General features: G+C 60.4%; 209 protein-coding genes, 2 tRNA genes, 5 pseudogenes and 1 riboswitch (1 of these 217 only partly in view). Of the genes and pseudogenes, 105 read left to right on the forward strand and 111 right to left on the reverse strand.

Features of this window, described 5'->3' with window-relative positions; all coding sequences use genetic code 11:
- Together AB7A72_RS10125 and AB7A72_RS10130 are read right to left on the reverse strand one after the other, a co-directional pair.
- A tRNA-Asn gene (locus AB7A72_RS10125) sits at positions 1-73 on the reverse strand.
- Between the two features lie 101 nt (positions 74-174).
- Complete coding sequence (locus AB7A72_RS10130; protein ID WP_369459833.1) at positions 175-618, reverse strand: YbaN family protein; 444 nt, start codon at positions 616-618, stop codon at positions 175-177.
- Between the two features lie 127 nt (positions 619-745).
- Between AB7A72_RS10130 and def the strand changes: the two genes are divergently transcribed.
- The gene (gene def, locus AB7A72_RS10135; RefSeq protein ID WP_312527123.1) at positions 746-1,285 is read left to right on the forward strand and encodes a peptide deformylase; all 540 of its coding nucleotides are present in this window, start codon (positions 746-748) and stop codon (positions 1,283-1,285) included.
- A gap of 12 nt (positions 1,286-1,297) precedes the next feature.
- Here def and AB7A72_RS10140 read toward each other — a convergent pair whose 3' ends face one another.
- Both AB7A72_RS10140 and map read right to left on the reverse strand, forming a co-directional pair.
- On the reverse strand, positions 1,298-3,916 hold the full coding sequence (locus AB7A72_RS10140; RefSeq protein WP_369459834.1) for a [protein-PII] uridylyltransferase: 2,619 nt from the start codon (positions 3,914-3,916) through the stop codon (positions 1,298-1,300).
- Positions 3,917-4,125: 209 nt separating this feature from the next.
- Positions 4,126-4,941 (reverse strand): type I methionyl aminopeptidase, encoded by an 816-nt coding sequence (map, locus tag AB7A72_RS10145; protein ID WP_239808748.1) that lies wholly within the window; start codon positions 4,939-4,941, stop codon positions 4,126-4,128.
- 182 nt (positions 4,942-5,123) lie between these two features.
- Here map and purL point away from each other — a divergent pair, with 182 nt between their 5' ends.
- Positions 5,124-9,134, forward strand: coding sequence for a phosphoribosylformylglycinamidine synthase (gene purL, locus AB7A72_RS10150; protein ID WP_369459835.1), 4,011 nt, complete (start codon positions 5,124-5,126; stop codon positions 9,132-9,134).
- A 67-nt stretch (positions 9,135-9,201) separates the two neighbouring features.
- On the opposite strand, the gene AB7A72_RS10155 is transcribed toward purL, so the two are convergent.
- Together AB7A72_RS10155 and AB7A72_RS10160 are read right to left on the reverse strand one after the other, a co-directional pair.
- The gene (locus tag AB7A72_RS10155) at positions 9,202-9,903 is read right to left on the reverse strand and encodes a glutathione S-transferase family protein (RefSeq protein ID WP_369459836.1); all 702 of its coding nucleotides are present in this window, start codon (positions 9,901-9,903) and stop codon (positions 9,202-9,204) included.
- A 3-nt stretch (positions 9,904-9,906) separates the two neighbouring features.
- Positions 9,907-10,695 carry an SDR family NAD(P)-dependent oxidoreductase gene (locus tag AB7A72_RS10160; RefSeq protein WP_369459837.1) on the reverse strand — a complete coding sequence of 263 codons (789 nt, stop codon included), beginning with the start codon at positions 10,693-10,695 and terminating at the stop codon, positions 9,907-9,909.
- 337 nt (positions 10,696-11,032) lie between these two features.
- On the opposite strand from AB7A72_RS10160, the gene AB7A72_RS10165 reads away from it, so the two are divergent.
- The 13 genes from AB7A72_RS10165 to AB7A72_RS10225 all read left to right on the forward strand — a co-directional run bounded on the left by AB7A72_RS10165 (position 11,033) and on the right by AB7A72_RS10225 (position 27,806).
- Complete coding sequence (locus AB7A72_RS10165; protein WP_239808744.1) at positions 11,033-11,608, forward strand: sigma-70 family RNA polymerase sigma factor; 576 nt, start codon at positions 11,033-11,035, stop codon at positions 11,606-11,608.
- 18 nt (positions 11,609-11,626) lie between these two features.
- Positions 11,627-12,427, forward strand: coding sequence for an anti-sigma factor (locus tag AB7A72_RS10170; RefSeq protein ID WP_369459838.1), 801 nt, complete (start codon positions 11,627-11,629; stop codon positions 12,425-12,427).
- 218 nt (positions 12,428-12,645) lie between these two features.
- On the forward strand, positions 12,646-13,959 hold the full coding sequence (locus AB7A72_RS10175) for a sigma-70 family RNA polymerase sigma factor (protein WP_312527115.1): 1,314 nt from the start codon (positions 12,646-12,648) through the stop codon (positions 13,957-13,959).
- Positions 13,960-14,085: 126 nt separating this feature from the next.
- Positions 14,086-16,431, forward strand: coding sequence for a TonB-dependent siderophore receptor (locus tag AB7A72_RS10180; protein WP_369459839.1), 2,346 nt, complete (start codon positions 14,086-14,088; stop codon positions 16,429-16,431).
- A gap of 120 nt (positions 16,432-16,551) precedes the next feature.
- The gene (locus AB7A72_RS10185) at positions 16,552-17,277 is read left to right on the forward strand and encodes a cobalt ABC transporter substrate-binding protein (protein WP_407064976.1); all 726 of its coding nucleotides are present in this window, start codon (positions 16,552-16,554) and stop codon (positions 17,275-17,277) included.
- Entirely contained in the window at positions 17,274-17,600 is a 327-nt protein-coding gene (locus AB7A72_RS10190; RefSeq protein WP_239808739.1) for a DUF3649 domain-containing protein, read from the forward strand. The genes AB7A72_RS10185 and AB7A72_RS10190 overlap by 4 nt, the downstream gene beginning before the upstream one ends.
- Positions 17,597-19,303 (forward strand): PepSY-associated TM helix domain-containing protein, encoded by a 1,707-nt coding sequence (locus tag AB7A72_RS10195; RefSeq protein WP_369459840.1) that lies wholly within the window; start codon positions 17,597-17,599, stop codon positions 19,301-19,303. Before AB7A72_RS10190 ends, AB7A72_RS10195 begins: the two co-directional genes overlap by 4 nt.
- Positions 19,300-19,587 (forward strand): DUF3325 domain-containing protein, encoded by a 288-nt coding sequence (locus tag AB7A72_RS10200; protein ID WP_369459841.1) that lies wholly within the window; start codon positions 19,300-19,302, stop codon positions 19,585-19,587. The genes AB7A72_RS10195 and AB7A72_RS10200 overlap by 4 nt, the downstream gene beginning before the upstream one ends.
- 126 nt (positions 19,588-19,713) lie before the next feature.
- Positions 19,714-21,126, forward strand: coding sequence for an SWIM zinc finger family protein (locus tag AB7A72_RS10205; protein ID WP_369459842.1), 1,413 nt, complete (start codon positions 19,714-19,716; stop codon positions 21,124-21,126).
- Entirely contained in the window at positions 21,123-22,832 is a 1,710-nt protein-coding gene (locus tag AB7A72_RS10210) for a DUF5691 domain-containing protein (RefSeq protein ID WP_369459843.1), read from the forward strand. Before AB7A72_RS10205 ends, AB7A72_RS10210 begins: the two co-directional genes overlap by 4 nt.
- A gap of 43 nt (positions 22,833-22,875) precedes the next feature.
- Positions 22,876-23,958, forward strand: a complete 1,083-nt coding sequence (locus AB7A72_RS10215) for an ATP-binding protein (RefSeq protein WP_239808734.1) — start codon at positions 22,876-22,878, stop codon at positions 23,956-23,958.
- 48 nt (positions 23,959-24,006) lie between these two features.
- The gene (locus AB7A72_RS10220; RefSeq protein ID WP_369459844.1) at positions 24,007-26,568 is read left to right on the forward strand and encodes a DUF5682 family protein; all 2,562 of its coding nucleotides are present in this window, start codon (positions 24,007-24,009) and stop codon (positions 26,566-26,568) included.
- A gap of 116 nt (positions 26,569-26,684) precedes the next feature.
- Positions 26,685-27,806, forward strand: coding sequence for a VWA domain-containing protein (locus tag AB7A72_RS10225; RefSeq protein WP_369460126.1), 1,122 nt, complete (start codon positions 26,685-26,687; stop codon positions 27,804-27,806).
- 85 nt (positions 27,807-27,891) lie between these two features.
- Here the strand turns inward: AB7A72_RS10225 and AB7A72_RS10230 are convergent, their stop codons facing one another.
- Positions 27,892-28,626 carry an aspartate/glutamate racemase family protein gene (locus AB7A72_RS10230; protein WP_369459845.1) on the reverse strand — a complete coding sequence of 245 codons (735 nt, stop codon included), beginning with the start codon at positions 28,624-28,626 and terminating at the stop codon, positions 27,892-27,894.
- 15 nt (positions 28,627-28,641) lie between these two features.
- Positions 28,642-30,174 (reverse strand): NCS1 family nucleobase:cation symporter-1, encoded by a 1,533-nt coding sequence (locus tag AB7A72_RS10235; protein WP_369459846.1) that lies wholly within the window; start codon positions 30,172-30,174, stop codon positions 28,642-28,644.
- A gap of 418 nt (positions 30,175-30,592) precedes the next feature.
- A riboswitch (yybP-ykoY riboswitch) is annotated at positions 30,593-30,758 on the forward strand.
- A gap of 19 nt (positions 30,759-30,777) precedes the next feature.
- On the opposite strand from AB7A72_RS10235, the gene mntP reads away from it, so the two are divergent.
- The 3 genes from mntP to AB7A72_RS10250 all read left to right on the forward strand — a co-directional run bounded on the left by mntP (position 30,778) and on the right by AB7A72_RS10250 (position 33,669).
- The gene (gene mntP / locus AB7A72_RS10240; protein WP_369459847.1) at positions 30,778-31,347 is read left to right on the forward strand and encodes a manganese efflux pump MntP; all 570 of its coding nucleotides are present in this window, start codon (positions 30,778-30,780) and stop codon (positions 31,345-31,347) included.
- A 442-nt stretch (positions 31,348-31,789) separates the two neighbouring features.
- On the forward strand, positions 31,790-32,785 hold the full coding sequence (locus tag AB7A72_RS10245; RefSeq protein WP_369459848.1) for a DUF808 domain-containing protein: 996 nt from the start codon (positions 31,790-31,792) through the stop codon (positions 32,783-32,785).
- Positions 32,786-33,057: 272 nt separating this feature from the next.
- Positions 33,058-33,669 carry an OmpW/AlkL family protein gene (locus tag AB7A72_RS10250; protein WP_230773008.1) on the forward strand — a complete coding sequence of 204 codons (612 nt, stop codon included), beginning with the start codon at positions 33,058-33,060 and terminating at the stop codon, positions 33,667-33,669.
- A gap of 87 nt (positions 33,670-33,756) precedes the next feature.
- Here AB7A72_RS10250 and AB7A72_RS10255 read toward each other — a convergent pair whose 3' ends face one another.
- Together AB7A72_RS10255 and AB7A72_RS10260 are read right to left on the reverse strand one after the other, a co-directional pair.
- Complete coding sequence (locus AB7A72_RS10255) at positions 33,757-35,040, reverse strand: O-acetylhomoserine aminocarboxypropyltransferase/cysteine synthase family protein (RefSeq protein ID WP_369459849.1); 1,284 nt, start codon at positions 35,038-35,040, stop codon at positions 33,757-33,759.
- Positions 35,041-35,155: 115 nt separating this feature from the next.
- Positions 35,156-36,247, reverse strand: coding sequence for a YeiH family protein (locus tag AB7A72_RS10260; protein ID WP_369459850.1), 1,092 nt, complete (start codon positions 36,245-36,247; stop codon positions 35,156-35,158).
- A 164-nt stretch (positions 36,248-36,411) separates the two neighbouring features.
- Here AB7A72_RS10260 and AB7A72_RS10265 point away from each other — a divergent pair, with 164 nt between their 5' ends.
- Positions 36,412-37,311, forward strand: a complete 900-nt coding sequence (locus AB7A72_RS10265) for a LysR family transcriptional regulator (RefSeq protein ID WP_369459851.1) — start codon at positions 36,412-36,414, stop codon at positions 37,309-37,311.
- A 7-nt stretch (positions 37,312-37,318) separates the two neighbouring features.
- Here AB7A72_RS10265 and AB7A72_RS10270 read toward each other — a convergent pair whose 3' ends face one another.
- The 7 genes from AB7A72_RS10270 to cyoA form a co-directional block, all read right to left on the reverse strand.
- On the reverse strand, positions 37,319-37,861 hold the full coding sequence (locus AB7A72_RS10270) for a response regulator transcription factor (protein WP_239808726.1): 543 nt from the start codon (positions 37,859-37,861) through the stop codon (positions 37,319-37,321).
- Complete coding sequence (locus AB7A72_RS10275) at positions 37,824-39,125, reverse strand: ATP-binding protein (RefSeq protein ID WP_407064977.1); 1,302 nt, start codon at positions 39,123-39,125, stop codon at positions 37,824-37,826. Before AB7A72_RS10275 ends, AB7A72_RS10270 begins: the two co-directional genes overlap by 38 nt.
- 138 nt (positions 39,126-39,263) lie before the next feature.
- Complete coding sequence (locus tag AB7A72_RS10280; protein WP_369460127.1) at positions 39,264-40,019, reverse strand: SURF1 family protein; 756 nt, start codon at positions 40,017-40,019, stop codon at positions 39,264-39,266.
- A 69-nt stretch (positions 40,020-40,088) separates the two neighbouring features.
- Positions 40,089-40,517, reverse strand: coding sequence for a cytochrome o ubiquinol oxidase subunit IV (gene cyoD, locus AB7A72_RS10285; RefSeq protein ID WP_369459853.1), 429 nt, complete (start codon positions 40,515-40,517; stop codon positions 40,089-40,091).
- Positions 40,518-41,147 (reverse strand): cytochrome o ubiquinol oxidase subunit III, encoded by a 630-nt coding sequence (cyoC, locus tag AB7A72_RS10290; protein WP_312527084.1) that lies wholly within the window; start codon positions 41,145-41,147, stop codon positions 40,518-40,520.
- Entirely contained in the window at positions 41,140-43,143 is a 2,004-nt protein-coding gene (gene cyoB / locus AB7A72_RS10295; RefSeq protein ID WP_312460241.1) for a cytochrome o ubiquinol oxidase subunit I, read from the reverse strand. The genes cyoC and cyoB overlap by 8 nt, the downstream gene beginning before the upstream one ends.
- Positions 43,144-43,173: 30 nt before the next feature.
- Positions 43,174-44,229, reverse strand: a complete 1,056-nt coding sequence (gene cyoA, locus AB7A72_RS10300) for a ubiquinol oxidase subunit II (protein ID WP_369459854.1) — start codon at positions 44,227-44,229, stop codon at positions 43,174-43,176.
- Positions 44,230-44,416: 187 nt separating this feature from the next.
- Here cyoA and AB7A72_RS10305 point away from each other — a divergent pair, with 187 nt between their 5' ends.
- A complete protein-coding gene (locus AB7A72_RS10305; protein WP_239808721.1) occupies positions 44,417-45,769 on the forward strand; it encodes an MFS transporter in 1,353 nt (450 codons plus the stop codon).
- Positions 45,770-45,904: 135 nt separating this feature from the next.
- Here AB7A72_RS10305 and AB7A72_RS10310 read toward each other — a convergent pair whose 3' ends face one another.
- Together AB7A72_RS10310 and AB7A72_RS10315 are read right to left on the reverse strand one after the other, a co-directional pair.
- The gene (locus AB7A72_RS10310) at positions 45,905-47,908 is read right to left on the reverse strand and encodes a peptidase U32 family protein (protein ID WP_369459855.1); all 2,004 of its coding nucleotides are present in this window, start codon (positions 47,906-47,908) and stop codon (positions 45,905-45,907) included.
- 93 nt (positions 47,909-48,001) lie between these two features.
- Positions 48,002-48,730, reverse strand: a complete 729-nt coding sequence (locus AB7A72_RS10315) for an NUDIX hydrolase (protein ID WP_312527080.1) — start codon at positions 48,728-48,730, stop codon at positions 48,002-48,004.
- A gap of 143 nt (positions 48,731-48,873) precedes the next feature.
- Here AB7A72_RS10315 and AB7A72_RS10320 point away from each other — a divergent pair, with 143 nt between their 5' ends.
- From AB7A72_RS10320 to AB7A72_RS10345, 6 genes are all read left to right on the forward strand, one after another.
- Positions 48,874-49,464, forward strand: a complete 591-nt coding sequence (locus AB7A72_RS10320; protein WP_369459856.1) for an RNA 2'-phosphotransferase — start codon at positions 48,874-48,876, stop codon at positions 49,462-49,464.
- A complete protein-coding gene (locus tag AB7A72_RS10325; protein WP_369459857.1) occupies positions 49,461-50,084 on the forward strand; it encodes an HAD family hydrolase in 624 nt (207 codons plus the stop codon). The genes AB7A72_RS10320 and AB7A72_RS10325 overlap by 4 nt, the downstream gene beginning before the upstream one ends.
- 108 nt (positions 50,085-50,192) lie before the next feature.
- The gene (locus AB7A72_RS10330; RefSeq protein WP_369459858.1) at positions 50,193-51,128 is read left to right on the forward strand and encodes an ADP-ribosylglycohydrolase family protein; all 936 of its coding nucleotides are present in this window, start codon (positions 50,193-50,195) and stop codon (positions 51,126-51,128) included.
- 33 nt (positions 51,129-51,161) lie between these two features.
- On the forward strand, positions 51,162-51,407 hold the full coding sequence (locus AB7A72_RS10335) for a hypothetical protein (protein WP_312527074.1): 246 nt from the start codon (positions 51,162-51,164) through the stop codon (positions 51,405-51,407).
- Positions 51,408-51,412: 5 nt separating this feature from the next.
- The gene (tadA, locus tag AB7A72_RS10340) at positions 51,413-52,918 is read left to right on the forward strand and encodes a tRNA adenosine(34) deaminase TadA (protein ID WP_369459859.1); all 1,506 of its coding nucleotides are present in this window, start codon (positions 51,413-51,415) and stop codon (positions 52,916-52,918) included.
- A 58-nt stretch (positions 52,919-52,976) separates the two neighbouring features.
- Entirely contained in the window at positions 52,977-54,218 is a 1,242-nt protein-coding gene (locus AB7A72_RS10345; protein WP_369459860.1) for a PLP-dependent transferase, read from the forward strand.
- Between the two features lie 64 nt (positions 54,219-54,282).
- Here AB7A72_RS10345 and AB7A72_RS10350 read toward each other — a convergent pair whose 3' ends face one another.
- Complete coding sequence (locus tag AB7A72_RS10350; RefSeq protein WP_407064970.1) at positions 54,283-54,900, reverse strand: arylesterase; 618 nt, start codon at positions 54,898-54,900, stop codon at positions 54,283-54,285.
- A 76-nt stretch (positions 54,901-54,976) separates the two neighbouring features.
- Between AB7A72_RS10350 and AB7A72_RS10355 the strand changes: the two genes are divergently transcribed.
- From AB7A72_RS10355 to AB7A72_RS10375, 5 genes are all read left to right on the forward strand, one after another.
- On the forward strand, positions 54,977-55,690 hold the full coding sequence (locus AB7A72_RS10355) for an ABC transporter ATP-binding protein (RefSeq protein WP_230772983.1): 714 nt from the start codon (positions 54,977-54,979) through the stop codon (positions 55,688-55,690).
- 127 nt (positions 55,691-55,817) lie between these two features.
- Positions 55,818-56,414 (forward strand): phosphatase PAP2 family protein, encoded by a 597-nt coding sequence (locus AB7A72_RS10360; protein ID WP_369459861.1) that lies wholly within the window; start codon positions 55,818-55,820, stop codon positions 56,412-56,414.
- Positions 56,415-56,417: 3 nt separating this feature from the next.
- On the forward strand, positions 56,418-58,034 hold the full coding sequence (locus AB7A72_RS10365) for an ArnT family glycosyltransferase (protein WP_369459862.1): 1,617 nt from the start codon (positions 56,418-56,420) through the stop codon (positions 58,032-58,034).
- A 112-nt stretch (positions 58,035-58,146) separates the two neighbouring features.
- Positions 58,147-58,704: an NADPH-dependent FMN reductase gene (locus tag AB7A72_RS10370; protein WP_239808710.1), complete on the forward strand. Its 558-nt coding sequence runs from the start codon at positions 58,147-58,149 to the stop codon at positions 58,702-58,704.
- 131 nt (positions 58,705-58,835) lie between these two features.
- Entirely contained in the window at positions 58,836-59,504 is a 669-nt protein-coding gene (locus tag AB7A72_RS10375) for an alpha/beta hydrolase (protein WP_369459863.1), read from the forward strand.
- A 12-nt stretch (positions 59,505-59,516) separates the two neighbouring features.
- Here the strand turns inward: AB7A72_RS10375 and AB7A72_RS10380 are convergent, their stop codons facing one another.
- The 5 genes from AB7A72_RS10380 to AB7A72_RS10400 all read right to left on the reverse strand — a co-directional run bounded on the left by AB7A72_RS10380 (position 59,517) and on the right by AB7A72_RS10400 (position 63,105).
- A complete protein-coding gene (locus AB7A72_RS10380) occupies positions 59,517-60,341 on the reverse strand; it encodes a M90 family metallopeptidase (RefSeq protein WP_369459864.1) in 825 nt (274 codons plus the stop codon).
- Between the two features lie 4 nt (positions 60,342-60,345).
- Complete coding sequence (locus tag AB7A72_RS10385) at positions 60,346-61,206, reverse strand: UDP-2,3-diacylglucosamine diphosphatase (protein ID WP_369459865.1); 861 nt, start codon at positions 61,204-61,206, stop codon at positions 60,346-60,348.
- Between the two features lie 18 nt (positions 61,207-61,224).
- On the reverse strand, positions 61,225-61,731 hold the full coding sequence (locus AB7A72_RS10390) for a peptidylprolyl isomerase (protein ID WP_239808706.1): 507 nt from the start codon (positions 61,729-61,731) through the stop codon (positions 61,225-61,227).
- Positions 61,732-61,799: 68 nt separating this feature from the next.
- Positions 61,800-62,327: a peptidylprolyl isomerase gene (locus tag AB7A72_RS10395; protein ID WP_021026743.1), complete on the reverse strand. Its 528-nt coding sequence runs from the start codon at positions 62,325-62,327 to the stop codon at positions 61,800-61,802.
- A 208-nt stretch (positions 62,328-62,535) separates the two neighbouring features.
- Positions 62,536-63,105 carry a tetratricopeptide repeat protein gene (locus tag AB7A72_RS10400; RefSeq protein WP_369459866.1) on the reverse strand — a complete coding sequence of 190 codons (570 nt, stop codon included), beginning with the start codon at positions 63,103-63,105 and terminating at the stop codon, positions 62,536-62,538.
- A 313-nt stretch (positions 63,106-63,418) separates the two neighbouring features.
- Between AB7A72_RS10400 and cysS the strand changes: the two genes are divergently transcribed.
- From cysS to AB7A72_RS10430, 6 genes are all read left to right on the forward strand, one after another.
- The gene (gene cysS, locus AB7A72_RS10405; RefSeq protein WP_369459867.1) at positions 63,419-64,804 is read left to right on the forward strand and encodes a cysteine--tRNA ligase; all 1,386 of its coding nucleotides are present in this window, start codon (positions 63,419-63,421) and stop codon (positions 64,802-64,804) included.
- 57 nt (positions 64,805-64,861) lie between these two features.
- Positions 64,862-65,512 carry a DNA-3-methyladenine glycosylase family protein gene (locus AB7A72_RS10410; protein WP_312463300.1) on the forward strand — a complete coding sequence of 217 codons (651 nt, stop codon included), beginning with the start codon at positions 64,862-64,864 and terminating at the stop codon, positions 65,510-65,512.
- A 77-nt stretch (positions 65,513-65,589) separates the two neighbouring features.
- Entirely contained in the window at positions 65,590-66,564 is a 975-nt protein-coding gene (locus tag AB7A72_RS10415) for an acetyl-CoA carboxylase carboxyltransferase subunit alpha (RefSeq protein WP_116925082.1), read from the forward strand.
- 83 nt (positions 66,565-66,647) lie between these two features.
- Complete coding sequence (tilS, locus tag AB7A72_RS10420) at positions 66,648-67,619, forward strand: tRNA lysidine(34) synthetase TilS (RefSeq protein ID WP_369459868.1); 972 nt, start codon at positions 66,648-66,650, stop codon at positions 67,617-67,619.
- 77 nt (positions 67,620-67,696) lie between these two features.
- Positions 67,697-68,977 carry an aspartate kinase gene (locus AB7A72_RS10425; protein ID WP_239808701.1) on the forward strand — a complete coding sequence of 427 codons (1,281 nt, stop codon included), beginning with the start codon at positions 67,697-67,699 and terminating at the stop codon, positions 68,975-68,977.
- Positions 68,978-69,002: 25 nt separating this feature from the next.
- Positions 69,003-69,095, forward strand: a tRNA-Ser gene (locus AB7A72_RS10430).
- Positions 69,096-69,179: 84 nt separating this feature from the next.
- Here the strand turns inward: AB7A72_RS10430 and AB7A72_RS10435 are convergent.
- The 8 genes and pseudogenes from AB7A72_RS10435 to AB7A72_RS10470 form a co-directional block, all read right to left on the reverse strand.
- Positions 69,180-69,956, reverse strand: a complete 777-nt coding sequence (locus AB7A72_RS10435) for a tyrosine-type recombinase/integrase (RefSeq protein WP_369460128.1) — start codon at positions 69,954-69,956, stop codon at positions 69,180-69,182.
- A gap of 291 nt (positions 69,957-70,247) precedes the next feature.
- Positions 70,248-70,391, reverse strand: a pseudogene (locus AB7A72_RS10440) (Arm DNA-binding domain-containing protein); the annotation flags it as partial.
- On the reverse strand, positions 70,340-70,552 hold the full coding sequence (locus tag AB7A72_RS10445) for an excisionase (RefSeq protein ID WP_133858978.1): 213 nt from the start codon (positions 70,550-70,552) through the stop codon (positions 70,340-70,342). The pseudogene AB7A72_RS10440 and the gene AB7A72_RS10445, both read right to left, overlap by 52 nt.
- On the reverse strand, positions 70,552-70,968 hold the full coding sequence (locus tag AB7A72_RS10450) for a hypothetical protein (protein ID WP_369459869.1): 417 nt from the start codon (positions 70,966-70,968) through the stop codon (positions 70,552-70,554). Before AB7A72_RS10450 ends, AB7A72_RS10445 begins: the two co-directional genes overlap by 1 nt.
- Before the next feature lie 141 nt (positions 70,969-71,109).
- Positions 71,110-71,916 carry a hypothetical protein gene (locus AB7A72_RS10455; RefSeq protein WP_369459870.1) on the reverse strand — a complete coding sequence of 269 codons (807 nt, stop codon included), beginning with the start codon at positions 71,914-71,916 and terminating at the stop codon, positions 71,110-71,112.
- Positions 71,916-72,731: a hypothetical protein gene (locus AB7A72_RS10460; RefSeq protein WP_369459871.1), complete on the reverse strand. Its 816-nt coding sequence runs from the start codon at positions 72,729-72,731 to the stop codon at positions 71,916-71,918. The genes AB7A72_RS10455 and AB7A72_RS10460 overlap by 1 nt, the downstream gene beginning before the upstream one ends.
- An 80-nt stretch (positions 72,732-72,811) precedes the next feature.
- Positions 72,812-73,696, reverse strand: a complete 885-nt coding sequence (locus tag AB7A72_RS10465) for an ORF6N domain-containing protein (RefSeq protein ID WP_369459872.1) — start codon at positions 73,694-73,696, stop codon at positions 72,812-72,814.
- Positions 73,693-73,851 (reverse strand): YlcI/YnfO family protein, encoded by a 159-nt coding sequence (locus AB7A72_RS10470; protein ID WP_369459873.1) that lies wholly within the window; start codon positions 73,849-73,851, stop codon positions 73,693-73,695. The genes AB7A72_RS10465 and AB7A72_RS10470 overlap by 4 nt, the downstream gene beginning before the upstream one ends.
- A 101-nt stretch (positions 73,852-73,952) precedes the next feature.
- On the opposite strand from AB7A72_RS10470, the gene AB7A72_RS10475 reads away from it, so the two are divergent.
- Positions 73,953-74,423 (forward strand): Arc family DNA-binding protein, encoded by a 471-nt coding sequence (locus tag AB7A72_RS10475; protein WP_369459874.1) that lies wholly within the window; start codon positions 73,953-73,955, stop codon positions 74,421-74,423.
- 11 nt (positions 74,424-74,434) lie between these two features.
- Here AB7A72_RS10475 and AB7A72_RS10480 read toward each other — a convergent pair whose 3' ends face one another.
- The 5 genes from AB7A72_RS10480 to AB7A72_RS10500 all read right to left on the reverse strand — a co-directional run bounded on the left by AB7A72_RS10480 (position 74,435) and on the right by AB7A72_RS10500 (position 77,893).
- Positions 74,435-74,878 carry a hypothetical protein gene (locus tag AB7A72_RS10480; RefSeq protein ID WP_369459875.1) on the reverse strand — a complete coding sequence of 148 codons (444 nt, stop codon included), beginning with the start codon at positions 74,876-74,878 and terminating at the stop codon, positions 74,435-74,437.
- Positions 74,875-75,678 (reverse strand): hypothetical protein, encoded by an 804-nt coding sequence (locus AB7A72_RS10485; RefSeq protein ID WP_369459876.1) that lies wholly within the window; start codon positions 75,676-75,678, stop codon positions 74,875-74,877. The genes AB7A72_RS10480 and AB7A72_RS10485 overlap by 4 nt, the downstream gene beginning before the upstream one ends.
- Positions 75,679-75,685: 7 nt before the next feature.
- Complete coding sequence (locus AB7A72_RS10490) at positions 75,686-75,865, reverse strand: hypothetical protein (RefSeq protein ID WP_369459877.1); 180 nt, start codon at positions 75,863-75,865, stop codon at positions 75,686-75,688.
- Between the two features lie 370 nt (positions 75,866-76,235).
- Entirely contained in the window at positions 76,236-76,619 is a 384-nt protein-coding gene (locus AB7A72_RS10495) for a beta-sandwich lipoprotein (protein WP_369459878.1), read from the reverse strand.
- Between the two features lie 530 nt (positions 76,620-77,149).
- On the reverse strand, positions 77,150-77,893 hold the full coding sequence (locus AB7A72_RS10500; RefSeq protein WP_369459879.1) for a LexA family transcriptional regulator: 744 nt from the start codon (positions 77,891-77,893) through the stop codon (positions 77,150-77,152).
- Between the two features lie 76 nt (positions 77,894-77,969).
- On the opposite strand from AB7A72_RS10500, the gene AB7A72_RS10505 reads away from it, so the two are divergent.
- The 9 genes from AB7A72_RS10505 to AB7A72_RS10545 all read left to right on the forward strand — a co-directional run bounded on the left by AB7A72_RS10505 (position 77,970) and on the right by AB7A72_RS10545 (position 85,971).
- On the forward strand, positions 77,970-78,221 hold the full coding sequence (locus AB7A72_RS10505) for a transcriptional regulator (RefSeq protein WP_369459880.1): 252 nt from the start codon (positions 77,970-77,972) through the stop codon (positions 78,219-78,221).
- Positions 78,222-78,505: 284 nt separating this feature from the next.
- On the forward strand, positions 78,506-79,021 hold the full coding sequence (locus tag AB7A72_RS10510; protein ID WP_230774341.1) for a hypothetical protein: 516 nt from the start codon (positions 78,506-78,508) through the stop codon (positions 79,019-79,021).
- A 101-nt stretch (positions 79,022-79,122) separates the two neighbouring features.
- Complete coding sequence (locus AB7A72_RS10515) at positions 79,123-79,314, forward strand: hypothetical protein (protein WP_230772959.1); 192 nt, start codon at positions 79,123-79,125, stop codon at positions 79,312-79,314.
- Between the two features lie 988 nt (positions 79,315-80,302).
- Positions 80,303-81,055 (forward strand): ATP-binding protein, encoded by a 753-nt coding sequence (locus AB7A72_RS10520; protein ID WP_369459881.1) that lies wholly within the window; start codon positions 80,303-80,305, stop codon positions 81,053-81,055.
- Positions 81,052-82,491 carry a replicative DNA helicase gene (locus AB7A72_RS10525; protein ID WP_369459882.1) on the forward strand — a complete coding sequence of 480 codons (1,440 nt, stop codon included), beginning with the start codon at positions 81,052-81,054 and terminating at the stop codon, positions 82,489-82,491. The genes AB7A72_RS10520 and AB7A72_RS10525 overlap by 4 nt, the downstream gene beginning before the upstream one ends.
- Positions 82,492-82,733: 242 nt before the next feature.
- Positions 82,734-83,168 carry an RNA polymerase sigma factor gene (locus AB7A72_RS10530; RefSeq protein WP_369459883.1) on the forward strand — a complete coding sequence of 145 codons (435 nt, stop codon included), beginning with the start codon at positions 82,734-82,736 and terminating at the stop codon, positions 83,166-83,168.
- Position 83,169: 1 nt separating this feature from the next.
- Complete coding sequence (locus AB7A72_RS10535) at positions 83,170-83,619, forward strand: hypothetical protein (RefSeq protein WP_369459884.1); 450 nt, start codon at positions 83,170-83,172, stop codon at positions 83,617-83,619.
- A gap of 235 nt (positions 83,620-83,854) precedes the next feature.
- Positions 83,855-84,175 carry an FHA domain-containing protein gene (locus AB7A72_RS10540; RefSeq protein WP_369459885.1) on the forward strand — a complete coding sequence of 107 codons (321 nt, stop codon included), beginning with the start codon at positions 83,855-83,857 and terminating at the stop codon, positions 84,173-84,175.
- A gap of 239 nt (positions 84,176-84,414) precedes the next feature.
- Entirely contained in the window at positions 84,415-85,971 is a 1,557-nt protein-coding gene (locus AB7A72_RS10545) for an Ig-like domain-containing protein (protein ID WP_369459886.1), read from the forward strand.
- A 290-nt stretch (positions 85,972-86,261) separates the two neighbouring features.
- Here AB7A72_RS10545 and AB7A72_RS10550 read toward each other — a convergent pair whose 3' ends face one another.
- Together AB7A72_RS10550 and AB7A72_RS10555 are read right to left on the reverse strand one after the other, a co-directional pair.
- Positions 86,262-86,576 (reverse strand): hypothetical protein, encoded by a 315-nt coding sequence (locus AB7A72_RS10550; RefSeq protein ID WP_369459887.1) that lies wholly within the window; start codon positions 86,574-86,576, stop codon positions 86,262-86,264.
- A gap of 63 nt (positions 86,577-86,639) precedes the next feature.
- Positions 86,640-87,644, reverse strand: a complete 1,005-nt coding sequence (locus AB7A72_RS10555; protein ID WP_369459888.1) for an IPTL-CTERM sorting domain-containing protein — start codon at positions 87,642-87,644, stop codon at positions 86,640-86,642.
- A 227-nt stretch (positions 87,645-87,871) separates the two neighbouring features.
- Between AB7A72_RS10555 and AB7A72_RS10560 the strand changes: the two genes are divergently transcribed.
- The 22 genes from AB7A72_RS10560 to AB7A72_RS10665 all read left to right on the forward strand — a co-directional run bounded on the left by AB7A72_RS10560 (position 87,872) and on the right by AB7A72_RS10665 (position 107,557).
- On the forward strand, positions 87,872-88,195 hold the full coding sequence (locus AB7A72_RS10560) for an HNH endonuclease (RefSeq protein ID WP_369459889.1): 324 nt from the start codon (positions 87,872-87,874) through the stop codon (positions 88,193-88,195).
- Between the two features lie 175 nt (positions 88,196-88,370).
- A complete protein-coding gene (locus tag AB7A72_RS10565; RefSeq protein WP_369459890.1) occupies positions 88,371-88,793 on the forward strand; it encodes a hypothetical protein in 423 nt (140 codons plus the stop codon).
- The gene (locus AB7A72_RS10570) at positions 88,753-90,504 is read left to right on the forward strand and encodes a terminase large subunit (RefSeq protein WP_369459891.1); all 1,752 of its coding nucleotides are present in this window, start codon (positions 88,753-88,755) and stop codon (positions 90,502-90,504) included. The genes AB7A72_RS10565 and AB7A72_RS10570 overlap by 41 nt, the downstream gene beginning before the upstream one ends.
- Positions 90,501-91,766, forward strand: a complete 1,266-nt coding sequence (locus tag AB7A72_RS10575) for a phage portal protein (protein ID WP_369459892.1) — start codon at positions 90,501-90,503, stop codon at positions 91,764-91,766. The genes AB7A72_RS10570 and AB7A72_RS10575 overlap by 4 nt, the downstream gene beginning before the upstream one ends.
- A gap of 2 nt (positions 91,767-91,768) precedes the next feature.
- The gene (locus tag AB7A72_RS10580; protein WP_369460129.1) at positions 91,769-92,617 is read left to right on the forward strand and encodes a head maturation protease, ClpP-related; all 849 of its coding nucleotides are present in this window, start codon (positions 91,769-91,771) and stop codon (positions 92,615-92,617) included.
- A gap of 62 nt (positions 92,618-92,679) precedes the next feature.
- Entirely contained in the window at positions 92,680-93,903 is a 1,224-nt protein-coding gene (locus tag AB7A72_RS10585; RefSeq protein ID WP_369459893.1) for a phage major capsid protein, read from the forward strand.
- Between the two features lie 51 nt (positions 93,904-93,954).
- Positions 93,955-94,131: a hypothetical protein gene (locus AB7A72_RS10590; RefSeq protein ID WP_369459894.1), complete on the forward strand. Its 177-nt coding sequence runs from the start codon at positions 93,955-93,957 to the stop codon at positions 94,129-94,131.
- Complete coding sequence (locus AB7A72_RS10595; protein WP_369459895.1) at positions 94,128-94,454, forward strand: head-tail connector protein; 327 nt, start codon at positions 94,128-94,130, stop codon at positions 94,452-94,454. The genes AB7A72_RS10590 and AB7A72_RS10595 overlap by 4 nt, the downstream gene beginning before the upstream one ends.
- Before the next feature lie 2 nt (positions 94,455-94,456).
- The gene (locus AB7A72_RS10600) at positions 94,457-94,837 is read left to right on the forward strand and encodes a phage head completion protein (RefSeq protein WP_369459896.1); all 381 of its coding nucleotides are present in this window, start codon (positions 94,457-94,459) and stop codon (positions 94,835-94,837) included.
- Entirely contained in the window at positions 94,818-95,387 is a 570-nt protein-coding gene (locus tag AB7A72_RS10605) for an HK97-gp10 family putative phage morphogenesis protein (protein ID WP_369459897.1), read from the forward strand. Before AB7A72_RS10600 ends, AB7A72_RS10605 begins: the two co-directional genes overlap by 20 nt.
- Positions 95,384-95,800: a tail completion protein gp17 gene (gene gp17, locus AB7A72_RS10610; protein WP_369459898.1), complete on the forward strand. Its 417-nt coding sequence runs from the start codon at positions 95,384-95,386 to the stop codon at positions 95,798-95,800. Before AB7A72_RS10605 ends, gp17 begins: the two co-directional genes overlap by 4 nt.
- A 68-nt stretch (positions 95,801-95,868) precedes the next feature.
- On the forward strand, positions 95,869-96,336 hold the full coding sequence (locus tag AB7A72_RS10615; protein ID WP_369459899.1) for a phage tail tube protein: 468 nt from the start codon (positions 95,869-95,871) through the stop codon (positions 96,334-96,336).
- A 122-nt stretch (positions 96,337-96,458) separates the two neighbouring features.
- Entirely contained in the window at positions 96,459-96,884 is a 426-nt protein-coding gene (locus AB7A72_RS10620; protein WP_369459900.1) for a hypothetical protein, read from the forward strand.
- Between the two features lie 107 nt (positions 96,885-96,991).
- Positions 96,992-97,321 carry a phage tail assembly chaperone gene (locus AB7A72_RS10625; protein ID WP_369459901.1) on the forward strand — a complete coding sequence of 110 codons (330 nt, stop codon included), beginning with the start codon at positions 96,992-96,994 and terminating at the stop codon, positions 97,319-97,321.
- A 38-nt stretch (positions 97,322-97,359) separates the two neighbouring features.
- On the forward strand, positions 97,360-97,854 hold the full coding sequence (locus tag AB7A72_RS10630) for a hypothetical protein (protein ID WP_369459902.1): 495 nt from the start codon (positions 97,360-97,362) through the stop codon (positions 97,852-97,854).
- A gap of 95 nt (positions 97,855-97,949) precedes the next feature.
- Entirely contained in the window at positions 97,950-102,884 is a 4,935-nt protein-coding gene (locus AB7A72_RS10635; protein WP_369459903.1) for a tape measure protein, read from the forward strand.
- A complete protein-coding gene (locus AB7A72_RS10640; protein ID WP_369459904.1) occupies positions 102,881-103,777 on the forward strand; it encodes a hypothetical protein in 897 nt (298 codons plus the stop codon). Before AB7A72_RS10635 ends, AB7A72_RS10640 begins: the two co-directional genes overlap by 4 nt.
- Positions 103,777-104,721, forward strand: a complete 945-nt coding sequence (locus AB7A72_RS10645) for a hypothetical protein (RefSeq protein WP_369459905.1) — start codon at positions 103,777-103,779, stop codon at positions 104,719-104,721. Before AB7A72_RS10640 ends, AB7A72_RS10645 begins: the two co-directional genes overlap by 1 nt.
- Before the next feature lie 886 nt (positions 104,722-105,607).
- Positions 105,608-105,970, forward strand: a complete 363-nt coding sequence (locus AB7A72_RS10650; protein ID WP_369459906.1) for a hypothetical protein — start codon at positions 105,608-105,610, stop codon at positions 105,968-105,970.
- A gap of 65 nt (positions 105,971-106,035) precedes the next feature.
- On the forward strand, positions 106,036-106,377 hold the full coding sequence (locus AB7A72_RS10655; RefSeq protein WP_369459907.1) for a hypothetical protein: 342 nt from the start codon (positions 106,036-106,038) through the stop codon (positions 106,375-106,377).
- On the forward strand, positions 106,374-107,006 hold the full coding sequence (locus AB7A72_RS10660; RefSeq protein WP_369459908.1) for a glycoside hydrolase family protein: 633 nt from the start codon (positions 106,374-106,376) through the stop codon (positions 107,004-107,006). Before AB7A72_RS10655 ends, AB7A72_RS10660 begins: the two co-directional genes overlap by 4 nt.
- Positions 107,003-107,557 (forward strand): hypothetical protein, encoded by a 555-nt coding sequence (locus AB7A72_RS10665; protein WP_369459909.1) that lies wholly within the window; start codon positions 107,003-107,005, stop codon positions 107,555-107,557. Before AB7A72_RS10660 ends, AB7A72_RS10665 begins: the two co-directional genes overlap by 4 nt.
- An 86-nt stretch (positions 107,558-107,643) precedes the next feature.
- Here the strand turns inward: AB7A72_RS10665 and AB7A72_RS10670 are convergent, their stop codons facing one another.
- Both AB7A72_RS10670 and AB7A72_RS10675 read right to left on the reverse strand, forming a co-directional pair.
- Positions 107,644-107,982, reverse strand: a complete 339-nt coding sequence (locus tag AB7A72_RS10670) for a BrnA antitoxin family protein (RefSeq protein WP_369459910.1) — start codon at positions 107,980-107,982, stop codon at positions 107,644-107,646.
- 2 nt (positions 107,983-107,984) lie between these two features.
- On the reverse strand, positions 107,985-108,278 hold the full coding sequence (locus AB7A72_RS10675) for a type II toxin-antitoxin system RelE/ParE family toxin (RefSeq protein WP_369459911.1): 294 nt from the start codon (positions 108,276-108,278) through the stop codon (positions 107,985-107,987).
- A gap of 137 nt (positions 108,279-108,415) precedes the next feature.
- Here AB7A72_RS10675 and AB7A72_RS10680 point away from each other — a divergent pair, with 137 nt between their 5' ends.
- The 3 genes from AB7A72_RS10680 (at position 108,416) to AB7A72_RS10690 (ending at position 109,954) form a co-directional block, all read left to right on the forward strand.
- Entirely contained in the window at positions 108,416-108,703 is a 288-nt protein-coding gene (locus AB7A72_RS10680; protein WP_369459912.1) for a hypothetical protein, read from the forward strand.
- On the forward strand, positions 108,700-108,966 hold the full coding sequence (locus AB7A72_RS10685) for a hypothetical protein (protein WP_369459913.1): 267 nt from the start codon (positions 108,700-108,702) through the stop codon (positions 108,964-108,966). The genes AB7A72_RS10680 and AB7A72_RS10685 overlap by 4 nt, the downstream gene beginning before the upstream one ends.
- Positions 108,967-109,345: 379 nt before the next feature.
- Positions 109,346-109,954, forward strand: a complete 609-nt coding sequence (locus tag AB7A72_RS10690) for a hypothetical protein (RefSeq protein WP_369459914.1) — start codon at positions 109,346-109,348, stop codon at positions 109,952-109,954.
- A gap of 846 nt (positions 109,955-110,800) precedes the next feature.
- On the opposite strand, the gene AB7A72_RS10695 is transcribed toward AB7A72_RS10690, so the two are convergent.
- Complete coding sequence (locus AB7A72_RS10695; protein ID WP_369459915.1) at positions 110,801-111,253, reverse strand: Mov34/MPN/PAD-1 family protein; 453 nt, start codon at positions 111,251-111,253, stop codon at positions 110,801-110,803.
- Positions 111,254-111,414: 161 nt separating this feature from the next.
- On the opposite strand from AB7A72_RS10695, the pseudogene AB7A72_RS10700 reads away from it, so the two are divergent.
- Positions 111,415-111,585 (forward strand): annotated as a pseudogene (locus AB7A72_RS10700) (ATP-binding protein); the annotation flags it as partial.
- Positions 111,586-111,635: 50 nt separating this feature from the next.
- Here AB7A72_RS10700 and AB7A72_RS10705 read toward each other — a convergent pair.
- The 8 genes from AB7A72_RS10705 to AB7A72_RS10740 all read right to left on the reverse strand — a co-directional run bounded on the left by AB7A72_RS10705 (position 111,636) and on the right by AB7A72_RS10740 (position 122,736).
- The gene (locus AB7A72_RS10705) at positions 111,636-112,220 is read right to left on the reverse strand and encodes a nuclease-related domain-containing protein (protein ID WP_369459916.1); all 585 of its coding nucleotides are present in this window, start codon (positions 112,218-112,220) and stop codon (positions 111,636-111,638) included.
- A 183-nt stretch (positions 112,221-112,403) separates the two neighbouring features.
- Entirely contained in the window at positions 112,404-113,240 is an 837-nt protein-coding gene (locus AB7A72_RS10710; protein WP_369459917.1) for an HNH endonuclease, read from the reverse strand.
- Positions 113,237-114,790, reverse strand: coding sequence for an AAA family ATPase (locus AB7A72_RS10715; RefSeq protein ID WP_369459918.1), 1,554 nt, complete (start codon positions 114,788-114,790; stop codon positions 113,237-113,239). The genes AB7A72_RS10710 and AB7A72_RS10715 overlap by 4 nt, the downstream gene beginning before the upstream one ends.
- Positions 114,791-114,961: 171 nt before the next feature.
- On the reverse strand, positions 114,962-117,181 hold the full coding sequence (locus tag AB7A72_RS10720) for a DEAD/DEAH box helicase (RefSeq protein WP_369459919.1): 2,220 nt from the start codon (positions 117,179-117,181) through the stop codon (positions 114,962-114,964).
- Between the two features lie 15 nt (positions 117,182-117,196).
- On the reverse strand, positions 117,197-118,501 hold the full coding sequence (locus AB7A72_RS10725; RefSeq protein ID WP_369459920.1) for an ATP-binding protein: 1,305 nt from the start codon (positions 118,499-118,501) through the stop codon (positions 117,197-117,199).
- Positions 118,498-121,038 carry a tellurite resistance TerB family protein gene (locus AB7A72_RS10730; protein ID WP_369459921.1) on the reverse strand — a complete coding sequence of 847 codons (2,541 nt, stop codon included), beginning with the start codon at positions 121,036-121,038 and terminating at the stop codon, positions 118,498-118,500. Before AB7A72_RS10730 ends, AB7A72_RS10725 begins: the two co-directional genes overlap by 4 nt.
- Before the next feature lie 395 nt (positions 121,039-121,433).
- Positions 121,434-121,970 (reverse strand): HEPN domain-containing protein, encoded by a 537-nt coding sequence (locus AB7A72_RS10735; RefSeq protein WP_369459922.1) that lies wholly within the window; start codon positions 121,968-121,970, stop codon positions 121,434-121,436.
- Positions 121,971-121,998: 28 nt separating this feature from the next.
- The gene (locus AB7A72_RS10740; protein ID WP_339559799.1) at positions 121,999-122,736 is read right to left on the reverse strand and encodes a hypothetical protein; all 738 of its coding nucleotides are present in this window, start codon (positions 122,734-122,736) and stop codon (positions 121,999-122,001) included.
- 238 nt (positions 122,737-122,974) lie between these two features.
- On the opposite strand from AB7A72_RS10740, the pseudogene AB7A72_RS10745 reads away from it, so the two are divergent.
- The 3 genes and pseudogenes from AB7A72_RS10745 to AB7A72_RS10755 all read left to right on the forward strand — a co-directional run.
- Positions 122,975-123,221: pseudogene (locus tag AB7A72_RS10745) on the forward strand (IS3 family transposase); the annotation flags it as partial.
- A gap of 182 nt (positions 123,222-123,403) precedes the next feature.
- Positions 123,404-125,224 (forward strand): ATP-dependent nuclease, encoded by a 1,821-nt coding sequence (locus AB7A72_RS10750; RefSeq protein ID WP_369459923.1) that lies wholly within the window; start codon positions 123,404-123,406, stop codon positions 125,222-125,224.
- Positions 125,221-126,981: a UvrD-helicase domain-containing protein gene (locus AB7A72_RS10755; protein WP_369459924.1), complete on the forward strand. Its 1,761-nt coding sequence runs from the start codon at positions 125,221-125,223 to the stop codon at positions 126,979-126,981. The genes AB7A72_RS10750 and AB7A72_RS10755 overlap by 4 nt, the downstream gene beginning before the upstream one ends.
- Positions 126,982-127,281: 300 nt before the next feature.
- Here AB7A72_RS10755 and AB7A72_RS10760 read toward each other — a convergent pair whose 3' ends face one another.
- Complete coding sequence (locus AB7A72_RS10760) at positions 127,282-127,662, reverse strand: hypothetical protein (protein ID WP_369459925.1); 381 nt, start codon at positions 127,660-127,662, stop codon at positions 127,282-127,284.
- A gap of 15 nt (positions 127,663-127,677) precedes the next feature.
- Positions 127,678-128,256 (reverse strand): tetratricopeptide repeat protein, encoded by a 579-nt coding sequence (locus AB7A72_RS10765; protein ID WP_369459926.1) that lies wholly within the window; start codon positions 128,254-128,256, stop codon positions 127,678-127,680.
- A gap of 357 nt (positions 128,257-128,613) precedes the next feature.
- Here AB7A72_RS10765 and AB7A72_RS10770 point away from each other — a divergent pair, with 357 nt between their 5' ends.
- The 3 genes from AB7A72_RS10770 to AB7A72_RS10780 all read left to right on the forward strand — a co-directional run bounded on the left by AB7A72_RS10770 (position 128,614) and on the right by AB7A72_RS10780 (position 144,970).
- The gene (locus AB7A72_RS10770) at positions 128,614-144,003 is read left to right on the forward strand and encodes a hypothetical protein (protein WP_369459927.1); all 15,390 of its coding nucleotides are present in this window, start codon (positions 128,614-128,616) and stop codon (positions 144,001-144,003) included.
- Positions 144,004-144,010: 7 nt separating this feature from the next.
- A complete protein-coding gene (locus AB7A72_RS10775; RefSeq protein ID WP_369459928.1) occupies positions 144,011-144,637 on the forward strand; it encodes a hypothetical protein in 627 nt (208 codons plus the stop codon).
- A 93-nt stretch (positions 144,638-144,730) separates the two neighbouring features.
- Positions 144,731-144,970: a hypothetical protein gene (locus tag AB7A72_RS10780; protein ID WP_369459929.1), complete on the forward strand. Its 240-nt coding sequence runs from the start codon at positions 144,731-144,733 to the stop codon at positions 144,968-144,970.
- A gap of 219 nt (positions 144,971-145,189) precedes the next feature.
- Here the strand turns inward: AB7A72_RS10780 and AB7A72_RS10785 are convergent, their stop codons facing one another.
- From AB7A72_RS10785 to AB7A72_RS10910, 26 genes are read right to left on the reverse strand one after another with little or no spacing between them, the layout of a single operon-like run.
- A complete protein-coding gene (locus AB7A72_RS10785) occupies positions 145,190-146,404 on the reverse strand; it encodes a tetratricopeptide repeat protein (protein ID WP_369459930.1) in 1,215 nt (404 codons plus the stop codon).
- A 29-nt stretch (positions 146,405-146,433) separates the two neighbouring features.
- Positions 146,434-147,252, reverse strand: coding sequence for a sigma-70 family RNA polymerase sigma factor (locus AB7A72_RS10790; protein WP_369459931.1), 819 nt, complete (start codon positions 147,250-147,252; stop codon positions 146,434-146,436).
- Positions 147,253-147,268: 16 nt separating this feature from the next.
- The gene (gene fliP, locus AB7A72_RS10795; protein ID WP_407064971.1) at positions 147,269-148,012 is read right to left on the reverse strand and encodes a flagellar type III secretion system pore protein FliP; all 744 of its coding nucleotides are present in this window, start codon (positions 148,010-148,012) and stop codon (positions 147,269-147,271) included.
- The gene (locus tag AB7A72_RS10800) at positions 148,012-148,407 is read right to left on the reverse strand and encodes a flagellar biosynthetic protein FliO (protein WP_369459933.1); all 396 of its coding nucleotides are present in this window, start codon (positions 148,405-148,407) and stop codon (positions 148,012-148,014) included. Before AB7A72_RS10800 ends, fliP begins: the two co-directional genes overlap by 1 nt.
- Entirely contained in the window at positions 148,404-148,784 is a 381-nt protein-coding gene (locus AB7A72_RS10805) for a FliM/FliN family flagellar motor switch protein (RefSeq protein WP_369459934.1), read from the reverse strand. Before AB7A72_RS10805 ends, AB7A72_RS10800 begins: the two co-directional genes overlap by 4 nt.
- 6 nt (positions 148,785-148,790) lie before the next feature.
- Entirely contained in the window at positions 148,791-149,636 is an 846-nt protein-coding gene (locus AB7A72_RS10810; RefSeq protein WP_369459935.1) for a hypothetical protein, read from the reverse strand.
- A gap of 3 nt (positions 149,637-149,639) precedes the next feature.
- On the reverse strand, positions 149,640-150,812 hold the full coding sequence (locus AB7A72_RS10815; protein ID WP_369459936.1) for a flagellar hook protein FlgE: 1,173 nt from the start codon (positions 150,810-150,812) through the stop codon (positions 149,640-149,642).
- 25 nt (positions 150,813-150,837) lie between these two features.
- Positions 150,838-151,236 carry a flagellar hook assembly protein FlgD gene (locus tag AB7A72_RS10820; protein WP_369459937.1) on the reverse strand — a complete coding sequence of 133 codons (399 nt, stop codon included), beginning with the start codon at positions 151,234-151,236 and terminating at the stop codon, positions 150,838-150,840.
- Positions 151,233-152,285 carry a hypothetical protein gene (locus AB7A72_RS10825; protein WP_369459938.1) on the reverse strand — a complete coding sequence of 351 codons (1,053 nt, stop codon included), beginning with the start codon at positions 152,283-152,285 and terminating at the stop codon, positions 151,233-151,235. Before AB7A72_RS10825 ends, AB7A72_RS10820 begins: the two co-directional genes overlap by 4 nt.
- Entirely contained in the window at positions 152,282-152,767 is a 486-nt protein-coding gene (locus AB7A72_RS10830) for a hypothetical protein (RefSeq protein ID WP_369459939.1), read from the reverse strand. The genes AB7A72_RS10825 and AB7A72_RS10830 overlap by 4 nt, the downstream gene beginning before the upstream one ends.
- A 14-nt stretch (positions 152,768-152,781) precedes the next feature.
- Positions 152,782-154,227, reverse strand: coding sequence for a FliI/YscN family ATPase (locus tag AB7A72_RS10835; protein WP_369459940.1), 1,446 nt, complete (start codon positions 154,225-154,227; stop codon positions 152,782-152,784).
- Positions 154,224-155,069 (reverse strand): FliH/SctL family protein, encoded by an 846-nt coding sequence (locus AB7A72_RS10840; RefSeq protein WP_369459941.1) that lies wholly within the window; start codon positions 155,067-155,069, stop codon positions 154,224-154,226. Before AB7A72_RS10840 ends, AB7A72_RS10835 begins: the two co-directional genes overlap by 4 nt.
- A complete protein-coding gene (locus AB7A72_RS10845) occupies positions 155,069-155,683 on the reverse strand; it encodes a hypothetical protein (protein ID WP_369459942.1) in 615 nt (204 codons plus the stop codon). The genes AB7A72_RS10840 and AB7A72_RS10845 overlap by 1 nt, the downstream gene beginning before the upstream one ends.
- Complete coding sequence (gene fliF / locus AB7A72_RS10850; protein ID WP_369459943.1) at positions 155,680-157,173, reverse strand: flagellar basal-body MS-ring/collar protein FliF; 1,494 nt, start codon at positions 157,171-157,173, stop codon at positions 155,680-155,682. The genes AB7A72_RS10845 and fliF overlap by 4 nt, the downstream gene beginning before the upstream one ends.
- Before the next feature lie 58 nt (positions 157,174-157,231).
- Positions 157,232-157,570, reverse strand: a complete 339-nt coding sequence (fliE, locus tag AB7A72_RS10855; protein ID WP_369459944.1) for a flagellar hook-basal body complex protein FliE — start codon at positions 157,568-157,570, stop codon at positions 157,232-157,234.
- Positions 157,567-157,974 carry a flagellar basal body rod protein FlgC gene (gene flgC, locus AB7A72_RS10860; RefSeq protein ID WP_369459945.1) on the reverse strand — a complete coding sequence of 136 codons (408 nt, stop codon included), beginning with the start codon at positions 157,972-157,974 and terminating at the stop codon, positions 157,567-157,569. Before flgC ends, fliE begins: the two co-directional genes overlap by 4 nt.
- Before the next feature lie 16 nt (positions 157,975-157,990).
- Positions 157,991-158,383 (reverse strand): flagellar basal body protein, encoded by a 393-nt coding sequence (locus tag AB7A72_RS10865; protein ID WP_369459946.1) that lies wholly within the window; start codon positions 158,381-158,383, stop codon positions 157,991-157,993.
- Positions 158,384-158,385: 2 nt separating this feature from the next.
- Complete coding sequence (locus AB7A72_RS10870) at positions 158,386-159,519, reverse strand: flagellar basal body P-ring protein FlgI (RefSeq protein WP_369459947.1); 1,134 nt, start codon at positions 159,517-159,519, stop codon at positions 158,386-158,388.
- A 3-nt stretch (positions 159,520-159,522) separates the two neighbouring features.
- On the reverse strand, positions 159,523-160,101 hold the full coding sequence (locus AB7A72_RS10875) for a flagellar basal body L-ring protein FlgH (protein ID WP_369459948.1): 579 nt from the start codon (positions 160,099-160,101) through the stop codon (positions 159,523-159,525).
- Positions 160,098-161,150, reverse strand: a complete 1,053-nt coding sequence (flgA, locus tag AB7A72_RS10880) for a flagellar basal body P-ring formation chaperone FlgA (RefSeq protein ID WP_369459949.1) — start codon at positions 161,148-161,150, stop codon at positions 160,098-160,100. Before flgA ends, AB7A72_RS10875 begins: the two co-directional genes overlap by 4 nt.
- Complete coding sequence (gene flgG, locus AB7A72_RS10885) at positions 161,147-161,941, reverse strand: flagellar basal-body rod protein FlgG (protein ID WP_369459950.1); 795 nt, start codon at positions 161,939-161,941, stop codon at positions 161,147-161,149. Before flgG ends, flgA begins: the two co-directional genes overlap by 4 nt.
- Positions 161,942-161,966: 25 nt before the next feature.
- Positions 161,967-162,785 (reverse strand): flagellar hook-basal body protein, encoded by an 819-nt coding sequence (locus AB7A72_RS10890; protein ID WP_369459951.1) that lies wholly within the window; start codon positions 162,783-162,785, stop codon positions 161,967-161,969.
- A gap of 33 nt (positions 162,786-162,818) precedes the next feature.
- The gene (locus AB7A72_RS10895; RefSeq protein ID WP_369459952.1) at positions 162,819-164,906 is read right to left on the reverse strand and encodes a flagellar biosynthesis protein FlhA; all 2,088 of its coding nucleotides are present in this window, start codon (positions 164,904-164,906) and stop codon (positions 162,819-162,821) included.
- Positions 164,907-164,914: 8 nt separating this feature from the next.
- Complete coding sequence (locus AB7A72_RS10900) at positions 164,915-165,997, reverse strand: EscU/YscU/HrcU family type III secretion system export apparatus switch protein (RefSeq protein WP_369459953.1); 1,083 nt, start codon at positions 165,995-165,997, stop codon at positions 164,915-164,917.
- A complete protein-coding gene (locus AB7A72_RS10905; protein ID WP_369459954.1) occupies positions 165,990-166,838 on the reverse strand; it encodes a flagellar biosynthetic protein FliR in 849 nt (282 codons plus the stop codon). Before AB7A72_RS10905 ends, AB7A72_RS10900 begins: the two co-directional genes overlap by 8 nt.
- Before the next feature lie 10 nt (positions 166,839-166,848).
- Positions 166,849-167,115, reverse strand: coding sequence for a flagellar biosynthetic protein FliQ (locus AB7A72_RS10910; RefSeq protein ID WP_369459955.1), 267 nt, complete (start codon positions 167,113-167,115; stop codon positions 166,849-166,851).
- Between the two features lie 659 nt (positions 167,116-167,774).
- Here AB7A72_RS10910 and AB7A72_RS10915 point away from each other — a divergent pair.
- The 4 genes from AB7A72_RS10915 to AB7A72_RS10930 all read left to right on the forward strand — a co-directional run bounded on the left by AB7A72_RS10915 (position 167,775) and on the right by AB7A72_RS10930 (position 171,616).
- The gene (locus AB7A72_RS10915; protein WP_369459956.1) at positions 167,775-168,098 is read left to right on the forward strand and encodes a hypothetical protein; all 324 of its coding nucleotides are present in this window, start codon (positions 167,775-167,777) and stop codon (positions 168,096-168,098) included.
- 18 nt (positions 168,099-168,116) lie between these two features.
- A complete protein-coding gene (locus tag AB7A72_RS10920; protein ID WP_369459957.1) occupies positions 168,117-169,109 on the forward strand; it encodes a DUF932 domain-containing protein in 993 nt (330 codons plus the stop codon).
- A 193-nt stretch (positions 169,110-169,302) separates the two neighbouring features.
- Positions 169,303-170,382, forward strand: coding sequence for a YqaJ viral recombinase family nuclease (locus AB7A72_RS10925; protein ID WP_407064972.1), 1,080 nt, complete (start codon positions 169,303-169,305; stop codon positions 170,380-170,382).
- A gap of 136 nt (positions 170,383-170,518) precedes the next feature.
- Positions 170,519-171,616, forward strand: coding sequence for a recombination directionality factor (locus AB7A72_RS10930; RefSeq protein ID WP_369459958.1), 1,098 nt, complete (start codon positions 170,519-170,521; stop codon positions 171,614-171,616).
- 688 nt (positions 171,617-172,304) lie between these two features.
- Here AB7A72_RS10930 and AB7A72_RS10935 read toward each other — a convergent pair.
- Positions 172,305-172,577, reverse strand: a complete 273-nt coding sequence (locus AB7A72_RS10935) for a helix-turn-helix domain-containing protein (protein WP_369460131.1) — start codon at positions 172,575-172,577, stop codon at positions 172,305-172,307.
- 261 nt (positions 172,578-172,838) lie between these two features.
- Between AB7A72_RS10935 and AB7A72_RS10940 the strand changes: the two genes are divergently transcribed.
- The 3 genes from AB7A72_RS10940 (at position 172,839) to AB7A72_RS10950 (ending at position 175,698) form a co-directional block, all read left to right on the forward strand.
- On the forward strand, positions 172,839-173,405 hold the full coding sequence (locus AB7A72_RS10940; protein ID WP_369459959.1) for a DUF4339 domain-containing protein: 567 nt from the start codon (positions 172,839-172,841) through the stop codon (positions 173,403-173,405).
- A 43-nt stretch (positions 173,406-173,448) separates the two neighbouring features.
- Positions 173,449-174,087, forward strand: coding sequence for a hypothetical protein (locus tag AB7A72_RS10945; RefSeq protein WP_369459960.1), 639 nt, complete (start codon positions 173,449-173,451; stop codon positions 174,085-174,087).
- Between the two features lie 642 nt (positions 174,088-174,729).
- Positions 174,730-175,698 carry a tripartite tricarboxylate transporter substrate binding protein gene (locus AB7A72_RS10950; protein WP_369459961.1) on the forward strand — a complete coding sequence of 323 codons (969 nt, stop codon included), beginning with the start codon at positions 174,730-174,732 and terminating at the stop codon, positions 175,696-175,698.
- Positions 175,699-176,152: 454 nt separating this feature from the next.
- On the opposite strand, the gene AB7A72_RS10955 is transcribed toward AB7A72_RS10950, so the two are convergent.
- The 3 genes from AB7A72_RS10955 to AB7A72_RS10965 all read right to left on the reverse strand — a co-directional run bounded on the left by AB7A72_RS10955 (position 176,153) and on the right by AB7A72_RS10965 (position 176,835).
- A complete protein-coding gene (locus AB7A72_RS10955) occupies positions 176,153-176,350 on the reverse strand; it encodes a hypothetical protein (protein WP_369459962.1) in 198 nt (65 codons plus the stop codon).
- A 53-nt stretch (positions 176,351-176,403) separates the two neighbouring features.
- Positions 176,404-176,577, reverse strand: a complete 174-nt coding sequence (locus AB7A72_RS10960; protein ID WP_369459963.1) for a hypothetical protein — start codon at positions 176,575-176,577, stop codon at positions 176,404-176,406.
- Positions 176,578-176,670: 93 nt separating this feature from the next.
- Positions 176,671-176,835, reverse strand: a complete 165-nt coding sequence (locus tag AB7A72_RS10965) for a hypothetical protein (protein WP_369459964.1) — start codon at positions 176,833-176,835, stop codon at positions 176,671-176,673.
- 1,207 nt (positions 176,836-178,042) lie between these two features.
- Between AB7A72_RS10965 and AB7A72_RS23755 the strand changes: the two genes are divergently transcribed.
- From AB7A72_RS23755 to AB7A72_RS10990, 5 genes and pseudogenes are all read left to right on the forward strand, one after another.
- Entirely contained in the window at positions 178,043-178,189 is a 147-nt protein-coding gene (locus AB7A72_RS23755) for a hypothetical protein (protein WP_407064973.1), read from the forward strand.
- A gap of 10 nt (positions 178,190-178,199) precedes the next feature.
- Entirely contained in the window at positions 178,200-178,361 is a 162-nt protein-coding gene (locus tag AB7A72_RS10975; RefSeq protein WP_369459965.1) for a hypothetical protein, read from the forward strand.
- Positions 178,362-178,463: 102 nt separating this feature from the next.
- A pseudogene (locus AB7A72_RS10980) lies at positions 178,464-178,984 on the forward strand (IS21 family transposase); the annotation flags it as partial.
- A pseudogene (istB, locus tag AB7A72_RS10985) lies at positions 178,979-179,778 on the forward strand (IS21-like element helper ATPase IstB); the annotation flags it as partial. The pseudogenes AB7A72_RS10980 and istB, both read left to right, overlap by 6 nt.
- Before the next feature lie 59 nt (positions 179,779-179,837).
- Positions 179,838-180,668, forward strand: coding sequence for an extracellular catalytic domain type 1 short-chain-length polyhydroxyalkanoate depolymerase (locus tag AB7A72_RS10990; protein WP_369459966.1), 831 nt, complete (start codon positions 179,838-179,840; stop codon positions 180,666-180,668).
- 814 nt (positions 180,669-181,482) lie between these two features.
- Here the strand turns inward: AB7A72_RS10990 and AB7A72_RS10995 are convergent.
- From AB7A72_RS10995 to AB7A72_RS11005, 3 genes are all read right to left on the reverse strand, one after another.
- Positions 181,483-182,247, reverse strand: coding sequence for a S1 family peptidase (locus AB7A72_RS10995; protein ID WP_369459967.1), 765 nt, complete (start codon positions 182,245-182,247; stop codon positions 181,483-181,485).
- Between the two features lies 1 nt (position 182,248).
- Positions 182,249-182,542, reverse strand: coding sequence for a hypothetical protein (locus AB7A72_RS11000; RefSeq protein ID WP_369459968.1), 294 nt, complete (start codon positions 182,540-182,542; stop codon positions 182,249-182,251).
- A gap of 84 nt (positions 182,543-182,626) precedes the next feature.
- Positions 182,627-183,136 (reverse strand): hypothetical protein, encoded by a 510-nt coding sequence (locus AB7A72_RS11005; RefSeq protein WP_369459969.1) that lies wholly within the window; start codon positions 183,134-183,136, stop codon positions 182,627-182,629.
- Between the two features lie 506 nt (positions 183,137-183,642).
- Here AB7A72_RS11005 and AB7A72_RS11010 point away from each other — a divergent pair.
- From AB7A72_RS11010 to AB7A72_RS11020, 3 genes are all read left to right on the forward strand, one after another.
- Positions 183,643-183,867 carry a hypothetical protein gene (locus AB7A72_RS11010; RefSeq protein WP_369459970.1) on the forward strand — a complete coding sequence of 75 codons (225 nt, stop codon included), beginning with the start codon at positions 183,643-183,645 and terminating at the stop codon, positions 183,865-183,867.
- Between the two features lie 28 nt (positions 183,868-183,895).
- Entirely contained in the window at positions 183,896-184,162 is a 267-nt protein-coding gene (gene infA / locus AB7A72_RS11015) for a translation initiation factor IF-1 (protein ID WP_133859181.1), read from the forward strand.
- Between the two features lie 651 nt (positions 184,163-184,813).
- The gene (locus AB7A72_RS11020; RefSeq protein WP_369459971.1) at positions 184,814-185,155 is read left to right on the forward strand and encodes a hypothetical protein; all 342 of its coding nucleotides are present in this window, start codon (positions 184,814-184,816) and stop codon (positions 185,153-185,155) included.
- Between the two features lie 1,391 nt (positions 185,156-186,546).
- Here AB7A72_RS11020 and AB7A72_RS11025 read toward each other — a convergent pair.
- Positions 186,547-187,200 (reverse strand): inovirus Gp2 family protein, encoded by a 654-nt coding sequence (locus AB7A72_RS11025; protein ID WP_369459972.1) that lies wholly within the window; start codon positions 187,198-187,200, stop codon positions 186,547-186,549.
- 322 nt (positions 187,201-187,522) lie between these two features.
- A complete protein-coding gene (locus AB7A72_RS11030; protein ID WP_369459973.1) occupies positions 187,523-187,738 on the reverse strand; it encodes an AlpA family transcriptional regulator in 216 nt (71 codons plus the stop codon).
- A gap of 445 nt (positions 187,739-188,183) precedes the next feature.
- On the opposite strand from AB7A72_RS11030, the gene AB7A72_RS11035 reads away from it, so the two are divergent.
- Positions 188,184-189,161 carry a hypothetical protein gene (locus tag AB7A72_RS11035; protein WP_369459974.1) on the forward strand — a complete coding sequence of 326 codons (978 nt, stop codon included), beginning with the start codon at positions 188,184-188,186 and terminating at the stop codon, positions 189,159-189,161.
- Here the strand turns inward: AB7A72_RS11035 and AB7A72_RS11040 are convergent.
- The 3 genes from AB7A72_RS11040 to AB7A72_RS11050 all read right to left on the reverse strand — a co-directional run bounded on the left by AB7A72_RS11040 (position 189,136) and on the right by AB7A72_RS11050 (position 193,848).
- Positions 189,136-190,338, reverse strand: a complete 1,203-nt coding sequence (locus tag AB7A72_RS11040) for a tyrosine-type recombinase/integrase (protein WP_369459975.1) — start codon at positions 190,336-190,338, stop codon at positions 189,136-189,138. The two genes, AB7A72_RS11035 and AB7A72_RS11040, sit on opposite strands and share 26 nt — an antisense overlap.
- Positions 190,339-191,045: 707 nt before the next feature.
- Complete coding sequence (locus AB7A72_RS11045; RefSeq protein WP_239808649.1) at positions 191,046-191,978, reverse strand: pyridoxal-phosphate dependent enzyme; 933 nt, start codon at positions 191,976-191,978, stop codon at positions 191,046-191,048.
- Between the two features lie 304 nt (positions 191,979-192,282).
- Complete coding sequence (locus AB7A72_RS11050; protein ID WP_369460132.1) at positions 192,283-193,848, reverse strand: MFS transporter; 1,566 nt, start codon at positions 193,846-193,848, stop codon at positions 192,283-192,285.
- 128 nt (positions 193,849-193,976) lie between these two features.
- On the opposite strand from AB7A72_RS11050, the gene AB7A72_RS11055 reads away from it, so the two are divergent.
- Positions 193,977-194,921, forward strand: a complete 945-nt coding sequence (locus tag AB7A72_RS11055; protein ID WP_369459976.1) for a LysR family transcriptional regulator — start codon at positions 193,977-193,979, stop codon at positions 194,919-194,921.
- Between the two features lie 217 nt (positions 194,922-195,138).
- Here the strand turns inward: AB7A72_RS11055 and AB7A72_RS11060 are convergent, their stop codons facing one another.
- From AB7A72_RS11060 to AB7A72_RS11075, 4 genes are all read right to left on the reverse strand, one after another.
- Positions 195,139-197,115: a HEAT repeat domain-containing protein gene (locus tag AB7A72_RS11060; RefSeq protein WP_369459977.1), complete on the reverse strand. Its 1,977-nt coding sequence runs from the start codon at positions 197,113-197,115 to the stop codon at positions 195,139-195,141.
- A gap of 293 nt (positions 197,116-197,408) precedes the next feature.
- A complete protein-coding gene (locus AB7A72_RS11065; RefSeq protein WP_369459978.1) occupies positions 197,409-198,404 on the reverse strand; it encodes a Bug family tripartite tricarboxylate transporter substrate binding protein in 996 nt (331 codons plus the stop codon).
- Between the two features lie 65 nt (positions 198,405-198,469).
- A complete protein-coding gene (locus AB7A72_RS11070; protein ID WP_369459979.1) occupies positions 198,470-199,675 on the reverse strand; it encodes a CaiB/BaiF CoA transferase family protein in 1,206 nt (401 codons plus the stop codon).
- 57 nt (positions 199,676-199,732) lie between these two features.
- Positions 199,733-200,686 carry a hydroxymethylglutaryl-CoA lyase gene (locus tag AB7A72_RS11075; RefSeq protein ID WP_369459980.1) on the reverse strand — a complete coding sequence of 318 codons (954 nt, stop codon included), beginning with the start codon at positions 200,684-200,686 and terminating at the stop codon, positions 199,733-199,735.
- A 98-nt stretch (positions 200,687-200,784) separates the two neighbouring features.
- On the opposite strand from AB7A72_RS11075, the gene AB7A72_RS11080 reads away from it, so the two are divergent.
- A complete protein-coding gene (locus AB7A72_RS11080; RefSeq protein WP_369459981.1) occupies positions 200,785-201,711 on the forward strand; it encodes a LysR family transcriptional regulator in 927 nt (308 codons plus the stop codon).
- Positions 201,712-201,783: 72 nt separating this feature from the next.
- Here the strand turns inward: AB7A72_RS11080 and AB7A72_RS11085 are convergent, their stop codons facing one another.
- The 11 genes from AB7A72_RS11085 to AB7A72_RS11135 form a co-directional block, all read right to left on the reverse strand.
- Positions 201,784-203,424 carry an ABC transporter ATP-binding protein gene (locus AB7A72_RS11085; protein WP_369459982.1) on the reverse strand — a complete coding sequence of 547 codons (1,641 nt, stop codon included), beginning with the start codon at positions 203,422-203,424 and terminating at the stop codon, positions 201,784-201,786.
- A gap of 44 nt (positions 203,425-203,468) precedes the next feature.
- Positions 203,469-204,242 carry an SDR family oxidoreductase gene (locus AB7A72_RS11090; protein WP_369459983.1) on the reverse strand — a complete coding sequence of 258 codons (774 nt, stop codon included), beginning with the start codon at positions 204,240-204,242 and terminating at the stop codon, positions 203,469-203,471.
- Complete coding sequence (locus AB7A72_RS11095; RefSeq protein ID WP_369459984.1) at positions 204,239-205,774, reverse strand: class I adenylate-forming enzyme family protein; 1,536 nt, start codon at positions 205,772-205,774, stop codon at positions 204,239-204,241. Before AB7A72_RS11095 ends, AB7A72_RS11090 begins: the two co-directional genes overlap by 4 nt.
- A 38-nt stretch (positions 205,775-205,812) precedes the next feature.
- Positions 205,813-206,697 carry an ABC transporter permease gene (locus tag AB7A72_RS11100; RefSeq protein ID WP_369459985.1) on the reverse strand — a complete coding sequence of 295 codons (885 nt, stop codon included), beginning with the start codon at positions 206,695-206,697 and terminating at the stop codon, positions 205,813-205,815.
- A 1-nt stretch (position 206,698) separates the two neighbouring features.
- Entirely contained in the window at positions 206,699-207,667 is a 969-nt protein-coding gene (locus AB7A72_RS11105) for an ABC transporter permease (protein WP_239812607.1), read from the reverse strand.
- A gap of 14 nt (positions 207,668-207,681) precedes the next feature.
- Entirely contained in the window at positions 207,682-209,301 is a 1,620-nt protein-coding gene (locus AB7A72_RS11110; protein ID WP_369459986.1) for an ABC transporter substrate-binding protein, read from the reverse strand.
- Between the two features lie 15 nt (positions 209,302-209,316).
- Complete coding sequence (locus AB7A72_RS11115; protein WP_369459987.1) at positions 209,317-209,745, reverse strand: PaaI family thioesterase; 429 nt, start codon at positions 209,743-209,745, stop codon at positions 209,317-209,319.
- Positions 209,742-210,755: a quinone oxidoreductase family protein gene (locus AB7A72_RS11120; protein ID WP_239812604.1), complete on the reverse strand. Its 1,014-nt coding sequence runs from the start codon at positions 210,753-210,755 to the stop codon at positions 209,742-209,744. The genes AB7A72_RS11115 and AB7A72_RS11120 overlap by 4 nt, the downstream gene beginning before the upstream one ends.
- Before the next feature lie 21 nt (positions 210,756-210,776).
- Positions 210,777-211,916 (reverse strand): M14 family metallopeptidase, encoded by a 1,140-nt coding sequence (locus tag AB7A72_RS11125; RefSeq protein ID WP_369459988.1) that lies wholly within the window; start codon positions 211,914-211,916, stop codon positions 210,777-210,779.
- A complete protein-coding gene (locus tag AB7A72_RS11130) occupies positions 211,913-212,227 on the reverse strand; it encodes a VOC family protein (protein WP_369459989.1) in 315 nt (104 codons plus the stop codon). The genes AB7A72_RS11125 and AB7A72_RS11130 overlap by 4 nt, the downstream gene beginning before the upstream one ends.
- Positions 212,228-212,499: 272 nt before the next feature.
- Positions 212,500-212,997, reverse strand: a complete 498-nt coding sequence (locus tag AB7A72_RS11135) for an ATP-binding protein (protein WP_369459990.1) — start codon at positions 212,995-212,997, stop codon at positions 212,500-212,502.
- Between the two features lie 279 nt (positions 212,998-213,276).
- Here AB7A72_RS11135 and AB7A72_RS11140 point away from each other — a divergent pair, with 279 nt between their 5' ends.
- The 5 genes from AB7A72_RS11140 (at position 213,277) to AB7A72_RS11160 (ending at position 219,516) form a co-directional block, all read left to right on the forward strand.
- Positions 213,277-214,413, forward strand: coding sequence for an NAD(P)/FAD-dependent oxidoreductase (locus AB7A72_RS11140; protein WP_369459991.1), 1,137 nt, complete (start codon positions 213,277-213,279; stop codon positions 214,411-214,413).
- A 68-nt stretch (positions 214,414-214,481) separates the two neighbouring features.
- On the forward strand, positions 214,482-214,883 hold the full coding sequence (locus AB7A72_RS11145) for a BLUF domain-containing protein (RefSeq protein WP_312463188.1): 402 nt from the start codon (positions 214,482-214,484) through the stop codon (positions 214,881-214,883).
- Positions 214,884-215,510: 627 nt separating this feature from the next.
- A complete protein-coding gene (locus AB7A72_RS11150) occupies positions 215,511-216,332 on the forward strand; it encodes a 2Fe-2S iron-sulfur cluster-binding protein (RefSeq protein WP_369459992.1) in 822 nt (273 codons plus the stop codon).
- Complete coding sequence (locus tag AB7A72_RS11155; RefSeq protein ID WP_369459993.1) at positions 216,319-217,311, forward strand: FAD binding domain-containing protein; 993 nt, start codon at positions 216,319-216,321, stop codon at positions 217,309-217,311. Before AB7A72_RS11150 ends, AB7A72_RS11155 begins: the two co-directional genes overlap by 14 nt.
- An 18-nt stretch (positions 217,312-217,329) precedes the next feature.
- A complete protein-coding gene (locus AB7A72_RS11160; RefSeq protein WP_369459994.1) occupies positions 217,330-219,516 on the forward strand; it encodes a xanthine dehydrogenase family protein molybdopterin-binding subunit in 2,187 nt (728 codons plus the stop codon).
- A gap of 68 nt (positions 219,517-219,584) precedes the next feature.
- Here the strand turns inward: AB7A72_RS11160 and AB7A72_RS11165 are convergent, their stop codons facing one another.
- From AB7A72_RS11165 to AB7A72_RS11180, 4 genes are all read right to left on the reverse strand, one after another.
- A complete protein-coding gene (locus tag AB7A72_RS11165; RefSeq protein ID WP_369459995.1) occupies positions 219,585-220,556 on the reverse strand; it encodes an XdhC family protein in 972 nt (323 codons plus the stop codon).
- The gene (locus AB7A72_RS11170; RefSeq protein WP_369459996.1) at positions 220,543-221,166 is read right to left on the reverse strand and encodes a nucleotidyltransferase family protein; all 624 of its coding nucleotides are present in this window, start codon (positions 221,164-221,166) and stop codon (positions 220,543-220,545) included. The genes AB7A72_RS11165 and AB7A72_RS11170 overlap by 14 nt, the downstream gene beginning before the upstream one ends.
- Positions 221,167-221,561: 395 nt before the next feature.
- Positions 221,562-222,560: a hypothetical protein gene (locus AB7A72_RS11175; RefSeq protein WP_369459997.1), complete on the reverse strand. Its 999-nt coding sequence runs from the start codon at positions 222,558-222,560 to the stop codon at positions 221,562-221,564.
- Between the two features lie 241 nt (positions 222,561-222,801).
- On the reverse strand, positions 222,802-223,740 hold the full coding sequence (locus AB7A72_RS11180; RefSeq protein ID WP_407064974.1) for a LysR family transcriptional regulator: 939 nt from the start codon (positions 223,738-223,740) through the stop codon (positions 222,802-222,804).
- A gap of 104 nt (positions 223,741-223,844) precedes the next feature.
- Between AB7A72_RS11180 and AB7A72_RS11185 the strand changes: the two genes are divergently transcribed.
- The 3 genes from AB7A72_RS11185 (at position 223,845) to AB7A72_RS11195 (ending at position 228,151) form a co-directional block, all read left to right on the forward strand.
- Positions 223,845-224,981 (forward strand): iron-containing alcohol dehydrogenase, encoded by a 1,137-nt coding sequence (locus AB7A72_RS11185; protein WP_369459998.1) that lies wholly within the window; start codon positions 223,845-223,847, stop codon positions 224,979-224,981.
- Positions 224,982-225,093: 112 nt separating this feature from the next.
- The gene (locus AB7A72_RS11190; RefSeq protein ID WP_369459999.1) at positions 225,094-226,425 is read left to right on the forward strand and encodes an MFS transporter; all 1,332 of its coding nucleotides are present in this window, start codon (positions 225,094-225,096) and stop codon (positions 226,423-226,425) included.
- A 133-nt stretch (positions 226,426-226,558) separates the two neighbouring features.
- Positions 226,559-228,151 carry an aldehyde dehydrogenase (NADP(+)) gene (locus AB7A72_RS11195; RefSeq protein ID WP_369460000.1) on the forward strand — a complete coding sequence of 531 codons (1,593 nt, stop codon included), beginning with the start codon at positions 226,559-226,561 and terminating at the stop codon, positions 228,149-228,151.
- A gap of 174 nt (positions 228,152-228,325) precedes the next feature.
- Here AB7A72_RS11195 and AB7A72_RS11200 read toward each other — a convergent pair whose 3' ends face one another.
- Positions 228,326-228,570, reverse strand: partial view of a hypothetical protein gene (locus AB7A72_RS11200; RefSeq protein WP_369460001.1) — the 3' portion only. Its footprint extends 196 nt past the window's final position; only the last 245 of its 441 coding nucleotides appear in the window; its start codon lies off the right edge, out of view — the gene reads right to left on this strand; it ends in the stop codon at positions 228,326-228,328.

Below are 228,570 nucleotides of genomic sequence, written 5' to 3' on the forward strand. Positions count from 1 at the left end.
CTCCTCAACCTGGGCTCGAACCAGGGACCTACGGATTAACAGTCCGGCGCTCTACCAACTGAGCTATTGAGGAACAAGACTGCGATTATAGAACGAATTTTTGACCCGAAAAACGGACCAGGTCATTTTTTGCCGCCGGGGTCCATACGCGAGGCTGTCCGCCAGGCCGAACGCTCAGCGGGGTGCGGGCGGTTCGGGCCGGCACCATAGCCAGGCCAGCACGCAGGCCATGCAGCTGATCGACAACAGCTTGGCCCAGCCGGGCGCTGGCACCAGCAGCATGATGACTGCACACACCGCCATCGTGATGCTGGCGCTCCACTTGGCCTTGCGGCTGACAAAGCCGCCTGCCGCCCAGTTGCGCAGCATGCCGCCAAACAGGCGGTGGCGCCACAGCCAGCCATGCAGCCGCGCCGAGCTGCGCGCGGCGCAGGCCCCGGCCATCAGGATGAAGACCGTCGTGGGCAGGCCCGGCACAAAGATGCCGATGATGCCCATTGCGAGGCAGGCCACCGCAGCCAGCAGCAGCAGCCAGCGCAGCACCGGGCTGCGGATGGGGCAGTAGGCCGGTGTCTGCGCTTCCTGCAGCGCAGGGGAGGAGGCTCCGGGCTCGTTCATGGTTATGCATTGTGCATCGCGCCGCATAACAGTGTCTTGATGCTGGGCAAGCCAGGCATTCTGAATCGCGCTGCTTTGGGTGGCAAAAGGCGCCAGACCGCATGCCCTGCTGCGCTACCATCCCGGTATGGCGATCTATCCAATCCTGAAAATGGGCGATGCCCGTTTGCTGCGCACTGCGCAGCCCGTGACCGAGTTTGACACCGACGCGCTGCACCAGCTGGTGCAGGACCTGCTCGACACCATGCGCGATGCCAATGGCGCGGGCTTGGCGGCGCCGCAGATCGGCGTGGATCTGCAGGTGGTGTTCTTCGGCTCGCCCGATCGCAACCCGCGCTACCCGGATCGTCCGCTGGTGCCGCCCACGGTGCTGGTCAACCCGGTGATCACGCCGTTGTCGGACGAGGAAGAGGATGACTGGGAAGGTTGTCTGTCGGTGCCGGGCCTGCGCGGCATGGTGCCGCGCTGGCGCAAGATCCGTTACACCGGTTTCGACCAGTATGGCGATCCGATCGACCGCGTGGCCGAAGGCTTCCATGCCCGGGTGGTACAGCATGAATGCGACCACCTCTGGGGCAAGCTCTACCCGATGCGGGTGCGCGATTTCAGCCAGTTCGGCTTCACCGAAGTGCTGTTCCCCGGCATCAGCGCGGCTGAGGACGACTGAGCCGGACCCGCGTCAACCGGCGGCGCCGCTGCCGGTCGCGGCCAGCGCCCACAGCAGCTCGGTCTCGATCGCGATCTGGCTCACATTGTTCTGCAGCTCCGGGCCCTGCAGCAAAAAGCTGTCTTCCACCCGCTCGCCCAAGGTGCTGATCTTGGCCAGCTCCACGCTCAGCTGGTGGCGGGCAAGGATGCGCGCTACCGTGTAGAGCAGGCCTGCGCGGTCTGCCGCTGAAATGGACAGCAGCCAGCGCTGGCCCTTGTCATCGGGGCGCAGCAGCACGCGCGGCGCCACCGGAAAGCTCTTGACCCGGCGCGATACCCGGCGCTGCGCCGGCTCGGGCAGTGGCTGGGCGGCCACCAGCACGCGCGTCAGCTCGCTCTCGACCAAGTTGATCAACTCGCGGTAGCTTTGCGGAGCATCGGTGGCCACCACCTGGAAGGTATCGAGCGCATAGCGGTTGAGGGCGGTATGCACCCTCGCGTCCAGGATCGAGAAACCCGCCTGGTCAAAATAGCTGCAGATGCGGGCAAACAGATCGGGCTGGTCGGGCGCATACACCATCACCTGCAGGCCCTCGCCGGCCAGCGACTGGCGGGCGCGCACCAACGTGGCCTTGCTGCCCACCGACCGGGACAGGTGGCGCGTGTGCCAGGCAATGTCGGCGGCCTCATGGCGCAGAAAATAGTCCAGGCCCAAGGTGTCCCACAGCGCTTTTTGCGATTCATGCGGCTGGGCCGACAGCGCCAGCAGCACCAAGGCCTCGCGCTTGCGGATTTCCACCTGGGCAGCCACATCGGGCGCCCGCCCGCCCAGCACGCGCAAGGTGGCGCGGTACAGGTCTTCGAGCAGCTTGCCTTTCCAGGCATTCCAGACCTTGGGGCTGGTGCCGCGGATATCCGCCACCGTGAGCAGGTAGAGGGCGGTGAGTCTGCGCTCATTGCCCATGCGCTGGGCAAAGGCGGTGATCACCTCGGGGTCCGACGTGTCCTGCTTTTGCGCGACCTGGCTCATCGTCAGGTGCTCGCGCACCAGAAACTCGACCAGCTGCCGGTCGTCCTTGGCAATCTGGTGGTCGCGGCAAAAGCGCTTGACCTCCAGCGCACCGATCTCCGAATGGTCACCGCCCCGGCCCTTGCCGATATCGTGGAAGAGGGCGGCGAGGTACAGAATCCAGGGCTTGTCCCAGCCTGCGGCCAGCTGCGAGCAGAACGGGTACTCGTGCGCATGCTCGGCCATGAAGAAGCGCCGCACATTGCGCAGCACCATCAGGATGTGCTGGTCCACCGTGTAGACATGGAACAGGTCATGCTGCATCTGGCCGACGATGCGGCGGAACGGCCAGAGGTAGCGGCCCAGCACCGAGGTCTGGTTGAGCAGCCGCATCGCATGGGTGATGCCATGGGGCTGCTGCAGGATCTGCATGAAGGTGGCGCGGTTGACCGGGTCGCGCCGGAACTGCGCATCCATCAGCTGGCGTGCATGGTAGAGCGCGCGGAAGGTGCGGGCCGACAGGTCCTTCAGGCCCGGCTCGGTCTCGTAGAGCAAGAAAGTGCGCAAGATCGCATGCGGGTTGCGCTGGTAGACCTCGTCGTCGGCCACCTCGATGAGGCCGGCCTTGTCGTAGAACTCGTCATCGATGCGGCGCAGGGTGTGGTTGCCCGGGTGCAGGCGCTCGTCCATGTTCAGCATCAGGATCTGTGTGAGCTGGGCCACGGCCTTGGCGGCCCAGTAGTAGCGCTTCATCAGCTCCTCGCTGGCGCGCTTGGGAAAGCGTTGGCCGGCAGGGGTCACCGTCTTGAAACCAAAGGACTCGGCCACCGGCGTTTGCAGGTCGAAGACCAGCCGGTCCTCGCGGCGCCTCGCCACAATGTGCAACCGCGCGCGGATGAGGCAAATCAGGTCCTCGTTGCGCTGCAGGTTGCGCACCTCGTAGACGGTCGCCAGGCCCTTGTCGGCGAGCTCCTTCCAGCGGCTGCCTAGGCCCGTGGCGCGGCCCAGCCACAGGATCAGCTGCAGATCGCGCAGGCCGCCGGGCGATTCCTTGCAATTGGGCTCGAGCGCATAGACGGTGTTTTCGTATTTGTTGTGGCGCTGCTGCATCTCCAGCACCTTGGCCACGACAAAGGCATCGGGCTGGATGGACTGGGCCAGCGCTGCCTGGAACAGGTGGTAGAGGCGTGGCGAGCCGATGATGCGGCGCGACTCCAGCAGCGCCGTCTGCACCGTCACATCGGCCTGGGCCTCGCTGGTGCACTGGCTGAGGGTGCGCACGCTCGAGCCGATCTCCAGCCCCGCATCCCAGCAGGAGCCGATGAACTGCTCGATCGCGCTGCGCAATTCGCTGTCCTGCTCGGGGTCCGTGCCCTCGGGCAGCAGCAGCAGCACATCGATATCGGAATACGGGAAGAGCTTGCCCCGGCCAAAACCGCCCACCCCTACCAGGTTCAGGCGGCCGGGCAGGCCGGCCAGATGCCACAGCTCACGCAGCAAACCATCGGCCAGCTGCGACAGCTTGCGCAACTGCGTCTGTATGCCCCGGGTGCTGCTGCCCCCGGCCATGATGTCGTCAAACAGGGCGCTGCGTTGGGCCTGGTACTGCTCGCGCAGCTGCGGAATGCGAGGATCGTTCATGGTGCTCTATTCTGCTGTCGCTGGCAGTGTGCCATAGCATTCAACAGCGGATGCGAATAAGCACATTCCATGCCACGGCGCACCAAATGAGGGCGTGGCGGGGATCGGCCACCCGAAAAGACAAAGGCGGCACGCTTGTCGCGATGCCGCCTTGGGTACCGGGACCGCCGCCGGCCCGGTGCAGAGGGGTGGGCCGTATCAGCGCGCCATCAGCACTTGATCGTGGTCACAAAGCTTGGCGGCGTGGGCGAGCCTTCCGACCAGGTCAGCACTTCATAGCCGGTGTCGGTCACCAGCACTTCGACTTCCCATTGGGCCGACAGGCTGTGGTCCTTGGTGATGACGGTCCAGCCGTCATTGCCCAGGTCCTTGATGTCCTTCTTGCCCAGGTTGAGCATCGGCTCGATCGTGAAGATCATGCCGGTCTTGAGTTCCACCCCGGTGCCCGGGCGGCCATAGTGCAGCACCTGGGGCTCGTCGTGGAACACCTTGCCGATGCCGTGGCCGCAGTACTCGCGCACGACCGACAGGCCATGGCCTTCGGCGAACTTCTGGATCGCATGGCCGATATCGCCCAGATGGGCGCCATTCTTGACCTGCACGATGCCATGCCACATCGCTTCAAAGGTCAGCTGGCACAGGCGCTTGCCGGCAATCGTGCCTTCGCCGATCACGAACATGCGGCTGTTGTCGCCGAAGTAGCCTTCGGGCGTGATGATGGTCACGTCCACATTGACGACATCGCCCTTCTTGAGCGGCTTGTCATTGGGAATGCCGTGGCAGACCACATGGTTGACCGAGGTGCAGACATAGGCCGGGTAGGGCGTCATGCCCGGAGGCTGGTAGCCCAGGCAGGCCGATTTGGTGCCCTGCTTTTCCATGGCCTCGGCGCACAGCAGATCGATCTGCTTGGTCGTGATGCCCGGTTGGATGTGGGGGGTGATGTAGTCCAGGACCTCCGAGGCCAGACGGCCTGCGATCCGCATCTGCGCAATATCTTCTTCGGTATTGATTTTGATGGTCATAGCCCATGATTATCCCACCGCCGCCATTGGCCTGTTGTCCATGCGGCTACGTGTCCTGGCGGGGCACAGTAGAATCCCGGGTTATCCCGCCCTTGTCATGGTGCTGCCACGGTCCACCCGTCGCAGTGGGCAAGGCGCATGCGTGCTTTCTTCCCATCCTCCTAGTCCACATAGGCTGCCACGTGACACTGCACCTGACTCAGCTACCAGGCGGCAACGCCCTCAGCTCCTTCCGCGCCCAACAACTGCAGACCGCATTGACGGCGATCCATCCAAAGATAACGGGCATTGCTGCCCGTTTTGTGCATCTGGTCGCCACCGAGCAGCCGCTGGCCGGCGCGCAGGCCGAGCGCGTCGCAGCCCTGCTGACCTATGGTGACCCCTATGAAGGCGGCAGCGACGGCCAGGCCTTCATCGTCACGCCGCGCATGGGCACGATCTCGCCCTGGGCCTCCAAGGCCACCGACATCGCCCGCAACTGCGGCCTGGCGGTGTTCCGCATCGAGCGCCTGACCGAGTACCGCATCGAGCTCAAGGCCGGCCTGCTGGGCGGCAAGCCCGAGCTGAGCGCCGAGCAGACCGCGCAGATCGCTGCGCTGCTGCACGACCGCATGACCGAGTCGGTGTTTGGCACCCGTGCCGAGGCCGAGCAGCTGTTCTCCGCACTGCAAGCGCAGCCGATGGAGTTTGTCGATGTGCTGGGCGGCGGCCGCAGCGCGCTGGAGAAAGCCAACAAGCAATGGGGCCTGGCACTGGCCGAGGACGAGATCGAGTACCTGGAAAACGCCTTCAAGGGCCTGGCGCGCAACCCCAGCGATGTCGAGCTGATGATGTTTGCCCAGGCGAACTCCGAGCACTGCCGCCACAAGATCTTCAATGCCCACTTCACCATCGACGGGGTGGCGCAGGACAAGAGCCTGTTCGGCATGATCCGCCATACCGAGGCGGTATCGCCCCAGCACACCGTGGTGGCGTATTCGGACAATGCCGCCATCATGGAAGGCCACCAGGTCGAGCGCTTTGTGGCACCGTTCAACATCCAGGCCGATGCCGTGACGGCGCCCAGCTACCAAAAGCAGGCGGCCACCAGCCATGTGCTGATGAAGGTCGAGACCCACAACCACCCGACGGCCATCTCGCCTTTCCCCGGTGCCTCCACCGGCGCGGGCGGTGAGATCCGTGACGAAGGCGCAACCGGCCGGGGCTCCAAGCCCAAGGCCGGCCTGACCGGCTTCACCGTCTCCAAGCTCTGGGGCAGCGAGGTTGGCAAGCCTGAGCACATCGCCAGCCCGCTGCAGATCATGATCGAAGGCCCGCTGGGCGGCGCCGCATTCAACAACGAATTCGGCCGTCCCAACCTGACCGGCTACTTCCGCGAGTACGAGCAGCAAGTCGGTGATATCACCCGTGGCTACCACAAGCCCATCATGATCGCCGGTGGCCTGGGCGTGATCGATGCCGAGCAGACCCGGAAGATCCTGTTCCCCGCCGGCACCTTGCTGATCCAGCTGGGCGGCCCGGGCATGCGCATCGGCATGGGCGGCGGTGCGGCCAGCTCGATGGCCAGTGGCACGAATGCAGCCGAGCTGGATTTTGACTCGGTGCAGCGTGGCAACCCCGAGATCGAGCGCCGTGCGCAAGAGGTCATCAACCACTGCTGGCAGCAGGGCGCGGCCAACCCCATCCTGGCGATCCACGACGTGGGCGCCGGTGGCCTGTCCAACGCCTTCCCCGAGCTGACCAATGACGCCGGCCGTGGCGCCCGCTTTGACCTGCGCAAGGTCAACCTTGAAGAATCGGGCCTGGCGCCCAAGGAAATCTGGTCCAACGAAAGCCAGGAACGCTATGTGATGGCGATTGCGCCCGAGTCGCTGGCACAGTTCACCGCCTTTTGCGAGCGCGAGCGCTGCCCGTTTGCCGTCATCGGCACCGCCACCGAAGAGCGCCAGCTGGTGCTCGAAGACCCGGCTGCGACTGCGGACGACCAGAAATTCCCGGTCGATATGCCGATGGATGTGCTGTTGGGCAAGCCGCCCAAGATGCACAAGGATGTGCAGACCGTGGCGCGCAGCCTGCCCGCCATCGACCTGACCGGCGTGCCGCTGGAAAAGGCCGTGATCGATGTGCTGGCCCACCCCACGGTGGCCTCCAAGCGCTTCCTGGTCACCATTGGCGACCGCGCTGTGGGCGGCCTGACCCACCGCGACCAGATGGTGGGCCCCTGGCAGGTGCCGGTGGCCGACGTGGCCGTGACCCTGGCCGATTTCCAGGGCTTCAAGGGTGAAGCGATGGCCATGGGCGAGCGCACCCCGCTGGCAGCGATCAATGCACCTGCCTCGGGCCGCATGGCGGTTGCTGAAGCCATCACCAATATGCTGGCCGCGCCGATTGCGCTGTCCAAGGTGAAGATGTCGGCCAACTGGATGGCCGCTTGCGGCGAGCCCGGTGAAGACGCGGATCTGTACGCCACCGTCAAGGCCGTCGGCATGGAGCTGTGCCCGCAGCTGAACATCTCCATCCCCGTGGGCAAGGACAGCCTGTCGATGCGCACGCAGTGGAGCGAAGGCGGCGAGACCAAGAAGGTCACCTCGCCGGTCAGCCTGATCATCACCGGCTTTGCCTCGATCGATGATGTGCGCAGCACGCTCACGCCCCAGCTGGATGCCAGCGAGCCTGACACCACCTTGGTGCTGGTCGATCTCTCGCGCGGCAAGATGCGCATGGGCGGCTCCATCCTGGGCCAGGTGCTGGGCCAAAGCGGCAACGAGACCCCCGACCTGGACGACGCCAAGGACCTGATCGCACTGGTCGATGCCGTCAACGCGCTGCGCGCCCAGGGCAAGATCCTCGCCTACCACGACAAGGGCGACGGCGGCCTGCTGGCCACCGTGGCCGAAATGGCCTTTGCGGGCCATGTCGGTGTGGCATTGAATGTGGACATGCTGATCACCGAAGGCGATGGCATCTCCGACAGCCGCATGGACAGCGGCGAAGGCAAGAACTGGGGCGCCCAGGTATCGGGCCGCCGCGAGGACCTGACCCTGCGCGCGCTGTTCAACGAAGAGCTGGGTGTCGTGCTCCAGGTCAAGACCAGCGACAGCGCCGAGGTGCTGGAGACCCTGCGCGCGCATGGCCTGTCCACCTGCAGCCACATCGTGGGCAAGACCCGTCCGGCCTCGTCCAGCATGGACATGGGCAAGGGCGAGCTGCAAGTCTGGCGCGATGCCAAGAAGGTGTTTGGCGCCAGCCTGAGCGATCTGCACCAGGTCTGGGATGCCGTGAGCTGGAAGATTGCCCAGCAGCGTGACAACCCCGCCTGCGCCGACAGCGAGCACGCCTTGGTCGGTGTGCCGTCCGACCCCGGCATGCATGTGCACCTGACCTTCGATCCGCAGGAAGCGCTGTCTGCGCCTTTCGTCAATGTGGCGGCCAAGCCCCGCGTGGCGGTGCTGCGCGAGCAGGGCGTGAACTCCCACGTAGAAATGGCCTACGCCTTTGGCGAAGCCGGCTTTGAAGCGGTGGACGTGCACATGACCGACCTGCAGACCGGCCGCGCCCAGCTGCGTGACTTTGCCGGTATCGTCGCCTGCGGCGGCTTCAGCTACGGTGACACGCTGGGCGCCGGCATTGGCTGGGCCCGCTCCATCACCTTCAACGAGCCGCTGTCCGAGCAGTTCCAGGCCTTCTTCAGCCGCAAGGACACCTTCGGCCTGGGCGTCTGCAATGGCTGCCAGATGTTTGCCGAGCTGGCCGACATCATCCCCGGTGCGCAAGACTGGCCGCGCTTCACGCAAAACCAGAGCAACCGCTTCGAGGCGCGTCTGTCGATGGTCGAGGTGCTGGAGTCGCCCAGCCTGTTCCTGCAAGGCATGGCCGGCTCGCGCCTGCCGATCGCGGTGGCGCACGGTGAGGGCTATGCCAACTTCCGCTTTCGCGGCAATGCCGACACGGTGATCGCCGCGATGCGCTATGTGGACAACCATGGCCAGGCCACCGAGCAGTACCCGTTCAACCCGAACGGCTCGGCCGGCGGTCTGACCGCGGTCACCACGGCCGATGGCCGCTTCACCGCGATGATGCCGCACCCCGAGCGCGTGTTCCGCAACGTGCAGATGAGCTGGACCGACGGCGACCGCTCGGCCCTCAGCCCCTGGATGCGCGTCTGGCGCAATGCCCGCCACTGGCTGGGCTGATCTGCGCAACCACCCATGACGAAGGCCCTGCACTGCAGGGCCTTTTTACAGGGCTGGTGTCGAGCGCTCAGAGCTTCATCACCACCGGGCCGCCTTTGGCAATGGCCCGCTGGTAGGCCTCGCGGGCCTGCATGCGCTGGCGGTAGGCATGCAGATGGGGCCAATCGGCTGCATTGGCGCAGCGGGCCAATGCCGCTTCCACCGCAAAGCCCATCTGGAAGTCGGCCATCGTCAGGTGTTCCCCGGCAAACCAGGGCTGGTGGGCCAGGTGGTTGTTCATATAGGCCATCGCTGCTTCCATGTGGGGGCTGATCAGCTGTTTGTACACCTGCTGGCGCAGGGTGCGCAGCACCGGTCCCACAACGGGGCGCACCAGCAGCGGCAAAGGCTTGGCCGCGATGCTGTCGAACACCAGCTGCAGCAGCAGCCAGTTCATCAGCGAGCCCTCGGCAAAGTGCATCCAGTAGCGGCACTGCAGATGCTCGGGACTGCCGCGCGGAGGCTCCAGGTAGGCCATGTCCGGGGGCGCCCAGGCGCCATAGCGCTCGGCCAGGTACTCGATGATGGCGCCGGATTCGGCGATCACCAGCCCCCGGTCGCAGAGGATGGGCGACAGGCCCAGCGGGTGGATGCGTTTGAGCGCCGGCGGTGCCAAGCGGGTCTTGGCATCGCGCGGGTAGGTTTGCAGTGCATAGGGCAGGTTCAGCTCTTCGAGCAGCCACAGCACGCGCTGCGAGCGCGAGGTTTCCAGATGGTGCAGCGTCAGCATGGTTCAGTTCCCCTGCAAGCGGCGCACCCAGGCGAACAGACTGGATGCCGGGGAGGTGAACCCTGGGCGCCAGCTCAGCCTGGAGCGCCACGGCGCACCCAGCAAAAAGTGGCCGTGGGCCCAGCCTTTGAGCATGGCCTCGGCCGCCTGTGCCGGGTGCTGCCAGACCGGCAGGCTGGCGGGATGGGGTTCGGTCAACGAGGTCGCGGTCAGCGCGGGCTTGACGACGGCCAGGCTAACGCCCACACCTTGCGCCGGCAACTCCAGCTGCAAGGTCTGGGCCAGGTTGATGAGTGCCGCCTGGCTGGGTCCATAGGCCAGGTTGCCCTGCAGGCCACGCAGACCGGCGACGCTGGCCACCAGGCTGAGATGGGGTTGTCGCCCGTCGCGTGCCGCTGCCAGCAGGTGGGGGGTGACGGCCGTGATCACATGCAGCGCGCCAGTCAGATTGACCTCCCGGTGCTGCAGCATGCGGTTGAGGTCCAGATCATCGGCCCTCATCGTCTGCCGCTGGCCTGCGCAGTAGCACACCATGTCCAGGGGCCCGTCCTCCAGCAGCTGGTGTACGGCGCTGACGACGGCATCGCGGTCACTGACATCCAGCGGCAGGGGCAGACAGCCGGGGTGCTGCTCGGCGAAGGCGTCCAGCACCTCCTGCCGGCGCGCCGACACGATAATGCGGGCCCCTGCGGCATGCAGTTGCTCTGCCAGCGCCAGGCCGATGCCCGAGCTGGCGCCGATCAGCCAGACACGCAAGCCGTACCAGCGCTCGATGGGGGTGTTCAGCGGCATGGTGGCCTCCGGGCGGGCGCGCAGAGGCCCGAGGGTATGGCAACTGCGGTGGTGGCTGTTTTCATAGGGTGCTCCGTTTTCCGACCCTGTCTGGGCAAGGTCTACGTCCTTCACTACGCATCAGCAGCTAGTTTGGATTCAGGGCTGCCGATTATTTTTTTGCATCGTTTTTGCATCCAGTGGGCCGTTTGCTGCGTATAGCGGCCAGATACCTGAAAGTTTTTGGGGTGTGCGAGTACTTACCTGTGGGCGATTGCTGATCGGGCTGCGCCGCTTGGTGCTTGGCAGCAATACAACGGATGCACCGGCCACCCGGCCTTCGCCCCACAATGCTTGCATGCGCACACCTACCACTGACACTGAACTGATGCTCTTGTTAGACCGCATTGCCGCCCGCGACGAAAAAGCGCTGCGGCTGTTGTACGACGATACCGCCTCGCGGCTGTATGGCCTGGCGCTGCGCATTCTGGGCAACAAGGCCTGGGCTGAAGACGTGCTGCAGGACAGTTTTGTCGCCATCTGGCGCCATGCCGGCAGTTACCGCGATTCGCTCAGCCCGCCGCTGGCCTGGATGGGTCTGCTGGTGCGCAGCCGGGCGCTGGATTTTCTGCGCCGGCGCAAGGCCGAGCGGCTCGACCAGCATGCGGTGGTGGACGACATGGATGACCTGCCGCAGGGCGACGACGCACAAAGCCCGATGCAGTCGGTGGAAGCGAGTGAGCAGGCGACGGTCTTGCAGCAGTGCATGGAGCGCCTGCAGCAGGCCCAGCGCCAGGTGGTGAGCCTGGCCTATTTGCGAGATTTGAGCCACAGCGAGCTGGCCAGCCATTTCCAGCTGCCGCTGGGCACCGTCAAAACCTGGATGCGCCGCAGTCTGGAGCAACTGCGCAAGTGCATGGACCGCCACGTGTAGGCGCAAAGGAGCGCTCTGATGAACCTGGTACAACACCCCGAACTGCTCGACCGCCTGGCCGCCGCCTATGCGCTGGGCACCTTGCGCGCAGGCGCCCGCCGCCGCTTTGAGCAGATGGCCCGCGCGCATCCGCAGGTGCGCTCGGCCGCACTGCTGTGGCAGGGCCGCTGGTCGGCGCTGTCCGAGCTGCAGTCGCCGGTGCAGCCCGATGCCGCCGTCTGGACCCGTATCCAGAACCTGGTCGATGCCGACAAGGCTGGCTTGGCCCTTGAGCAGCAGCGCAGCGCTGCCAACGCCCGCAGCCCCAAGGCGCTGGCCTGGTGGCGTTCGCTGGCGCTGACGGGGGCCGTGGCCACCGTCGCTGCGGTAGCCATTGGCCTGTATGCGCAGCAAAGCCTGCAACGCAACACCGGCCAGCAGCTGGCCGCCTTGCAAACCGAGCTGCAAAAGACCCAGACCGCATTGCAGGCCGCCCCTCAGGTCCAGTACGTGGCCGTACTGGCCGATGGCAAGGCCCAGGCCTCGATGCTGGTGACCTTCGATGCCCGCCATGGCCGGCTGGTGCTGCAGCGCGTCGGTGGCTACCAGGAGGCCGCCGACCGGTCCCTGCAGCTGTGGGCCTTGCCGGCGCAGGGCGCGCCGCAGTCGCTCGGCGTCATGGGGGAGGGGCGGCTGGAGCAACTGCAGGCGCAGCTGGCCCAGGTGCAGGCGGTTCCGGCACTGGCGGTCAGCCTCGAGCCCAAGGGCGGCGTGCCCAGCGAAACGGGCCCCACCGGGCCGGTCTTGTTCAGCGGGGCTTTGATCAAGCGCGATTTGTAAGCAGTTTTGCCCGCCCCCACGCCCTGCAGCTGGCGCTGCAGGGCGTTTTTGGCGCTTATTCCACAGCGGAAAACTGGTGTACAGGCACCAGTACCCGCCTTCCCGGGCGGGCGATTTAAGCCCCTGTTTTAAAAGAAAATTTGTATAACAAATGAGATTTATTCTCATTCGTAATATACTAGCGCGCCTCGTCATTTTTACTGCCCGCCCGTTCCGCCATGTCCGCCCTCCCGTTGGAAGCCTTTCGCGATAGCTATCGCGAGCTGATTGCCTTTGTCGCACGCCGTACCGGCAGCCGCCAATCGGCGCAGGACATCGTGCATGACGCCTGGCTGCGCGTGGTGGAAGCGGGGCCCCTGGCGCAGAGCCCGCACCCGGCGCCGCGCGCCTACCTGTACACGGTGGCCGAGCATCTGGTGATTGACCACCTGCGCCGGGCCGCGCGCACCTCCGAGCGCTTTGACAGCCGCTTCGATGACGGCAGCGCCGGTGTGCAGGCGCTGGGCCAGGATGTGGCTGAGGCCAGCCTGCGGCGCGAAGCGCTGGCAGCCGTCGATGCCGCGATTGCCGCCTTGCCCGAGCGCTGCCGCAGCATGTTGCTGGCCGACCGGCTCGACGGCGAATCGCAGGCGTCGATTGCCGCAGCGCACGGCGTCTCGGTCAAGACGGTGGAGCGCGAGATCATGCGCGCCATGGATGCGATCGAGGCCGCTTTGCACGCATGGCGTGGTGATGGCGTTGTGCCGGCGCTGCCGCGCAAGGGGCGGCGCCGTGCGCTGTCGGCCTTGCTCGGCGTGGCAGGGTTGGGTGCCAGCGGCAGCCTGGCCTGGCGCATCTACCAAAGCCAGGTGGTGACATGGCAGATCCAGCTGGCCACGGCCACCGGCCGCCAGCTCAACCAGGCCCTGCCCGATGGCAGCAGCATTGCGCTGGATGCGCAGACCCGGCTGGAGGTGCGCTACTACGGCAACCGCCGCCATGTGCAGCTGCACGAAGGCGTGGCCTTCTTCCAGGTGGCACGCCATGCCGATGCGCCTTTCATCGTCGATGCTGGCCCGGCCCGTATCACCGTGCTGGGCACCCGGTTTGAAGTCGCAGTCGATGCCCAGGGCGGGCTGCGCGTGGCGGTTGAAGAGGGCCGGGTGCGCGTGCAGCAGCGGGGCAGCGATGGTGATCTGGCCGATGCGGGTGATGGCTGGGAGCTGACGGGCAGCCAGACCCTGGACTGGCAGCCAGGACAACCGCCCCGGCGCGATACCAGCGCGGGCGAGGTGGCGGCCTGGCGCAATGGCTGGCTGGACTTCCGCCACGAGCCGCTGGGCCTGGCGGTGCAGCGCCTGGCCCGTTATTGCGACGTGCCCCTGCAGGTGGCGCCCGATGCCGAACATATGGCGATTTTTGGCCGGGTGCGCATTGCCGATGCCCGCGCCTGGCTGCAGCTGCTGCCGCGCAGCGTGCCGGTCGTGGTGCGCGAAGAAGGCCAGGGCGCTGCGCGCCGCATCACGATTGCACGGCGCAGAGCGCAGAGTTGAGCGATGGCGTGCAAGCACTATGGGCCGCTGTCCGGCCATTCAAAAATACTTGCGCAAGCGCTGAGGGAAAACTGCGTCTCGTTCGTATTACCTCGTGTGAACCACATGAGGAAAGTACCCACTGCTATGTCGCACCCCTGCAAACGCCACCTGATGGCCCTGGCGATGGCCGCCTTGGCCGGCGCGGCCTCGGCCGCTGATTTTGATATTTCTGCCCAGCCGCTCGACAGCGCGCTGGCCCAGCTGGCCCGCCAGGCCGGGCTGCAGTTGATAGCACCTCCTGCACTGGTGCAGGGCCGCCCCGGCGCCGCCGTCAAGGGCAGCATGAGCGCGCAGGACGCCGTACGCCAGCTGCTGCGCAACACCAACCTGGTGGCGCGCATCGAGGGCACAACCTTGGTCATCGACAACGGCCAGACCGCCGGTGAAGTGGCACTGAACCCGGTGGTGGTGACGGCCCCGGCGACCCGCGCCGGCGACCGCCCCGAAGCCTATGCTGGTGGCAAGCAGGCGCGCGGCAGCCGCATTGGCATGCTGGGCGACCAGGATGTGATGGACACGCCGTTTTCCACCGTGGCCTATACCGCAGAAGCGGTGGCCGACCAGCAGGCACGCACCTTGGGTGAGGTGCTGGCCAATGACGCGTCGGTGCGCCTGACCACCGCCTCGCAGGGCTTCAGCGAAGACATCCAGGTGCGCGGCTTTGGCATCAGCGGTGGCGATGTGGGCCTCAATGGCCTCTATGGCCTGACCTCCGCCAGCCGGGTGCCGGCCGAGATTCTGGAGCGTGCCGAGCTGCTCAAGGGCCCGGGCGCGATGGTGGGCGGCATGCCGCCGGGCGGCAGCATTGGTGGCGCGATCAATGTGCAGACCAAGCGTGCAGGCGATGCGCCGCTGAACCGCGTGGGCCTGCAGTACCTGGGCCGTGCGCAGTTTGGCACCAGTGTCGATATCTCGCGCCGCTTTGGCGAAAACAAGGAGTGGGGCGTGCGCGTCAATGGCGCAGCGCGCGGTGGCGAGGCCAGCATCCGTGGTGGCGACCAGAAGCTGGGCGTGGGCGCAATCGCGGTCGACTACCGGGGCAGCAATCTGCGCTGGTCGCTCGATGCCTATGCACAGCGCGAAGAGATGGAAGATTTCCGCCCGCAGATCGGCTTCAACCCGGCGCTCACGTCGTTGCCCAAGCCGCCCAACGCGCGCAGCAACTGGTTCCCCGATACCGATCTGTCGCTGGACGACAAGGTCATCGCCTCGCGCCTGGAAGTGGATCTGAACGACCAGGTCACCGCCTTCGCTGGCATCGGCTACCGCAAGGGCAAGGCCCAGCAGATTTTCCCGACCACGACGACGTCGATGAATGCGGCTGGCGACTTCACGGTGCGCAGCAGCTTCTACGATTCCTACACCGACACCAGCAGCGCCGATGCGGGGCTGCGGGCCAAGTTCGCGACCGGCGGTGTCAAGCACTCGCTGGTGGTCAGCGCTTCCGATTTGCGCCAGGAATCCGGCAATGCCTATGTGGCCGGCCTGACCACGTCGCCATCGAACATCTACCACCCCGCGCCACTGCCACCGGTCGAGGGCGCGCGCATCGCGCCCAACAAGGCCTCCAAGGCGCACAACTACGGCATCGCGGTGACGGACACCCTGGCCCTGGCCGATGACCGCCTGCTGCTGACCCTGGGCCTGCGCCGCCAGACCGTGGACCTGCGCAACTTCAGCACCGCTACCGGCGCGCAGACCAGCAGCTACGCCAAGAGCGCGACCACGCCGCTGGTCGGCCTGGTGGTCAAGGCCAATGACCAGGTCTCCGTCTACGGCAACTACACGGCCGGTCTCTCGCGTGGTGGAACCGCGCCCAACACGGCCGTCAATGCCGGCGAGGTGTTTCCGCCATTCAAGTCCAAACAGTACGAAGCAGGTGTGAAGGTGGATTGGGGCAGCGTCATGACAACGGCCAGCCTGTTCCAGATCAGCCGCCCCAACAGCATGACCGACCCGGCCACCAACATCTACAGCTTTGATGGTGAGCAGCGCAACCGGGGCCTGGAGCTGGCCGCCTATGGGGAGCTGCAGCGCGGTCTGCGTTTGATGGGGGGCCTCACCTTCAACCGTGCCAAGGTCACCAAGGCGGCGCAGTACCAGGGCAACGATGCCTACGGCGTGCCCAAGATCAATGCCAACCTGGGCGCCGACTGGGATGTGCCCGGCGTGCAGGGCCTGTCCGTCAACGGCCGGGTGATCCGCACCGGCTCGGCCTGGGCCAGCAATGCCAACACCCTCAAGCTCTCGGGCTGGACCCGCTTGGATGTGGGCGCGCGCTACCGCACCCAGGTCAGCGGCAAGGCGGTGGTGCTGCGTGCCAATGTCGAAAACCTGACGGGCAAGAACGTCTGGTTGATCAGTGGCAACAACTACCTGACCCTGAGCGCGCCGCGTACCGTGGTGCTGTCGGCGACGGTTGATTTTTGAGAACCGGTGGGTGGTCTCCGCGCAGTTGCGTAGAGACCGCCCACCGGTTCTGGGGAGTGGGCTGCGGGAGCGCGCAAGGCGCCGGCAGCATGTTTATCAAAAAAGGAGAGAGAGCATATGTTGAAGAAATCCCTGTCTGCGCTGAGTCTGGCCGTGCTGGCCCTGTCCGCCCAGGCCCACCAGGTCTGGCTGGAGCCTGCCGGTGCCGACCAGGCCGTGGTGCTGCGCTTTGGTGAGTTTGGCGACAACCTGCGCGAAGCGTCTCCTGGCCTGCTGGACCACTTTGGCAAGCCCCAGGGCGTGCTGATCAGCGCCAACGGCGAAGAAAAGGCTGCGGCCGGCAACAAGACCGCCCATGGCTTTACCTTGCCGTTCAGCATCCAGGATGGGGTCTCCATCGTCGCTGAAGATGCCAACTACCCGCTGTCCAAGTTCAAGCGCGATGGCAAGGATGTCACCAACTGGTACCACCCTGCTGCACGCCTGGTCACCGGCTTTGCCGCGCAAAAGCCCAAGCTGGCGCTGGACCTGACCCCGACCGGCAAGGACGGCGAGTTCAAGGCGACCTTCAAGGGCCAGCCGCTGGCCAAGACCCAGGTCGCGCTGGTCACCCAATCGGGCTGGATGAAGGAAGGCCATACTGACGCGCAAGGCCTGGTGCAGTTCGACCTGCCCTGGCAAGGCCAGTATGTGGCCGAGATCAAGCACAACGACCGCACGCCCGGCGAACGCGCTGGCGAAAAGTACGACGGCGTGAGCTATGTGACGTCGGTCACCTATGTGAAGCCACAAGGCCTGGCCCCGCTGGCGGCCGGCCCGGTTGCCACGCCTAACCCGGCCAAATGACCAGCCCAGCGCTGAGCGGCGCGTTGCGCGCCGCGCTGGCCAAGGCCTGCCAGGTAGGGCCGCTGCTCTCGCGCATCGTCGCCGCCATCGGCGGCGGCTATGCGCTGGCGGCGGTGGCCAGTGTTGCCGCGCTGGCGCTGCCGATGGACAAGCCCCAGGCCGTGCTGGCTGGCACGATGGCTAGCTTTCTGGTCTACACCGGCGCGGTGGTCTGGGTGTTCGCCGTGCGCTCAGCCACCCGCGCCTGGCTGGGGCTGCTGCTGGCAGCGATACCGCTGCTGCTGGCCGCTTGGCCGGTATGGAATGGAGTGACTCCGGCATGACTGCCAACGATAAAAAACATAGCAAACCCGGTAAGCCCGCCGCACGCGGCATTCGCCAGACCATGTCCGACCTGCACATCTGGGCCGGCCTGCTGGTGGGCTGGATTCTGTATGCGATGTTTCTCACCGGTACGGTGAGCTATTTCAAGGAAGAGATTTCGCAGTGGATGCGGCCCGAGGTGGCCCACCAGGCCGCCGTGCCCGATGCCGCTGAAGTGGTCCCCCGCATCGCCGAGGAGCTGCAGCAGATGGTGCCCGGCAGCTCGCAGTGGAGCCTGGGCATGGCCGATGCGCGCAACAACGTCGTGAGTGCGTTCTGGCGCATTGCCAAGCCCGCGAAGGGCGAGCGCGGCTTTGGCAGCGCGGTGTTCGATCCGCAAACCGGCCAGAAGGTCAGCAGCCGTGAGACTGTAGGCGGCGAGTTTTTCTACCGCTTCCACTTCCAGTTCCATTACATGCCGGTGCTCTGGGCCCGCTGGCTGGCCAGTTTCTGCGCGATGTTCATGCTGGTGGCCATTGTCAGCGGTGTGATCACGCACAAGAAGATCTTTGTCGACTTCTTCACCTTCCGCTGGGGCAAGGGCCAGCGCTCCTGGCTGGATGCGCACAATGCGCTGTCGGTCTTCGGCTTGCCTTTCCACGCGATGATCACCTATACCGGCCTGGTCACCCTGATGGCGATGACCATGCCCTGGGCCAGCAGTGCCGCCTTCAAGACCCAGGCCGAGCGCCAGGCCATGCAAAGCGAGATCAGCGCCTTCGTTCCTGCCGGCAAGCCCAGCGGCCAGGCTGTGCCGCTCGCCCCGTTGGGCGATATGGTGCGCCAGGCCCAACAGCGCTGGGGCGCGGACCGCATTGGCCGCGTCACCGTCAACAACGCCGGCGACGCCTCGGCACGCGTGATCGTCACCTATGGCGATTTCGAGCGCGTGTCGATCAGCCCCAAGTACATGCTGTTCGAGGGCAGCACCGGCAAGCTGCTGGAGGTCAAGGACCAGGTGGGCGCGGCAGCCGAGACGCGTGGCGTGCTCTATGCCCTGCACCTGGGCCGCTTTGGCGATACCACCGTGCGCTGGCTCTACTTCCTCACCAGCCTGGCGGGCACGGCCATGGTGGGCACGGGCCTGGTGATGTGGACCGTCAAGCGCCGCACCAAGCTGCCCCATCCGGACAAGCCGTACTTTGGCTTCTGGCTGGTGGAGCGGCTGAACATCGCTGCAATTGCCGGCCTGAGCATCGGCATGGCCGCCATGCTCTGGGCCAACCGCCTGTTGCCGCTGGGCATGGAAAAGCGCAGCGACTGGGAGATCCACTGGTTCTTCATCCTCTGGGGGGCCAGCCTGGTCTGGGCCATGCTGCGGCCTGCCAAGCGCGCCTGGGTGGAACTGCTCTGGGCCGGTTGCGCAGCGCTGGCCTTGCTGCCGGTCGTCAATGTGCTGACCACCGACCGGCCGCTGTGGCGCAGCGCCATCGACGGTGACTGGGTGTTCACTGGGCTGGAGCTGACCTTGCTGGCGCTGGCCGCGCTGCATGGCTGGCTGGCGATCCGCACCTGGCGCCACCAACCCAAGCGCAAGCCGCAGCGCCAGGCGGCACCGCGCCCGGCTGCCAACTCCCCGGCGCCTGCCGCCCGGGATGTGGATTCCGGCGCGACGGCTGCCAGCGCGGCCATGGCGCCCGATTTGCAGGAGGCCCGGCCATGAACCACCTTGCCATTCAGCTGGTGTCGCTGCCGGCGTTTGCACTGCTGGCGCTGGCGATGGACCGCCACCAGCTCGACCTGTTGGGCCGTGAGCTGCCACCCGGCCCCACCCGGCGCCTGCGCATGGCCGGCTGGCTGGCGCTGCTCGCCTCGCTGGCCATCGCCGTCGGGCTCAAGGGCTGGTCGCTCGGCCTGGTCACCTGGTGCGGCCATATCTCGCTCAGCGCCGCAATTGTCCTTCTCACAATGGTGGCCTGGGAACGCCGCAAATCTGTAAAAAAGTGACACGCCAGGCGGGCCGGGGGCCCGTCTTGCATCATTTCGTCTTCGACCCTGCCTACAATCTCCGTTGCCGCGACTAATAAACACATATAGCGGGTAACTAACAGATTGAACGGAAGGGGAGGCGGTTTGTCACGTGTCTTAGCAACCGAAGCCGAGGTGGTGGCGCTGTCCCCGGATGCCTCTTCCACCAAGGCGGCACAAGGGTTGAAGAACCCCAGCAAATGGCCCAGCCTGGGCTGCAACGAAACGGCAGCCTGGGGCGAATGCCAGGGCAGCGGCTCCAAGCCCTACCAGACCCAGGTCGACCTGAGCGGGCCGTCGTTCAAGTGCTCTTGCCCGAGCCGCAAGTTCCCCTGCAAACATGGCCTGGCGCTGATGCTGCTGCGCGCTGCCGGCCAGGTGGCCGACAACGCCGAGCCACCCGCCTGGGTCAGCGCCTGGCTGGACAGCCGCGCTGAAAAAGCCGAGAAAAAAGAAGCCAAGGCCGCTGCCATTGCCGCAGCGCCCCCGGCCGATCCCGCGCTGCTGGCCAAGCAGCAAGCCAAACGTGACGACAAGCGCTGGGACAAGGTGGCCGCCGGCATGCAGGAGCTGCAACTGTGGATGCAGGACATGCTGCGCAACGGCCTGGCCAACCTCTCGGGCGACCAGCAGGCGCGCCAGCACTGGAACACCATGGCCGCGCGCATGGTCGATGCGCAGGCCAGCGGCATGGCCGCCCGCATCAAGGACGCCTGGGACCTGGTGGACAGCCACCCCCAATGGTCGCGTGACCTGCTGGTGCAGCTGGGCCATTGGCAACTGCTGGCCGATGCGGTGGCACGCCGCGATGCGCTGAGCGCCGATACCCGTGCCGATGTGATGGCCGCGCTGGGCTGGCCCATGGACAAGGCCGAGGTGCAGGCACGGGGCGAGGCGCTGGCCGACGACTGGTTGGTCGTGGGCCTGCGCCAGATCGAACGCGAGGGCCGCCTGCTGGAGCGCCGCGTCTGGCTGCAGGGCCAGCACAGCGGGCGCATCGCCTGGTTGCTGGATTACGCGCAGGGCGGGCGTGGTTTTGAGACCGCCTGGGTGCCGGCGCAAAGCTACCGGGGCAGCCTGCATTTCTACCCCGGACAGGCACCGCTGCGCGCCATCGCGGGGGCTGATATCGAACTGCTGGCGCCCGGCGCCGGCGCCCCGTTGGGCGAGGGCGCATGGCGCGATGCGTTGGCGCAGCTGAGCCAGCGCATTGCCGCCAATCCCTTGCAGCCGGTGCAGCCGCTGTGGTGCGGCCAGGCGCGTCTGCAGGTCAGCGCGGGCCAGTGGTATGCGGTCTGGCCGCAAGGGGACGCGGCCGCCGCGCTGGTGCCGCTGGCCGTGGGCGATGACCATGCCTGGCAGCTGCAGGCGCTCGGTGGAGGCGCGCCGATGGCGCTGTTTGGCGAATGGGAGGGCGGCCAGCCATCAGGGCGCTGGCGCCTGCTCAGTGCCTGGCAGGCCGGCGATGGCCAGGCGCCGTGGACCAACATCTGGCAGAACCGGGGTGAAGTGCTGTGAGCCATGCAAATCTTTGGGCTGCGTTGCAGCAATCGGCGCTCGTTGGCGCCGAGCGGCTGGCGCTGCCAGCCATCTTTACCCAGGGCATCGACCGCACGGCGCCCGCCAGCCAGCAGGCGCTGCAGGCGGCTTTGCTGCAACCGGCAGACAGCAAGGCGCAGCAGTTGCTGCGCGCCACCGCGGTGGCGGCGGTGCTGGAGCGGGCCGGTTGGCGCCCCGCGCAACCCGCTGCGACGGTGGTAGCTGCCGCTTTGCCACCACCGGCCGCCGAATCGCGCCCGGCGCCGCAGGGCGAGCCGCTGTTGCGGCTGCTGGGCGAGGTGCTGCAGGGCAATGCGCCCGAGCTGCTGGCGCTGGCCTTGGCCAGCCTTGATGAAGCCGGCCAGCGCCTGCCTTATGCGCTGTTGGTGGATGCGCTGCACCAAGGCCGCCAATCGGTCGAGCTGCGCCAGTGGCTGACCCCGGTGCTGGGCGAGCGCGGCCGCTGGCTGGCCGCCCAGAACCCGCAGTGGGCCTATGCGCATGGCGTGCAAGAGACGGCCGATGCCGAGCAGATCTGGCAGGAAGGCTCGCTGGAGCAGCGCGTGGCCTTGCTGCAGCAGCAGCGTGCCACGGACCCGGCAGGCGCCCGCGCGCGGCTGGAAGCCAGCCTCAAGGAGCTGGGTGCCCGCGAACGCGCACCGATGGTGCAGAGCCTGGCGCGCGGCCTGTCGGCAGACGACGAGGCCTTGCTGGAAAAGCTGCTCGGCGACCGCAGCAAGGAGGTGCGCGAATCGGCCGCCAGCCTGCTCGCGCGCCTGCCGCACAGCCCGCACAGCCAGCGCATGGGCGCCGCGCTGCAGGCCATGCTGAGCCAGGATGCCCAGGGCGAGTGGCAGATCGAGCCGCCGCAGGAAGGCCACAAGGACTGGGAGCGCGACGGCGTCACTTTGCAGCCGCCCGCCTATATCAAGGGCCATCGCGCCTGGTGGCTGCAGCAGCTGGTGGAGCTCACGCCCCTCGATTTCTGGCACCAGCAACTGAACAAGACGCCCGAGCAGCTGTGGGAATGGAGCCGGCGCAGCGACTGGAAAAGCGCGCTGCGCCAGGGCTGGATCGCGGCGTTGCGCGCCCAGCGCGATGTGCGCTGGCTGCCACTGATCCAGAGCATGGAGAGCGACTCGCGCAGCAGCGATGTGCTGCCGCTGCTGATGGCCGAGCTGAGCGCCGAAGAACGCGAAACCCAGTGGCTGGCACAGCTGCAGGCCAAGCTGGGCAAGAGCGCGTTCATCGAGGCCATCCACCGCATCGACGAGGGCATGGGCCGCACCGAGTTGCTGTCGCCTGCGATGTCCCGCTGGTTGCTCGAGGCCGTGCTCGGCACCTTGCAGTCGCGCCAGCCTGCGGGCAACTGGCACAGCTGGCAGGCAGACCATGCGATTCTTGCCTGCGCACGCCGCCTGCAGGTGGGCGACCTGGAGCGCTTTGCGCAGCTGTGGCGTGCGCCATCTGCGGCAGCGCCCGCCGAGCCCGTGGCGTCCGACGACGCTAGCGCACTGGTGGTGCCCGAAGGCAGCAGCGAGGCCGACATCGCCAAGCTCCAACAGGAGCAGCAGGCGCGCCTGGAGCGCTCACGCCTGCGCCCCTGGGATGACGAGCAGGTGCTCGCCCAACTCAACCGCATTGTCGATCTGCGCCTGGCGCTGCAAGCGGCCCGAATCGCCTGATGGCGCCCACCACGAACCTTTTGATCTCTACCGGAAGCACACCATGAGCCAAGTACTCCGCCAGCACGCCGAGCAGCAATTTGCCGAAGAACTGGATGCCTTGCAAAAGGCCGATGACCGTCCGCGTCCACCGAACTGGAAGCTCTCGCCCTGGGCCGTGCTGCAGTACCTGATGGGCGGCACGCTGAGCAATGGTTTTGAAGTCAGCGCCAAGTACATCGGCAGTCCGCGCCTGATGGAGATTGCCGTCTCCACGCTGGCCACCGACCGCGCACTGCTGCTGTACGGGGTGCCCGGCACCGCCAAGTCCTGGGTGTCCGAGCATCTGTCGGCGGCGGTGAGTGGCGACTCGACCATGCTGATCCAGGGCACGGCCGGCACCAGCGAAGAGCAGCTGCGCTATGGCTGGAACTATGCCCAGCTGCTGGCCCACGGCCCGTCGGAAAAGGCGCTGATCCCCAGCCCGCTGGTGCATGCGATGAAGCTGGGCAAGATCGCCCGCATTGAAGAGCTGACCCGTATCCCTGCCGATGTGCAGGACACCCTGATCACCGTGCTGTCCGAAAAGACCTTGCCGGTGCCCGAGCTCTCGACCGAGTTCCAGGCCGTCGCCGGCTTCTCGGTGATCGCCACGGCCAACAACCGCGACAAGGGTGTCAACGAACTCTCCAGCGCGTTGAAGCGCCGCTTCAACACCGTCGTGCTGCCCGTGCCTGCGTCGCAGGACGAGGAGGTGCAGATCGTCACCAAGCGCGTGGGCGAGCAAAGCCGCGCGCTGCAGCTGCCTGCCGAGGCACCGGCGCTGGAAGAAGTGCGCCGCGTCGTGCAGATCTTCCGCGAGCTGCGCCATGGCCAGACCGAAGACGGCAAGACCGTGCGCATCAAGTCGCCCAGCTCTACCTTGTCGACCGCCGAAGCGATCTCGGTGATCAACAGCGGCATGGCGCTGGCCGGCCATTTTGGCGATGGCGTGCTGCGTGCGCACGATGTGGCCTCCGGCCTGCTGGGCGCCGTCATCAAGGACCCGGTGCAGGACAGCGTGGTCTGGAAGGAATACCTGGAGACGGTGGTGAAGGAGCGCGCGGAGTGGAAGGATCTCTACCGCGCCTGCCGCGAGCAAATCTAAGCCGCTGACACCGTTCTTCTTCTGCCCCCGACAACGCTGACCGAGCCCATGGCCACTTCTGCTGACAACGTCCATTTCTTTGGCATTCGCCACCACGGGCCGGGCTGTGCGCGCAGCCTGGTGCAAGCGCTGGCGCAACTGCAGCCCGACTGCCTGCTGGTGGAAGGCCCGCCCGAGGGCGAGGCCCTGCTGCCGATGCTGCGCAGTGCCGAGCTGCGGCCGCCGGTGGCCATGCTGGTGTACATGCAGGACGAGCCCAGCCAGGCGGCGTTCTACCCCTTTGCCGAGTTTTCGCCCGAGTGGCAGGCGCTGCAGTGGGCGAGCGCGCAGGGGGTGGCCACGCGCTTTATCGACCTGCCCCAGACCCATGCGATGGCCCAGGACTGGGCACGGCGCCAGGCGCTGAAAAAGCCGGAGCCTGCGCAAGACGTGGAGGGCGAAGAGGGCGGCGAGGACGATGCGGTGGAGGCAGCGGACGAGGCGCCAGGTGATGCCGCCGAGGCCAGCGCCGACACGGCCCCCGCCGCGGATGTGGACAGCGATGCAGCGGATACCACTGCGCCCCCGCAGGCACCGATGCGCGACCCGCTCGACTGGCTGGCCCATGCGGCCGGCTTTGAGGATGGCGAGAGCTGGTGGAACCGCCTGGTGGAAGAGCGCGGCAACAGCGAAGCGCTGTTTACCAGCATCAACGAGGCCATGACGGCGGTGCGCAACGAACTGGGCGAGGAGGGCGAGGCCTGGCGCGGCCCCCACCATGTGCTGCGCGAGGCCCAGCGGGAGGCGCATATGCGCCAGTGCATCCGTGAGGCGGTCAAGGCCGGCTACCAGCGCATTGCGGTGGTCTGCGGCGCCTGGCATGTGCCGGCGCTGCAGCAAAGCACCACTGCCAAGGCCGACAGCGCCGTGCTCAAGGGCCTGCCCAAGGCCAAGGTGCTGGCGACCTGGGCGCCCTGGACCTACCGCAACCTGGCCAGCCGCAGCGGCTATGGCGCAGGCGTCACCTCGCCAGGCTGGTACGAGCACCTGTGGCAGTGCTACCGGGCCGATGCGGCCTTGGCGCAGCAAGTGGCAGAAGGTCTGCCCGTGCCTGCACGCAGCGCCCGCGATGCCGCCACATTGCGCACCGCAGGCTGGCTGACCCGCGTGGCACGGCTGCTGCGCGACAAGGACCTGGACTGCTCCAGCGCCCACATCATCGAGGCCACCCGCTTGGCCGAAGGCCTGGCTGCCATGCGCGGCCAGCCGATACCGGGATTGCAGGAGATCAACGAGGCCATCGTCACGGTGGTCTGCATGGGCGAGACCGCGCCGCTGAACCTGATCGACGACGAGCTCACCGTCGGCCATGTGCTGGGCACGGTGCCCGCCGATGTGCCGCAGGTGCCGTTGCAGCGCGATATCGAGCAGCAGCAGAAATCGCTGCGCATGAAGCCCGAGGCAGCCAGCAAGCTGCTGGCCTTGGATCTGCGCAAGGAGACCGACCTGGCGCGCAGCCATTTTCTGCACCGCCTGCGTTTGTTGGGCATTGGCTGGGGCACCCGCGCCGCCGATGCGCAGCGCAACCGCGGCACCTTCCGCGAGAGCTGGCAGATGCAGTGGGAGCCGGAGCTGGCCGTGCGCATCATCGAGGCCAGCGTGCATGGCGCCACCGTGGCGCAGGCCGCCACCGCGCGCCTGCGCGCCAGCCTCTCGCCCGATACCCCCTTGCCCGAGATTGCACAGGCGATTGACGACGCGCTGCTGGCGAACCTGCCGCAGCTGGTCGAGTCGCTGATTGCCACGTTGGCTGATCGCGCGGCCACCACCGGTGATGTGGCCCAGCTGCTGCAGGCGCTGCCGCCACTGGCCAATGTGTACCGCTACGGCAGCGTGCGCCAGACCGATACCGCCCTGCTGGCCACGGTCATCGATTCGCTGGTGCTGCGCGCAGCCATTGGCTTGCCAGTGGCCTGCATGGCGATGGACGAAGAGGCCGCTGCGGCGATGAAGGGCAACGTGCTGGCCGCGCACGAGGCACTGCGCCTGCGCGGCAACGATGCCCAGGCCGCCGTGGACGCCTGGCGCGCTGCGCTGCGCAGCCTGGCGATGGGCGATGCCGCTGCGGCCTTGCTGCGCGGCATGGCCTGCCGGCTGCTGCTGGACGAGCATCTGCTGGACAGCGCCGAGGTGGTGCTGCAGTTCAACCGCAACCTGTCGCTGGGCGCGGCGCCGCTGGATGTGGCCGCCTGGCTGGACGGCTTTTTGAACCAGCAGGCGCTGGTGCTGCTGCATGACGAGGCGATCTGGGGCGCCGTCGATGCCTGGCTGGCCGGGCTGGGCGAAGTGCAGTTTGCACAGATCTTGCCGCTGGTGCGGCGCAGTTTTGCCCACTTCAGCAAGCATGAGCGCCAGAGCTTGGGCGACAAGGCCCGGCGCGCGCCGGTGGCCGGTGCTGCCGCGCCAGCTGCGTTGGCTGCGGGAGATGACGATTCGCCCTGGGACGAGGCGCGCGCCGTGCTGGCCTTGCCACTGCTCAACACCTTGCTGGGGCTGGAGCTGCCGCCCGAGTTGCTGGCGCAGATCGCCGCTGCCTCGGCCCCCCGCAACGACGCCCCAGCGCTGGAGTGATGACGATGACGAATGCCACCCATTCCGCGCCAGGCCCGGCGCAAAACGATAGCCAAACCCTGGCCGCCGACGCGGCAGAGGCGCTGCAGCCAACCACCCGCTTGCAACGCTGGCGTATGGTGCTGGGCAGCCCGGCCGATGCCAGCTGCGGGACCGTGGGCGGGCGCCTGCAGGAGATGGACCAGGCGCTGGCCGCGCTCTACGAGGGCGACAGCCAGCTGGGCTCACGCAAGGGTGGCCGGGGCAATTCTTCGCCGTCGGTGTCGCGCTGGCTGGGCGATATCCGCAAGTACTTCCCCAGCCAGGTGGTGCAGGTGATGCAGCGCGACGCGATGGAGCGCCTGCAGCTGCGCGAGTTGCTGCTGCAACCCGAGATGCTGGAGAACGTGCAACCCGATGTGCACCTGGTCGCCAACCTGATGTCGCTAGGCTCGGTCATCCCGCAAAACACCAAGGCCACCGCGCGCCTGGTGGTGCGCAAGGTCGTGGACGAGCTGATGAAAAAGCTCGAAGAGCCGATGCGCAGTGCCGTGGCCGGCGCGCTGGACCGCAGCCAGCGCAACCGCCGCCCGCGCCATGCCGAGATCGACTGGAACCGCACGATACGCGCCAACCTGTGCCATTGGCAGCCCGAGTACAAGACCATCGTTCCCGAGACCTTGATCGGCTATGGCCGCAAGGCGCGCCGCCCGCAGCGCGAGGTGATTCTGTGCATCGACCAAAGCGGCTCCATGGCCAACTCGGTGGTCTATTCCAGCATCTTTGGTGCGGTGATGGCCAGCCTGCCTGCGGTCGCCACCAAGCTGGTGGTGTTTGACACGGCCGTCGTGGACCTGACCGAGAAGCTCGACGACCCGGTCGATGTGCTGTTTGGCGTGCAGCTGGGCGGCGGCACCGACATCAATGGCGCCGTGGGTTATTGCCAGAGCCTGATCAGCGAGCCGCGCAACACCATCCTGGTGCTGATCTCGGACCTGTACGAGGGGGGCGTGGAGTCAGGCCTGCTGCGCCGCGCCCATGAGCTGGTGGAGTCGGGCGTGCAGTTCATCACCTTGCTGGCGCTGAGCGACGAAGGTGCCCCCGCTTACGATGCCGCGCTGGCGGCCAAGCTGGCGGCCTTGGGCGTGCCTTCCTTTGCTTGCACGCCGGACGCCTTCCCGCAGCTGATGGCCGCTGCGATCCGCCGCGATGATGTGGCCGCCTGGGCGGCGACCCAGGGCTTCAAGACCAGCCAATAAAGGACAGCAGCGGCCAACAGCGGCCAGAAAAAAGCCCTGCGGAGCAGGGCGGTTGGAGTAAACAGGGAGGGGTGGTTGAAGACGTTCAGCGGCCCAGCGAATCGGGCAGCGGAAAGCCGGTAATCCGCTTGGCGCGCGGCGGTGCATAGGTGCGCACCTTGGAGGTCTTGAGGCCCAGGCGCACCAGCGATTCGGCAATCGTCACCGCTGCAGCCACGCCATCGACCACCGGCACGCCGGTGCGGCTGCGCACCTTGTCTTCGAGCTCGGCCATGCCGCCGCAGCCCAGGCAGATCACCTCGGCATGGTCTTCTTCAACAGCCTTGGCCGCCTGCTGCACGATGGCATCGACCGCGCGCTCGGGCTGGCTCTCCAGCTCCAGCACGGCCATGCCGCTGGCGCGCACCGAGGCGCAGCGCGCATCCAGACCGGCCAGCTTGAGCCGGTCTTCGATCAGTGGCACGGCCCGGTCCAGGGTGGTGACCACGGCGTATTTGTGGCCCAGGAACATGGCCGTCGATGCCGCTGCCTCGGTGATGTCCACCACCGGCACTTCCAGCAGCTCTTGCAGGCCTTCGCGGCCATGCTCGCCATAGCCGGCCTGGATGACGGCATCAAAGGGCTGGTCATAGCGCATGACCGCATCCATCACACCGACAGCGCAGAGGTAGCTCTCAAAATTGCCCTCCACCGACTCGGCGCCAAAACGCGGGGTGAGGGCGACGATCTCGGTGCCCGGTGCCGCTGCCCGGCGCGCCTGGGCGCCAATGGCCTCGGTCATGCTCTTGGTGGTGTTGACGTTCACGATCAGAATGCGCATGCAAAAAACTCCGTCTCAATGTTGGGCATGGTTCACGGCAATAGCCTCGCCGTCCTGGTCTTCGTAGTGCTGGCCCTTGGGGGTCAGCAGCCAGTAGAACAGGCCGCCGAGCCCGGCCGCAATGAACCAGGAGAAATGGGACACCGACTCCAGCGCCGGCAGAAAGGCGAACAGCAGCGCAATCAGCGCCGAGGGCACCAGGGCCTGGATGGCGCGGCGGTTGACGCCGTTGTGGTAATGGTAAGGGCCACAGTGGTCATCGCTGTACAGTGCAGGCACATGCACGCGCTCCTTGCGGATCAGCCAGTAGTCTGCCATCACGATGCCGAACAGCGGGCCCAGGAAGGAGCCCAGACCACCGAGGAAATACAGAATCACCAGCGGCGAATCGTAGAGGTTCCACGGCAGGATCACAAAGCCCAGGATGGCGCTGACCAGCGCCGCGCGGCGGAAGTTGAGCTGGCGCGGCAGCAGGTTGGCCAGGGCCAGCGCAGGGGCGACAAAGTTGGCCATCAGGTTCACGGCGATGGTCAGGATCAGCAGCGACAGGCTGGCCAGGATCAGCAGCGGCTTGTTGGGGATCTTCTCGACGATGTCGGTGGGGCTGAGGATCAGGGTGCCGTCGATGGCCAGTTGGCCGCCGGTCAGCACGACGACGATCAGGCCGAAGATCAGCATGTTGATGGGGATGCCCCAGAAGTTGCCCTTGACCACGGCGCTGCGCGAGGTGGCGCCCCGGGTGAAGTCACAGAAATTGAGCACAAAGGTGCCGTAGATGGCGACCCACAGCGAGGCCGCACCCATGATCTGCACCCACATTGCCCCACCGGTGCTGGGCTGGGGCGCCGTCCACTGGATCTTGCCGCCCGAGCTGTACAGCACCCAGCCGGCCAGCGCGATGAAGGTCACCAGAATCACCGGGCCGGCAAAGGCCTCGTACTTGCGGATGCTCTCCATGCCCCAGCAGGCAATCATCGTCTGCACCACCCACAGCAGGCTGAAGCTGATCCAGCCCAGCACCGGCAGGCCCAGCACCTGGTGTGCCAGCAGCGCCTGCAGGCTGGGGAAGAGGGTGATCAGCAGCACATCGAGCACCTTGGAGGCCAGGTAGGTCTGGATGCCGAACCAGGCAATCGCGACGCCGCCCCGGATCAGCGCCGGGATCTGCGCCCCCCGGGTGCCAAAGCTGATGCGGCTCATCACTGGAAAGGGCACGCCCGTCTTGGGGCCCATGAAGCCCGACAAGGTCAGCAGCACAAACAGCAGTGCGGCGCCCATCATCAGCGCCGTCAGAATCTGCCAGCCGCCCAGGCCCAGCGCAAACAGGCCGATGGCAAAGGCATAGTTGCCCAGGCTGTGCACATCATTGGCCCACAGCGTGAACAGGCTGTAAGCGCCCCAGGATCGGCTGTCTTTCCGGGTGGGTGCCAGGTCCTTGTTGTAGAGCGAGGGGCATACACCGGCGGGCAAATCGGTGGTGGCTGCGGGCCGCTGCTGGGCGGGGTTGAAGGCAAAGCCTGCGTTCTGGTCTGCTGCAAGATCGGTCATTGACATCCTTGGATCGGGCGCATCCAGGTGCGCCTTAGTAACGGCCTGGCGGCCTGATTTGTCTCGTCATGTGCGCGGGTCCATGCATGGCATGTGCAGCAGAGAAGCGGGGCCTCAATGGCTATGCTTTGTGTGCACATATGCATACATTAAGTGTATACAAAGCGTTCAAAAATGAACTAGGGCCAACCCTGAAAGGGCGCCGTTGCTGTTGCCTGGGAGACGCGTTTACCGGCGCTGCCAGAGGGCGCATCGGCGCATGCGAGTACATGAGGTTGCTCTTGTTTCGGCCTGTAGCTATCGGCCGTTTCGCTGCACCAACGCTTGGGCATCAGGCAGAAATGCGATCCATTTCTAAAGAGCCTGGCGCCTCTGGGGCCATGCGCCGCAACGCGCTGCGCAAGGTTTAGACTGCGGTCTCCCTTGGGGAGTAGCCTGCTTCCGCGCTGGAAGCGTCTGCGTCAACATACTCGGCATTTCACATGCTGTGGCGCAGACATCCGTTCTTCGGTTGGCGAGACCATCGGCATGCCAGCACGACCTCGGTCGGGCAGTGGTGGCATGCCGTTGTGCTCATGCCCGACTGTCCCAGAAGAACCTCCGATGAACGCTGCTTCCATTTCCCTGTTGGCGCTTGCCATGTCTACCGATGCCTTTGCCGCCGCAATTGGCAAAGGCTCTGCCCTTGTCAAGCCCCGTTGGTCCGAGGCACTGCGCACCGGCCTGATCTTTGGTGTCATTGAGGCCATCACCCCGCTGGTGGGCTGGGCGCTGGGCTACGCCGCTGCCGATTATGTGAAGGCCTGGGACCACTGGATTGCCTTTGTGATGCTGCTGGTGCTGGGTGGCCGCATGGTGCTGGGCGCTTTCAAAAGTGCCGATGAACCCGAGATGGGCCGCCCGGCGCGCCATGGCTTCTGGCTGCTGGTCGCCACCGGCTTTGCCACCAGCATTGATGCGATGGCGGTAGGCGTGGGCCTGGCTTTCCTGGATGTGAACATCACCGTGGTCGCGCTGAGCATCGGCTTTGCGACCTTTGCGATGGTGACCTTGGGGGTGATGGTGGGCCGTGTGCTGGGCCATATCACCGGCCGCTGGGCAGAGGCGGTGGGTGGCGTGGTGCTGATCGCGATTGGCTCGCTGATTCTGTACGAGCACCTGGTGGCGGTATAAAAGCAGGCCCTCTGCGGTTGCCACGGCAGAGAGCTTTGGTGTGCGGCCCTGTAGGAGGACGGCGCCAGACAAAACAAAGCCCCGCAGAGCGGGGCTAAAGTGAGAGAGATCAGTGAGCCTGCAATCGCTGCGGGTGCCGGGTTTTCAGTTCTGGCTCAACCGCTGGCAAGCTTCGCTGGTATCAGAAGCGGGCAGGAGCACGCTTACGGTCACGTTCGTCTTCAGGCCAAATAGCAAACACTTCAGTCATTTCAGTCCTTTCACCTTTCTGGTGTAGATGGGTGTACAACGGGCCGCGCGCTGAAGTGGTTGACAAGGCCTGCATAAAGTTTTGTGAACAACCTCCAACAAAACGTAGAAATCACCGTTTTACGGGGCTTGAGACGGCATTGCATTGTGAAATCGCTATGATTTGCCACCGAATTTGGATAGGGAGTGCGTAATGGCTGGTGCTGGTTTATTGATGTTGCTCGATGATATTGCGACCTTGCTTGACGATGTGGCGCTGATGACCAAGACGGCTGCGGGCAAGAGCACGGCCATCCTGGACGATGTGGCCACGCAGACCAAGGTGGCGGTGCAAAAGACGGCGGGGGTGCTGGGCGATGACCTGGCGCTGAATGCCGAGCAGGTGACCGGCGTCAAGGCCAACCGGGAGTTGCCGGTGGTCTGGGCGGTGGCCAAGGGCTCACTGAAGAACAAGGCCATTTTGGTGCCGGCAGCGTTGCTGATCAGTGCTTTTGCGCCCTGGCTGATCACGCCGCTGTTGATGATTGGCGGCGCTTTCCTGTGTTTTGAGGGGGTGGAGAAGGTGCTCAGCCTGTTCCACAAGCCCAAGCACACCCATGACGCCGTCAAGGAGTCAGAGCAGGCTGCACAAATGGGTGTAGCCCCTTCGTCGGTCAAAGCCGCCAACGAGAAGAACATGGACCCGGTGGCCTATGAAAAGGCCAAGGTGGCGGGTGCCGTGCGTACCGATTTCATTCTGTCGGCCGAGATCATGGCGATTGCGCTGGGCACCGTCGCCAGCAAGCCGATTGCCGAGCAGTTGGTGGTGTTGGTCGCTGTGGCGCTGGCGATCACCGTGTTTGTATACGGCCTAGTGGCCGGCATTGTGCGCATGGACGATGTGGGCATGTGGCTGATGCGCAAGACCAGTGCCGCCGCAAAGGCGTTTGGCCGGGGCCTGATCGCTTTTACGCCCTGGCTGATGCGCGGCTTGTCGATTGTGGGTACGGCTGCGATGTTCATGGTGGGCGGCAGCTTGCTGGTGCATGGCATCGGCCCGATCGAGCACTGGCTGCAGAGCACCGTGACCCCGATGGGCGGTGTGGTGGCCCTGCTGGCACCGACGCTGGTGCACGTGGCCGTCGGCGCGGCCATTGGTGGCCTGGTGGTGCTGGCGGTGGAGGCCTGGCACAAGTTGCGCAGGCACTGATCAGCAGCAGCGCCACATCGTTGGGATGCGGCTGCAGTAAAGACCTCAAGGCGGCATCGCAACAGCGGGCCGCCTTTTTTCATGGCTTGTTTTGTCTCGTTGATCTGGGTCAGGGCCGCCTGGCGCGCAGAGGAAGAAGATGCAGGGCATGGACAGCAGGCAGATCTGCCACCCACCTATCCGGCGCTTGGCGCTGGCCGGGCATGCAGATGCTGGCTCGTTTCAGCTACTTTTCAATCCATGCGAGCAAGATCGCAGCGAGGGCAATGATGATGAAAAAAATGATGTTGGCAGCGGCGGCTGTATGTGCAATGGCGTCGGGCGCCGCGATGGCGCAGGAGGCGCAAAGCCCCTGGCAAGTGCGTTTGCGTGCGGTGCACCTGGACAGCGCCAACAAGGACTCCACCGGCCTGGGTCTGTCGATCAATGACAAGACCATTCCCGAAGTGGATGTGACCTACTTCTTCACGCCCAATATCGCGGCCGAGCTGGTGCTGACCTACCCGCAAAAGCACGACCTGCGCTCTGACGGCGCCAAGATCGGTACGCTCAAGCACCTGCCGCCCAGCCTGCTGGCGCAGTACCACTTCACCAACATGGGCGCGTTCAAGCCCTATCTGGGCGCTGGTGTGAACTACACGCGCTTCTCGAACGTGAACTTCGCACCGGCGGTTGAGGCCGCGCTCGATCCATCGATCAAGAAGAACAGCTTTGGCGCCGCACTGCAGATCGGCTTTGACTACATGCTCGACAAGAACTGGTCGATCAACGTGGATGTGAAGAAGGTCTACATCAAGACCGATGTGCGCTCGGCGGGCACCAAGGTGGGAACCTTCAAGGTCGATCCTTGGCTGCTGGGTGTCGGTGTGGGCTACCGCTTCTAAACGGGGTCTGAAGCCGTCCACGGATCAAAGAGCACTGTGATTGAGCCGCTTGTTGCAAGCGGCTCTTTTTTTGCGTGCGACGGCCCCTCAGACCTTGGCCAGCGCCTGATCCAGATCGGCCAGCAGGTCATCGACATGCTCGATGCCGACGGACAGACGCACCATGCCTTCGCTGACGCCGGCCTTCTCCAGCTCGCCACTGTCGAGCTGGCGGTGGGTGGTCGAGGCCGGGTGCGTGGCCAGTGATTTGGCATCGCCAATATTGACCAGGCGCGTGAACAGCTGCAAAGCATCCAGAAAGCGGGCGCCTGCGGCACGGCCTTCGCCATCGGCGGCCTGGAGGCTGAACGACAAAATACCCGAGGCGCGGCCGCCCGACTGCTTTTGCAGAATGGCATGGTCCGGGTGGTCTGGCAGGCCCGCATAGCGCACCCAGGCGACCTTGGGGTGCTTTTGCAGGGTCTCGGCAATCTTCTGGGTGTTCTGGCAAATGCGGTCCATGCGCAGCGCCAAGGTTTCGATGCCTTGCAGGATCTGGAACGCGTTCTGCGGCGAGATGGCCGCGCCCATATTGCGCAGCGGCACCACGCGCGCGCGGCCGATGTAGGCCGCAGGGCCCAGCGCTTCGGTATAGATCACGCCGTGGTAGCTCACATCGGGTTCGTTGAGGCGCTTGAAGCGCGCCTTGTGCTCCGCCCAGGGGAAGGTGCCGCTGTCGACGATGGCGCCGCCGACGCTGGTGCCATGGCCGCCGAGGTATTTGGTGAGCGAGTGCACGACGATGTCAGCGCCATGCTCGATGGGGCGCAGCAGATAGGGCGATGGCACGGTGTTGTCGACGATCAGCGGCACGCCATGGCGGTGGGCCACATCGGCCAGCGCGCGGATGTCGGTGACATTGCCCAGCGGGTTGCCGATGGACTCGATGAACACGGCCTTGGTCTTGTCGTCGATCAGTGCGCCAAAGCTGGCCGGGTCACGCGGATCGGCAAAGCGCACCTCGATGCCTTGCTGCGGAAAGGTGTGGGCAAACAGGTTGTAGGTGCCGCCATACAAGGTGCTGGCCGAGACGATGTTGTCGCCCGCTTCGGCCAAGGTCTGGATGGCTGCGGTGATCGCTGCCATGCCCGAGGCCAGTGCCAGCGCGGCAATGCCGCCTTCCAGCGCGGCCACGCGCTTTTCCAGCACATCGGTGGTCGGGTTCATGATGCGGGTGTAGATATTGCCCGGCACCTTCAGGTCAAACAGGTCGGCGCCATGCTGCGCGCTGTCAAAGGCGTAGGCCACCGTTTGGTAGATGGGCACGGCCGCAGCCTTGGTGGTCGGGTCGGGCGAATAGCCTGCGTGAACGGCCAATGTCTCGATGCGCATGGTGTTGGAATCCTTTTTGTGGGCAGAAATATGCCTCCCGGTTGTAGCAGTTTTGTGCGGCAGACCAACGATTTTTTGGGTATGAGCTTATGAGCGCTCAGCGCCATCAACACGCTCAGAGCCAGGTATTGACCGCCAGCCCGCCCAGCACCAGCCAGACAAACAGCACCAGCCCCAGCAGCAAGGGCTTGATGCCCGCAGCCCGCACGGCGCGCACATGGGTGGTGAGCCCCAGGCCGGCCATCGCCATCGTCAGCAAGGCGTTGTCCCACTGCACACCGATGGCGAGCGCCTGCGCAGGGATGATGCCCAGCGAATGGATGCCCGCGACTGCGACAAAGCCCAACGCAAACCAGGGAATGGTGATCTGGCGGGCCTGCACGGCGCCACCGGCTGCCGGCTGCCGGACCGCTGCAGCGCTGCCAGGGCGCCTGGCCAGCCACAGCGACAGCGCGATCAGAAACGGGGCCAGCATCATCACCCGCACCATCTTGGCGACCACGGCAGTATCGGCCGCGCTGCTGCTGACGGCGCCGCCAGCCGCCACGACCTGGGCGACCTCGTGCACGGTCGAGCCGACCCAGAGGCCATAGCCGGCCTCGGTCATCTGCAGACTGGGTGCGAGCCATTGGTAGAGCACGGGGTAGAGAAAGGTGCCCACCGTGCCAAAGACCACCACGGTGGCAATCGCGACCGCCACATCATCGGCACGCGCCTTGGCCACCGGAGCCGTGGCCAGCACGGCCGCTGCGCCGCAGATGGCGCTGCCTGCGCCCACCAGCATGCTGGTGCGTGCATCCAGCCCCAGCCAGCGCCGGCCCAGCCATTGCGCCAGCACAAAGGTGCTGATGAGCATCAGCGCATCGGTCAGCACTCCGGCCAGGCCCACGGCGGCGATCTCCTGGAAGGTCAGGCGCAGGCCATAGAGGATGATGCCCAGGCGCAGCAGCTGCTGCTTGGACAGCCCGACCCCCGCTGCCGCCGGCGCCTGTACCGCGCCATAGACGGTATTGCCCACCAGCATGCCGATGACGATGGCCACCGTAAGCGCGCTCAGCCCATGGCTGCCGAACCAGGGCAGTGCCGCCAGCCCGCTGGCCAGCCAGGCAATGGCCGCGCACAGCAGCAGGCCGGGCGCCAGGCGTCTGGCGGTATCGAGCCAGTGGCCGTGGCGCAGCCGGGGGAGGGGGAGGTTTGCGAGTGACATGGGCGGTTCCAGAGGCCCTGGCAGGGCCGGAAGCGGCAGGCTGCTGGGCGGTATGAGGTCACTATAGAAATTATTCTTATATCTGTATAACGGATTGTTTGATTAAGTTCTATCGATAAAATAGGTAGATATAGGCCCATCAACCGACCGAGTTTCTGTTCACCATGCTCCATCTCAGCCTGCGCCAGTGGGAGGTTTTCTGCGCCATTGCCCATAGCGGCAGTACCGTCGCTGCGGCGCAGACTATTGGCCTGTCGCAGTCGGCGGTCAGCGCCGCCCTGCAGCAGCTGGAGGCAGGCCTGGGCGCGCAGCTGTTTGCGCGCAGCGGCAAGCGCCTGGTGCTCAACGACCTGGGCCGCAGCCTGTGGCCGCAAGCACAGGCCTTGCTGGAGCTGGCCTTGCAGCTGGAGCAGGCCACCCAGCACAGCGAGCCCATGGCGCCCGTGGTGCTGCGGCTGGCGGCCAGCACCACCATTGCCAACCATGTGCTGCCGGCCATCCTGGCGGACTTCATGCAGCGCTATGCCCAGGTGCAGTTTGAGGTGGTGATCGGCAATACCCGCGAGGTGGCCGATGCGGTCAGCGAGGCCAGTGTGGACCTGGGCTTTATCGAAGGGGTGAGCCACTGGCCGGCACTGGAGGTCCAGCCCTGGCGCGAGGATGAGCTGGTGCTGATTGCCGCGCCTGGCCATGCGCTGGTGGCGGCAGCAGGCCACGGCCCTGTCAGCGCGCAGCAGCTGGGCGCCTGCCGCTGGCTGTTGCGTGAGGAGGGGTCGGGCACGCGCGAGGCCGTGGAGTTCAGCGTGCTCTCCCAGTTGCGGGAATGGCCGATTGCGGCGGTGCTGGGCAGCTCGGAGGCGATCTGCACCGCCGTTGCGCGGGGGGCGGGCATCAGTTGCCTGTCGCGGGTGATTGCCCAGCCCTGGATCGACCGGGGCGAGCTGGCCGTGTTGCACAGCCTGTTGCCGCCGATGCGGCGGCAGTTCTCGTTGTTGCAGCGCCAGGGCAAGCAGCGCTCACCGGTGTTGCAGGCGCTGGTGCAGGCCTGTGAGGACGCTGCCTGAGCGCTGTTCAACGGACATGGTGCTTTTCCAGCTTGCGGGCCAGGGTGCGGCGGTGCATGCCCAGGCGGCGTGCGGTTTCGGAGATGTTGAAGCCGGTCTCGGCCAGGGTCTCGTGGATCTTCTCCCACTCCAGTGTCTTGATCGAGGTCGTGGCGGCAGTCAGGTCGACCTCGGTGCTGCCTTCGACCCGGCTGAAGGCCGCTTCGATGTCATCGGTGTTGGACGGTTTGGCCAGGTAGTGGCAGGCGCCGAGCTTGATGGCTTCGACCGCGGTGGCAATGCTGGCGTAGCCGGTGAGCACGACGATCAGCGCATCGGGGTTTTGCGCATGCAGCAGCTGCACGCAGGACAGGCCCGAGGCATGGCCGGCCAGCTTCAGGTCCATCACCGCGTACTGCGGGCGCTCGGTCTGCAGCAGTTGGGCCACCTCGTCAGCGCTGCTGGCATGCAGCACGCGGTAGCCACGGCGCTCAAAGGAGCGGCGCAGCGTGCGGGCAAAAGCGGCATCGTCTTCAACCAGGAGTAGCAGGCGTTCTTGGGTGGAGGTCATGGTGTGGTTCATCATCCAGAGCAATGGAGGCCAGCGGCAGGCTGATGCGTACAGCTGCACCGCCGCCCAGGTGCTGCTCGCGGTTGCGGGCCTCGACATGGCCGCCCAGCGAGCGGGCCACATTCATCACCAGAAAGAGGCCCAGGCCACCGCCAGGGCGTTGTTTGGTCGACTGGTAGGGCTTGCCCAGATGGGCCAGGATCTCGCTCTTGAACCCCGGGCCGCTGTCGGTCACCTGCAGCACCAGCTGGGCGTCGTCCTGCGCGGGGCATTCCACCACCAGCTGGACAAAATCGGGCGAGGCCTCCAGTGCATTGTCCAGCACATTGAAAATCATCTGTTGCAACGAGGTATCCGAGATGATGGGAACGTCGCGTGCCACCTGCTTGCGGTAGACAAAATTGCCGGGCTGGCGGTGGCTTTGCCACTGCGCCACCACGCGGTCCATGAAGGTGACCAGGGTGGTGGTCTCGGGCGCATCGCCGCGCGTCTCACCGGCCGACAGCAGCACGCCGGTGACGATGGATTTGCAGCGCTGCACCTGGTGCTCCATCTCGTGCAGGTCCTCCATCAGCTCGCCGTCTTGCGCGATCGAGGGCATGCGCTGCCAGTCGCCCAGAATCACCGCCAGGGTCGACAGCGGCGTGCCCAGCTCATGGGCTGCGCCGCTGGCCAGCAGGCCCATGCGCACGATGTGCTCTTCCTCGGCGGCGCGCTGGCGCAGGTCGGCCAGGCGCGTATCGCGCAGCTGCAGATTGGACATGATGCGGTTGATGAACGAGACCAGCAAGATCGCATTGAGCCCGAAGCTGATCAGCAGCCCCAGCAGGTACAGCGAATGCATCGCGCCGCTGCGGTGGCTCATGATCTGCAGCGGCTGGTAGAAAAAGGCCAGCGCCACCGCGCAGCAGCCGGTGACCACCACAATGCCCCAGGCATAGAAGGGCTTGAGCAGTACCGCCCCCAACGTGACCTGCAGCAGGAACAACGTGATGAAGGGGTTGTTGGCGCCGCCGCTGAGGTAGAGCTGCAGGCTCAGCGCAGCGACATCGGCGAGCAGTGCCACGAACAGATCGCTCGACGAGATATCGTGCTGGCGCCAGCGCAGCCACCAGATGCAGATCAGGTTGGTGATGACCAGTCCGGCCAGCACGGCCAGCATCTCGTACAGCGGCAGGTAGATGTCAAAGCCCCAGCGGACCAGCGAAATGGTGACCACCTGCCCCACCACGGCCAGCCAGCGCAGCTGGATCAGCAGCTGCATGTTCTGGCGGTCGGTGGTGTGGGTGACCTGAAAAGGGGAGGGGATGGACAGTGGCACCGTGCGATTGTGCCGCAGTCGGCAGGCCTTGCGCCTGCCAGTGTTACCAGCGCCGCCAGGCGCCGGTAAGTCTGAGGGTGATTAACGCACGCGCTTGCGTTTGCGCAGCACCAGCCAGGTCGCGCCTGCCACCATCAGCGCCAGGCCGTACCAGGTCAGCGCATAGACCAGGTGGTTGTTGACAAAGCGCACCTGCGTGAGACCGGCGCGTGGCCATTGCTGGCTTTGCAGGTCGCTGGCGCTGCTGCGCTTTTGCTCGCCCACCAGCTCGGCGCTGCCATCGGGCAGGCCTTCATCGATGAAGAAGGGGGCCACCTGCGTCAGGCCCTGGGCCTGTGCGATGGCCTGCACATCGCGGGAGAACCAGCGCTGGGATTGCGGGTCGTTGTCGCGCAGAAAGCCGCCCTTGGGCTCGGTGGCGCGCAGCAGGCCCGTCACGCGGACCTCGCCCGTTGGCGTAGCAGCTGCCAGCTGCGGGCCGCCTGCCCAGTCACGGCGCAAGGCATCAGGCACAAAGCCCCGGTTGACCAGCACCTGGCTGCCATCGGCCTGCTGCAAAGGAGTCAGCACCCAAAAGCCCGAGCCCAGCGCGGTAGTGGCCTGGGTCAGCACGGTCTTGTCGGTCAGCCACTGGCCTTGCAGGCTGCTGGGCTGGTATTCCACCGCCTTGGCATCGAGCTGGTTCCAGCTGGCCGGGGCGGGCAGCGCTTGGGGCGCGCTGTGCACCCGGCGCTCGACCCGTTCGATCAGGTCCAGCTTCCACTGCAGGCGGTAGACCTGCCAGGTGCCCAAGGCGATAAAGCCCAAGAACAAGGCGATGCCCACGGTCGCGAGCATCGCCTGAAAAAGTGCGGAATGCCGGGGCAGACCCGGGGCATTCCGTTGCGTTTCGTTGGTCAAAACAGCTTAGTGGTTGGTGTGGCCTTCGCCGGCAGGTTGCTGCGGGTTCACGACCGTGGGGCTGTGGTTGTGGCCCGGCATCATGTTGGTGTTCATGTGGTACATGACCCACAAGGTACCAGCCAGGGTCACGGCCACGAACACGATGGTGAAGATCGTGGACATCAGGGTCCAGCCGCCTTCGACCTTGCCGTTCATGTGCAGGAAATAGATCATGTGCACGATGATCTGCACGACGGCGAAGAAGGCGATCACGACAACGGTGGTGGTGCGGTTCTCAAACACATCGCCCATGACCACGGCAAAGGGGATGGCCGTCAGGATGATCGACAGGAAAAAGCCGATCATGTAGCCCGAGAAGGTGCTGTGCGGGCCATCTTCATGACCGTGGTGGTCGTCATGGCCGTGTGCAGCGTGGTGGTGTTGTGCGCTCATTTACAGCACTCCGATCAGATAAACGAAGGAGAAGACGCCGATCCAGACCACGTCCAAGAAGTGCCAGAACATCGACAGGCACATCAGGCGGCGGTTGTTCTCACGGGTCAGGCCGTGCTTGCCGATTTGCAGCAGCAGCACCACCAGCCACACCAGACCGAAGGTCACGTGCAGACCGTGGGTGCCCACCAGTGCAAAGAAGGCCGACATCGCAGCGCTGCTTTGCGGGCCGGCGCCCACATGGATCAGGTGGTGGAACTCATACAGTTCCACGCCCAGGAAGCCCGCACCGAACAGGCCGGTGATGATCAGCCAGACGACGGTGCCCTTGACCGAGCCCTTTTGCTTGGCCAGCATCGCAAAGCCGAAGGTGATGGACGAGAACAGCAGCAATGCCGTGTTGATGGCCACCAGGCTCAGGTCGAACAGCTCGGCACCACCGGCGCCGCCGGCATAGTTGCGGCCCAGCGCGCCGTAGGTGGCGAAGAGGGCTGCAAAGATCAGGCAGTCGCTCATCAGGTAGAGCCAGAAGCCCAGAGCGGTGCCATTTTCAACATGCGGCTCTTCCTTGAGGAAGTAGTCGCGGTTCAGGGCGCCGGGCGCCCCGGCGAGTGTGTTGTGATTAGACATGGCGGGCCAACAGTTGGGTACGTTCTTCTTCGGTGGCTGCTACCTGCGTTGCAGGGATGTAGTAGTCACGCTTGTAGTTGAAGGTGTGGATGATCGAGGCCAACACGATGCCGGCAAAGCTCAGACCCGCCAGCCACCACATGTGCCAGATCATGGCAAAGCCGAAGACCAGGGCGATCATCGAGATCACGAAGCCGGCGCCGGTGTTCTTGGGCATGTGGATTTCCACGAAACCGTCGAGCTTGCGCTTGAAGCCGTGCTTCTTCATGTCCCACCAGGCGTCGCTGTCATGCACCGCTGGCGTGAAGGCGAAGTTGTACTGAGGAGGAGGCGAAGAGGTCGCCCATTCCAGCGTACGGCCGTTCCAGCAGTCACCGGTCACGTCACGCAGCTGGTCGCGCTTGAGGTAGCTGACGAACAACTGGATGAAGAAGCAGGCGATACCCAGAGCGATCAGCACGGCGCCGAACGCAGCGATGATGAACCAGATCTGCAGCGAGGTGTCTTCGTAGTGGTTGACGCGGCGGGTCACACCCATCAGGCCCAGCACGTACAGCGGGGTGAAGGCCACCCAGAAACCGATGAACCAGAACCAGAACGACGCCTTGCCCCAGAACTCGTCGAGGCGGTAGCCGAAGGCCTTGGGGTACCAGTAGTTGATACCGGCAAACACGGCAAACACCACGCCACCAATGATCACGTTGTGGAAGTGGGCGATCAGGAACAGCGAGTTGTGCAGCACGAAGTCAGCAGGCGGCACGGCCAGCAGCACACCGGTCATACCACCGATGGTGAAGGTCAGCATGAAGCCCACGGTCCACAGCATGGGCACGGTGAACTTGATGCGGCCACGGTACATCGTGAACAGCCAGTTGAAGATCTTGGCGCCGGTCGGGATCGAGATGATCATCGTCGTGATGCCGAAGAACGAGTTCACGCTGGCACCGGACCCCATCGTGAAGAAGTGGTGCAGCCACACCAGCCAGGACAGGATGGTGATACACACGGTCGCATACACCATCGAGGTGTAGCCGAACAGGCGCTTGCGGGAGAAGGTGGCGACGATTTCGGAGAACACGCCGAACGCAGGCAGGATCAGGATGTAGACCTCAGGGTGGCCCCAGATCCAGATCAGGTTCACGTACAGCATGGGGTTGCCGCCCAGCTCGTTGGTGAAGAAGTTGGTGCCGACGTAGCGGTCCAGGGTCATCAGCACCAGCACGGCGGTCAGGATCGGGAACGAGGCCACGATCAGCGCGTTGGTGCACAGCGAGGTCCAGGTGAAGATAGGCATCTTCATCAGGTTCATGCCAGGTGCGCGCATCTTGATGATGGTCACGATCAGGTTGATACCGGACAAGGTCGTCCCGACACCGGCAATCTGCAGCGCCCAGATGTAGTAATCCAGACCGACGCCCGGGTGGTACTCGCCCAGACCCGACAGTGCCAGCCAGCCCAGGGTGGAGAACTCACCGACGAACAGCGAGGCCATCACCAGCACGGCACCGGAGGTGGTCATCCAGAAGCTGAAGTTGTTCAGGAACGGGAAGGCCACGTCACGCGCACCGATTTGCAGCGGCACCAGATAGTTCATCAGGCCGGTCACAAAAGGCATGGCCACGAAGAAGATCATGATCACGCCGTGGGCGGTGAAGATCTGGTCGTAGTGGTGCGGAGGCAGGTAGCCCATCGATTCACCGGCAGCCAGCGCCTGCTGGCCACGCATCATGATCGCATCGGCAAAGCCGCGCAGGAACATGACCAGGCCGAGGATCATGTACATGATCCCGATGTTCTTGTGGTCGATGGAGCAGATCCAGTTCTTCCACAGCGGACCCCAAAGCTTGAACTTGGTGATACCGGCGAAGACGACGAGGCCGCCCAGGACCACGGCAATGAAGGTCCACAACACGATGGGCTCATGCACCATCGGTATGTCATTCCATGTCAGCCGCCCGAGGAGCGGGTCATGGCTTACGTTTGTAGCTACGGACATATTGAGTCTCTTTGAAAATTCTCGATGGGGTTACTGCGCCACGGGGGTGCCAGGCGCCTGCTCGCCCAGGGAGGCGACCACCGCAGGGGCGTTGGCCACCGTGCACACGTCGTCTTCAGGGATCAGCGAAACACTCTTGCCTGCAGCTGCACGGGCCTTGATGTTGGCCATGGCATCCTTGGCCATGATCTCGTCCATGCACATCTTGCCGGCTTCAACGCAGCGGTTGAGCACGGCGTGGTACAGGGTGTTGTCAACGGTGCCGAACAGGCGGACCGGATCGCGCTCGCTGGGCTTTTCCAGCTTCACGTATTCGGCGCGGTCCAAGGTAGCGCCTTCGGTCTTGGCCTTTTGCACCCAGGCGTCGAAATCGCCATTGCTCAGGCCATGGAACTTGAAGGTCATACCGGCAAAACCCGAGCCGCTGTAGTGCGAGCTCATGCCCTTGTACACACCGGGCTTGTTGATCACGGCGTTCAGCTGCGTCTGCATTGAAGGCATGGCATAAATCATGCCTGCCAGGTCAGGGACGTAGAAAGCATTCATCGTCGTGGTCGCCGTCAGCTTGAAGCGGATCGGGCGGTCGACAGGTGCAGCCAGCTCGTTGATGGTCGCAATGCCTTGCTCAGGGTAGATGAAGAGCCACTTCCAGTCCATCGCCACCACTTCCACTTCGAGCGGCTTGACGTCGGCGGCCAGAGGGCGGTTGGCGTCAATGCGGTCCAGGGGGCGGTAGGGGTCGAGCTTGTGGGTGTAGATCCAGGTCAGCGCGCCCAGCGCGATGATGATCAACAGCGGTACGGACCAGATCACCAGCTCCAGCACCGTGGAGTGGTGCCATTCGGGATCGTAGTCCGCAGGCTCATTGCTTTCGCGGTACTTGAACGCGAAGAGCAGGATCAGCACGATCACCGGAACGATGATGATCAGCATCAGCAACGTGGCGATGATCACCAGATTGCCGGACTGCGCCGCCACGTCTCCCGCAGGGTTGAGGACAACGGTATTACAGCCTGCAAGGCTGGCGGCAACCAGTAACGCCGCAACGAGCCGTGAAGGCCCGCGAAGTTTTTTGAGATCAGGCATGCGAAAGGGCACGGCAAGCGCGCTTAGGTATAAACATGGATTGCAAAATCCCCCCAAATGTAAATGCTAGAGGCAGGCCTGTCGATTGGACATTTTGTCCTACGCCCTCTCAGAAAGTACCCAGCTAGGCTCCTGGTGAAGGTACGGTCTCAGCAGGCCGGTAACAGCTTGAGGAAGGAGCTTTTGTATGAGTAGTCTCGGTTACACAGCATCTCCTGTCGGCGGCACCCCCGGTGCTGATCCCCATTCCCGTGCCCATTCTGACGAAGATGTAACACCTGGCGAGATCGCGGTCGGCGTTATTATCGGCCGTTCGTCAGAGTACTTTGACTTTTTCGTATTTGGTATAGCGGCCGTCTTGGTCTTTCCAAGCGTTTTCTTCCCCAATTTCTCTCAGCTGAACGGCACTTTGCTGTCGTTTGCGGTCTTTGCAATCGCCTTCATTGCCCGACCGGTGGGCACTGCGATTTCGATGGCCATCCAGCGCCGCTGGGGCCGGGCCGCCAAAATGACCGTGGCTTTGTTTCTGCTCGGTGTCTCCACGGTCGGCATCGCCTTTTTACCCGGGTATGACGTGCTGGGCCGTACGGCCATCTGGCTGCTGGCACTGTTCCGCTTTGCCCAGGGCCTGGCGCTGGGCGGCTCCTGGGACGGGCTGCCATCGCTGCTGGCGATGAATGCCCCCAGCAACCGCCGAGGCTGGTACGCGATGATTGGGCAGCTGGGTGCGCCGCTGGGCTTTGTGCTGGCGGCCGGTCTGTTTGCCTACCTGTACAGCGCGCTGTCGAAGGCCGAGTTTCTCAGCTTCGGCTGGCGCTATCCGTTCTATGTCGCCTTTGCGGTGAACGTGGTGGCCTTGTTTGCGCGGCTGCAGCTGGTGCTGGGCCAGACCTACACCCAGGCCATGCAGGAGCGGGAGCTGGAGCCTGTCAGCGTCACCCGCCTGATCGATGAGGAAGGCAGCCACGTGGCCATCGGTGCGTTTGCCGCGCTGGCCAGCTTTGCGCTGTTCCATCTGGTCACGGTGTTTCCGCTGTCCTGGATTTCGCTGTACTCCCAGCAGCCCATCACGCATGTGCTGGGCGTGCAGATACTGGGCGCCTTCTGTGCGGCGCTGGCCATTGTGGCCTCGGGCACGCTGGCAGACCGCTTTGGCCGGCGCAATACCTTGGGTGCGATGGCCGTGTTGATTGCACTGTTCAGCCTGGCCACACCGAAGCTGCTGTCCAGCGGCGTCACTGGTAACAACATCTTCATCATTGTCGGCTTTGTGCTGCTGGGCCTGTCCTACGGCCAGTCCTCGGGCACGGTCACTGCCAACTTCTCCGCCCGTTACCGCTACACCGGCGCCGCGCTGTCCACCGACATGGCCTGGCTGGTGGGTGCGGCGTTTGCACCGCTGGTGGCTCTGGGGCTGTCGGCCAAGTTCGGCCTGATCGCCGTCTGCCTGTACCTGCTGTCGGGTGCCATCTGTACGTTGGCTGCGCTAGGGATCAATCGCGCGCTGGAGTCGCGCGAGAGCGCCGAGTCCGGCGCGTGACCGGTTTTATCAAGGGACTGCCCATTGCGGGCAGCCAGGCCAAGGATTGACCTCGGTGCCTGGACCTTGGTGAAAATAAAGCTGCAGAGCGAAGCTCTTGCAGCTTTTTTTATGGGCGCAGGCCAGCAGCGGCGATCAGCTGCGCACCACCGCAGGCCGGGTGCGGTAGAACTGCATCGGGAACTCCTGCATCTCCTTGGCATGCTGGTTGATCACCGAGCGCTTCATCTTGCCCACCACATGCATCTCGCAGGGCTTGCAGTCAAAGCGCAGGGTCAGCTTTTCCTTGCCATTGATCAGCTGCAGCGGCTCGGCCTTGATGGTGCCCTTAACGCCGATGACACCCTTGGCCTGCTTGGGGCAGAGGCTCATTGAGAAGCGCACGCAGTGCTTGGTGATCATCAGCGAGACTTCGCCTTCCTCTTCCTTGCTCTCGTAGGCCGCGTCGATCACCTTGACGCCATGCTTCACATAGAAGTCATGCGCCTTCTGGTTGAACACGTTGGACAGGTAGGTCAAGGTGTCTTCCGGGAAGGGTACCGGTGGCTCCACCGGCAGCGCGCGCGGCAGGCGCACAAAGCCGGCCTCGCGGGCCGCTTCCAGCGCGGCCACCGCATCGCGGCGCAGCTGGTTCAGCGCCGAAGCCGGAATGAACCAGGGCTGGTCCAGCTGCAGGCTGATGTCATGCACCGAGAAGATCGTTGCGCCAAAACGGCCGAGCTGGTCGCGCAAGGTCGCCTCGGCCCGTTCGCTGTCGGTGGCGGGCTGGTGCGGCTGCACCAGGCTGGCGCTGCCGACAAAGCCGTCCTCGTCGGTCAGGGTCAGTGCAAAGCCGTCCGGGGTCTGGCTGAGCTGGGCCCACAGGCCAATGCGGCGCTCGCTGGATTTCTTGTCCAGCGTGCGCACCCAGGCCATGTCGCGGTTGCGGTTCACTTCCAGGCCCTTGCGCAGGTCCTTGAAGCCGGCGATCGGGTCCTTGGGGAATACACGCCACAGCGATTTCTTCGCATCCACCGATTCGGCGCGGTTGATCTGCATGCCGACCAGCTCTTTTTGCAGGTCGTAGTAGCACAGGCCATCGCCGTTGTGCAGCACGGTGTCGCGGCTGGAGGCTTCGAGCTCAACAAAGTTCTCGCCCACCTTGGTGACCCAGCCGATCGCACGGCCCGGCGTCTTGGGGGTGTCAAAGGCGCCGATATCGTCCTTGCGGCCATTGACGAAGTAGTCGGTGAACTCGCGGTTGAAGTTCTGGTCCGGGTCGGGCGTGAAGCTGAAGCTGGTGCGCCCAGACGACGAGCGCGCCAGTGGCGCATCCGAGAATTCGCGCTCTTCGATGATCTCGTCGAGCAGCTTGCGGTAGTGGGCGGTGATGTTCTTCACATAGCCCATGTCCTTGTAGCGCCCCTCGATCTTGAAGCTGCGCACACCGGCATCGATCAGCGCGCGCAGGTTGTCGCTCTGGTTGTTGTCCTTCATCGACAGCACATGCTTTTCATGCGCAATGATGCGGCCCTGGGCGTCCAGCACCTCATAGGGCAGGCGGCAGGCCTGGTTGCAATCGCCCCGGTTGGCGCTGCGGCCCGTGTGGGCGTGGGTGATATAGCACTGGCCCGAATAGGCCACGCACAAGGCGCCATGGACAAAGAATTCAATCGTCGTGCGCGCCGGGTCGGTCGCGGCACGCACGGCGGCAATCTGTTTCAGATCCAGCTCACGCGCCACCACGATCTGCGACAGGCCGGCATCCTGCAGAAAGCGGGCTTTCTCGGGCGTGCGGATATCGCTCTGGGTGGAGGCATGCAGCTGGATGGGGGGCAGGTCCAGCTCCAGCAGGCCCATGTCCTGGATGATCAGCGCATCGGCGCCGGCCTCATATACCTGCCAGGCCATCTGGCGCGCGCCTTCGAGCTCATCATCGCGCAGGATGGTGTTGAGCGTGATGAAGATGCGGCTGCCAAAGCGGTGCGCGTGGTTGATCAGGCGCTCCAGGTCGCGGATGTCATTGCCCGCCGTGGCGCGTGCGCCAAAAGCCGGACCTCCGATATAGACGGCATCGGCGCCATGGTTGATGGCTTCCATACCGATATCGGCATCACGGGCCGGGGAGAGCAGTTCGAGCTGGTGGGGCAGGAGGGACATAGGGGCCGGATTATCTCAGGTCGCTGCACTATGCCCTCGGTGCTGGGCGATAAGCTGACTGCCGTGCCAGCCCAAGCACCCAGGCAGCCCGGTTCAGCCGCGCGGGCTGAAGGTGCGCGGAAACACCACCGGCGCGCTGCGGTCGGCCAGGCGGTAGCCCATCGCCGGGCGGTTGGAGGGGCCCGCGACATGTCCGGCCTCATGCAGAAACTGCGCCGCCAGCATGCGGGTGCGAAAGCCGCTCTTGTCCACCGGTCGGCCCAGCACCGTCTCGTACACCTGCTGCAGCTGGGGCAGCGTAAAGGGCTCGGGCAGCAAAAAGGCGGGCAGCGAGGTGTACTCCACCTTGCCGCGCAGGCGCTCGACCGCAGCGCGCAGGATCTCGCTGTGGTCAAAGGCGAGTGCCGGCTCGCCGCCGAGCGCATCGACCTCGAACCAGGCCACATCGGCCGCATTGGCGCCCTTGGCCAGAGTCAGCGGCTGCGCAGCAATCAACGCAAAGTAGACATGGGTGGCGGACCAGCCACGTGGGTCCCGGCTGCGTCCGCCCCAGCTGCCCAGCTGCTCCAGGTAGGGGCTGGCGACATTGGTCTTCTCGCGCAGCTTGCGGTGGGCGCAGGCCTGCAGATCGCTGTCCTGCGCCACATCGACAAAGCCGCCGGGCAGCGCCCACAGCCCCGGGAACGGCTCCGAGCCGGATGCCGGGCGCTGCACCAGCAAGACCTTCAAGGCCCCGTCCACCACGCTGAAGATCACCACATCCACCGTGGTGTAGGGGCGTTCAAAATCAACGGGTTGGAGGCTGGCAGCGCTGGAAGCCATAGAAAACCTTGACGGATGGAAAAGCTAGTTGTATTGTACAACTCATGTAAGTTGTTCAATACAACTTAAGGCTTGTAAGCGTGGAGCAGCCCGAAGGCGGGCGCTCCCAAGGATGCATAACTACAACAAAAGAAAGATAAATGATGACTTTTAACCCACCAACCAAGGACATCCAGGCCGGCGAGCAGTCCGCCGCCATGACCCGCCGCAGCAAGCTGCTCAGCCTGGTGCTGCGGCACAGCCCCCAGAGCATCGGGCTGCAGCTCGATGATGCAGGTTGGGCGCATACAGACGAACTGCTCGCCTGCCTGGCCCGCAGTGGCAAAGCCATGAGCCTGGCCCAATTGCACGCGGTGGTGGCAAGCTGCGCCAAGCAGCGCTTTGCGTTCAGCGCGGATGGCAAGCGCATCCGGGCCAACCAGGGGCATTCGGTCACCGTCGAGCTGCAATTGGCCCCCAGCACCCCACCGGACGCGCTCTACCACGGCACGGCGACCCGCTTTCTCGACGCGATCCTGGCGCAAGGCCTGCAACGCCAAAAGCGCCACCATGTGCACCTGTCGGCCAGCATGGAGACGGCTGGCGCGGTAGGGCGGCGCCATGGCAAGCTGGCCCTGCTGCGGGTAGATGCGGCAGGCATGGTCGCCGATGGCCATGTGTTCTATTGCTCGGACAATGGCGTCTGGTTGACTGACGCTGTACCCGTGGCCTACCTGCAGAGGCTGGATGCATGAGCAGCCATCGCGTATTGGCGCTGGATGCTGACGGCGTGCTGCTCGACTACAACCTGGCTTATGCCGGGGCCTGGCAGCGCGCTTTCGGCTGCCGGCCTGCCTTGCGCAATCCCCACGCCTACTGGGCGGCAGACCGCTGGGATGTCGAGCGCCTGAGTGGCGAGGCGCTGCGCCAGTTTCGCGCAGGCTTGGATGCGCAGTTCTGGTCCGCCTTGCCTGCCGTACCCGGTGCGCTGACGGCTTGCCAGCAACTGGTGGCCGGCGGCTTTGAGCTGGTCTGCCTGACTGCCCTGCAGCCCCAGTTTGCCCAGGCAAGGCTTGGCAACCTGCGGGCCCTCGGCTTTCCGATTGAGCGGGTGACGGCCACGGGCAGCGGTGGCAGCGGTGCCAGCGCCGGCAGTCCCAAGGCGACAGCGCTCGCCCAACTGCAGCCGCTGGCCTTTGTGGATGACTATTTACCGAACTTTGCGGGCCTGCCAGACGGCATCCATCGCGCATTGGTGCTGCGCGAACCCGAGGGCAGCCCCAACTGCGGGCCGGCATTGCAACAACTGCATTCCACCCATGCCAGCCTGGCCGCGTTTGCGCACTGGTGGCTGGCGGAGAGACAAGAGAATTGACATGACATACACCAACCCCATCCAGCGGCCCGCGCTGGCGCGGCGTGCCTATCGCTGGGCCAGGTTCTTCATGGCGGCGCACGCGCAGCTGCGCGCCGGAGGCCAGTGATGCCGCCCAGCCTGGACCGCTTTCAAGGCGCATTGCTGGGCCTGGCCTGTGGCGATGCGGTGGGCACCACGGTCGAGTTCCAGCCGCGCGGCAGCTTTGTGCCGCTGACCGACATGGTGGGCGGGGGGCCGTTCTCGCTGCGGGCGGGACAGTGGACCGACGACACCTCGATGGCGCTGTGCCTGGCCGAGAGCCTGGTCACCAAGGGCGGCTGCGACCCGGCAGACCAGATGGCGCGCTATGCGAACTGGTACCGGTGGGGCTACTGGAGTTCCACCGGCCATTGCTTTGACATTGGCATGGCCACGCGGGAAGCTTTGCAGCGGTTCTTGCTCACCGGCAATCCACTGGCAGGCAGCACCGACCCGCACAGCGCTGGCAATGGCTCGATCATGCGGCTGGCACCTGTGGCGCTGCGCTTTTGCGGGGATGCGCAGCGATTGCAGGACCAGGCGGCGCTCAGCTCGCAAACCACCCACGGCGCCGCGGAGTGCCTGGATGCCTGCCGCCTATTGGCCGTGGCGATTGCCCGCGCGTTGCAGGGCCGCTCCAAACACGAGGTGCTGGCGCTGGCGGATCTGCGGCTGGCCAGCCCCCAACTGCAGCAGATTGCGCAGGGCCATTACCTGGCCAAAAGCCGGGAGGATATCCAGGGATCGGGCTATGTGGTGCGCAGCCTGGAGGCGGCGCTGTGGTGCTTTGCCCGGCATGGCTGCTTTGAGGATGCCGTGCTGGAGGCCGCAAATCTGGGCGATGACGCCGACACCACGGCGGCCATCACCGGGCAGATAGCGGGCGCCTTCTGGGGCGAGCAGGGCATACCAAGCCACTGGTTGCAGCGCCTGCACCTGGCCGATGACATCCGGGCGCTGGCTGGGCAGCTGTGGCAGGCCAACCAGGGCCTGCCGGCCACGGGCTGCGATGCCGCGCGATAATCAGACCCGCATACGGAATTGAGGGAGGATGCTATGCGGGCTGTATTGGGTTTGGCAGGGTTGCTGGTGGTGATGGCGATTGTCGCGCTGTTGATGAAACAGAACATGGCCGTGACCAAGGCGCCTGCGCCCGCTGCCGTGGAAGGCGTACCCGTGCCGCAGATCGACACCAGCAAGGATGTGAATGCACAAAGCCGGCAGATCCAGCAGCAGGTGCAGGACCAGCTGAGCCAGGCGCTGCAGCAGGATGCCCAGCGCCTGAAACAGGCCGAAGAGTGACGGCGATGGCCGACAGCCTCGTCCCCGCCGCTACCGGCAGCCCATTGCCCCACCAGCCTGGCGATGCGCACTGGATGCGCGCTGCGCTGGCGCAGGCGCGCGCTGCGGCTGAGGCGGGTGAAGTGCCGGTGGGCGCCGTGGTGGTGCGTGATGGCCAGATCGTAGGCCGGGGCTTCAACCACCCGATTGGCGCCCATGACCCCAGCGCCCATGCCGAGATCGAGGCCCTGCGCGATGCGGCCCAGCGCCTGGGCAATTACCGGCTTGAGGGCTGCACCTTGTATGTGACCTTGGAGCCCTGCGCCATGTGTGCAGGCGCCATCCTGCACGCGCGCCTGGACCGCGTGGTCTGGGGCGCTGCCGAGCCGCGCACCGGTGCCGGCGGTTCGGTGCTGGACCTGTTTGCGCAGGCCGCGCTGAACCACCACACCGCGGTGACCCCGGGGGTGTTGGCGGACGAGGCCGCAGCGCTGCTGACGGCATTTTTTGGCCAACGCCGCGTGCAGCAAAGGCAGCAGGCGCTGGCCAGCCACCCGCTGCGCGACGACGCACTGCGCACGCCCGACACGCTGTTTGCAGCGGCGCTGGATTGCGGCTGCCCCAGCTGCTTCTACAGCGATTGGCCCGCATTGGCGGGCCTGCGCCTGCATGTCAAAGACAGCGCGGGCCAGAACCCCCTGCCAGCCGCCGCAGCCCGGCAATGGCTGCTGTTGCCCGGCATGCCGGCCCATCAAGGGCTTTTTCGTGAATTGGCGGCAGGCCTGGCCGCGCGGGGTGATCGCGTAGTGGCCCCGGATTGGCTGGGCCTGGGACGCAGCGACAAGCCCAAAAAGGACCAGCGCCTGGGCGATGCGCAGCAGTTGGCAATGCTGCAGGACCTCATCGAGCATTTGCATCTGGATGGCCAGCAGGGGCTGGTCGTCGTCGCCCATGGAGATGCCGCGCGCCTGGCCCCGGCCCTGGTGGCGCAGCAGGCGGCGCTGGGCCGGCCGGTACAAGGGCTGTGGCTGGTCAACCCGCCTAACGCCGCGGTGCCGAGTGCGGACTACCGGCTCTGGCTGGAGCAGCTGGCGCGCAAGCCGGCGCTGGATATGGCCGCCGCGCTGGGCAGCAGCGCAATCGGTGCCGAGATGGATGCAGACCGCCAGCAATGGGCGGCGCAGTTTCCTGACAAGGGCTACCGCGCAGCGCTGCGTGCCTGGTCGCGTGATGCGTTGGCCGCCCTGGATGCCCCGGCTATGGCGCCGGCCGCATCAGTGCAAGCGCTGCCTGTGCTGGTCAGCCTGGGCGAGCAAGCCCGCTGGTGGCCTGCACCGGTGGATGGACTGGATGCCTGGCTGGCGGATGTTGCTACCAAAGCGGGCGGCACCGGGCCGCTGGCCTGGCAGCGTTGCGCTGGCGGCGACTGGCTGCCCTTGCAAAACAGCGCCGCACTGCTGCAGGCCAGCCGCTTCTTTGACGCCGGTGCGCAGCCCGCAGCACTGGGCTTGGCGGCAGCGGCTTTGCGCTGAGCCTATCTGCTGCACAATAGCCCGCAGCTGTTCCGTTTTCTGACCGACATTTTTTGCTATGAGCTCCAACCCCGAAAACCAGGCGCCGATCACCGGCATCATCCACCACCCCTACACGGTCGATGCGCCCTTTGCCGCGCCGCAGCCCGGCGTGTTCAAGGCATCGAGCGTGTTCTTCCCGAACGTGGCGGCGATGCGCAACTGGGAGTGGAAGGACAAGAGCGCCTTCACCTATGGCCTGCACGGCACGCCCACCACCTATATCCTGGAAGAGCGCATTGCCACGTTGGAAGGCGGCACCCACTGCGTGCTGGTGCCCAGTGGCCTGGCATCGGTCTCGGTGATCGGGTTGGCGCTGCTCAAGAGCGGTGACCATGTGCTCCTGCCCGACAACGTCTACGGCCCAAGCAAGGGCTTTGCCGAGAGCGAGCTGCAGCGCTATGGCGTCAGTGTCGGCTACTACGACCCGATGCGTGTGGACCACTGCGCCAGCCTGATCCAGGACAACACGCGGCTGGTGTGGCTGGAAGCGGCCGGCTCGGTCAGCATGGAGTTCCCCGATCTGGTGGGCCTCGTGCGCCTGTGCCGGCAAAAAGGCATTGCCACGGCGCTGGACAACACCTGGGGCGCGGGCCTGGCCTTCAACTGCTTTGACCTGGATGGCGATGGCAGCTACCGCCTGGGCGTGGATGTCTCGGCGCATGCGCTCACCAAGTACCCCAGCGGCGGTGGCGATGTGCTGATGGGCTCCATCGTGACCCGTGATGCCGCCGTGCACCGCAAGGTGCAGGCCACGCATATGCACCTGGGCCTGGGCGTGGGGGTGAACGATATCGAAACCGTGCTGCGCAGTCTGCCCAGTATCGCGCTGCGCTACCACGCGCAAGATGCCGCTGCCCGGCAGCTGGCCGCCTTCATGGCCGAGCATCCCGCCGTCGTGCAACTGCTGCACCCGGCGTTTGCTGGATCTCCCGGCCACGCGCATTGGCAGCAGCTGTGCGGCGCTGTTGCGGTGGCAGGCAAGCAGGGCACGGCAGCCGGTCTTTTCAGCGTGGTGATCGATCCGCGCTACGGCCAGAAGCAGATCGACCTGTTCTGCGAAAGCCTGCGTCTGTTCAAGCTGGCCTACAGCTGGGGCGGCCCGGTCAGCCTGGTCGTGCCCTACAAGATCGGCAGCATGCGCGCGCTGGGCGAGTCGCAGTTGCAGCCCGGCATGGTGGTGCGCTTTGCGATCGGGCTGGAGGATGTGAACGACCTGCAGCAGGATTTGGCCCAGGCGCTGCAAAAAGCCTTTGGCTAAGGCATCTGCCTAAGCGGTAGCGCCAAACCCCTGAATCCCGCCAGCATCGCGCCGGCGGCATTTTTTATTTCATCAGCTTTTGCAGCTCGGGCCAGACATTGGCGAGCAGCTGCGGGTGGGCGCTGGCCAGCGGGTGGATGCGGTCGGCCTGGAAGTTCTTCTCGGCGTTGGGCACATCGGCCACGCCGTGCAGCAAGAAGGGCACGACAGCGGTTTTCTTCTCGCGCGCCAAGGTGGTGAAGACCTGGGCAAAGTCCGTGGTGTACTTGGTGCCGTAGTTGGGGGGCACCTGCATGCCCAGCAGCAGCACCTGGGCACCGGCCTTTTGCGCGCTGTCCACCATCGCTGCCAGGTTGGCCTGGGTGCTGGCCAGCGGCAGGCCGCGCAGCGCATCATTGGCGCCCAGCTCCAGCACGACGATGCCGGGCTTGTGCTGCGTCAGCAGCTGGCCAAAACGGGCCCGGCCGCCGGCGGTGGTGTCACCGCTGATGCTGGCGTTGTGCACCTGGTAGGCGTTGGCGGTTTTGCTTTTTTCGAGCTTGTCCTGCAGCAGCGCCACCCAGCCCGTTCCGCGTGCGATGCCGTATTCGGCGCTGATCGAGTCGCCCACGACCAAAATTGTGGCAGGCGCCTGTGGTGCAGCCGCCTGTGCTGTAAAACCTATAGCGATGGAGGTCATCATTGCCCCCGTTACGATGCTGCGCAGACACCGGCGTCGTGTGACGGGTGCTCGACCATTGGAGGAAAGATTGGTTGTCATGACAGATGCAGTGCTTTCTCAATCGCAGGCGCCTGAAGCGGTGTTGGTGGCCCAGGGCCTGGGCAAATCGGTCTCGGATTCGACCGGCAGTCTGACCATTCTGCGTGATGTGGACTTTAGCATCGCGCAAGGGGAAACCGTAGCGATTGTCGGTGCATCGGGCTCGGGCAAAAGCACCTTGCTGTCGATCCTGGCGGGCCTGGATACGCCCAGCGTGGGCACGGTGCGCATTGCTGGCCAGGACCTGTTTGCGCTGAGCGAAGATGACCGGGCCGCGCTGCGTGCGCGCACGATGGGCTTTGTGTTTCAAAACTTTCAATTGATGGGCAATTTGACAGCGCTGGAGAACGTGATGCTGCCCTTGGAGCTGGCCGGACAGCGCGATGCCCGCAAGCAGGCGACTGCGATGCTCGAGCGCGTGGGCCTGGGCCAGCGCCTGTCGCACTACCCCAAGCTGCTGTCGGGCGGCGAGCAGCAACGCGTGGCACTGGCACGCGCCTTTGTGGTGCAGCCTGCCGTGCTGCTGGCCGACGAGCCCACCGGCAGCCTGGACTTTGCCACCGGCGAGGCGGTGATGCAGCTGGTGATGGACCTGAACCGCGAGGCGGGCACGACCTTGGTCATGGTCACGCACGACCGGGCCATTGCCGCCCAGTGCCAGCGCGTGATCACGATTGCCGCCGGCGCGGTCGTGCAGGACAGCCGAATTTAAATTCTTTATCGCTTTTCTTGTGCATTAAGACATCGGTAAGTTCCGCCCGCCACAGTGCCAACCTACAGAATGCGCGGTTACCGGGTGAACACCCATCCAGAGCGGCCTTCTGTGCGAGGGGTTTGCGATGGATGCATGGAATCTGCAGTGGTTTGCATGGATGGCCGGGGGCTTTGCACCGACGGCTTGGGTGCTGGAGCTGGCCCGTTGGCTGGGCATGGACGGCGTTGTGCTGGCAGGCGCGGCGCTGCTGTGGCTGTGGTGGAAGCGGCCGGCGGACCGCCTGTACCTGCTGGGCAGCATGCTGTGCTGCGCCGCTGCGGTGCTGCTGGCGCACCAGCTCGCCATCTGGGTGGGGCATCCCCGCCCCTTCGTGATGGGGCTGAGCCCCGCCTATATTGAACATGCCGCCCGGGGCTCACTCCCGAGCGCGCATGCCAGCGCACTGTTTACCTTGGGTTTTTGCCTGCTGTGGCTGCGCCAGCTGCGCCTGGGTGGCGTGGCAGTGGTGGCGGTGGCGCTGGCAGTGAGCTGGGGCCGTGTCTACTGCGGTGTGCACTTTCCCTTCGATATCGCTGCCGGCGCAGCGCTGGGCGGGGTGATCGCGCTGTTGTATGGCTGGCTGTGGCGGCATGCCGGTCCGGTGGTGCAAGAGCCTGCTGCGCTGGCGCTGCCAGACGCCGCAGCGCCCCGCCCATCGCCGCAGCCCGCACCGGTGGAGTAAGCCATGCACAGTCTTGCTTCTGCACGCGCGGTGCCTGCCCGCTTTGCCTGGACGACCGAGGCCAGCATGGCGGTCCTGGTGGCAGTGTGGCTGCTGGCGCTGGCCTGGCTGCGGCCGCTCAGCGATCCGGATGAGGGGCGGTACGCCGTTGCCGCGCTGCAGATGCTGCGCAGCGGCGACTGGGTGACGCCGGCACTCAACGGCCTGCCGTTCTTCCACAAGCCGCCGCTGTACTACTGGCTGGCGGCCACCGGCTTCCAGGTTGCGGGTGTGCATGAATGGGTGGCGCGCCTGCCGTCGCTGCTGGGCGCATGGCTGGCGGCCATGTCCTTGTTGGTGTTGCTCAAGCGCTATGCCAGCCTGTCGGTGGCTGTCGCTGCAGCGGTGGTGCTGGTGACCATGCCCTATACCTATATGGCCGCGCAGTACGCCAATATGGACATGCTGTTGGCAGGCTGCCTGACCGCCTGCATTAGCAGCGCCGCGATGGCGACCCTGGAGGCGCGCCAGGCCACAGGCCGCATCCGCGGCATGGCCTGGATGGGCTGGCTGGCTGCGGCCGGCGTCTGGGCCGGGCTGGGTTTTCTGGCCAAGGGCTTGATTGCGCTGGTGCTGCCCGGCATGGTCTGGGCCCTCTGGCTGGTGTGGGAGCGGCGCTGGCGCCAATGGTGGCTGCCTTTGCATGCAGCGGCATGGCTGCCGGTGCTGCTGATTGCCGGCCCCTGGGTCTGGATGGCGCAGGCACTGCACAGTGGCTTTTTCCACTACTTCTTTGTGACCCAGCACTTTCAGCGCTACACCGGCAGCAGCTTCAACAACCCCCAGCCCTGGTGGTTCTATGTTGCCGTGATCGCGCTGGCCGCATTGCCCTGGACGGGCTGGGCGCTGGCCGCTGGCTGGCGCAGTGGGCGGCGCAAGGCCGTTGCCGGATCACTGCCACCGCAGGCGGCACGGCCAGCCGCGCAGCCCTTGGTGCAGAGCCTGGACCGGCTGATGCTGGTCTGGTTTGCCGTCATCGTGCTGTTCTTCTCGGTGCCGCACAGCAAGATCGTAGGCTATGTGCTGCCTGCGCTGCCGCCACTGGCCTATGCGGTGGTGCGCCTGGTGCAGGCCGCTGGCTGGCAGCGCTGGGGCCGGCACGCGGCCGCGCTGGCCGCGCTGTTGTGTGTGGCCTTGGCGGTGGTGCTGGGCACGGTGGCCGTGCCTGCCAAGGCTCAGTGGCGCGCACTGCGCAGCCTGCCGGTGCAGCCGGCCGACCGCTTGGTGATGCTGGAGCACCTGTACTACGAAGTGCCTTTTTACCTGCCTGCGATGGCAGCTCCGCTGGTCGTGGATGACTGGACCACCGAGGGCCAGCAGGCCGACAACTGGAAGAAGGAGCTGAGCGATGCAGCGCAGTTTGCGCCTCAGCAGGGCAATAGCCTGCTGCTGGATGCGCAGGCCTTGCAGGCCTACGCCTGCGCGCATCCGCAGCAGCGCCTGTGGGTCGTGGGCAGCACCGAGGCGGCCCAACGCCAGATGCCGCCGTTGGCATCGGCTGCACCAGCACTGCACCTGGGCAGCACCCAGGTCTGGCAGCTGCAGGCGGGCCAGGCCTGCGGCAGGGGCACGGCGCAGTGATTCACAGCGCCGTTATGGCCGCGCAGTTCGCGTTGGCCTACATCGGGTATCACCAGGCAGGGGTATAAACATAGGCTTCATCCTTTGGCATGTCCTGAAAGTGAGAATGACTGTGGCAAAACCCCAAATTGGCATCATCGTTGGCAGCAACAGCAAGACCTCGATCAACAAGCAACTGGCGCATGGCCTGGTGAACCTGGTGCAGGACCAGGCGGACTTCGAGTTCCTCGACCTGAGCGCGCTGCCGTTCTACAACCGCGACGACGACGCTGACGCCTACCCGGCAGCGTTTACCGCTTTCAAAGACAAGGTGCGCAGCAAGAACGGCATCCTGTTTGTGACGCCTGAGCACAACCGCTCGGTGCCGGCTTATTTGAAAAATGCACTCGACGGCGCCAGCCGCCCTTATGGCAGTGGCGCGTGGAACGGCATTCCCGCCGGCATCATCGGCACCTCGACGGGAGGCCCGGCCACGTCGATGGCTCAGCAGCACCTGCGCAACATTCTGGTGTTTCTGGACATGCCTGCGATGGCGCAGCCTGAAGGCTTTATCCGCTGGACCGATGGCCTGGTCAGCGCCGATGGCAAGGTGGCCGAGGCCAGCGAAAAGTTCTTGCGCAACTACATGGAGCGCTTTCTGGCCTGGGTGGCTGTGCACCAGAAGAAATAAGCCATCTGTGGCGGGCTGGGGTGCCAGCGGCGGTGCACCGGCCTCAGCCGCCGCAAGGCGTTTTGCTGTGCTTCCCGCCATGGTTGCCAAGGCTGCGGTACGATGCAGCCAATTTTTTGACCAGGGCTGCCATGTTGAAACTTCCCCTTGACCACCTGTACCGTGCCGCTGCGCCGGATACCCGCGCACCCTGGTTGCTGGTGCTGATGCATGGCGTGGGCAGCAACGAGCAGGATCTGTTTGGCCTGGCGGGCATGGTGCCACCGGCGTTCCATGTGCTGAGCCTGCGCGCGCCTTATACCTTGGGCCCCGGCAGCTATGCCTGGTTCCAGTTTGGGGTGAACCCCGATGGCAGCCGCACCATCGATACTGCGCAGGAGAAAGCCAGCCGTGCGCTCGTCGCCCAGACCTGTGCCCAGGCGGCCCAGGCCTTGCAGATTCCTGCCGAGCGGGTGGTGGTGGGCGGCTTCAGCCAGGGCGGCATCATGGCGCTGTCGGCGCTGCTGACCGAGCCGCAGCTGCTGCAGGCCATTCTGGTGTGGCACAGCCGCCTCTTGCCCGAGATGGCCGCCGAGCAGGTGGCTCCCAGTCAGCTGGCCGGCCGCAAAGCCTGGATCAGCCATGGCACGGCCGACAATGTGATTCCGCTGGCGCAGGCCCATGCCATTCGCGCGGCCCTGCAGGCCATGCCTGTGGATCTGAGCTACCACGAGTACCCCTGCCGCCATGAGCTGCACCCGCAAGAGCTGCAGGACAGCATCGCCTGGCTGCAGGCACTGACCGGGGCGCAGCGCGTCTAACGTCTTGATTGTTTAGCCGGCATCCGGGCGGAACAGCCCGGCGAGCATGCGGTCGAGCTGCGGCCATTCCTCGGCGAAGTGGCGGCGGTTGACAAAAAAGGCCTCGCAGGCGACCGCAAAAAACTCGGCCGGGGCGGTGGCGCCATAGCTGTCCAGCCAGGGTGCGGGCTCGCCAAAGCGCTGGGATTTGGCAATTGCATGGCGAAAGGCATCAAAGGCCGATGCCCAGGTGCGCTCCCAGGTCTGGCGTGCTTCGGCCGCACTGGCCAGGCCCAGAAAATGGCTAGGCAGCGACGGGTAGCCATCGGCTCCGCCGTTGCGCATGTCGATCTTGTGGCAGAACTCGTGGATGACGACGCTGGTGCCGCGCTCGTTTTGCTGCAGTGGGTCTTGCGCAATGGCCGCCCAGCTCAAGGTGACAGGCCCATGCTGCATGGCTTCGCCTTCGAGCATCATGCGCCGGTGCGAGATAAGGCCCGCCTCGTCATGCATATCTCTGGCGGCCACCATGGTGCCAGGGTGTACAACGATGCCGACAAAATCATCGTAGAGCGCAATGGCCTGTTCTGCGTCGCCCCGGTGCAGCAGCGGCACGCAGGCCTGTGCGGCAATGGTCAGCGCCATCGCATCGCTCACCACCAGACCATGCGCACCAGAGAACTGCTTTTGGCGCAGAAACAGTGCGCTGAGGGCGCGCAGCTTGGCTTTTTCTTCGAGCGACAGCGCTTGCAGAAAAGGGTATTTTTGCAGCACCTGCAGCCACAGGGCGGCAGGTATCTCGGGCACGGGGCGCGCCAGTGCGCGCAGGCGTGACCAGGTGCGGTGCAGCCAGGCCATGGGATCAGCGCGCGCCCGGCTGGGGCGGCCGGGCCAGGTAGTCGTCCAGCGCGATGCGCTGCAGGCCTGCGGCATCGATGCGCAGCACTTCGGCGCGTGCCGGCTCCAGGTCGGTGTCCCAATCGGTCAGTACCACGCGCTGGTGGTCTGCATCCAAGGGGTGGCTGGCAGGGCGGTGGGTATGGCCGTGGATCAGCGTGTGCGCCTGGGCCTGCTGCAACCAGGCCAGGGCGGCCTTTGTATCCACATCGGCGGTGATGACCTCGCGCATGCGGCGCGCCTCGCTCTGGCTGCGCATGGCGCCTGCCAGCTGGCGGCGCTGGGCCAGTGGCTGGGCCAGAATCTGCTGCTGCCAGGCGGGGCTGCGTGCCACCGCACGAAAACGCTGGTACTCGCTGTCTTCGACGCACAGCGCATCGCCATGGCTGAGCAGCCAGTGCTGGCCCAGAAACGCCAGGCAACTGGGATCGGGCAGCAATTGCATGCCGCTGCGTTGGGCAAACTGCGCGCCAATCAGAAAGTCGCGGTTACCGTGCATGAAGAAAAGGGCGCGCTGGCCACTGGCCTCGCGCAGGGTCTGGGCGCAGGCCGCTTCAAAGCTGTCTGCCTCGTCGAGCGCATCGTCGCCGACCCAGGCTTCGAACAGGTCGCCCAGCATGAAGATCGCATCGGCCGTACTGGCTTGCAGGTACCGCTGCCAGCTGTGCCAGGTCAGAGGCAGCTGGGGTTGCAGATGCAGATCGGAGATGAATTCGATGCTGCGCCAGGCGGGGGGCGCAGCGAAGGCATGGACTGCCGTGGTGGCCAACTGGGCGCGCAGCGCCTCATCGGGGTCTGCGGCTCGGGTGTCGGTCGGGCTGTCCATGCAGATGGTGGCGGCCTGTTACAGCGCCACAGCCTTTTCGATCAGCACTTCTTCCTTGGGCACGTCTTGGTGCATGCCCTTGGAGCCGGTCTTGACGGCCTTGATCTTGTCGACCACATCGTTGCCCTTGACCACCTTGCCGAACACGGCATAGCCCCAGCCGCTGGGGGTGGGAGAGGTGTGGTTCAGGAAGTCGTTCTTGGCGACGTTGATGAAGAACTGGGCGGTGGCCGAGTGCGGATCGCTGGTGCGGGCCATGGCCACGGTGTACTGGTCGTTCTTCAGGCCGTTCTGGGCTTCGTTCTGGATGGGGGTCTGGGTGGACTTCTGGTCCATGCCCGAAGCAAAGCCGCCGCCCTGGATCATGAAGCTGTTGATCACGCGGTGGAAGATCGTGCCGTCATAGTGGCCGCTTTTGACGTAGCTCAGGAAGTTCTCGGTGGACTTGGGGGCTTTGTCTGCGTCGAGTTCCAGCGTGATCACGCCGTAGTCTTTGATATGCAGTTCAACTTGTGGATTGCTCATGGTGTGTTTCCTGTTGAGAAAGGTGGGAAGGGCGCCGCTGGCCGGGTTGAGGCCGGCGGCATAGCCATTTACTTGACGACGGTAGCCGACTTGATGATGACCGGGGTCTTGGGCACGTTCTGGTGCGGGCCGGCATTGCCGGTTTGCACCGCCTTGATCTTGTCGACCACATCATTGCCGCTGACCACCTTGCCAAACACTGCGTAGCCGTGGCCATCGGGATTGGGGGCGTTCAGCGAATCGTTGTTCTGCACATTGATGAAGAACTGCGCGGTGGCCGAATCGGGCACAGCCGTGCGGGCCATTGCAATGGTGTAGGTGTTGTTCTTGAGGCCGTTGTTGGCCTCCAGCGGGATGGGCGAGCGCGCAGGCTTTTGCTGCATGTCGGGGGTAAAGCCACCGCCCTGGATCATGAAGTTGCCAATCACGCGGTGGAAGATCGTGCCGTCGTAGAACTTGTCGTTCACGTACTGCAGGAAGTTGGCCACCGTCTTGGGCGCTTTTTCTGGATTGAGTTCCACAACGATGTCGCCCATCGAGGTGGCCAGTTTCACGCGGGGCTGGTCAGCCGCCTGTGCAGCGCTGGTCAGCAACATGCCGCCGGCCAGTGCCAGGCCGCCCAGAATGGAAAGAGTGTGTCGTTTGGTAGGCATCGGTTTCCTCTGTGGTCAATTACGGTAGATGGCCAGCACAGGGCACTGCGCTGTCCGCAATGCATGCTGCGCTGCGCGCAAGTCATCGGCGTTGCAGCGTGGGCGTTGCACCGACTTGAGGGCCAACGGTGCAAGATTCAAGGCAAGGCCTTTACTTTTTTGCGTCGGGCGCCGCTGCCGGGGCAGCCGGCGCGGCCGCAGCGGGTGCTGCAGCAGCCGCAGGCTGGGCCCGGGTCACCAAGAGGCGCAGGCTGCTGATCTTGGGCTGCAGCCGCGCCTGCTGGGCGGGCGCCAGGCTGCTGGCCTTGCTCAGCGATTGCTCGGCTAGGCGGATATAGATGTCGCCCAGGTTCTCATAAGCGGTGGCATAGCCGGGGTTGGCCCGCACGGCATCCTGCAGCGCACGGCTGGCTTTTTCCAGCTGGTTGTTCTGGGCGTAGAGTACGGCCAGGTTGTTGTAGGGCTCGGGCAGCTCGGGGTATTCCTGCACCAGCTTTTCGAAGGTGGCCGTGGCTTCATCGCGCTGGCCGGCATTCATCTGGGCCACGCCTTGCAAAAAGCGCCATTGCGGGTCACGCGGCGCTTGCTGGATCTTGGGCTCCAGCTGCTCCAGGGCCAATGCGGTCTGGCCGGACTGGATCAGCTTTTCCACGGCTGCGTAATCGTCCGCATAGGCGGCACCGCAGCTCAGTGCGAGCGCCAGCAAGGCAGCACGAGGCATCAGGGGGGAGAAAAGGCAACTGACTAACTTCATAGGGTTCGGGCACGCTGGGCGCGTGCAAGTGGCCTGCAGGCTTATACTGCAGCGCATTGTAGCTGAGGGGGCTGGCGCCCCGGAACGGCGGGCGGCCATGGTTTGCAGGGCATGGTGTCGGCATCAGCTACCATACATGGTTCGGCGGTTCCTGCCGGGCGGATCTGCCCCAAGCAGGCTCTGCACAACCCGCACACCAGTCTCTTTGCAGAGGGTGGGTGCGGACCGGCGTGGGGCGCCAGGCGTCCTTCCCTCTCAACCACAACCACGCTAATTTTTCATGAGTTTGCGCATCTACAACACGCTTTCGCGTGCGCTGGAGTCATTTGTTCCGATCGAGCAGGGCCATGTCCGCATGTATGTATGCGGCATGACGGTCTATGACCTCTGTCATCTGGGACATGCGCGCTCGATGCTGGCGTTCGATGTGGTGCAGCGCTGGTTGCGTGTCAGCGGCCTCAAGGTGACCTATGTGCGCAATGTCACCGACATCGAGGACAAGATCATCCGCCGCGCTGTGGAGAATGGCGAGACCATTCGCAGCCTGACCGACCGCATGATCGAGGCTCTGCACCAGGACGCCGATGCACTGGGCATCGAGCGCCCCACCCATGAGCCCCGTGCGACCGAGTACGTGCCGCAGATGCTGTCCATCATCTCGCAGCTGGAGGAAAAAGGCCTGGCCTACCGCACCGAGGGCGGCGATGTGAACTACGCCGTGCGCAAGTTTACGGGCTACGGCAAGCTGTCGGGCAAGTCGCTCGATGAGCTCAATGCCGGCGAGCGCGTGGCCGTGCAGGACGGCAAGGATGACCCACTGGATTTTGTGCTGTGGAAGAGCGCCAAGCCCACCGAGCCGGACGAGGCCAAATGGCAAAGCAGCTATGGCACGGGCCGGCCGGGCTGGCACATCGAGTGCTCGGCGATGAGCTGCGCGCTGCTGGGCGAGACTTTCGACATCCATGGCGGCGGCGCTGACCTGCAGTTCCCCCACCACGAAAACGAAATTGCGCAGAGCGAAGGCGCACACGGCCAGCCGCTGGCCAGGATGTGGATGCACAACGGCTTCATCAACGTCGACAACGAGAAGATGTCCAAGTCCCTGGGCAATTTCTTCACGATCCGCGATGTGCTCAAGCGCTACGATGCAGAAACCATCCGCTTCTTTGTGGTGCGCACCCACTACCGCAGCCCGCTCAACTACAGCGATGTGCACCTGGACGATGCCCGCAATGCCTTGAAGCGCCTCTACACCGCGCTGAGCCTGGTAGCGCCAGAGCCGGTCGCCATCGACTGGAGCCACCCAAGCGCAGCGCGCTTCAAGGCGGCGATGGACGAGGACTTTGGCACGCCAGAGGCGGTGGCGGTGCTGTTTGAGCTGGCTGCCGAAGTCAACCGCAGCAAATCGCCTGCGGTGGCGGGGCTGCTCAAGGCCTTGGCCGCTACCTTGGGTTTGCTGCAGGCCGACCCTGCCGCCTACCTGCAGGCGGGTGCTAGCGTGGATGCCGCTTATGTGGAGGCGCAGATTGCACTGCGAGCTGCAGCCAAGGCGGCCAAGAACTATGCGGAATCCGACCGCATCCGCGCCGAGCTGCTGGCCCAAGGGGTGGAGCTCAAGGACTCCGCCCAAGGCACGACCTGGACGGTCGTGCAGGCAGGGGCCTGATGCGCGCTGTGGGTAGTCTGACTTTGTCCCTGGCGTTGACGCGGTCCGTCTAGCCCTATGCCTGGTATCAGCAACAAACCGCTGTCAGCGGAAGACTGGGCTGCCGCCTGCAAACACCTGGCCCGCAAGGACCGGGTGATGCGCCGGCTCGCGCCGCTGTATGCCGGTGAGATGCTGCGCCGCGAGGCGGACGGCTTTGCGCTGCTGATGCGCTCGGTGGTCTGGCAGCAACTGTCCGACAACTCGGCGCGCCAGCTGTGGAAGCGGCTGGTGGCAGCGCTGGGCGCAGCCACGCCCAAGGCCATGCTGGCGCTGACGGACGAGGCCGCCAAGGCCATTCGCCTGCCGCAGCGCAAGCTGGGCTATCTGCGCGATCTCGCCCAGTGGTTTGTGCAGGAGCCCAAGGATGCGCTGTCCTGGGTGCATGTCGACGATGATGCCGTCATTGAGCAGCTGCTGGCGCAGCGCGGCATCGCACGCTGGGGCGCGGAGATGTTTCTGCTATTCCATCTGGGGCGGCCCAATGTGCTGGCCATCGACGACGCAGCGCTGCTGCAGGGCATCAGCGACCATTATTTTTCGGGCGAGGCCGTCAGCCGCAGCGATGCGCGCGAGGTGGCCCAGGCCTGGCAACCCTGGGCCAGTGTGGCGGCCTGGCTGATCTGGCGATCCCAGAATGCCATGCCACTGGGGCAGGATGCAGATTGATCTGGTTTGGCCGCATGCGGTTACACTGTCGGTCGTTATGAGAAGGCTGCCTGCGGCTTTTCTCGAGGAGAATCATTTTGGCGAAAAGAACATTCCTGGATTTCGAGCAACCGATTGCGGAGCTGGAAACCAAAATTGATGAACTGCGCTATGTGCAAAGCGAAAGCGCAGTCGATATCTCTGAAGAGATCGATCAGCTCAGCAAGAAAAGCCAGCAGCTGACCAAGGACATCTACAGCGAGCTCTCCCCCTGGCAGATCACCAAGATCGCACGCCATCCCGAGCGCCCCTACACCCTGGACTATGTGAACGAGATCTTCACCGATTTCGTTGAAATGCATGGTGACCGCCACTTTGCCGACGACCTGTCCATCGTGGGCGGCCTGGCACGCTTCAATGGCAACCCCTGCATGGTGGTGGGCCACCAAAAGGGGCGCGACACCAAGGAGCGCACCCTGCGCAACTTCGGCATGAGCAAGCCCGAGGGCTACCGCAAGGCGCTGCGCCTGATGAAGACCGCCGAGAAGTTCAAGCTGCCGGTGTTCACCTTTGTCGACACGCCCGGCGCCTACCCCGGCATTGATGCCGAAGAGCGCGGCCAGTCTGAAGCCATTGGCCGCAACATCTATGAAATGGCGCAGCTGGAAGTGCCGATCATCTCCACCATCATCGGTGAAGGCGGCTCCGGCGGCGCGCTGGGTATCTCGGTGGCCGACCAGGTGCTGATGCTGCAGTACTCGGTGTACTCGACGATCAGCCCCGAAGGCTGCGCCTCCATCCTGTGGAAGACCAGCGATAAGGCCCAGGAAGCGGCCGATGCGATGGGCATCACCGCGCACCGCCTCAAGGCCTTGGGTCTGATCGACAAGATCATCCACGAGCCTGTGGGCGGTGCCCACCGTGACCACAAGCAAATGGCGGCACTGCTCAAGCGCGGCCTGAGCGATGCCTTCCGCCAGCTGGCTGACCTCAAGCCCGCCGAGCTGCTGGACCGCCGCTATGAGCGCCTGCAAAGCTATGGCCGTTTCTCGGACACCAAGGCAGAACATTGATGCCTGCTGCCGGCCGCTGCTGATGCTGCGCCGCTGCTGCCAAGCCTCCCGTTGCGGAGGCTTTTTGCTGTGGAGTGTGCGCCATGGCTGAGCCCGCCATTGTTGCTGCGCTGACCGGCTGGCAGCCCGCGCTGCCATTGGCGGTAGCCTACAGCGGCGGGGCGGATTCCACGGCGTTGCTCTGGGCCTGCCTGCAGCGCTTTCCCGGCCAGGTGCATGCCATCCACATCAACCACGGGCTGCAGGCGGCGGCGGCTGTGTTTGAGGCCCATTGCCGTGCCCAATGCACTGCCTGGGCAGTGCCCTTGCAGGTGGCGGCGGTGAACGCGCATGCGCAACCTGGCCAAAGCCCGGAGGATGCGGCACGCATTGCGCGCTACCGGGCGCTGACCGAGGTCGTGCTGGCTGCCGCTGATGCAGGGCAGGGCGCCATCCAGACCATTGCGCTGGCCCAGCATGCCGATGACCAGGTCGAGACCGTGGTGCTGGCACTGTCGCGCGGTGCCGGGGTGGCCGGGCTGGCAGGCATGCGCCCGCAGTGGCAGCGCGCAGGCCTGCAATGGGCGCGGCCCTATCTGGCGCTGGGCAGTGCGCAGATCCGCGCTGATCTGGCGGCGCTGGGCATTGCCTGGGTGGAAGACCCCAGCAACACCGACACGCGCTACACACGCAACCGCATCCGCCAGCAGGTCATGCCCGCTCTGGTGCAGGCCTTTCCGCAGATCGCGCAGACGGTGGCACGCAGCAGCGCCCATGCGGCGCAGGCGGCCGAACTGCTCGATGACCTGGCGCAGATCGACCTGCAGGCCACGGGCTCGCCACCGCGCATCCGCGCGCTGCAGGCGCTGACCGAGGCCCGCATGGCCAATGTCTTGCGCTACTGGTTGCGCACAGCCCATGGCCAAACGCCCAGTGCCGCGCAGTTGGCGCAACTGCTGCTGCAGCTGCGGCGCTGCACCACGCGGGGCCACCAAATCCATATAAAAGTGGGCCATGGGTATATACAGCGCCACAGAGATGTCATCGATTGGTACAATCCGCCAGTTTTGGTCTGACTAATGTACGATTCCGACGGCGTGCCAAAACACTTTGCATCAACGCCGAGCTTCGTGTTTCGTCATCGTGATATTCAATGGCACTGATCGTTCATAAGTACGGCGGCACGTCGATGGGCTCTTCCGAGCGCATCCGCAATGTCGCCAAACGCGTCGCCAAGTGGGCAAGGGCTGGCCACCAGATGGTGGTGGTGCCCAGCGCCATGAGTGGCGAAACCAACCGTCTGTTGGGTCTGGCCAGTGAGCTGGCACCCAGCCGCGCAGACAAGTCCTATTACCGTGAGCTGGACATGCTGGCCGCCACTGGCGAGCAGGCTTCATCGGCCCTGCTGGCCATTGCGCTGCAGGCCGAGGGCGTTCCTTCGGTCAGCTACACCGGCTGGCAAGTGCCAGTGCGCACCGACGACAGCTACACCAAGGCGCGTATTGAATCGATCGATGACCAGCGCGTGCGGGCCGATCTGGACGCCGGCCGCGTGGTGATCGTCACCGGTTTCCAGGGCATTGACCCGAACGGCAACATCACGACCCTGGGCCGTGGCGGCTCGGACACCTCGGCCGTCGCCGTGGCAGCCGCCCTCAAGGCCGCCGAGTGCCTGATTTATACCGACGTTGATGGTGTCTACACCACCGACCCGCGTGTGGTGTCGGCCGCACAGCGCCTCAAGACCGTGAGCTTTGAGGAAATGCTGGAGATGGCGAGCCTGGGCTCCAAGGTGCTGCAGATCCGCTCGGTGGAATTTGCCGGCAAGTACAAAGTGCCAATGCGTGTGCTGTCGAGCTTCACGCCCTGGGATATTGCATTGGATGAAGAGGCCAAATCGGGCACTCTGATCACATTTGAGGAAGACGAAAAGATGGAAAAGGCCGTCGTATCCGGTATCGCTTTCAACCGTAGCGAAGCCAAAATCTCTGTCCGTGGCGTGCCTGACACCCCCGGCATCGCCTACCAGATCCTGGGTCCGGTGGCAGACGCCAACATCGATGTGGATGTGATCCTGCAAAACATCGGCAAGGACGGCAAGACCGACTTCAGCTTCACCGTGAACCAGGGCGACTTCAACCGCACCGTTGAGCTGCTGCGCGACGAAGTGGTGCCCAAGCTCGGCGCTGACGAAGTCATCGGCAACCCCAACATCTGCAAGGTGAGCATTGTCGGCATCGGCATGCGCAGCCACGTGGGCGTCGCATCGACGATGTTCCGCGCACTGGCCGAAGAGGGCATCAACATCCAGATGATTTCCACCTCCGAAATCAAGACCTCGGTCGTGATCGATGAGAAGTACCTGGAACTGGCCGTTCGCGCGCTGCACACCGCTTTTGGTCTGGATTCTGCAGAAGTTTCCAAATCGGCCTGATTTTTCAGGTTAGAATAGCTGTATTGGAAACGTGACCGAGTGGCCGAAGGTGCTCCCCTGCTAAGGGAGTATGGGGTGTAGAGCCTCATCGAGGGTTCGAATCCCTCCGTTTCCGCCAATAAGATAAGCCCCAAGTGATTGATTCACTTGGGGCTTTTTCTATGTCTGGGTGGGGCGCTCTCAAGTCATCCCTAATCCATCCCTAAATCGCTTCTTTTCGGGGTGTGGCCTGGGTGCTGATCGCTGCATTGACTGCTGCGAGGTTGGCGCCTCGATCCGCTGATGGAATCCACTTCGCATAGTCGCGCATCATCACCTGCACAGAGTGACCGTGTTGCATGGCCACCCACATGGGATTCGCGCCGGCCATGAGCGCCAGGGTTACGCTGGTGTCCCGGCATTCCTTGGGCGCCCTGTATCGCACGCCAATTGCGCGCAAGGTGAGGCGCCAGGCTCGGCGCTGTGACTGCTCATCGTGATAGGGCGCTCCAGTGTTCGGGTTATAGAACACCTCAGCATTCATTGCTGCAGTTCTTGCACGCTGGCGCTGGATCACGCCGGCGGCGCGCTGGTTGAGCTCTACCGTGCGTTCAACGTTGGTTTTGGTGCGGTCTTTTTCCATGGTCATGACCTTGGAGCGGCGAACCAGCACAGTGGCCTTCCGTAAGTCCACATCCTCCCACCTCAGCGCGATATGCTCGCTTGCCCGTAACCCGGCAAAGAATGAGAATTCAAAATAATCTGTCATTACCTCCCCAAAACGCTTTTGCATTTCCTTGAGGATCAATTCAACCTCATCAGGTGCAAAAGGGTCAGGGTTGGCTTTTTGGATCTTCTGATTATCTATTCCTTCAACTGGGTTGCTAACTCGGCTTGGTGGTTTGCATATCAGGTCGAAAACTCCACGCAGTGGGATCAGAATATTATTCTGTGTTTTCCGCGATAGTCCTTTCATTTTGCGCCCGGTTTCCAAGTCCATTCGGTCTTTGCTCAATGTTGCCAAGTGCGTTAATACCATTTCATGGCTTATTTTCTCTGGTCGCAGGCTTCCGAATGCGGGAACCCAATAGGCATTTAGATGACGGACATAAATGGCATGCGTGGAATGCTCCAAGCTCCGAGCGGAGAGGGTGACCCATACCCGCGACCACTCTAGGAAGGTTCGCATGCCAGCCTCGCTCTCTGGCTGGTGTTGCTGCAGGTGCTTGTAGTCGGGGAAATGCGCTGCAAAGCTGAAGGTGCCGTGCTTTATTTCCTCGACTATGGCGGCTCGCACCCGAGCCGCATGTTTGAGGTTTGCGGCAGTGGGGCGAAGATCAAGCGTAGGGGAGACCTGTTTCCCATTCCAGGTGAAACGGACCTCTATGCGGTCGCCTCGCGGTCTAACACCTCCTGTCGTTGCTTTGCGGCCCATTGGTTGTAACCTTCCATATCAATCAAAATATTATTGTCCGGGGCGCGGACGTATTCCTTGCCTTCAATCCAAACTCCCCGGTGAATTTTCGTCTCAACTGCGCGATCAGAGTATCCAGTCTCTGCGCAGAATTTGACAATGCGTACAAATCGTGCGGCCATCATGGCTCCTTTCTGGTTCTGGTCGAAATCATTGCACCAGCAACACCTGCAGGTTCCTCGCTCACCGGCGTGGCCTGCAGGTTTTCGTCTGGCCTGCAGCCGTCTACAACGCCAGATCGCCGGTCATGCTCCAGCAGGGCCTTGCTGAGCATCTTGTGGGCCTGGCGCACGTATGCGGGCACCTGGTTGATCTTGGCGGCCTGCTGCTGCAGGATCTCGCCAGCACGCTCGGGGGTTGCCGCGCCATGCTGCACGGATTGCGCAGCCCCTTCCATGAAGCCCCGTTGCATGTGCTCATCCAGCATGTACTCGCAGCGCAGCCAGGCCAGCAGACGGCGCAGATGGTTTACCTGTGCATCGGTCATCGGCAGAGCAGGGATGTTGTTATCCCCGGTCAGGATCATCATCTTGGTCATCGTTTGTCCTTGGTGTTCCCATCCTTCTGTGGTTGGGCCTGGGCCGGCTGCAGCTTTGCCCGGCGCTCCGCAATCTCTTTGAGGATGTCAAAGGGTGAGCCGCTGCGTGGAGCCGGTGGTGGGGGTGGTGGGCTGTAGTGCCTACTCATCAAGCACCCCCAGGTCACCATCCACGATTCTTTTTGCGCTCATCAGCAAGTGGTTGACACCATGCAAGACCTGGTCGCTGCGTTCATCATGGTTGACCGCGTGGAACAGGTTGATGATCTTGCTCAGGTCGGCAGAGGTGTCAGCAAGCGGCCCATCACCTGACTCCGCGGCCTTAATAGCTTCGTCAGTGCTTTCGCAATATGTGCCCAACAGGTCGCGTAGTGCGAACACCTCCCCGGAGTTGGCGTGCTCCGCATACTGGCTGATAACGCTGCTGGCGCAGTCCATGTATACGTACGCCAGCCAGTGCAGCTCATTGCGCTGGGCTTGGGTGAAATGCTTGTGCTTGCTTTCTGATGCTGGCGCAGGTGTACGCGTGGGGCGCGGCACATCGGTGAAGATCATTTGATGCACAGGCGTGTCGGCAATGATTGCAAGGCGCTCCGCCGCATTGTTGATATGCAGCGTGCGCTCCACAGACTCGTCGTCGTCAGGTACAAGCCGCGCAGTATTTATGCATGCCGCAATGTCGTAGACAGTGTTTTCAGCATTTGTGTTCGAGAACTTACCTTTTGCGGCGTCCAAAGCGATCATTGCCCCGATGGATAGCAGCCGGTCGGACTCGCCGCTGAACGCATGGTCTTCATCGGTTCCACTGGCCAGCGTCAAGAAGTCTCCCACTTGTGCAAACAATGCAGACTGTTCCGAAACAAAGGTGGCTGGCGCGTGGGTCGGAGTCGCCGGTTTCGCTTTACGGCCCTGGGCCTTGGAAGGTTGCTTTTCAAGTACAGCGTTCATCATTGGCCTCCTTCGAGGGGGCGAGTGCCGCGAAAGATCTTCCAGTGCATATCACCCATGGTGGTGTTGTCCCCGCCCAGAAATGACATCAACTGGCCATTAAGTACAAGGATGCGGAGGGCATAGCACCGAAGCAGCGCTTCAGCAGTTAAGGCGCCGTAGTCGTCTATCCGGTCTGCGATTTTTGCGATCTCTTCAGCGACGCCCTCAATATCCCAGGTGCATTGCAAAGCAAGCATTTGCCCTGCGCGGCCGGCTTGGGCAGCAGGCACGGACTTTGGATGATCGACAGGTTCTACACGCCGGATCGGCGGTGTCGGCCGGTCGCGGAAGGTCTTGATGCCCGCAAAGGTGGTCAAGGCGCGGAGATCTTCCAGGGTGCCTGGCAGGCCTGCAATCGCTGCGTGCAGCCGCTCTGCATATTGGTCGATATGCTCCAGCAGTGCGGCTGAGGCGATAGCCACGGGAACAGTTGGGCCAGACACCGCTTCAAGACATGCGAAGGTGTTTTGCACGCACTGACGCAGCATCACCAGGCTTTCCAAGGTGCCGATTTGAGGGCTGTCCGACTCCTTGGGGTTCAGCAGGTTGAACAGCACCGTATCGCACTCTATTGCCTCGGCCCGGGCATGTGGCATGTCCTTCAGTTCTGCCTGGGCCAGCTCCGTGCAGAGGTAGTGGAGGATCTGCAGAGCTTCCGTCTGCAGGCGCTCGGCCTCAGTTGGGCGCGCTCGCACTGGATCGCTGTGCTTAGCCTGTTGGCGCGCAGGGCTCCGCTTGGCCTCCGACGTTGGAGGCGCGATAATTGCGTTCATGATCTGAACTCCGAGGTAAGGTTTTTTGATCTAGAAGTCCAAGAGCAGGTGAGATGGCTCTTGGACTTCGCCTTTGTGGGTCATGCTGCAGAGCCTTGCGGGCCCCCGGGTGCAGCGCGGCTGGAGGTCTTGCGCTTGGTTGTTTCGGCGGGCAGGTTGTCGCGCACCACGTTGACGACAGACTCATACCAGTCGATCTGCAGGCCGGAATGATCGTTCTCGGCTTTGTAGTCGTGGATCTCGCCATATTTGGTGCCGGCCTCGGTCAGAACATAGCCGTCTTCTACCTTGCGCTGCAGACCCAGCGCCAGCAGCACCTTATTCACTGCTTGCGGGCTGATCTTGCCTCGGCCTGTCTGCTCCGCAATACGCTGTCCGATCTGGGTAGGGTTCAAGTGAACCATTTGATCCAGCGGCAGTGCGGGGAGGGCGCGACGAAAGTCGCTGAAATCCAGGCCCGTCTGCTCGGAGAACGCCTTTAGCTTCGCGGCTGCCAGTCGGCCCAGACGGATGCCCGGTACGTTCTTGATGGCATCGCCTACGAAGTTGATGAGCTTCACCTGCTCCAGGGCGGTGCGGCCGCGAATGCGGGCAGGCTTCGAGGGGGCTGCCATTTCTTTGGCGCGGAAGTAGCCGGTGACCACCTGGCGTTGAACCTGCCAAGCCAGGTCGTCCGTGAAGGGCTTGACCAGCATGGTGTAGCCCTGTTCGCTGATGAGGATCACTTTGCCAGGCGTGCCACCTTGAGGGCGCTCGATCCCAAGCGTACGTATTACGTCCGGCTGGTCGAGCTCGAAGTAGTCTTCGCCTTCAACGAGGCGGTGTTTATGCTCGTTGAACGTGCGGCGTGCTGTCCCCTCCGGGCGCGCATGCACCTCATCAATCTGTGCGAGTGTGGCCACGCGCTGGCCCTGGTACACGATCACCTGCAGGTCCGTGTCGTTGATCTTGACGATATTGCTCATTGCGGGGTTCCTTTCTGCGCGACTTCGCGCTCCAGTAGACGAACGATCAGACTGTTCAAGCTGATGTGCTCTTGCTTTGCGTGGGCCTTTGCAGCCGCCTGCAGCGCCGGTGGCACTCTCAGAGTGAAGGTGACTTGATCCTGTTGAGCTTGCATTGATCACTCCTGATCGGCTTCATTTTGAAGCTGGTTTGTAATGTAGTTCGGCTTCATTTTGGTGTCAACACCATTTTGAAGCCGTCGCGTAGAATTGGGGAATGGCACAAGACGACTACATTCGGACCGCACTGCGGGTTCCCCCGGACCTCCACAAGGAGATACACGAGGCAGCGGATAGAGCTGGACGGAGTTTCAATGCGGAATTGATAGAACGTCTGTCACGCTCCTTCCGAGATGACCAAACTATCGAGTTAGCTAAGAGCAATATGGCTACTTTGCGTATGCTGTCGAGTTTCATGTCTCTGCATCTGGACCGGCCGGATATGGTTGAACCAATGGCTGGAGCGATGAAAAAGATGGCGGAAGCGGTTCTAAAGTCGAAGGAGTCTGATAACACTATGCTGGTAGTCGCTCCGCTCATGGATGAATACGCAGATGGTTTGCGTCGGGTTGTGGAGAAGGCCAACGAGGTCTTCGGGCCAGGGTGGGCCAAGAAATTTAAGGCAGCTGAAAAAGCGTCCCTGAGTTCGCAAAGCCAACCTGACACTCCATCACAGGCCGACAAATAGTCGGTTAGTCGTTACATCCACCACTCACTCCATCCATGCTCTGGGCCCCAGCGTTCTACGCGCAAACGAATGGTGGGAACGGGCCCCGGTATCACGAACCACTCTTGAGGATTGGCGCCTTGCAAGCGTCCTGCTTGCTCAAGAGCGCGCTGCATCTTCGGGCTCATGCGCAGGGCTTTTTGAACGGCATGCCAGGGGATCAATCGTGGATCGTTCTCAGGCACTCCAATTCGTACCAGGCCGCCTAACTTTGACTGCTCTTCCATCGTGAGGGTCCGCAATCCGGCACTGGTTTGGACGGCCTTCAGAGCAGTGGGCTCACAGTGCTGATTGCGCGAGAACCAGACAGCTGGCTTCTCACGCGCTGGCACATTGGCACTTGCTGGTAGGATCTCGCCGCAGGCCAAGATCAAACCGGCGTTCGTCGCGGTGGTGTAATGCCAAACCGATTTCATTTGGTGTCCTCTGCAGGCCATCCGCCGGCGATCAAGCTGCGCAGAATGTCCGGGGTCTCGTTGCGGTCCATCCCGTCTTTGTCTTCCAAGTGCTGGTACACCTGCAGAGCTTCTTCCTTGGAGCGAGGCGGGATCTTGGCCAGCATTGCGAAGCAGTAATCATCGTGGGCGCGGCCGGCAGGATCGGCGTCACTGGTATAGATCGAAAAGACATTCCGCAGCCAGTAAAGCGAGTCCCAGTAGTCCTGCTCATAGAGACAGTCGGCAAGCGTTTGCGGCACAAGCTCTGGGCGCTTGGCAAAGCGGGCTGCCGCTTCCTCTGGGTTGTACTCGCACCAGTCCTTGTCGCGCTTGAGTCCCCGCAGGGCCTTTTTGCAGAGCGTCTCCGCTGGGGTCAACTCAAACAGCGCCTTCTCACTCCCAAAGCGAGCGATTGCCTCATCCTGTTGGGCCTTTTTCTTGACGGACGATTGGACTAAGCCTTCCAGGTTGGCAAAGTCGAAGCCACCGAGTGCAGCTGCCAAAGGGTTGCCGCCGCTTGCGCGCATCAGGTAGTCGCTGTAGCGACGCTCAAGGTCCTTGGCCGGTGTGTTGATCTTCTTGAACGCCTCCAGCGCGGCGGCGATCAGCGCAGGGTGTGCGGTCTGGATGCATTCGCGCAGCCACAGCACCGCATCGAGCTCGCGGTCGCCAGTTTCATTCTTTGGCGCCGGCGTCTGCACGGTGGCCAGCGCTGTGCTGGCGCTGAGCGCGATTGGAGGAAGCGAGAAGAGGGCGCGGAATTCTTGGTTATCGTTCATGGTGTCCTTACAGGCGTTGGCGGGCAGCGCGTTCGACTTCTGCGCGGTGGTCGAGGCGGGCGCGGCGGTCGTTGCGCGCGTTGCGCCACACCAGGCCGAGGGCCCAGGCAGCAGCTTTGGACCAGCTGGCGCCGGCCCAGCGACGCATGTTGAAGAGGCGATATGTGAGGGTGATTTTTTCGGCCATAGCGGTTCCGTTGTCAGTGCCCAGGTGGGCGGGGTTATCAGTGGCCGCAGGGCAGGCCTTCGCCTGGCTGTGGTTCGCGTTCTACGGGGGCGCCGCAGCTGCCGCAGCGGAAGGGAGCGGAAGAGTTGTTTTCAGCCATGTTGGGCTCCAGAAATGGAAATGCCCGCTCAGGTGGCGGGCTGGGGGGTTTAGGCTCTGCCTGGGGGGTTTAAGGGCAGAGGCTGGGGGGTATAGAGGGCCCCTCTGGCCGGGCGTGCGGGGATCAATATCCTGCTCCGGACTCGTCAGTTTCTGCACCGCAGACGATGCGGTCGTGTTGCGCCGCCATTTGCCCCTGGCGGCCCCTGCAGAGGGAGTAGTGGGGGATCAATCACTGGCGCAGGCGAATATCTGGAAGGATCGCCGCCGGCTTGAAGTTGACGACGTAGTGGCTGGTCCCGGCCGGCAAAGGCTCCAGCTGCTCCATGAAGTAGGTGATGTTGTCAGATAGTCCGAGGTAGTGCTTCTTGAAGACACCAGGTGCTGTTTTGCATGTGATGGTCACCATGCTGCGACTGTCCCCGTTGCCCTTGCTGCACAGGCCCTCGATGCTGAGCATGTACTCGCCGGTGATGCCGTTGTAGAACACCACCCGACGGTTCACCTCGAAGTTATCTGCGGCCTGCGAGAGGTTGCGAGATGCCACATCGGCATCACTGCTGCAGCCGGCGAGAGCAGCCACCAGGGCGATAGCTGCAATGGTCTTGGTTTTCATGCGTGCTCCTTGAAAAGCAAAACACTCGTAGGGGGGGGGGGAGTGTTTTGTTTTTCGCCCTCCGGAGAGGGCAGGGGGCGCTTTCGCGCATTGGGATCTTTCTTGTCTTGGCATCCCGCCGTACCTCACCAAATTCAACCTTGCAGGGTTACGGCTGGGCACCGCACAGAGCTGCGGCCATGCCCGCAGATGCATTGAGCCGGACGAACCCCAAACAGGCGGGGAGCAACATCGGCTAGGCTGACTTTTTAAAGACCGGGAGGGGGCTCGCTCGATCACTGGCACCCATCGCCTGGTGCAACTGCTGCTGCGCTCCCTTTGGAGCTAGACCCGCCCTCTGCGTCCTGTCGGGCTTACCGGCTTCGTATCGCTTGCCGGGGTCGTTTTGCGTTCGTCGCTGCGATAGACTGCAATGTAAGGCATAGCCTAATCATTGTCAATAGGCGAAGCCTTATATCCGCATGGCATTGCCTTATCGTCAAGGCAAAAAAAACCCCGCATATCAGCGGGGCATTGTGGTGGGGGTGGAATCAAAAGCGCCAGCTGGCTGCCCGGAGCTTCCCGATGATCCTGTCGCCTGGTTCCAGTTTGATGTACGGTGCTGGCCACTGCGGATTCAAAGCAAACAGGTATGGCTCACCTTCTACATTGACAAGCTTCTTGAAGGTGGCCGAATTCTCACCCGTTCTTTTAGCAACGACGAAATCACCTGGGTAGGCGTCCGCCCCCGGCATGATGTGAACCAGCATCCCATCTGGGAAGTTTTCTTTGCCGCCATCAGGATTGGTCATAGAGTCTCCAGAGACTCGCAAGACAAAACCTTGCGGCCCCAAATCCTGTAGACCGGGCAACCATTCTTCTGCATCCCCCGGCTGAAAATTATCGGCAATCTCAGACCAGTTGCCTGCTTGGACTGAAGAGATCAAGGGGTACAAACGCTGCACTTTTGGAGATGGTGCAGCCGTCAAATTCTTGTCCCAAGCCTTTAGGACATGTTGCGCTGCACCTAACGCCGCCGCTCCACTAAGGGTGGAGAGAGGCGCTGGGCTAGGAATAGGCATCCCCTTGTCAAGCCCCCAATGTTCAGGTCCCACAACATCGGAAAAGTACGACCAGAGAAGCGGAAGCTTCTCCTTGGAAATCGTCCCCCGCTTTATCCAGTCTTGCACTGAAGGGGGGCGCACCCCAAACGCATCCGCAAGATCCTTCTTGGTGATGCCTTTTTTCTTGATGGCCGCGTCGATGGCGGCGCCTAATTTTTCGCCAGTAAGCATTGCCTAATCTTCCTTTGTTGTAGCCGGTTAGGCAATTCCTCTTGATTGTGATTAGGTGATGCCTTATGATGAGGCTATGGCTAATTACAATGCATCCGAAGCTGTGGTGAAGATTGCCCAAGTTGTTGGCAGTCAAGCTGCAATTGCGCGTCATCTGAGTGTGAGCGCTCCGACTGTGAATCAGTGGGCGAAGGGCGCGAAGCCGGTGCCCATTCGTCATTGCACGAAGCTTGAAGCTCTATCAGGTGGTGCAGTAACTCGACATGAACTCCGTCCTCACGATTGGCGCGTGATCTGGCCGGAGCTTGCCGAGCCAGCCACTGCTTAGGCCCCAGCCTTCGCCAAAGTCACCGCGCTACCAGTGAACCGAATGACTGCCTCGCCGCTTATCCAATTGACCTCTAAGCATGAGGTTTGGAGTGTGCGAGTGGTGCGCCCGTCTGCATCGACGTTCTGGGCAACTCGGGTTTGGGTGCTGCTGTGTATCTGCTTACCAAGCAAGGGTTGGCGGCGGACGGTGGCGGAGGTGTTTTGCGTTTTCATGCAGCCAGTATCTGAAATCAAAGCCAGGCGCGCCAGCCTGAAATGAACTCACTTTCAAGGGATAGAAAAATGACTTGCCACCTCTCTCAAACCGACTGGCGCGATGTTGTCTACAACACGGTCCGCAGCACCTCTGGCGGCGTTGTGGACGCGGCCCGCTTCCTTACCGAGCGCCGTGGTCGTTCGATCCATCCCGAGACCCTGCGCGCCCGTCTGCGTGGGATCGATGGCGAATTTGTCAATTTGGAAATGCTGGAGCTTCTGACCGAGTGGATGCAAGAAAAGACTGGCTCCAAACCTTTGGACTGGCTCAAGGCCCTGAGCCATCGTTTCGGCATGGTCTCCATGGAGCTGCCGCCAGCTCCAGAGGGTGGCTGGGCCTGCGAGGTCAGCGCCATCAGGCAAAAGCTGCTGCAGCTGAACGTCGAGGGCGGATCGCTGACAGCGCTGGGGATGAAGGTCACTGATGACCTGTCGATCAGCCCCCGCGAAGCCGAGGAAATGTCGGCCCAGATCATGGCAGAGGTCGAGCTGCTGCTGCGCTTGCGCCGCAATATCTGCCGCGCTGCAGGCCTCGAAAGCTAAAGGTTATGCCAGCGGCCAGGGTAGCTCCCGCACAGCAGATCCACCACCTGCCGGCCGCTGGCCTTCTATCTGTGGTGTTCCTTCATTTTTGTGGTGGACACATGGCAATAGCAATACAGCAACAAGACGAGATTCAAGTCTCATTGGCCCAAGACGGCCAAATCGTCATCACTCAGGAGCCCTCTGACCTCCAGAGTGCCTCCAGCAATGTTTTCGTCGCGGTCACCAACGTGGACGCGCTGATTCGTGCAATCCGTGCTGCCAAGCGTCAGGCGCTGGAGGGCCGGGAGTAAATATGGTCACCGACGCTCGAATATCGACAGGCCTGCCGCATCACCCCAAGACCAAGAAGCTGATACGCCGGCTGGGCCAGGCAGCTGGCTACAACTTGCTTTGCCTGATCCTGTGGACGGCCTCCAATCGGCCTGACGGCGACCTGGCTGGCATGAGTGCCGAGGACTTAGAGATCTCGGCCGACTGGTTGGGTACGGAGGGTGCATTTATTGGCGCTCTGACAGATGTGCGCTTCCTTGACGGTGAGGAGGGCGCATACCGCTTCCACGATTGGGCAGACCATAACCCTTGGGCCGCTGGCGCCGAAAAGCGCTCAGAGAAAGCTACATGGGCAGCACTGTGCAAGCAGCATGGCCGCCCCGAGGCCGCCAGGATGATGCCCGAATATGCAGCGCGCTTAGACCAGGCACGCCAAGACACAGGCGGCGCACCACGCAAGGATGCTAATGCGCTGCCAGATCCAGCTATGGGCACTGCTACCGGCAAGCCAGATGCACTGCCAGATAGTGCTACTGGCACTCCTTTAGCACTGCCAGACCCTGCTAATGGCATCCCACTAGCGCAATCTGGCTCTGCCCCGTCTCCGTCTCCGTCTCCGTCTCCGTCTCCGTCTCCGTCTCCGTCTCCGTCTCCGTCTCCAAAAGACCTTATGGGGGGTAAACCCCCCGTCCCGCTGCCGGAAGGATTCTGCAGGTTCTGGGCTGCTTGGCCCAGCTCCAGGCGCAAAGAGGCCAAGGGCAAATGCCTGGAGGTCTGGAAGGCGAAGGGATTTGAAAACCAGGCTGACGAGATCGTTGCCCACGTTGAGCGGCATAAGGTCGATACGGGTTGGACAAAGCAGGGCGGTGAGTTCATCCCGGCCCCCTTGGTCTATCTGAACCAAAGGCGCTGGGAAGGCGCTGAAGACCAAAAGGAAGGCCCATCCACTGCGAGTGGCGGCCCTGAAAACTTTGACGCGAGTTACTACGAAGGTGCGGAGAGCTGGGCATGACCGATACACGAAAAGAAAACTGCCCCATTCATGGCGACTACAGCGCCCGCGTGAACGCTGAGACAGGCCGCTGGACTCGCTGCTGGGGATGCGTCGAGGCGGAGATTCAGGCGCAAGAGGCGCAAGACCGCCAGCGGGAAAAAGCTGCAGAGGCTGGCCAGGTGCTGGCGCAACTGCTCGACAGCAGCGGCATGGAGGGGCGCATGCTGCGCGCATCGTTCGAAAGCTACGAGGCAAGGACACCCGCTCAGGCTGCTGTGCTTACCGCATGCAAGGCCTTTGCCGAATCCGTGGATCTGGATGGTGGCCGCAATCTGTGGCTTATCGGGCCGCCTGGCACCGGCAAGACGCACCTTGGCAGCGCAATCGTGAGCCACCTCATCCGTGAACGCGGCATCCCTGCTGCGATCTACAGCGCCCGGGAGATTGTGCGGTTGCTGCGCGCTACCTGGGGGCGCAATCGTGACGAAGACGCCGAAACCGAGAGCGAGGTGATTGACCGTCTGGGCGAGATTGGCCTGCTGGTGCTCGATGAGGTGGGCGTGGGCTTCGACAAAGAGGCTGAGCGCACGCAAATCCTTGATGTCATCGACCGCCGATACAAGCTGGGCCGGCCGACCGTGGTCCTGTCCAACCTGCACGCCAAGGATGTGAAGCCAGTCTTGGGCCCCCGGGCGTTCGACCGCCTTCGTGACGGCGCAGAGATGCACATCTGCGCATGGGAAAGCCACCGCAAGGAGAACCGATGAACGCGAGAAGTGGCTTTGATATGCAGGATTTCGATTCGCAATTTCCCGCCCCCGCTGTTGCGGTTTGGGCCGATCCATCCCTAGTCCCTGAGCAGAGTGTGTTGGGCGCGCTGCTGAGTGGTGGCGCTGAGGCCTTTGACATGGCAGCGGGGCATGTGTCGGCCAGCAGCTTTGCGCATCCACTGCACAAAAGCATTTGGACCGCTGTGGAAGGACTGGTTCTGGCAGGCCGTGACGTGGACCCGGTGGTGGTGCTTCAGGACCTGCAGGGCAAGGTTGATGACGCTTACGCCGCTGGCCTGCCCAGCTACCTCAACAACCTGACAAGCTCCTTTGCTTCGGTGCGGATGGTCACCCACCACGCCCGCATTGTGGCGAACCTTCACCGGCTGCGCCGCGTGGCAGACGCCTCGGCAAAGGTGGGTGAGCTGCTCAAGGATAAATCGCTCTCAGCTGAGGAGATCTCAGGCCAGGCTGTGAAGCTGTTTGATGCCATTGCTGATGAGCGTATGACCTCTGAGGCTAAGTCTGTGGGCGAGTTGGCTATCCCATTCCTTGACGAGCTGGAGGACCTGGCCGACGGCAAGGCCGTGCTGGGGCGCGAGACGGGCATTACGAAGCTGGATTACATCCTCGCCGGCGGCACGTATGACGGGCAGTTAATCGTCATCGCTGCGCGGCCAAGCGTGGGCAAGTCATCTTTTGCCCAGCAGCTGGCGCTCAACCAGGCGGAGCGGGGCTATCCCTCCGCATTCTTGGGCATGGAGATGAGCGAGAAGGAGCTGATGCGCCGCACGGTGGCCAACCTCGGCCGGGTGCCACTGCGCCTGCTCAAGACGGGCAAGCTCAGCCCCGATGACTATGGCCGAGTGCCTGACGCCATGGAGCGCATGCGAGATCTTCCGCTGTATTTCGAGTTCTGCCCAGGCGTCAACCTGGCAGAGATCTCCGCCAAGATTCGCAAGCTGGTGCGCAAGCACAAGATCAAGCTGGTGGTCATCGACTACCTGCAGTTGATGGCTGCCACTGACGAGCGCAAGGACCGCCGCGTACAGCTGGAAGAGATCACCCGCAACCTCAAGCGCCTGGCTGGCCAGCTGGGCATCACCATCGCGCTGCTGTCCCAGCTCAATCGGGAGGTGGAAAAGCGCTCCAACCCTAAGCCCCAGCTGTCCGATCTGAAGGAGTGCGGCGCCATCGAGGAGGACGCCGACATTGTGCTGGTGCTGTGGGACCACAAGAAGGGCGACATCGATGAGTCATCCATCAAGGGCCTGGGCGCCATCAAGGGCCGGGACCTGGGGCAGAGCGACATGGCGCTGAACTTCGACGGCAAGTACCAGCGCTGGTCTGAATCCACCGAATCCCTCACCAGCAACACCAACACCACCACCAGTGCCCCACGGGCGCACAAGAGGTATCCCGATGACTACTAAGCCAGCAGATGCAACGCATGTGCTCCTGTGGAGCCAAACCCAATCGGCGCTGCACGTAGAGCCAGTGGAGGCCATGCTCAAGTGCAACCGCCGGGCCTACGTCGAAAACGCCTGTTCTGACTGGGTGCCCATCCACCTGGGGTCTGAGGACGAATGCCGGACGGCGTCAACCCTTGCCATGAACGCCCTGAGCCAGCGACCAGCTGGCGCTACCCATCCCCAATAACCGAAACGGAGCCCGAATGAACTTTGCAGAGACAGCAGCACTATCTACCCCAGCGCGCCGCAGTGCCCGGGGCTATGTGGATTTCACACAGGTCCTCCCCCAGCACCGCCCAATGGATGTGCGCCTGGCCAACTGGGGTAAGTGGTGCCACGGCCCGATGCGCCGCGACGTATCCCCCATGTTTCGAGGCATGCCGCGTGAACCGCAGTTGCGTCAGCCTGGTGATATTGGGCCCGAGCTGATGGACCCAATGGACGCTGCGAAGTTGGCCAAGGCCGTCGCACAGCTGCCCGAGAAGCACCGCGCCGTCCTGAACTGGTGCTATGTGTTGGATCCGCGCAGCAGGGAAGCCAGCCCCGCCCGTGCAAGCAAGAAGCTGGGCACAAGCCTTCAAGGCCTGGCCGATCTGCTGCGTGATGCGCGCCAGATGCTGATCAACCGGGGTGCATGACATGGATGGCGAGTACAAAGCTGACCGCGCATTGTCCGAGGCTGAGCGCATGGTGAATGTGCGCTACTTGGGCCACTGCTTGCATGAAAACCGGAGCGTTTGGAACAACCGGACCATGGGCTGGTTCAGCCGCTGCCGGGATTGCAAGGTGGAGATTCAGATAGACGGATACATGCAGGTACGCAGGCTGCCAGACGATGTACTAGCTCACGCCTGGAGCCAGGAGCATGTAAAGACTGCAGCAAGTCCGGTGAATGGCGCGCAGCTGCGCTATGCGTTGGAGCGAGAAGGCTGGCGCGTTCAGTTTCTGGGAGTTGACGGTAGGACTTCGTGCGAGGTGCGAAAGGGCAGCACCTTCTGGCGCACAGGTTTCTTCGACACGCAGGCGGAGGCCGTGGTTGAGGCTGGCGCAATGACGCTGAGAAACTACACGTTTAATGCTTGTGTGTAGCCTGGTAATGTGCTACAGTCACCCCATTGACTGAGCAACAGCACAGAGTCGCATATCCTATGTGGAGGCGGCGGTGACTGCAAATGCTCGATAAGAGCTCTCCACTTCGGAGGGCTCTTTTCGTTTTGGGATTGAAGATTGTTAAAAGTCTCGCAGTCTCAACTGACTAATAATTTGTGCTCCTGTTTTTAGATGCCCCTCTATGGACGTGCGGGCATCGACTATTGAGTGTCAGATGTTGCCGGAAATTGTTGTGTCCCATGAAGCGTCAATGATGCTTCGTTCGTACACGCTTCAAGAGGGCTTCACCACCTTTGGGCGCTATACGGACAGCGAAATTTGCCTTGATGATCCCACTGTGAGCAGAGACCACGGGGCGTTTTTATTACGCTCCGGGGTGTTGGTGGTAGAAGATCACCAGAGTTCCAATGGAACATTCATGAACGGTGTAAGGATCAGGCGACGGGTGCTCTATCAAGGAGACCGCCTAACAGTCGGTCCTTTTGAGATCTATGTGAAGCAAGGAACTGTGCCTTCCCAGGATCTCGTTACTTAGCTTTGTCAAGGTCGATCCGCGCCTTCAGCCTCGCTTAGGGCGAGGCTTTTCTGTATTTGGCTGTACCTTCAATTAGGTACGCAAAAAGCTTGTAGTCAATGAAAAGTGGTTGCCCGAGCGACTAAATGTAAGAGCATGTTTTACTATCACAAGTGAGTAGTTGAGCGAATTAAAGCTAAGCTTTCGTCATGATACAAATTGTCAAATTTCTTGACTTTCTAACTCATGAGACTTGTGAAATGAAACTTCGCACACTTCTTGCAGGCGCGGTGATAAGCCTTCCCGCCATGGTCTTGGCTCAGGCAAACATAGACAATGGGACAGTCAGAATCGGGGTGCGTGCAGATGGCGCCTTGATGCCCTCGGATGTGTCGCCGTTAACCGGTATCACCTACTTGGCCAATGGTCAGGACGGTCTCACCCCAGGCTGCGCTTGTGAAGCTTGGGGGATTGCTGACGCCGTCTCTAGCACTTCTGGGTACACAGGGGCAGATGTCGGCACGTCTGGGATCACTCAAGAGTCCTTTGCATCTACAGCTACCACGGCTACTTCAGTTGTGAATGCATTCGGTGTTTTCCGCGTCACTCACGCATATGCACCTTCGGCGGCGACCAACAACATTTATGAAGTAAAGGTCACCATTGAAAACATCTCTGCCGCGCCGGCAGAGGCTTTGTACGGCCGCGCAATGGATTGGGACGTATACCCCACCCAATTCAATGAGTACACCACTATTCAACGAGGCAACAGCACTGCACTGGTTTTTTCTAGCGACAACGGGTTTCACAACGCCGATCCGCTAAACCCAGATTCGGGCCAGTTGGTTGTGAACCAAGATGTTGTGGACAGTGGTCCAGAGGATCATGGTGCTCACTTTCGCTTCAACTTTGGAACTATTGCACCTGGAGCAAAGTTTGAGTTCGTAATCGGCTATGGAGTAGCAGGCAATCAGGTCGATGCACTTGCGGCTCTCGGTTCTTTCGGAGCGCAAGCATACTCGTTGGGGAAGCCAAGTCTGAATGAAGCGGGAGACCCATCCACGGATGGCACCCCCAATACGTTCATTTTTGCGTTCAAGGGAATCGGAGGCGTGCAGTTGATCGGTGTGGATGCTGTAGACGATACCGCACCTCCACTGACGCGCCCCACATCCGGCACGGTTGCCGCGATTAATGTGTTGACCAACGATACGGTGGACGCCGCAGCTGCCACTCCTAGTAATGTTGCATTGACGGCAGTTGGCGCCTGGCCTACCGGTATCACTTTGTCGGCAGATGGCAATGTGCTGGTAGGCTCGACCGCTGTGTCTGGGACCTACACCTTGAACTACCAGATTTGCAGCACGGTGCAGGCGACACAGTGTGATACGGCTACTGTGACCTTGAATATCGATTCCATAGGTGTGGAGGCGCTTGATGATGCACCTCCAGCCGTTACGCGCCCGAACAGTGGAACAATTACTGCGATCAATGTCCTTGCCAATGACACCTTTGATGGAGGTCCTGCAACCACTAGCAACGTGGTGTTGACTCCCGTAGGCACTTGGCCTGCTGGCATCACTATCTCGGCAAACGGTGATGTTCAGATTGCCTCCACAGCTGCAGCTGGTGCTTATACGTTGACCTACCAAATCTGCAGCACGGCACTGGCTACACAATGCGATACGGCTAACGTTACTTTGAATGTGACTGCGCCTGCTGCGGTCGCTCCCCAGGCAGTGCCTGTTGACGGACCTTTGGCTCTGGCCAGTTTGGGTCTGCTGATGCTGGGCTTTGCTCGCAGGAAGTTCAAGTGAACTGCAGAGCCCGATAAGGCCTGAAAACTTTAAAGCATGAGCCCCGCCAAGTGCGGGGCTTTTTCATGTCCAGCTGCAGCAAGCGCAGCCCGCGCCTGAGTGGCTTGAGGGAGTGGCATCTCCTACTGAGAGCTTCCCAGTGCTTGAAGAAGCGAACAGCAACCCCAGCCCATGAGGGTTGTCTGATGGGGTACGAATACCAAGGCCAGTCAAGTGCTGGCTTTTCTTTTGGAGCCAGCCATGAGCCTAAGATGAAGTGGGGACCTGCGGGTTATGAAGATGCGCGCTTTTTAGTTGTCCCCTTTTGTCCTCAGTTGGGCTAGGGGGTCGATGGATGGATTCACTTGGTTCAGACTCGCATACATATCTATCGCCCGCCGATATACATCCCCATCAACTCCGGTCGCTTGCATGTCGATTTGGCCAAGTTCCGCAGCATCACGCAGTCGACTGAGGTATAGCTGGAAGTTATGGTGATTGTGGTGAGTTTGAACTAGCGCAGAGATTACTAGCTGTTGCGCTTTTACGAGTCCGAGAAGGCAGTCCTTTTCGCGTTCGATGTACGCCGCAAATTTTTCTACATCTTCAAAAGATTCGAATTTCATATGCCCTCTTGGTGAAGGATGTGTGAGAACTCCCATCGTAAACCAAGAGGGTTAATCGCGAAATTAGGGCTTCCGGCGTTGACGCATGCAGGCGAGGCAGATCAACAGAGAGGAAAGTACCAACAAACTCCATTGATTCAGGGTTGGGACAGGAGTGGGGTTGCCAGGATTGCCAGGATTGCTGGGAGTTACAGCCTCTGGTTGCAGAGTGACTAGTGCTGTTGAGCAAGCACCATCAGGCGTACATGCCTTATAAGTGAAGGTGACGGGATCGCTGAAGGTCGATGCTGGATTAAATTGGATCTGATTACCCACATATGAAAGAGTACCTGCCGAAGGATTTGATAGCACGAGTGGAAATGTAGTGTCCAAAACTACACCAACTTGATCATTTGTCAGGACATCAATGTCAGTTGATGCTACTCGCGAAACAATCCTAGAATCGTCTTGTAAAGTGGGGGGGGTCAGGTTGCCGATAAGCTCCAACTGCGTATAGAAGTTAGATGTGCGATCAGTCCATACATTGGAATAATTCTGGTATTCGGCGTCTCTTGTAACTAAATGGGCCGTAGGTTGCTCATTTCCTCCAAGCACCGACACTACGCATGATGGTGAAGTGACGTTGAATTGGATCCAGTAAGCTTTACCTGCTTCCAGGTGAACAGGAGTTGCAGAGGAAAAGGAATAATCAACTTGTTGTGGTATTGGATCTGCAGTTGGATCGGCCGTCGGAAGCGTTTCATTAATAGGTAGGCGCGCAATTAGATCAGTGGGGTCCGACGGCGGAGTACCATTGGCCGTCCATTTAAACACGTCCATCGAAATGTTTGTTGGGGGATCATTTGGGATTATTTCAAATGGCGCCTTTATAGCTGTTAAATCATAGTTTTTTGTTAGGGGTACGATGAATTTAACAGCCACATTGTGTGATTCATTGTCCACGCACCAGCCTGAGAACCGAGCCGGATCATTAGCAGAATACAGGGTCTGTGTCACCTGAGCCATGGAAGCAGAGGAGATGAGCCACAGCGAGGATGAGAGAGCGAGAGTAGCGAAAAAGCGTTTCATGATTAGATCCTGTTGCGAACGTCTTCGACAGGCTAGCAGAGGGTCCTCGCGATCACAATAGAGAGTTCCATTCGAACATGCAAACAAACTTCAGCTGGCCTAAGGTAAGAGGGATAGCGTTGGCTCATCCCCACATCAGTTCACATGTCGGCAATATCTGCCGTACAAGGCTTTTCTATCTCGGGTATGTAGTGTCTACCGTTTAGTAACGATGCTGGAAGCAAACGATGGCTTGGTCAAATATCAACAGACACGCCCGAGGATATGGCTCTCAGTGGGAAAAGCTGCGACTGCAGATCCTGGAGCGAGACGGCCACCTGTGCCAGTGCCCAGACTGCAAAGGCGGATTTCTTCAGCCCCTGCCGGCACATGAGGTTGACCACATCAAGCCCAAGGCCTGGTTCAAGACAGGGAAGGCGCAAGGCAACCCCGATGACCCGAGCAACCTGCGGGCGGTGAACAGGGAGTGCCACAAGAAGCTCACCAAGCTGCAGAAGGGCCACAGGCCTGCTGTAAGGGTAGGCCTCGACGGCTTCCCTGTGGAGGATTGAGCATCGACCTCTAGGGGGGCGGGCGCCATCGGGTCGCGTCGAATGAGAGCGAGTCGCATCAATGCGAGGGGAGGGGTGGGTCAAAACCTTAGGGCCTCTCCACCCAGTACCGACCACGGAACACTTTTTTCGCACGGTCAAGATAGAAATTTCAATTTTGGAGGGGAGGTGCTTCATGCCTGGACCCGGAAGGAAGCCCGCCCATCTCAAGGCCATCGCGGGCACGGATCGCAAAGACCGAGAGCCTGATAACGTCCTAGACCTGCCGATCATCTCCGATGTTCCGCAGGCGCCTGACTGGTTGCCCAACGCACATGCGTTCAAAGAGTGGGACCGCCTGGCGCCAATCTTGGTGGCTAACAAGCTGCTGACCGAGGCCGGGCTGCAGGCCCTAGCCCATCTGTGTGCTTTGCATGGAAAGACTGTGCAGCTGTACGCGGCCGGCGAGGCACCCAATGCCTCCATGGTTGGTCAGCTGCGCAACTTGATAAACGATTTCGGCCTTACGCCGGTAGCCCAAGGCAAGGTAAAGCCAGTGGGGGAAGGGCCGACAACAAATGCCTTCACGAAAAACGGAAAGCGAGCAAACGCTCGATAAAGACTATGTGGCTGTCGCCAAGGCCTATGCCAAGAAGGCGCTGGACCCCAAGAACCGCAAGCGCTTCGGAATCTGGATCCGCCTGGCTGCCAAGAGATTTCTGGATGACCTGGAGCGGGCCAAGAAGAAGGATGCGCTATTCAAGTTCGATGTATGGCATGCCAATGACATCTGCGATTTCGGCGAGAAGCTGCCGCACGTAGAGGGGAAGTGGGAGACGCCGACCATCATCCTGCATGAGTCTCATGTGTTTTTTCTCGTTCAGCTGTTTGGGTTTCGCAATCTGGATGGCACGCGCCGTTTCACGACAGCCCTATTTGCCATTGCGCGCAAGAACGCCAAAAGCACCTTGGCGGCAGTCATCGCGCTGTACTGCCAGGTATGCGAGGACGAGACAGGGCCGCAGGTCATCACAGCAGCCACAACCTACGACCAGGCAAGCATCGTTTTCAAGGTGGCCAAGCGCATGGTGGAGAAGACCTCCGACCTGCGCGAGGCCTTCAATATGGTGGCCTATGCAAAGGCCATTGCGAGCTACTGCAACGGAGGCACCTTCAAGGCATTGCACGCCAAAGCAAGCACGCAGGACGGTCTGAATCCATCCTGCACGGTTCTGGATGAGCTGCACGCCCACAAAAACCACGACCTGCTGAACGTGCTGAAGTCGGCGGCCGGCGCCCGGGGCAATCCGCTTTGGCTATACCTGACCACTGAGGGCTATGACAGCCCCGGGCCTTGGGCAGAGGAGCGAGAGTTTGCCAAGAAGGTGTTGCGCGGCCTGGTGCAAGCGGACCACTACCTGGCGATTTACTACGCGGTGGACGAGAAGAGCGAGGACCTGGGCACCGAGGCGGACGATGACTTTGATGAGGAGGCCTGGCACAAGGCCAATCCCTTGATGGAGGTCAATTCCAAGCTGCTGATCGAGATCCGAAAGGCGGCCATCGAGGCAAAGGAAAAGCCTGGCACCTACGGCGAATTCAAGATCAAGCGCCTGAATCGGCCTTCATCGGTCGCTGGTGGCTGGGTGAACCTTACCAAGTGGCGCGAGTGCAGCGGTGCTGTCGATCTGGACATGCTGCGCACGGTGCCTTGCTGGGGAGGCCTCGATCTATCGAGCACCAGTGACCTGACCTCATTGCGGCTGGTGTGGCGCTTGAACGGCTGGCTCTATACCTATGGTTGGCGCTGGGTGCCGCCTGCTGCAACGCGGCGCCGAGTGGCACGCGGTCTGGTGCCTTATCAGGCCTGGGTTGAGGCGGGGCTGTTGATCGAGTGCGGTGACGAGGTGATCGACTATGCGCCCATTGAGGCCAAGATTTTGGAGGTCAAAGAGACCTTCAATTTGCAACTGGTGGCCTATGACAACTGGAATGCGCCCCAGCTCACGCAGCGTCTCAAGCAGGCTAGCGTGCCGATGGAGCTATTTCGGCAAGGGCCCCAGAGCTACCACCCTGCAATGCAGGACCTGGAGCTGCACTACATGGCGGGCCGCCTGGCCCACGGTAATGACCCGGTGCTGAACTGGAACGCCTCCAACCTGGTGGCCAGACAGGATCAGAACTTGAACAACGCGCCAGACAGGCGCAAGTCCACGGAAAAGATAGACGACATGGCCTCCCTTTTGATGGCGACTGGCGTGAGCTTGAGCGCCGCCACAGAGGGGGACATGGATGGATTTCTCAAGGGTGGAATTAAGGCAGGAAGATGAAAAATCCAATGAGAACGGCGCTCGGGCGAGTCCGGGCCACTGTGCTCGGCTGGGTCCTGCCTGGTGGCGGGAGTGGTGCCGGCTTGGTAGTTCACGCAAGCGGCACCGTGTTGACAGATCAGAAGCTGCTGCGCCTGTCCACTGTGTGGGCCTGCACGCGACTGATCTCCGAGACCATTGCGACCCTCCCGCTTGGCATAAACGAGCGCACGGTGAAGGGCAAGAAGCCTGCAAGCGACCATTGGCTGCACAAGATCATCCATGCGCAGCCCAACGCAGACAGCACGGCCTCAGTGTTTTGGGAGGCGGTGGTTGCGGCAATGCTGCTGCGAGATGGTGCCAGGTGCGAGAAGCTCATGCTCGGATCTCGCATTGTCGGATTGAAGTTTCTAGCGCCCGCCCGGCTGTCGTGGACACGCCTCAGCGATGGAAGCAAGCAATTTCGCTATGTGGAAGACAACGGTAGGCAGCGCCTCATCCCAAACGACCGAATTTGGCACATCCCGGGCTTCTCCCTTGACGGCAAAGATGGCGTTTCGGTAATCGAGTATGGCGCGCAGGTCTTCGGCAATGCGCTGGCTGCTGATGACGCGGCCGGCAAGACATTCAAGACTGGTCTGCTGCAGACGCTTTACTACAAGGTGGATAAGTGGCTCACCCCTGACCAGCGCCAAGAGTTCAAAAAGGAATACGTTGGATCTGTCGAACGCGGCGAGGTGCCGGTTCTGGAAGGGGGCATAGATGTTGGGGCCGTGGGGATCAAGCCCGCTGATGCGCAGCTCTTGGAGTCGCGCAGCTTCAGCGTAGAAGAGATCTGCCGCTGGTTCCGCGTTCCGCCCTGGATGGTCGGCCACACAGACAAAGGGTCCAACTGGGGGACGGGGATAGAGCAGCAGATGATCGGTTTCCTCACATTCACCTTGGGCCCGTGGCTGCGCCGTATTGAGCAATCCATCACCAAGGATTTACTGAGCCCCACCGAGCGCCTGCGCTACTACCCAAAGTTTGCGGTCGAAGGTCTGCTTCGTGCGGATACGGCCGGGCGCGCTGCGTTCTATGCCGTGATGGTGAACAACGGAATTTTGACCCGGGATGAGGTTCGTGAGCTGGAAGATCGGGAGCCGCTGGGCGGAAACGCTGCAGTGCTGACCGTGCAATCGGCCATGACTACCTTGGACTCCATTGGCACAACCAGCGAGCTGCAGCAGATTCGCTCTGCAATGCGAAATCTCCTTGGCTTCGAGGAAGAACCGAAAGGGTGAAGATGAACAAGAAAAACTTGCCTGCTCTGCGGGCGGATCACCTCAACGCCAAAGCGCGTTTTGAGGTGCCCGAGTCGATCATGGCGCGCTGGAATCGCGGCCTTCAAGCCAAGGGCGCGGACGATGCGGCAAGCATCAGCATCTTTGAGGTGATCGGCGAGGACTGGGACGGATCGGGCTTTACCGAGGCCAAGTGCGCGGGCATCTTGCGCAGCCTGGGCGGCAAGGATGTGACGGTGTACATCAACAGCCCAGGAGGCAGCCTCTTTCACGGCATCGCCATTTACAACATGTTCCGTGAGTACGAGGGCCGCGTGACCATCCGCGTGCTCGGCATGGCCGCTTCAGCCGCATCGGTTCTGGCCATGGGGGGTGATGAGGTGCAGATTGCAAAGTCTGCGTTCTTCATGATTCACAAATGCTGGTGTCTGGCCGTCGGCAATGCCGATGACCTGCGCAACATCGCCGCGCAGAACGATGAGTTTGACGCGGTGATGGTTGACATGTATGCGGCCCGCACCGGGCTGGATGCGGGCAAGCTGCAGGCCATGCTGGCTGCAGAAACCTGGATCAGTGGCGCCACAGCAGTCGATCAGGGATTTGCTGACGACTTCACGCCGGCAGACCAGATCGAGGAGGGGCGGAGTGCCAAGGCATCAGCTGTCCAGCGCCTCGATATGACACTGGCCAAGGCAGGCATGTCGCGCACTGAGCGCCGCAGCCTGATTCAAGAAATCAAGGGCACGCCTGGCGCTGTCCAAGATGGCACGCCAAGCGCTGCCGTTTCAGCGGCAGACGCCGCGCACCTTCTGGCGCTCACTGCGCAATTTGGGGCAGCGGCGCGAGCCTAAGCCATCTCAAGCAAACCAACGGCCGCCGAAAAGGCGGTTTTCTTTTTTGAAGAGGACAAACCATGTCTGATATGTCTGTACAGGACCTGCTCAAGCAGGTAAACGCAACGCTGGAGAAATCGTCCAGCGACTTCAGCAAGAAGGCTGAGCAGGCCTTTGCGGAAGCTAAAAAGGCCGGCGACATGAGCGCCGAAACCAAGGAGTCGGTGGACAAGATGGCCACCGAGGTCAACACGCTGCGCCAAGCCTCAGAATCCCTCAAGGCGCAGCTGGGCGAGGTTGAGCAGCATGTCGCTGGCAAAAACCATTTGGGCGATGCTGCTGCCGCACTGAGCCTGGGCGCCACGGTGGCCAAGAGTGACAAGCTGGCCGCATTTGCCAAAGACTTTGTGCAAGCCAACCAAAAGGGTCGCGTGTCCGTCCCCGTGCAAGCTGCACTCTTGTCCACGGGCATTCCCGCCGGCACGGTCGAGCCCATGCGTTTGCCTGGTGTTCAAGAGACGCTCAAGCAGCGCCTGTTTGTCCGAGATCTCATCTCGCCTGGCCGCACGGAGTCGCCTGCCATCTACTGGGTGCAGCAAACCGGCTTCACCAATGCCGCCAAGGTGGTGGCTGAGGGCACAGCCAAGCCCTACAGCGAAATCGAGTTTGCCAACAAGCTCACCCCGGTCACGACCATCGCGCACATGTTCAAGGCCTCCAAGCAGATCATGGATGACTTTGCACAGCTGCAAAGCCTGATCGACAAGGAAATGCGCTATGGCCTGAAATACGTGGAAGAGCAGGAAATCCTGTTTGGTGACGGCACTGGCGCGCATCTGCACGGCATCATCCCGCAGGCCACCGCTTACTCGTCCACCGGCATTCCTGCTGGTGCGACTGCGATTGATACGCTGCGCTGGGCCATGCTGCAGGCCCAACTGGCCCGCGTGCCGGCCTCCGGCCATGTGCTGCACTTCACCGACTGGGCCAAGATCGAGCTGCTCAAGGATGACCTGGGCCGCTACATCATCGGCAACCCCCAGGGCACCAACACCCCTTCGATGTGGGGTCTGCCAGTGGTGGAAACCGAGATCGCAGCTTTCCTGAACAAGTTCCTCACCGGTGCATTCCGTGACGGCGCCCAGCTGTTTGACCGCGAAGACGCCAACGTGGTGATCTCCACCGAGAACGCCGACGACTTCGAGAAAAACCTGATCTCTATCCGCTGCGAAGAGCGCGCCGCCCTGGCCGTCTACCGCCCTGAGGCGTTCATCTACGGCGACCTGCCAACCGTTACGCCGTAATGACCCGGGGCCTGGGAAATCCCCGGGCCCCATCTTCTTGGAGATACCGAAATGATCCCAGTCAAATCGACTGTCCCACTCTATGTGGGCGGCAAAGTGGTGACGGAGTTTGAAACCTCCGAAGCCCATTTTCGTGAGCTGGTCCGCGTGCATGGCAATGAGAAGGTAAAGCAGGCATCCGCCAAGGCCGAGACGAAACCAGACGCCAAGAAAGCGAGCAAGCAATGATCACCAGCCTTGACCTGGCGCGCCGCTACTGCCGGGCCAGCACATCCGATGATGTTTTGCTCACCCTGCTGGTGGAGGCCGCCGAGGGCTTGGCTGAAAAGTTTCTCAATCGCAAGGTGTTTGCTGACCAGGTGGCGCTCGATGCTGCGCTGGCCGGCGGCACAGCAGGCGACTCGCCCATGGTAGCCAACGCGCAGTTTCGGGCTGCTGTGCTGGAAATGGTGAGCGACCGTTACGACAAGCGGAGCGATCAGCCTACGCCAGCCGCAATGACCCGCGCTGAGCGGATTTTGTGGCCTGACCGTGTTGGCCTGGGGGTGTAACCATGCTTTTACTTGCTGGCGACCTGGACAAAGAGATCCGCATCATGGTGTACGAAGTCATTGGTCGAGACCCGGAATACAACACCGAGATAAAGGAGTGGCGCGAGTTCGCCAGCGGCTGGGCCCAAGTGCAGGATGTCCTGCCCTCACGATCTGACAAGATTGAAGACGCTGTGCAGATCAACGAACGTCCTGCCCGATTGAGGATGCGCTACCTATCGGGCGTGCGTGCTGATATGCGCGTGGTAGTCCTGGGGGTAGATGGCGACCCTGACCGGGTTTGCGAGATCGTTGCGGGCCCGGCCGAATTGGGGCGCAGAGACGGCATTGAGCTGCTCATCAAGGACTTTGGGAGGGCAGACGATGGCAACCTCTGGCGTTAAGGTAACAGGGCTCAAAGAGTTGGCCGAGTTCATGAAGCAGTTGCCCGAGAAGCTGCAGAAGAACGTGATGCGCGGGGCGCTGCGAGCCGGCGCCAAGGTGCTGGAAGCGGAAGCCAAGCGCGGCGCGGCGGTGGATGACGGTGACTTGCGTGAAAGTATCCGCATCAGCACGCGCAATCAAAAGGGTGTGGTGACCGCGAGTGTGAAGACCGACGACTTTAAAGCCCACTGGATTGAGTTTGGCACGGCTGCGCACTGGATTAGTGTGGCCGCCAAGGACACCCCCACACGTAAGACGCGCCGAGGCGAGGAAAAGGTGGGGCTTAAAACGCTGAACAAGATGATGGCCAAGGGGTCCCTACAGATCGGCGGGCAATTTGTCGGCGCATCCGTCCTGCATCCCGGCATCAGGGCCCGTCCTTTCATGCGCCCAGCGCTGGACAACAAAGGCCAAGAGGCAATCGTGGCGGCCGGCAACTACATGAAAGCCCGACTTGCAACGAAACACGGCCTCGATACCTCTGGCGTAGCTGTGGAGGCTGAGCAATGAGCGCACCCAATGCATTCCGCGTCGTCATGGCGCTTCTGAAGGCTGATGCAGCGTTGGTGGCATTGGTGCCGGTGGATCGTATGCACCAGGGTTTTATCCCCCAGAGCTCTGCGCTGCCGGCGCTGTCCCTGCGCAACATCAGCGACAACGACCGGCAGACCATCAGCGGCGATGAGATCAAGGTGATGGAGACAGGCCGCATCGAGGTGACTGTGGCTGCCAAGGACTACGCCACCAAGGAGCGCTTAATAGGTGCTGTGCGCAAGGCCTGCGAGAACAAGCGCGGCCTGGTAAATGGCATCACGGTAAACAACGTGCGCAACGCCGGGCTGGGCCCGGATCTCGATAACGAGGAGGTGTCCATTTTTGGGCGCTCCATTGATTTGATGGTCACTTCAAAGCGTGACCGATAAATGGCCGGCAACGGCTTAACCCAAGGGCTCACTTCGTTGGGCCTTTTCTTTTGCAGAAAGGAAGCTCCATGTCCGGAGTAGAAACCGTTGCTGGTACAAAAATCAGCATTTCCGCCAATCCGCCTGCCACGTTTGATGCTGCAGGCTATGCGGCAGTTGCCGACTGGGCACGGATCGGCGAGATCACCGATGGGGGCAGCCACGGCCGCACCTATGCGGTGGTGACCCACCAGCCCATCGACAACCGTGGCACGCAGAAATTCAAGGGCTCCTTCAATGAAGGCCAGAAGACTCTGCAGCTGGCCATCGACAACAAGGACCCTGGCCAGATCGTGCTGAGCGAGGCTCTGAACGAAGACGAGGATTACTCGTTCAAGGTCGAGTACCAAGGCGGCGACATCGACTACTTCCAAGCCAAGGTCATTTCGTTTGAAAAGGCCACCGCTGGCGTGGACTCGATGCGCTCGGCCACGGTCCAGTTGGAGCTGACCACCAGCAAGTCTGGCGTCGGCATTGTGGAAGTGCCGGCCCCCTGATCCCATCCCTGTAACCCATTGGCCGCAAGGCCACCCCTGCACCGACGCAGCCGCTTCGCTCCATATAGCGGGGCGGGCGGCTGCGCACGGGCCTATTTGTCTCTCCGCTATAAGGAAATTACATGTCTCTGAATATCAAGTCCAAAGCTGTCGCTGAAACCTCGTTCCTGCATCTGAAGGATGCCCAGGACAATCTGATGTACACCGAGGGTGACAAAAAGAGCGACAAGAAGCCGGTGGGCGTGAACGTCTATGGCCCTGGCTCCCGTGAGTACCAAGCTGCCCAAACGAAGATCTCCAATCGTGCAGTGTCTCGCCTGCGCAAAAGCGGCAAGTTCGAGCAGACCTCCGACGAAAAGCAGAAAGAGCAAGCCCAGTACCTGGCCGAGATCACCCACAGCTTTGTCGAGCTGGACTATGACGGCCTGACTGGCCGTGAACTGGCCTTGGCCGTATACGGTGATCGCTCGATTGGCTTTATCGCCGATCAGGTGGCCGAGCACGTCAAGGACTGGTCAAATTTTACTCAGGGCTCGCAGACGAGCTAATCCTCTACATCCGCCAGCTCGCCTGGTGGAATGCATCGCAGAAGAGGACCGACAAGGTGGGCCGGTCTGAGAGGGAGGTAAAGCTTCCCTCTCGGGCCGCAAAAGCCTTGGAGGACGATGCCGAGATCTACTACCCCCCATTGGCCCCTGAGCTGGGCTACCTGGTGGAATATCTGCGAAGGCTTGATTTCATCGAGCCTGGGGCGGCTGGGCCGGTGCGGCTGAGCTTCACCGAGATCCGGTCTTGGGCGCTGCTCTCGGGTGTGCAACTCAAACCCTGGGAGGTGGACTTGCTGCGGCAAATGTCCACCGAGTTTGTCTCGGAGGTGAATGCTGCTGAAAACCCGCAGCGGCCGGCGCCTTGGATGCCTGTCGATGCGCTGCAGGAAAAGCAGGCCATCGCACGCCGAATCAAGGATGTGCTGCGCGGCGGGTAGCGTTTGGTAGCATGTCCCTTTTCATTCGTGGAGGGGATATGCGACTGATGTTTGCAGGCCTAGCCATTGCAGTCTTGGCCGGATGCGGGCCGAATAAAGAAGAGAAGGCAGAGACAGAGCGTCAAGCAGCTGAGGCCCAACGCAAGGCAAAAGTTGCCGAGCTTCGTAAGCCCGTGCTCGGGCAGCTAAAAGACCCGGCCTCTGCGAAGTTTGAGGACGAATTTTTTACTCAAACTGGGGTGCTCTGTGGCACGGTAAATTCGAAGAATGAGTATGGGGCCTATGTCGGGCCCCGAAAATTTTTGATAGTGCCGGGAGAATACGTCAGGCTTCAAGAGCTTCCAATGATTGTCCTGAAGGACAGTTTGCAGGCCAAAGCGGATATAGAGAGCTTGAATGCGAGACTGGATGAATTTAACGCCAGGAAGCGCAAAGAACTTGGCTTGGCCAGCGAAGGTCCGTCTTCGTTAGAGCAGGCTTATGCAATGATTTTCGATAAGGACTGGTCGGCGCGTTGCCTAGAGGAAAAATAGGCGCTCCGACTCACTGTCAATTCAATCCGCTTTGAGCGGTTTTTAAAGGGCCCACGCCGTAACGCGTGGGCTTTTTGCGTTTCTGGAGCACACAAATGATTGCTGGAACCCTCGAAATCCAGATGATGGCGAACTTTGCGCGCCTCATTGAGGACGTGCGCCAGGTGCAGCAAAAAGTAGACGCTGGCATGACCGCCATCGAGCGCAGTGTTGGCCTTGCCTCCCGTGCGCTCGGTGGGCTGGCCGCTGGATTCAGCGTTACCAAGCTGGTCGGCTATGCGGACGCATGGGGCCAGCTCTCCAGTCGCATGAACCAGGCAACGGGCAGCGCAACAGCTGGCGAGGCTGCCATGAGCCGGCTGATGGATGTCAGCAACCGCGTCTACAAGCCCATTGCCGACACGGCAGAGCTATTTATCCGCACCTCCGAATCCCTCAAGCAGATGGGGTACACGACCGCTGAGACGGTTGACATGGTGGAGACGCTCTCCTATGGCCTCACGGTGTCCTCTGCATCGGCCGATAAGACCAAGAGCGTGATTGATGCCTGGTCCAAATCTATGCTCCAAGGCAAGATGACGATGGGCGAGTACCAGACGGTCATCTCTGGCGCACCAGCACTGCAGAAGGCGCTGGCCGATGCGCTGGGCGTGACTATCGCCGGCCTGCAGGACATGGTTGGCAAAGGCCAGCTAAGCGCAGACAAGCTGATGTTGGTGACCAAGCAGATGCAGGAGCTGGGCAAGCAAGCCGACGCTATGCCTGTGACAGTGACGGATGCGTTTACCAAACTGGTGAACAATGTCACGCAGTACGCAGGCGAATTGAACAAAAGCACCGGTGCAACCTCCTTGCTTACCGGTGCGATTGACATTCTGGCCAAGAACGTGGGCCCTGTGCTAACCATGCTCGCCACCATGGTCGGTTTGGCCGTGTCGAGTTGGTTAACTACTGTGGTGTCAGGAGCTGTGGCCGCAGGTGGTGCATTCACGGCTGCCGGTGTCGCGGTGAAGGGCTTCATGGCCTCCCTGGGACCATTGGGTTGGTTAGTTCTGGCTGTGGGCGCGGGTACGGCAGCCTATCAGGCGTTCAAGAACAAGGCCGAAGAAGCTGGCCGGGCGTCGCAGGAAGCTGCTGCGGCCGCAGAGCGCGCAGGTCCGCGCATGCTGGCTGGCTTGACGCCGGCCCTTGATGCGCTGAATAAGAAGCTGGACGACTACATTGCCAAGAAGAAGCAAGCAATGGGTGTGGGCCCTACTGACATCGAGGCCCTTGGCAAAGAATATTCCGATGCCAACAAGAAGATTGAGGAAGCTGGACGGGCCTTGCATGCGCTGAGTGGCCGCATGGACGCGGAGGCCCAGAGCAAGCGCACGGCTATCCTGAAGGAGCTTGCCGATGAGACGGGGAAGCTTGCCGAAACGGATAAAAAGATCGCCGAAGCCCGCAAGCTGACAGTTACGGAATACTTGGCCGACACAGGTCGAATGACCGAAGCACAGCGCAAGGCTGCAGACATTGCAAAGGAAACAGCGAACTACGAGAGAGCCATTGCCCTGGCGCAAGGTGATGCTGGCCAGGTCGCACAGATCACCGCTGCGCACCAGACTGCGCTGGGCGAGATCCGTTCCAAATACAGCAAACAAGTTGTTGCCGGCACCAAGCAGGAGGAGAAATCCTATCTGTCTTTGCTGGATGCCATCAACGCGAAAATTGCAGAGGAAAAGCTAGAGCACCAGTCCAGCGAAGCAATCACCGAAAGCCAGCGCCTGCGGATCAAGATGCAGGCCGAGCTGAAGAAGAATATCTCCAGCGACCACAAGGCTATTTTGGAGAGCAAGCTCAAGGAGCTGGAGGTAGAGGAGAAGCTCACCGCGACTTACAAGGAAGCGGCCGAGGCCCGCAAGGCCTGGCAAGATCAGCAAAAGCAGAACGTGGATGCGGCCTTTGCGACAGCGAACAGCTTGGAGGAAGGCAACAAACAGCTGCGCGATGAGATTGCCTTGATCGGCAAGTCCAAGAAGGAGCAAGAGACCATCTTGCGCCTGCGCCGCGAGCAGGTCATTGTTGCAAAGGAAAAAGAGCTTGCGGATCTGCAGGCCAAGAAGTCATTCGAGGTCTACGACACGATGATGATTCAGGCCTTGCAAGAGCAGATCAAGCAGCTGCGAGAGCGCAACGAGCTGCTTGGGCAGAAGGAAGTCGCAGAAGAGACGGCCACCCTGGTCCAATCGCAAGAGGGCAATTGGGTGAGCTTCTTCCAGAGCATCGACCAATCTGCGCACCAGACCTGGACGAATGTTTTTGAGGATGGCGCTGGCACATTCAAGCGACTGGGCCAGACCCTTAAATCTGCCGTGCTGGACATGCTGTACCAGCTGACCATCCGCAAATGGATCATCAACATTGGCGCATCGCTGTTCGGAGATGGGTCTTCGGCCATGATGGGTGCGCTCGGCACGGTGCTCGGCGGAAGCGGTGGGGGTGGAATCGGAAACCTCCTGAATCTGGGTTCTGCCGCTAACTCCGGCTATGGCTTGTATTCGGGCTCCACCGCTGGATTGATCGGGCGTGGCTTGACCAACTTCGGCACCTACACCGGTTCGCACTGGGCAACCGGTCTGGGCATGCAGATTCAGGGCCAAGCGCTGCCAGCATCCATGGTGGGGCCGGGCTCTGGCGTGGGTATCGGCAATGGGGGCACTGGCTCTGCTATGGGGCTCAATGGTGGCTGGGGCGCGGCCGGCGTGATGATGATTCCGCTGATCGCGGCCTACCTGGGGGGCATGTTTAAAGAGGAAAAGCAGGTCGGCACCGGTATCACTGGTGAGCTGGGCGGGAACCTCTACGGCTACCAGCTGTTGCGCGAAAGCGGCAGCTTGTTTAGCGGCCCGGACTATCGCTACATCGTCGCAGAGAAGGAGCAAGAAAAGGCAAGAGCTGAAATCGAGCGGCTGAAAAAAGAGATTGCGGACAACCCGGACGATCCACGCAATGGATACCGTCAGAGGCAGATGCAGCAGCAATACAGCCGCCTGGAGATGCTGGACCAGTACAACGGCTCTATCGAGGCTGTGGCCGGCCCCATCAAGATCCTGCAGGACGCTTTCAAGGACATGCGGGAGGACACTGCCGCAAGAGCTGACAGCCTGGGGTTGAACGGTGATTCGATCCGAGCGATGAAAGTGGCGCTGGGCCTGGACGAGATCCACCCGGACACAGGTGGCAGGGGGCTGGAATTAACCGGTCTCACGCAAGAGGAGGCTGCTGCGAAGATCGAGGCGGCGTTGGCGCAAGCCAATGAAGAGATGGCTCGGTCAGTCCTGGGCAAGTGGGAGGAGCAGACACGGGAGATCACCCGCATGGTGTGGGATACCGTGGATGTTGTCTCTGATGGGGATACCCAGCAGCAGGCCCGGGTAGGCCGCGAAGTGACGGAAACCGTTACTGAGCAGGTTTTTGTGATGGGTGAATACGTCCGGGTGGGTGAGACCGCTGTAGACGCGCTGACCCGCCTTTCTGCAAGCCTGGCGGGGGTCAACATGGTGTTTGATCTGCTGGGAACCACTCTGCTGGAGGGTTCGCTCTCCGCTGCAGATTGGGCTAGCAAGCTGGTCGACGCCATGGGCAGCATGGATGCGCTCACGCAGGCCGCAGCAACCTACTATGACCTCTACTACAGCGAGGAAGAGAAGCGCACCAGAGCAGCTCAGCAGGCAGACAAGGGCATGAAGGAGATGGGGCTCGATCTGCGTGTCGGCGATATTGATGCCAAGGCGAAGTATCGCGCTCTGGTCGAAAAGGCCATTGCAGACAAAGACGAGGTGATGCTTGCCAAGCTGCTGCAGTTTGCTGATGACTTTGCTGCTGGTGCAGATGCTGCAAGCGCGAGCCTGCAGCAAGCGCGGGACGAGTTGACAGCGCGCATGCAGGAGCTGATTGAGATCCGCGAGGAAACCCTCTCGACGCTCGGCCTTTCGGTCGATGGCCTGGTTGATGGTTTCATCAACGAGATCAACGAGGGGCGTGGTGCACAGGCTGGCGAGTGGCTGGCAGACAGCATCGCATCCGGCTTTGAGCAGGCCATCTACCGCCAGGCGGTGACCACCATCCTCAACTCGATCATTGACGGCGTTATCACTCCGGTGGTTACCGCTGCGATGGCGGGCTCTTCGGTATCGGGTCTGGTGAGTGGCGCGGCGATTGAAACGATGGTGGCGAACGCTAAGGCCGCAGCAGTTGCACTCAAGACGCTGCTCAATGACCCTGCGTTCAAGGCCATGCTGGACGAGACCATTGACTTTGTGCGCGACCTGGGCAATGACATTGGATCGGTGATCCCTCCCATGTCTACCTACAGCCCCGCCATCAAGGATGTGGCCAAGGGCTACGACTCTGCAACGAAGGCGGCAGAGGATGCAGCGGCCGCAGCCAAGAAGCTGGCGGATCAGTGGCGCAAAACCATTGATTCCATGCTGAACGAGATGGAGCGTTTGCGTAGCGAGCTGCTGGGCGTGACCGATGACCACGGGGCCGCGTACTACGAGGCCTTGTTTGCCATCAAGACCGCCCAGGCCCGGGCCGGGGATCAAGATGCAGCCGACGAGCTGCCTCAGATCATCCGCAACCTGGAGAACATGGCCAAGGCAAATGCATCGTCGCAAGCTGATGTATTGCTAAAGCAGGCTGAGTGGCTGGCCTCGCTGACAGACACCCGCAGCTACTTGGCAGGCAAGTACGGGGTCGATATCGGCAACCAGCAAGTTGCAGAGGCTGCTGCAGCAGCAGCTGGCCGGGTAATTCAAACGACGGGTAGTGCGGCGTTCTCCGGCGCGCTGCAGTCGTCGAGCGATAACCCGGTACTGGTCTCTGAGGTACGTGCTCTGCGCGTTGCGCTGGAGAACCATGACAACAATCGCAAGTCTGAAGCTGCTGCTTCTGTCCCTGCCGTGCAGCGCATGAACAAGGTGCTGACCAGGTGGGATACAGAGGGCATGCCCCAACCCAGAGAAGAGGAGGAAAGCGCATGACAGGACTTAGAACTGTCAGCCCGCTGGAGATCACCGACAGCGTCCTGATCGCTCAGCCTCCCCTGGAGGATTCAGCGGTTGCTTGGGTGGCTGGCTCTTGGCCTAAAGGGTCAAGGGTCCGCTACAAGCACCAGGTGTACCAGGCTGGGGCTGCAGTCAACGATGCAGTACCGCCACCGGACAACCCAACGCTCTGGATCAAGGTAGGGCCCACCAATACGTGGGCCCTTTTTAATGGGCGCACATCGCAGAGCTCCAAGTTCAATGCGACGGCATCCTACCGGTTCAGGTTTGGGCGCACGGTGGATGCTGTGTCTGCCATTGGCCTCGTAGATGTGCAATCTGTCCGAGTTCGCGTCGTAGATCCAACTTTTGGAACGGTCTACGACAAAAACCTAACCGTGGGCCTGGCGCCGGCCGCTGCAGATTGGTGGGAGTGGCACTTCGGGCAATGGACACCTACTGGGGCACTTGGTCTCTTCACAGGCCTGCCAGCTTATCCGCAGGCTGACGTACTGGTTGACTTCACTGGCACGACCAAGATGGAAGTGGGCAACCTCATCCTTGGCAATGCCCAGGAGTGGGGGCACGGCGTTCAACTGGGGGCATCGGTGGGTATCCAGGACTTTTCCAAGAAAACCTTGGATGAGTTCGGCAACCGGGTGCTGGTCGAGCGTACCTATATCGGCTGGGCAGATATGTCGGTGCCCATCAGGCGCACGGAAATTACTGCCATCAAAAACTACATGGCCCAAAACCGGGCGAAGCCAATACTGTTCCTGGGCTCTCAGGACATTGAGGCCCTGAACGTGTTTGGCATTGCCAAAGACTGGTCTGTTTCTATCGAGTACTACGACTACTCGATGTTTGCTATTCAACTTGAGGAGGTGTGATGCCTTTAGTAGTACCAACACCCGTGCCGGCGTATCCTCCTGCGCCGCAGCCCACAGACGACCGGGTCACTTTCAGCACCAAGGCATTCGCGCTGGCGGCCTCCTATGAGCCGCAGCGGCTGGCATTCAATGTTGCGCTTGACCAGGTTTATACCAATGCCCAATGGGCGCAAGCCAAGGCTCTGGATGCCCAAAATGCTGCAACCGCTGCTGGTCAGTCCGCAAACGCAGCAAATGCCAGCCGCGTAGCGGCAGACACAGCGGTCCAAGATGTGCGCGATGCGATGGACGCTATCCAAGCCGGGCCGGTTGCCTCGGTTATGGGGCGGACTGGCGTTGTGGTGGGGTTGGTCGAGCGATCTGGGCCCATCTACACCAAGGCAACTTCCATGGCGGATGCCCCTCTGGGGCAGTGGGCCTCCTATAACGATGGCACCGGCGCGGGGGCCGACTGGCCAACAACCCTGACCATTTCCTGCTGGAACGTCTTCACATTCGGCACAGCCTTACGCAAGACCCAGCGTGCCACACAAGTGCTTGAAGGCACACAGCAAGGATGGACATTCGAGCGGCAGTTGCACGATGCGGCCTGGAGCCCGTGGGCACGGGTTTTCACGGCGTCAGCGGTGATAGAGCAGGTAAAACTACATAGCAACGTGTCGGGGGCAATTACTTGCGACCCAGCCGCAGGATCGATGCACATGGTTGGCATGGCAGGCAATCTAGCGATCAATATTCCAGCTCCCCGCGCTATGGGCGATCAGCTGACGATCCGCATCTATCAAACTGGTAGTTTCTCCTTGACGTTCGGCTCCAATGTTGCATTGCCAGTGGGGGCAACCCTTCCAACGTTAGCTTTTGGTGAGTGGTTGACGGTGACGCTCTGCACCGACAACGGTCTAACTAAGTGGTTTCTGTTCGTCGCTGGGAGGCATGCAGGATGATGGCGCAAAGGATGATTATGAGCGGTGGCAGCGTGGCAATCACGATTGCCGCGTCTGTCCGCAGCCCTGACATTGCTGCACTGGCCCGCGCGCGCGGATGGAATGGTACTGGCCAAATTACCTGCACCATCAATGCAGGCGTGGACGTGGCTACGCTGGTAATTTCCGGCATTCCGCACGACTGCCTGACCATCCGCAATCCTGGCGGTCGCATTGGCGGGCTAGTCAATGGAGGCACCGCAATTTACACACGCACTCGCATCCGAATTGACAACACCTCTGGGACCATATTCGGTGGCGGAGGAGCAGGCGGGAATGGGGCCTGGAAGGCCATCTTCCGTGGTACAGGGTATGTGGGTACTGGCAATGGTGGATCGGGTGGAAGCGGGGCCGGTTTTAACACCTCCGGCACACCTGTATTTGTGTGGCAGACGTACGGCAACCCTGGCACATCGCAGACAGTCGGTGGCCCATCCATCGGTGGCTCTACCCAAGGCGTGGCCACTGGGGGCAAGGGCGGAGACGGCGGCGCAATGGGAATGCCTGGAGCCAGCGGAAGCTACGGTTCAACCAGTGGAACCTTTGACTCGCAGTCTGATGGCGCGATTGGAATGGGAGGCGCTGCTGGGGCGTACGTAGATGGCAACAGCTTTGTGACATGGATCGCAAACGGCACGCGCCTTGGCTTAGCGATCAACTAAGGATGAATATGTTTATTGATACAACTACCAAAGAGTGGGGGCTGAGCCAGGCTGACATCATGCAGCGCCACCCATTGACAGTTTTCCCAGATCCGTTCGTTCCGCTTGAGCAGTACGCTCAGGTGGAGGATCAGCCGCAGCCCACATTTGTTCAGGCAACCCACAAGGCCGTGGAGCTGGCCCCAGTGCAAACGGAGGAAGGCTACCTGCAGCAGTGGGAAGTCGTGCCACTGAGCGATGAGGAGCTGGCCCAACGGGAAACCGAGCGCCTGGCAGCCGAGCAGGCCGCCAGAGATGCTGCGCGGGTGACCGTGACCAAGCGCCAGGCCTTGCTTGCGCTGTTCGACATGAAGGGCATCAAGAACGAGGACATCGAGGCGCAGATCAATCTGATCCCCGATGAGTTCGACCGCTACCGGGCCCTGGTGGATTGGCAGGGATCGGCGGCCATCGAGTCGGACAGCCCCACGGTGCTACTGCTGGCGGCAGGCCTGAACCTGACCGAGGCCGATTTGCACGAGCTGTTCGGCTACGCCGAGACCTTGTAACCCTCGCCACAACACACAACACAACCCGCTCCGGCGGGTTTTCTTATTTCTGAGGGAGTGCCTCAATGCACAGCACAGATATCAGCATGCCGATGGCAAAGGCGACCAGTGCCTTGACCTTGGCCACGGCCGCGCAAACTGAAGTGGCAGACAAGATCGCCCAGGCGGCGACGGTCAATTCCAGCTTTGAGACTTGGTTCTGGGTGAACTCCATCCCGTGGGGGACCATTGCCTCTATCGTGGCGGCGCTCTACACGGTGCTGCTCATCTGCGAGTGGTTCTGGAAGAAGCTGTGGCGGCCAGCGTTTGAGCGCTGGGGATGGGTCAAGCCACGGCTGGGCCCGCGCATCATCACGCTGGACGAGTACCGCCAGATGAGCGAAACGCAGAGGGCGGACCTGTCATGAGCAAGATCCCAAATGCACTGCGCGCCGGCCTGGTGGCCCTGGCAGTCTTGACGGGTGGCGCCGGCGGCTACCTTGTGTCCGAGCGCGACAAGGCTGCCGCCCAGGCCATGGCCGACCAGAGCCAGTACATCCAGGCTGTGGCAACTGATGCTGGCACTTCCCAGGCAGTCAAGATCGCCATGGTGATGGGCAGCTACTACGAGAGCAGCTACCGCCACATTGGTACGCCCTACGTCGACAAGTTGGGCAAAGGCCAGCCGCTGACCGTCTGCAATGGCATCACGGGCCGCGCTGTGGTGGCTGGTCGGTACTACACGCCGGCCGACTGCTACGCGCTTGAGCGCAGCCGCTATCTGGCGGCCGAGCGCACGGCCATGAGCATGTTCCGCCTCTGGACCACCTATACCCCACTGCAGCAGGCTGTGTTCATCGACTTCATCCACAACAAGGGCGATGGCGCGCTGTACACCTCGACGCTGCTGCGCAAGGCCAATGCAGGGGATGTGGTGGGTGCATGCCGCGAAAATCCGCGCTGGAACCGTGGCACGGTCAAAGGGGTGTCTGTGGTGCTGCCAGGCCTGCAGGCCCGGGGCGATGCCAACGGCGAGATCTGCGAGGTGGGACTATGACCTGGGGGGTTTATACAAATACCTGGAGGGTTTACGCATACGCCCTGGTGGGTTTAGCTCTATTTGCCTCTGGCTGGGTGGTTAAGGGCTGGCAGGCCAGTAAGACCATCGCCGAACTGCGCGCCGAGCAGGCCCAGCGGCAGGCCACTCGCGCAGAAGCCGCCAGAACTGATGAAACCCAAACCGCGATCAAGGAAAGCAAGCATGCCCAAGACACGATCTACAACGCCGACCGCCTGGCGAACCTCAAGACTGGCATTGATGTGGATGTGCGCGCTGAGCTTGCCCGCGCTGAGCGCCTGCACCGCGACACCGACAGCCGAGCCGCCACTTATCGTGCGCAAGCCCAGGCCGACGCCGCTGCCCGCCGCGATCTTGCAGATAAGGCCGCAGCCCTCGACCGACAGCTTGCAGAAGGCCTCGGCGTGGTCGCAAGCCTCGGAGGCGACCTTAAGCGACGGGATGCTGAAGTAGCCGCGCTATGCGACCAGGTGAATATCGAGCGCCGGCTGATCGGTGACGACAGCGACCAAGCCTGCAGCCAGAAATAGAAAGAGCCTCCCCGGCGCCACTTAGGCACTGGGGAGGCTCTTTTTTCGTTTGTGCAGTTAGCACACGATGCGTGCTGTTTCAACGGTCAAACCTTGGCTCGGTGGATGCGACCATGCTTGAGATCCTCGCGGAGCACATCATTGATGCGGGTCTGCCACCCCGCACCTTGGGATTTGAATGCTTCCAGCACATCAGGATCCAAACGGAGGGTGGTAGATACCTTAGCGGCCACCTTTACGCTGCCTGCTGGACGACCTGGCTTGCGTGCGGCGATCTGCTTGGGTGTATGCACTGCCCCGTACTGACCCGCCTTAGCTTCGGCAAGCGCTTCGCGCAGGCCGGGGAGGCTTTCGCCAGCATCGGCCTCAATAGCCTTGGCTACCTTGTCGGTAGCAAGGCCCTGGAGTTGCTTTAGGGTCTTCATTCTCATTTCCTTTCAATCTCGCTGGGGAGGATGTTTTCCTTTTCCGACTTCGCATACACAGCTACGAGGAACACAATTTCGTCAGAGGTCAGGTTGAAGTAGATCACTCGCGCACCGCCACGCTTGCCTTTGCCGGCCACCGACCAACGCACCTTACGGGCACCATCAGCGCCGGGGATCACATCGCCCATTTGGCCGTTAGTCGAGATCCAGCTGATGAAATCCAGACGCTCGGCTTCGGTCCACACCTTAGCCGCTTGCTTCTGAAATGTCGGGGTTTCGATTACTGTGAACATGAGTTTATTGTAGTAACAATTAACTGGTAGTGCAAGCTGTTTTTCGTAGTAACGAAAAATGGTTTTAGCCGGCACCCGTGCGCGGTCTTTGAGAGCGCCTATATACTGTTTTTTTATCCAGTTTTTGGGATGAGCACATGCAGATTGATCAAGTTGCCATCGCGGTTCTCGGTGCAGCTGCCGCCTGGCTGTCGCAGGCCCGCTCTGAGAGCTTCAGGCGCTGGGCGTGCGTCTTCGGCATGCTGGGCCAGCCGTTCTGGTTCTATGCCTCATGGAAGGCCGAGCAATGGGGCATCTTCGCGGTCAGCGTGCTGTATGCGCTGGCCTGGATGAAAGGGCTGTGGATACACTGGATTCGGCCTACATCCAGCAGGGCGGGGGTGGAGAAAATAGGGCCCGTTGATCTAATCCGGAGTGACAAATGATCCAGGGCCTGCACATCGAAAAAAGCGCGCCCGGGCAATATCTGGCCAGGGTCATGAATGAGCATTCAGAAGCGCTGAGCTTCACCGCCAGCAGCATCGCTGGAGCAATCAGGGACACAGCCCAGATGCTGCCCAAAGCTCGCGCCTTCCACATCTGGTATGAGCATGTGAGCATTGGCACCACGCCAGTCCTGCACATGCAGCACGACGCGGAGACGCTGGCGTCTCGGCTGAAACTGCTGCACGGTCAGTTTTGGGGCTGAGGTGAGGACGAATTCCGTCGGCGCCTTGCTCTTGTGATCTGAACACCTAGCGTACGTTTTACGTTCGGCTGTCGATCACGCAGCTTGGCCGACAATGTGTCGATCGACCCTCTTCCACTCGACCCCTGGTTTGATTTCCCCGCCCACAACGCAGGTCTGAAAAATCAACGTTGGGCGGCAGCTGCCAGCCAGCGCCGGCTGATTCCGGCGAGACCCCCGTTGTCACGCTGCAACAAATTAAACTGAGGGCAGCCCAGCGGGCTAAGTCCATCAAGCGCCGCAAGGAGATTTGGGAGGCTATGCACCCAGAGGGTGGAAAGACTGTTTCCACCCTTGGGGGTGATACTCTTGGCTGTCATGCATCCACCTGGAAGAATAGATGTCAATCAATGCAAGTGATAGGACACTGGGATTAATCAGCATATGGCAAGTGCTTCGCAAACTAAATTGGGAGATCGAGCTGATCAAAGCCATTCCCGAAAAAATCACAGTTGGAGCGACGCCTGCTAGCGTATTGCATTGCCAAGACGCACACCTCTACGCAACGATCAATGCTGCCTCCACATCGTTGGCTATGGTCGATTGGCTGTATCACACCGTTAGTGGTAGCAGCGTATTGACAAGCAATATTCAGCGGGTTCTGCAAGGCGTGAACTTAAAGAACAATAAAGCCTTTTTGCTCTACTTGCGCAACGCATTTTCGGTGATAAACGCGTGCCATCAAATATGCAATGCCAACAAGCACTTTCATCTCAATACTCCTGATGATCAATTTAAGGTGATGGTTGGCGAGATAATTTTTAAAAATGATGACGGGACCGAGGATTTAACCGTAATTACGCAAATAATCCAAAATAGAAACGATCCAGATGCTTCCACATCAGTGCCTGAAATGCTTGAAAAAGCGGCAATCTGGTGGGAGCAATTGCTTACTGATGTAGATCTGCCTGGCCGAGAAGACTTTTTCCCGGCATCCAGCAAGAGATAGCAGACCGGAGATGCGGGGAATGAGTCAGCCTATTCGTGCAAAGGCCAGGGGGCGTTGCACGGATAGCGTCATCGGCAGGGCCCAACCGGCGAAGGGTGGGGGGGGCTCGCCGGGTTCGGGCGGCAGGTGTGCCTCGCTCTGGAGCCGCCCCGGAGCGGCGGTAGCCTAGCGCTGGAGCCGCACACAAGCAGCGCAGACCCCGCGAGCTGCCGCTGGTCCAGCGCATGCCATCCCTAAATCTGCCCCAAAATGAGCCAATTCCAGCGTACTCGGGCGGATAGCCTCCCTCTGAAAAAGCCGCTTGGGTACGCTCTAAAACTCACTCTCTAGGGTTCGAATCCCTCCGTTTCCGCCAAGATGGCTTAAGATTCAAAGGCTTGCAAAAGAATTTGAGTTTTGTACCACTTAAAGTACCACAAAAAGCAAAGGCTGCAAACTTAGGTTTGCAGCCTTTTGTTTTTGCACGTGGACTCGCAGTTTCCCGGAATGGGTCCTGCGGATGACTGCATTGCAGCGGTTGCTGCCGCTTATTGCAGCTGGGCGAACTATCACTCACGTAGTCATATCAGTCTTTCAGAGCTCCAAGACCGTCACTTCCCCAATGATTGTTTTCAGGTTCGCAGCAGCCTCTCGCTAACAGCCGGTCACCGGGGATTTTGTGAGTCCGCTAACTCGGTTTGCGACTAGGTGCTTTCGACCCCAAACGGTCTTAGTCTGGCGGCGATTTGGGGCCACCGCACAGCAGACGCTCAATTTCGGCTGGGCTCCCTAACATCACGAATCTCCTGTTTAACAAAGGATGTCGCTGGTCATGCCAAAGCAGAGCTACCGTGTTCCGTGTTCATGTCAGGGAACTTGGCGGACCTGATCGAAATGACCTACTCCTATCCAGTTGCTCAGTCGACCGACGATGACAAAGACCATTGGGCGGCGGCTGCTAGCAGCTATCTCGCGCCAATGCTTTAGATCAATGTGCGACGGCACGGGATCGTCTTCTGGATGGGTGTGCCATTCGCCGACATAGTCGAGAGTTCTATCCGTATCTTTCCATCGCTGAAGAGCTACGCGTTGGTGGTGGGTGGCATGTCGGAAGAATCTGAATCGACTTCTAATGTCATCCTTCGACGGAAATGTCGCTTCAGTGATGTGGATGTGATCGCCTCTCCTGTAGCCCATCAGGATGCCTCCTGCCTCTGGTTCGAATGAAGCGAGTTGTTTGTATGGGGCCAAGCTTGCCAATAGAGAATCCTCCAAAAGCAGCTTTGCTTCGTCATTGCCGAACGGTAGCTGGCTCAGCATGTCCCGCTCCACAAGCTGGACAGGCCGGAAGACGCGCTACATCCTGATCCTTCACTGCAAACACATTCGCGTTTGCCATCGCGCGCGTACGAAACCGCGGACTTGTTTTCCCACTTTGCAGCCAGTCAACGATGACTTCCATACACAATGAGGCTGCGGGCAGCGTATTCGGAGATGCAAAGATGACTACGGCTTTGCTGGACCGGCTCACGCATCACTGTCATATTCTAGAGACTGGCAATGATAGCTTTCGCTTCAAGAACAGCTCCGCACAGCAACCACCAACTACCGTGAAGAAGGAGAGGACCAGCAGAACTCTGGCCTCATCGTGAGCCAACAACTCACGAATCAGAGTGGGTCAAGATTGGATGGAAATGGTGGGTCAGGTTTGCATGGAAATCAACACCCAGGCGCTGGCAAGATCGAATACCCGCTCAAGGCGCTGTCGATCGGCAAACGTACGCCATTGCTCGGCAGTACAACGGAGCCCGGAATGCTGGGCGAGTTGATCGGCGATTTCCTCTATCCCACCGAAAGTGACCTTGTGGTCAGAGGGCAATTCCGACCTCGGCGCCAGTCCGGGGACAAACACCACGTGGGCGTTCGGATATCCGGTCACCTCGCCTAGATGCTCGCGGAGCGAATCGCGAAGCGCATTCTTCTCGTCCAGCGCCTGTAGATATGCGTTGCGTGTGGTCTTCCAACGCCCAGATCGGGTGAGTGTGGACCATGAGCCATTCTCCGATCCCCGAAGCGGTGCTGTGCAGGATTTGGCTTCAAGCATCAGCGTCAGCCTGTCGGTCCCGAGAACCAGGTCTAGCTGTCGCCCCTTCAGATAGACGTTGGCCAGAACCGTGGCAGCCGTACCAGACATCTCGAGCAATCGCAGCAGCTCGATGAGTACAGTCCGTTCGGACTCATGCTCGATCGGGGAACCGATATACAGGTCGATGCGGTTTGCAAGCATGAAGATGGGGGCGCGAAAGGAAATAGTTAGGGTCGATCTGTCCCGTAAGCACAGCTGCAGACCAAAACGGCAAAACCAGAATACGCTGGGCTGAGGCTATGTAGGTCTTCCGACGATTCTTGGCCGATGTTCTCCAGGCTAGCAGTCGCGCTCATCCTTTTCCAAGTGCCCAATGTCTGGCGGCTATGCAGACCAAAACCAGTCGGCGTCCTCCAGTGCGCGGTAGGTCGCCGCCTTCCAGGAATTCATGTTCAGTCGTGATTCCGCTGTGGCTAGGTTCTGCAGGTAAGCATGCCGAGCCGCCGGGCCCGGCAGCAACCGAAACACTTCCTGAATAGAGGCTAACTCGCTGGCGGCTTCTACCGAGTATCTTCTTGCAAGTTCAAGGTCTCGAAAATGATTAGTGATCTTCTGCCTAATGGGAGGCGGAAGTACATCAGGGATGTCGAGAAAAAAGCTGACCACTACGGGCATGGTGTCCTGGGCGGTGGCATGCAGCCACGAGGTGGTACTTAAATCCGCCGGCTCGAAGTAGGGGTGCAGACCCGTGTTCTCGACGGTCGCAACGCCACCCCCCTTGCTGTGATTGCATTCACCGCATGTCGGCACCAGATTGTCTGGCAGTGTTGAGAAGACTGGATAGCGCGACTTTGACAGCACATGGTCCAGGGTGGCGACTTGGCTCAGTCCGCAGTACGGACATTTGTTCAAGGGCACGGATGTCATCAGATCATCGTAAACGCTTCTGCCCGGGCCCTTGACCATTTGGTTCGAGTACAGACCGTTCAGATCGCCCTTAGTGAGCGCTCCGACAATGATCTGTTGCGACTCGCCGTGCGAGCACGGCAGAAATTCATGGAGCGTTGAAGCGGGCGCTTTTTGCAAATACACCTGAGCAAAATCCAGAATTGTCTGCCGGGCTTGCGCGAAGTGCTGTTTGACAGCGGGATCTGTGATGCCGCTCGTGCAGGTGTCGAAGAAGATGGCGGGATCGATGGCCGGTCGTGGCAACGTTCTCATTCCTCATCCCTTGCTGCGACGAGGGCCATCAGCACAGCACGTGCCTCCATGCCCAGTTGATCACCGAATTCAGCCTTGATCTCGTCGAAGGTCTTGCCCTCGCTTACACGCTTTTCGAGCAGGTTGTGAAAACCGGATTTGCTGACCTCCAACCCGAAGACTTCTCTGGTCAGGATTCCCACGTTTTCCCCGAAGGTTTCCCGGGTCGGCCGGTCGACCCTGCCGGCGGTTCGCACCCGGTTGATGATCCAAACACAGGACTTGGGTACTTCCTGCACGACGACTGGAGAGTGGGTGGCGATGATGGCCACCCCGTTACGGCTGAAAAGCAGGTCTTCCAGCGCACGGATGAACGCCGACAGCAGGGGGGGGTGGAGATGGCTTTCCGGTTCGTCTAAAAGCACCAGGGTCTTTTCTTCAACCGTCTGGATCAGTTTCGTGATGGTCAGCAGCACGATGGCATGCCCAGAGCTGAGTTCCCCCATGAGCTCTCGAGCCTTGCGAATCGCTTGCGTGCCCTCCAGATCTAGAATCGCGCAGAGGTTCAAGTCCGCGAAGTTTTCATCCGACTGCAGTTTGGTAACGGCTCGCGCCCATCGCTGCTTCCTCGATGGTTCATTCAGGCAGAAGTCCAGACTCGTCACAAAGTCTTCGGTTAGCTGCGTTGGCGATTTATGAGCAGCGCTCGTCGTCTGTGGCTGCCCCGTGCGGGATGTTTTCATCCCCACATAGAAATATGCGACCCCCCGACTGTGATCGGGCTGATCAGGCGGTGGATTGAAGGGGTCGAAGGCGCTGAAGGAAACCGATACCAGGCTACTAAAGTAATTGTTTTCGATTTCTTTGTCATTGGCCCACATATCGAGATCATGAATGGTAACTGAGTGGTCCAGCTGCGTCGGTATATGCAGGATGGTACGCACTATGTTGTTCAACAGCGTCGTCTTGCCTACTCCGTTGCGACCGATGAGTACATGGATATTAGTCGGTGGAGTGGACTCAGGCGTCACTTTGAAATCTAGCCTGAGCGCTGGGCTAGCGGAGCTCCCCGGATCGCGGTAAGAAAAGTGGAATTCGGTCAGGGGCGCGTTGCCCGAGATGACGCGCCTGAACTGGCCGGTGATGACCGAAGTGCTCACCGAACGCATAATGGATGTGACAAACACAGCTTCGCTATCTGCACGCTCGAATATCTCGGAGTTAGCGGCGACATCTCGCAAAGCCTTCAGCACCTCCAATTGTTCGGATTGGCCAAAACACTCGATCAAATTTTTGTAGTAGTCGACATCCTGCCCAAGCGAGAACCAGTTCTCCGCAAGGTTCTCGAAGGCGCTCGGAATGAGTTCCGATGTCCAGCCTTTGGGCTGGCCAGTACAACCAATTTTCAAGTTTCCCAGATCCGTGGAGTCGCCACGCGACGAGTAGTACGTTGCTGAAAAAGTGGTCTTGTAGCTGTAGTCGTCCCAGTTGTCTGCGGCTAGAACAATGGTGTTCTTTGGCGTTCTCAAGGGAGATTTGCGGTACTGCGTGACAAGGAAGTTGACGGCCATGGGTTTTATGTCTTTGTGCTGTCCTGAAATCTGCAGTCACGAGGCTAGTGGCGCTCCTGTGCTGAGGGCGACAGTGTTCTGGAACACCTCACAGGAGCCCTTGCGGGCAAAACGACTGCGGTGATTAATCAAGTATATACAGGTCAGGATTCTTACGCGTCGTTCGGCAGGCTAATTGCCAGTGTCCCCAGCCACTTGCGCATGGTGCGTGACTACCCATTGCTGAGCCTCGTCGATATTGAGATTTAGGCTCGCATATGCTTTTTTCAGCAATTCAGGGGGAAGTGCCCAATCCCACTTCTCACGTTCGAGATTCCTGGCACCCTCGAGAAGTTCAGCCAACGTCGGCGGCACAGACAAAGCTGCGTCCAATAGTGCATCTAAGATGTTGTCGACCGTCTTTTCGCCCTTCATCACTTCGATACCTGGACCTGCAGGTGCTGCTGTGAAACCCCTCAACCTCATGAAGCATGCGAGCGCCTCGTTGGCAGAGTCGCCAAGCCATGTCAAAACCAAAAGTTCCCGCCCCTGGTCTACAAGGTGCTCTGTGTGCAAATTCATCAAGTGGAAGTTCGCACGTGCTTCCTCCAGAAACCGTTGTGCCACTTCATCGATGAATACCACTTTTTCGGTCGACTCCAGCAGTTGCCGCATCCGCTGCCTAACCTTCGTGTGGACGCGTCCTACGCCCCCTGAGAACAATGGTGGGGCGCCACCACGTGCATGCCTAACAAATATGACTTTCTGCTGTTCATCAACCGACTCGACTATCCACGTCTTGCCAGCAAAAAGAATGCGCTGTCCAATAGTGAGCATTTGAGAAACGGGCAGCGTACCCAGCGTACGACTTCCTGCAACTAGTCGAAACTCATCGTCGCCCGCAAAAGCGGCGTAGAAGGTGTAGTGGTTCACGAACTTCTCACCCACCGGTCCATGCAGTAATAGGCCGGAAGAATCCTGAACAATGAGTTCCTTCTGCCCCAAATGGCGAACCAGGTCTATGAAGCCCTCTTTCGTTGTACCTTCAAAGGGCGTACCGGGTGCGCACAGGAGAGCATACAGCTGACCAATCGTAGCCCCTCCGTTCTGAGCAATAGCGGACAACACTTGCTGCACGAGAGTAGACAGATGAGCTCCTTGCGTGACGGGCGGTTCAAACCAGCCTTCCAGCAATAGAAAAATCATCGCTACGGTCTGAACTAAGTCCAATCGCAATTGGGTCTCAATGCCAGACCTGCTGTCGACAGCGTCTTGGATGCAGTACCCCAGCAGAATGGCTGGCTCACCCTTGCGGCGGCCGGAGCGTCCCAGCCGTTGGCGTAAGCTGGCAACCGATGGAGGCGCTCCAATTTGCACGACTCTTTTGACCGCTCCAATGTCAATTCCTAACTCCAATGTGTTCGTACATATGGCTGTTGCAGGCACTTCTTTCTGCTTGAGTGCCGCCTCGCTTTCTGACCGAATTTCTTTGGAGAGGCTCCCGTGATGGGGCCAGAATTCCTGCGGGACCTTTTGCTGCTCGCAGAGGCTGTTCAGCAGGTTGGTGTACCGCTCAACCTCTCGCCGGGAGTTTGGGAACACTAGGTTGTTGGAGCCTCGAAGCGACTTGAACATGTGGGCCGCGATAAGGCCCGGTGTCGCGGCTTCTGCATCCTCATCTTTGTTGTTCTTTTCAATGGCCAAGGGCTCTTCGTAGCCTTTCACCAGAATTCTGAGCTCGCTGCCTGAAGAGGCGGACACGACCATAGCCACCTCGGCACCGTCTCCAGGCCGCAGGAAGTCAGCTGCAAGGCTCATGTCGCCCAGCGTCGCAGACAGACCTACGCGTGGTACTTGGCGGTCCAGCACGACCTCGACACGATGCATCAGGGACTGCAGCTGCTTTCCTCGCTCTGAACCGATAAAGGCATGGAGTTCGTCCACCACGAAGTACGCTGCCCTTTGAAACACCGCCCCAATCGACGTCCCCCGATTGCATAACAACGCTTCCAGTGATTCGGGAGTGATGAGCAAGACACCTTGCCGTTGCTTGAGGAATTTCGCCTTCGATGTGGCGCCAATGTCACCGTGCCAAGGCCAGACATGAATGTCCAATTGCTCGCAGAGCCTGTCCAGCCTGCCGAACTGGTCGTTGATAAGGGCCTTCAACGGGCTGATGTAGACGATGAGGCCTGGTTCCTCGCGCTGCAGAAGGTGCGTAAGCGCGGGCAGAAAAGCAGCTTCGGTTTTCCCAGCCGCCGTCGCTGCGGCCACAATGACATCCCGGTCTGCTTTGATGAGCAATGGGATGGCCTGTTCCTGTGCTTCGCGCAACGACTCCCAGCCTTCGGCCCAGATGAATCGCTGGATGCGCTCATCGAGCAGGTGAAAAGAGGAGCTTGCCGCGGACATCGCCGGCCCTGGAGGTCAAAGCTTGAAGGATGCGAACTCGTCGCTTTCTTCTACCTCTACCGTCATATCACCTGCTGCCCCCGTATCCGCCGCCACCTCAAGCCCCCCCAGCAGTGTTTGCCACTCGATACCAGGGTTCTGCTCCAGAACCGCCAGCAGGTTGATGAAAGAGGTAATGGTAGTTCGCGGCGTCCTGAAGTAAGTCTCGCCGATTCGTCTGGAGCAGTGCTCCATGAAGCTCGCGACTCCATGGTCAGGAAGAAGGTACTTGGCCACATCACCTCCGGCATACACATGGCGCAGCTTCTGTAGCAGCACGTAAAAATCCTCTGGCGTCAGGCTAGAGAGCCGCACCGTGGGGCCGCTGAGGTCGACGAGTTTACTGCTAGCGAAGGTATTCTGCGCCAGGCGACTTTGGAGCGCTGGATAGCTATACAGCCCGCGCCGTGTATCCAGCAGGAACTCAGGAGTTCCTCCTAGAATGAAGCCGAGTCCCACCGCCGTGCCCTGTAGCGAGTCATTAAGGATGCGCAGAATCTGCTCGTAGTTTGAGTTGCGTGCCTGGGCATTAGCCAGCTTGTAGAGGTTGACCAACTCATCAAGGCTGACCAGCAGCCCGCTGAAGCCGGCAAGCCTCACGAACCTGGCCATAAGTTTCAGTTGGTCATAGACCGCAGCGTCGTCTACATAGGTGCGCACGCCGAGAGCGGTTTTCGCATCAGTCTTTGTCGTGAACTCGCCGCGCAGCCAGCGCACGGCATCGGACTTCAATTGCTCGTTTCCCTCTTCAAAGCCGCGGTAGTACGCAGCGATGACATCAGCGAAATCGTATCCATTGACCAACTCGGTGAGATGCTCAAGCTTCCGGCGAATGAGGGTTTCGGTGGGCTGGCCTGCCTCCTTGGCCTCGGCCTTGGCCGTGGCGATGAACTTCTCGACGATGCCGTTAAGGGCCCCGCCCTCGGGCTTGGTACGCGTTGCCATGTTGCGCATGAGTTCGGCGTAAAGTGACCTCGCCTGTCCTCCACTGGCGTGCAGGCGACGATCAGGATTGAGGTCAGCGCTGGCAACAACCAGCTTCTTCTCCATTGCGACCGCGCGCACCAGGTTCAGGAAGAACGTCTTGCCGGCACCGTATTCGCCAATAACTAATCGGAAGGCGGAGCCCCCATCGGCGACGCGGACGATGTCACTGACCAGTGTTTCAATTTCACGGATGCGGCCGACCTGGATGAGATGTTGTCCGGCCCGTGGCACCACGCCCGCCCGCAGGGACTGGACAACGGCATCACGTTCTTTGGGTCGAATTGGTGCGTTCATGCTTCAAGCTTCTCCAGAATTTCGGGGTTAACGTCTATAGGGTCCTCGCCCTCGGTGAAGTGAATGTCGTGGGTGTCGAACGACACTTCATTGATGCGCTCAAGAGCTCCATCGAGCATCAAGTCTAGGTCCGAAGCGACGTTAAGTAGTTCCTCTCGGCTCCACTGTGGGCGCGACAACAGCATGCGCGCAAACGCAGAGTGAGTTTCATCCAGACCGAACAGCCCAGAAGGCGGAGATTCACTATCCGAAGGATCCAGTTCGGGCTCTGAGGCAGGTGGCGTTGGTGCAGGCGCTTCGTCTTTGAAGATATCGGCGAGCAGCGCTGATACCCGTTCGGAATCCTTCTGCAACGCTGCAATCTTCGCGATATCCAACTGGAACCCAGTCGACTCCGTCTTCGCAAGAACGCCCGCAGTTGGCGTCGCTCCAGTACCTACCGCATGCACATCTGAGAAGACCTTCTTGGCATCAAGGCCCAGCGCCTTATATACCTTCTCCAGTATCTTCACCTCGGCAGGCGTGACGCTTCCATCCGACTGAGCAACAGTCGCCATGAAGGCAGCAATCGTCTCTTTCGATTCTGTATCCAAGGGCTCCAGCTTCTTCTTGAGAGAAGTCAACGAAACCGGTACTGCAACCAGCAAGCGCAGATGGGCTAGTAGCCTGCTCGACTGCGCAGGGGAAAGATGCGTCCAGGCCTGCACTTGCTCGCGCAGGTGACCCATTTCCCGGACGCTAAAGTCGCCGTCAGCACTGGCTACGGCTGAGGCCAGCTGCAAAGTGAGCGTCGCTGCCTGGTAGACAGAAGTTCGCCTTTGCGAAGTATCTGGCTCCGGTGCGAAGAACAGCACGATATGGTCCTCGGGCTTTGGCGTCTTGGCTCCGCCCAGCACATCCGGTTCGAATCCAATCTGCATAGATTCCAGCGCCTTTGCCAACGTGATGGCACGATCTTTGTTTAGAGCAGCCTTTGCTTGGAACGTATCGAGCAAATCCTGCATAGTCATCACCACCATTCCAGAACCAATGCGCGCTTTCAGTGCATTAACAGCTTTCTCCGACTCCGGTGGCCACAAGGTGAAGGGTAGGAGCAGCAGAGCCTCCAGCGAGGCCGCCGCATCCAGGTTGCGTCCAAGGTATCGGCTGTAGGGGTCCAGCTCTGCGGAAACTGCATCCACGATTTTCTTGAGCCGCGTTTGAGGTGCAGTCAGAACTGTGACGTCTGGCACGTCGCCGAAGGTCAACTTAATTTCATTGACGCCCTGAAATCCGGCAGATGCAGGGCGATAGACCAGCTTTAGCTTGGTTTTGTTTCTTGGGAGAATCACGCCTTGCTTGAACTCCTCGGCATAGCGCTGCAAGAAGAGCTTATCGAACTGCTCGACGCACCGCGTTGCAGGTGTCCTCAGGTAACTCGTGGGGTCCATTCGAGCCCATGCCAATGCGAGATGGCCTGGGACAGGCACTGCATCAACAGCTGTAAGGCCCAGTGCCAAGCGAATGTAGAGGGGCAACTCAAACGTTTGTGGGAATGTTGGCACGGGCTCGTTATAGAGTTGCTTGGAGTAGTCGGCCACTTCCAGCCAGTCGAGCAACTCGCTAGCGTAGCGCTTAAAAGAGTAGGACTTCTCACCATAGATAACCAGTAGACGTCTGATCTCCTGTGCGATTGCTGGCCTATCGCACCGAGCCTGCTCGTCGTCCTGACCATCAACGATGGCTCTACGCTCCAGCCCGTAGAAGAAGAGAAATACATATCCAATGTCCGCTTCCATGTCTCTACGGCCGCCAGCCAACCAGGTCAGATAAGCTCTGCGGGCAGTGGGGGAAATCTGCGAATACGAAGGCCAGTAGCCAAACTCACGCTTGCTAAGGTTCGCCTGTGCAGCAACGGTCAAATTTGGATTGATGAGACAAGGGTCAGTGGATTTTGAATAAGTCTTTAGGTCATTACCAACGTAAATCATCCCGCCTGTGATGAGACTGCCGGCCACCATAACGCTTTCACCTTGGGTAATCCACCTACCAGGCCCAAGGATGGCGGGTGCTTGCGGAATGGCGAAGTTCTCATGCGTGGCGGGCACCTGCGTGGCGACGGACACGGGTGCGTCATCATCCACAAATCGCCGGTGAGCACCGGGCGCTGCTACTGGCGCTTTCACCGGAGGCCGTTGGTCGGGACTGGGCGCCTGCGCGGGGAGCCCCGGAGGGGCTATGGAAACAGGATGCTCATCCGGAACAAATCGCGCAGGTTGCACGACTAAAGCTGGCGTGAATACCGTATCGGTTGTGTGCGCCGCCATTTTTGGACGTACGGGTACGGATGACTTGGAAGGCGTCTCGGTTGTTCCAGAATTCGGAGCGACGGTATGAGCCGCACTCTGCTTTTTAGTGCTGAGTAATAACCCACAGGCCCAAATCCCCCCCATGAACAAGACTATGTAGCCCCAAGAGTACTTTGGAAACACGATGAAAAGAATCACCAAGGTCATGGCGGCGACGACACCGCTGCTTGTCTTTTTCTTCTTAGGCATCCTGCCCCTTTGTGGTTGTTGAGCGAGTCATGTTGTTGCCCCCAATTGGTACTCTACAGTAACAGAATGTTCGAAACCTCCGAAGGGGAATGGGTCTTCCCACAAGGTGTGGACGCACTACTTGGGTTGTAACTTAGCTCTTGGGATAAGAAACAGATTTCTGGTAATTCTCATTGAATGTTTTATGATCAATTCCATTGTCAACCAGGGTCTCGTTCAGCCTGAAGCCCCTCTGGGAGCCGCCGATCCACCTTTGCAGCGATTGCTGCTGTACGCGTCGTGAAGTGGGGCTGGCCCTCCGGACCCTGCAGCAGTCATCGCTCCACCAAAGCGGATGACTGCTGCCTGCTCATAACAGCCGCCTACAGAAGAATCTCGCTGTAAGTCAGGCTCAATCACAACTTCGTCGCAGCTTCCGTCGCAGCCACCATGCTTTTCAGAAACCTGATCGCTTTCTCAAGTTCATCCTTGCGCACAAGATGCGCTGCAGGCGTTCCAGCATTTAACGCTTTTGAGCGGTGGACGGCTTCACCGCGATTCTTTATTAATGTGTCCAGTTCTAGGCGGGCCCGAGCACTGTCATAGTTGTTCCACTGCCAGCCTGCAGATACGTCTACACCTAGGAAATCCAAGAACAGCTTGCAGGTCTTTTCAGCGCTTGGGTTGTGAAACTGCTTTAGTGTCGTTTGTAGATGCCGTAGAAGAAACTTATTCTGGAAGCTGTCGTTGCCTTCGCCTAACCGTTGCTGAACGGCTTCCTGAACCCGATCTTCCACATATGTCTCCCATGCGGTGCAAGCCATGATGAGGCCAGCCCGCTTCAACACCTCCGCATTTGGTGGTGGGGGAAGGACGTTAATGGCATTGAAGTGTGCGAGCAGCTCCTCTGCATCTTTTATCGAACTACTGAATGTCTCTAGCGCTCCGGGCATGTGACGACTTTCAAATTTGCGAAGTAACTCAACGCGTAATACCTTGTGTAAGAGTTGGCATACGAGTAGACAGAACCTCAATTTTCTCCAAGGCCAAGATGCGGCCACGCTGGATCTGAGCATCAAATATTGCAAGGTGCGAAGGAGAACTGTCAAGAACAAAGCCCGTCCCGATGACCTTCCCCTCGCGCTGGACCTCCACACAAGGAATCCTCGAGGCCTGGCAACCCTTCAAATACTCCACTGCCTGGCTTTCCGCAGCAGCCTTTCCTGCGGCCTCGCCAAGCGCAGCGGGTACAACCATGAAAGCTGTCAGCACAAATAGCGCACAGGGTACTACGCTGATAACTATTGCTGTGAGCATCATCTGCCGAATGAGGCGACGTCGCCATTCGGGCTGTCGCAGCAGCCAATCTGGCGCCTTTCCCAAAGCTCCCATTGTCGGAGACAGAAGAACGAAGAAGTACACACCCAAAATGACTGTAGCGACTGCCAACCAATGCAAGTTACCGACTATAGATGCAAGAATAGAGGCAAACCTGTCGACCACACCGTAGTAACCGTTGATCAGTATCCAATCTGCAGATTTGGGAAATAGACCGGCATCAACATTCCAATACTTAAGATAGTGCCGGTGTCGCACGTCACCAATGAGATGTAGGGTGACAGTTCCTGTAGCTACCAGAGCTGTGAGCAAACTGAGCGTTGTCGGCCAATTCAACGCAGTCCGCTTTCTTGGGGGAGTGTTTTCTTCGATTTCTGACATATTGACACTTTAACCGTTGTGTCTTGGTCCGTGCGCATTGTATGGAAGGTGAAGAAGTTGGCCACCGAGCGTAGGTAAGCGTGGCGCAGGATTAATGATCAGCGTGTTGATTTCCACACAGAAGTGACCCACTACCCCCCGGTGGGTCAGGTTTGCATGGAAATCAACGCACTGCCGGCTGGTAGAGATGCCGCCCTGGGAAAAGTCTGCACAACCTCAACACCTGATCGTCTCAAGTGCCATCGAGCCGTCCGTGGACAGCTATGACGACGCTTTGACCGAGACCATCAACGGCCTCTACAAAGCCGAGTTAATCCATCGACGTGCACCATGGAAAGCAAGGAAGCCGTGGAGTTCGCCATGCTCGAATGGGTGTCATGGTTTAACCACCATCGCCTATCCGAGCCGGGTATATCCCTCCAGCAGAAGCTGAGGCAAACTACTACCGGCAACTTGCCAATCAGGCCACTGCTGTAGTGACCTGACTTAAACCAAACAGCCTCCTTGAAACCCGGAGCGATTCAGTCAAACGTTGCAGCGAAATCAACTGACACTGACCGCCACAAAGCAGCCGTTCCAGGCTGGCTTGAGCAGAACACCATGCACGCCTCTTTATGATGACCACCACACCATTAAACTAAGTCTTACGTCCAATACGGGAGAAGACATGAAGGTTGTCCGGCTCACCATCACGAACTTTCGCGGCATCAAGTCGGCGAAGCTCCTGTTCGACGGGCACACCCTGATGGTGGGCTCCAACAATGTCGGCAAGAGCACGCTCTGCGAAGCCCTCGACCTGGTCTTGGGCCCCGACCGGCTCAACCGCTTCCCTCCGGTCGATGAGTTCGACTTCTACAACGCTGAATACCTGGCCCCTGCCGCAGGAGAAGGTGCGGAGCGGGTGCCGACTCCGCTTCGGATTGAGGCGGTCCTCATTGAACCCGGTGCCGAGATCGGAGCCAAATGCGGCGGCAACACCGAGTTTTGGCATGTAGCCGAGCAAAGACTGCTCGGTCCGGGAGAGGCCGACGCCGCCAATGCTCCCTATGCCGTCCCCTGCCTTCGGATCGAGACTATCGGCCAATACAACCCTGAGGAAGACGAGTTCGAGGCACGCACCTACTTCTCCCATAGTCCCGACGCTCCCCCCGGGGAGCTGACCAAGCTTCCCAAGCCGATCAAGCGGCTGTTTGGTTTCCTCTACCTGCGGGCGCTTCGGACCGGCTCGCGGGCGCTGAGCTTGGAGCGTGGGTCGCTTCTCGACATCATCCTGCGGACGAAGGGCGTGCGCACCAGCCTGTGGGAGAAGACCATCGAGCGCCTGCGCGGCCTCGACATCGAAGCCGACGCGGCCGAGATTGCGCCGGTTCTGCGATCCGTTGAGAGGCGGCTTGCCCGCTACATCGCATTGGAGTCGCCCGGCAACGCCACCAAGCTGCATGTCTCGGAGCTCACGCGTGAGCATCTTCGCAAAACGATGACGTTCTTCCTAGCGCTGTCGACGGACCAAGGACACGTCCCATTCCCCCACGCCGGCACGGGCACCATCAACACGCTAGTGCTCGCGCTGCTCTCCTTCATCGCCGACCTCAAGCCAGACACGGTTATCTTCGCCATGGAAGAGCCCGAGATCGCGGTACCGCCTCACACCCAACGACGCATCGCCCAATACCTGCTGACCAAGACGACGCAGGCCTTTGTGACCTCCCACTCGCCATTCGTGATCGAGAAGTTCGAGCCATCCAAGACACTGCTGCTGGCTCGAAATGCTGGCGTGGTCACGGCGCGAAAGGTCTCCGATGCCACGGGCCTCAAAGATAACGACTACAAGCGCTTCTCTCGCTCCGGCCTGTCTGAATGCATGCTTGGACGAGCAGCCATCGTCGTCGAAGGCGTTACCGAGTTGCATGCGATGCCCGTCGTCGCACGGCGCATGGAAGAGAGCGATCCCAACTTGCAGCCGCTGGACATCGCGGGTGTGGCTTTCTTCGACGCTGATGGCGAGTCGAACATGCCCAAGTTCGGAAAGTTCTTCAAGACGCTGGGGCTACGCACCTTCGCCTTCTACGACCTTGACTACAAAAAGAAGCGCAAGGCCGAGCAGGCGCAGGCTCTGGCGGACAACTTCGAAATCAATGTCGAGCACGCCTACAAGGGCTTCGAAGACCTCGTCGTGGCAGAGGTGCCCGTGGATCGGCTGTGGTCCTTCCTGTCGGGCCTAAAAGCCAATGATGAGAACGGCAACGTCGCCATACCCGATGCGCGCCCGAACGACGACGCGGTCAAGGCCATCGCCAAAGAAGCCCTCGGCGGCAACAAGGGCGCTGGCTGGTCGGCGCGCCTGTTCGAGGAGTGCGAGCTCCACGAGCTGCCGACCACCGTGACGAAGTTTCTGGCGTCAGTGTTCGCATTGTTCCCACCTCCACCCCCGATCGACGACGGCGATGAAGCACCACCCGAACCGGCGGCCGCTGCTGCAGCTCCATGAACGAGCCTTGCAAGCTGCGCGAAAGCGTCATGGCTTGCGAGGGCCATGCCTTGGTCATCGGCGGCCCCGGCAGCGGCAAGACGACGCTCGCGCTGCGCAAGGCGGTCAAGCGGATTCGCGACGGCATGCTTCCGGGTCAGTCGGCCTTGTTCCTGAGCTTCTCGCGGGCGGCAGTGGCGCGCATCTTGGATGCCGCCAAGCTCGAGTCCACCAAAGCTGAACAGGAGCAGCTCTCCATCCAGACGTTCCATTCGTTCTTCTGGGACATCCTCAAAGCCCACGTCTACTTGCTTGGGGCACCGCATAGGCTCTCGATCTTGCTGCCACACGACGAGAAGGCCCTGTCGGGCGGCCTCGACGACGAAGACGATGGCTGGGACGAGTGGCTCGTCGAGCGTGAGCGGCTGTTTCGCGAAGAGGGGCGGATCGCGTTCGATCTGTTCGCGCCCAATGCGACAGCTCTGTTGGCTCGCAGCTCGCATCTTTTGGCGTCGATCGCCCATCGGCATCCCATCATCATCGTGGACGAGGCCCAGGACACCGGCCAATATGCGTGGCAGTGCATCCAGATGCTCGCGCCACACACGCAGGTGCTGTGCCTGGCAGACCTCGAGCAGCAAATCTTCGACTACCTGCCAGGCGTCGGCCTGGAGCGCGTGATCGCCATCCGGGAGGCTTTGAAGCCGCACGAGATCGACCTTGGGACGCAGAACCACCGCAGCCCGGACTCCGAAATCTTGGCATTCGGCAATGACATCCTGACGGCCAAGCCACGCGGCGCGCCCTACAAGGGCGTATCCGCCCTTGCCTACCGCCCTGAGAAGCCACCGCCGAACTGGAATCATCTGCTGCGCCGAGCCCTCGGGGAGCTCTTGAAATCAATTCGGGCTCAGAGCGACAAGAAGGTGGAGACGATCGCGATACTGGTCACCAACAACCGCAGTGCGTTGAAGATGTCCAACGCCCTCAACGCGTTGGGTGCCAATGGCGGGAAGCCGGTGCGACACAAGCTGCTGTTCGACGAGGCTGAAGCGTTGCTGTCAGCCCGTTTCGCGGCCTTTCTGCTGGAACCCAAGGACCTCGCCCAACTGGAGGCCGATGTCGCCACCAGCATGGAAATGATTGCCGCCGCGAGGCGCGCGACGGGACAGGGCCGGAAGGGAGTCGCCAAACTCTTGGAGCAGGCCAACAAAATCAAGGGTGGCAAGGCCCTGAACATCAACATCGCCAACGCGCTGCGCGGCCTAATTTCAGGCTTGGCAGTCAACGATTTCAGCGGTGATCCCGCGGAGGACTGGCTCACGGTCAAACATGAGCTGCGGGCGGCCAATCAAGACGAACTCACGCGGGTCGCTGCGCAGTTGGACTTCTTGGTGGCGTTCCGTCGGGGACATCGCATCTCGGCTGCCCTCTCTGATGAATGGCTTCGCGATGGCGCCTACAGCAATGCCCGCACCGCCCTCGACTTGGCTCTCGCACAGGAGCAAATCATCGACGGTGTGGAGCCGCCGATGGGCTTGCAAGTCATGAATTTCCACAAGGCCAAGGGCAAGCAGTTCGACGGAGTCATCCTCGTCCGCGAAGCTCGTCGGACCGGCCCCGCCGTCGAATCATCTTTCGTTTGGCGAGCCGACACTGCCCCGTATCCCAAAAGCCGACGTGTGCTTCGAGTCGGCATCACGCGAGCAAAAGTCCACACGCTCATACTCAATCCGCTTTGGCCGCAATGCCCCCTTCTCAAGGGGCACAAGATCTAAGGAAAACTCCTCTTCAGTCGGACTGGCGCGTGGCGATATTACGTAGGACGATTGGCGACGGAGTTTTGCACGAAGACCAAGGTCATTCCCTCTTGAGTTGACCGGGCTGGCTACAGATCCCGACTGAGAGTTGTCGGCGGCGAGGAGAATCGCTTCGCACGAGGAAGGTCAATGACCGGTTCCGGCAGCCGCTGACATTCGCTTTGGAACGGCGAACGACCGTACCCAGCCTATTTCGGCTGTACAGCATTTGAGGTAATTGAGCACTGCGCTACGAGCGACTGCAGAATAGCCTTCCGGTCACAGCCTAGCTTGCACTATAAGCGCATCAGCTGCACTTCGGCTGGCATGTGCTAATTCGGGATCCCCATCCATCTGTGCAAGGATCTGGTCCACCAAGTGAGGGAACTCGGGGGCGAGTTCCAGGGCTCTGCCAAACTTTTCCAGCAACACGTATTCCATAAAAAATCGGAAAGCCTTTTGTCGCCGCTCTGGATCATCTGCCGCGATGGACTGCACGCGCTGCAGCATTTGTTGCTGAGGTGACTTGACTTGCACGGTCCCGAGTGTCTCCGGTTTGCCCGAGGGTTGCGCAGTCGATGGAATGGACGCGGATTTTTCTGACTGTGACGAGCTGTGGCGCAAGGCCTGGATCAGCGCTGAGGGATCAATACGTGTCATGCCAGATGCTTCTCGTTAATGTCGGTAGTTGGACAGCAGCACGTGAGAGAGTTCATTTTCAGGCGTTGGATCAAAGGCCGCACTGGCAGAGGCACCATCGGCCGCATCAGCAGGGGCTAGTGCATCCATCGCGTGCAAAACCTTCCGGATATCCGATGCCATTGGCGGATTGTCTTGGTGCTGCGCCAAGCCAGCCTCGAAATACTGGCGTGCGGCCTCGTACCTGTCCTGTGCTAACGCCATGAATCCTTGCACCCAATGGGGTAGAGGGCTGCTGTCTGCCAATTCCAGCAGAGGTAACCATGACACCTGAGCTGCGGCCACGCGGCCTGAAGAGTATTGCAGTAAACCTAGTTGATACCGAGCAACTGCCATACCAGGATCTAACAACACCGCCAAGCCGAACTCCTGTTCGGCAAAGTCCAGATCACCTCGACTTGCATATTCAGAAGCTGCAAGAAAGTGGGGTTCTGGGGCTTCCGGTGCTTCATGCATGGCGCGCTTAAAAAGTGCCAGGGCACCATCGCTATCGCCTTTGGAGCTTGCAGCTATAGCGAGTTGCAAAACATCGTTCAAAGAAGTTGTGGCAGTCATGGCAGAGTAGTTTGGTGAGAAGCGATCGGATGTCGCTTGCAGTGCGTGTTAAGCGCGCCTGTTCACATATGCAGAAGCACGGTCATAGATGGATCCCATTCACGAATGGTAGCGGGTTCTTGCTCAATGCATCCGCGCCGTGGCCGATCTGTTGAGTAGAAGGCTCTATTCCTACAAAAATAAAGGTTATTTTGTCGATCGGTGATGTCGATAAAGGTGTTGATTCGTATTGAAATTTTTAGGTGAATTGGATGGCGGTGGAGGGTGTGGGTCCATATCCTCAACAAAACTGCAAACACGCGGATGTATTGGTCAAACCGCTGAGAGTCATGCCAGAGCCGTATACAGCTTTGTGTTGTGCTCAACGCCGAACTTCAAAAGATCAACGCAATTGCAGGTGCACACATGGTAGCCAATGTCAGTGGAAACAGCTTGGGTCTGGGATCAACCTCTTACACCACTTTGGGCCGTGACGGCACACTGGGCAATGCAGCGCTGGGGCGCGGGGGGGAGGGTGCTTATGTCAACCTTTCCAACGGAAACTTGGTTTTGCAGCGCCGTGATGAGTATGTGGCCGGGCTGGGACAAGGCGCCGAATTTGTCCGCACCTACAACAGCCAAGGATTGATGAACGATGCGTGGTCTTTTGGCATGCAGCGCAAAGGTTTGCAGGTCCTACCAGGCGCTACCCCCGAAACCACTACCTTAGTGCGCACTGACGAAGATGGAGCGCAGACACGTTACACCTGGGATGCAGCTTCAAGCCGCTATGTAAATACTGATGGCGCAGGAGCCTACGACTCGGTGCAGAAAAGCGGTGGAGACTGGATTTGGACCGATGGCGAGACCCAAGCTACGGAGCGCTATGACCTAATAGGCTTGTTACGTAGCAGCAGTGATACATCGGGAAATAAATTGACTTTTGCGTATAACAGTCAATTACAGCTTACGAGTGTGACTACAGCATCCGGTGAGGTTACGAATTATGAATACAGCGGTCTGCTTTTGGCAAAGGTGCGCGTGCAAAGTAATACGGGTGCACTTATAACGCGGACGTACTATGAATACGATACGCTCAACCGTCTAACGGCAGTGACTGTCGACATTTCGCCTGAAAATAACTCAATTTCGGATGGTAAAACCTATCGCACCACATACGCTTATGAGTTGTCGAGTCAACGAATTTCATCTGTAATTAATGAAAATGATGGATCTCGTATAGATATTCAGTACCGCATGGTGGGTAATAAATATTGTGTTGCGAGTATTTTTGATGGTAACACAACTAAGCTGTATAACTACGATAGTACAGCACTGCGTACCACAGTAAGTGACTTGTTGGGCGTGTCGGATGTATACAGTTATGATGCTGCAGGGCAATTGACACAAGTACGATCAGGAGTTCGATCCGACAGGCCTGAGGGTTTAACTGTACAAAACTATAAATATGATCCTCAGGGGAATTTAATTTCTGTGATGGATGCTAATGGGCATGGTACTTCCATGCTTTATGATGGTCGTGGAAATCAAATAAAAAATACCGATGCATTAGGTAATGGCGTGGAGCGCACGTATAGTGATAAAAATCAAATTTTATCTGAGACTTACTATGGGGTAGGTGGCGTTAGTGTAGGCACTGTTCGGTATGTCTACGAGGCTGATGCTCGGAGTAAGTTGCGTTTTCTGATAAGTGCGGAAGGCCGTGTGATTGAGTATCGGTATGATGCTCGAGGGCAGCTTACAACAACGGTGTCTTATTCCAGTGGGAAATACTCTCTTGGCGGCCTGGGAAGCAATGAAGTGCCAAGTCAGGCACAAATGCAGTCTTGGTCTTTGATGCAAGACCTCACGCGTACTCAGCGAACGGACATCACGTATGACTTTCGAGGACAGCGCAGCACCGTCACTGATTATGATGCGGTGAATGCCGTTGGTAATGGTGTTGGGTCACACGTGACGAAATATATCTATAGCCAGGCAGGTGAGTTGCTCCAAACCATCGAACCTGACACGAATAGTGTCACGCAATATGTTTACGATGGTGTAGGACGTCTTATTGCGACTACTCGTCCTAGTTCTGATGGCCTCTCTGTAAATAAAACCACTTCCCTTTCATCAGTGGTGGCATATCCATGGGGGGATAAGGATTATACAACTGAGGTGACTTATGTTAACGGCACGCGCACAGTTTTGCGTTATAGCGCAGGTTACTTAAAATATACTAATGTATACAGTTCGGATTTGCAGTCAAATAGCAATACTGCATACCAGTATAATATACATGGGCTGCTGACGAGTGCTTATGATACTACTGGTGTAGGGGGTCGTGTTGAACGCCGTTGGATCTATGACGATGCTGATCAAAAGATCGCTGATATATTGCCGGATGGTTCTGTAACTCAGTATATTTACAATGCCAATGGCTTGTTGGTTAAAACTGTCGCCTATGCGAATCGACTTGCTCAATCTGGTTTAGATCCAACGGCTGCTAAAATTCAAGATCTCGCCAGTGCCAATGATAGCGTCAGCTGGCGTATATATGACGATGCTCATCGTCCTGTGATTGAGGTTGATGGCCAAGGTTATGTCACAAAAACAGATTACGATAGCCAATCGCGTGTTATTTCGGTGCGCAAGTTTGCAACTGCTATTAATACTGCTGACCTCTCAATAAATACTTCAATCGCTGAAGCAACTCCAGTTGCAAGTGATCAAGACCGAATTACGCAAACCATTTATGATCGAGATGGCTTGGTATTGGCAGTCATTGATTCAGATGGTTACATGCAGGAGTCGCGCTATAATGCGGCCGGGCAGCTGATTGGTGTAACGCGCTATTCAAATCGTGTAGTTGGCTTTTCGCAGGGGAACTTTGAAGCGCAAATAGCAGCTGCACGACAAAGCTTCAGTTTGGCAACCATTCGTCCTTTATCAGGTAGCAGTGATGCTGCAAGTAGTCTCCTATACAACGCACGTGGACAAGTTGTTGCATCAGTTGATGCCGAAGGTTATTTGACCGAAAACAGCTACGACGCTAATGGCAATCTGGCGCAGACCATTCGCTACTCAAATAGCATTGGAGCTGGCACAGATATAAGTGCAGCTACGTTGGCAGCAATTCGTCCTTCTGCCTCTGTGCAAGATCAGAAAATCACTCGCCAATGGGATGCACTTAACCGACTATCGCAAGAAACTGCAGCCGATGGCTCTGTTGCCAAATACAGCTACGATTCAATGGGGAATCTGGTCAAAACGGAGCGAGCATCAGGGACTGCGGAATCGCGCTTTACCACAAAGCGCTATGATCCTCTTGGTCGTTTGGCAGGTGAACTCAGTTCAGAAGGCGGTAGCCTTCTTGCGCAAATAAATGCTGCCACTCCTGCGCAGATTGAAGATATCTGGGCGCGTTATGGAACAGTTTATACCTATGACAGCTCCAGTCGACGCACAAGTAGCGTGGATGCAAGTGGAAACCGGACGCTGTACTTCTACGATAATGCTGATAGGCTAACCCACACGGTCAATGCATTAGGTGAAGTAACTGAGCAACGCTATAACGGGCAGGGCCAACTTATCGGCACTGTCCAGTATGCAGGGCGTATTAGTGCGACCTCGCTCGCAGAGTTGGCGCCCGTTAAAGGCACCCACAGCTACAACACTAAGATTATTTCTCTTGTAACAGCCTTAGTTGACACTGCCAAAGACCAAGTCACCACATACGCCTACAACAGTACCGGCACCCTCGCGCAAACGCTGGATGCTTTAGGCTTCAAGCGCAACTACTTCTACAACGCTTTCCGCGAGCTGATTGGCACGTCGGAGACGGCAAGCTCTGGTGCCGTCACTACGACTTCCACCAGCTACGACCGTCGTGGGCTCGCAATCAGCACCACGCGTGATGCATCGGGCCTCGCACTCAAGACAACAGCTGAGTACGATGCCTTTGGGCGCCAGATCAGCAGCACCGATGCGGAAGGCAAGGTGCGCAGCCAGACGTACGACCGCCTGGGGCGAACCATCACAACGACCGATGCGTTGCAAGCCGTGCAGCGCACCAGCTATGACGCATTTGACCGTGTGCTCACGCAGACGGATGCACTGGGTCACGTCACCAGCTACAGCTACGACACCGCCGCGCGTACCGTCAATATCACCACGCCTGATGGCTACACGCTCAGCACCGTGTCGAACCGCCATGGGCAAAAGCTCCTGGTCACGGATGCGCGTGGTGTACGCACGGCCTATGCCTATGACGCCAATGGCAACTTGCTCAGCGTCACCACGCAGCAAGATGGTGCGCAGGCCATCACCAACATCACCAACACCTACGACAAGTCTGGACGCTTGGTGCGCACGGTGGATGCCAATGGTGCAAATACTGAAATCACCTACGATGCGGCCAACCGCATCATCAGCCGAACGTTGAAGGGGCTGAGCGGCCCGCAGCTGGGTGGCACCGTTGGCAAGGACATGGTCACCACCTACACCTATGACGGCATTGGCCGTCAACTGACGGTGACGGACCCCAATGGGGTTGTGACGCAAATGCGTTATGACGCCAAGGGCCAGCTGGTGGCGCGTGCTGTGGATCCAACAGGCCTGAATCTGGTCACCACCTATGCCTACGATGCCCAGGGCCATACCGTCAGCATCACCAGCCCGGGCGGAACGGTTACCACCTATAGCTACGACGGTGCAGGCCGTCGCACCCGTGAGCAAATTGATCCTGATGGACTCAACCTCACGCGCAGCTACACCTACGACAAAAATGACCGCGTCAAGTCGGTCACCGATGCCAATGGCAACGTGACCTGGTATGGCTACGACGCGCAGGGCCGAGGCACCTTCGTGGTCAATGGTGCGGGGGAAGTGCAAGAAACGGTCTACGACGCAGCAGGCCGTATTGCTCGCGTCACGCAGTACAAGCAGTCCATCAGCACCGTCGGTCTGGGCGACTTGGCATCGGTTGGTCCGGCCGCTAGTGGCGTGGATGGACGGGTGCGCCAACGCTTGGTGCCTGGCAGCGGTGATGCAACCGAATACCGAATCTACAGCGACGACGGCTGGCTGACCCAAACAATCAATGCCTTGGGTGAGAGCACGACGTATGTGCGTGACGGAGCCGGTAATGTCATCGCCCAGCGCAATTATGCCAACCGCGTCAACACCAGCACGGCTGCGCAGTGGAGCTCTGAATCCGGCCCAACGCCAGCTCCAGACAATGCCCGCGACCAGCAAAGCATCTTTGCCTATGACCTGATGGGCCGGATGTCATACAGCACTGACGGCAATGGTGCTGCGACGCGGTTTGAGTACGACCGCAACGGCAACCTGCTCAAGAAAACCAGCTATGCGCAGCCCATCAATGCGGCAGTGGGTTGGAGCGAGAGCAACTTTGCCACTGCGTTGGCTGCGCAGCAAACGGACCCGCAAAACATTGTTCAGCGTTATACCTACGACACCGCCAACCGTTTGCTCAACAGCATTGACGGCACGGGCGCTGTCACTTCCAACGTCTATGACCGCAATGGCAACGTTGTGCGTGTCATCCGCTATGCGCAGGCGCTAACAGGCACGGCGACGACACCGTCCGCCTCTACCCGCGACATGGTGCAGGATCGTGCCTATGACAACGCAGGCCGCCTGGTCTACACCGTCGACGCGGCGGGGTCCGTCACGCGAATGGCCTATGACGGCAATGGCAACGTGGTGCGCCAGGTGCAGTACGCCGTTACCGTTACTCCGCCTAGCAGCTCGTCCACACAAGGGGCCTATACCAGCAGCAGTCTGCTGGCAGCCTTGGCCAGTACCGAGAACAACGCAGACAACCGCAGCACCCTTAGAAGCTACGACGCAGCCAACCGCCAGGTCTTTGTCATCGATGCTGAAGGTGGCGTGACAGAGACTGCGTATGCTGCGCGCAGCATCACCACCACCCGGTATGCCGCCAATGTTTACGCTGACAACTGGGCTGTGCCGGTTACTCCAGATGCCGTGCGCAGCCAAGTGTGGGCACAAAGCGGGCGCGACCGGGTAGATGTTCAGCGCTTCGATGCAGCAGGGCGCTTGACGCTGAGCATCGATGCCGAAGGCTACGCTACGCGCACCACCTACGACGGTCTGGGGCAGCGCGTCAAAACAGTTGTCTATGCGCAGGCGATGGCAGCCGGTGCGAATGAGCCGGTGACCTCAGTGGGGCGCGATCGCGAAACCAGCTACCAGTACGACCGGGCAGGGCGCCTCATCATTACCACCGATGCGCTCCAAGGTCGTGAAGCTTACGGCTACGATGGGCTGGGCAACCGCATCAGCTTTACCAATAAGGCGGGCAGCACCTGGACCTACGAATACGACAAAGCGGGCCGCATGTCGGCAGAGACGCAGCCCGACATGGTCATCAACCGCATGACCTACGACGCTTGGGGTCGCCTTACTGCGCGCACCGAAGCGTCCAATAGGGCCGAGGCACGCACAACGCGGTATGAATACGACGCGGCGGGCCGGCAGGTCAAAACGATCTTCGCGGCAGTGGGCGTTTATAACGAGGCCGTGGGCAATCTCACGGGCAACGATGCAACGGGCTACAACCCCCGGGCCGAGACCACCGTCTCGCTGTTCAGCGAAACCCGCTATGACGCGCTGGGCAATGCCATTGCGGGCCGCGATACTGCTGGCAACTGGAGCTACAAATCCTACGACAACATGGGCCGGGTGCGCTATGAGGTCGACGCAGAAGGCTACGTCACCGGCTACGCACGCAACCAGTGGGGCGAAGTGCTGACGCTCACCCGTTATGCCGAGCGTCCCACTTTGAGCGTGGCTGCTGGGGGCAACCTGGCGCATGCCACCATCACCCAGGCGCTGGCCAGCAAGAACCACACCGCAGACCGCGACATTCTTACGAGCTATGACCGCAACGGCCGCGCAACCAAGGTGCAGCAGCCGCTCGTCTATAACTACGACGGGCAAAGCGGCGAGGAAGGCTTGGCGCGCAAGACCACGCTCAACCAATACGATGCGTTTGGCAATCTGATTGCCACTCTGGACAGTCTGCGCAATGGCCAGTGGGCTACCACGTCTCACGCCTATGACCGTCTGGGCCAGCGCGTTGCCACGACGGATGCGCTGGGTTACCTCACCACCATGGCCTACGACGCAACGGGCAGCCTCACGCGCCGCGTTGAATACAGCCGCCAGGTGCCTGTAGGCACAGCGGCAAATGCCGGCCTGGGCGATCGAATTTTTGATTACCAGTACGACCAACTGGGGCGAACGACTGCGCAGATTCGCCGTGCAGTGAGCTATTCGGTCTACAACGGCGCTACGACCACCGCTACGGCGCTGACGGACCAGACCAAGGATCTCACCACCAGCTACCAGTACGACGCGCTGGGCAACCTGACGGCCACCATCGATGCCACTGGTGGCACCACCTTGAGCTATTACGACGCTTTAGGCCGCGTGATTGCTACGGTGGCGCCTGGCACCAACACGGGCGCGGGTGCCGGTGGCGCCAACAACGGGGCAGCAACCCGTGCAGCGGTGACCGAGTACGTGCGTGATGCATTGGGCAACGTCACATCCACGGTGCAAAGAGCCAATGGCGATTTGATTGCAGCAGGTACCAAGCTGGTCCAATCGGCCACTGCCAGCGCTGACGATCACACCACCAGCAATGTGTATGACGCGCTAGGCCGAGTCTCTCGCACCATTGACGCACTGGGCGTGGTTCATAACTACTCATATGACGCGATGGGCCGCGTTGCCAAGCAATGGCAAAAGGTCACCATCAACAATGATGATCGGACGCAGACCACACAAACGCTGCTGACGGCCTATGCCTATGACAAGTTGGGGCACCGCAGCAACGTCTACACCCTCAAGCAAAACGACCTGAGCACGCGCAATCTCACCTTGGTCGATAGCGCTACCGAGTACAACGCCTTTGGCGAAGCTACCGTGCGCAGCGTCAAATCCGGAGGTGTGGCACTGGCTGGTGGCAATGAGATCAGCGAGTACGACAATGCAGGCCGCGTGTGGCGCAGCACCGCTGGTGACGGCGTCTACAAGATCATGGCCTATGATCAGCAAGGCAACCAGACCGTGCAACTGGTGGGCAATGGCGCAACAAGCCTCGCCGGCATTGCCAATGCGCAGACCGCGATTACTTTGCAGACGCTCCAACCGGGCGAGTTCCGGCGCACCGACATGCGCTACGACGCCCTGGGGCACCTGACCCAAACTTTGGCTCCCGAGCGTGCAACGGGTGAAGCCAGCTTCATCTCCACGAGAGAGGGAACGATTCTGGCGACGATCAGCCAAGTCGAGGTGCTTACGCAGCCGGTTCCTTTACAGCCGGGTGCTCCCGTACGCATAAATCAGGTAGACCTGGTCTGGCGCTCGTTGAAGAACCTGGGTAGTGGTGATGTGCGCATCTCGCTGACCTATCGCTCTCAAGCTTATGAGCCGCCAAACACCACCGGCAATGACACCGACCCTAACCCATTAAGTCCTAAATCGGGCCTGGTAAAGTCCATCATTGTGAATGCCGAACAGGCCACCGATGGCTATGCATTCAAGTGGCAGTCGGATAGGAATGTTTATGGCATTGAGGCCGTTGAGGCCATCAAAGTTGAAAAGCTCGACCTGTTCGGCAACTGGACCACGGTCTACGATGTGGGAGCCGCAGCCAAGCAGACGACTACGCTCAACTGGAGCGAGGTGGCCAGCCCCGGATTTGTGTGGAGTGAGCCTGGACCAGGGCGTATTCCGGTCTACCGCCTTAACAAGACGCTGCTGGATACCCATTTCTTCACTGCCCGGGCTCCGGAGCGCGACAGCCTGTTCAACCAAGGCTGGCTGGATGAAGGGGTGGCGTTTTATATCAGTGCGGCACCTGCAACGGGCCTGGTACCGCTGTACCGGCTCTTCAACGTGGGAACGAACCGTTGCTACTACACCAGCAATGCGCAAGACCGTGCCAACAAGCTGGCCGCAGGCTGGGAAGACCACGGCGTTGAAGGCTATGTAGGCAACAGTGCCAACGCGCAGCCAACGGGCATGACCAAGCTGCATGTCTTGCAGCGCAATACGACCACTGGCACAGCCCCTGATGCCAATGCGCCGGATGCTCTCTACACGGTGTCACCCTCCGACCGCAATTTGCTCGTTGGTGTCACCACGCCAGATAACGCCGCCAGGGCTCGACCCGTTACGCTGTACGCCCGGGAGAATGGGCTCAAGATCGAAGTGGCCTACCCGCTCGACATCGTGAGCGATACGGTGCTGGAGTGGCGGCCTGCAAACAGCGGTGCGGCCTGGAGCCGCGTGCCAACATCCGCACAAAGCACCTTCGGTACTGCGCACCAGTTTGATATTTCCAAGCTCAATCTCGCGGCTGGCACCTACGAATACCGCGTGCGCCAGGAAAAACCAGGACCAACAAGCAGCATCTCACAAGATGTAGGCTCCGGCGTCTTCTCCATCAAAGCCACGAGTGGGGCTTCCGATCCCATCCCTAAGCTGCAAGGGGTGGCGATGGGCATTGCTTCCATCGACAACAATCCTTGGCGTGTCGTCAGCTGGCCTGTGCCCGCTCCAGGCTCTAACGTCACTTTCCGCTATCGACTCGTAAACACCACCGATTGGATCGTTCGCACCGTGGGCAACGGTGTATTTACTGAGGGCGATGGTCGTACCACAGGTATGGGGGCCGGCAGACAGGGCATTGCGCTGACTATGCCAGCAGGCACCTATGAATACGAGGTGATTGCAGCCATTGGCACCAATGGCAGCGTGCAGCATGCCCAAGGCCGGCTGACCGTTCCAAGCGAGGTGGGCGCCGCGAGCGTGACTTCGCCGCAAGCGACAGTCAATCCAGTCAACGTCACCCCTCCGGTGACGATCAACAACAATGGTGTTACCAACACCGGCATCGTCGGATACGTATGGACGACACCGGCGGCCGGCCGTGTGGCTTTGCGCCGCTACCTCTTGCCCCAATCGGGCAACAACCATATCACCACGGCAGACCCGAACGTCATTGCCTTCTTTGAAAACTCCATCGCTAGCCAGCAGGCTAACGGAGGGGTGGTCACGGTGGTGAGAGAGGGCATTGTTGGCTACGTGCAAACCAGCTCCAATGCCAATAATGCACGTTTGTACCAATATAGCTATAGCGGCGATGGTGCGACCTACCGCTTGAGTGCCAGCACCTCGCGGATTGGCAGCTACACAGCGCTCAATAGCCAGCCGCCTGCAAGCTACAGCTACACGCGCGGCACCTGGTACCAAAACAGCTTTCAGTTTGACGGCTATATCAGCACGATCCCGCAAGAGGGAACGGTACCTTTGTACGAGGTCTACAACCCCAAGCACATCAGCGGCGCGGCGACCATCGGCGACTACATGACGTCGGCAAACGCTGCGGAGATGTCCAACAGCGTTAACCTCAACACCACCAACCTGGCCACGGCCACCATCGCGGGCATCCGTGTCACCCCGGCCAATCTGAACGGCGGAAACTTCCCAACCTTGGCCTGGCCTGCGCCTGAGGCTGGAGCCCGCACCACGGTCACTGCCTCTCCTGCAGTGCCTGAGTTCTCATCGCCCATCTACGTCTTTAAAAACGGCACGTCTCCGGAAGGCCACGTCGTACAGTACCCTTCGGGTGTCGGCCAAGGCATCGCCCTGCACACCCTGCAGCCCGGTGCTACTTATACGTTTGAGATCACCATCGAGTACCCCGCTACCGCCCAGCGGTCTGCCTATATAGCGCGCAGCACTCAGCGCATCACCGTGCCTGCTGAGGGCATGAAGAGTGTGGCCAACACACCTGTGGTCAACGTCACAACTACCCGTGCCAACATCAATTACGGCAGCTACCCGGTACTGGGCTGGCAAGCGCCGGCCGGTATGCGCACCACCGTCATTGCGACACCTGCAGTGCCAGAGTTTGCAGTGCCGCTGTACGTCTTCAAGAGCGGCTTTGTGGATGGCCACTTGGTGCAGTTCCCTCAAGGTGTCAACCAAGGCATTGCCCTGCATACCTTGAAGCCTGGGACCAGCTATATCTTTGAAATCATCATCGAGAACCCGACGTTGGCGGGTATGGGCGCCAGTCCGACGCGATCCATAGTACGCATCGATGTCCCGGCCTCAGGTATGCAAAGTGCTGGCATTGTGGACACCACCTTGCAGTACCAGGCGCCCACCACGATCAAGCTCACTAGCGGTGTTGCCCCTAGCGCACGCGCCGCAGTGGCCATGCAGTATGACCGTTGGGGCAACGTCATCGCAGTGGATGACCCCCGCAATGCGGTGACCGGCCAAACCTGGAGAACCACCTACAAATACAACGCAGCGGACCAGCTCATTGAGCAAGTGCGCCCGCAAGAAAATACCGAAGGCGCCTCCACCACGCTGGTGCGCTACGACGAGCTGGGCCGCCAACTGGCAGTGCGCGATGGCGTTGGCAATTGGAACATCACCTTGCACGATGCCGCTGGCCACCTCACCAGTGAGCTGCATGCTGATGGCGGGCGGATCGATTACCGCTACAGCGTGTTTGGCGAGAAAGTGCAAAGCGCTGAGCGCTTTGATGCCAGCCGGGTGGTCACCACCAACTACCGCTACGACAGGCTCTCGCGTCTGGTGCAGACAGACTTGGAACAGGCGATTACTGCGACGGCTGTAAGCAATACCGCTGGTGCTGATGCCAGCAATCCTAGCGCCATTGCGAGTGATGCCGAAAACAATGTCACGGTGATAAGAGGTAACCAAACCACTCTGGAGCGGGTGGAGTACGACGAGGCGGGCCGGCGCATTCGCGTGGTGAATGGCAACAGTGAAGCCACCCGGTACCGCTACGACGCCGCAGGCAATCTCATCCGTAGCGCGCAGGAAACGGTGTATGACACCAAAGGCCCTTACCCGGTCAACCCGCCTGCCATGGCCCACGTCATCGAATACCGCTTTGACGCCCTTGGCCAAAAGACCTGGCAGATGGACGCCAATGGCACCGTGCAGACCTGGAACTGGGACCGCTTTGGCCACCTTCTGAGCAACACCGACCAGAACATCTCCACCACCTACCAATACAATCTGGCCGGACAGCTGGCTCGCACCATCGGCCAAGGATCGAACAAGCAAAATCTTGCGTACCGGTACGATGGAGCGGGGCAGCTCATCGGCATAGAGGATGCGGCCATTGGCCAGGTCTCCACCTTCAGCTATGACCTGGCGGGTAACCGCGTGCGTGAAAAAATCACGCAAAAGACCCTGCAAGAAAATGGCCTCCTGGCCGATGTCGTCTACCAAGACGTGCGCATGGTCTACGACGCGCAAAACCAATTGCGCGCTGTCTTGAACGGGCATGCAGATGTGCGCATTGATTACGACACAGCCGGTAACCGCCGCCGAGTGCAGACCCGTGTTCGTAATACCGTCAATGGGACGGAGTATGCCAACGACAGCACGACGAACTACCTGTACGACGCCATGAACCGCCAAACGCGGGCAACGGAAAACGGGGTTGTGCGAGATTACACCTACGACTTGGCAGGCAATCGCACCTCGGAGCGCACAACAGGCAGCGCTGAAATCATCTACACCTACGATGATGTAAAGCGCGTTGTTCGATCCGCTCAAAGTGGGGCACTCACGCAAAACTTCTACTACGACGGAGCGGGGCGCCTGGCAGCGAGCGAGTCGCAGATTACGGGCCAAGGGGGCAGCACCCGTGAGTGGCGCTACAACCGCTACGACGTGCTGGGCCAAACCCAGGACAGCCTGATTGTGACGCGTGACGCCTCTAGCGGATCACGTAAATCCACAGCCTCTGTGGCCTACCATGACGCCAATGGCGAGATTGGTCTGGGCTACGACGCGGCCGGCAATCTGCTGGGGTATACGCAAAACTCCAACGGCACCGTCCAGTCCACCCGATACGACAACCAGCACGTCATGGGCAACTACGTGCAGGCGAGCGCCACCACCAAGCAAGGCGGCGCGCGCGTCACGCTGACCACCAACCGCGACGCCAATGGCTTTGTGAGTGAGATCAGCCAGGCCACCACCGGCGGCAGCACCAAGCAAGACAGTGCCTACTACCGGGCCTTTGTCAACGACAGCGCAGGCAATGCCGTCTACATCAACCAAGGCGGCGGCCAGCAGCAAATCGTGCAGACCCAGTCCGGCCCGATGCAAGGCACAGTGGCAGCATCGCGCTTGGCCAACCCCAACAGTGGCTGGCAAGGCGGCTGGGTGGGCGGCGCCTTGGGCGCTGGCCATATCCAGCGCCAGATTGTCGTGCAAGGCCAGGTCATTGCGCGCTACGGCGATGCACCCAAACTCGATGTGAGCATGGAAGGCCTCAACGCCACGGGCGGCACTGGCTCCCAGCCAGGCAGCAACAGCACGCCAGTCACCTACGCCAACACGGTGGATGTGAACCTGACGGCACCCGGCGTCAACCGGGGAGTGGGCCAGCAAGGCGTGAGCCTGCACACCGCCCAAGAGGGCGACACGCTGCAGTCCATCGCGCAAACCCGCCTGGGCGACAGCCGCCTGTGGTATCTGATTGCCGACGCCAACAGCTTGACCGTGACGGGCGACGCCAAGCTGCAAGCGGGCCAGACGCTGCGCATTCCATCGACAACGCTGAACGCCAACCGCGCCGATACGTTTGAGCCCTGGGATCCGGCCAAGGCGATCGGCAGTCAGCAGCCCAATATGCCTATACCTGCTGCCGCTGATGGTGGGTGTGGGGGGATTGGCAAGATCATCATGGTTGTTGTTGCCGTGGTGGTCAGCATCTACACGGCAGGGGCAGCCTCGGCTCTTCTGTCCGGTTCCACCTTCTCTACCGCTATGACGGCAGGCTCAGCAGCGTTTTCAGCAGGCGGTCTTGCCGGTGCCGGGGCAGGTGCTTTCGCGATAGGTGGCGCCGCAGGCTCCATTGCCAGTCAGCTCGTCGGCAATGCTATTGGTGCGCAAGAGGGCTTTAGTTGGAAGGGGGTGGCACTATCAGCTTTGGGCGGTGCAGCGACAGCAGGTATGGAGCAAATAGGCCTAGGGAAACTTGTGGCTGGAAACAATGCCACTATGGGCGCCGCAGTGCAGGCCGCTGCAGCCAATGCGCTCACACAAGGCGCAGCTGTAGTAATGGGCCTGCAAAATAGTTTTGATTGGAAGGGAGTGGCTGCATCAGCTGTTGGAGCTGGTGTGGGTAAAGCGGTTGGTGGGTTACTGAAGGATGCCGATGTTTTTGTTGGCCTCGATCCTTCACTAACTAAGCTGGCTCAGGGTAGCGTCAGCGGTTTAGCTGCAGGTACAGCAGCGGCATTGGCGCGTGGTGGTAAGGTGGCTATTCAACAGGTGGCGACAGATGCGTTTGGCAATGCGCTGGGCAGCAGTCTGGCGGATGCGATAGGGCAGCAGAGTCCGACGCAGGAAAGCTTCCGGCGGACGGAGAATGCGCAGGCTGCTGCGGTTCAAGGGTATGGACCTTGGTCGGATTTGAACTACCGCAATGGCTCGGACATTGCAAGTGACGACCCGTACTATGACCGAATGACCCAACAGGCACTGGCTCGCCTAGGTCCGGAAATTTCGGACACGGCGACTAATGCCGAAATCCTGGCATATAACCTGAAAACCCAAGGTTTTGGTGATGATTGGAGCCTTGACGACGCTGCACTCAAGCTCAACCTAGGCAGTGCGCTTTCTGGCTCAGGCCTAAAGCTTGGTGATAATCCGTTCACGTACAAGTCAAAGCTTGCCTATGAGGTTGATGCTGACTACTCGTTGAGCACCGATGGCCTTCGCCTATCCAGTCAAGTAGGTGCTCCCAGTGGGTGGCAATCGATGCTTGACGGCGCTAAAGGAGCATTCAATTCACTGTTCATCAACACTGGCGACTTGCTCTACAAAGCGGCTGGCTATTTGGCTTTAAGTGATCCGTCGGTGGTTTATGCTCGCAGCCAAGACGCCAAGCTCTCTGCTGAAATAGCCTATCAGGCTGCGACGGGTATGCCTGGGTTAAGCCTGCCAAGACTCAGTTACAGCACGCCTATTGGTCCAATGGCCGAGGGTTTAACTGACTTTGCTCAATTAGCGTTGGGTGGTGGATTGAAACTTGGTGTTAGCGCGGCGGCCGTGCTGTATAGTTCTGATGCACAAGCCTCACCACTGACCAGTTTACGCAAGCTCATCATGCCAGCTCTGGGCGACAGCACTCAGCTTGTACGCATGACCAACGAAGGTGTCGCCATTGTGCGCAACGGCGACTATGCGTTCTCTCAAATTAAGCTGGGTAACAGCACCAGTTTCTACAGAAATGAACTGGCCAAGATTAGTGAGCTAGATCCGTTGGTCACTAACTTCCGCAATGCAGCGCAGGAGGTTCGTGATGGATATAGTTTTGGGCGGCTATCACAATCGCAAAAAGAATTCATTGAAGGCGCTCGACTTAAATATCCGGATCAACCATGGATTGCAGGTTATCGTGAATCTGCGGCCCGTGGTAGTTTCGTAGATGCGGGTATTAAAGATATGCTAAATAAGAATTTAATACCCGGGGGTGAAATTTATCATAAAATGTCTGTTGGTCCCGATTTGGTGCCTCGGAATGGTGTTGGTTTGAAGATGGAAATTACTCAATATACACCTACCTTGAATGCGATTGTGACGCATGCTTGGCGTTATCCGAATGAGACTATGCCTTATATTTTGTATCGTACGAGGTGAGTAAATTATGGAAGTGCAAAAGGGTGAGCGAATTGATGGTCGATATATGGCTGGGGAGAGCTTATTGTTGGGTGATAATGGTGCGGTTTCTATAAGTAAATGCACATTGGAATACTGTCATATTGTTGTGGATTTCAAGAAAAGTTCGTTTGGTATAGTGGATTCAATCCTTAGAAACTGCACAATTGAATTCAAGCGAAAACTTAAAAATGATAGGCTGGTTAGTTGTGACTACATTAATTGCAAGTTCATAGGTAAGTTTGAAGGGGTGGATTTTGGTAGATCGCCTTGGCCTAATTTTGGAACGAATCAAATGGATTTGCTCGGGGAGATCATTGAATGCGATTTCACTCAGGCCGAGCTAGACTTGTGTCGATTCTTTAGTGTAGATATCCGTCATCAGAAGTTCGCACAATGGCCGCAATTTGTGGTGCCTCGAGAAAGTGCGTTGATTGCATCCAAACTCGTTAAACAATGGCCTGGAGATTTTTTACGTTACATTAATTTGCTTTCAGGTGATGACCCTGCGACAACAGGAGCCGCAGGGTCGGCCAAGGACTTTATGAAGCGCTATCGTGTAACCGATCACGAACTTTTGAATGCATTGGATGAGATTGAAGGAGTGATTAAGTAGAATTTTATTATTTTGCATTCTGAAAATTTTTCAGTAGCATTTTGGATTGTTTGAGTCATCCTCATTCATGAATAAGTGGAAGTAGCTTCAGCTATGTTTCGTGACTGGCAAGGCGGCTGGGTGGGCGGCGCCTTGGGCGCTGGCCATATCCAGCGCCAGATCGTCGTGCAAGGCCAGGTCATTGCGCGCTACGGCGATGCCCCCAAACTAGATGCGAGCATGGAGGGCCTCAACGCCACGGGCGGCACTGGCCCTGAGGCACCTACCAACAGTACGACGGTGAGGTATGCATCCGGAAGAAATGAAGCGAATGTCACCGCCGTAGTGTTGTAGAGACTGAGACGGGGCACTTCAAGAGGCTGGGTAAGCGGCTGATGGCTCGGAAGTTCGAGCGGGGGGCGATTGAGCTGCAGCTATGGGTATGGATACTGAACAGATTCATCGACCTTGGTAAACCCCCAAACTGTGCGCGTACGATAACTCCGTATGGGGTTGGGAAGAATAGACCTAAATTTTAGTAATTCAGCAGCGCCAGTTGTTTGCAGAGAATTTCTAAGAAGTGCCTTTGGGCGTGGACGCTTTAGAAACAAGGTCCAACACGCTCTCTCCCAATGGCCCGGACTGGTTGGTTAACAGCCGCTTCACCAAACGCTGAAACGATTGCGGATCGTTAATGCCAGCTTCAAGGACAGCTTGTGCAAAGCGCCCCGACAGATTGGCAGGATCCAGGCGCAGCGCGCGATCAATATGCAGCTGGGCGCCCGATGTATCTTGACCCAGTGCGCAAGCCACAGCCAAACCCCCATGGCTTTCGGCAAAATTACGATCCAACGCCAAAGCGCTTTCAAAACTGCGCTTAGCCCCTTCCAAATCCTGCTGGACGATCTGCGTCCAGCCTTGCCCATGCCAGGTACCAATGTGCTGAGGCATGGCAGACAGGGCCTGCGCAAATTGCTGCCGCGCTGTTGGGAACTGGCCCGCCAACAAGCTGGCAAATGCCAAGGCAGACCATGCGCGGCCATCTTGCGGGTTGATGCGCAAGGCAGCTTCAGCAGCGGCTTGTGCCTGAGGCGCATTGTTGGCGGCTAGCGCCAAGGAAGACTGGGTGACCAAGGCTTCGATGGGAGCATCGTCCGCTTCTGCCTGCTGCAAGGCCAGGTTAGACCAGCGTTGCGCCTCGGCCATGCAGTTGGCATCGAGGGCTGCCAGGCTGGCAGGGCCGGCCACGGAGGGCACGAGCAGGTTGCGCGCTTCAAACGCTCTCGCCCAGTCTGTGGCTTGTTCTGGTTGACGGGCATGGTGCAGAGCGCGCAGCCACAATCGGGCCAGGGCAGGCTGGGGCGCTGGGGCTTGTGGGGATTCCATGTGGGCACGCAGCGCATCAACGCAGGCGGTGGGCCCATGGCTTTGCAGTTGGATGAAGGCAAGGTTGTGCAGCACTGCATCGGCGAACTCTGGCGGTTGCGCGGGCATGGCTTGCAATGCTTGCAATACCTCGCTTGCCTTGGCGTAGTCGCTCTGGGCCAGGTACAGGTCAGCCTCGCGCAAGGCCCACGCCTGTGACTGCGGCTGCAGTGCCTGGGCGTGCCGCAGGTGAAACGCAGCGCGCTCCCACTGGCTGCAGCGCAACGCCGTTTGAAAGGCATCAGCCAGCAACGGAAGGTTGCTGCTGTCTTGGAGAAGATAGCCTTCTAGGCGGTCGAGCTTTTGCAGGGCTTGCGCAGTGTTGTCCATGGATGCGTCGGAGGTCGATGTGAATGCGGTCATAGCTATGGATAGGAGTGTAGAGGGCAGGCTTACCAAGAGACATCACACGGAGGCCCGTGGGCCAGAATGGAGCGCAGATTCTTGAGGCCTTGGCGGTGCAGTTGCGATATTCGGCTACGGGATACACCCATCATGGCGCCGATTTGGTCAAAGGCAATTTCTTGCTGGTAGTGGTAGCTTATAACCCGCTTCTCCTGCGCAGGGAGGCGGTTGAGTGCTTCGCGCAGCAAGTCTTTCCAGCGCTGGATTTCGCTTTTCCGAAAATATGCAATATCCGGGGATGCGGCCAAGGAGGCGGTTTGGTCACTCGGGTCGGCGAGCATGCCGGTGTCCTCCAGCATGATGCCCAAGGCGAGCCCAATACCGACCTCTGCCAAGTAGGCCAGGAGTGCGGTTTGCTGGGATTTGGCCGTGCCAGGTTGCGCTGTGGACCCGGTCGCTTCCTGGGCTTGGGCCTTGATGGCTTCTAGCCGCTCTTGGCGCAGGCGCTTTTGTGCAGCGATCTGCTGGTTTTTCTCGGTAAGTTTTTCCAATCCGTTGAGGATGGCGCCTTTGATGCGGTGAGCCGCATAGGTTTTGAACTGCGCGCCGTGCTGTGGCTCGAAGCGTTGTAGCGCTTCGAGCAGGCCAATGGACGCAAACTGGAAGTAGTCGTCGAACTCGACCTCATCATGGAACCTGCCACGGTAGGCCATCGCCGCCAGCGTTTTTGCATACGGAAGATAGTGCGCAGCCAAGGCCTTGTGGACTGCGTCGCTGCGCGTTACCTGCCACTGCTGCCATAGATGTGACGCATCCTCTCCCGCCATGCTGCCGGATTGGTTGAATTGGAGTGCGTCGGTGGCCATGGATACAGCGGCTGCGTCAATGGAAGCTGCCGACCAGCGCCCGCAGCAGCAGGCTCCAGCCGTCGACCAGGATGAACATCAGAATCTTGATGGGCAGTGCGATGGCCGTAGGCGGCATCATCATCATGCCCAAGGTCATGAGGACGCTCGAGACAATCAGATCGATCAGCAGGAACGGCAGGAAGACCACAAACCCGATTTGAAAGGCAGCCCGAAGTTCGGACAGCATGAAAGCAGGTATCAGCTGCACATTGCTGATGTCGTCCACCGAGTTAGGCTGTTTGGACTTGGACAGCTCGACCATCAGCGCAAGATCTTGCTCGCGGGTTTGGCGCAGCATGAAATCGCGCAGCGGAGGTGCACCTTTCTGGTAAACGCCTTCGAGTGATATTTGATCTGCCATAAAGGGCTGAATCGCTTCGCGGTTGATCTGGTCGACCACCGGGGACATGGTGAACATGGTCAGGAACAGTGCCAGCCCAATGAGCACCATATTGGGCGGTGTCTCGGGCATGCCGATAGCGTGGCGCAGCATGGACAGCACAATGATGATGCGTAAAAAGGCCGTCATGCATACCAGCAGCGCAGGTAGTACGGCCAGCAGCGTAAGGCCCAGCACGATGCGCAGCGCTTGCGAGGTCTCTGCGTTGCCCGTGATTGACGACGAGCCAGCCGCGTTGGCACAAGCTGCCGCAGCCAACAGAACTAGAGCGCAGCCAATACCTTTTGCACTGAGCAGTGCCTGTGGGAGCTTTCTCATCATGGTGCCCCCACGGGAGTGGATGGGGTGGGGGGCTTTGCTGCAGCGTCTGTTGCAGGGGGTAGCTCACTGAGCAAGGTGATGGACTGGTTTGCGCAACCAATCAGCAAGCGCCGGCCATTCCAATCGACTTGGTGCACGCTGTGGTGCGGCGTCAGGCGGGTGCTGCTTTTGACAACCAAGTCACCAGGTAAGCGGTGAGGCAACCAGCGGTCCAGCAAGCCCTTGGGGGCTGCTTGCTGGGAGCGAGGCTTGCGCCGTTGCCATATCGTTATCCATACCAGAGCCAGTGCTATGGCCAGTCCGGCACAGATGAGGGCAGGGCCGGCGTCGTAGGACGGCAGCGAGCTGCTATCGGGCTCTCGGCGAACCGGGATTGTTTCGGGCAGGCTCATGGCTGTGCTGGCGCGCCCAGGCTGAGTGGGGCGGGCAACTCCGTCAGGCGCACGGCAAAGCGGCCATCTACGGCGACCAGCTGGCCCCGCGCAATGACTTGGCCTTCCAGCAACAGATCAACAGGGTGCTGTATGTCGCGGTCGAGTTGCAGCACTTGGTGCTCTTTGGCAGCCATCAGCTCGCCGACCGTCACGGTTGCGGTGCCAACGCAGACCTGAAGCGTCGCCTTGACCTGGTGTATGGGGTGCAGGCTGGTGACCAGCGATGGTGCGGCAGCGGAACCCTGGGCTGCCGGGTCAAGCTCGCCCAGTGCAATGGGTTGTGCCTGGGGGCCGCTGGTCAGCGGAGTGGATGGAGGAGGGGAAGAGGAGAACATATTTGGTTATGGATTTTTTGAAATCTGTGGGCCCAGTTGTGCGGCCATTTGGCCCTGGACCTGTCCGAGCCAGGCCGAGCACAAGCTTGCTCGGTCGGCCCCAGGCTTCGGAAGGGCCAAGGCCATGCGTGCCGGCTGGTCGAGCAGATGGTCCAGCGCCACAATGTCGCCGGCAGTCAAGGTCTGCAATTGGCCCAGGCTCAGGGTAGCGCCGTCGAGCTCCACACACACCTGCAGTTGGTGGTCGCGCATGGCTTCAGCCAGTGGCACCAGTGGTGTGTGTACAAGTTGGGTCACCTGAGGGGATGCCAAGGCTTGATGCTGTTTGAGCATTTCCTCTACGGTGGAGGCCGTGAGCACCCATTCCCAAGTCGTGGTGGCCACGGGGAATGTGATCCGCAACGCGCCCGACCATGCGCCTTGCAATGGCGCTGGACCATTGGCCGCTACGGATGGCGGTTTGTGTGCCGAGCCGGTCAGCGCTTGGATGCGCTCTAACCAAGCGCTCCAAGCTTGCTGTGCCAACTCGGTAGCCATGCTGGAGGTGCTGCGGCTTGCCGCTGGCTCCATAAACATCCAGGCAGCCAGTGCAGCTGGTGGTTTGGGGCTTGGGGCAATATGGTCAACGCGGGCATCCAGCACTTGCACTTGGGGAGCGTTGGCTCCCTTGGGCACTGGCAGGCCCCATTCACTGCACCATTGTTGGTAGGCCCGTTCAAATATCTTGCACAAGCTTTGGCGTTCAACCTCGCGCCAGGCGCGTAGCTCCTGGACTTGGGTGAGCGACTCCTCCAGCGACAAAAGCGCGCTGCCATGCGGGGGAGAAAGGGGGGAACTGGCCAAAGATTTCACGGCTTATCGGCTCTTCATCGAGAACAGCTCTTGCAGCATTTCATTGGCAGTGGAGATCACTTGCGAGCTGGCTTGGTAGCCCCGTTGCATGACGACGAGGTCACTGAACTCTTGCGAGAGATCCACGTTGGAGAGTTCCACATAGCCCGAACGTACCGACCCAAATGCACCGCCAGCCACGCCCGAGTGCCAAGCCGAACCATCCAGGGCTTCGAATTGGTTGTCGCCGACGGAACCCACAGCATCTGGAGAGTCGAAACGGCCCAATGCCAGGCGTGCGCCTTTGACCGTCTGGCCATTGGCATAGGTCAGCACCAGCGTGCCGGTGTTGTCGAAGGTGGCAGAGCTCAGCTCTGCAGGGGGATATCCATCTTGTGACGAGAACGCCAGGGTCGACAGGGTGCCTGCTGCGTATGAGGTGACGTCGGAGCTGAAATCCAAGGTCAATGGCATGGCGGCCAGACCTGCGGGCGTATAGGTGAAGTTGAGCTTGGAGGTCGCGGGGGTTGGGACACCGGCCTGGAAAACGAGCTCTGCACTGCCTACAACCGTGGTGCCGTCCAGCAACTGTGCCGTCCAAGTGCCGGGGGTGGCTGCGCTCGTTGTGAGTTTGACACTGAGCAGGTGTTCGCCGCCAGCGCTGTCCACCACACGTAGTCCTGTGATGGTTTGCTCTGTCGATGTGCTGGAGAGGTTGCCGCTGAGCTTGATGACCGAGCTGGCCTTGCCAGCATGGGTATTGAGGTTGGCGATGCTGATTTCGGTCATGGCACCGTTTTTGTCAACGCCCATGACCTTGGCGCCCGTATCCGGGTTGACCAGCACGCCGTCGCTGTTGAATTCGAACTGGCCTGCACGGGTATAGGTGATCTTGCCGTCTTGCCCTTTGAGGGTGAACATGCCTTCGCCATTGAGGGCCAGGTCCAGCGGGTTGCCGGTTTGGCGCAGTTCGCCGGGCTTGAAGGACAGGCGCGTAGTGCTGGTATTGACTCCATAGCCGAGCTGGCTGGAGCGCTTGCCGGAATAGTTGGTCTGCGCATAGAAGGCATCGGAAAAGCGCAGCGAGGAGCTCTTAAAGCCGGGCGTGTTCAGATTGGTGGTGTTGTTGGCGATGACGCGCAGCCCGCGAGAAAAGCTGGACAGGCCTGACATGCCTACGTAGATGGAGTCGAGCATTTTTTTGGTCTTTGTAAAGAGGCGCTTAGCGCACCGAGATGATCTGGCTCAGGTTGATGTTCTGCAGCGTTGCCCCTGAGGTCGTCTGCAGCGTCAGAGAAGGCGAGCTACCAGCAAACGACAGCGTGGTGACGGTGCCAGTGAGCGTGCTGCCGTTGGCGTTGATTTCCACGGTTCGCCCAATCAAACCTACGGACTGCAGTGCCGCCTGGTTGGTCACCAAAGTGGCAATCTTGTCGTTGAGCTGTTGGGTCTGCTCCAGCGACGTGAACTGGGCCATTTGCGCCATGAACTGCTGATTGTCCATCGGCTTCATCGGGTCCTGGTACGTCAGCTGCGTCAGCAGAATCTTGAGGAAGGCTTCCTGGTTCAGTCCCGAGGGACGCAGATTGGAGGAACTGGAGGAGATTGCGTCGATGCTCATGAGGACTCCTTTGAAAAAGATGAAACGGGCGCCACCACTTGGGCACGAGGGGTGTGTTTGTCGATCACATCAGAAAAGCTGTAAAAGGTGTCGGGGGCAGAGCCTGCGGTTGCTGCATCGAATATGAGCTGGCCATTGCAGACCACGCGCTGGAGCCGTTGGCCTTGCATGCTGAGGCTCTGGCGCAAGGTCTTGATCAACATGCTGGCTTGCAGACCGATCTGCGAAGCGGTTCCATCCATGCCCAGCCACAGGCTCAGATTGTCTTGGTCCCACACGGCATGTGTGCGGGTCGCAGTCTCGCGCGGCGCGGCGAACTGGGCGGTTTTGGAAGATGCTTGATCAGTGGGAAGCGCATGCTCGGTGCTGGATTCCACCGCTACGGTAATGGCTGATATCGGCGACATGACCAAGCGCGTTTGGGTGCTGATCCACTGTGCAGGCAGCGGCATGGGCTGAGGCTGCAACCTGGGTGCGGGATCGTTGGCGCTGGGCACTGCGGCTGCTTGCAAGCCTAGATTGCCCACCATGTTTTGCAAGGCTGACGCCAAGCCAGACGCCGGGAGTGCAGCAGCTTCGGCGATCAGGGCTTGCGCCTGCACCGCAGCGCTTGAGGGTTGCGCAACGGATGTTGCCACGCCGCTTTGCGGTGCTTGTGAAGCTGGCGCGGCTTGTCGGGCCATGTGAGCAACATGGCCGGCGGCAGTGCCGGGCACAGCAGCTGATTGAGCTACCTGGCTGATCCCTGGGCTCGTAGATGTTGCCAGCGGTTGTGCAGCCTCAGCATGCTGGCGCATTGCCGAAGAGCAGAAGCTGGCAAGTTGGGCGGTAGCGTGGGCCACCCGAGGGGGCTTGGGTTGCAGCTTCTCAGTTGCGGGCAGCGTCTCTGGATGAGCAAACGGTTGGAACCAACCCGACACCTGCGATTGCTCCATGGCCCTGAGCCAGGCCTGGCGCGCCAGGGCTTGGTTGTCCAACGACTGAGATGCAGCGGTGTCTGCTGTCGGCAGCCGGGCGGGAAGGTTTCGCTCAAAGGCCAGTGGGTTCATGGCGACTCCTCCAGGCTCAAGGCCATGGTGAGGGGCAGGGGCCTGAGGCGACTGAGCCAGTCACGGTCCGCCTCGACGGCGGCAAGCCGCTGTGTTTCTGCGACATGCGCTTGCAGCATTGTGGTTCGGTGTTCCATGAGTCCATCGATTTTGCGCTGCTGAGCAATCCATTCAGCTTGTAGCAGCACCTTTTGAGCGCCAAGGTCGGCAAGTTCGTTGTCACAGCGCTGTAACTGCTGGCGCAGCTCGAGCAAGTGCAACAGCCCGCTGCGGTGCAAAGCGGGGTTGAGGCGCGCCTGCTGGCTGGCATGCAGGTAGGCTGTCTGTTCCTCAGTTTGCGATGCAATCGCAGCACGGCTTTGTGCCAGGCTCGCCATCTGGCGCTTGAGCTGTGACATCCGGTGTTCCAGACGATCACTTTGCCATTCCTGCTTGCGCAAATAGGGCGCCAATTGGTAGACAAAGCCTTTGGGCGTGTGCATTACCGCTCTTGTTTTCATCGAGCCCCCTTGGCTGCGGTGACAGCACCCTTGTTGCCAATGGCATAGCTGAACTTGGTAGCTGCCCGTGGAGCGGGCGCAGGTGGCATGCGCCCCGGCCAGACTATGGCTTGCAGATCGCGCATGGCCGCAGCCCGTTCGACGCCGCCTTCTCGCTGGCTCAGCCAGCTCTTGAGCCCGTCACTCAAAGCCATTGCTGCATCCAGTTCCAGGTTGTTGCCTTTTTCGTAGGCGCCAATGTCGATGAGTTGGCGGTTCCGATCGAGGTTGGCCAAGTGTTTGATGGTCTCTGCGATCAATGCTTGCTCCTCAGGGTTGGTAAGGTCAGGCAGCAAGCGGCTGGCACTGCGAAGCACATCGATGGCGGGGTAGCGACCCTCGTGGGCGATATGGCGGGACAAAACGATATGCCCATCTAGAATCGATCTGAGGCTGTCGGCAACGGGTTCATTCATGTCATCGCCTTCGACGAGCACCGTCAATAGGGCGGTGATGGAGCCGCCCGATGGTGCGGTACCGCAGCGCTCACACAGCTGGGGCAACTCGGCGAAAACCGACGGCGTATATCCGCGCGCGGTGGGGGGCTCGCCTGCAGCAAGACCTACTTCGCGCCGTGCCATAGCCAGGCGGGTGATGGAATCCATGGTCAACAGTACTTTTTTTCCAGCGTCGCGAAAATACTCCGCGATCGTGATGGCCGCGTAGGCGGCGCGGATGCGCGCAAGTGCGGGCTGGTCGGAGGTGGCTACAACGACCACCGAGCGCTGCAAGCCTTGGGGGCCCAGTTGCTTGTCGATGAACTCGCGCACTTCCCGGCCGCGCTCGCCGATCAGGGCGATCACGTTGATGTCTGCCGTGACATGGCGGGCAATCATGCCCAGCAGAGTGCTTTTGCCCACACCGCTGCCTGCAAAAATACCTACGCGCTGGCCCGATCCAATGGTCAGCAGCCCATCCAGGCTGCGAATACCCGTCCGGAGTACTTCATGGATGCGTGGTCGTTGCATGGGGTTGGGCGGGAATGCCTGCAGGGGGCGCTGCTGCTCCACCGTTGGTGGCGGACCTTGGTCCAGAGGCTGGCCGAAGCCATCCACAATCCGGCCCAGCAAGCCTGGGCCGACGCCAAAGGTGGATTGGCGGCCCATGGCCACCACTTCCGAGCCCGCTGCGATACCTTGCAGATCGCCGTAGGGCATCAGCGTGATCAGGTCACCACGCAGGCCGACCACCTCTGCAATCACGCCCTGTTGGCCATGCGGGGATGTGCTGTTACGCGGCAAGATGCGGCACAGCTCGCCCACGGTGGCGCTCGGCCCTTGGGCTTCGATGGCGAGCCCGCGCATTTCTCGCACCCAGCCTATGCGGCGTGTCCATTCCAGCTGCTGCACAGCTTTGCGGTAGGGCTGCAAGAACCCGAGCTGCAGGGTTGGCATTGCTGTCATGGTCGTTGGCCTTCTGCAGACGCTTGTGCACCTGCGTGTTGGCGGGCCTCTCGGGTCTGGCGCAAACTGTTTTTGAGCGCCTCCATCTGGGTTTCCAGCCGTGCGTCCAATGCACCTTCGGAGGAGCGGAGCAGACAGCCTCCCAACTGAACCTTGGGGTCGGATACCCAGCGCAGAGAGGAGCGCTCGGCATTGAAGCCTGCTGCTGCCAACATTTGCAGACTTTCCGCATCGGCCTTGAGCAATGACAGATCGTCCGGATGGAGATGCACCGACAGCGGAGCGCGCCCATGCCAGGCCTTGAGCGCCTGGGCCAACGCATCGCGCAGCCCCTGCGCAGTGGCCGCTTGTTCGCCCAATACGCGGCAGATCACGTCAAAGGCCAAGCCCAGAATGTCGTCTTCCGCACCCGAGAGATAGGTATTCAGTTCGCTCGGCATTCGGCGCAGCAACTGCTCAAACAAGGCTTGGTGTTGAGCGAGAGCCTCGCGGCTTTTTTGGTGTTGTTGTTCGGCTTCTTGTTTGAGCTTGGGCATAGCGGCCTGCAGCATCTCCCCGGCCAGTACACGTGCGCGCTGCTCGATCTCTTGCTGGCTTTTCTCGGCGATAGCTTGCTGCGCTTTGGCCAAGCCTGCTTGAAAACCCTGGTCGTACTGCAGCTTGAGCATTCGCTCGTCCTGAACTGCAGAAGGGGCCGTCACTGCTGGCGCGCCGGCTTGCAATGCCGTGGGAGCGGCTTGGGGCGCAGACTTGGAAAATGCAGATAGTGCTTGCGGCAGCCGAAGCCGTACAGGCTCTACCTGCAGGACTGCCTGGTGCAGAATCACGGTCGGTTTGCTCATCATGCTTCCCGGCCCTTTCTCGTCCAAAGGCGTGAAATACGCGAGCCCAGGCGCGTTGGCATCTGTGCGGACTGGGCCGTCGTATCAGTACTGTCGCGCGAAGCTGTGCAGCAGTTACGCATGCTGCGCATCATTGCCGCCGTGCGCAAGTTTTTTGCCTCTATACCGCTTGGCGGGTTGTGCAATATCTCTACCACGCGACGCTGCTGGAGGGGCGGAAGCTGTGCCAACAGAGCGGACTTCCAGGGCCAGGGCTGGATGCTGAGAGCTTGTGCCACCAAATAGGGCGGTTCGGCCGCCCAGGCCTTGGCCAACGCTGTAATGTCGGTCGTGTCCAAGCTAGCCAGAAAGTCTCCGTCAGCGTCTGAGGAGTTGGATGGGCTTGCCGGTGCAGCACTGGCCTGCTCCCGAAGAATGAGTTTCTCCACCAGACTTGCGTCTGCAGGAATGGACAGCTCTGCCAATTCGGATAACAGCTGCTCCAAGGTATTGCGCTCTGCCGCTGTCAATTGGCTGAGCATCCAATGGCGATCAGGCGGTGCCATGGCATGCAGCAGCAGTGCGGCATGCTTGGCCTGTTTGTCGCTGGCTTCGATATTTGCGGAGAACATCATCCTTGCCCCATCGCAGCTGATTGGCGTGGCCGTGTTGGGGCGGAGTCCTGCATCCACTGCTGCACCTGGCGCAAAGCTTCGGCCCGCTCGGCATCCGTCAAATGGGGTGCGCGCACGGAGGACTGGGCAGCTGGACGCTTACGCAATATCAGGACAACGAGCAGCAGCACCAACAACAAGATGGCCGCCACTCCGATGGTGCGAACATAGGTATAGAGCACAGGGGCTTGTGCTGACGCAGACGCGCGCGGAGATTCATAGGTCTCCACCGGCTGAGCCATGTCCGTGTGCCTGGCCAGGGTGGGGCTTTGCTCTGCAGCGGGCGGGGCGATCCATGCCTGCAAAGATTGCACGACGATGGTGTCACCACGTTCCGGATTTGCGCCTACGGCCGCAGCGAGCACGCGGCGCAGCTTATCTTCCTGCGTGTTGTCGAGTGGCTGGCGTACGACGGCCACCAGATTGATACGTCGCACCGAGCCCGCCTGGCTGACGGTTTGCTCCACGCGTCGTCCCACTTGGTAATCGACTTCTCGTTGCGTGCTGGAGCTGTTGCCGCTACCGCGCCTTGCGGTATCGAGAGGCAGGCCATTGCCATCTCTGACAGATTCCCGTTCCTTGACGATGACGCCCTTGCTCTCTCCTGCGCGCGCGGAAGCGGGAATGATGTCTTCAGTGGTGGTGCGCACCTGCTCCATGTTCAAGGTGACGTCCACGCTTGCCAAGGCTTGGCCAGCGCCAAAGGCTTGGTCGAGCACAGCTGCAGCCTTGCGGGTCAACAGAGTTTCCGTTTCCTTCTTGAGCTCCAAACGGCTGCTACTGCCCACAAAGTCGGCGTTGTCCGTGGTGTCATCTGCTGCCCGGCTGAGCGCCACGCCTTGCTTATCGAGCACGGTGACGTCCTGGGGCGTCATACCTGGGGTAGCTGCTGCGACGAGACGTTGAATCCCAGCCACCTGGTCTGCTTTGAGTGAACGGCCTTCGCGCAGCGTTACCGTGACCGCAGCTTTTGCCTTTGAGCTGGCCTGCTTGAAGAGGCCTTGCTCCGGAAGCGCCAGGTGCACGCGAACGTCTTGAATTTCCGACAAGGACAGGATGGTCCGGGTCAGCTCACCTTGAAGCGCACGCTGGAAGTTGATCTTTTGCGCGAACTCCGTCATACCGAAGTCGGTATTGTTGAAAAGCTCGAACCCTACCGCGCCATGCAGGGGCAATTCCTTGCCCATCAGCTTGATACGGGTGGGATGAACCTGGGCCTTGTCCACCATGATGGAGGCCGAATTCTCATCGAACTGATAGGGGACTTTGAGCTTTTCTAGCTCAGCCATCATGGCCGCGGCATCTTGCCGATTCAGGTCCGAGAAAAGGACTTGGTAGTCGCTGCGAAGCAGCCACCACCCCGCAATGGCCGTTGCCAAGACAATGCCCGCGCTGCCGACCACCAAGCCTGCGCGCGCAGGCCGGCTCATACTTTCCCAAAATGCAATCATTGCTAACTCTGATGCTGCTGTTGTTGATTTTTCTGAATGTGACGGTATTGGACAGGCGCTAGATTTGCATCTTCATGATGTCTTGGTAGGCTTCCAGCATGCGGTTGCGTACCTGCATCATCAATTGAAAATTCAGCCTGGTCTCTTCCAGGCGAATCATCACCTGGTGGAGTTCGGGGCCGTTGCCTAGTGCGAGCTGCTGCAGATCCGTCTGGCTACCCAAGAGCTGGTTGTTGACCTTTTGCAGACCTTGGGTCACCAGTTCGGAAAAGCCACCCAAAGGTGCCGTGGTCGGTGACGACTGACCAATCGGCAGCGATTGCTCGTTCAGCCCAGCAATGGATACGCTTTGGTTCAGCGTGGGGGGGATGATGGCGGGTATGGCGAGGTTGCTCATGTTCCGGCTCCAATTTCAAGCGTCTTCATGGCCATCGTGCGCGATGCGTTCATCGCTGCCACATTGGCTTCGTAGGAGCGCATCGCGCCCATCAAGGTCATCATCTCCGTAGCCGGATCTACGCCTGCGTACGTGATGAAACCCTCGGCATTTGCCATGGGGTGCCCGGGCTCATAGACCGTTCTGGGGGCTTGATGTGTCGGCACGACGCTGACTGCGGCAAGCTCTTGCGAGACGATGTTGCCAAATACCGGTTGCGCCACTACTTTCAGCGGCTGGTAGATGTGGCCGTTAGGTGCGGCCACCGTATTGGCATTGGCCAAGTTGAGCGCTGCAACTTCGACGCGTAAACGCTCCATTTGCATGCCGCTGGCACTGATGGCAAAGATCTGGGAGTAGTCCATGGTGGGTAGGGATGCGTTAGCGTTTTCCGTCGGAAACGGCGGTGGACAGGATGCTCAAATGGCGCGAGAGACCGCGCAGCAGCGCTTGGTACTGCACGGCGTTTTGCGCCATCTTGGCGACCTCGGAGTCGAGCTGCACGCGATCGAATGCTGAGCCACTGGTTGGGGCGAAGCCTAGTTCCGACATGGGTTCGGCCAGATCAGCCACTGTTTTGGCGCTTAGATTGCGCCCTTGCTCAAGCTCGCTGCGGGCGTTTGCAAGGTGCTCGGAGAATTGCAGGCGCAATGGCTGAAAGCCTTCCACTCCTGCGTTGGCGATGTTGTAGGCAATGGCGCGATGCTGCAAAGCTGCAGCGTCGAGGGCCAGCGAAAGGCTTGCCGTGGTAATGGATTCGGTTCCGTACATCATGCTTATTGAATAATGAGGTCTGCGTGAAGTGCGCCAGCTGCTTTGATGGCGCGGAGGATGGAAATAATGTCCCGGGTGTTAGTCTTGAGGCGGGTCAAGGACTGCACGAGGTCAGAGACCGTGGTGGCGCCGGTAACAAAGCCAGTGCTTTCCGGTTCGCTGACATCCACAAAGGTGTTGGTCACCATCGCAGTGCGTACACCGTCGCCTGCATTCCCGATAAAGGATGGCTGCGAAGCATAGTTCTCGTTGCGAATCGACAGTTTCAGATCCCCGTGGGAGATGGAAACCTTGGAGATGCGTACATTGCCTCCGGTCACCACGGTGCCTGTGCGCTCATTGACGACGACCTTGGCACGCCAATCGGGCTCGACCTGGATCGACTCCAATGTGGCGATAAAGCTGACGATTTCTGCGCGGCGGTTTTCAGGAATGGTGAGTTCGATCCCAGAGGCATCACGAGCTTGCGCCAGATGGCTGCCAAACTGGCCGTTGATGGCCGCTGCAACGCGGTTGGCCGTGGTGTAGTCAGCTTCGTTGAGCACGAAGGTCATCCTGGCCTGTTCGGAAACCACCTGCACTGAAACACCTACCTCCACGATCGCACCGCTGGGAATGCCGCCTACGGTTGGGTGGTTCTTCTGCACCACGTTGCCATTGGCATCGTAGCGGTAGCCCCCCACTGACAGCGGCCCCTGGGCGAGTGCATACACCCGTCCGTTGGCGGCCTTGAGAGGGGTCATGACCAGACTGCCTCCGACTAGGCTGCGAGCGTCGCCGACTGACGAGACAGTCACATCCAGCGTATCGCCTTCGCGAGAGTAGGGTGAGAGCACGGCGCTGACCATCACCACCGCTACGTTGCGACTTTGAATTTGATCCGGATTGATGCCGAGGTTGAATTGAGCCATGGCGTTGGACAAGGCCTGGCGTGTGGTGCGATTGGTGGTCGAGTCACCCGTGCCGGCCAAGCCCGTCACAATGCCGGTTCCCATCAATGCGTTTTCACGCCAACCCTGGAGTTTGCCCAGGTCTTTGATGCGCACGCTGCCCTCGCTGGCCGGATTGGCAGCTGCGGCTGCCAATGGGATGAGGCAGTGCATGGCGCACAAAAGGATAAAAATACCGCGCTTCATTTCTTAAAGTCCAAATGCGTCCAGGAATTGGCGCCACCATGGGCGACGGTTGCGTTCTGCGAGATCACCTTCGCCAACGTAGCTGATCTTGGCATCAGCCAGCCGAGTAGAGAGGACGACATTTCCGTCGGAGATGTCAAAGGGGCGCACACGGCCCTCCAACGAAACTTTTTGAGGCTCTTCGTTCACGACGAGTGCTTGCTCGCCTGCAACCTTCAGGTCACCATTGGGCAGCACCTCCTTGACCGATACCGTAATGGTGGCCAGGAGCCTGTTGGAGCGCTGAGTCTTGCCACCGCCATCGAATTCACCTCTGACGCCGAGGCCCGTCTGCGCCACGGTACCGCTGCGATGGCTCAGTTGCGTTGACAGTCCGTTGCTGCGATGGGTGCCGGTATCCGCGCTGGTGCTGGCGCTGGAGTTTTCAAAGACCTGTACGGTGAGTACATCACCGGCGCGAAACGCCTTGTTATCAGCAATGAGCGGACGGTAGCTTTGCTCCTGGTAGAGGCTCTCCGCAAACGCAGTGCCTCCAAATGCCAGTGACGCGCAAAGCGGGCCGACCTTCATCCATATTTTCATGGTTGCAACTCCAAATGGCCGGGGCCGGTGACGCGTGCGTTGAGGCTGCCCGAGGCGTTGCGGGCTTGCACCCTTACCACCTGGCCGACATACCCGTCTTGTAATACTTGCACCTGGCTCTCCAGGGTCATGCTGCCGCTGGCTGATACCAGACGCGCCCATTCGCCCCGTGCGACTGCTGGCATGGCTCGCAGGTTCTCTGGGGTGATGGGCTCGCCGGTACGCAATGGCTTGCGCAACTGCTGGGCCACGGCTTGGGAAGCACTCACGGTTTGGGCTGCACTGCTTTTCGCCAGATCTATTTCTTTCATCACGACATCACTGGCCTGCAAAGTCGTACCTTGAACCATGCCCTGAGTAGCAACGGCGGACTGCGCGAAAACTCCGACAGAAAAATGCACAGGCACGGTTCTGACATGCTGGCCATTGGCGGTGACATCTACCCAAACCAGCATGCGGTTGCGCAAGGGCGTTGTCGCCAAGGGCCTCACGCTGAGCTCGAGATCCTCTCGCGGGAGCAGCAGGTTTGCTGGAATGGCAATGGACTGAATCTCGATGCGTGGCTTTTGCAGCTGCTGTTTGAGCGCTTGCGCGTGCAGGTGCTGCCTGAGTGCACTTGCGGCCACATCGGCGATGCGCTCGCCGGGGACTTCCTGTCCGGGCACCGACAGCGTAATTTCTTGCGCGCCGCTCCAGTCAATTTCGTCGGAACGCAATCCTGTGCGGTTCTTGATCCAGGTTTCAATGCGCTGCGCAGGCAACGCCATTACCCGCCCGATACCTGGCGCATGTCCTAAAGGTAATGCCATGACGCGGCGCAGCAGGTCCAGATCGGTACTGGTGATGGACGCGACGTCTCCCAGCAGGACCTGGGTGCGCTTGAGCTCCACTTGGGTTGGTAATTGGACCTGCAGCAGTGCTGCTGGCAGAGCAGTGCAGGGCAACGCAAGGATGGACAGACCGGCAGCGGTCACAGCGATGCGCCGCATCCTTGCGCCTTGAAGCGCAAGAAGTGATGCACGCAAAGAGGCAATGTGGAAATGCATCATCGGCGCAGTGCGTTGATCATTCCCAACATCTCGTCGGCAGCCTGAACAACCTTGGTATTGGCCTCATAGGTTCGTTGCGCGACCATCAGGTTGATCATCTCGTCGACCATCTTGACGTTGGAGCCTTCAAGATAGCCCTGGGCGAATTTGCTTTCCTGTTCGCTGCCAAAAGGCACCAAGATGGCGTCACCCGATACGGTGTTATTGCGAAAAATTCCATCGCCTGTGGCCTCCAGCCCCTGTGGATTGGCGAAACGCACGAGCTCAAGCTTTCCAATCTCTTGAAAATCTGCTTGGCCCGAGACCCGCGCCAACACGGTGCCATTAGCGTCAATCGCAAGCTCGTTTGCACCATCGGGTACGGTGATGCCGGGTTTAAAGGGCAGCCCCGTCAACGTCGCCAACTGGCCATCTTGATTGACTTTGAGCGTGCCTCCGCGGGTGTATGCGCTGCTGCCATCGGGCATCAGCACTTCCAAAAATCCCTCGCCTTGAATGGCGATGTCAAAGGGCGATTCGGTCTTTTTCATATCGCCGATATCGAATAACCGCGAAACGCCTGCGATGCCGACTCCGGCCCCGGATCGCAATCCCTGAGTCAGTGGGCCCGCCTCAAAATCTGCGCCAGCGGCAGATACATTCAGCGCCTGCCTGGCGACCAAGTCAGAGAAATTGACTCTGGCCTTCTTAAATCCAGTAGTGTTTACGTTTGCCAAGTTATTGGCGATCGTTTCGACGTTGGTCTGCTGGGCATGCATACCCGTGGCGCCGATATAAAGAGCATCAAGCATGGTGTGTACTGGTGAAAAAACTAAATCAGGAGAGGTCGCCGAGCTTGCGAATGGCTTGGCCCATCAGGTCGTCATAACCTTGGGAGACCTTTTGCATGGACTCGAAATGCCGCATGGTTTGGATGAGTTGCACCATCTCTTGTCGAGGCTCGACGTTGGAGCCTTCTAAGAAGCCTTGTTTCAGCTGGACATCCCTATCGTTAACCATGGCCATGGGGCCGCTTGCCTTCATCAGCCCACTGCTCAGCCGCGACATCTCGGTAGAAGCCTCAGGTTGAACGACTTTGAGCTGATCCAGCGCCTGCTGCAGGGTGGCAGATTGGGGTACCAAGGGGGCAGGGGAACTTCCTGATCCTCTGGATTTCTCTTGGTCATACAGATTTCCGACCGGGTCAATGGCGGGATGGTCGTTATTGAGAAAGATCTCTCCGCCCTTGCCCATCACTGCATGGCCTTGGGCCGTGACGAGACGGCCTCGCGCGTCCAGATGGAAGTTACCTTGGCGCGTGTATGCCGGGCCCGTGTTGGTGTTGACCTCGAAATATCCGGGGCCTGCCAAAGCGATGTCCAGCGGCTGTCCGGTCTGCTTCAAGCTTCCTGGGCGCTGATCGACTTGGAGCCGAAGCGCGGATGCTACGGATGTGGATGCTGCATCGCTGGGTAGCTTGCCCATACCATCAACCATTTCTGCAAATGTGGTGGCAGCCGGCCCCATTGGGCGGTTGCTTGTAACGCCGCGTTGATACCCTGGCGTCAAGGCATTGGCGAGGTTGGAGGCGACGTTGTCCAGCTGCCGCATGTCTTGCTGCATGGACTGCAATGTAATGGCGAGGATCTCTTGCATGGTGTCGATTGGATTGATTGAGTACGGCAGCGCTTACAGGCTTACCAAGGCATAGGATTTGAGTTCGATGGTTTGCGGCACTTCGGTCATGGAAAGAACGCGTAGATGGGGAATCAGTCTTTCTGACATAGAGCGGATATGCCTTCGCAACTCAGGCGCACAAAGTAAAACGGGGAGTAAATTATTTTTCATCATGCGTTCTGCCTGTTGCATCAGCTTCAGCATGATTTGTTCGGTCGTTTTGGGATCTAGCGAAAAAGTGTGTGGAGCCATTCCACTTTCAGTGGACTGCAAGCCTGTGGTCATACTCAGGCTTTGCATGAATTGGCTTTCTATAGTTGGATCAAGTGTCAGAACCTGCAACACATTGTTTTCTCCCGCGAGCCCCTGGCAAATTGCGTGGCCAAGACGCTGGCGCACGAGCTCGGTTAAATGGACGCTGTCTTTAGAGTGCCGTCCCGCGTCTGCCAATGTTTCGAGAATCGCTTCAATATGGCGGATGGAAACTTTCTCTCGCAGCAGGTTTTGAAGCACTTTCTGAACATCGCTGGCGGAAAGCACTGTGGGTATGAGTTCCTCCACTAAGCCAGCTTGGTACTGGCGCACGCGTGTGAGGATTCGGTCGGTTTCCGCTCGGGTCAACAGCGTAGGGGATTCCCTTCTCAGCACCTCGGTCAAATGGGTGAGAAATACCGTGGGAGCATCGACCAACGTGAACTTGGCTGCAGTCGCAGCGGTACGCTGTTTTTCCTCGATCCAGAGCGCGGGCAGCCCATAGGTGGGATCGCGCGTGGGATCACCAGGAATACCTTCATTCTTGCCACTAGGGTGGATGGCCAGCAACCGATCGCTACGCGCTTCACCCCTGCCGCAAACGACCCCATCAATATGGATTTCATAGCGATCTGATCCCAAGCGAGCGGCATCTTTGAAGCGAACCCTCGGCAATACCATTCCCAAGTCTTGCGCATGTTGATTGCGAAATACAGATATTCTTTCCATGAAGACACCGTCAGTTTGGCTGACCAAAGCGGCCCATTGACTGCCGACGTAGACCTCGATGGGCTCAACCTGCATTGCTTTATAGGGGTCATCCTTTTCCGATTTTTCCTCGGCGTTAGCTTCATTCGAATTGTCTTCGTCACCCTTGACCAGCGCATTTTTTGCTGAGGACCGGTATGTAAACCAAGCAACAACGATAACTGCACTCAAGAGCATGGATGCAGGAAGCACAGGAATGCCCGGCAGCATCAGCAGGCCAGCAAGGGCCACCCCAACCAAAAGCAATGTTTTAGGGAATGAGGTTATTTGACGAATTACCTCTTGGCTGAGATTTCCGTCAGATGCCGAGCGGGTGACGATGATGCCAGTGCCAACCGCAATGATGAGTGCAGGTACTTGTGTGACGATTCCATCACCAATGGTAAGCAATGAGTACTGCTGTAGCGCCTGTCCCCAGGCTAGTTTGTGCTGGATAACACCAATAATCAAACCGCCAACAATATTGATCAACATAATAATGATGCCTGCAATGGCATCACCTTTGACGAACTTGCTGGCGCCATCCATGGCACCATAGAAACTAGCTTCCTTTTCAATATTTTTTCTGCGACGCTGTGCCTCTTCTTGATCGATAAAACCCATATTAAGGTCAGCGTCAATGCTCATTTGCTGACCTGGCATGCTGTCCAAAGTAAATCGTGCTGCCACTTCCGAGATGCGCTGAGCGCCGTTGGTGACTACGACATACTGCACAACAATAAGAATCAAAAAGACGATCAGTCCGATGACGTAATTGCCACCTACTACAAACGAACCAACAGCATTGATCACGTGTCCGGCGTCTCCGTCGGAGAGAATGAGGCGAGTGGCTGCCACATTGAGTGCTAAACGAAACAGTGTTGCAATCAGTAGAAGAGATGGAAATGTGGAGAACTCTACAGGCCGTAGCATGTAAAAAGTCAACAGCAAGAGCAAAAATGCAAAGCTAAAGTTGGCCAAGATCAGAAAATCGAGCAGGCCACTCGGTATAGGTGTGAAAAGCACGAGCAAGATGCCAAGTACTAGAAGTACCATGGCAATATCACTGTGCTTTTTTAATAGGTTCTGAATTGCTTGCATGGCATTGCTCAAGAAGACTGTGGGCTTTGGTCACGCTCACGCATTGCAAGGATCCAAACGATGATTCTTGCAACCTCCGCAAACAGATGGGGAGGGACTTGGTGATTGACATCAAGCTCTTTGAACAGCCTACGGGCTAGACTTGGGCTTCGAACCACTGGTATGTGATGTTTGGCAGCAAGGCCACGTATGACCGTCGCGACATGACCAGCACCTTTGGCGACGACCACGGGCGCGTCCATCTCTCCGTGTACATAACGAAGCGCAATAGCCACATGGGTGGGGTTGGTCAGAACCACACTGGCAGTTTGAGTTTGGCGCAATGCCTGACTTCTTTTGCGTGCCTCATTTCTAAGCTCTCTCATGCGCGAGCGAATTCTTGGATCTCCATCGCGCTGCTTGTGTTCGTCTTTGACCTCTCGCTTGCTCATCCGCATTTTTTTTAGGAATTCACGTTTTGTAAAAATGAGGTCCAGAAATGCTATGCATGCCAAAATCATTGCCATTTTGAAACCCAGCCCCGCGGTATCCTCAATGAGGAGTTTGAGGTATGCCAGTGGTGCTAGATTTGAAATATGGAAAAACTCAAGTGCAATTTGTCGAAGCGCATAATATGCAGCTGCGCAAAGTAAAATAAACTTGATGCATGCTCGTGCGGTATCAAAAAGCGTGCGTACCGACATTATTTTTTTGAATCCATTGACTGGATTGATACGGCTGAAATCAGCACTTAAGGGTGAGAAAGAGAATATGGGGCCTGTCTGAAGTATGTTGCCTAATATGGCAGCAATGACCACTAATAGCATGAGTGGGGCAGTCCATTGGATTGTCTGTGCTAATATGGATTGGACTAAAAACCAAGGGGCAAAGTTGTCGTTGCTGATGGAATCGAGTATGGAGAACACAGATCGATCAAGCTTGAACTGTTGGATGGAGTAATCAAAGCCCATCCAGCTGACGTAAGTAATGGCAGCGAGAAATGTAGCAAGAGAAATGACTTCGCTGCTCTTGGCTACCTGCCCTTTTTCTCTTGCTTTGAGTAACTTGTAGGGCGTTGCTGTTTCATTTTTATCGAGATCTTGTTCAGACATTTTTTATATTCAGCAATTGGCCAGCATGGGCAATAAATATTGCATTCCAAGTTTTATAGATGCTTGCGTAGATGTTGCTCATGGCGCTACCCATACCCATAAACCACAGGGATAAGGCAGCAACGCCAATAAGAATTTTGACAGGAATGCCCATGGTGAGCATATTTATCTGAGGCAAACTGCGTGAAATAACACTTAGCGCAAACTCGACCATCAGCAAGGCAAAAACAACCGGAGATGCAAGCGCAAAACCAAAACTGAAAAGACCTGCCACTTGTTTCAAGAGTGGCGCAAACGCATAAGCCATGCCCCAAGGTTGCCCTACAGGGAAGGCATAAACGCTATAAGACAACCCGCGAAGCAAAGCATGATGTCCATCCATAAGAAAAAATACGATGACTGCTAAGAAATTGAAGGTTGACGTAAGGAGTGGCGAAGGAAGGTTATTCGAGGGGTCAAACACCTGTGCAATCCCGAATCCTATTTGTGTATCCAAAAGATTGCCTGCCATTCCAAAGGCAGCAAAAGCCAGTAAGACGCCTAATGCAAGTGTTATTCCAAGCGCTGCTTCCTGCAGTGCAGCAGTAAAAATATCGCCAGCAGAATTAATAACTGTTGGTTGATCGGTGCTGATGTTGGTAGCCAATGCAAGGGAGAGAAAGAGGATCAGGATCATCTTGGCTCTTCCTGGTACAGGCATGCCATACAAAATTGGCGTCATCCCTATAACAATAGCCACTCTGATGCTCAGGAGGAATGCGAGAATCAGTTGTGGTTGCTGGAAATTTTGCAATTCCCCGGGTAGGGCTAATGAACCTATGCTGGAGTAAAGACTTTCCATGGCGATATGCTTAGAACATATTCGGGATATTAGTCCAGAGCTGCGTCATGAATTGGGTGAGTTTTTTTAGCATCCATGGGCCTGCTAATATAATGACAACTCCAGCGGTCAATAATTTAGGCACAAATGTCAGCGACATTTCTTGAATTTGTGTAATGGTTTGGATAATGCTAATTGCCAAACCAATCAGCATAGTAATGCCGAGTAATGGTAAGCATACCAATAACCCGGTCCAGAGAAGCTCAGAAACCATTCTCAATGCGATATCTGTAGACATGCTATCGACAAACCATAATAAATAAGCACGAGATTTCTAATAATTAGTCCTAAAAGAACTCAGACATCAGAATTCATATCACATTTCGACACCTCGCGTAACGCGCGTAGTATAGTCTGGGTTTATCGTCTTGGCGATCGTGTTTACGTTGCCTTGTTGCGAAAAAAATACTATCGTTTATATATATTTAATCGTATTTTTCTATTAATGTACTGATGTACATGGGCAAGTCTGGATTCGTGCTGACTCCCAACTCGGATCACCGTGATGGCAGATTTGCAGACTCGTATCATTTTTTGGCTGTTTCATCGGAAACCCCGTCAGCCTTCTGTTTTGTATAGGGAGCTAGATCATCCCGGTTGAGCAGATGATTTAATGCGTTTTTTCAAGAGTTACCTGGGTCGATGACTGCAATTTCCTGAATCACATCATCGGAGTGGTGCTGATTAAAACTTAGACTGCGACTCAAGGAAGAGTGCATGCGAGTGGCCGAAGCCTAAGATTTCAACGATCTGAATCTAAAAATTCTCAGTCATATATCCTTGACAAGATGCAGGAACAGGTCTCCTTGATCTGGCCCTTCATCCCTCCTCATTTCTTCTGCCCTTCAGCGCTCTTGACTTCGTGTCAGGAGCGCTTTTTTTATGCCCGGAGTATTCATGACGACCCAATGTCCCCAATGTCATTCCACCTCGATCCGAACCAAATCTACAGCTAAGAAAGTTGGCCAAAACGTCGGCGCCATTGCAGGCACTGCGGCGGGCTTTGCAAACGCGGTCCAAGGCGCAACCCTAGGCGCCCGAGTCGGCTTGGTAGCGGGGCCCGCAGGCACCGTGTTTGGCACCGCCATAGGCGGCGTCGTTGGCATCGTCGCAGGCGCAGCGATTGGCCGAGAGATCGGCGGCAGTGTTGGCGAAAAAGTCGATGAGATCTATCTTGAAAACCACCAGTGCCTCGACTGCAACCACTCATTTCGCGTTTGAACCAAGGAGTAAGCGAACATGTCCCACCTCATCGAAACCATGGCCTATACAGGCCAAACCCCTTGGCACCAACTGGGCCACGCGCTCCCGCAAAAGCAGCCTCTTGAAGTCTGGGCGCAAGCCGCAGGCATGCAGTGGCAGATCCTTGAAACGCCTGTTCGTTACCTAGCCGCTGAAGGCCAGGATGCGGCGTCGTCGTTGTATGGCGAACCCATGGAGTATCCAGAGCAAAAGGTGCTCTACCGCAGCGATACCAAGGCGCCTCTGTCCGTGGTCAGCAACCGGTACCAGGTCGTCCAGCCGCGCGATGTGCTGGAGTTCTACCGTGACCTCACCGAGGTCGCTGGGTATGAGCTCGAAACAGCAGGCGTACTTAAGGCTGGCCGCAAGTTCTGGGCACTGGCAAGGACCGGCAAGTCCGTTGCTATCAAAGGTGATGACCAAGTCAATGGCTATCTGCTCTTGGCAACCTCCTGCGACGGCACCTTGGCAACCGTCGCCATGCCCACCACGGTGCGCGTGGTCTGCAACAACACCTTGGCCATTGCACTGCAGGGTGGTGTGAATGCAGTGAAGGTCCCGCATTCCACCAGCTTCGATGCCCAGGCCGTTAAACGCCAGCTGGGTATTGCGGTGGGCCAGTGGGACAGCTTCATCTACCAGATGCGCACTCTGGCAGAGCGCAAGGTCAAGAGCCATGAGTCCATGAACTTCTTCCTCAAGGTGCTGTGCGATACCGACAAATCTGCGTCGCTCGTCAAAGGCAAGGGCGGCCTCACCAACGAGCGTGCCTTGCAAAAGGCACAAATGCTCTATGACGGCCATGGCCGGGGTGCCAGCAAGTCAGCAGCTCAAGGCACTGCTTGGGGCCTGCTGTGCTCGATCACCGAGTATGTCGATCACGAGCGGCGCGCGCGCAGCCAGGACAACCGCTTGGATAGTGCATGGTTTGGCCTGGGCGCTGCAATCAAGCAGCGCGCACTGGAGCATGCGTTGCAGCTGGTGGCTTGATGGATGTTTGGAAATTATCAGGTAAAGGGCTGAGACATTGCTCAGAACCTTACTCTCGACATCCACATCAGCCTTTTGCCAGTTCTTTTCATCCACCATCAGAAATTTCTTCCCGCGCACCAAGCACAGAGGCCCTCGCCATTGCGGTGAGGGCTTCTGTACTTTGGCGGGATGTTTGAATTGGAGCTCTCTTATGCCTATCACTGTAGTTACCGCTGGGCAGGGCCAGCCGCCTGATCCTTCCAATCCTTCTGAACGCAAGCCCATCACCAGCCACGGATCAAACCGCCCAGCCTTGCGTCTCGTCTCGACCCGCGACATGCCCCGGGAGACCTGGCTCGATGTAAGGCGCCATGGCATCGGAAGCTCAGACGCGGCTGCAGCGGTGGGCCTCAACCCCTACCAGTCTCAACTTGAGTTGTGGATGCACAAGAGCGGCAAGGCAGAGCTGCTGCCTGCCGTGGATCCGAGCGACGAGACCTCTCCCATGTACTGGGGCACCTTGCTCGAACCCATTGTTGCAGCCCACTACACCAAGCGTACAGGTAACCGCGTACGCCGTGTCAACGCCGTGCTTGGTCATCCTCGCATTCCTTGGATGCTGGCCAACATCGATCGTGAAGTGGTTGGCGCCTCGGACGTTCAGATCCTGGAGTGCAAAACGGCTGGCATCAACGGCGCAAAACTCTGGAGGGATGGCATGCCGGAATATGTCCAACTGCAGGTCATGCACCAGCTGGCTGTCACTGGTAAACAGGCCGCCGACGTCGCTGTATTGATCGGCGGGCAGGAATTGCAGGTCCACCGCATCGAGCGCGATGAGACCATGATCGCACAGCTCATTGCGTTGGAAGAGCAATTCTGGGGCTGGGTGCATAGGGGCGAAGAGCCGCCCGCTGATGCTTCTGAAAACGCAGATACCGCGCTGCGCTGCCTCTATCCGCAAGACAGTGGAGAAACAGTGGACCTGTCGGAGGACATCACGGCCTCGCATGCCTTCCATCAGCTAGTAGAAATCCGGCAATGGATGAGCGACTGGGAGGTGCAAGAAGCACTGCTCAAGCACCAGATCCAGCAGCGCATGGGCAATGCTTCCCGGGCCAGCTTCAGCAGTGGATCCATCAGTTGGAAACGCAGCAAGGACGGCCAAAGTTTCGACGCTACGCGCTTCCAGCAAGACCACCCCCACCTCGCTGCCAGTTACATGCAGCGCAAGCCTGGCTCCAGGCGCTTTCTGGTGCAGACCGGCGGGGCAGGGGAGAGCAGCGACTAATGAGATGCACGAGATGTTGTGAGCGATCAGGCAACGGTTCTCAACCTGCTCTGGCAGACACCTCCAGCGCAAGCAACCACCACTCTACGGCCCCTGCTATTTAGCAGGGGCTGTTCTTTTATGACAGGAGAACATCATGATTCAAGGACTGATGATGACCCCACCCGTTCTGGGGCGGATTGCCATCGGCAAGATGGTCGAACGCAATGGCAAACGCTTGCCCGAGAAGGATGATGAATTCACCATCACGACCCAGGTGCAAAACAGGGCCGGCTGGGTGTTGCATCCGATCGACGGACTACTGCGCGCGCAGCTGGTTAAACCGAAAGGTCATGCTGATCTTTCGGCGGCTGAGACTGCGATGCAGCAAGGCGTGCAGGAACCCGACGCCGCAAGCAGACCCAGCGCCAAGCCGACATTGCAAAGCAAGCTGGCAAGACGCGCCAAAGAGCAGGGTGCATCTGCAGTTGCCGCACATGCAGCGGCTGAAGGCAGCTCTGGCCAAGCCTTAATTCCTATTCCCTTAGCTGAGCCTAATAAAGCTCCTTTGCCTGCTCCCAAGCTGCGGAGCATCCCGGTGCGGCTCTTGTTCAATGACCCGAGCTTGAACCTGCGTGTGTCATACACCATGTTTGACCGGGCAACCGCACGGCCCATCTGCGTGGGCGACGGCGAGAGCTGCAGGCGCGCCAACCAAGGCGTGATGGAAGCTCACCCTTGTCCAGGCCCCGACCATTGCGCGCTGGGTATGGACGGCAACTGCAAGCTGTTTGGGCGCTTCCATGTTCGCATTGACCATCCTGCCTCTCCCAGCGATGACTGCAGCACCTTTGTGCTGCGCACCACAGGCGTCAACACCGTCCGGACCTTGATGGCACGCATGCAGTATTTCCAAGCCGTGTCTGGCGGGCTGCTGGCCTACCTACCCCTGGAGCTGCGCCTCCGAGGCAAGTCCACTACCCAATCCCGCCGTGCACCGATCTACTACGTGGATCTGTGTGTGCGAGAGGGCATGGGGTTGGAGGCCGCTGTTGCGCAAGCGCGGGAAGCGGCAGACCGCGCGCAGCGCGCAGGCCTGGACCAAGCAGCGCTGGATACCGCAGCCCGCAAGGGATATGCGCAAGGCCTCTTTGAGGAAACGGCAGAAGAGGTGGGTGACGTGCTGCAGGAGTTCTATCCACGCAATGAAGGTGGGGCACAAGGAGATAGTGATGGTCATTCAAACGATCACTGATGCAGGCGCTGACCCGGCAGCGAGCTTTCAGCTGCAGCACCGCTATATGGCAGGGCTGCGGTTTAACGGCATCTGGGAGTCTCAAATTCGAGCGAGGGCAGGGCATTGGCGCTGGAAGGCCATGGACCTGTGGGAGCCATCCTCGAGGGAGACGCGGGAATTCGACCCGCAAGGGGCATGGTGGTGTGTGCGCCAGTGTTCTGCGCTCATGGGCCGAAGATCTCTCGCCAGCCCTCAGCTTTCTAAGCTGCGGTCTCCGTGTCCTGAGCCCAGTGAGATGCTGCAAGCCTTGCCAACCAGCTGCAAGGCGCGGGAGCTGGATACCAAGGATGCTGAAGGAACTCTTGGTAGCTATGTCGACGACCTGGTCGCAACGATAGAGAAGCAAGGCTGTGCCTTGCTTCGCTTTGAAGCAACTGCAAGAGCACCCGAGCCCTCTCGCGTGCGCTGGGTCTGGATGGTGGGCACAGAAGCGCGGGTAGAAGACAACAGCTTTTCCGCGTTGCTGGTGGTCGGACCGCATTGGCCCGCGCCATGGGGTAGCGGGTTTGGGGCCAAGGCGCAGCGTCTACCGGATACGAGCTGGAAGATATGCAGTGTCGATGGTGAAGTCATGCGAGGGCGATTGACTGCCTGCATAACCGCCGGGCCTGCAGCCGGCGCATCCCTCGCTGCTTGCTAAACGAAGCTATTTCGCGCGTACCGATTCTGCTGGTGGTTTGAGCAGCGTCCATGGCTCCACCTGCAGGGCTTGCGCCATGCGCTCGATGTTGGAGAGCGAAACGTTCCAACGAGATCGCTCCACTGCCGAGACGTAGGTGCGGTCCAGCTCGCACTCCATGGCTAACCTCTCTTGCGACCATCCCTTGTCAACGCGCTTGAGCCGAATCCAATAGGCGAGAACATCGCGCAGGTTCTCGGGATCGGGCAGATGTGTGGGGGGAGTAGGTTTGGCTGACATCCCTCCAAGCATCTGTTTCTGATACATTTGTATCTACGGAGTTTGCATCACATATGGCGTGATTCTTGGCTCTGGCATTGCAATTGTGGGTTGGGCGGTCAACCCATTGGACTTTCTCTCGTTTACATATGATGAGTTTGCTTCACATATGGTGCGAGCTCTATATCGGCAGGCTAGGAGGGCTGCCGTGTCTTTGTTGGAACTGGCTCTGCGTATGCAGCCAAGCGCAATTCATTTCACATCAATTCCTGAGGAAAAAACATGAGTGCATCTCAAGCTGAACCTATCCAGTGGTTCTATGAAGATAACGGTCAGAAAAAGGGTCCAGTGACAGAAGAGGCCATCGCTCAGCTCATACGCGCATCCACACTCTCGGGCAGCACGCCCGTTTGGAAGCAGGGCTTTGCCGATTGGACCGCTGTCGAACACACCGATTTGCGGGCGCACTTGGACACGAGCAGTCCACCGCCGCTTTCTGGCGAGCACGTCAACAACAAAGTGGTGTGGACTCTCGCCTTCGCGCCCCTGCTTGGGGGATTCCTTGAGTGGGGTCTGGCAGAGATTGTCTATAGAGGCGATGACTCCGCTGTGGAGAGTGCCATGAATAACGGAACGCTCTGGTTCGTGACTGTGCTTTTGAACATCGCACTGGCTTTCTTTGATGAAAAGCTTCTCACGAAGGCGGGTCACAACACCAGCAAATTCAAAGGATGGCTGTGGATTGTTCCGGTGTACCTCTACCAACGCGCAAAAGCAACGAAGCAGAGCATTGCTTATTTCATTGTCTGGATCGTTTGCTTCTTGATCAACTTCGCTATGTACGCCTGAAGGCGATCCATTAGCAATATTTACTTCGACATTTAGGAAAAAAATGAAAGTACTCGTCCTCGTATCGCTGTCTGTCTTGAGCCTTGCTGCTTGTGGTGCCAGCAAAATCCCAGAAACCTCGGATGTAAAAGCTCTTCTGGAGTCCAAGATCCAGGGCTGCAAGAACATCAAAATCGCCAACGCCAAGAAGACCAATGGCTATCCGCACTCGACTTTGGCTGATGTCCATGTGGTGGAGTATTCGTACACCCTTGCCCTGAAAAACCCATCGGAGTACAAGTCGTTGGCTGGTACCTATGAGAAAGAGAAAAATACGCTGCAGTCTTTCAACTCTTCCATCGATGACATCCTCACACGCTCTAGCGCAGCGCTGGCGGAAAAGCGCAACCAAGAGTTTGCCCAGTTGCAGTCGGAAGGCCGTGAAATTGAAAAGAGAAAGAATGAATTCATGCGCCAAGCCAAAGTTGTTGGAAATGTGTCCTTTAAGATCAGCCAGTACTACCTGGAAGGATGCGCAGAGTCCATCGAAGACGTGGCGCCGGTTAGCGGCTTTCACGGTAGGCAAACTCTGAATGTTGGCCTCAGACCTGACTCAACTGATGGTTGGTTCGATATCAATGATATTGGCATGACCGGCAAAGCCATGATGCGCAAGACTGACAATGGATGGCGTGCCTATTGAGCGCTAAGTTATGCTGACTTAGGCAAACCAGCAAACGATAGGAATTAGGCGTCCAAGCTATAGGCTTGGACGCCTTTTTAATTTAGCAAGAGCGGCCGTTAGACCACGCGGCTGCTGTCATTTGATCTCAATAAAAAAACCGAACTATGGGTAGGGCGTTCATACTCGTCTCCATTGCTTTCAAGACTTTTCTTAGATCTCAGCTTGCACCTACGGTGCAAACATATCTTCGTAATTTTTTTTTTTCAGCGGAAACTTTACGTTCTCTGGTTCCCATGAATGCAGAAATCAAGATCGTCTGAGATCAAAGGATCGCATATGACGACGGCAATGGGCACGCGTTGTGTGAGTTGGGGAACATGGTCTAGTTATAAGGTGCGCTGATCAGGTGCCGTAGTACTCACGCGAAGGGGCAGATAGGGGGCAAGGCGCCATCCATAAGACGGCAATTCATCGAACAACTGGCACGGCTCCATCAGCTCACTGACCGCGAAACGACCAGGCTGCGCCCCAACTCCCGATTCCGATGGTTTTCCCTGCGTTGCAGTGCCGGTGGAACTGCTCTGTCACCCGTGTTGTGGGTGCTGAGGGGTGGCGTCGCTAGACTGCAGGGCAAACAGCCTTTCGTGCAAGGAGACAACCATGCAACGCCGTACTTTTGCAGCTATCGCATTGAGCATTGCCGTTGTGAGCGCTGCGGGTTTTGCCGCGCCCGCCAGGGCACAAGCTGATTACCCTAACCGGCCTATCGTGCTGATCGTGCCCTATGGGGCGGGAGGTGTGAGCGATGTCGTGGCGCGGGCGCTGGCTTTGTCGATGGGCAAGCAGTTGGGGCAGTCGATCATCATCGAGAACAAGCCGGGTGCTGGGGCGTCGATGGGCGTGATGGACATGAAGAATGCCAAGCCTGATGGCTACCGGCTGACCTTAAGCCCGGTGGGTATTTTTCGCCAACCTCATATCCAGAAGGTGTCTTATGATCCGATTGCCGACCTGACCTATGTTGCGGCCTTTATGTCGTACGACTTTCTGCTGGCCGTGGCGCAGGATTCGCCGTTTAAATCTGTCAAGGACATTGTCGATCAGTCTAAGAAGCAGCCCGGCTCGGTCGATTACGGCACACCCGGCAAGTTTTCGGCCAACCATGTGCTGATGGCCTTGCTGGAGAAGAAGGCGGGTGTACAGTTCACCCACGTGCCGTACAAGGGAGATGCCGAGGCGGTGAATGCCTTAATTGCGGGCCACACCAAGACGGGGGTGTTTGGCAATACGGTGCTACCGCATATGCAGTCAGGCAAGCTGCGTGCGCTCGCCATTGCCTCAGAAACGCGCCCGTCAGCCTTTGCCAATGTACCGACCTTCCGTGAACAGGGTTATGAAGTGGTAACGCCGTCGCCGCTGGGCATTGCGGGGCCCAAGGGCCTGCCGCCCGACATTGTGCGCAAGCTCGAAACCGCTGTGAAGTCTGCCATGGACGACCCCGCTTTTCAGCAGGCGGCCGCAAACTATGGAGTACGGCTGGAGTACCGCAATGCCCAGGATTACAGCGCCTTTGCGAAAAAGGCCTTCGCCGAAGAGGGCGCGATTGTGCAGAGCATCGGGCTGAACTAACGGTTTGTGGCGCGGATGGTATTAAGAGCGTATGTAGACGCTCTGGTTTGCCAAGCCTTCAATTCGTGATGACGAGAGCGTCGTGGTTTCACGCGTCGAATGTGCTTGTCCGTCCGCAACGACAGGCTACATTCGCTGCTAACTCCACCTCAAGAAACTATGACCGTTCAAGGCTGGTTGCGGCCGTTCGTTGAACCGCTTCCCGATGACCGCTACCACCAATAGCAGCCTGTCCACTTACGGCATTGGAGTGCTCAACGATCTTTCCCTGAAGCCTATTGTCCTCAATAGGAGCCATAAGGCACGGGCCAGACGCCATCTGCATCAATGTCCAGGTGGAGTATTGAACTCAGGCCTTGAGCCTTAAGCATTCAACTGTCCAACTTCTTGGGGTCAGTTCACTGTGCGGGCTGGTATGTCTTAGACCAATAAGGTCCCCTAGTGGATCAAATCATCAGTGACTTGTTTGTTTTGACCAGATCTTTTTTTCTTGGCCGCGATAGGAGAGTTCGATCCCCTCATAGTTAGGGCGTCCGGACCAAGTGGAACGCGCAGGTTGCGCGCCATTCTTGTAAGTGATTCTTTCGCTTTCAAGCCGAGACTTTTGGATCTCCGACAACCTGGCTGGGGTATCTTTAAAGTTCAGCTTCATGGTCTATGTTTCCCGTTTGTTTGCAGTCCCACTTGATCTCTCGGCCTTTAGTCTCATGACGAAACCAAATAGATTTCATGCAGTTGCTCTGTAACGCGTCTTTCTGCTTGCAGCTGGTAACCTTTGGCTTTCCACTCTTCAACCTGAGCTGCTGTTTGGCTTCTCGCCACGCGCCGCGTATTGCGTGCTCCAAGTCGACCAATGAAGACGTCGAAAAATTTATTCATTCCTACTCCTCTGAAAACGCAGAAGCACCACATTCGGTGCTTCGTCCAAGCCGCGGAAGACTACGATCAAGTGCTCTTACGACCGCTGAGAGGTCACAGCGTTAAGAACGCTTGCTGGCCTTGCTCTTGATCTTGCTTCTCCTTTTCAGAAGGCGTCTTTGACCCTTGTTCTTGTGGAGATGGGATAGCAGCGATAGCGAGATTTCTCTTGATCGTGTCCCAAAATGATTCGGGTGGGTAGGCTGAGAATTTGAACATGTAGACCTCCGGTCTATTGCGGCGAATCAAGATGGATTGCCTCGACCCACCTTACTCCTTTTAATGACCTTAAACCGAGGGGGGTGGGTGTTTTTAGTTGCCCCCTAAGGCTGGATCGAGGCGCGATTTGGACCTACTTGAAGGACATCTACGTTCCCTCGCTCAATCCCCCGGCCATGAGATACCCTGATGGGCTGCTTCAACTAAGGGATGAGATGAGCTATGGATCAATACTGTTTTTTTTCTTCATGTGTTGGCTGTCGTTCTTAGTCTAATGGCTTCTTTCACGAGGGCCTCTGCGTGGTCCACGCTTTTCCGCCGTCCTCAAGAGAGGGCAGTCAAACCCAAAAATCTAGCTTCCAAAAAAACACTGAGAAAGAGGTGAGGCAGTCATCGAAGACTACCAGCGCTGGCTTGGCGCGTTTCCCGAAGTCGCGCAGATGCTTAAGAGCCTTCGCGCAACAGTACTTGGCGGCGAGCCGATCAACGCCAGTACAGCTGTAGAAGATGAGGTATGCACCGTTGGTGGGCTCCGCACCCAATTGCTCAAGATGCAGTAGATGCTCCCAGCCGTCCACGTTGGCGAGCGAATCATCCCGCCTGCAGACAACACGGTCTCAATCTCAGCAGCGGGCTACCGCCCCACCGCTGAAGAGTTCGTAAAGAGCCCGCCGAACTATTCGGCCTGTTTGTGACCGGTTCCCGATAGGTGGGCGACAGGGTTCGGTAAATTTGTTTTGGGGATTAGCTGCATATGCTCAACCCTGTTCCGAATTAGTTGCTTTTGATCTTCCGGGAGATCTTTGAAGGTGGTGTTCATAGACCGCTCCAAGAGGGATGTGGTCATCAGCTGAAACTGGCCGTGGTCTGGGTGAGATGACACTAGAGCTGCAATGAGCAACTCATGCACCTGGGCCAAGCAGAGCAACATGTCTTTCTCGCGCTCTATGTGCGTACAGAACCTCGACACCTCTTCAAGTGATTCAAATTTCATAAACACCCTCGTGGTGATGGTTGTGTGAGAACTCCATCGTAAGCCAAGAGGTTCCGCACAGATGAGCGAAACGCAGAGGGCAGACCTGTCATGAGCAACAAACATAGAATTGCTGTGCAGGCCCTCACAGTGTCGGCTGCTGCGCTGCTGGCATAGTTCGGCGCCGAGGGCTTCCGCTCCGCTCCCCACCCTCACATCCCCACGCAGGGCGACGTGGCGACCATTGGCTACGGCTCCACGGTCTGCAAAGACGGCAACCGCGTGACCCTGGCCGCAGAAACCATCGAATCCGTCACGGAGCTGGGAGCGCTCCAGGCCAGCCCCGCCGGTCGTGCCGCTCTGGCCGGCCGCATTACCTGAGAACCATTCCATGAAACAGCTTTTTCACGACATGCTGGGCGAGGCTACGCGCCTGTCGCGCACTGGCAATTTGCTGGAAGCAACCGAGCTGATTCAGCGCACGTTACGAGGCGAAAGCGCGCCCGCGCCCCACGGCAAGACAGCTGCAACCAATCATAGGGAAGAATGTTGATTTCCACACAGAAGTGACCCACTAACCCCCAGGATTTCCATCTAATAGTGACCCGCGTACTAACTCTAGCCTGCAGCTATGTTGAGCAGCAGGAGGCCAGGAGTGATAGACGTGGCAATCCTAAGTGTCATCCGCCGCTGGGCATTGCGTGAGCAGTTGTCCATCCGCGAGATCTCTCGCCGAACCGGCCTGTCTCGCAATACCATCGCATGTACCTGCGATCAGACGTAGCTGAGCCCAGTTATGCCAAGCGGATGAGCTCTTCCAAGCTTGATCCGTTCGCGACCAAGCTATCTGCTTGGCTCAAGACTGAGGCGACACGCTCTCGCAAGCAGCGCCGCACGATCAAGCAAATGCATCTGGACCTGCAGTCTTTGGGCTATCAGGGCTCCTACAACCGCCTGGCTGCTTTTGCTCGCGTTTGGCATAAACAGCACGTTCTGACGCAGCAAACTGCAGGTCGAGGCACCTTCGTTCCCCTTGTCTTCGGGCCTGGTGAGGCTTTCCAGTTTGACTGGAGTGAGGATTGGGCTGTGCTTGGCGGCGTGCGCACCAAGCTGCAGGTGGCGCACTTAAAGCTCAGCCACAGCCGTGCGTTTTACGTGCGAGCCTACGCCATGCGTCATGACCCAGCCATCGCCTCCATAGTGATCATGCTGCGCGAGCTCAAGATGCACGGCATGGCCCGGGCCGTCAGTGAGCTAGCCGAACAAGGCGCTCCGGCGTTTGAAGCCGCTCAGCCTATCCTGTCCCAATTGCTTAAAGCAGAGACAGCCGAGAGAGTGGTACGCGCAGTAGCATATCAACTCAAAGTAGCCAGATTCCCCGCGTATCGGGATCTGGCTGGCTTTGAGTTTCGCCACAGCGAAGTAAATGAAGCGCTGGTGCGCCAGTTGCATCGATGCGAATTTCTGGAAGATGCCAACAATGTGGTTCTGGTTGGAGGACCAAGAACAGGCAAGACCCACATTGCCACAGCGCTCGGTGTTCAGGCCATTGAGCATCACCATCGGCGGTACGCTTTTTCTCGACGGTCGAGCTGGTGAATGTGTTGGAGGAAGAGAAGGCTCAGGGCAAGGCTGGGCACCTTGCAACCAGGTTGTCTTATACAAATCTGGTCATCTTGGACGAGCTGGGCTATCTACCCTTTAGCGCATCTGGTGGGGCATTGCTGTTCCACCTATTGTCCAAACTCTACGAACGCACTAGCGTGGTGATCACCACCAACTTGAGTTTCAGTGAATGGGGCAGCGTATTCGGAGATGCAAAGATGACTACGGCTTTGCTGGACCGGCTCACGCATCACTGTCATATTCTGGAGACTGGCAATGATAGCTTTCGCTTCAAGAACAGCTCCGCACAGCAACCACCAACTACCGTGAAGAAGGAGAGAACCAGCAGAACTCTAGCCTCATCGTTAGCTAACAACTCACGAATCAGAGTGGGTCAAGATTGGATGGAAATGGTGGGTCAGGTTTGCGTGGAAATCAACAGGAAGAAGGCTGGATCGTCGATGCCGAAGCCCGTTTCATCGACGATGCTCCCGAACTCGCCGTGTCTGCGGGCTCATCGCAGGCAGACATCTCCGGCGACGAGCAATGGCTGCGCGGCAGCTACTCGCACGGAGGCCGGCAGCTGGCCTATCGGCTGTATGTGCCGCCAGGCAGTGCACTTGAAGCGGTGCCTCGGCCGCTCGTCCTCATGCTGCACGGTTGCACCCAAGGGCCGGAAGACTTCGCCGCCGGCACGCGCATGAATGACCAGGCACGCAGGGCTGGTGTATTGGTGCTCCATCCTGAACAAACACAGCATGCGAACTCGCAAAAATGCTGGAACTGGTTCAAGGCCCAGCATCAGCAGCGAGGCCGGGGCGAGCCAGCACTGCTGGCGGGCCTCACACGCCAGATCGTGGCTGACCATGGCGCGGACGCGTCGCGTGTCTATGTCGCCGGACTATCGGCTGGAGGTGCAATGGCGGACGTATTGGGACGCACCTATCCTGAGCTGTTCGCCGCAGTGGGTGTGCATTCGGGCTTGCCCGCCGATGCTGCGTCCAATCTGCCATCAGCCCTCGAGGCGATGCGAAGAGGCGCAGCACCAGGCTCGGCCAGCGGTCCCAGCGTGTGTGCAGTGATCGTGTTTCACGGCGATGCCGACACGACGGCGCACCACGACAACGGCGCGGCCGTGGTGAATGCTGCACGAAGCGCAAAGTCCCCAAGGCGCACCTCACGTCATCCATGCGCCGAACCGCCAGCGATTCACCTGCTCTACCTATGTCGCGGCCGACGGAAGTGCCGCCATTGAACACTGGCAACTGCATGGCGCAGGCCACGCATGGTCCGGCGGCAGCTCAGAGGGCAGCTTCACCACGGCAGGAGGAATCGACGCCAGCGCCGAGATGCTGCGCTTCTTCCTTTCGCACAAGCATGCTCACGGCTGATCGAGGGACAGCCTTTACGCAAGTTGTAGTGGCGCTATCCACCCCAAGCCGACGTACGATCTGACCAGAAGCGGTCGTTAGGTGGAATGGATGTCATGCATAGGCAGTGACTCTGGCTTGGAGTCGGAAAGACGACGCAAAAGGGCAAATTCATTTGGCTTTCGAACGCCCGCGGTACTCAAGGTCCTTGGCGGAGTAGGCCTCACGAGTTCGCCAATCCATCTGAATTGGTCCCGCATGATCCAGTGGGTAAGTTATGCGCTCTTGCGCACGTTTGAGTTCCCATTGTTCAGGCGTTATTGTGCGGTGAACAGTGCTTTGTTTAACCATGTTTATGGGAATCCGTTTTCAATCATGCAGATAACAGTCTCCGCTCTTACATTCGGAAGAGCGCGTGAAACTCTTGCTTTCTAAGAGTGCGAGTGTCCAAAACATGGATCAATTGCGTGCGAAAGACAGCCACATTGCCCCGAAGCCAGTTCGCGTCCAGCGGCTAGCGCTTAGGTTTCTATAAATAGCTTCTGGCCCTACGGTACAGTACCCTAGCTCCACGAATCTGAAGCTGCTCTAGCTATCTGCATCGTGTTCGAAGATGGAGATCTAAGTGCACGAGCGAGCAGTTTTGCGTCCTAATTAGAGTCGAAATCGCGAGAGAGGAAGCTCAAAGTAGCTAGTTAATTACGCAGTAAGCAGCAGCAAAACATCTGTGTACCAAGCGCAATTTAAGCCAAGCGACTCGTCTTCGATGACATCACGAGTTCGCATGTCCATTCGTGTGGAATGAACACCCAGCAATTGCCAAGCATCCAAAGAGCGAGCGCTATGGGCCGCGCGTCGGCGTCGCAGCACAGGGGACCCGCTGCTACCACGGTGTGTTCTAGCATCTGTCAAAAAATAGCCTTGCCGCTGAAATCGCACGCCGTAGGCAGACGCAATAGATGCACTTCGCGCCACAGCCAAATAATGAACAGTGTCGTGAAATCCCAGAGGAAAACCAACGACTGTCAGGTCATCGCCAATAGCCACATCCTCACTGCCTGCGTCTAAATTCGAGACGTTAAAAGCTCGCAGCAAGGTCTGCTCCGGCAATCGATCAACGGCAATCTCTATGGCTGCTATATCCACTGAACCAGCTGTGTCCGATGCCCTTGTCCAAAGTTCGGCTCCTTGGCTAAATAGTGGGATTGAGAAGATCGCAATTCTGCTCAGATCATGGGCGGACGTATGAAGCTCGATTTCGATCCGGTCAGGAAGATGCCTGGTGAGCTGGTCTTGCAAAACATGCGAGCTCGTCACTAAAAACAAGCGGGCGTCACGTTGGAAGAAGAAACCACTGGCATTTGTGAGGTGCTGCGAGCCCCAGTAGGTGCGTATGTGTGTCGTGGCTAGAAGGACTTCTTCGAGAGAATTTTGCGAATCAGAAGGAACTGTAGTCCAGCCCATATCAACCCTCATCAGAAACAGCAACTTGCTGGCTCTTCACCGGCTTGACTGCCGCAAACTTCACATGCGGATTGTCGCCGGCATCTTGCTGAAATAGGGAGTCACCACTCACAAAAAACATCACTTTGACAGTGTGCCAAAAGGTAGGAGTAGAGATGGGGATGGGGTTGGGGTTGGCTGACAGATAGGCTCCGGATCCAAATGACGATGCAGGATGGATCGCCTTGTCCCAGGTTACTCCTTTTAATAACCTTAAACGAGACTGGCGAAGAAAAGCTTTGGATTCTTCCCGCAACTATGCTGGATCAGCAACATCAAGCCAACTCCCAATGTCATGCATCAGGATTGACGGCTGTGCAACTTCAGCGCGGGCGTTAAATTAAGCTTCGAACCAATCAACATTGAGGGAGATTGCATAGCGTTGCTTCTTTCCATCAACTCCAGTTCCGCCACCGCCAATGTAGGCATCGCACGAAGTGACCTGTGCATCCAGTCCAGCTCCTTGCAGCATGGCTCTATACGGAATGAGATCTCTTTGGGACAGTTGACCGATGCGCAATCCCTCTACCACCACCGACACTGCCATTTCAAAGCCTGCTTGTTCTTCTCCTGGAACAAGGAACGCCACGCACTCTCGGTGGGCCGACTGACCAAAGGTGTTCCCTGCAATTCGGAAGATGTTCGAAGTGTGCTCGCCATCGTCAGCTACTGCCACCGACTCACCTCTTGCCCAATGCTTTTTTGAAATCAGTTTCTTCGATGCGATCGTCTTCGAAAGAGGGTGAGATAGGATCTTAGGTGCATGTGGCGGACCTCGTGAAAGAAGCCAGTACACAAAGTACGATAGCCAGACCATCACGAAAAACAGCAGTATTTGCCCGTAGCTCATCTCGATCCTTTCATTGAAGCAGCCTTTCAGGCTAACTCATTGCAAGGTAAATTGGCTGCGGGGAAAAGATGACCTTCAAGTAGGCGCATCCAGCGCTTACAGCTTGCCTGGCTACGTACGGACGCGACCGGAGATGCTCCTCAAAGACGGAATGTCCCGCTCACAGTGCAGGCGATCAGAGGGATCACATTGGGTCTCGGCCCAGAGGAGTAGCTGAAGCTTGGTCACATGCCACAAACAGTCCTCGGAGCAAGGCGGTTGGTAGTGCATGACAAGTCATGATGGATGTAGTCCTTTGACGAAAGCCGTCTGTGTGCTATCCTGAAGTTCCGGTCAGGGCATGCTTGCCCCTTGATCCATAAGAGTGCCTGGCTCTTACGCCATTTCGCACACTATCCTAGGCAAGCTCTCAAGCCACAATAAATTCCTAGGGTCGGCTTTCCCCTCTTCTGCATTTATTTCTGGCGCTTCAAGCTCCACCGTTTCAGCGCGTGGAGCGCGCACGTATGTTCCAATTTTTTAAAGACACCAACAAAATCTCTCGTTATTTCATCTCGCCTGGCGTGAGTGAGCAGCCAGATGGCAAGTTTCAATCAGCAGTCTCTTTGAAATCTGGCCAAGGCTCTGTTACTCAAGACACCGTCTACACCTTCTCAAAGCTTTTTGAGACCGCTCAGGAAGCGGTCGATCATGCCAAGCATGATGGCATGCAACTTGCCCTCTTGAAGTAACCCCACGGGCCATCACCAAGGACACACATTGAGCAAAGAAGACCTGATCGAAATGCAAGGGAAGATCGGAGAAATTCTCCCCGATGCAAGGTATCGAGTTACCCTGGATAACGGCCACACCTTGGTTGCGTACACAGGCGGAAAGATGCGAAAGCACCGAATCAAGATCATTGCGGGCGACAATGTGACTATTGAAATGTCACCTTATGACCTGACGAAGGGCAGAATTACTTTCCGGCACCTACCTCCTCGATCAGGAACCGCAGGCGGTTCAAATAACTTCCGTAAACGGTAGGCGAATAAGCCTTGCATCCCAAATGCCTCCGAGCGGTATTTATTCCCAAATGAGCGTGGAACTAGCTCTCTAACCACCAGACACCTTGACAGCTCTCTCGCCATTTTCCGAACCATCGCACCACATGCACTCAACACTAGTCGCTCTAGCCCTGCTCTTGGCCTCACCGGCCATGGCTGCGAACTACGCCACCTGCATCCTAGATAAGGCTGGCCAGGTGCAGAACGACAAGGCGGCAATGGCTGCGGCTCAGGCTTGCTTAGCGTCCTTCCCTAGCGGTATTAAGGCCGTAAAGCCAGGTTCAGGACGCGAGCTCACTGGCTACGATTCGGGCGCTGAGTGCACAGCGAAGAAAGCTGCAGACACTCGAAGCGAGATGGCCGCGTACCAGATCAAGCGTGCTTGCATGAGGCTGTATGACGAGCCACAGACGCATACCAGTACGATGTTGCCTGCTCCATCATCTCCGCCGTAGAAGCTGGAGAGCACTATCTGCACTATGGCGCCCACGGCCGGATTGACAAGGTTACGACCCCCAGTGCGAGCAGCACCGATCCCAACGCGGTCAGCTACCTCTATAACAGCGCAAGTCAGCGGCTCCTGAAAACCGATGCTCGGCAAAGTGCCACTAGCCCTCATACCGAGTTTGCCTTGTACAGCGAGGAAGACTCTTCGCAGCTGCTGGGCGTGTACAGCAATGAGCGCAGTGCAAGTTCTGCCGCCGCTGCGGGCGAGATGGACTGCACCGAAGTCTTCTACCTGCCTACTGCGCAAGGTCTGTTGCCCGTCGCCACCCAGATCAATGGCCGGCTCTATGCCATACATTCCGGTCATCTGAATACGCCACGCCGCATGACAAATGCAGGCGGCCAAGTGGCCTGGCAAAGGCTCGTGACGGGCTTTGGTGAAGTGAGCCTAAATCTCAATATCGACGAGGCTCAGCAATGGGTAGTCACGCACCATGCGCAAGTGGCTGGGGACACTGGCAATTAGCCTTGGCCTGACTTTTACGAGGTGAACGCGTGCCACACCGTTAGGCTAATCCAGTTTGTCATGTGGTAGTTTGCGCAGCGACCGCTTCGACAGCGGGAGCAGTCGTTAGAGGAGACGCACCGATTGACGGCAATCGCTGCAGAGCCGACTTAGCTAGATGAAGGCCTCGTCAGGCCGTGAGCCGTCATCAAGTTCCGACCGGTCAACAGGGACGGGTCTCGGTCTCATTTTCTGGGCCCTGCGAGGCATCCTAGGTGGAGTTCGTCACCACCTACCCAAGGCATTGGACCAGGTCTTGTCGAGGCCCGAGGCTGAGTAGCTTACGGTATCATTTTGAACACCAAAACTTGGATGCTCTTCCTGCCCTGGACGGCGAACTCTCAGGCGTGAGATGTCGTACGAGGTGAAGTGCGCACCCTAACCAGCTGTCTTGGAGGCTAGTCTCTCAGACTACGGCGGCCATGGCCCCTGTCACTCAGGAGGCACTTTCTCAAACTCGCTTGCCGCAGTCCTGCCGGGGAGCGACGTCAAATCCGCCGCGGGCCGCCTACACAAAAAAGAGTTGTGGCACTCCTGCTGGTGCGGCGCCTGCGTAGAACTTGATGAGTGTCGAAAACGAAGTGGTCAACCTATTGCCGCCGCGTGGGTCCACGACTTTAGCTGTCATTCCTTCGAAATCGGTCGTGTCTCCAGCATGAGCTGCGAGAATCACGGCATGTCCCGTCTTGAACTGAGACGTGTAGCCAAGGAGCAGCACTGGACCAGGAGGAGTTTCGCCGAAACGTCAGCCGCCATCGACTTCAAGCCATCTATGCGCAATTTCAGCGCTTTGGCGAAGGGCTCCACCCACTCTACGGTCATGGGCGACTTCGCGTCATACGTTGATTTCCCCATCCCCCTGAGTTCACCAGCAAGTTGCTGCATGGTAACTGGTAGGCCTCTAGCCTCGGACATAAGCATCGCACTTAAAGCGAGCCAGCACAAATCGGCCGATCCTTGATCGACCGAATAAACCTTTTCGCGGTGATCGATTGACACCGGGGCAGCCGTGACGAGACCGGAGACACTTGCTGCGCTTACGGAAAGAATAGCGTCCCTGCAATTGGCCATTTACCCTTATTCATGGTTCCCGGACGTCTTGCGTTCAATGTCACTAGTTTTGCTTGCACTCAGCTCTCCTTTTGCCCGCACTTGGATGGACTGGCTTTTCGTTGCCGCTATTCCGATACTGGCTGCAGACTGGTAACGCATGGAGGGAAGCATCAAATGCAGTTCGCTATTGGGGCGAAGCAACCGAGCGGTGGCACGAGCGTCTCTTCTTCGCTCTACGTCCTCTTGGAATGCGGAAGAAACGCACAGAGCAGCGCGAAATCACTGCTTTGTCGCCCCCTCTAGTTGTTGCTGCAACCAAAGGTGTGAAACCCTTGGTTGTATTCTTTGGTTTGCAACTTCGCGAGGTAGCTCACCCGGTATAGGGCTTGCCGCAATGATTCCTCATCCCCCCTAGTGATGTGGTAAGTCGGATTGTCGGGAACATGGACATAGCCTGGCATATCGCCAACAAACATGCCAAGAGCTGATGCCCAGGCCCCATGGATCCTTGCGAACATGTTATTGCTTTCCAGGTTGAACCTCCCCATGAATGCATAGGCAGCGTGGTTGAATACCAAGGCAACGTGGTAGTGCACACGGCCATTGCCACTAATCTCCCTGGTCCACATAAAGCGCATATTCGCGTCATGAACGCGATGATCCTCATTCCTACTTTGAGTCTGTGCGTGCTTGATCTTGGCACGCATGGATGCGATGAACTTCGATATAACTGCATTGCTGAGCAATATATCAACGGAGACATGGCTTGGTACATACAAATCAAAGCGCATTACACAGATGCTGCTATTACGCTCCAAAGAGCGATATAGGCAATCATGGATGCGCTGGAGGTGGTTGGTAATCAAGTACCCGTGGTTGGTCTGAACAGGATATCCATGGAAGTGATCTTCATAGAGCAATTGATGGTTGGTATTCAATGGATTGCGTTTCATGCTGTGTGTCATGGTTTGGTTAGACACACTGTTGAACGCAGCAACTAAGCTTACACTTTCATGGATAAAAAGTGCTTTGTATCTAAAGCTGATGCTTATGTATTGAGGAGATCAATAAACACATATATGCCGCAATAACTCTCACTGTCATGTCCGATTGTGTAAATGATTTATTGCTAGGTCAGGTCTTCATTCTATATAATTAAAATAAAACTTAAACCTACATAAAAAAAGCAGGCCTGCCTTCAAAAGGCGTAGGCCTGCATTCGGTCGTTGATCTCTCCAGAGTGAATTGACATTAGAATTTTACTCTTGAAAATTATCAGGCGCGTGGTTGGTCTCTGGCGCAGATCTTTTGAAGGATCCAGTCGTCAATTTCGCTTTCAATCCAGCCGACCGATCTAACCCCAAGATTGATGGGTTTGGGGAATTTGGACTTTTTGAGCAATGCGTAAACGGTGGTCTTACCTAGACTCGTTTTGAGAAGCACTTCTTTGAGTTTAAGAACGCGCATGTTTGGCTCCGATGGTTTTGGCATCGGATTGCGTATGGCTTTCTTTTTTAGCTCTCACTTTCGGTCCGTGACGCGACCCAAGAGAGAACGTTCTGGAACTACGAAAAAATGTCTACGTATCTCTGGTCTTTTATGTCACAAGCAATTTTTAAAGATCTATTTTTTTTCCAGCGGTTGGTGATGTAGGAGGATGAGCGCTTCTATAGCGCGCAAGCTTCCAAGAGATTTCCACCTAAGGTTGAGACAACGTGCGGCACTGTTACAGGCCCATCATCCCGTTGTCTATAGAAGGCAGCTCAAAAGTACTTCTTATAGAAAAGTGAGGACTTCACTACACATCTAAAGCTACAAGGCTTGACAAGAGTTACCTAATAAGAGATGGTAGGTATGGTCAAAAATACCTGGGAAATGCCTGGGCGCGGACAATTTTCGGACATCAAGAATACTATTGATATCTCATTATCATTTTATGAAAAATTATACCCCTCAAAAAATAGCTGCATCAAAAGCGGCTTTTGCCGAAGCCTTTGGATTAGATGTATGTACAAGAAGAAATCTCGAATCAATTGCATTTCATTTGCGTGTTGATGTCGACATCGGGGATGTGACCCAAGATTGCCTAATAGTGGAGATCTGGGATCAATTGATTAAAAAGGGATACATTCCTGCTCACGGATATGGCCTGGCAGGCGAATTGAATTCATTTACTGCTAAAAATGAATTGTCTTTAGAGATATGGAAGCTGGCTACAACGTTCAATGTGCAAGAAGAGGCTTTTGAGTTCTTGTTGAGCTTTTCAAAGAAGACTATACAGTATAAATTGGGGCAAACGGGTATATTTCGTCCCGTGACAATAGCGAAAATTTTTGAAAGTTCTCAATCTAAGCGTGTGTTAATTGGATATCTATTTGATATCTCTGAACACTCAGTAGATCACATTGTTGGCTTTCTTCTGGCATTGAGGGCATCTACGAAAAAATTCCTGTTGGAATGGCATAGTCAATTTGTTTGGTTTAAAAATGACAAAAATAAAGAAAAGCTAAGAGCTGCATCTTATTATTCTGGAAAACAAATTTCTGTGGATGAGGGTGAGCTTACAGTGAAGTCTTTTGGGAAAAATCCTAAAATATTCCTGATGCCACCAATACATCAGATTGATGATATTGAGTTATTTTTTCATCGACAAGATATGTCCTCGGTTCTCAAGTTGTTTGTTTACGAAAAAATCCGCGGACTATACAATAAAAGGTCGTCTCGTGAAGAGAATAAAAAGACTCAAAAGAATTGTAATTTCTTACTGACTCCTGAAGCGAAAAAAATGATTGAGCAGCTCGCTAGAGAATGTGGTGTTAAAGGGCGTGGATCCGCGCTTCTTAATATACTATTTCAAGCTCATAACAACCAAGTGCTGAAAAATATAATTAAGGGGTATGCGATGGTGCGCTAATGAAATTTGACCATTCCTGCATCATTTGGCGCCGTTTTTCCAGCGCATCACCGCGTCGATAAGCAGCTTCCACCTTGCTTTCCAAGGTGTGTGCCAAAGCATGTTCCGCCAGTTCCCGTGGAAAATTGGTTTTTTCTCCAGCCCAATCACGGAATGTAGATCGAAAGCCGTGTGGAACTGCGGTCGCTTTCATGCGCCGCATTACAGCAGTCATGGTCATATCGGAGAGCTGTTGTCCTTTGGTTCCTGGGAAGATCAGGTTACTGCTCTCAATGCGAGGCATCTCAACAAGTAGCTTTAGTGCTGCTTCAGTAAGCGGAACTCTGTGTTCCGCGCCAGCCTTCATGCGTGCAGCCGGAATTGTCCAGATGGCTTTGTCGAAGTCAATTTCAGACCAAAGTGCGCCCCGCACTTCACCGGAGCGTGCTGCGGTGTGAATGAGAAATTCAAGGGCTCGGGCTGCAATACCAGCACGCGTACGCAAGCCCTGCATGAAGGACGGCATGTTATCTACGGGTATTGCACGGTGGTGCTCCACCTTTTGGATCTTGCCTGGTGCTGCTAACACCTTGTCGAGGTGGCCTTTCCAGCGAGCTGGGTTCTCTCCACTGCGGTATTTGCGAACTGTGGCCCAATCGAGCACGGACTCAATTCTTCCTCGAAGGCGACTCGCGGTTTCGTTCTTGGTGTTCCAGATGGGCTCGAGGCAAGCCAATATGTGAGGAAGATCGATGGCCGACACACTCACCAGCCCCAGATGCGGCATGGCATAAGCATCAAGGGTGTTCTCCCATTGCTGACGGTGCTTGGCGTTCTTCCATTCGGAAGACTTGGTCTTGAGGTATTCCTCGGTACACCAGCGAAACGATTTTTCTGTGGCGGCCTTCGACGCGATAAGGGTGCGTTGTTGCACTTTGGGAGAGATGGGGACCTGGCCGTTTCGAAGATCATCGTGGATCCTTCTAGCTTTGTCACGTGCTTGCTGAAGGCTGACTGCCGGATATGCCCCAAGGCCCATGTCTTTGCGCTGATCACCAACTGTCACTCGGAGGATCCATCCTCGGTAGCCGGCTGAGATGCGCAGGTGCAATCCGGCGACGCCTCCTACGGCATGTCTACCTTCTGTTTTGATGGCCGCAACTGCGCGGTCGGAGAGTTGTTTGGCGACTTTGGGCATGGTCTCGGATGTAGCAGATCTATGCCCACATTATGCCCACATAAAACATTTGCTGTTAGCGAACTTTGACGAACTTTGACGAACCTATCCTTAGAAATTGACTAATTAATTCAATGATATACATTACTATTGCGAACTTTCGCGAACTTGTCTATGGCGGACTCCGTTTCCGCCAAGTACCAACCCCTGAGTGTTCGCACTCAGGGGTTTTTGGTTTTCGGGGCCCTCCATACCGCAAAACCCGCCAATGCGGTCTTTTCGGCCGGATTGCCGGGGAGAAATCCCGCTATCGACCTCTCGGCAGCCAGATTCATCCAGGCGTGGCCCAGCGACCCCATCGTATGCATGGCCTGCGCCATGGCTTACAGGCTTTTGGAAAGGCAGCATGCCAAGGCTCGCAGTGACATGGAGGCTGTGCAAGCCCCGGTGCCGAAGGCGGGAGCGCCTGCGCTAGGCATTGTCCCGTGGCTTTTGCTGAGGGGCGATGGCGCCCGCAAGGTGTGGGTGTTGCGATTTGCCTTCAACGGCAGATGCAGCAGGAGAGTTCACCGGGCAGTGACCGGATAGCGCAGCGCGGCACCAAAAGAGTAAGGCTGCACAGCAGCTGGCGGCCCCTGCGCCCAACAGCCTCTGCGCATCTCTGGCGATGCGGGAGCCCGCGACCTCCACCCGGGCGCGGGTGGATGGCGCCGCCGCTGCGGTCTCTGTCAGGCGGCAGCACCCAGCTGCTGCCGCCATAGGCGCAGCTGTTCGACAGTCGCCGTAGCGCCACCACAAACGATGACCAACGGCGCTTTCAACCCGTCGAGAGCGGGAGGCTGGGCACTGTAGAGCGGGGCGAGCGAAGCGCCACATGCTGGCTCAACGAGAATGCGATGGTCGAAAAGGAAGCGTTCGCAGGCGTCGAGTGCTTCCAGGTCAGTGACGACGTGCGTGCGAATGTCATGCGTGCGGGTCAGGTTGAAAGCGTTCTCGCACACCTGCTTTGCGCCGAGCGACGTGGCGATGCTGGTGATGGCAGGCAGCTCGATGCGGGCACTATGCTGGACAGACTGCGACAGCGAATCAGCACCTGCCGTCTCGATCGCTACCACGGGCATCTTGCTCAGCCCATTGCGGTCCAGGCCTGCCACGACACCGGAGAGCAAGCCGCCGCCGCCCACGGACAGCACAACGCAGTCGAACTCGACCCCGGCGCGCACCGCCTCATCGACCATCGTCGCGTGGCCTTGCCACATGGTCTCGTTGTCGAACGGATGCACGAATGCGGTGTCGTCATCGAGTTGCGCCAGCGCGAGCGTATTGGCCTCCTGCCAGGAGGCGCCATGCACGACAACTGCGGCACCTTCCTGTTCAATCAGTTGCTTGGCGCGTGCGGTCGTGGTTTCCGGCACGTAGACCGTCACCGGGATGCCAAGCTGACGACCGCTATAGGCGACCGCAATTCCGGCATTGCCGCCGGACGAGGAGATGAATCGCTTCTTGCCCTGGCGCACATGGGCTTCGCAAAGGGCACCTACACCGCGAAGCTTGAAAGAGCCCGAGGGTTGCAACGCGTCCAACTTCAGCCAGACGTCTTTGGCGCTCAGCAGGCTGAGCGGTTGCGATCGGACGAGAGGGGTTTCAATGTGGAGTGGCATGGCAGATCATGGGCCCGATGGGCGCGGTTCGTTGGCGGGGATTTGGCGTGCTGACAATGGCGGCATACGCAGGCTTGCCAAGGCGAAGCTGCTGAGGATCAGCAGCATGCCCGCCCAGACGGGTGGTGCGGACTCGCGAAGCAGCAAGGCGCCCGTGAGCGCCCTGAAAACCAGGAGCCAGTGTATGCGCTGCCGGGTGCTCCCTGAATAGCCAGCGGTAGCTTGCGCGATACCGGCAAGCGGCTTGGGCGGACGCGCCCCGGCGTTTGTACGTCCCTCATCGATGCCTTCGGCGATGGGGCGGTCACCGCCTGGGCCTGCCACCGAAAAATATCACAGCGCTTCCCAGCGCCAGCAGCCATACCGCAATCGCTGCATACAGCATCAAGCCGCTGAAGCCATGGGCCAGTGCCTCGCGGGCAATGCCGGTCAGAGACGGCGTGGACGTGCCGGCGTCGGCGCTCGCCTGCAGCGCGTGCAAGTTGCCGGACGCAACCCCATTGGCCATCTTGCGCAGTGACTCGGCATCCACAGCGCCAGGCAATGCAGCCTGCAGGTGCTGCTGCACGCCATGGACCAGCAAAAAGCCCATCAACGAGATGTTGATCGACAGCGTGATCATGCGCGCACTCATGTCAATGCCGGAGGCCATGCCGGCGCGGTTGTGGGCGACCGAGCCCGTGGTGGTGTTGGTGACCGGGGTGTTGGTAAGCCCCAGCCCGGCACCAGCCATCAGGCAGCCTGGCAGCACGTACAGCCAGTGGAGATGGACAAGCTGGCTGCCTATAAGCATCAGCACGAAACCCAGTCCAATGACAAACAACCCCAGCGGAATCGCAATATGCGGGCCATAGCGCATCGCGATGCGCTCGCCAACCACTGGAAACACCAGCGTTGGAAGCGTGTAGGCCAGCAGGGAAACACTGGCAGCCGCGACATCCTGGCCTAGCGCGCTCTGAAAATAAATGGGCAGGTAGATGATAAATGCCCAAAAGCTGAAGTTCATGCCCATGGAGCCCATCAGCGCACCCGAGAAATGGCGCACCCGAAAGACGGAGAAGTCGAACATGGGATGCGGGGCATGCAACTCCACCCACACAAACGCAGCAAAACTCAGCAGGCCAACAGTGATGGCGGCCAGCGCGGGCACGCTGGCAAAACCGGTGTATGCGCCCTGCGTCACAAAGAAAGCCAGACCGAACACCGCGAGAGACAGCGTCACGATGCCCGCGATATCCAGCGTGCCGGCGTCCGGATCATGGGATTCCTGCACGGCCATCGCGGCCGGAATCAGCGTGAATGCGGCCAGGAATACATGTACCCAGAACACCCAGCGCCAGTCTGCCAGGGCGACGATCAGGCCGCCTATCAGCGGGCCAAAACCCAGACCGATACCCAAAATGATGCCCCAGATGCTGAATGCGCGGCTGCGCTCGGCGCCTTGGGGAAACTGGTGAGAGAGGACGGACACCAGGCAGATCAGCATGGCGCCGCCGCTGGCTCCCTGGAAGGCGCGGCTGGCAATCAATAGCGGCGTGTTCCATGCCATGCCGCACAACAGCGATGCGACTGCGAACAGCACGGTAGAGATCAGAAAGACCCTCTTGCGGCCAAAACGATCGGCCAACGATCCGGTGGCCATGAGCACCGAGACGCATGCAATGGTGTAGGCATTCATGATCCACTGAATGTCCTTGAAGTCGCTGTGGAGCACGGACTCCAGCGTTGGCAAGATCACCGGCACGCTGGAGATCTCGAGGCTGAACATCAGCGCTGCCAGACAGACAGAAAGCAGCGCGAGGCGATTGCGGCGGGCCATGGTCAGAGGCAGGCGGTCTGTGGTTGATCCATGGGTATCTCTCAAGGACATGGTTAAACGCTCCAAAAACAGGAAAGCGGCGTTCTGGTGCAGAACACTCCATGCGAGTTTGCGGGAATATAATTCCCGGATTAGCGCAATAAATTCCCGTTTATGACGCCTTTTGGGAACCAATAAAGATGGCAGTACAGGACCCTCTCGACGGTGTATCCACATTTGTGCATGTGGTGGACGCCGGTGGCTTCACCTCGGCTGCTGCGCGTATGGGTGTGACGCGTTCGGCGGTCGGCAAGGCCGTGGCCAAGCTGGAGGCGCGCCTGGGAACACGGCTTTTGCAGCGCAACACGCGCAGGCAGACCCTCACCGAGGAAGGGCAGATCTATTACGAGCGCTGTATTCGCGCCCTGAAGGAGCTGGAGGCGGCCGAGTCGGATCTGGACAGCGGACGAATGCAGCCCAGCGGCCGCCTGCGGGTGAGTGTGCCCGAAGGCTTCGGTCAGTTGTGCGTGACACCCATCCTGCTGAATCTGACGCGGTTGTACCCGCGATTGAGCATGGATCTGTCATTCAGTGACCGGGCCGTCGATCTGATCGAAGAGGGCTTTGATCTGGCCATACGCATAGGCCCGCTGCATGACAGTGGCACGTTGTCTGCGCGCCTGCTGGGCACGCAGCACATCAGCATCGGTGCGTCTCCGGCCTATTTGGCCCGCCATGGAACACCCCGGAATCTGGAGGCGCTCGATGGCCACACCGTCCTGGGCTATTCGAGATCGGGTGTGCTTGCGCCGTGGAATGCCCTGCCAGCCACCGGGGGCAGCGCGCCAGCAAGCCATCGCCCGCAACTGCGCTCTCAAATCAGCATGGACGATATCCAGGCCCTGGCTGCTGCTGCCGTTGCCGGCTATGGCATTGCCTGGGTACCTTGCTGGCTGCTGAGCAGCTATGTCCAACGTGGTGAGCTGGTACACATCCTGCCCGCATACCGGGCCCGTTCCTATGAGATCCATGCTATCTGGCCCCAGACGCGGCAATTGCGTTGCAAGCTCCGCGTGGCCATCGATGCGCTGGTGGCAGAGATCCCTGCATTGCTGAATGCAGATGGGGTGCAGAAATCAACATGAACGGCGTCACGTTCTGCACTGCTCCAGCCTGCGCGTCTCCAGCGAGCGGACTGTGTATGTCTCCATCCGCACCGGCACTGCAGATCGAGAGAATGCCTGCGGGATCGGGATGTACCGGGTGCGCCGCAATGGGGGCGGGAGGTGCCTGCCAGCCCCGCTCACCCCATCCGGCAATCCGCTGACAAAGGCACTGCGCCGGCACCACCGGACCTGCGTGCTAGCGTTGCTTGCGCCGCTGCCGGGCATGGGCCAACAGGAATGCGCGCGTGCCCGGCACATCCTGCCCGTCGAGCGCGCCACCGTCTACCGCTCCACTGGCCAGCCAGGCATGCAATGCAGCCTGCGCCACCGTCAGATCAAGCTCTGTCAGCAGCAGCTTGACCAGCGGCGCCCCTGCTGCAGGGTCTGCGATCTGGCCCAGCGCCATGGCTGCACCCTGGCGGCGGCGCGCATGGGGGCTGCTGAGTTGGTCGACCAGTGCAGGCACAGCCGCTCGATCGCCCAGGCGGCCCAAGGCCTCCAATACCTCCTCGGTGGCGGTATCGGTTTGCAGCGCCCGTATCAAATCGGGGATCGCCTCGCGCGTGGCTGCTTGCGCCAGCGCTTCGGTGATCAGCCGCGCATCGGCAGGCGACGCCGCCAGCGGCAATGCAGCAGCCAGCGCTGCATGGGTCTCGGCGCTGGGCGTGGCCGACAGCGACAGCGTGGCCGCGTCCCGCAAGGGGTTGCGGCGGACCATGAGAGGTGCCAATAACCTGGCGCCTTGCGGGTCGCGGAACTCGGCAAGCGCCGCACTGTAGCGGTACCGCAAGCCATCGCCGGCCTCCTGGGCTGCGCCGATCAGCGCAGGCAACACCTCAGCCCCTTGCGCAGCCAGCGCTGCGCAGACGTTATGGACATACTCGTTGCGGATGCCGGGCAGCAGGCCCAAGAGCAGGGCCTGCACCTGGGGCCCGCGAAGATTCTTGCAGGCGTATGCGACGGCGCTGGCGTTCCAGTGATGGGGATCGTCTTCCAATGCCCGCGCGAAACCTTCGAAACCCTCCCTACAGCCCATGGAGGCCAGCGCCTCGGCCACGCGCACAGCGTCGCCGCTGGAGAGCTGGGGCAGCAGGGCGCGCAGATGCTCTGCCGCGTCCTCGGGCGCCGTGCGCGCCAGCTGCAGCGCAGCGGCACGGCGCACCTGCAACGACGCCGACTGCAACCCGGCGCGGGGCCACTGCTGCTCGCCGGGCCCTTCCAACTGCGCCAAAACTTCGGCCCATTCGCTGGCATCGCGTGGTGTCCTGGCCTGCTCCAGCAGGGCCATCAGTTCGGGCACGGCTTCTTGCGCCTTCAGCAGGCCCAGCGCCGGGCCGGCAACCGCCACCCCGGCACGCAGCAGCGGCGCGATCGCACGCGCGTCGCCCAACTCGCCAAGCACCTTGACCAGTTCCATCCGCAGCTGCAGCGGCATCCCCCGGCGCGGGTGTTCCAACGTCTCGATCAAGGGGGCCACCGCTGCCGCGTCGCCCAGGCGCCCTAGTGCGCTGATGCAGGTCCGGCGGACTCTCGCGTCCGCGTCGCCGAGTCCTTCGATCAGCAGTTCGAGGTTGGAGCGCGTGGATTTCTGGACCACCGTGCTGCACAGCGTGTTGATCACCTCGTCGAAGTCCTTCTTTTTGTCGGCCTCTTCGCGCCGCAGCGTGCGGATGGCCTCCAGCAGCTCGGCAATCCAGTGCTCGTCGGCATGGCTGTGGATGGATGTGGCGGCATACGCGCGCACCGCCGCGCTGCGGTGGCCCAGGGCCTTGAACAAGGGCGCACGCGCCTGCGGCGAGGAGATACGGCCCAGGAACATGAAACCCGAGCAGGCTTCATCAACGCTCTTGGATTTGGCCATGCGCAGGTACAGGGGCAACGCATCATTCGAGGGGCGGGCCAACAAGGCCTGCTTGGCCGCGTCTGCCACCTTGGCGTCTTCGTCCAGCGTGGCTTTCAGCAAAAGCGCGGGCGCACGATCCGCCAATGCGTGCAGCGCACTTCGGGCCAGCGGCAGCCGATTTTCCGGCGCGGACCGTAAAAAGGCCGTGGTGGCCTCGAAGGCCACTGCCGGGTCTGCATGAGACAGCGCTTCCAGCGCCAGGAACACATCGACGTTTTTCGTCGAGCTCTGCAACTGGTCTGCCAGTGCCTGGCTGAGATTGTCGTTCATAAGTACTAGAAGGCTCGGCAGGTTTGCCGGGGTGCTACCTGCCCAAGAAGCGGTCCCCGCATGGCAACCGCCCCGAGGCCGCCAGGGAACAAGTCGCCCACCCATACATCGTCCGCTTGGTGGGCTGCCGGCCAGTGTAGCGTGCTAACACACTCGGCGGGAATGACGCTGTCGCAGAGCGGGGAAGTGGCGGCATGCGAGCTCAGCCATGCTGCCCGGTTGCGATGCCGCAGCTCCCGCCATTCAGCGTCCGGTGTGGGAGTTCATTGGAGGAGCCCGACCCATCTGCGGGCTCAATCCATTTTGACTTGGGCGGCTTTCACCGCCGCCTGCATGCGCTGCTTTTCGCTCGCCATAAAACGGGCTGCCACTTCCGGCGGGGAGAGCTGGATCTCGTAGCCTTGGGCGATGAGCGCTTCACGGGCTTCTGGGGAGGCAATGCCTTGCACAAAGCCTTGGTAGAGGCGGTCCATCTCGGCCTTGGGTACACCCGCTGGGGCAATGGCGGCGATCCAGCCGTCCAGCTCGTACTGCGGCAGGCCTTGTTCGGCAATGGTGGGCACATCGGGCAGGCTGGCGCTGCGTTTGGCGCTGGTGATGCCGATGGCGCGCAGGTTCCCGGCCTTGATGTGGGCCATGGCGGGTGCGACCGCCACCACGCCCAGCTGCACCTGGCCGCTGAGCAAGTCATTCATCAGCTGGCCCATGCCTTTGTAGGGGATGTGGGGCACATCGATCTGGGCCTGCTCGACAAACATGGCGGCGCCCAAATGCAGGATGGTGCCATTGCCCGATGAGCCGTAATTGAGCGTGCCGGGATGGGCCTTGGCGTGGGCAATCAGCTCCTGCACGGTACGTGCGGGCACCTTGGGGTTGGCCACCAGCACAAAGGGCGTGGTGCCGATGATGGTGATGGGCGCGATGTCCTTGATCGAATCAAAAGGAATGTTTTTGTACAGGCTGGGGTTGACGACATGGTTGTTGCTGACGATGCCGATGGTGTCCCCATCTTTGGGCGCCCGCACAATCTGCGCCGTGCCGGTGATGCCGCCTGCGCCGGGCAGGTTCTCAATCACCAGGGGCTGGCCCAGGGCTTTGCTGATGGGCGTGCTGATGGCGCGAATGGCGCCGTCGGCCCCCGAGCCCGCCGATAGCGGCAAGATGACGCGCAGCGCTTTGTCGTGCCCTGCAGCCTTGGTTTGCGCCAGCGCGGGCAAAGCGCCACTGGTGAGGCTGGCCAGAACCATCGCCAGTGCGGTGCGGCGGGGGATTGGGCGGGTGGGGTGCATGTTTGTCTCCTGATTGCGGCTTTGCGCCTGTCTGTAAAGGATGGTTTGCTCTTATATTGGTAGCGTTACGCCGCTGCCTGGGTGGCCTGCATGGCGCTGATCTGCGCGGCTTCGTAGCCCAGGCTGGCCAGCAACTCGGCGGTGTGCTCGCCCAGGCGGGGCGGGTTTTGGCGTACGGCCAGTCGCTCGCCCGCCATGCGCAGCGGCAGCAAGGTGGTTTGTGCGGTTTGGCCGGCACGTTCGCCGTCGGTCAGCGTTACCTCGGCCAAGCCGCCGGTGGCCAGCAGGTGCGGGTCATCCAGCAGTTGTTCTGGCTTGCTGATGGGGGCGTAGGGCAGGCCGTTGTCTTCAAAGATTTTGGCGACCTGTTCGACATCCATGCGGGCCAGGCGCGCGCGCAGATCGGCGAGCAGGGCCGGGCGCGCGCGTACGCGTTCGTTGTTGGTGGTGTAGTGCGGGTTGGCCAGCAGATCGGCCCAGCCAAAGGCCTGGCACATGGTACGCCACTGGGCATCGCTCACGGCCGCCAGAAAGATCTGCTCGCCGTCTTGGACGGTGAACACGTCGTACACCGACCAGGCCGAGATGCGGTTGGGCATGGGATCGGCCGCCTCGCCCGTCACGGCGTACTGCATCATGTGCTGGCCGACGAGAAAGACGTTGTTCTCGAACAGCGCCGAGTCAATCTCTTGCCCCTTGCCGGTTTGTGCGCGCTGCATCAGCGCTGCCATGGCGCCGATTGCGCCAAACATGCCGCCCATGATGTCGTTCACGCTGGTGCCCGCGCGCAGCGGGTCGCCGGGGCGGCCTGTCATATAGGCCAGGCCCCCCATCATCTGCACGACCTCGTCCAGCGCCGTGCGGTGCTCATAAGGCCCGGGCAAAAAGCCGGTATGGTTCACATAGATCAGGCGCTCGTTCAGCTTGGACAGCGCGGCATAGTCCAGGCCGTACTTGGTCATCACGCCGGGCTTGAAGTTTTGCGCCACCACATCGGCCGTGCTGGCCAGGCGAATGGCGGCTTCCAGTCCCTGGGGCTGGCGCAGGTCCAGCGCAATGCTTTTTTTGTTGCGATTGAACATGGGGAAGAAGCCGGCACCCGCACCCAGCAAGTGGCGCGTGCGGTCGCCCTCGACAGGTTCAACCTTGATGACTTCGGCGCCCAGATCGGCCAGCACCATTCCGCAGGTGGGGCCCATGACCATGTGGGTGAATTCGACCACGCGGATACCGGCGAGGGGGAGCGATGGGGTGGGAGAGGGGTTACTCATATTTGGATAGCTACTAGCGCGCATGGTGTGGCACCAGCGGTTGATGGGGTTTAAGAATCAAGTGCAAATGGCAGCACAAGCCTGGGGAGCTGCAATCACACCGGCTTGCCACAGGCTGCCGTGCAGTTTCTCGTTGGGCAGCCAGGCGTGCATGCGCTGGCGCAACTGCAAAAGGGCGGGTACATCCAGACCCGTAGCAACGCCCATGCGCTGCAGCATATAGGCCAGGTCTTCGGTGGTGACATTGCCGCTGGCACCCGGTGCATGCGGGCAGCCGCCAATGCCGCCCAGGCAGGCGTCAAAGTGGGTGATGCCGGTTTGCCAGGCCGCATAGGCGTTGGCCAGACCCATGCCGCGGGTGTCGTGAAAATGGGCGGTGCGCAGCCGGCCGTCCACCAGGCGCCGGGCTTTTTCAAACAAGCGGCGCACACTGTCGGGGTCGGCATAGCCCACGGTATCGGCCAGGCTCACATGGTCGGCGCCGGCGTCCAGCAAGGCCTGCATCAGGCGCAGCACCTCGCTTTCGGCCACATCGCCTTGCAGGGTGCAGCCAAAGGCCGTGCCCACGCCGCCCTCAATTTGGGCGTGGCTCCCCGCTGCGTCGCGCACTGCGCGGATGCGGGCGACTTCCGCCACGACATCGTCAGGGGTTTTGCGCAGGTTGGCCAGGCTGTGCGCGTAGCTGGCCGACAGCGGCACGACCATGGACTGCGCGCCCGCTGCCAAGGCGCGCTCGGCGCCTTTGAGGTTGGGCACCAGCACGGAGGCGAGCAAGCCCGGTTTGCTGCAGGCATGGGCGAGCACGGCTTCGGTATCGGCCAGCTGGGGCAGCAGGTGCGCGGGCACCATCGATCCCACCTCCATCTCGCGCATGCCGGCGTCGTAGGCGGCGTCAATCCAGGCGCATTTGTCGGCGGTGCTGACGATGCTGGCCAGGCTTTGCAGGCCATCGCGCAGGCCAACTTCGCGGATGCTGGCGCGCTGTGTAGCAAGGGTTGAGGTGGCGGTCATCGTGTCTCCAGGCTTTTGTCGTTGGTTCTGATTTTAGATTTTCCAAAGTATCAGCAATAATCGAATACGGAACCGGTTTCGTTCCAAAGAGGAAAATCATGTATGACCTGAGTCTGCTGAACCTGCGGCTGTTTGTGCAGGTCTGTGAGCAGCGCAGCATTGCCCGTGTGGCGCAGGCCGAGGCGCTGGTGGCATCGGCCATCAGCAAGCGGCTGGCCCAGCTTGAGCACCAGATGGGCGCGCCCTTGTTCATCCGCGAACGGCGCGGCCTGCGCCCCACGGCAGCGGGTGAGACTTTGCTGGAACATGCGCGCACCATGCTGGCCGCCGCCAACCACATGCAGCAGGAGATGGCGGCCTATAGCAAGGGCGTACAGGGACAGGTACGGGTGCTGGTCACGGCGTCGGTGATGGCCGAATCCTTGGCTGACCATGTCGCGAGTTTTTTGCAGCAACCCGCGCACGCCAGTATCCGTGTGACTTTGGAGGAGTGCGTGAGCCCGGATGTGGTGCGCGGCGTGCGCGAAGGGCGCGCGGCCATGGGGATTTGCTGGGACGCAGCCGATCTGAGCGGCCTGCAGACCCAGCCCTATGGCAGCGACCACCTGGCCATTGCGGCGCATAAAAGTCACCCCATCGCACGCATGGCGCAAAGCGCAGCGGTGCACTTCTCCGACGTACTGGACTACGAACATGTCAGCATGCCGGCGTTGAGCGCAGTGCAAATCTTGCTCACCCGCGCCGCAGCGCAAGAAGGAAAGGCGCTGCGCCACCGCGTGCATGTCTCCAACTTCGATGCCGCGCTGCGCGTGGTCCAGGCCAACCTGGCGATCAGCGTGGTGCCGCGCGAAGTGGCACTGAGCTTTGCCGCCAACACGGATGTTCGGGTGATTCCGCTGGCGGACAGCTGGGCGCAGCGGCAGTTTGCGATCAGCTACCGGGATGCGGCCTTGCTGTCGTCGGCGGCCAAGGCGTTGTTGAGCCATTTGGCGGCGCAGTCGCCGCAGGCGTTGCACACGCGATAAATAATCCTTTTGCGGCGCGCAGGGGCATGGTTTTCGCGGCCAAGCAGGCAGGCGGCCAGGGGGACGAGGCGCTCAGGCGACCTCGGCCATCTTCGTCTGGACGGCTGCCTCGGGATGCCAGTGCCGGCCCGGCACTGCCGCCAGCAAGGCCTGCGTATAGGGATGGGACGGCTTGCCGAAGACGTGGGCGCTCTCACCCTGTTCCACGATCTGGCCCGACTTCATCACTGCGATGCGGTCGCAGACCTGCGCAGCAACGCGCAAATCGTGGGTGATAAAGAGAATGGACAGATGCAACTGGTCCCGCAGCCGTGCCAGCAGCTCCAGCACCTGTGCCTGCACAGATACATCGAGTGCAGAGACAGGTTCATCGGCCACCAGAATCTTGGGATCCATCGCCAGTGCGCGTGCCAGGCCGACGCGCTGGCGCTGCCCGCCGGAGAACTCATGGGGATAACGTTCCAGCGCATCCGGCGCCAAGCCGACCAGATCGAACAATTCGCGCGCATGCCGCCATGCACCATCATGCGTCTTGCCGTGGGCGATGGGCCCTTGGGTGACGATATCACCCACGCGGCGGCGCGGGTTCAGCGATGCATATGGATCCTGAAACACCATCTGCACCAGTGACGCGTGGTGCCGGCGTCCGGAGGGCGTGCGCAGGTCCACCGCTTCGCCGAACACCTTCATCTCACCGGCTTCGGGCACCAGCAGGCCGAGCACATTGCGCGCCAATGTGGATTTGCCCGATCCACTTTCGCCCACGATGCCCAGCGTGCTGCCGGCGGCCAGTTCGATCGAGACGTCGCTCACCGCATGCGTGATGCGCGCATTGCGCTTGAACCAGCGCTTCTTGCCATAGGTCTTGGATAAATGGCTGACAGACAACGCCACCGGCCGTCCTTCGGCACGCACGCGCAGCGCTGGCTCCAGCGGCGGCACGGCCGCAATCAAGGCACGCGTATAGCGGTCCTGCGGATGGTTGAGCACTTGCTCTGCCGGGCCGCTTTCTACCAGCTTGCCTTTCTGGATCACTGCCACGCGGTCGGCAATGTCGGCCACCACGCCGAAGTCGTGGGTAATGAACAGCACGGCGGTGCCCTTGCGGCGTTGCAGCTCATGGATCAGCTTCAGGATCTGCGCCTGCGTGGTCACATCCAGCGCCGTGGTGGGCTCATCGGCGATCAGAAGTTGGGGCTCCAATGCCAACGCCATGGCAATCATGGCGCGCTGGCGCTGGCCGCCGGACAGCTCGTGCGGGTACGCCTTTGCGGCAGCAGCCGGGTTCGGAATATGCACCGACTCCAGCAACGCCACCGTGCGCGTCTCGATCTCCTTGCGGCGGAGTTGGGTGTGGGTGCGGAACAACTCGGCAATCTGGTCGCCGATGGTTCGCAGCGGATTGAGCGCCGTCATCGGCTCCTGGAAGATCGTGCCCACCTCCTTGCCGCGCAGCTGGCGCAGGCGCTCGGGGCTCGCGCAGCGCAGGTCTTCGCCATTCCAGGCGATGCGGCCGCCGGTGACAGACACACCCTCGGGCAGCAGGCCCAGCACGGCCGCTGCCGTCAGCGATTTTCCCGACCCGCTTTCACCGACCACGCACAGCACTTCGCCGGGATGTATGTCCAGGTTGACCCCGGAGAGCGCATGGGGACGGTCAGCACCGGGCGGCAGCGCGACGGTGAGGTTCTGGAGTGAAAGCAGGGCAGTCATAAATCAATCTTGGCGATCTTGGTGTGGACCGGTCAAATGCGGCTTCAGAGGCGTTGGCCACCGGTGGCATCGATGTTCTGGCCGGTCACCCAGCGGCCCGCGTTGCTGGCCAGAAAGGTGACGATGTCGGCGATGTCATCGGGCTGGCCGACGCGGCCCAATGCAACCGTCTGGGCAATGACCTTGGCGGTTTCCGGATCGCGGGCACGCTGGTTGAGGTCGGTTGCCGTCGCGCCGGGCAGCACGGCATTCACCGTGATGTTGCGCGGGCCGAGTTCCGCTGCCAGCAGCAAGGTCAGCGCTTCCAGCCCGCCCTTGGCCGGGGCATACACGCTCATTTCCGGATAGGCCGCCCGTGTGCCCATCGACGAGACGTTGATGATGCGGCCGCCGTCGCGCAGCACCGGCAGCAATTGCTGGATCAGGAAGAACGGCGTCTTCAGGTTCACCTGCAGCACGCGGTCAAAGTCTTCTTCGCGCACATCGGCAATGCGTGCGCGTAAGCCAACACCGGCGTTGTTGACCAGGATGTCCAGGCCTCCTGCGGACGCGTCCCTGACGATGGCCTTGACCGCATGGGCCAGCACGCTTGCACCATCGGCGGCAGACAGGTCTGCGGCCACGGTCCAGGCCTCGCCGCCTTGTGCGCGGATCTCGGATGCCAATCCGTCAGCGGCATCGCCGGCCTGATGGTAATGCACGATGATGCGCGCACCTTGTTCCGCCAAGGCCACGGCGATGGCACGGCCGATACCGCGGCTGGCGCCGGTCACCAGCGCGATTTTTCCCGTCAGATCAAAGCGGTTGCGCTGGCTCATGCGACCACCTCGTCATCGGCGCGCAGCCAGCCTTGCTCGGCTTCAAGCTGGCGTGCCAGCTGGATCAGCACATGGCGGTCCACCTTGTTGGTGCCGGCCCATGGCAACTCCGCGACAAAGCGCACACGGCGCGGATGCTGGTAGGCGGGGCCGTTGTCCAGCGCAAAGCGCTTGAGCGTGTCGGCATCGAGCGTGCTGCCCGGGCGGCGCACCACAAAGGCCACCGGCACATGCGCGCGTTCTTCATCCGGCAATGGCACCACGCTGACCTGAATGACATCGGGATGGCGCTCCAGCAGTTTTTCCACTTCCACCGGATAGATGTTTTCACCCGAGCAGACAAACATGTCGTCGGCGCGGCCGATGAAGTAGTAAAAGCCTTGCTCGTCGCGCCGCATCACATCGCCGCTGGTGTACCAGCCGTCATGGAGCACCTGTGCGCTCTTCTCGGGCAGGTTGTGGTAGCCGGCCAGCACGGCGGGGTTGCGCATCAGCAGCACGCCTTCGTTCTCATTGGGGCCATCGACCAGCCGCACATGGTCCACATGGATCGGATGGCCGACCGCCAGGTCCGGCAAGGGGATGCCGTCCGGATGGGGGCCAAACACCGCCGGCCCGGCTTCGGTCGTGCCATAGCCATGGGCAAACTGGGTCGCGGGAAAGAGGGCCTTGAGGCGGCCGAGAAGGTCCAGTGTCATCGGAGCGGATGCCAATGCCACGCGCTTGAGGGACGAGAAATCGCGGCCTTGCAGACGTGCCGGATCACGGATCAAGCGGGCGAACATGGTCGGCACAGCGGTCACCGTGTTGATGCGGTAGCGTTCCAACGCGGTCAGGTAATGGTCCACATCGAAGCCCGGCAGGATCACCAGCTGCGAATGCAACGCAAAGGCGCGTTTGGCCATGAACAGGCCATTCATGTGGAACAGCGGTTGCGCCAGCAGCAGGCGTTGCGGCTCCGCCGGCGGCGGCGTGGTGACTTGGAGCGCCCACAATTGCCCGCTATGGGTCAGCGGCACACCCTTGGGTATGCCGGTCGATCCGGAGGTGTATAGCATCTGGCCTTCTTCATCCGCTTGCGGGCGAATGCTCTCGAACTCGGCCGGCGTGATCTGTGCAGCAAAGCCCTCGGGGCCGGCATCATCGAAGTCGACCACGCGCACATAGGCAGAAAAGGTATTGCGTCGTGCACCATCGACAAACGCCAGCACGATATGGGCGTCCTGGAGCACGTAGGCAATGGTTTGCTCGGGTTGCTTGATGTTGATCGGCACGGCGACGTAGCCGGCGCGCATGATGCCGAAATAGCTGATCAGAAACTCAGCGCGGTTGAGCGAGGCGATGGCGATGCGCGAACCACGCGGCAGGCCTTGTGCCTGCAACCAGCGAGCGACGCCGCCGGCCAGCCCCCGGATATCCGCATGGCTGTATTCACGGGGCTGGTCAAAGTCACGCAGGTCGACGATGGCCGGAAGGTCAAGGGGAAGGGCGGGATCGTTCAGATCGCCGAGGTTATAGCGAAAATCAGTCATGGTGCGTTGGCGTAAGGGAAGGATTGCAGCGCGGGCGGTCAGCGTTTGCGCAGTTTGGGATTCAGGGCGTCGTTCAGACCGTCGCCGACCAGGTTCAGGGCGAGCACGATCAACATAATTGCCACGCCGGGTACGGCACTCAGGAACCATGACGAACGGATCAAGGTGCGGCCCTCGCCGACCATGCGGCCCCAGCTGGCGATGTTCGGGTCACCGAGGCCCAGGAAGGACACCACCGATTCGTACAGGATCGCGCCGGCCACCACCAGCGACGCCATCACGATGACCGGCGGCAGCGCATTGGGCAGGATCTCGCGGAAGATGATGCGCCCCGGACTGAGCGCCACGGCACGGCAGGCCTGTACGAATTCACGCTCCTTCAGCGACAGGAATTCAGCACGGGTGAGGCGCGCAATCGGCGGCCATGACACCAAGCCCACGGCGATCGTGATGTTGCCGATCTTCGGTCCCAGCACAGACACCACCGTGAGCACGAAGACCACGTTTGGGATGATCTGGAACAGCTCGGTCAGGCGCATCAAAATCTCTTCCACCCAACCGCCGTACCAGGTCGCCAGCGCGCCGACGGTAACGCCAATGGCGGTGGCCGCCGCAGCCGCCACCAGGCCGATCAGCAAGGTGGCGCGCGCGCCATGCACGATCATGGCGGTGATGTCGCGGCCCAATGCATCGGTGCCGAGCGGGTAGGCGCGGTCGGTGAAGGGCCAGATCTCCGGCGCGGCGACGATACGCAGCGGATTGCCGGGGTACAGCAGGTCTGCCGTCAGTGCCATCAGCACCACCAGCGCGAGCAACAAGGCACCCACCACTGCGCCGCGATGGCGGGCAAAACGGGCGATGAGATGGTTGCTGCGCTTGGCGCGAACGGTGGGGGCCGGCGCGAGCGTTAAGGGCGTTGTCATGTCAGTGGGCCTTGATGCGCGGATCGAGCCGGGCGTAGAGAAGATCGATCAGGATGTTGGCCAGAATCACCACTACGGAACTCAGCACCAGAATGCCGAGCACCACCGGATAGTTGCGGCTCATCACGCTGTCGAACAGCACCCCGCCGATACCCGGCCAGCTGAAAACGGCCTCGACCACGATGCTGCCGCCCAGCACCGCGCCAAGTTGCAGACCAAACAGCGTGACCACCGGCAGCATGGCATTGCGCGCCATGTGCCGCAGCACCACGGCACTGTGTTTCAGGCCTTTGGCGTGCGCGGTGCGCACGTGGTCCATGCGGCTGACTTCCAGCATCGAGGCGCGCATCACGCGGGCATAGTTGGCGCTGTAGAACAGCCCGAGGGTCAGCGCGGGCAGGAACAGGTGATGCAAGATATCCACCGCTTGCGTCCACCAGCCTCCGTCGAGGCCGATGGTGACCATGCCGCCCACCGGGAACCAGCCCAGCTTCACGCAAAACAGGATGATCAGCATGATGCCGAGCCAGAAGCTTGGCGCGGCAAAGCACAGCACGGCAAACACCGACACCGCCGTGTCCCACCAGGTGTTCACCTTGAGCGCAGAGACGATGCCCGCTGCCGACCCCACCAGCACCGCGATCAGCAAGGCTGCAAACATCAGCAGCAAGGTCGCCGGCAGGTGCGCCCACAGCACGTCGATCACCGGCAGGTTGTGGCGGTACGAATAGCCCAGGTCCAGCTTGGCGACCGAGCCGATGTACTTCGCCAGCTGAATGGCCGGTGGCTGGTCCACCCCGTAGGTCACGCGCAAGCGATCGATCATGGCCTGGTCGGTCACCTGCTGCTCGGCCGTCATGACGTCCAGGAACGTGCCGGGCACCATCTGGATCAACGTAAAGTTGAGGACAATCACGCCAAGCAGCAGGGGCACGGCCTGCAGGAGCCGGCGCAGCAGAAGAGCAAGCATTTCAACCCACCTTTTTAGCTGTCGATCCAGGCGTCATCGAGCGACTCGCCCTGGACGTTGGCACCACGCGTGACATTGCGTACCTTCTTGCCGGCCAGCGTGAAGGACTCCATTTCCACCAGCGGCACGATCGGCACATCGGTCGAGGCCAGCTTGGCAAAGTCTGCAGCCAGTTTCTGGCGTGCCTTTGGATTGGTTTCCGTCATCAGCTGTGACACCAGCGCATCCATGTCCTTGCTGGAGTACCCGGTTGCATTGCGGAAGGCTGCCCCCTTGACGATGCCATCGGTCGTGAAAAACTGCGTCACCGTCGGCACCAGCTCCAGCGGCGCGGTGAAGTTGGAGATGGCAATGTCGTAGTCGTAGTCGCCATAGATGCGCTTGAGCGCGGTAGCGCGATCGACCGAGTCCAGCTTGACCTCCACGCCCACATCTTCGAGCGCCTGCTTGATGTACTGACCGAGCTTGGCGTTCTCTTCAAACCATGCAGCAGCCACCACATTGACGGAAAAGCGCTTGCCGTCTTTCAGCGGCAGGCCGGCGGCGTCCAGCAGCGCGCCCGCCTTCTTGGGATCGAACGCATAGCGCGGCACATCGTCGGTATAGAACTGCTTGTTGCTGCTGAAGATCGGCGAGATGGCGGGCTTGCCCCGGCCGAAATAGATCGTGTCGACGATGAACTGGCGGTTGATCGCATGCAGCAGCGCCTGGCGCACCTCCTTGCGCTTCACATGCTCACGGCGCTGGTTGAATTCGGCAGTCACGGTCCACGCCGAGTTCTCGTAGCCACGCGTGTCGACGACGACCTTGCCGGTTTTCACCAGACGGTCGATATCGCGTGCAGGCACCGGATTCGAATAGGCCACCGACAGCTCGCCGGTCTCCAGCGCCGCCGCGCGCGAAGCCGGGTCGCCCCACCAGCGGATGATCAGTTTGTCGAGGTAGGGGCGGTTGGCGCTCCAGTAACTGGCATTGCGCGCATACAGCACATGGCTGCCGCGCACCCACTGGCCGTATTTCCAAGGGCCGGTGCCGACCGGCGTGTTGTTGAGCGGGTTGGTCAGCAGGTCCTTGCCTTCGTACAGATGGCGGGGTACCACCAATTGGTATTGGCCCGCCAGGATGGACTTCAGGAAGAACTCCGGAGTCGGCTGGTCGAAGGTCAGCACCACGGTGTGGCTGTCGGGGGCGGTGACCTTGCTCAGGGCCTTGAGCGCGATGCCGGCCGAAATCGGCTTCCAGTGCTGCAGGAAGTTATAGACCACGTCCTTGGCGTCGAAGTCTGCACCGTCGTGCCACTTCACGCCTTTGCGCAAGGTGATGGTGTATTGCTTGAAGTCGGCTGATGGCGTGATGGTTTCTGCCAGCACTGGTTGGAACTCCAGTTTTTCGTCCAGCTTGAGCAGGCGCTCCAGGATTTTGGTCGAAGTCTGGAACGGGCTTGAACCTCCGCCGCCCGGCACGAACAGCGCTTGCGGCTCCAGGCCGCCCCAGGTGGCGACCAAGGTACCGCCGCGTTTGGGCGTGGCGGTTTGCGCGAAGGACGGAAGCGCCCAACCGCCAGAGGCCCCCAGTGCTACGCCAGAGATGCTGCAGAAATTGAATTGACGGCGTGACAGGCCGGACGTGCTCATAAGTGGTTCCTTGGTTCAGGGCAGGGTGGAGTAGCTGGCGCGACCGATGGCCAGCAGCACGCCTTGGTCGTTGTACAGGTCGACATCGGCGACGCCGACCGACTTGCCGGCGCGGCGCACGGTGGCAACGGCCAGCAAGTTGGTGTTGATGGCCGGGCGCAGGTAGTCGACGCGGAAGTTGATGGTGGGCAGGCCACGGCCGATCTGCATGCCGACAGCGAAGTCGCCCACCGTATCGATGATGGCGGCCAGCGGACCGCCATGCCATTGGCCGGTGTTCGCACCGCGCTCGAAGGCCGGCAGAAAAGGGGCGGCCACGGTCAGCACGCCCTTGTCATGGTCGACTTCCTTCACATCCAGCTTCAGCGATGCGATGAAGGGGGAGGTCTCGAAGATGGCCTGGATGTCGGCGGCGCCGAGTTTTTGGGGAGAGGGGATGCTCATGCGCCCACCAGTACCTTGCCGAAGACGTTGCGGTCTTCCAGGCTGGCGAGAGCCTGCGCGCCTTGCTCCAGCGGCCATTGCTTGTTGACAAGCACTTTGAGCTTCTTGGTTTGCACCAGCTCCAGCAGGCGGTGCAGGTCCTGGCGCTCCCAACCGTTCGAGCCAAGGATCTGCAGCTCGAAGGTCCAGATGAAGCGCAGGTCTTCCTTCGGATCGTAGCCGGCGGTGGCGCCGCAGGTCAGCACGCGGCCTCCCACACGCAGCACGCGAAGCGATTGGGTCCAGGTATCGCCGCCGGTGAAGTTGACCACGACATCGACACCGCCTTGCGGGCCGTTGCGGCGGCGGCCGGGCTTGCCGTAGCGTGCGTAGATCGCTTTGACGAAATCTTCTTCGGTATACAGGATCACGTCGTCCGCCCCCAATTCACGCAGGCGGTCGGCCTTTTCCTTGGAGCCGGCAGCAGCGATGACGGTGGCGCCGGCCAGCTTGGCCAGCTGCACGGCGCAGACGCCAACGCCGCCGCTGGCGCCGAGGATCAAGACCTTCTCTCCGGCTTTGACCTGGCCAATGGTTTCCATCATGCGCAGCGCGGTGCCATAGGCCACCGGCAAGGCGGCGGCTTCGGCAAAGCTGACGTCCTCCGGCAGCTTGATCAACTGGTGCGCGCCGACGCGGCACAGCTCGGCCAGACCGCCGTGGATGGTCTCGCCGACCAGGCCTCCGTTGACGCGGTCGATCGGATCCACCAGCACGCGGTCGCCGACTTTCCAGTCGCTGACGTTGGCGCCGACTTCCGCAATTTCACCGGCCACGTCCAGGCCGATGATGATCGGGAAATCCAGGCGGATGCCCGGCATGCCACGGCGCGTGAACACATCGTGGTAGTTCAGCGACGATGCCTTGACGCGGACGACGACGTCATCAGGGCCGGGTGCCGGATCGGGGAATTGGGTGTCCAGCGTCAACTTGTCGTTGCCGCCGTGTTCGTGCAAAACAATGGCTTTCATGGGGAAACTCGCATCAAAAAATTACCAGGAGGCCAGACCTTGCAAGGCCTGCTCCGTGATGTGAATGCCGTGGCTCAGCACCGACTGGCGCCAGCCGCTGGCATAAGGAACGAATGCGTCGATCAGGTCATGGCGAAGGATGTCGTCGCGGGTGGCGTCCGCTGCCTGGCTGCTCTTGAAGCGCAGCCATTGGTCCAGCCGCAGCGCTTCGCCGACCTGGCGGCCGCGTGTGCCGAATTCGACGACGGCGCCGGCCACCTGGCGGCCCGGCAGGAACTGCTCGACACCACGGAATACCAGGCCTTGGTAGTTGGGGCGCGCCAAGCCGTGCGGACGCTGGTCGAGCACGCGCTCCCTGCCCCACCAGCTGGCGGCTTGTTGCTGCTCTTCGCTGCCTTCTTCGTTGAAGCACAGGAAGAACGGCTCGCCGTATTCGCCAATGCCGGTGTGCCAGTCGATCAGCGCCACTTTTTGCGACTGCGCCAGGTGCTCGCGCAGGATGGTTTCCAGGGTCAGGTTCGACCACTCACGCTGCTCTCCGCCATAGACCAGCCCTTGCGGATACTTGTATTGACCGCTGGCAGTGGCGTTGAAGGTGGCGTCTGCACCGTGCTCCTTGCGGAAGGCATCGACCGCTGCTGTTGCGGCTGCCAGCCCGGCCTGCGTCCACTGCGCCGGCACCACGTGCGGGTGCAGAAGATCGTAGGCATCGTTGGGCGGATACGGCTTGCTGTGGTCGACAAAGTTGCGGTTCAGGTCGACGTTGTTTTCCGTTGTGCGTGTCTGGTGCGACCAGCCGTAGGGATTGATCGCGTGGATCAGCACCACGTTGGTGTCCGCCGGCAACGCGCGGGCGCTGCCGGTGGCCAGCCAGCCGATCTGCGCGGCCGAACCCGCAGCACCTTCGAGGCCGTGCGTGCCGCTGATGAGCAGCAAGGTGCGCGTTGCATCCGCAGGGCCGAGCCGGGCGACATCGATGCGCAGCGGCTGGCCATCGGGCGTCGTCTTGTCGGGGTGCGTGTAGCTGTGTACCGACGCGCCGACCGATTGGGCTTGCGCGATGAAGCGCAGGCGCGCATCGGCGTAGTCGCGCGAGAAGGCCTGCCAGTATTCCGGAATGGTGCCGGGCAGTGGAGCCTCTACCGTAGACGCGGTGCTCATATTTGTTTCTCCTGCCCGAAGGCTGGCAAGCTGCCAGCCGCGATATCCGTGGTTTGCAGCGCCACCGCCACCGGGCCTTCATCGGTGTCGGCGAAATCGTTGAAGCGCGACGTGGCACGCTGGCCAGGCGCAAAGCACGGCAGCTCGATGTAGTTGGCATCGAGGATCAGCGTTTGGTTGGTGGTTCCGGTGTGGTGGCGCCCCTGGGGCGCCAGTGAAAAACCCAGCTTCAGGTACGACGCGGTGGCGGCTTGCAGATCGTTGACGCGGACAATGGAATGGACCAGCCCGGTCACGGAAGGCAGTGACATCAAAGGTTCCTTGCTTGCTTGAAAGGGGGCAAGGTTCGCATGCAGCGCTGATGCGCGTCTACGAAGATTTCTTAATATTGGTATGCGGATTTTGGGTCGGCCGTCACTGTCTTCACTCTCTCCCGCTCGGCATGAAGCGGGGTAATCGGCGAGGTGTTGCATGGACCGGTTGCGTTGGCAGACTCAAGCGGGTTGCTGCCCCAAGCCGGTTTCCCGGCAGTTGTTGCCGCCCATTCAGACGGCTTGGAGCGCCGCCTCGCAGCCTCGCCGGATCAGCCCACGCCCTGGCCATTCACGGCGCTGCCAGCAGCCCGGTGGGATGTCAGCTGCTGGATGGCAGAAAAATCAAACCGTTCCAGCAGATCGCGGAGCGCAGCGAAGAGGGGTGCGCTATCGCCCGAGGCGCTTTGGACGTCGATCCAGCGCGCAATATCGGTCAGGCGGCCATGAAGCGCCAGATGGGCGAGTTCCTCCAAAGCCTGGTCTGCCGGCATGGCGTGCGGGGTTGGTGCAGCATCTCCCGTCTGCTTGGCAGGCTGCATCGGTGTTCGTGCCAGAACGGGCCACTCTGCCCTGGGACCCTCGGTTAGCGGTGCAAGAAAGCTGAATGAAAACGTCGTTCCTGCGTCTGCGGTGCTCGTGACACTCAGGGAGCCCCCGATCGCCGAGACAATGCGTTGTGCAATGAACAGCCCCAATCCGGTGCTGCCGTTTTCCTCCTGCATTGGCTGGAAGGCGCCAAAAATACCAATGCCCCCGGTCCAGGTCAATGCCTATTCCGGTATCGCTGACCGCAAAGCACAGCCCGCAGCCGTTTGCCTCCGGCCTGGCATGGGATCCCAGGCGCGGCTAGCATGTGCGGTTGATCCCTTCAAGCACCATTGAGAGACCCTGGCTGCCACAGGCACTAGGCGTCTTGACAGCGCCTTATGACATCCGAGTTTGCACCACGCCCACCATCCGGGTTTTCGACAGCGGTACCGCTATCCACCCCCCATTCGCCCACTGTCAAACGTCGCGTCCAGGTCGTCGTGGTGGGGGGCGGCATCATGGGCGCCTCGGCAGCCTGGCATCTCGCCCATGCCGGTGCCGCAGTGACCTTGGTCGAAAGCGCTCCACAAAGCCGCACCACGGCGACCTCCTGCTCTTTTGGCTGGGTGGGATCCAGCGCGAGTACCCCCTCCAGCAACCCTGCCGCCTTCGCCGAAAGGCTCCAGGCCCTGGAAGCGTTCGCAGCGATCGAGCGCCAACTCGGCCCGCTGCCCATCGCTGCGCGCGGAGCGCTGCTGTGGGGGGCCAATGAAGAGGAAACGGCGGCGATGATTGCGGAGCACAGGGCGGCTGGTACGCGAATGGAAGGACTGGCCGGGTCCCAGATCGCTGACAAGGAGCCGAGGCTGGCACAGCGGCCGCCTCTGGCCGCCTGGGCGCCCGACGATTTCGCAGTGGAGCCTGCGCTATTGGCACGCCAGTTGCGGGCCGGCGCTCTGGACTTGGGCGCATGCGTGCGCCACGGGACGGCAGATGCCGTTGAAGTGGCCGGCAACCGGGTCGCTGCGGTCATCGTGGACGGGCAGAAGCTGGTGGCAGACACCGTCGTGCTGGCCAACGGCTTTGGCGTGGGCGCACTGGCGTTGACCGCCGGCGTTGATCTTCCCATTGGCCAGTCGCCGGCCGTGCTGCTTCGATGGGATATGCAGGCCCATGGCCTTCGTCACCTCCTCTGCGCTGACGAGGTGGAGCTTCGGCCCGCGCTGGCCGGTGGACTGGTGTCGGCTGCAGACTATCCGCGCGCGGGTGAAGCCGGCTTCACCCGCGCTTGCCGCCCGCACGGGCCGCCAAGTGGCACAGCTGTTGGGGCTCGCGAAGGCACCACCTCTGCGGTCCGTAGGCGCTGCCCAGCGCCCGATGACGTCCGACGACCGGCCGCTGTGCGGCTATGTGGAGGGGATCGACGGGCTGTTTGCATTGGTGGCGCATCGTTGCGTGATCCTGACACCGTTCTTGGGCCGCCGCTGCGCGCAATCGGTTCTGGGGACTGGAGGCGGACAGTGGCCGTCGGCCGAACCAGGCCGGTGGCACGCGGCCCAGGGCGTCCCGTAGCTGCTGCACTGCCAAACCCCCGCACGACTGCTGTCTTCCGGCCCGGATTTTGTGGGCAGTCATTGCGCTACTTCACCAAATAAGCTGCAAAAAAGCAAAGGTCTATTGAATAAGGGTTTACAGTGGGTCAATATTCTTGAAAGGCGCCACCATGTCGACACTGTTGGGTTACTTCCTCTATTCAAGTCGGCTGGCTCCCGATTGCGATCCCACCGAAGTGGGCGCCATTGTGAAGGTGGCGCGGGAATTCAATGCGCTGCACGGCATCACCGGCATCCTGGTGTTCGATGGTGAGCGATTCACCCAGTACATCGAAGGGCCCGGTAGCGAAATCGATGCACTCGTACGCAATCTTGTCCGGGACCGCCGGCATACGGACTTTCTGCAACTGAATGCAGGCAGCGCACTGGAAGAGCGCCGCTATGCGACATGGTCGATGGGTTACAGCGATGTCAGCCTGGAAGAGCTGGACATCGACCTGATGGCCACCATTGATGGGGATGCGGCGCTGGACCTGTTTACGACCGCCGTCGCGGAATTGGACCGTTTGTAACCCGTTGACAGCAGCAGCGATGGCACCCTCGGTGCTGCTGTCCCAGTGCATCCTGATCCCCCCGGTCAGCGATCCGCTCAGCTTTCCTCCCACCATGGCGCAGCCGCCATACATTGCGCCGTCACCACTTTGTTGATGGTGACAACAGCGCGGGCAGGCCCTCTGCCGCCGTGCTGCCATACCCTCTGCATGCGCATGGTGCAGCGCCTGCAGCGTCTTAGCCCAGCACGGTACTTGCCGCCAGCGCTGAAGGGGCCGGCCATATGCGGCCGGGTGTGGATCCCGGCATGCTTGCGCTTAGGCTCCGGCCGCCTCGCCCATCCTCGTTCGTGTCACCCGCAGTTTGTACGACCAGCCCTTCGGACAAACGGGGTTGCAGTCCCACCTGCGTTTTCCGCTACCGGCATTAGGATGTACTGGCGTGCGGTGCAACAGTTCCCGGGCCGGGCCACAGCACCGCGCAGCGACAGGCGGGACATGCGGGAAAGCTGGAGGGCGCCGCTACGGCCTCCGCGACCCACTGCTCCGTTGCATGCCAAGCCCCATGCGTCGCCTCGAACGCCCTGGCCTGGTCAGCGCTGTCCCATTGCATGCGCCTTTTTCCGGCGCGCCACCAAGGAACCCACGATGACACATTCCGACGATGCTGATTTTCCGGCAAGGCTGAGCGCTGACGAGGCGGCCTTGCTCCAAGCAATGCCGCAACTACAGGGCGTAGGCCAGGCACGGCGCAGCTTCATGATCCACTCGGCTGCCGGCAGTGTGGGCCTGTTTGCCGCTGATCTGCTGGCGCAGGAGGCGGCGCTGGCGCAGATGCCGCTGCCCCACGGTGCGGCGGTGGCGCCCACCAATGCGCAGAACGTGGTGAAGGTGGCTTTCCAGGTCAACGGCACAGCGCAGACGCTTGAGCTCGATTCGCGCGTGGTGTTGCTGGACGCGTTGCGTGAGCATCTGGCGTTGACGGGCTCCAAGAAGGGCTGCGACCAGGGGCAGTGCGGCGCCTGCACGGTACTGGTGGACGGCCAGCGCGTGCTGTCCTGCCTGACCCTGGCGGCAACGCTGGAAGGGCGCGAGGTGACCACCATCGAGGGCCTGGCCCAGGGCGAGCAGCTGCACCCGGTGCAAGCGGCCTTTATCAAGCACGACGGCTTTCAGTGTGGCTACTGCACCCCGGGGCAGATCTGCTCGGCCATCGGTGTGCTCGACGAGGCCCAGCGCGGCCATGTCAGCCATGTCACGGGCGACGTGCGCAAAACCACCACCCGCCTGACGGACGAAGAAATCAAGGAACGCATGAGTGGCAACATCTGCCGCTGCGGTGCCTACCCGGGCATGGTTGCGGCCGTGCAGGATGTCCATTCAGGGCGGCAAGCGGCCCAGACCTGGGGCTACGCCACCCAGACGCAGATCGCGTCCGACCGCAAGGAGGATGGCCATGCGACCATTTGAATATCTCCGGGTGGCCGATGCCGCGTCCGCCGCCTCGGCCATCGGTGGCGTGCCAGGCGCCCAGTTTCTCGCTGGCGGCTCCAACCTTGTCGATCTGATGAAGGAGGATATCGAGCGGCCCACGCGCCTGGTCGACATCCGCCAACTGCCGCTGCGGCAGATCCAGCGCAGCCGCGCGGGACTGTCGCTGGGCGCGTTGGCCACCAACACCGAGACCGCGAACCATCCCCTGGTGCGCGAGAACTATCCGCTGCTGACCCAGGCCATCGTCGCAGGCGCCTCGGGGCAGTTGCGCAACATGGCGACCAATGGCGGCAATTTGCTGCAGCGCACGCGCTGCAATTATTTTTATGACACTGCCTCGCCCTGCAACAAGCGCGAGCCCGGCACCGGCTGCGGTGCGCGCGAAGGGCTGAACAAGATCCATGCGGTGTTCGGCTGGAGCGATGCCTGCGTCGCCACCTACCCGGGCGACATGGCCAACGCGCTGTATGCCCTCGATGCCAGCGTGCGCGTGCGGGCCACGGACGGGCGCGAGCGGCTGGTTCCGATTGCCGATCTCCACCGTTTGCCCGGCGATACGCCGCAGCACGATACCAACCTGGCGCATGGTGACCTCATCGTGGCCATCGAGCTGCCCGTCGCGTCTGCGGAATTTGCCAGGCATTGCCACTATCTGAAAGTGCGCGACCGCAGCTCCTACGCCTTTGCGATGGTGTCCGTGGCAGCAGCGCTGCAACTGGAAGGGGGCACCATCCGCCAGGCGCGCGTGGTACTGGGCGGTGTTGCCCACAAGCCCTGGCGCAGTGCCGAGGCCGAGGCGGCCCTGGTGGGCCAGCGTGCCGACGAGGCAGTTTTTGCCAAGGCCGCCCAAGCGGCGCTGAGCGGTGCCAGGCCGCTGGCCCATAACGGCTACAAGGTGGAGCTGGGCCAACGTTCCGTGGTGCGGGCGCTGATGCGTGCCGCCCAATGGGTTTGACGGCGAAGGAGGATCACCATGGCACGTTATCTAGGTAAAGGGACCACCCGCGTGGACGGGGTGGCCAAGGTCACTGGCAAGGCCAAGTACACGGCTGAATTCCAGGTGCCGCATGCCGCCTATGGCTTTGTCGTGCTGAGCACGGTGGCCAAAGGGCGCATCACGGCCATCGACACCCGCGAGGCCGAGCAGGCGGCCGGCGTGGTGCGCGTGTTCACCCATCTCAATGCCGGGCGGCTGGGCAAAGCGCCGGCTGCCGATGCAGAGCCGCAATGGGCCTGGCCGCTGCAATCGGACCGGGTGTTTTTCAACGGCCAGCCGATAGCGTTGGTGGTTGCGGAAAGCTACGAGCAGGCGCGCCATGCGGCGCGTCTGGTCAAGGCCAGCTACCAGAGCGAGGCCCATACCACGGCGTTGGAGGCGGTGCTGGACAAGGCCAAGCCCTCGTCCGACAACACGCCCCCACGCGGTGACCCTGACAAGGCACTGCAAGCAGCGGCCGTCAAGGTGGACGCCGAGTACCACATCCCCATCAACCACCACAACCCGATCGAGCCGCATGCCGCGATCGCACTGTGGGAGGGCGACAAGCTCACGGTCTTTGACAAGACCCAGGAGGTCTATGGCGTGCAAAAGCACCTGGCCGAAGGCCTGGGCGTGCCGGCCGAGAACATCCGTGTGGTCTCGCCCTTTGTCGGCGGTGCCTTTGGCTCCTCGCTCAAGCCCAACTACTATCCCTCGCTGACGGCGATGGCCGCCCGCGAGCTCAAGCGTCCGGTCAAGCTGGTGCTGACGCGCGCGCAGATGTTCACCGCGCATGGCTACCGGCCGCAGACGATCCAGAAGGTCAGGCTGGGCGCAGATGCCCATGGCAAGCTGCAGGCGATGGTGCAGGAGGCTTTCCACAACACCTCGTCGTTCGAGACCTTCTCGGACAATACGACCGGATTTCTCAAGCAGGTTTATGCCTGCGAGAACCTGAACATGCCGCTGAAGGTGGCCGCCACCGACCTGGCCACTCCCACCTGGATGCGTGCACCCGGCGCAGTGAGCGGTATGTTTGCGCTGGAGAGCGCGATGGACGAGCTGGCCTATGCGCTGAAGATGGATCCGATGGAGCTGCGCCTGGTCAACTATGCCGAGGTGGATCCCGAGAGTGGCAAGCCTTTCTCCAGCAAGGCGCTGCGCGAGTGCTACCGGCTGGGGGCCGAGAAGTTCGGCTGGAAAAACCGCAAGCCGGAGCCGCGGTCGATGCGCGACGGCAAGCTGCTGGTGGGCTGGGGCATGGCATCGAGCGTGTGGGGAGCCATGCAGATGCCTGCAAGCGCCAAGATCACGTTCCGGCCGGATGGGACGGCGACCGTCTCGAGTGCCACCAGCGACATTGGCCCAGGCACCTACACCGTGATGACGATGATTGCGGCCGAGTTTCTGGGCCTGCCGCTGGACCAGGTGAGCTTTGAGCTGGGCGACACGCGCCAGCCGAAGGCGCCTGCGCAAGGCGGGTCCTGGACCACCTCCAGCGTCGGCTCGGCGGTGCGTGGCGCGGCCCTGGACATCACCGCCAAGCTGCTGGCGCTGGCCCAGCGCGATGCCCACTCGCCATTGCAAGGCGCCAGTGCTGACGATGTGGAGATGCTCGATGGCCGCTTGCAGCGCAAGAGCGATACGGCGCGCGGAGTGGATATTGCCGGGCTCATGCGCAGCACCGGCACGGACGAGATCACCGAGGTCTACCAATCAACCCCATCGCCCGAGCGCGACAAATATGCATCGCTCGCCCATGGCGCGCAGTTTGTCGAGGTCAAGGTAGACCCCGATCTGGGGACTGTGCAGGTCACCCGCGTGATCGAGATCACCGCCTGCGGCAAGATCCTCAATCCGCTGGCCTCGCACAGCCAGGAGATCGGGGGAGTGGTGTGGGGCATCGGGATGGCGCTCGAAGAGGGCACCGAGGTGGACCACCGCACCGGGCGTTTCATGAATGCCAATTTGCAGCACTACCATGTGCCGGTCAATGCGGACATCCATGCGATCGAGACCGTGTTTGTCGAGGAGGACGACACCATCGTCAATCCGCTGGGGGTCAAGGGCATGGGCGAGCTGGGCATGGTCGGCATTCCGGCGGCCATCGCCAATGCCGTCTACCATGCCACCGGCAAGCGCATCCGCAGTCTTCCGATCACCCCGGACAAGCTGCTGTAAGTGCAACGTGTAAGGCAGCGGGCCGCGCACCGGTCCGCTGCAGTCCATCCGCTCGCCGCCGGATACGGTTAGCGGCGGGGTTGCAGAATGCTGTTCTTCACGGCCAGCACCTCGGCCATCGCGCTCACCGCGATCTCGGCTGGGGTCTTGCTGCCAATAGGCAGGCCCACTGGCGAATGCAGCCGCTGCAGCGATTGCTCCGTCTCGTCAAAGTGCTCGATAAAGCGTTGCTTGCGGCTGTCGGCGTTGCGCCGCGATCCTATCGCACCGACATAGAAAGCCGGGCTGTGCAGTGCTTCCAGCAGCGCCAGGTCATCGAGCTTGGGGTCATGGCTCAACGCCAGGATGCAGCTGCGCGCGTCCGGCTTCATGCGGCGCACGGCGTCGTCCGGCATTTCGGTGCTGAGCTGGGCGCCTGCCACCGACCAGGTGTCGCGGTGCTCGATGCGCGGATCGCAGACAGTCACCTCGAAGTGGTTGAACAGCGCCATCACGGCCACATACTCTGCCAGTGCGCCCGCGCCGATCAGCAGCATGCGGTACTGGGGCCCCAGGGTGACCGAGAGCCTGGCACCATCAAATTGAACCGCCGCAGGTGCCGAGGCATCTGCCAGGCTGACCCGCCCGGATTGGCAATCGACCGTGCGCTGCACCAGCTGCCCCGCCTCCAGACGTTGCACCAGCTCATCCATTCCCGCTGGCGCCGGTGCAAACTCCAGCAGCAATTCCAAGGTGCCGCCACAGGGCAGGCCAAAGCGGTGGGCCTCGTCGGCCGTGATGCCATAGCGCACCAGCTCCGGCGTGGACTGCGGCAGGGGACTGGCGCCATAGGCGCTGGTGTAGCGGTGCACCAGGTCGTCCTCAACGCAACCGCCGGACACTGAGCCGATGCAGGGACCGTCTTCGCGCAGCGCCATCATCGAGCCGATGGGGCGGGGGGACGATCCCCAGGTCTTGACGACGGTCACCAGCATGACGCGGTAACCGCTGGCCAGCCAGCCGCGCGCGCAGCGCAGCACCCGCGCATCAACGTTTTCCATCGCTGGCCCCCTGTGCAAAAGCTCCGCTGGCCAGCAGCGCTTGTGCCCGCGCCAGGTCATCGCAGGTGTCGATATCGATGGCGATGCCAGGATCGTCCAGCAGCAAGCTGTGGGCCGTTCCCGCTTGCCGATGGGCACGCACAATGGCGCTGGCCCCTGTGTCGCCCTGCAGCTGCAACAATGCCTCACGGCAAGTTCTGCCAAAACCCACAGGGTGGCCGTGTTGACCGCCACATTGTGGAACCACCACCGCATGCGTGGCCAGGCTTTGCGCCACTGCTACCAGGCTCTGCGCGCGGACTAAAGGCAGATCGCCAGGCAGGATTAGCCAGCCATCGGCGTCTGGCGTCGCCGCCACGCCCCGGGCAATCGAATAGCCCATGCCGTCCATCCCGGAGGATGAAACACCCTCGGCACGGCGAACCACATGGCAGGGCAGACCGGATGCCACAACGCTGCGCAGCACCTGCGCCAGCACCGTCCCATCGCCGAGCATCGCGTCGAGCTTGTAGGTTGTACCGCCCGAGTGCGCAAAGCGCCGGCCGTGGCCGGCGGCCAGGACCACCACGGTAGGCTTGAACGGAGGCGGCATCTGGCGAGACCTAGGCATCGCTGCGTTGCGCGAGCGGCAGGCTGACCGGTTGCCGCTGGGTGCGGAGCGGGGTGTGGGTGGCAGGCTGAGGCACAGGCAACTTTCTCATGGGGATGGCAGGGTGCATGGCGCACCGGCAGTGGTGCTCCTGCTGGATGCGCATGCCAACCATTGCGGGAACGCATGGGTGGAGCTGGTAAGTGTAGTGAGTGCCCCTGTGCCTGCCACCTCCGAAACCGAGGCAGCGTCTGTCAGACCAGATGGACAGTGGCGCCATTACCTGGCGGCTTTGTCCGGCTGCCGCGCTCCCACCTGTGTGCCGGCCTGCGGGCGCATGCCAAGCGATGGGCCGGTGTTGCGGCTGGGGACCTCGCGGGTCCCTCAGCGTCTCTGGATCGCGCCAGGCACTCCCTTCAGTCTGCCTGCGGCGCAGGTGGTGCTGCTGCCGGGGTTGCCGCCGCTGCAGCTTGCAGCTTAGCCAGGTGGCGCTTTCTCAGGCTGTCCGTGGTCTGGTCGCACAGCTGCTGTGTGGCCGCTTGCAAGGTGGGCAACAGCACGCAGGCGCCTGGCGAACTGCGGAAGGCCGTCTCCTGGACCTGGTGGACATAGTCCAGCTCGCCGTCGCCTTTCTTGATGGTGTAGCGGAACTGGAATTGTGTGACGGCGGGCTTGTCCGCCAGCGAGCCGAGCACGGCGCCCAATATCCCGACCGCCAGGTTGACACCGACGGAGTAGTTATGTCCGCCGCGAATGGCGCGGTCAATATAGGCGGCGCTGGCGACGGCGCTGCCAATGGCCGCCCCCGCGTGCGTGCCGGGCGTGGATTCGTCGACACCCTGCACGTCGATGATGGTGCCGAACTCCGCCGCTGCGAAGTAGTCGATGCTGTAGTTCGCTTCCAGCAGCTGGCGTTCTGGCGCAGCCAGCTCATCCCATACCAGCCGCGACAGCTGCAGGTTAGGGCGTGGTGCCAGCAGGTACTTGTCCGAGGTGCCCAGCGACACATCCTTGGATGGGTAGGCGCTGGGCGCCAATTCGCCATTCAGGTAAGCCCGGTACTCGCTCAGTGCCATCGTGCGCGAGCCGCTGTGGACGCGTTCCACCGTCAGGCTGTCCCGGCTGACGGAGCAGACCAGCGGATCGCCATCAGAAACCATGGCCACGTTCACCGCCCACTGTTCGGACAAATGCTGGTTGCCATCGTTCTTGACGTCGGTGGCATTCGGAAACTCAGCCAGGCAAATCGTCACGTACTTCTCAAAATTCCGGGCGGCTTCGCGCCGTGAAGTTTCCACATCCCGGTAGATCTTCAGTTGCTCATCCTGGGACATGCGTCCCTGGTAGGCATAAGGCGTGCATCCTCCCAGCAGCGCAAGGCTGGCCGCTGCGGCCGCGATCTGCTTGGTCTTCATGTGCTATTTGTCATCCGCTATTGTTCATTCATTCAAACTCTTAAAGCGCATGGGGTGGTGCGTCTTCATCTATCCCCGCCATCTGGGGTGCACCAAGGTATCTTTGAATCTGAATGGGTTGGCCCCTGCAAGGCAGGGCTGCGCTGCCCGATCCTAGCAGTTTTTATTACATTGGGTTACGAGTGTGCGCTTGAGGCAACAGTATGCGCAGCTGGGCGTGCCGCTACTGTTATTTCTGAGTTCAGTCGTTCTCGTGGCCGCACAGCGCATCCACCAGCAGCCCCAGTGCAGCGCTGCGGGGCGCGCCCTTGCGCAGCACCAGCTCATAGGGTTCGCTGCGCGATTGGAGGGTCAGATCGATGATGCCGACCAGGCCATTGCGCGAGAAGTAGGTCGCGATGTCGTCGGAGACCAGGGCCACCAGGTCGTTGTTGCGCCCTAGCATGGTGACGGTGGCCAGCGCCGAAGTGGTCTCGATCAGGTGCGAGGGGAAATGGAGTCCCGCTTCCTGGAACTCGCGCTCCAGCAAACGGCGCATCGGCATGCGGGCGCGGTACACCAGCCAGCGGCTGTCCTGCAGGTCTTGCAACTGCACGGCCTTGGCGCCCATGGCAGGGTGGCGCACGCTGGCAATCACCGACAGCGACTCCTGCTTGATGAACAGGGAGTCATAGACCTCGGGCGTGCGGCTGACCGAGGAGCGGCAGATCGCCGCATGGATCTGGCCGCGCTCGATCATGCCCAGCAAGGTCTCGCTGGTGTCCTCGATGATCTCCACCGACATGTGGGGCTGGCGCGCGAGCACGTTCGACAGCGCATCGGACAGCAGCGGCACCGCGCCCATGATGGTGCCGATGGCCAGGTGGCCGCCGACGCCGCTGGCGATGGCATCGAGCTCAAAGCGCAGCTGGTTGATGTCCGACTGGATCAGGCGGGCGAAACGCAGCGCGCAGTGCCCGGCCTCCGTCGGGATTAACCCTCGGTTTGTGCGTTCGAACAGGTCCACCTGCAACGTCGACTCCAGCTCGCGCAGCGCCTTGCTGGCGCCCGGCTGTGTGAGGCCGACTTTGTCCGCGGCGCCAAGCAGGGAGCCGCTTTCCTCGATGGCGATGAGCAGGCGCAGCTGCTTGGCATGCAGGCGCGACATGACGGAATTGAGGCTGGGGATGCCGCTGGACATGAATAAAAGTTATATCGGTATGGGAAGCCGTCAGTGTACCGAATGGGCAGTGCTGCCTAGACTTCGGGCCTTCTGATAGCAATGGATATAACTGGTAAAACGTTATGGCTCTGATCAACTATGTGACCGAAGTGCGCTTTGGCGCCGGTGTGCTGGCGGAACTGAAGGAAGTGTGCGAGAAGCTGGGTATTACCAATCCTTTGATCGTGACCGACAAAGGGGTGGAGGCCGCTGGCATCATCGACCAGGTCAGGCAGGCGCTGGGCGCTGCCCGGTTCGGCCTGTTCAACGGCACACCGCCCAACCCGTCGGAGACGGCCGTGCGCGCCGGCGTCGAGGCGCTGAATGGCAGCGCCTGCGACGGCATCATCGCCGTGGGCGGCGGCTCGTCGATTGACCTGGCCAAGGCGGTGGCGGTATCGGCCCGCCATGCCGGGCCGCTGCGCCAGTTTGCGCTGATCGAGGGCGGTGCGCTGAGGATCACCGCCGCCACCTTGCCCATCATCGCGGTGCCCACCACGGCGGGCACCGGCAGCGAAGTAGGGCGTGGCGCCATCATCATCCTGGACGATGGCCGCAAGGTCGGCATCCTCTCGCCCCATGTGATTCCCAAGGTCGCCATCTGCGACCCCAATCTGACCCTGGGCCTGCCGGCGGGCCTGACAGCCGCCACCGGCATGGATGCGATTGCGCACTGCATCGAGACCTTTCTGGCGCCTGCCTTCAACCCGCCGGCCGATGGCATTGCGCTCGATGGCCTGTGGCGCGCCTGGCGCCATATCGAGGTGGCCTTCCGCGATCCCGCCGATGTGGAGGCGCGCAGCAACATGATGAGTGCCTCGCTGCAAGGTGCGCTCGCCTTCCAGAAGGGCCTGGGCTGCGTGCACAGCCTCAGCCATTCGCTGGGCGGCATCAACCCCAAGCTGCACCACGGCACGCTCAACGCCATCCTGCTGCCGGCGGTGATCCGCTTCAACCGGGGCGCAGAGTCGGTGGTGCGCGACAACAAGATCGCGCGCCTGGCGCAGGCCATGGGCCTGCCCGACGGCGTGTCGGTGGAGGAAGCCCTGGTCACCAAATCCCGCGCACTGCAGCTGCCCACCGGCCTGGCCGAGCTGGGCGTGAGCGAAGACCTGTTCGAGCGCATTGTGAAGGGCGCGCTGGCCGACCACAGCCACCGCACCAACCCGCGTGAGGCCAGCGCAGACGACTACGTCGAGATGCTGCGCCAGTCGATGTAATCCGGCACTTTCTACAAAACAGACGCAAGCCCGGCCCGCCGCCGCAACGGATGGCAGGCCGAAGGTTTGCGCACAGGCAGACATTGATAAACCAACAACCTGAGGTGGAGACATGAGCAGCAGCTCTCTGAATCACACGGCCACGATGGCCGACAAGGAAACCATGGTTCCGGATGCGGAACGCAGGCGCGCGCTGATTGGCAGCGCCGTGGGCAGCACCATCGAGTGGTACGACTACTTCCTCTACGGAACCATGTCGTCCATCATTTTTGCCAAGCAGTTTTTCCCCAGCGACAACGCGCTGGTCAGCCAGATGCTGTCGCTGGCCACGTTTGCGCTGGCCTTCCTGATCCGCCCGATTGGCGGCGTGATCTTCTCCCACATCGGCGACCGCATTGGCCGCAAGAAGACCTTGGCGATGACCCTGTCGATGATGGGCCTGTCGACCGTGCTGATGGGCCTGCTGCCCAATTACGCGCAGATTGGGATACTCGCGCCCATCCTGCTGACGGTATTGCGCCTGCTGCAAGGCCTGGCGCTGGGCGGCGAGTGGGGCGGCGGCGTGCTGCTGGCGGTCGAGTATTCGCCCCGCAAGAGGCGCGGCTTCTACGGTGCGGTGCCGCAGACCGGCGCAGTGCTGGGCCTGGCGCTGGGCAACATCATCACCTCGCTGCTGAGCGCAAGCATGAGCGAAGAGGCCTTCCTCTCCTGGGGCTGGCGCATTCCGTTTGTCGGCTCCATTGTGCTGGTGATGGTCGGCATGTGGATCCGCAATGCGGTGGGCGAGACGCCCTCGTTCAAGAAAATCCAGGCCAGCCGCAGCAGCGCGCCCATTCCGATCAAGCAGACCCTGCAGTTCCACTGGCGGGAAGTGCTGATCGCCATCGGCGCCAAGGTGGTGGAGACCTCGACCTTCTTCCTCTACGCCACCTTCACCATCTCGTACATGATGGACCACGGCTTTGCGCGCGCGACGATTCTCAATATCGTGCTGATCTGCGCGCTGATCGCCTTCCCCTGCATGCTGTTCTTCGGGCACCTGTCGGACAAGATCGGCCGCAAGAAGGTCTTCATCGGCGGCAGCATCGCGTTCATGCTCTGGATCTTCCCGTACTTCTGGCTGCTCGACCAGAAATCCGTCTGGGCAGCGGCGCTGGCCGTCGGTGTGGGCCTGGGCATCATCTGGTCCAGCTATGGCGCGATGATCGGCACCCTGCTGGCCGAGGCCTTCCCGCCGGACATCCGCTACACCGGCATGTCGCTGGGCTACCAGATTGGTGCAGCCCTGGTGGGCGGCCCGATGCCACTGATCGCCACCGCGCTGATCGCCTACTACAGCGGCAGCTATGTGCCGGTGGTCATCTTCCTGGTGCTCTGTGCGCTGGTGTCCATCGTCGCCGTGGGCGTTGCCCGCGACCGCAGCGGCCTGCCGCTGGATGAGTGATGGCCGGAATGCTGGCCTGAGCGGCCGGACCTGCCGCAGCGCTGCTTACCTGCGGCAGGTCTTGCCCTTCCTGGCGGCCTTCGCGCATCCCCTTCATCTTTTCCCCCAACGCAACTTCTTGAGGAAACCCTCCATGCAGATCACTGGAGACATGGTCATTGGCTACCGCAGCCTGCGCGGCACCAGCGGCAGCCAACGCGCCTTCAACCCTACACTGAACGCTCCCATCGCCGAGCCCGAGTTTGGCCTGGGTGGCGACCACGAGGTCGAGCTGGCGGCCCGCATGGCCGCTGCCGCCTTCGACCCGTATCGCCATCTGCCGCTGGCGCAGCGCGCTGCCTTTTTGGAGGCGATTGCCGAAGAAATCCTGCAACTGGGCGATGCGCTGATCGAGCGCGCCCATGCGGAAAGCGGCTTGCCCATCGCGCGACTGACGGGCGAGCGCGGCCGCACTGTGGGCCAGTTGCGCCTGTTTGCCCAGGTGGTGCGCGACGGGCATTTTCTGCGCGCCACCATCGACACCGCCCAGCCCGATCGCCAGCCGCTGCCGCGTGCCGATCTGCGCCTGGCCAAGATTCCGCTGGGCCCGGTGGCAGTGTTTGGTGCCAGCAATTTTCCGCTGGCGTTCTCGGTGGCTGGGGGCGACACCGCATCGGCACTGGCCGCTGGCGCGCCGGTGATTGTGAAGGCGCACAGCGCGCATCTGGGCACCTCTGAAATGGTGGCGCGGGCAGTGCAAAAGGCGGCGCAGCGCCAAGGCATGCCCGAAGGCGTTTTCTCGCTGCTGGTGGGCGCAGGCCGTGGGCTGGGCGAGGCGCTGGTGGCCCACCCGGAGATCAAGGCCGTTGGCTTTACCGGCTCGCGGCAAGGCGGCCTGGCGCTTTTGCGCATTGCCAACCACCGTGCGGAGCCCATCCCCGTCTATGCCGAGATGAGCAGCATCAACCCCGTCTTCTTGCTTCCCCAGGCGCTGGCTGCACGGCCCGAGGCGCTGGCCCAGGGCTTTGCCGATTCGCTGGCGATGGGGGCCGGGCAGTTCTGCACCAACCCCGGCCTGGTGCTGGCCATCGACAGCCCTGCGCTCAGCACCTTTATCAGCGCGGCAGCCACCGCTATCCGCGCCAAGGGCGCACAAACCATGCTGACTGCCGGCATCCACCAGGCCTATGAGGCCGGCCGTGCGCAGCTGCAAGCCGCTGCCGGCGTGGAGCAGCTGGCTGCTGGCGTGCCCGCCGACCATGCCAACGCCGCCCAGGCCGCGCTGTATGTGACCAGCGCGCAGACCTGGTTGGCGAACGAGGCCTTGCAGTCGGAGATGTTTGGTCCGGCCTCCATCGTCGTCAAAGCCAGCAGCGTGGACGAGTTGCTGCAGGTCGCCCAGCACCTGGAAGGCCAGCTGACCGCCACCTTGCACCTGGAGCAGGGCGACCACGACAGCGCCCGCGCGCTGCTGCCGGTGCTGGAGCGCAAGTGCGGCCGCATCCTCGTCAATGGCTTCCCCACCGGCGTCGAAGTGAGCCACGCGGTGGTCCACGGCGGCCCCTTCCCCGCCACCTCCAACGCCATGTATACCTCCGTCGGTGCCAGCGCGATCGACCGCTTCCTGCGCCCGGTCTGCTACCAGGACCTGCCCGATGCGCTGCGGCCCGTGGCTTTGCAGAATGGCAATGCGCTGGGGCTGTGGCGGCTGGTGGATGGGCAGCCCAGCCAGGGGGCGGTGGGCTGAGGTTGGGTGTCAGCGCGCTGCAAGGGCTCTTTTGAGTAGCAAGCCTGGCGTTCCACCGCAATGGGGCGCCTGGCTCTCTGGGTGGAGGTAGCGCGCATCACCGGTGCCCGTCTTGCTGCACTGGAGCGCCTGTTTTTGGTGGCGCGCACGCTGCCGCCACCACCTGGCGCGCGCTTATACCTTGGCGAGAAAGGCCGCCGCGTCACCCGCTTCGCACTTCCAGTCTGCGAAGACGCCCACCAGATTGCATTCCACGCAGTGGCAGGCGATGTAGTACCAGCGCACATCATGTGTGCCCTTGTACACGGAGACGCCGGACACCAGCTCGAACACCTCGTTCTCGCACACGCAGGCGTGCCCCTCGGGGGTGGCTTCTTCCAGGTAGTCCTCGCTGTCGCCCATCAGGTGTTCCTGCCCGC

This window comes from Comamonas sediminis, assembly GCF_041107495.1.
Classification (GTDB): Bacteria; Pseudomonadota; Gammaproteobacteria; order Burkholderiales; family Burkholderiaceae_C; genus Comamonas; species Comamonas sediminis.

Bases quoted from the DNA above. Each gene is read 5' to 3' on its own strand.
- AB7A72_RS10130 (WP_369459833.1), bottom strand. From the start codon at position 618: ATGAACGAGCCCGGAGCCTCCTCCCCTGCGCTGCAGGAAGCGCAGACA.
- def (WP_312527123.1), top strand. From the start codon at position 746: ATGGCGATCTATCCAATCCTGAAAATGGGCGATGCCCGTTTGCTGCGC.
- AB7A72_RS10140 (WP_369459834.1), bottom strand. From the start codon at position 3,916: ATGAACGATCCTCGCATTCCGCAGCTGCGCGAGCAGTACCAGGCCCAA.
- map (WP_239808748.1), bottom strand. From the start codon at position 4,941: ATGACCATCAAAATCAATACCGAAGAAGATATTGCGCAGATGCGGATC.
- AB7A72_RS10155 (WP_369459836.1), bottom strand. From the start codon at position 9,903: ATGCTGACGCTGCACCATCTGGAAACCTCGCGCTCGCAGCGCGTGCTG.
- AB7A72_RS10160 (WP_369459837.1), bottom strand. From the start codon at position 10,695: ATGCCGCTGAACACCCCCATCGAGCGCTGGTACGGCTTGCGTGTCTGG.
- AB7A72_RS10165 (WP_239808744.1), top strand. From the start codon at position 11,033: ATGCGCACACCTACCACTGACACTGAACTGATGCTCTTGTTAGACCGC.
- AB7A72_RS10170 (WP_369459838.1), top strand. From the start codon at position 11,627: ATGAACCTGGTACAACACCCCGAACTGCTCGACCGCCTGGCCGCCGCC.
- AB7A72_RS10175 (WP_312527115.1), top strand. From the start codon at position 12,646: ATGTCCGCCCTCCCGTTGGAAGCCTTTCGCGATAGCTATCGCGAGCTG.
- AB7A72_RS10180 (WP_369459839.1), top strand. From the start codon at position 14,086: ATGTCGCACCCCTGCAAACGCCACCTGATGGCCCTGGCGATGGCCGCC.
- AB7A72_RS10190 (WP_239808739.1), top strand. From the start codon at position 17,274: ATGACCAGCCCAGCGCTGAGCGGCGCGTTGCGCGCCGCGCTGGCCAAG.
- AB7A72_RS10195 (WP_369459840.1), top strand. From the start codon at position 17,597: ATGACTGCCAACGATAAAAAACATAGCAAACCCGGTAAGCCCGCCGCA.
- AB7A72_RS10200 (WP_369459841.1), top strand. From the start codon at position 19,300: ATGAACCACCTTGCCATTCAGCTGGTGTCGCTGCCGGCGTTTGCACTG.
- AB7A72_RS10215 (WP_239808734.1), top strand. From the start codon at position 22,876: ATGAGCCAAGTACTCCGCCAGCACGCCGAGCAGCAATTTGCCGAAGAA.
- AB7A72_RS10220 (WP_369459844.1), top strand. From the start codon at position 24,007: ATGGCCACTTCTGCTGACAACGTCCATTTCTTTGGCATTCGCCACCAC.
- AB7A72_RS10225 (WP_369460126.1), top strand. From the start codon at position 26,685: ATGGTGCTGGGCAGCCCGGCCGATGCCAGCTGCGGGACCGTGGGCGGG.
- AB7A72_RS10230 (WP_369459845.1), bottom strand. From the start codon at position 28,626: ATGCGCATTCTGATCGTGAACGTCAACACCACCAAGAGCATGACCGAG.
- AB7A72_RS10235 (WP_369459846.1), bottom strand. From the start codon at position 30,174: ATGACCGATCTTGCAGCAGACCAGAACGCAGGCTTTGCCTTCAACCCC.
- mntP (WP_369459847.1), top strand. From the start codon at position 30,778: ATGAACGCTGCTTCCATTTCCCTGTTGGCGCTTGCCATGTCTACCGAT.
- AB7A72_RS10245 (WP_369459848.1), top strand. From the start codon at position 31,790: ATGGCTGGTGCTGGTTTATTGATGTTGCTCGATGATATTGCGACCTTG.
- AB7A72_RS10250 (WP_230773008.1), top strand. From the start codon at position 33,058: ATGAAAAAAATGATGTTGGCAGCGGCGGCTGTATGTGCAATGGCGTCG.
- AB7A72_RS10255 (WP_369459849.1), bottom strand. From the start codon at position 35,040: ATGCGCATCGAGACATTGGCCGTTCACGCAGGCTATTCGCCCGACCCG.
- AB7A72_RS10260 (WP_369459850.1), bottom strand. From the start codon at position 36,247: ATGTCACTCGCAAACCTCCCCCTCCCCCGGCTGCGCCACGGCCACTGG.
- AB7A72_RS10265 (WP_369459851.1), top strand. From the start codon at position 36,412: ATGCTCCATCTCAGCCTGCGCCAGTGGGAGGTTTTCTGCGCCATTGCC.
- AB7A72_RS10270 (WP_239808726.1), bottom strand. From the start codon at position 37,861: ATGACCTCCACCCAAGAACGCCTGCTACTCCTGGTTGAAGACGATGCC.
- AB7A72_RS10275 (WP_407064977.1), bottom strand. From the start codon at position 39,125: ATGCAGCTGCTGATCCAGCTGCGCTGGCTGGCCGTGGTGGGGCAGGTG.
- AB7A72_RS10280 (WP_369460127.1), bottom strand. From the start codon at position 40,019: ATGCTCGCGACCGTGGGCATCGCCTTGTTCTTGGGCTTTATCGCCTTG.
- cyoD (WP_369459853.1), bottom strand. From the start codon at position 40,517: ATGAGCGCACAACACCACCACGCTGCACACGGCCATGACGACCACCAC.
- cyoC (WP_312527084.1), bottom strand. From the start codon at position 41,147: ATGTCTAATCACAACACACTCGCCGGGGCGCCCGGCGCCCTGAACCGC.
- cyoB (WP_312460241.1), bottom strand. From the start codon at position 43,143: ATGTCCGTAGCTACAAACGTAAGCCATGACCCGCTCCTCGGGCGGCTG.
- cyoA (WP_369459854.1), bottom strand. From the start codon at position 44,229: ATGCCTGATCTCAAAAAACTTCGCGGGCCTTCACGGCTCGTTGCGGCG.
- AB7A72_RS10305 (WP_239808721.1), top strand. From the start codon at position 44,417: ATGAGTAGTCTCGGTTACACAGCATCTCCTGTCGGCGGCACCCCCGGT.
- AB7A72_RS10310 (WP_369459855.1), bottom strand. From the start codon at position 47,908: ATGTCCCTCCTGCCCCACCAGCTCGAACTGCTCTCCCCGGCCCGTGAT.
- AB7A72_RS10315 (WP_312527080.1), bottom strand. From the start codon at position 48,730: ATGGCTTCCAGCGCTGCCAGCCTCCAACCCGTTGATTTTGAACGCCCC.
- AB7A72_RS10320 (WP_369459856.1), top strand. From the start codon at position 48,874: ATGACTTTTAACCCACCAACCAAGGACATCCAGGCCGGCGAGCAGTCC.
- AB7A72_RS10325 (WP_369459857.1), top strand. From the start codon at position 49,461: ATGAGCAGCCATCGCGTATTGGCGCTGGATGCTGACGGCGTGCTGCTC.
- AB7A72_RS10330 (WP_369459858.1), top strand. From the start codon at position 50,193: ATGCCGCCCAGCCTGGACCGCTTTCAAGGCGCATTGCTGGGCCTGGCC.
- AB7A72_RS10335 (WP_312527074.1), top strand. From the start codon at position 51,162: ATGCGGGCTGTATTGGGTTTGGCAGGGTTGCTGGTGGTGATGGCGATT.
- tadA (WP_369459859.1), top strand. From the start codon at position 51,413: ATGGCCGACAGCCTCGTCCCCGCCGCTACCGGCAGCCCATTGCCCCAC.
- AB7A72_RS10345 (WP_369459860.1), top strand. From the start codon at position 52,977: ATGAGCTCCAACCCCGAAAACCAGGCGCCGATCACCGGCATCATCCAC.
- AB7A72_RS10350 (WP_407064970.1), bottom strand. From the start codon at position 54,900: ATGATGACCTCCATCGCTATAGGTTTTACAGCACAGGCGGCTGCACCA.
- AB7A72_RS10355 (WP_230772983.1), top strand. From the start codon at position 54,977: ATGACAGATGCAGTGCTTTCTCAATCGCAGGCGCCTGAAGCGGTGTTG.
- AB7A72_RS10360 (WP_369459861.1), top strand. From the start codon at position 55,818: ATGGATGCATGGAATCTGCAGTGGTTTGCATGGATGGCCGGGGGCTTT.
- AB7A72_RS10365 (WP_369459862.1), top strand. From the start codon at position 56,418: ATGCACAGTCTTGCTTCTGCACGCGCGGTGCCTGCCCGCTTTGCCTGG.
- AB7A72_RS10375 (WP_369459863.1), top strand. From the start codon at position 58,836: ATGTTGAAACTTCCCCTTGACCACCTGTACCGTGCCGCTGCGCCGGAT.
- AB7A72_RS10380 (WP_369459864.1), bottom strand. From the start codon at position 60,341: ATGGCCTGGCTGCACCGCACCTGGTCACGCCTGCGCGCACTGGCGCGC.
- AB7A72_RS10385 (WP_369459865.1), bottom strand. From the start codon at position 61,206: ATGGACAGCCCGACCGACACCCGAGCCGCAGACCCCGATGAGGCGCTG.
- AB7A72_RS10390 (WP_239808706.1), bottom strand. From the start codon at position 61,731: ATGAGCAATCCACAAGTTGAACTGCATATCAAAGACTACGGCGTGATC.
- AB7A72_RS10395 (WP_021026743.1), bottom strand. From the start codon at position 62,327: ATGTTGCTGACCAGCGCTGCACAGGCGGCTGACCAGCCCCGCGTGAAA.
- AB7A72_RS10400 (WP_369459866.1), bottom strand. From the start codon at position 63,105: ATGCCTCGTGCTGCCTTGCTGGCGCTCGCACTGAGCTGCGGTGCCGCC.
- cysS (WP_369459867.1), top strand. From the start codon at position 63,419: ATGAGTTTGCGCATCTACAACACGCTTTCGCGTGCGCTGGAGTCATTT.
- AB7A72_RS10410 (WP_312463300.1), top strand. From the start codon at position 64,862: ATGCCTGGTATCAGCAACAAACCGCTGTCAGCGGAAGACTGGGCTGCC.
- tilS (WP_369459868.1), top strand. From the start codon at position 66,648: ATGGCTGAGCCCGCCATTGTTGCTGCGCTGACCGGCTGGCAGCCCGCG.
- AB7A72_RS10425 (WP_239808701.1), top strand. From the start codon at position 67,697: ATGGCACTGATCGTTCATAAGTACGGCGGCACGTCGATGGGCTCTTCC.
- AB7A72_RS10435 (WP_369460128.1), bottom strand. From the start codon at position 69,956: ATGGACTTGGAAACCGGGCGCAAAATGAAAGGACTATCGCGGAAAACA.
- AB7A72_RS10445 (WP_133858978.1), bottom strand. From the start codon at position 70,552: ATGGCCGCACGATTTGTACGCATTGTCAAATTCTGCGCAGAGACTGGA.
- AB7A72_RS10450 (WP_369459869.1), bottom strand. From the start codon at position 70,968: ATGACCAAGATGATGATCCTGACCGGGGATAACAACATCCCTGCTCTG.
- AB7A72_RS10455 (WP_369459870.1), bottom strand. From the start codon at position 71,916: ATGAACGCTGTACTTGAAAAGCAACCTTCCAAGGCCCAGGGCCGTAAA.
- AB7A72_RS10460 (WP_369459871.1), bottom strand. From the start codon at position 72,731: ATGAACGCAATTATCGCGCCTCCAACGTCGGAGGCCAAGCGGAGCCCT.
- AB7A72_RS10465 (WP_369459872.1), bottom strand. From the start codon at position 73,696: ATGAGCAATATCGTCAAGATCAACGACACGGACCTGCAGGTGATCGTG.
- AB7A72_RS10470 (WP_369459873.1), bottom strand. From the start codon at position 73,851: ATGCAAGCTCAACAGGATCAAGTCACCTTCACTCTGAGAGTGCCACCG.
- AB7A72_RS10475 (WP_369459874.1), top strand. From the start codon at position 73,953: ATGGCACAAGACGACTACATTCGGACCGCACTGCGGGTTCCCCCGGAC.
- AB7A72_RS10480 (WP_369459875.1), bottom strand. From the start codon at position 74,878: ATGAAATCGGTTTGGCATTACACCACCGCGACGAACGCCGGTTTGATC.
- AB7A72_RS10485 (WP_369459876.1), bottom strand. From the start codon at position 75,678: ATGAACGATAACCAAGAATTCCGCGCCCTCTTCTCGCTTCCTCCAATC.
- AB7A72_RS10490 (WP_369459877.1), bottom strand. From the start codon at position 75,865: ATGGCCGAAAAAATCACCCTCACATATCGCCTCTTCAACATGCGTCGC.
- AB7A72_RS10495 (WP_369459878.1), bottom strand. From the start codon at position 76,619: ATGAAAACCAAGACCATTGCAGCTATCGCCCTGGTGGCTGCTCTCGCC.
- AB7A72_RS10500 (WP_369459879.1), bottom strand. From the start codon at position 77,893: ATGCTTACTGGCGAAAAATTAGGCGCCGCCATCGACGCGGCCATCAAG.
- AB7A72_RS10505 (WP_369459880.1), top strand. From the start codon at position 77,970: ATGGCTAATTACAATGCATCCGAAGCTGTGGTGAAGATTGCCCAAGTT.
- AB7A72_RS10510 (WP_230774341.1), top strand. From the start codon at position 78,506: ATGACTTGCCACCTCTCTCAAACCGACTGGCGCGATGTTGTCTACAAC.
- AB7A72_RS10515 (WP_230772959.1), top strand. From the start codon at position 79,123: ATGGCAATAGCAATACAGCAACAAGACGAGATTCAAGTCTCATTGGCC.
- AB7A72_RS10520 (WP_369459881.1), top strand. From the start codon at position 80,303: ATGACCGATACACGAAAAGAAAACTGCCCCATTCATGGCGACTACAGC.
- AB7A72_RS10525 (WP_369459882.1), top strand. From the start codon at position 81,052: ATGAACGCGAGAAGTGGCTTTGATATGCAGGATTTCGATTCGCAATTT.
- AB7A72_RS10530 (WP_369459883.1), top strand. From the start codon at position 82,734: ATGAACTTTGCAGAGACAGCAGCACTATCTACCCCAGCGCGCCGCAGT.
- AB7A72_RS10535 (WP_369459884.1), top strand. From the start codon at position 83,170: ATGGATGGCGAGTACAAAGCTGACCGCGCATTGTCCGAGGCTGAGCGC.
- AB7A72_RS10540 (WP_369459885.1), top strand. From the start codon at position 83,855: ATGTTGCCGGAAATTGTTGTGTCCCATGAAGCGTCAATGATGCTTCGT.
- AB7A72_RS10545 (WP_369459886.1), top strand. From the start codon at position 84,415: ATGAAACTTCGCACACTTCTTGCAGGCGCGGTGATAAGCCTTCCCGCC.
- AB7A72_RS10550 (WP_369459887.1), bottom strand. From the start codon at position 86,576: ATGAAATTCGAATCTTTTGAAGATGTAGAAAAATTTGCGGCGTACATC.
- AB7A72_RS10555 (WP_369459888.1), bottom strand. From the start codon at position 87,644: ATGAAACGCTTTTTCGCTACTCTCGCTCTCTCATCCTCGCTGTGGCTC.
- AB7A72_RS10560 (WP_369459889.1), top strand. From the start codon at position 87,872: ATGGCTTGGTCAAATATCAACAGACACGCCCGAGGATATGGCTCTCAG.
- AB7A72_RS10565 (WP_369459890.1), top strand. From the start codon at position 88,371: ATGCCTGGACCCGGAAGGAAGCCCGCCCATCTCAAGGCCATCGCGGGC.
- AB7A72_RS10570 (WP_369459891.1), top strand. From the start codon at position 88,753: ATGCCTTCACGAAAAACGGAAAGCGAGCAAACGCTCGATAAAGACTAT.
- AB7A72_RS10575 (WP_369459892.1), top strand. From the start codon at position 90,501: ATGAAAAATCCAATGAGAACGGCGCTCGGGCGAGTCCGGGCCACTGTG.
- AB7A72_RS10580 (WP_369460129.1), top strand. From the start codon at position 91,769: ATGAACAAGAAAAACTTGCCTGCTCTGCGGGCGGATCACCTCAACGCC.
- AB7A72_RS10585 (WP_369459893.1), top strand. From the start codon at position 92,680: ATGTCTGATATGTCTGTACAGGACCTGCTCAAGCAGGTAAACGCAACG.
- AB7A72_RS10590 (WP_369459894.1), top strand. From the start codon at position 93,955: ATGATCCCAGTCAAATCGACTGTCCCACTCTATGTGGGCGGCAAAGTG.
- AB7A72_RS10595 (WP_369459895.1), top strand. From the start codon at position 94,128: ATGATCACCAGCCTTGACCTGGCGCGCCGCTACTGCCGGGCCAGCACA.
- AB7A72_RS10600 (WP_369459896.1), top strand. From the start codon at position 94,457: ATGCTTTTACTTGCTGGCGACCTGGACAAAGAGATCCGCATCATGGTG.
- AB7A72_RS10605 (WP_369459897.1), top strand. From the start codon at position 94,818: ATGGCAACCTCTGGCGTTAAGGTAACAGGGCTCAAAGAGTTGGCCGAG.
- gp17 (WP_369459898.1), top strand. From the start codon at position 95,384: ATGAGCGCACCCAATGCATTCCGCGTCGTCATGGCGCTTCTGAAGGCT.
- AB7A72_RS10615 (WP_369459899.1), top strand. From the start codon at position 95,869: ATGTCCGGAGTAGAAACCGTTGCTGGTACAAAAATCAGCATTTCCGCC.
- AB7A72_RS10620 (WP_369459900.1), top strand. From the start codon at position 96,459: ATGTCTCTGAATATCAAGTCCAAAGCTGTCGCTGAAACCTCGTTCCTG.
- AB7A72_RS10630 (WP_369459902.1), top strand. From the start codon at position 97,360: ATGCGACTGATGTTTGCAGGCCTAGCCATTGCAGTCTTGGCCGGATGC.
- AB7A72_RS10635 (WP_369459903.1), top strand. From the start codon at position 97,950: ATGATTGCTGGAACCCTCGAAATCCAGATGATGGCGAACTTTGCGCGC.
- AB7A72_RS10640 (WP_369459904.1), top strand. From the start codon at position 102,881: ATGACAGGACTTAGAACTGTCAGCCCGCTGGAGATCACCGACAGCGTC.
- AB7A72_RS10645 (WP_369459905.1), top strand. From the start codon at position 103,777: ATGCCTTTAGTAGTACCAACACCCGTGCCGGCGTATCCTCCTGCGCCG.
- AB7A72_RS10655 (WP_369459907.1), top strand. From the start codon at position 106,036: ATGCACAGCACAGATATCAGCATGCCGATGGCAAAGGCGACCAGTGCC.
- AB7A72_RS10660 (WP_369459908.1), top strand. From the start codon at position 106,374: ATGAGCAAGATCCCAAATGCACTGCGCGCCGGCCTGGTGGCCCTGGCA.
- AB7A72_RS10665 (WP_369459909.1), top strand. From the start codon at position 107,003: ATGACCTGGGGGGTTTATACAAATACCTGGAGGGTTTACGCATACGCC.
- AB7A72_RS10670 (WP_369459910.1), bottom strand. From the start codon at position 107,982: ATGAAGACCCTAAAGCAACTCCAGGGCCTTGCTACCGACAAGGTAGCC.
- AB7A72_RS10675 (WP_369459911.1), bottom strand. From the start codon at position 108,278: ATGTTCACAGTAATCGAAACCCCGACATTTCAGAAGCAAGCGGCTAAG.
- AB7A72_RS10680 (WP_369459912.1), top strand. From the start codon at position 108,416: ATGCAGATTGATCAAGTTGCCATCGCGGTTCTCGGTGCAGCTGCCGCC.
- AB7A72_RS10685 (WP_369459913.1), top strand. From the start codon at position 108,700: ATGATCCAGGGCCTGCACATCGAAAAAAGCGCGCCCGGGCAATATCTG.
- AB7A72_RS10690 (WP_369459914.1), top strand. From the start codon at position 109,346: ATGTCAATCAATGCAAGTGATAGGACACTGGGATTAATCAGCATATGG.
- AB7A72_RS10695 (WP_369459915.1), bottom strand. From the start codon at position 111,253: ATGCTGAGCCAGCTACCGTTCGGCAATGACGAAGCAAAGCTGCTTTTG.
- AB7A72_RS10705 (WP_369459916.1), bottom strand. From the start codon at position 112,220: ATGCTTGCAAACCGCATCGACCTGTATATCGGTTCCCCGATCGAGCAT.
- AB7A72_RS10710 (WP_369459917.1), bottom strand. From the start codon at position 113,240: ATGAGAACGTTGCCACGACCGGCCATCGATCCCGCCATCTTCTTCGAC.
- AB7A72_RS10715 (WP_369459918.1), bottom strand. From the start codon at position 114,790: ATGGCCGTCAACTTCCTTGTCACGCAGTACCGCAAATCTCCCTTGAGA.
- AB7A72_RS10720 (WP_369459919.1), bottom strand. From the start codon at position 117,181: ATGTCCGCGGCAAGCTCCTCTTTTCACCTGCTCGATGAGCGCATCCAG.
- AB7A72_RS10725 (WP_369459920.1), bottom strand. From the start codon at position 118,501: ATGAACGCACCAATTCGACCCAAAGAACGTGATGCCGTTGTCCAGTCC.
- AB7A72_RS10730 (WP_369459921.1), bottom strand. From the start codon at position 121,038: ATGCCTAAGAAGAAAAAGACAAGCAGCGGTGTCGTCGCCGCCATGACC.
- AB7A72_RS10735 (WP_369459922.1), bottom strand. From the start codon at position 121,970: ATGCCCGGAGCGCTAGAGACATTCAGTAGTTCGATAAAAGATGCAGAG.
- AB7A72_RS10740 (WP_339559799.1), bottom strand. From the start codon at position 122,736: ATGTCAGAAATCGAAGAAAACACTCCCCCAAGAAAGCGGACTGCGTTG.
- AB7A72_RS10750 (WP_369459923.1), top strand. From the start codon at position 123,404: ATGAAGGTTGTCCGGCTCACCATCACGAACTTTCGCGGCATCAAGTCG.
- AB7A72_RS10755 (WP_369459924.1), top strand. From the start codon at position 125,221: ATGAACGAGCCTTGCAAGCTGCGCGAAAGCGTCATGGCTTGCGAGGGC.
- AB7A72_RS10760 (WP_369459925.1), bottom strand. From the start codon at position 127,662: ATGACACGTATTGATCCCTCAGCGCTGATCCAGGCCTTGCGCCACAGC.
- AB7A72_RS10765 (WP_369459926.1), bottom strand. From the start codon at position 128,256: ATGACTGCCACAACTTCTTTGAACGATGTTTTGCAACTCGCTATAGCT.
- AB7A72_RS10775 (WP_369459928.1), top strand. From the start codon at position 144,011: ATGGAAGTGCAAAAGGGTGAGCGAATTGATGGTCGATATATGGCTGGG.
- AB7A72_RS10780 (WP_369459929.1), top strand. From the start codon at position 144,731: ATGTTTCGTGACTGGCAAGGCGGCTGGGTGGGCGGCGCCTTGGGCGCT.
- AB7A72_RS10785 (WP_369459930.1), bottom strand. From the start codon at position 146,404: ATGACCGCATTCACATCGACCTCCGACGCATCCATGGACAACACTGCG.
- AB7A72_RS10790 (WP_369459931.1), bottom strand. From the start codon at position 147,252: ATGGCCACCGACGCACTCCAATTCAACCAATCCGGCAGCATGGCGGGA.
- fliP (WP_407064971.1), bottom strand. From the start codon at position 148,012: ATGAGAAAGCTCCCACAGGCACTGCTCAGTGCAAAAGGTATTGGCTGC.
- AB7A72_RS10800 (WP_369459933.1), bottom strand. From the start codon at position 148,407: ATGAGCCTGCCCGAAACAATCCCGGTTCGCCGAGAGCCCGATAGCAGC.
- AB7A72_RS10805 (WP_369459934.1), bottom strand. From the start codon at position 148,784: ATGTTCTCCTCTTCCCCTCCTCCATCCACTCCGCTGACCAGCGGCCCC.
- AB7A72_RS10815 (WP_369459936.1), bottom strand. From the start codon at position 150,812: ATGCTCGACTCCATCTACGTAGGCATGTCAGGCCTGTCCAGCTTTTCT.
- AB7A72_RS10820 (WP_369459937.1), bottom strand. From the start codon at position 151,236: ATGAGCATCGACGCAATCTCCTCCAGTTCCTCCAATCTGCGTCCCTCG.
- AB7A72_RS10825 (WP_369459938.1), bottom strand. From the start codon at position 152,285: ATGAACCCACTGGCCTTTGAGCGAAACCTTCCCGCCCGGCTGCCGACA.
- AB7A72_RS10830 (WP_369459939.1), bottom strand. From the start codon at position 152,767: ATGCACACGCCCAAAGGCTTTGTCTACCAATTGGCGCCCTATTTGCGC.
- AB7A72_RS10835 (WP_369459940.1), bottom strand. From the start codon at position 154,227: ATGACAGCAATGCCAACCCTGCAGCTCGGGTTCTTGCAGCCCTACCGC.
- AB7A72_RS10840 (WP_369459941.1), bottom strand. From the start codon at position 155,069: ATGAGCAAACCGACCGTGATTCTGCACCAGGCAGTCCTGCAGGTAGAG.
- AB7A72_RS10845 (WP_369459942.1), bottom strand. From the start codon at position 155,683: ATGATGTTCTCCGCAAATATCGAAGCCAGCGACAAACAGGCCAAGCAT.
- fliF (WP_369459943.1), bottom strand. From the start codon at position 157,173: ATGATTGCATTTTGGGAAAGTATGAGCCGGCCTGCGCGCGCAGGCTTG.
- fliE (WP_369459944.1), bottom strand. From the start codon at position 157,570: ATGAGCAACCTCGCCATACCCGCCATCATCCCCCCCACGCTGAACCAA.
- flgC (WP_369459945.1), bottom strand. From the start codon at position 157,974: ATGGACTACTCCCAGATCTTTGCCATCAGTGCCAGCGGCATGCAAATG.
- AB7A72_RS10865 (WP_369459946.1), bottom strand. From the start codon at position 158,383: ATGATGTACGGAACCGAATCCATTACCACGGCAAGCCTTTCGCTGGCC.
- AB7A72_RS10870 (WP_369459947.1), bottom strand. From the start codon at position 159,519: ATGAAGCGCGGTATTTTTATCCTTTTGTGCGCCATGCACTGCCTCATC.
- AB7A72_RS10875 (WP_369459948.1), bottom strand. From the start codon at position 160,101: ATGAAAATATGGATGAAGGTCGGCCCGCTTTGCGCGTCACTGGCATTT.
- flgA (WP_369459949.1), bottom strand. From the start codon at position 161,150: ATGATGCATTTCCACATTGCCTCTTTGCGTGCATCACTTCTTGCGCTT.
- flgG (WP_369459950.1), bottom strand. From the start codon at position 161,941: ATGCTTGATGCTCTTTATATCGGCGCCACGGGTATGCATGCCCAGCAG.
- AB7A72_RS10890 (WP_369459951.1), bottom strand. From the start codon at position 162,785: ATGCAAGAGATCCTCGCCATTACATTGCAGTCCATGCAGCAAGACATG.
- AB7A72_RS10895 (WP_369459952.1), bottom strand. From the start codon at position 164,906: ATGCAAGCAATTCAGAACCTATTAAAAAAGCACAGTGATATTGCCATG.
- AB7A72_RS10900 (WP_369459953.1), bottom strand. From the start codon at position 165,997: ATGTCTGAACAAGATCTCGATAAAAATGAAACAGCAACGCCCTACAAG.
- AB7A72_RS10905 (WP_369459954.1), bottom strand. From the start codon at position 166,838: ATGGAAAGTCTTTACTCCAGCATAGGTTCATTAGCCCTACCCGGGGAA.
- AB7A72_RS10910 (WP_369459955.1), bottom strand. From the start codon at position 167,115: ATGTCTACAGATATCGCATTGAGAATGGTTTCTGAGCTTCTCTGGACC.
- AB7A72_RS10915 (WP_369459956.1), top strand. From the start codon at position 167,775: ATGACGACCCAATGTCCCCAATGTCATTCCACCTCGATCCGAACCAAA.
- AB7A72_RS10920 (WP_369459957.1), top strand. From the start codon at position 168,117: ATGTCCCACCTCATCGAAACCATGGCCTATACAGGCCAAACCCCTTGG.
- AB7A72_RS10925 (WP_407064972.1), top strand. From the start codon at position 169,303: ATGCCTATCACTGTAGTTACCGCTGGGCAGGGCCAGCCGCCTGATCCT.
- AB7A72_RS10930 (WP_369459958.1), top strand. From the start codon at position 170,519: ATGATTCAAGGACTGATGATGACCCCACCCGTTCTGGGGCGGATTGCC.
- AB7A72_RS10935 (WP_369460131.1), bottom strand. From the start codon at position 172,577: ATGTCAGCCAAACCTACTCCCCCCACACATCTGCCCGATCCCGAGAAC.
- AB7A72_RS10940 (WP_369459959.1), top strand. From the start codon at position 172,839: ATGAGTGCATCTCAAGCTGAACCTATCCAGTGGTTCTATGAAGATAAC.
- AB7A72_RS10945 (WP_369459960.1), top strand. From the start codon at position 173,449: ATGAAAGTACTCGTCCTCGTATCGCTGTCTGTCTTGAGCCTTGCTGCT.
- AB7A72_RS10950 (WP_369459961.1), top strand. From the start codon at position 174,730: ATGCAACGCCGTACTTTTGCAGCTATCGCATTGAGCATTGCCGTTGTG.
- AB7A72_RS10955 (WP_369459962.1), bottom strand. From the start codon at position 176,350: ATGAAGCTGAACTTTAAAGATACCCCAGCCAGGTTGTCGGAGATCCAA.
- AB7A72_RS10960 (WP_369459963.1), bottom strand. From the start codon at position 176,577: ATGAATAAATTTTTCGACGTCTTCATTGGTCGACTTGGAGCACGCAAT.
- AB7A72_RS10965 (WP_369459964.1), bottom strand. From the start codon at position 176,835: ATGTTCAAATTCTCAGCCTACCCACCCGAATCATTTTGGGACACGATC.
- AB7A72_RS10975 (WP_369459965.1), top strand. From the start codon at position 178,200: ATGAAACAGCTTTTTCACGACATGCTGGGCGAGGCTACGCGCCTGTCG.
- AB7A72_RS10995 (WP_369459967.1), bottom strand. From the start codon at position 182,247: ATGGGCTGGACTACAGTTCCTTCTGATTCGCAAAATTCTCTCGAAGAA.
- AB7A72_RS11005 (WP_369459969.1), bottom strand. From the start codon at position 183,136: ATGAGCTACGGGCAAATACTGCTGTTTTTCGTGATGGTCTGGCTATCG.
- AB7A72_RS11010 (WP_369459970.1), top strand. From the start codon at position 183,643: ATGTTCCAATTTTTTAAAGACACCAACAAAATCTCTCGTTATTTCATC.
- AB7A72_RS11025 (WP_369459972.1), bottom strand. From the start codon at position 187,200: ATGAAACGCAATCCATTGAATACCAACCATCAATTGCTCTATGAAGAT.
- AB7A72_RS11030 (WP_369459973.1), bottom strand. From the start codon at position 187,738: ATGCCAAAACCATCGGAGCCAAACATGCGCGTTCTTAAACTCAAAGAA.
- AB7A72_RS11035 (WP_369459974.1), top strand. From the start codon at position 188,184: ATGAAAAATTATACCCCTCAAAAAATAGCTGCATCAAAAGCGGCTTTT.
- AB7A72_RS11040 (WP_369459975.1), bottom strand. From the start codon at position 190,338: ATGCCCAAAGTCGCCAAACAACTCTCCGACCGCGCAGTTGCGGCCATC.
- AB7A72_RS11045 (WP_239808649.1), bottom strand. From the start codon at position 191,978: ATGCCACTCCACATTGAAACCCCTCTCGTCCGATCGCAACCGCTCAGC.
- AB7A72_RS11050 (WP_369460132.1), bottom strand. From the start codon at position 193,848: ATGTCCTTGAGAGATACCCATGGATCAACCACAGACCGCCTGCCTCTG.
- AB7A72_RS11055 (WP_369459976.1), top strand. From the start codon at position 193,977: ATGGCAGTACAGGACCCTCTCGACGGTGTATCCACATTTGTGCATGTG.
- AB7A72_RS11060 (WP_369459977.1), bottom strand. From the start codon at position 197,115: ATGAACGACAATCTCAGCCAGGCACTGGCAGACCAGTTGCAGAGCTCG.
- AB7A72_RS11065 (WP_369459978.1), bottom strand. From the start codon at position 198,404: ATGCACCCCACCCGCCCAATCCCCCGCCGCACCGCACTGGCGATGGTT.
- AB7A72_RS11070 (WP_369459979.1), bottom strand. From the start codon at position 199,675: ATGAGTAACCCCTCTCCCACCCCATCGCTCCCCCTCGCCGGTATCCGC.
- AB7A72_RS11075 (WP_369459980.1), bottom strand. From the start codon at position 200,686: ATGACCGCCACCTCAACCCTTGCTACACAGCGCGCCAGCATCCGCGAA.
- AB7A72_RS11080 (WP_369459981.1), top strand. From the start codon at position 200,785: ATGTATGACCTGAGTCTGCTGAACCTGCGGCTGTTTGTGCAGGTCTGT.
- AB7A72_RS11085 (WP_369459982.1), bottom strand. From the start codon at position 203,424: ATGACTGCCCTGCTTTCACTCCAGAACCTCACCGTCGCGCTGCCGCCC.
- AB7A72_RS11090 (WP_369459983.1), bottom strand. From the start codon at position 204,242: ATGAGCCAGCGCAACCGCTTTGATCTGACGGGAAAAATCGCGCTGGTG.
- AB7A72_RS11095 (WP_369459984.1), bottom strand. From the start codon at position 205,774: ATGACTGATTTTCGCTATAACCTCGGCGATCTGAACGATCCCGCCCTT.
- AB7A72_RS11100 (WP_369459985.1), bottom strand. From the start codon at position 206,697: ATGACAACGCCCTTAACGCTCGCGCCGGCCCCCACCGTTCGCGCCAAG.
- AB7A72_RS11105 (WP_239812607.1), bottom strand. From the start codon at position 207,667: ATGCTTGCTCTTCTGCTGCGCCGGCTCCTGCAGGCCGTGCCCCTGCTG.
- AB7A72_RS11110 (WP_369459986.1), bottom strand. From the start codon at position 209,301: ATGAGCACGTCCGGCCTGTCACGCCGTCAATTCAATTTCTGCAGCATC.
- AB7A72_RS11115 (WP_369459987.1), bottom strand. From the start codon at position 209,745: ATGAGCATCCCCTCTCCCCAAAAACTCGGCGCCGCCGACATCCAGGCC.
- AB7A72_RS11120 (WP_239812604.1), bottom strand. From the start codon at position 210,755: ATGAAAGCCATTGTTTTGCACGAACACGGCGGCAACGACAAGTTGACG.
- AB7A72_RS11125 (WP_369459988.1), bottom strand. From the start codon at position 211,916: ATGAGCACCGCGTCTACGGTAGAGGCTCCACTGCCCGGCACCATTCCG.
- AB7A72_RS11130 (WP_369459989.1), bottom strand. From the start codon at position 212,227: ATGTCACTGCCTTCCGTGACCGGGCTGGTCCATTCCATTGTCCGCGTC.
- AB7A72_RS11140 (WP_369459991.1), top strand. From the start codon at position 213,277: ATGGGCGCCTCGGCAGCCTGGCATCTCGCCCATGCCGGTGCCGCAGTG.
- AB7A72_RS11145 (WP_312463188.1), top strand. From the start codon at position 214,482: ATGTCGACACTGTTGGGTTACTTCCTCTATTCAAGTCGGCTGGCTCCC.
- AB7A72_RS11150 (WP_369459992.1), top strand. From the start codon at position 215,511: ATGACACATTCCGACGATGCTGATTTTCCGGCAAGGCTGAGCGCTGAC.
- AB7A72_RS11155 (WP_369459993.1), top strand. From the start codon at position 216,319: ATGCGACCATTTGAATATCTCCGGGTGGCCGATGCCGCGTCCGCCGCC.
- AB7A72_RS11160 (WP_369459994.1), top strand. From the start codon at position 217,330: ATGGCACGTTATCTAGGTAAAGGGACCACCCGCGTGGACGGGGTGGCC.
- AB7A72_RS11165 (WP_369459995.1), bottom strand. From the start codon at position 220,556: ATGGAAAACGTTGATGCGCGGGTGCTGCGCTGCGCGCGCGGCTGGCTG.
- AB7A72_RS11170 (WP_369459996.1), bottom strand. From the start codon at position 221,166: ATGCCTAGGTCTCGCCAGATGCCGCCTCCGTTCAAGCCTACCGTGGTG.
- AB7A72_RS11175 (WP_369459997.1), bottom strand. From the start codon at position 222,560: ATGAAGACCAAGCAGATCGCGGCCGCAGCGGCCAGCCTTGCGCTGCTG.
- AB7A72_RS11180 (WP_407064974.1), bottom strand. From the start codon at position 223,740: ATGTCCAGCGGCATCCCCAGCCTCAATTCCGTCATGTCGCGCCTGCAT.
- AB7A72_RS11185 (WP_369459998.1), top strand. From the start codon at position 223,845: ATGGCTCTGATCAACTATGTGACCGAAGTGCGCTTTGGCGCCGGTGTG.
- AB7A72_RS11190 (WP_369459999.1), top strand. From the start codon at position 225,094: ATGAGCAGCAGCTCTCTGAATCACACGGCCACGATGGCCGACAAGGAA.
- AB7A72_RS11195 (WP_369460000.1), top strand. From the start codon at position 226,559: ATGCAGATCACTGGAGACATGGTCATTGGCTACCGCAGCCTGCGCGGC.